Annotated in this window: 231 protein-coding genes (2 of these 231 cut by a window edge); 130 read left to right on the top strand and 101 right to left on the bottom strand. The window is 69.5% G+C overall.

The window, feature by feature from the left end; translation table 11 throughout:
* Window positions 1–1716, bottom strand: partial view of an MMPL family transporter gene (locus MRBLMX7_RS08975; RefSeq protein WP_363367725.1) — the 5' portion only. Its footprint begins 780 nt before the window's first position; the window shows 1716 of its 2496 coding nt (coding positions 1–1716); its start codon is at window positions 1714–1716; its stop codon lies beyond the left edge, outside the window.
* A 69-nt stretch (window positions 1717–1785) separates the two neighbouring features.
* Between MRBLMX7_RS08975 and MRBLMX7_RS08970 the strand changes: the two genes are divergently transcribed.
* A complete protein-coding gene (locus MRBLMX7_RS08970; protein WP_363367723.1) occupies window positions 1786–2358 on the top strand; it encodes a TetR/AcrR family transcriptional regulator in 573 nt (190 codons plus the stop codon).
* 27 nt (window positions 2359–2385) lie between these two features.
* On the opposite strand, the gene MRBLMX7_RS08965 is transcribed toward MRBLMX7_RS08970, so the two are convergent.
* The 4 genes from MRBLMX7_RS08965 to MRBLMX7_RS08950 form a co-directional block, all read right to left on the bottom strand.
* Window positions 2386–3129 carry a hypothetical protein gene (locus MRBLMX7_RS08965; protein WP_152926178.1) on the bottom strand — a complete coding sequence of 248 codons (744 nt, stop codon included), beginning with the start codon at window positions 3127–3129 and terminating at the stop codon, window positions 2386–2388.
* A gap of 491 nt (window positions 3130–3620) precedes the next feature.
* Window positions 3621–3767: a hypothetical protein gene (locus MRBLMX7_RS08960; RefSeq protein WP_363367721.1), complete on the bottom strand. Its 147-nt coding sequence runs from the start codon at window positions 3765–3767 to the stop codon at window positions 3621–3623.
* Window positions 3764–6094, bottom strand: a complete 2331-nt coding sequence (gene purL, locus MRBLMX7_RS08955; protein WP_363367719.1) for a phosphoribosylformylglycinamidine synthase subunit PurL — start codon at window positions 6092–6094, stop codon at window positions 3764–3766. The genes MRBLMX7_RS08960 and purL overlap by 4 nt, the downstream gene beginning before the upstream one ends.
* A gap of 40 nt (window positions 6095–6134) precedes the next feature.
* The gene (locus tag MRBLMX7_RS08950) at window positions 6135–7082 is read right to left on the bottom strand and encodes a helix-turn-helix transcriptional regulator (RefSeq protein WP_363367717.1); all 948 of its coding nucleotides are present in this window, start codon (window positions 7080–7082) and stop codon (window positions 6135–6137) included.
* Between the two features lie 99 nt (window positions 7083–7181).
* Here MRBLMX7_RS08950 and MRBLMX7_RS08945 point away from each other — a divergent pair, with 99 nt between their 5' ends.
* Window positions 7182–7637, top strand: coding sequence for a VOC family protein (locus tag MRBLMX7_RS08945; RefSeq protein WP_363367715.1), 456 nt, complete (start codon window positions 7182–7184; stop codon window positions 7635–7637).
* Window positions 7638–7728: 91 nt separating this feature from the next.
* Window positions 7729–8904: an MFS transporter gene (locus tag MRBLMX7_RS08940; protein ID WP_363367713.1), complete on the top strand. Its 1176-nt coding sequence runs from the start codon at window positions 7729–7731 to the stop codon at window positions 8902–8904.
* A 9-nt stretch (window positions 8905–8913) separates the two neighbouring features.
* On the opposite strand, the gene MRBLMX7_RS08935 is transcribed toward MRBLMX7_RS08940, so the two are convergent.
* Complete coding sequence (locus MRBLMX7_RS08935) at window positions 8914–10221, bottom strand: serine/threonine-protein kinase (RefSeq protein WP_363367711.1); 1308 nt, start codon at window positions 10219–10221, stop codon at window positions 8914–8916.
* Between the two features lie 185 nt (window positions 10222–10406).
* Between MRBLMX7_RS08935 and MRBLMX7_RS08930 the strand changes: the two genes are divergently transcribed.
* The 7 genes from MRBLMX7_RS08930 to MRBLMX7_RS08900 all read left to right on the top strand — a co-directional run bounded on the left by MRBLMX7_RS08930 (window position 10407) and on the right by MRBLMX7_RS08900 (window position 15438).
* Complete coding sequence (locus MRBLMX7_RS08930; RefSeq protein ID WP_363367709.1) at window positions 10407–10634, top strand: DUF2188 domain-containing protein; 228 nt, start codon at window positions 10407–10409, stop codon at window positions 10632–10634.
* On the top strand, window positions 10634–11386 hold the full coding sequence (locus MRBLMX7_RS08925) for a 3-keto-5-aminohexanoate cleavage protein (RefSeq protein WP_363367706.1): 753 nt from the start codon (window positions 10634–10636) through the stop codon (window positions 11384–11386). The genes MRBLMX7_RS08930 and MRBLMX7_RS08925 overlap by 1 nt, the downstream gene beginning before the upstream one ends.
* 145 nt (window positions 11387–11531) lie before the next feature.
* Complete coding sequence (locus MRBLMX7_RS08920; protein ID WP_363367704.1) at window positions 11532–12719, top strand: MalY/PatB family protein; 1188 nt, start codon at window positions 11532–11534, stop codon at window positions 12717–12719.
* Between the two features lie 209 nt (window positions 12720–12928).
* Entirely contained in the window at window positions 12929–13984 is a 1056-nt protein-coding gene (gene gnd, locus MRBLMX7_RS08915) for a phosphogluconate dehydrogenase (NAD(+)-dependent, decarboxylating) (RefSeq protein ID WP_363367702.1), read from the top strand.
* Window positions 13985–14111: 127 nt separating this feature from the next.
* Entirely contained in the window at window positions 14112–14582 is a 471-nt protein-coding gene (locus tag MRBLMX7_RS08910) for a GNAT family N-acetyltransferase (protein ID WP_363367700.1), read from the top strand.
* Window positions 14583–14821: 239 nt separating this feature from the next.
* Window positions 14822–15055, top strand: coding sequence for a hypothetical protein (locus MRBLMX7_RS08905; protein WP_363367697.1), 234 nt, complete (start codon window positions 14822–14824; stop codon window positions 15053–15055).
* A 14-nt stretch (window positions 15056–15069) separates the two neighbouring features.
* Window positions 15070–15438 (top strand): hypothetical protein, encoded by a 369-nt coding sequence (locus tag MRBLMX7_RS08900; protein WP_152926180.1) that lies wholly within the window; start codon window positions 15070–15072, stop codon window positions 15436–15438.
* A gap of 178 nt (window positions 15439–15616) precedes the next feature.
* Here MRBLMX7_RS08900 and MRBLMX7_RS08895 read toward each other — a convergent pair whose 3' ends face one another.
* The 4 genes from MRBLMX7_RS08895 to MRBLMX7_RS08880 form a co-directional block, all read right to left on the bottom strand.
* A complete protein-coding gene (locus MRBLMX7_RS08895; RefSeq protein WP_363367694.1) occupies window positions 15617–15988 on the bottom strand; it encodes a VOC family protein in 372 nt (123 codons plus the stop codon).
* 54 nt (window positions 15989–16042) lie between these two features.
* Window positions 16043–16807: a MerR family transcriptional regulator gene (locus MRBLMX7_RS08890; protein WP_363367692.1), complete on the bottom strand. Its 765-nt coding sequence runs from the start codon at window positions 16805–16807 to the stop codon at window positions 16043–16045.
* Window positions 16808–16818: 11 nt separating this feature from the next.
* The gene (locus MRBLMX7_RS08885; RefSeq protein ID WP_363367690.1) at window positions 16819–17727 is read right to left on the bottom strand and encodes a DUF2268 domain-containing protein; all 909 of its coding nucleotides are present in this window, start codon (window positions 17725–17727) and stop codon (window positions 16819–16821) included.
* Window positions 17728–17801: 74 nt separating this feature from the next.
* Window positions 17802–18509: a helix-turn-helix transcriptional regulator gene (locus MRBLMX7_RS08880; protein WP_363367688.1), complete on the bottom strand. Its 708-nt coding sequence runs from the start codon at window positions 18507–18509 to the stop codon at window positions 17802–17804.
* A gap of 82 nt (window positions 18510–18591) precedes the next feature.
* Between MRBLMX7_RS08880 and MRBLMX7_RS08875 the strand changes: the two genes are divergently transcribed.
* On the top strand, window positions 18592–19470 hold the full coding sequence (locus MRBLMX7_RS08875) for an NAD(P)H-binding protein (RefSeq protein WP_363367686.1): 879 nt from the start codon (window positions 18592–18594) through the stop codon (window positions 19468–19470).
* A gap of 171 nt (window positions 19471–19641) precedes the next feature.
* Here MRBLMX7_RS08875 and MRBLMX7_RS08870 read toward each other — a convergent pair whose 3' ends face one another.
* Window positions 19642–19824 carry a hypothetical protein gene (locus MRBLMX7_RS08870; RefSeq protein ID WP_363367684.1) on the bottom strand — a complete coding sequence of 61 codons (183 nt, stop codon included), beginning with the start codon at window positions 19822–19824 and terminating at the stop codon, window positions 19642–19644.
* A gap of 130 nt (window positions 19825–19954) precedes the next feature.
* On the opposite strand from MRBLMX7_RS08870, the gene MRBLMX7_RS08865 reads away from it, so the two are divergent.
* Window positions 19955–20515, top strand: coding sequence for a dihydrofolate reductase family protein (locus MRBLMX7_RS08865; RefSeq protein ID WP_363367682.1), 561 nt, complete (start codon window positions 19955–19957; stop codon window positions 20513–20515).
* A gap of 10 nt (window positions 20516–20525) precedes the next feature.
* Here MRBLMX7_RS08865 and MRBLMX7_RS08860 read toward each other — a convergent pair whose 3' ends face one another.
* Window positions 20526–21707 carry a MalY/PatB family protein gene (locus tag MRBLMX7_RS08860; protein ID WP_363367680.1) on the bottom strand — a complete coding sequence of 394 codons (1182 nt, stop codon included), beginning with the start codon at window positions 21705–21707 and terminating at the stop codon, window positions 20526–20528.
* A gap of 146 nt (window positions 21708–21853) precedes the next feature.
* Between MRBLMX7_RS08860 and MRBLMX7_RS08855 the strand changes: the two genes are divergently transcribed.
* Window positions 21854–22084 (top strand): hypothetical protein, encoded by a 231-nt coding sequence (locus MRBLMX7_RS08855; protein WP_363367678.1) that lies wholly within the window; start codon window positions 21854–21856, stop codon window positions 22082–22084.
* 6 nt (window positions 22085–22090) lie between these two features.
* Here MRBLMX7_RS08855 and MRBLMX7_RS08850 read toward each other — a convergent pair whose 3' ends face one another.
* Together MRBLMX7_RS08850 and MRBLMX7_RS08845 are read right to left on the bottom strand one after the other, a co-directional pair.
* Entirely contained in the window at window positions 22091–22378 is a 288-nt protein-coding gene (locus tag MRBLMX7_RS08850) for a hypothetical protein (RefSeq protein ID WP_363367676.1), read from the bottom strand.
* 89 nt (window positions 22379–22467) lie between these two features.
* Window positions 22468–22629 carry a hypothetical protein gene (locus MRBLMX7_RS08845; protein ID WP_363367674.1) on the bottom strand — a complete coding sequence of 54 codons (162 nt, stop codon included), beginning with the start codon at window positions 22627–22629 and terminating at the stop codon, window positions 22468–22470.
* A gap of 55 nt (window positions 22630–22684) precedes the next feature.
* Between MRBLMX7_RS08845 and MRBLMX7_RS08840 the strand changes: the two genes are divergently transcribed.
* Entirely contained in the window at window positions 22685–23254 is a 570-nt protein-coding gene (locus tag MRBLMX7_RS08840; protein WP_363367672.1) for a TetR/AcrR family transcriptional regulator, read from the top strand.
* Window positions 23255–23341: 87 nt separating this feature from the next.
* On the opposite strand, the gene MRBLMX7_RS08835 is transcribed toward MRBLMX7_RS08840, so the two are convergent.
* Window positions 23342–23722: a hypothetical protein gene (locus MRBLMX7_RS08835; protein WP_363367670.1), complete on the bottom strand. Its 381-nt coding sequence runs from the start codon at window positions 23720–23722 to the stop codon at window positions 23342–23344.
* A 502-nt stretch (window positions 23723–24224) separates the two neighbouring features.
* The gene (locus MRBLMX7_RS08830) at window positions 24225–25220 is read right to left on the bottom strand and encodes an SDR family NAD(P)-dependent oxidoreductase (protein ID WP_363367668.1); all 996 of its coding nucleotides are present in this window, start codon (window positions 25218–25220) and stop codon (window positions 24225–24227) included.
* A 286-nt stretch (window positions 25221–25506) separates the two neighbouring features.
* On the opposite strand from MRBLMX7_RS08830, the gene MRBLMX7_RS08825 reads away from it, so the two are divergent.
* Together MRBLMX7_RS08825 and MRBLMX7_RS08820 are read left to right on the top strand one after the other, a co-directional pair.
* The gene (locus MRBLMX7_RS08825) at window positions 25507–25962 is read left to right on the top strand and encodes a hypothetical protein (RefSeq protein WP_363367666.1); all 456 of its coding nucleotides are present in this window, start codon (window positions 25507–25509) and stop codon (window positions 25960–25962) included.
* A gap of 372 nt (window positions 25963–26334) precedes the next feature.
* A complete protein-coding gene (locus MRBLMX7_RS08820; RefSeq protein ID WP_363367664.1) occupies window positions 26335–26796 on the top strand; it encodes a hypothetical protein in 462 nt (153 codons plus the stop codon).
* Here MRBLMX7_RS08820 and MRBLMX7_RS08815 read toward each other — a convergent pair.
* From MRBLMX7_RS08815 to MRBLMX7_RS08795, 5 genes are all read right to left on the bottom strand, one after another.
* Window positions 26793–29906 (bottom strand): type I restriction endonuclease subunit R, encoded by a 3114-nt coding sequence (locus MRBLMX7_RS08815; RefSeq protein WP_363367662.1) that lies wholly within the window; start codon window positions 29904–29906, stop codon window positions 26793–26795. The genes MRBLMX7_RS08820 and MRBLMX7_RS08815 overlap by 4 nt on opposite strands.
* Window positions 29903–31132 carry a restriction endonuclease subunit S gene (locus MRBLMX7_RS08810; RefSeq protein WP_363367660.1) on the bottom strand — a complete coding sequence of 410 codons (1230 nt, stop codon included), beginning with the start codon at window positions 31130–31132 and terminating at the stop codon, window positions 29903–29905. Before MRBLMX7_RS08810 ends, MRBLMX7_RS08815 begins: the two co-directional genes overlap by 4 nt.
* Window positions 31129–33126, bottom strand: a complete 1998-nt coding sequence (locus MRBLMX7_RS08805) for a type I restriction-modification system subunit M (RefSeq protein ID WP_363367659.1) — start codon at window positions 33124–33126, stop codon at window positions 31129–31131. Before MRBLMX7_RS08805 ends, MRBLMX7_RS08810 begins: the two co-directional genes overlap by 4 nt.
* A 22-nt stretch (window positions 33127–33148) precedes the next feature.
* Entirely contained in the window at window positions 33149–34177 is a 1029-nt protein-coding gene (locus MRBLMX7_RS08800) for a restriction endonuclease (protein WP_363367657.1), read from the bottom strand.
* A gap of 102 nt (window positions 34178–34279) precedes the next feature.
* On the bottom strand, window positions 34280–34777 hold the full coding sequence (locus tag MRBLMX7_RS08795; RefSeq protein ID WP_363367654.1) for a MarR family winged helix-turn-helix transcriptional regulator: 498 nt from the start codon (window positions 34775–34777) through the stop codon (window positions 34280–34282).
* An 88-nt stretch (window positions 34778–34865) separates the two neighbouring features.
* Between MRBLMX7_RS08795 and MRBLMX7_RS08790 the strand changes: the two genes are divergently transcribed.
* Together MRBLMX7_RS08790 and MRBLMX7_RS08785 are read left to right on the top strand one after the other, a co-directional pair.
* On the top strand, window positions 34866–35795 hold the full coding sequence (locus tag MRBLMX7_RS08790) for an NADP-dependent oxidoreductase (RefSeq protein WP_363367652.1): 930 nt from the start codon (window positions 34866–34868) through the stop codon (window positions 35793–35795).
* A 399-nt stretch (window positions 35796–36194) separates the two neighbouring features.
* Window positions 36195–36446, top strand: coding sequence for a hypothetical protein (locus MRBLMX7_RS08785; protein WP_363367650.1), 252 nt, complete (start codon window positions 36195–36197; stop codon window positions 36444–36446).
* A 91-nt stretch (window positions 36447–36537) separates the two neighbouring features.
* Here the strand turns inward: MRBLMX7_RS08785 and MRBLMX7_RS08780 are convergent, their stop codons facing one another.
* A complete protein-coding gene (locus tag MRBLMX7_RS08780; protein ID WP_363367648.1) occupies window positions 36538–37008 on the bottom strand; it encodes a hemerythrin domain-containing protein in 471 nt (156 codons plus the stop codon).
* A gap of 167 nt (window positions 37009–37175) precedes the next feature.
* Between MRBLMX7_RS08780 and MRBLMX7_RS08775 the strand changes: the two genes are divergently transcribed.
* The 3 genes from MRBLMX7_RS08775 (at window position 37176) to MRBLMX7_RS08765 (ending at window position 39781) form a co-directional block, all read left to right on the top strand.
* On the top strand, window positions 37176–37631 hold the full coding sequence (locus MRBLMX7_RS08775; RefSeq protein WP_363367646.1) for a hypothetical protein: 456 nt from the start codon (window positions 37176–37178) through the stop codon (window positions 37629–37631).
* Between the two features lie 83 nt (window positions 37632–37714).
* Entirely contained in the window at window positions 37715–38038 is a 324-nt protein-coding gene (locus MRBLMX7_RS08770) for a hypothetical protein (RefSeq protein WP_341935895.1), read from the top strand.
* 93 nt (window positions 38039–38131) lie between these two features.
* Window positions 38132–39781 (top strand): AAA family ATPase, encoded by a 1650-nt coding sequence (locus MRBLMX7_RS08765; RefSeq protein WP_363367643.1) that lies wholly within the window; start codon window positions 38132–38134, stop codon window positions 39779–39781.
* Between the two features lie 4 nt (window positions 39782–39785).
* On the opposite strand, the gene MRBLMX7_RS08760 is transcribed toward MRBLMX7_RS08765, so the two are convergent.
* From MRBLMX7_RS08760 to MRBLMX7_RS08750, 3 genes are all read right to left on the bottom strand, one after another.
* On the bottom strand, window positions 39786–41282 hold the full coding sequence (locus MRBLMX7_RS08760) for a SulP family inorganic anion transporter (protein WP_363367641.1): 1497 nt from the start codon (window positions 41280–41282) through the stop codon (window positions 39786–39788).
* 243 nt (window positions 41283–41525) lie between these two features.
* Window positions 41526–42947, bottom strand: a complete 1422-nt coding sequence (locus MRBLMX7_RS08755; RefSeq protein ID WP_363367639.1) for an MFS transporter — start codon at window positions 42945–42947, stop codon at window positions 41526–41528.
* Between the two features lie 79 nt (window positions 42948–43026).
* Window positions 43027–43590, bottom strand: a complete 564-nt coding sequence (locus MRBLMX7_RS08750; protein WP_363367637.1) for a TetR/AcrR family transcriptional regulator — start codon at window positions 43588–43590, stop codon at window positions 43027–43029.
* Between the two features lie 218 nt (window positions 43591–43808).
* Here MRBLMX7_RS08750 and MRBLMX7_RS08745 point away from each other — a divergent pair, with 218 nt between their 5' ends.
* From MRBLMX7_RS08745 to panB, 5 genes are all read left to right on the top strand, one after another.
* The gene (locus MRBLMX7_RS08745) at window positions 43809–45044 is read left to right on the top strand and encodes a hypothetical protein (protein WP_363367635.1); all 1236 of its coding nucleotides are present in this window, start codon (window positions 43809–43811) and stop codon (window positions 45042–45044) included.
* Window positions 45045–45203: 159 nt separating this feature from the next.
* Entirely contained in the window at window positions 45204–45926 is a 723-nt protein-coding gene (locus tag MRBLMX7_RS08740; RefSeq protein ID WP_363367633.1) for a DUF2520 domain-containing protein, read from the top strand.
* Window positions 45923–46810: a pantoate--beta-alanine ligase gene (panC, locus tag MRBLMX7_RS08735; protein ID WP_363367631.1), complete on the top strand. Its 888-nt coding sequence runs from the start codon at window positions 45923–45925 to the stop codon at window positions 46808–46810. The genes MRBLMX7_RS08740 and panC overlap by 4 nt, the downstream gene beginning before the upstream one ends.
* Window positions 46810–47196, top strand: coding sequence for an aspartate 1-decarboxylase (panD, locus tag MRBLMX7_RS08730; protein ID WP_363367629.1), 387 nt, complete (start codon window positions 46810–46812; stop codon window positions 47194–47196). Before panC ends, panD begins: the two co-directional genes overlap by 1 nt.
* A complete protein-coding gene (gene panB, locus MRBLMX7_RS08725; RefSeq protein ID WP_363367627.1) occupies window positions 47193–48062 on the top strand; it encodes a 3-methyl-2-oxobutanoate hydroxymethyltransferase in 870 nt (289 codons plus the stop codon). Before panD ends, panB begins: the two co-directional genes overlap by 4 nt.
* A gap of 160 nt (window positions 48063–48222) precedes the next feature.
* Here the strand turns inward: panB and MRBLMX7_RS08720 are convergent, their stop codons facing one another.
* The 3 genes from MRBLMX7_RS08720 to MRBLMX7_RS08710 all read right to left on the bottom strand — a co-directional run bounded on the left by MRBLMX7_RS08720 (window position 48223) and on the right by MRBLMX7_RS08710 (window position 50346).
* Window positions 48223–48426, bottom strand: coding sequence for a helix-turn-helix domain-containing protein (locus MRBLMX7_RS08720; RefSeq protein ID WP_050723066.1), 204 nt, complete (start codon window positions 48424–48426; stop codon window positions 48223–48225).
* The gene (locus tag MRBLMX7_RS08715) at window positions 48426–48914 is read right to left on the bottom strand and encodes a DUF2975 domain-containing protein (RefSeq protein ID WP_363367624.1); all 489 of its coding nucleotides are present in this window, start codon (window positions 48912–48914) and stop codon (window positions 48426–48428) included. The genes MRBLMX7_RS08720 and MRBLMX7_RS08715 overlap by 1 nt, the downstream gene beginning before the upstream one ends.
* Before the next feature lie 214 nt (window positions 48915–49128).
* Window positions 49129–50346 carry an MFS transporter gene (locus MRBLMX7_RS08710; protein WP_363367622.1) on the bottom strand — a complete coding sequence of 406 codons (1218 nt, stop codon included), beginning with the start codon at window positions 50344–50346 and terminating at the stop codon, window positions 49129–49131.
* 12 nt (window positions 50347–50358) lie between these two features.
* Between MRBLMX7_RS08710 and MRBLMX7_RS08705 the strand changes: the two genes are divergently transcribed.
* Window positions 50359–50754: an ArsR/SmtB family transcription factor gene (locus tag MRBLMX7_RS08705; protein WP_363367620.1), complete on the top strand. Its 396-nt coding sequence runs from the start codon at window positions 50359–50361 to the stop codon at window positions 50752–50754.
* Between the two features lie 117 nt (window positions 50755–50871).
* On the top strand, window positions 50872–52230 hold the full coding sequence (locus MRBLMX7_RS08700; RefSeq protein ID WP_363367618.1) for an HNH endonuclease: 1359 nt from the start codon (window positions 50872–50874) through the stop codon (window positions 52228–52230).
* A 23-nt stretch (window positions 52231–52253) separates the two neighbouring features.
* Here the strand turns inward: MRBLMX7_RS08700 and MRBLMX7_RS08695 are convergent, their stop codons facing one another.
* Window positions 52254–53012: an SDR family NAD(P)-dependent oxidoreductase gene (locus MRBLMX7_RS08695; RefSeq protein ID WP_363367616.1), complete on the bottom strand. Its 759-nt coding sequence runs from the start codon at window positions 53010–53012 to the stop codon at window positions 52254–52256.
* On the bottom strand, window positions 53012–53284 hold the full coding sequence (locus MRBLMX7_RS08690) for a helix-turn-helix domain-containing protein (RefSeq protein WP_363370868.1): 273 nt from the start codon (window positions 53282–53284) through the stop codon (window positions 53012–53014). The genes MRBLMX7_RS08695 and MRBLMX7_RS08690 overlap by 1 nt, the downstream gene beginning before the upstream one ends.
* A 48-nt stretch (window positions 53285–53332) precedes the next feature.
* Between MRBLMX7_RS08690 and map the strand changes: the two genes are divergently transcribed.
* On the top strand, window positions 53333–54103 hold the full coding sequence (gene map, locus MRBLMX7_RS08685) for a type I methionyl aminopeptidase (protein WP_363367614.1): 771 nt from the start codon (window positions 53333–53335) through the stop codon (window positions 54101–54103).
* 157 nt (window positions 54104–54260) lie between these two features.
* Here map and MRBLMX7_RS08680 read toward each other — a convergent pair whose 3' ends face one another.
* The 3 genes from MRBLMX7_RS08680 to MRBLMX7_RS08670 form a co-directional block, all read right to left on the bottom strand.
* Window positions 54261–55832: a glycosyltransferase family 2 protein gene (locus tag MRBLMX7_RS08680; RefSeq protein ID WP_363367612.1), complete on the bottom strand. Its 1572-nt coding sequence runs from the start codon at window positions 55830–55832 to the stop codon at window positions 54261–54263.
* Window positions 55833–55931: 99 nt separating this feature from the next.
* A complete protein-coding gene (locus tag MRBLMX7_RS08675) occupies window positions 55932–57131 on the bottom strand; it encodes an RNA polymerase sigma factor (RefSeq protein ID WP_363367610.1) in 1200 nt (399 codons plus the stop codon).
* A complete protein-coding gene (locus MRBLMX7_RS08670; protein WP_363367608.1) occupies window positions 57128–57505 on the bottom strand; it encodes a YciI family protein in 378 nt (125 codons plus the stop codon). The genes MRBLMX7_RS08675 and MRBLMX7_RS08670 overlap by 4 nt, the downstream gene beginning before the upstream one ends.
* Before the next feature lie 177 nt (window positions 57506–57682).
* On the opposite strand from MRBLMX7_RS08670, the gene MRBLMX7_RS08665 reads away from it, so the two are divergent.
* The 3 genes from MRBLMX7_RS08665 (at window position 57683) to MRBLMX7_RS08655 (ending at window position 62171) form a co-directional block, all read left to right on the top strand.
* On the top strand, window positions 57683–58306 hold the full coding sequence (locus MRBLMX7_RS08665; RefSeq protein ID WP_363367606.1) for a PadR family transcriptional regulator: 624 nt from the start codon (window positions 57683–57685) through the stop codon (window positions 58304–58306).
* Window positions 58307–58329: 23 nt separating this feature from the next.
* Window positions 58330–60015 carry an ABC1 kinase family protein gene (locus MRBLMX7_RS08660; protein ID WP_363367604.1) on the top strand — a complete coding sequence of 562 codons (1686 nt, stop codon included), beginning with the start codon at window positions 58330–58332 and terminating at the stop codon, window positions 60013–60015.
* A 158-nt stretch (window positions 60016–60173) separates the two neighbouring features.
* Entirely contained in the window at window positions 60174–62171 is a 1998-nt protein-coding gene (locus MRBLMX7_RS08655) for a BCCT family transporter (RefSeq protein ID WP_363367602.1), read from the top strand.
* A 90-nt stretch (window positions 62172–62261) separates the two neighbouring features.
* Here the strand turns inward: MRBLMX7_RS08655 and MRBLMX7_RS08650 are convergent, their stop codons facing one another.
* Complete coding sequence (locus MRBLMX7_RS08650) at window positions 62262–63827, bottom strand: SDR family oxidoreductase (protein WP_363367600.1); 1566 nt, start codon at window positions 63825–63827, stop codon at window positions 62262–62264.
* A gap of 91 nt (window positions 63828–63918) precedes the next feature.
* On the opposite strand from MRBLMX7_RS08650, the gene MRBLMX7_RS08645 reads away from it, so the two are divergent.
* Together MRBLMX7_RS08645 and MRBLMX7_RS08640 are read left to right on the top strand one after the other, a co-directional pair.
* Window positions 63919–64170, top strand: coding sequence for a hypothetical protein (locus tag MRBLMX7_RS08645; protein WP_363367598.1), 252 nt, complete (start codon window positions 63919–63921; stop codon window positions 64168–64170).
* Between the two features lie 85 nt (window positions 64171–64255).
* Complete coding sequence (locus MRBLMX7_RS08640) at window positions 64256–65836, top strand: MFS transporter (RefSeq protein WP_363367596.1); 1581 nt, start codon at window positions 64256–64258, stop codon at window positions 65834–65836.
* Window positions 65837–65893: 57 nt separating this feature from the next.
* On the opposite strand, the gene MRBLMX7_RS08635 is transcribed toward MRBLMX7_RS08640, so the two are convergent.
* Window positions 65894–66451, bottom strand: a complete 558-nt coding sequence (locus MRBLMX7_RS08635; RefSeq protein ID WP_414685090.1) for a MarR family winged helix-turn-helix transcriptional regulator — start codon at window positions 66449–66451, stop codon at window positions 65894–65896.
* Complete coding sequence (locus tag MRBLMX7_RS08630) at window positions 66448–66690, bottom strand: hypothetical protein (protein ID WP_363367594.1); 243 nt, start codon at window positions 66688–66690, stop codon at window positions 66448–66450. Before MRBLMX7_RS08630 ends, MRBLMX7_RS08635 begins: the two co-directional genes overlap by 4 nt.
* Window positions 66691–66900: 210 nt before the next feature.
* On the opposite strand from MRBLMX7_RS08630, the gene MRBLMX7_RS08625 reads away from it, so the two are divergent.
* From MRBLMX7_RS08625 to MRBLMX7_RS08580, 10 genes are all read left to right on the top strand, one after another.
* On the top strand, window positions 66901–67311 hold the full coding sequence (locus tag MRBLMX7_RS08625) for a MarR family winged helix-turn-helix transcriptional regulator (protein ID WP_050723363.1): 411 nt from the start codon (window positions 66901–66903) through the stop codon (window positions 67309–67311).
* A 102-nt stretch (window positions 67312–67413) separates the two neighbouring features.
* Window positions 67414–67743, top strand: coding sequence for a hypothetical protein (locus MRBLMX7_RS08620; RefSeq protein WP_363367592.1), 330 nt, complete (start codon window positions 67414–67416; stop codon window positions 67741–67743).
* A 71-nt stretch (window positions 67744–67814) separates the two neighbouring features.
* Window positions 67815–68030, top strand: a complete 216-nt coding sequence (locus MRBLMX7_RS08615; RefSeq protein WP_363367590.1) for a hypothetical protein — start codon at window positions 67815–67817, stop codon at window positions 68028–68030.
* A 66-nt stretch (window positions 68031–68096) separates the two neighbouring features.
* The gene (locus tag MRBLMX7_RS08610; RefSeq protein WP_363367588.1) at window positions 68097–69320 is read left to right on the top strand and encodes an MFS transporter; all 1224 of its coding nucleotides are present in this window, start codon (window positions 68097–68099) and stop codon (window positions 69318–69320) included.
* Window positions 69321–69422: 102 nt separating this feature from the next.
* The gene (locus tag MRBLMX7_RS08605) at window positions 69423–69902 is read left to right on the top strand and encodes an SRPBCC domain-containing protein (RefSeq protein WP_363367586.1); all 480 of its coding nucleotides are present in this window, start codon (window positions 69423–69425) and stop codon (window positions 69900–69902) included.
* Window positions 69899–70216 (top strand): ArsR/SmtB family transcription factor, encoded by a 318-nt coding sequence (locus MRBLMX7_RS08600; protein ID WP_363367584.1) that lies wholly within the window; start codon window positions 69899–69901, stop codon window positions 70214–70216. Before MRBLMX7_RS08605 ends, MRBLMX7_RS08600 begins: the two co-directional genes overlap by 4 nt.
* 94 nt (window positions 70217–70310) lie before the next feature.
* On the top strand, window positions 70311–71618 hold the full coding sequence (locus MRBLMX7_RS08595) for an ABC transporter substrate-binding protein (protein ID WP_363367581.1): 1308 nt from the start codon (window positions 70311–70313) through the stop codon (window positions 71616–71618).
* A gap of 71 nt (window positions 71619–71689) precedes the next feature.
* Window positions 71690–72562, top strand: coding sequence for a carbohydrate ABC transporter permease (locus MRBLMX7_RS08590; protein ID WP_050723088.1), 873 nt, complete (start codon window positions 71690–71692; stop codon window positions 72560–72562).
* Window positions 72559–73452 carry a carbohydrate ABC transporter permease gene (locus MRBLMX7_RS08585; RefSeq protein WP_363367579.1) on the top strand — a complete coding sequence of 298 codons (894 nt, stop codon included), beginning with the start codon at window positions 72559–72561 and terminating at the stop codon, window positions 73450–73452. Before MRBLMX7_RS08590 ends, MRBLMX7_RS08585 begins: the two co-directional genes overlap by 4 nt.
* A gap of 1 nt (window position 73453) precedes the next feature.
* Entirely contained in the window at window positions 73454–74170 is a 717-nt protein-coding gene (locus tag MRBLMX7_RS08580; RefSeq protein WP_363367577.1) for an alpha/beta fold hydrolase, read from the top strand.
* A gap of 254 nt (window positions 74171–74424) precedes the next feature.
* Here MRBLMX7_RS08580 and MRBLMX7_RS08575 read toward each other — a convergent pair whose 3' ends face one another.
* Window positions 74425–74982: a hypothetical protein gene (locus MRBLMX7_RS08575; RefSeq protein ID WP_363367574.1), complete on the bottom strand. Its 558-nt coding sequence runs from the start codon at window positions 74980–74982 to the stop codon at window positions 74425–74427.
* Between the two features lie 114 nt (window positions 74983–75096).
* Here MRBLMX7_RS08575 and MRBLMX7_RS08570 point away from each other — a divergent pair, with 114 nt between their 5' ends.
* Window positions 75097–75696, top strand: coding sequence for a TetR/AcrR family transcriptional regulator (locus MRBLMX7_RS08570; RefSeq protein ID WP_363367572.1), 600 nt, complete (start codon window positions 75097–75099; stop codon window positions 75694–75696).
* Between the two features lie 27 nt (window positions 75697–75723).
* On the opposite strand, the gene MRBLMX7_RS08565 is transcribed toward MRBLMX7_RS08570, so the two are convergent.
* The 3 genes from MRBLMX7_RS08565 to hisD (MRBLMX7_RS08555) are packed head-to-tail and all read right to left on the bottom strand — an operon-like array spanning window position 75724 to window position 78562.
* Window positions 75724–76464 (bottom strand): HpcH/HpaI aldolase family protein, encoded by a 741-nt coding sequence (locus tag MRBLMX7_RS08565; RefSeq protein ID WP_363367570.1) that lies wholly within the window; start codon window positions 76462–76464, stop codon window positions 75724–75726.
* A complete protein-coding gene (locus MRBLMX7_RS08560; protein WP_363367568.1) occupies window positions 76461–77219 on the bottom strand; it encodes an SDR family NAD(P)-dependent oxidoreductase in 759 nt (252 codons plus the stop codon). The genes MRBLMX7_RS08565 and MRBLMX7_RS08560 overlap by 4 nt, the downstream gene beginning before the upstream one ends.
* On the bottom strand, window positions 77216–78562 hold the full coding sequence (hisD, locus tag MRBLMX7_RS08555; RefSeq protein ID WP_363367566.1) for a histidinol dehydrogenase: 1347 nt from the start codon (window positions 78560–78562) through the stop codon (window positions 77216–77218). Before hisD (MRBLMX7_RS08555) ends, MRBLMX7_RS08560 begins: the two co-directional genes overlap by 4 nt.
* 100 nt (window positions 78563–78662) lie before the next feature.
* On the opposite strand from hisD (MRBLMX7_RS08555), the gene MRBLMX7_RS08550 reads away from it, so the two are divergent.
* The 3 genes from MRBLMX7_RS08550 to MRBLMX7_RS08540 all read left to right on the top strand — a co-directional run bounded on the left by MRBLMX7_RS08550 (window position 78663) and on the right by MRBLMX7_RS08540 (window position 82020).
* Window positions 78663–79664: a LacI family DNA-binding transcriptional regulator gene (locus tag MRBLMX7_RS08550; protein WP_363367563.1), complete on the top strand. Its 1002-nt coding sequence runs from the start codon at window positions 78663–78665 to the stop codon at window positions 79662–79664.
* Between the two features lie 175 nt (window positions 79665–79839).
* Complete coding sequence (locus tag MRBLMX7_RS08545; RefSeq protein WP_363367561.1) at window positions 79840–80820, top strand: ester cyclase; 981 nt, start codon at window positions 79840–79842, stop codon at window positions 80818–80820.
* 30 nt (window positions 80821–80850) lie between these two features.
* Complete coding sequence (locus tag MRBLMX7_RS08540; protein WP_363367559.1) at window positions 80851–82020, top strand: cupin domain-containing protein; 1170 nt, start codon at window positions 80851–80853, stop codon at window positions 82018–82020.
* Window positions 82021–82120: 100 nt separating this feature from the next.
* Here MRBLMX7_RS08540 and MRBLMX7_RS08535 read toward each other — a convergent pair whose 3' ends face one another.
* Entirely contained in the window at window positions 82121–83047 is a 927-nt protein-coding gene (locus MRBLMX7_RS08535; RefSeq protein ID WP_363367557.1) for a LysR family transcriptional regulator, read from the bottom strand.
* Between the two features lie 93 nt (window positions 83048–83140).
* On the opposite strand from MRBLMX7_RS08535, the gene hisD (MRBLMX7_RS08530) reads away from it, so the two are divergent.
* A complete protein-coding gene (gene hisD, locus MRBLMX7_RS08530; protein ID WP_363367555.1) occupies window positions 83141–84457 on the top strand; it encodes a histidinol dehydrogenase in 1317 nt (438 codons plus the stop codon).
* A 130-nt stretch (window positions 84458–84587) separates the two neighbouring features.
* Here hisD (MRBLMX7_RS08530) and MRBLMX7_RS08525 read toward each other — a convergent pair whose 3' ends face one another.
* The 4 genes from MRBLMX7_RS08525 to MRBLMX7_RS08510 all read right to left on the bottom strand — a co-directional run bounded on the left by MRBLMX7_RS08525 (window position 84588) and on the right by MRBLMX7_RS08510 (window position 88533).
* Complete coding sequence (locus tag MRBLMX7_RS08525; protein WP_363367553.1) at window positions 84588–85340, bottom strand: SDR family NAD(P)-dependent oxidoreductase; 753 nt, start codon at window positions 85338–85340, stop codon at window positions 84588–84590.
* 133 nt (window positions 85341–85473) lie between these two features.
* Entirely contained in the window at window positions 85474–86514 is a 1041-nt protein-coding gene (locus MRBLMX7_RS08520; protein WP_363367551.1) for an adenosine deaminase family protein, read from the bottom strand.
* A 211-nt stretch (window positions 86515–86725) separates the two neighbouring features.
* On the bottom strand, window positions 86726–87352 hold the full coding sequence (locus tag MRBLMX7_RS08515) for a response regulator transcription factor (protein WP_363367549.1): 627 nt from the start codon (window positions 87350–87352) through the stop codon (window positions 86726–86728).
* Window positions 87349–88533 (bottom strand): sensor histidine kinase, encoded by a 1185-nt coding sequence (locus MRBLMX7_RS08510; protein WP_363367547.1) that lies wholly within the window; start codon window positions 88531–88533, stop codon window positions 87349–87351. Before MRBLMX7_RS08510 ends, MRBLMX7_RS08515 begins: the two co-directional genes overlap by 4 nt.
* A gap of 164 nt (window positions 88534–88697) precedes the next feature.
* Between MRBLMX7_RS08510 and MRBLMX7_RS08505 the strand changes: the two genes are divergently transcribed.
* On the top strand, window positions 88698–89768 hold the full coding sequence (locus MRBLMX7_RS08505) for an ABC transporter permease (protein WP_363367545.1): 1071 nt from the start codon (window positions 88698–88700) through the stop codon (window positions 89766–89768).
* Window positions 89765–90457: an ABC transporter ATP-binding protein gene (locus MRBLMX7_RS08500; protein WP_363367543.1), complete on the top strand. Its 693-nt coding sequence runs from the start codon at window positions 89765–89767 to the stop codon at window positions 90455–90457. Before MRBLMX7_RS08505 ends, MRBLMX7_RS08500 begins: the two co-directional genes overlap by 4 nt.
* A 20-nt stretch (window positions 90458–90477) precedes the next feature.
* Here the strand turns inward: MRBLMX7_RS08500 and MRBLMX7_RS08495 are convergent, their stop codons facing one another.
* The gene (locus MRBLMX7_RS08495) at window positions 90478–91374 is read right to left on the bottom strand and encodes a hypothetical protein (protein ID WP_363367541.1); all 897 of its coding nucleotides are present in this window, start codon (window positions 91372–91374) and stop codon (window positions 90478–90480) included.
* A gap of 214 nt (window positions 91375–91588) precedes the next feature.
* The gene (locus MRBLMX7_RS08490; protein ID WP_363367539.1) at window positions 91589–92536 is read right to left on the bottom strand and encodes an alpha/beta hydrolase family protein; all 948 of its coding nucleotides are present in this window, start codon (window positions 92534–92536) and stop codon (window positions 91589–91591) included.
* A gap of 112 nt (window positions 92537–92648) precedes the next feature.
* Between MRBLMX7_RS08490 and MRBLMX7_RS08485 the strand changes: the two genes are divergently transcribed.
* Complete coding sequence (locus MRBLMX7_RS08485) at window positions 92649–93233, top strand: TetR/AcrR family transcriptional regulator (RefSeq protein WP_363367537.1); 585 nt, start codon at window positions 92649–92651, stop codon at window positions 93231–93233.
* Between the two features lie 103 nt (window positions 93234–93336).
* On the opposite strand, the gene MRBLMX7_RS08480 is transcribed toward MRBLMX7_RS08485, so the two are convergent.
* The gene (locus MRBLMX7_RS08480) at window positions 93337–94002 is read right to left on the bottom strand and encodes a hypothetical protein (protein WP_363367535.1); all 666 of its coding nucleotides are present in this window, start codon (window positions 94000–94002) and stop codon (window positions 93337–93339) included.
* Window positions 94003–94259: 257 nt separating this feature from the next.
* Between MRBLMX7_RS08480 and MRBLMX7_RS08475 the strand changes: the two genes are divergently transcribed.
* Both MRBLMX7_RS08475 and MRBLMX7_RS08470 read left to right on the top strand, forming a co-directional pair.
* Window positions 94260–95807, top strand: coding sequence for an alpha/beta hydrolase (locus MRBLMX7_RS08475; RefSeq protein WP_363367533.1), 1548 nt, complete (start codon window positions 94260–94262; stop codon window positions 95805–95807).
* Between the two features lie 70 nt (window positions 95808–95877).
* Complete coding sequence (locus MRBLMX7_RS08470) at window positions 95878–96285, top strand: RidA family protein (protein ID WP_363367531.1); 408 nt, start codon at window positions 95878–95880, stop codon at window positions 96283–96285.
* A gap of 42 nt (window positions 96286–96327) precedes the next feature.
* Here MRBLMX7_RS08470 and MRBLMX7_RS08465 read toward each other — a convergent pair whose 3' ends face one another.
* The 3 genes from MRBLMX7_RS08465 to MRBLMX7_RS08455 are packed head-to-tail and all read right to left on the bottom strand — an operon-like array spanning window position 96328 to window position 98341.
* Complete coding sequence (locus tag MRBLMX7_RS08465) at window positions 96328–96945, bottom strand: response regulator transcription factor (protein ID WP_363367529.1); 618 nt, start codon at window positions 96943–96945, stop codon at window positions 96328–96330.
* Window positions 96942–98054 (bottom strand): sensor histidine kinase, encoded by a 1113-nt coding sequence (locus MRBLMX7_RS08460; RefSeq protein WP_363367527.1) that lies wholly within the window; start codon window positions 98052–98054, stop codon window positions 96942–96944. Before MRBLMX7_RS08460 ends, MRBLMX7_RS08465 begins: the two co-directional genes overlap by 4 nt.
* 44 nt (window positions 98055–98098) lie before the next feature.
* On the bottom strand, window positions 98099–98341 hold the full coding sequence (locus tag MRBLMX7_RS08455) for a hypothetical protein (protein WP_363367525.1): 243 nt from the start codon (window positions 98339–98341) through the stop codon (window positions 98099–98101).
* A gap of 237 nt (window positions 98342–98578) precedes the next feature.
* Between MRBLMX7_RS08455 and MRBLMX7_RS08450 the strand changes: the two genes are divergently transcribed.
* The 3 genes from MRBLMX7_RS08450 to MRBLMX7_RS08440 all read left to right on the top strand — a co-directional run bounded on the left by MRBLMX7_RS08450 (window position 98579) and on the right by MRBLMX7_RS08440 (window position 100666).
* On the top strand, window positions 98579–99505 hold the full coding sequence (locus MRBLMX7_RS08450) for an ABC transporter ATP-binding protein (RefSeq protein WP_363367522.1): 927 nt from the start codon (window positions 98579–98581) through the stop codon (window positions 99503–99505).
* Window positions 99502–100386: an ABC transporter permease subunit gene (locus MRBLMX7_RS08445; RefSeq protein ID WP_363367520.1), complete on the top strand. Its 885-nt coding sequence runs from the start codon at window positions 99502–99504 to the stop codon at window positions 100384–100386. The genes MRBLMX7_RS08450 and MRBLMX7_RS08445 overlap by 4 nt, the downstream gene beginning before the upstream one ends.
* A 148-nt stretch (window positions 100387–100534) precedes the next feature.
* Window positions 100535–100666 carry a hypothetical protein gene (locus MRBLMX7_RS08440; RefSeq protein ID WP_363367517.1) on the top strand — a complete coding sequence of 44 codons (132 nt, stop codon included), beginning with the start codon at window positions 100535–100537 and terminating at the stop codon, window positions 100664–100666.
* An 8-nt stretch (window positions 100667–100674) separates the two neighbouring features.
* Here MRBLMX7_RS08440 and MRBLMX7_RS08435 read toward each other — a convergent pair whose 3' ends face one another.
* Entirely contained in the window at window positions 100675–102453 is a 1779-nt protein-coding gene (locus MRBLMX7_RS08435) for an alpha/beta fold hydrolase (RefSeq protein WP_363367515.1), read from the bottom strand.
* A gap of 279 nt (window positions 102454–102732) precedes the next feature.
* Entirely contained in the window at window positions 102733–103488 is a 756-nt protein-coding gene (locus MRBLMX7_RS08430) for a MerR family transcriptional regulator (protein WP_363367513.1), read from the bottom strand.
* A 152-nt stretch (window positions 103489–103640) separates the two neighbouring features.
* Here MRBLMX7_RS08430 and MRBLMX7_RS08425 point away from each other — a divergent pair, with 152 nt between their 5' ends.
* The 3 genes from MRBLMX7_RS08425 (at window position 103641) to MRBLMX7_RS08415 (ending at window position 105824) form a co-directional block, all read left to right on the top strand.
* Window positions 103641–104243: a small multidrug efflux protein gene (locus tag MRBLMX7_RS08425; protein ID WP_363367511.1), complete on the top strand. Its 603-nt coding sequence runs from the start codon at window positions 103641–103643 to the stop codon at window positions 104241–104243.
* 197 nt (window positions 104244–104440) lie between these two features.
* A complete protein-coding gene (locus MRBLMX7_RS08420) occupies window positions 104441–104845 on the top strand; it encodes an ArsR/SmtB family transcription factor (RefSeq protein WP_363367509.1) in 405 nt (134 codons plus the stop codon).
* A 1-nt stretch (window position 104846) separates the two neighbouring features.
* Entirely contained in the window at window positions 104847–105824 is a 978-nt protein-coding gene (locus MRBLMX7_RS08415) for an SRPBCC family protein (RefSeq protein WP_363367507.1), read from the top strand.
* Window positions 105825–105903: 79 nt separating this feature from the next.
* Here the strand turns inward: MRBLMX7_RS08415 and MRBLMX7_RS08410 are convergent, their stop codons facing one another.
* The 3 genes from MRBLMX7_RS08410 to MRBLMX7_RS08400 all read right to left on the bottom strand — a co-directional run bounded on the left by MRBLMX7_RS08410 (window position 105904) and on the right by MRBLMX7_RS08400 (window position 107577).
* Window positions 105904–106317 carry a DoxX family protein gene (locus MRBLMX7_RS08410; protein ID WP_363367505.1) on the bottom strand — a complete coding sequence of 138 codons (414 nt, stop codon included), beginning with the start codon at window positions 106315–106317 and terminating at the stop codon, window positions 105904–105906.
* A 19-nt stretch (window positions 106318–106336) separates the two neighbouring features.
* Complete coding sequence (locus MRBLMX7_RS08405; RefSeq protein WP_363367503.1) at window positions 106337–107194, bottom strand: ribonuclease H family protein; 858 nt, start codon at window positions 107192–107194, stop codon at window positions 106337–106339.
* 143 nt (window positions 107195–107337) lie between these two features.
* Entirely contained in the window at window positions 107338–107577 is a 240-nt protein-coding gene (locus tag MRBLMX7_RS08400) for a hypothetical protein (protein ID WP_050723141.1), read from the bottom strand.
* 115 nt (window positions 107578–107692) lie between these two features.
* On the opposite strand from MRBLMX7_RS08400, the gene MRBLMX7_RS08395 reads away from it, so the two are divergent.
* Complete coding sequence (locus MRBLMX7_RS08395) at window positions 107693–108745, top strand: mechanosensitive ion channel family protein (RefSeq protein WP_363367500.1); 1053 nt, start codon at window positions 107693–107695, stop codon at window positions 108743–108745.
* 5 nt (window positions 108746–108750) lie between these two features.
* Here the strand turns inward: MRBLMX7_RS08395 and MRBLMX7_RS08390 are convergent, their stop codons facing one another.
* From MRBLMX7_RS08390 to MRBLMX7_RS08380, 3 genes are all read right to left on the bottom strand, one after another.
* Window positions 108751–109104, bottom strand: coding sequence for a protealysin inhibitor emfourin (locus MRBLMX7_RS08390; protein ID WP_363367498.1), 354 nt, complete (start codon window positions 109102–109104; stop codon window positions 108751–108753).
* Window positions 109079–110143, bottom strand: coding sequence for a M4 family metallopeptidase (locus MRBLMX7_RS08385; protein ID WP_363367496.1), 1065 nt, complete (start codon window positions 110141–110143; stop codon window positions 109079–109081). Before MRBLMX7_RS08385 ends, MRBLMX7_RS08390 begins: the two co-directional genes overlap by 26 nt.
* Before the next feature lie 61 nt (window positions 110144–110204).
* Window positions 110205–110651: a hypothetical protein gene (locus MRBLMX7_RS08380; protein WP_363367494.1), complete on the bottom strand. Its 447-nt coding sequence runs from the start codon at window positions 110649–110651 to the stop codon at window positions 110205–110207.
* A 76-nt stretch (window positions 110652–110727) separates the two neighbouring features.
* Between MRBLMX7_RS08380 and MRBLMX7_RS08375 the strand changes: the two genes are divergently transcribed.
* On the top strand, window positions 110728–112236 hold the full coding sequence (locus tag MRBLMX7_RS08375; protein WP_414685089.1) for an SDR family NAD(P)-dependent oxidoreductase: 1509 nt from the start codon (window positions 110728–110730) through the stop codon (window positions 112234–112236).
* A gap of 9 nt (window positions 112237–112245) precedes the next feature.
* Here MRBLMX7_RS08375 and MRBLMX7_RS08370 read toward each other — a convergent pair whose 3' ends face one another.
* A complete protein-coding gene (locus tag MRBLMX7_RS08370; RefSeq protein WP_363367492.1) occupies window positions 112246–112584 on the bottom strand; it encodes a winged helix-turn-helix transcriptional regulator in 339 nt (112 codons plus the stop codon).
* Window positions 112585–112661: 77 nt separating this feature from the next.
* On the opposite strand from MRBLMX7_RS08370, the gene MRBLMX7_RS08365 reads away from it, so the two are divergent.
* Complete coding sequence (locus tag MRBLMX7_RS08365; RefSeq protein WP_363367489.1) at window positions 112662–113315, top strand: FMN-dependent NADH-azoreductase; 654 nt, start codon at window positions 112662–112664, stop codon at window positions 113313–113315.
* Between the two features lie 25 nt (window positions 113316–113340).
* Here the strand turns inward: MRBLMX7_RS08365 and MRBLMX7_RS08360 are convergent, their stop codons facing one another.
* The 3 genes from MRBLMX7_RS08360 to MRBLMX7_RS08350 form a co-directional block, all read right to left on the bottom strand.
* Window positions 113341–113721, bottom strand: coding sequence for a hypothetical protein (locus MRBLMX7_RS08360; protein WP_363367487.1), 381 nt, complete (start codon window positions 113719–113721; stop codon window positions 113341–113343).
* 83 nt (window positions 113722–113804) lie between these two features.
* Window positions 113805–114911, bottom strand: coding sequence for a sensor histidine kinase (locus MRBLMX7_RS08355; RefSeq protein WP_363367485.1), 1107 nt, complete (start codon window positions 114909–114911; stop codon window positions 113805–113807).
* A gap of 10 nt (window positions 114912–114921) precedes the next feature.
* The gene (locus MRBLMX7_RS08350) at window positions 114922–115629 is read right to left on the bottom strand and encodes a response regulator transcription factor (RefSeq protein WP_363367483.1); all 708 of its coding nucleotides are present in this window, start codon (window positions 115627–115629) and stop codon (window positions 114922–114924) included.
* Between the two features lie 103 nt (window positions 115630–115732).
* On the opposite strand from MRBLMX7_RS08350, the gene MRBLMX7_RS08345 reads away from it, so the two are divergent.
* The 6 genes from MRBLMX7_RS08345 (at window position 115733) to MRBLMX7_RS08320 (ending at window position 120134) form a co-directional block, all read left to right on the top strand.
* A complete protein-coding gene (locus MRBLMX7_RS08345) occupies window positions 115733–116335 on the top strand; it encodes a M15 family metallopeptidase (RefSeq protein WP_363367481.1) in 603 nt (200 codons plus the stop codon).
* On the top strand, window positions 116332–117579 hold the full coding sequence (gene alr / locus MRBLMX7_RS08340; protein WP_363367479.1) for an alanine racemase: 1248 nt from the start codon (window positions 116332–116334) through the stop codon (window positions 117577–117579). Before MRBLMX7_RS08345 ends, alr begins: the two co-directional genes overlap by 4 nt.
* Window positions 117576–118532: a D-alanine--D-alanine ligase family protein gene (locus MRBLMX7_RS08335; RefSeq protein WP_363367477.1), complete on the top strand. Its 957-nt coding sequence runs from the start codon at window positions 117576–117578 to the stop codon at window positions 118530–118532. The genes alr and MRBLMX7_RS08335 overlap by 4 nt, the downstream gene beginning before the upstream one ends.
* Window positions 118529–119584 carry an acyltransferase family protein gene (locus MRBLMX7_RS08330; protein WP_363367475.1) on the top strand — a complete coding sequence of 352 codons (1056 nt, stop codon included), beginning with the start codon at window positions 118529–118531 and terminating at the stop codon, window positions 119582–119584. Before MRBLMX7_RS08335 ends, MRBLMX7_RS08330 begins: the two co-directional genes overlap by 4 nt.
* Window positions 119584–119865 carry an ArsR/SmtB family transcription factor gene (locus MRBLMX7_RS08325; RefSeq protein WP_050723367.1) on the top strand — a complete coding sequence of 94 codons (282 nt, stop codon included), beginning with the start codon at window positions 119584–119586 and terminating at the stop codon, window positions 119863–119865. Before MRBLMX7_RS08330 ends, MRBLMX7_RS08325 begins: the two co-directional genes overlap by 1 nt.
* A 113-nt stretch (window positions 119866–119978) precedes the next feature.
* The gene (locus MRBLMX7_RS08320; protein ID WP_050723154.1) at window positions 119979–120134 is read left to right on the top strand and encodes a hypothetical protein; all 156 of its coding nucleotides are present in this window, start codon (window positions 119979–119981) and stop codon (window positions 120132–120134) included.
* Window positions 120135–120184: 50 nt separating this feature from the next.
* Here the strand turns inward: MRBLMX7_RS08320 and MRBLMX7_RS08315 are convergent, their stop codons facing one another.
* The 5 genes from MRBLMX7_RS08315 to MRBLMX7_RS08295 are packed head-to-tail and all read right to left on the bottom strand — an operon-like array spanning window position 120185 to window position 126030.
* Window positions 120185–121204, bottom strand: coding sequence for an ABC transporter substrate-binding protein (locus MRBLMX7_RS08315; protein ID WP_363367472.1), 1020 nt, complete (start codon window positions 121202–121204; stop codon window positions 120185–120187).
* Window positions 121201–122019, bottom strand: a complete 819-nt coding sequence (locus MRBLMX7_RS08310; RefSeq protein WP_363367470.1) for an ABC transporter ATP-binding protein — start codon at window positions 122017–122019, stop codon at window positions 121201–121203. The genes MRBLMX7_RS08315 and MRBLMX7_RS08310 overlap by 4 nt, the downstream gene beginning before the upstream one ends.
* The gene (locus tag MRBLMX7_RS08305; RefSeq protein ID WP_363367468.1) at window positions 122016–123119 is read right to left on the bottom strand and encodes a FecCD family ABC transporter permease; all 1104 of its coding nucleotides are present in this window, start codon (window positions 123117–123119) and stop codon (window positions 122016–122018) included. Before MRBLMX7_RS08305 ends, MRBLMX7_RS08310 begins: the two co-directional genes overlap by 4 nt.
* A 2-nt stretch (window positions 123120–123121) precedes the next feature.
* Window positions 123122–124825, bottom strand: a complete 1704-nt coding sequence (locus tag MRBLMX7_RS08300; RefSeq protein ID WP_363367466.1) for a prolyl oligopeptidase family serine peptidase — start codon at window positions 124823–124825, stop codon at window positions 123122–123124.
* Complete coding sequence (locus MRBLMX7_RS08295; RefSeq protein ID WP_363367464.1) at window positions 124822–126030, bottom strand: hypothetical protein; 1209 nt, start codon at window positions 126028–126030, stop codon at window positions 124822–124824. The genes MRBLMX7_RS08300 and MRBLMX7_RS08295 overlap by 4 nt, the downstream gene beginning before the upstream one ends.
* A gap of 114 nt (window positions 126031–126144) precedes the next feature.
* Between MRBLMX7_RS08295 and amiA the strand changes: the two genes are divergently transcribed.
* The 7 genes from amiA (at window position 126145) to MRBLMX7_RS08260 (ending at window position 133846) form a co-directional block, all read left to right on the top strand.
* Window positions 126145–126243, top strand: a complete 99-nt coding sequence (gene amiA, locus MRBLMX7_RS08290) for a streptamidine family RiPP (RefSeq protein ID WP_268768111.1) — start codon at window positions 126145–126147, stop codon at window positions 126241–126243.
* 79 nt (window positions 126244–126322) lie between these two features.
* On the top strand, window positions 126323–127138 hold the full coding sequence (locus MRBLMX7_RS08285; RefSeq protein ID WP_363367461.1) for a hypothetical protein: 816 nt from the start codon (window positions 126323–126325) through the stop codon (window positions 127136–127138).
* A complete protein-coding gene (locus MRBLMX7_RS08280) occupies window positions 127135–128109 on the top strand; it encodes a CocE/NonD family hydrolase (protein WP_363367459.1) in 975 nt (324 codons plus the stop codon). Before MRBLMX7_RS08285 ends, MRBLMX7_RS08280 begins: the two co-directional genes overlap by 4 nt.
* On the top strand, window positions 128106–129497 hold the full coding sequence (locus MRBLMX7_RS08275; RefSeq protein ID WP_363367457.1) for a YcaO-like family protein: 1392 nt from the start codon (window positions 128106–128108) through the stop codon (window positions 129495–129497). Before MRBLMX7_RS08280 ends, MRBLMX7_RS08275 begins: the two co-directional genes overlap by 4 nt.
* Before the next feature lie 10 nt (window positions 129498–129507).
* Window positions 129508–130521, top strand: a complete 1014-nt coding sequence (locus MRBLMX7_RS08270) for a hypothetical protein (protein WP_363367455.1) — start codon at window positions 129508–129510, stop codon at window positions 130519–130521.
* Window positions 130518–132155, top strand: a complete 1638-nt coding sequence (locus MRBLMX7_RS08265; protein WP_363367453.1) for an ATP-binding cassette domain-containing protein — start codon at window positions 130518–130520, stop codon at window positions 132153–132155. The genes MRBLMX7_RS08270 and MRBLMX7_RS08265 overlap by 4 nt, the downstream gene beginning before the upstream one ends.
* A complete protein-coding gene (locus MRBLMX7_RS08260; protein WP_363367451.1) occupies window positions 132152–133846 on the top strand; it encodes an ABC transporter ATP-binding protein in 1695 nt (564 codons plus the stop codon). Before MRBLMX7_RS08265 ends, MRBLMX7_RS08260 begins: the two co-directional genes overlap by 4 nt.
* On the opposite strand, the gene MRBLMX7_RS08255 is transcribed toward MRBLMX7_RS08260, so the two are convergent.
* From MRBLMX7_RS08255 to MRBLMX7_RS08245, 3 genes are all read right to left on the bottom strand, one after another.
* Window positions 133818–136325 carry a DEAD/DEAH box helicase gene (locus MRBLMX7_RS08255; protein WP_363367449.1) on the bottom strand — a complete coding sequence of 836 codons (2508 nt, stop codon included), beginning with the start codon at window positions 136323–136325 and terminating at the stop codon, window positions 133818–133820. The genes MRBLMX7_RS08260 and MRBLMX7_RS08255 overlap by 29 nt on opposite strands.
* 119 nt (window positions 136326–136444) lie before the next feature.
* Entirely contained in the window at window positions 136445–137158 is a 714-nt protein-coding gene (deoD, locus tag MRBLMX7_RS08250) for a purine-nucleoside phosphorylase (protein WP_363367447.1), read from the bottom strand.
* Window positions 137159–137192: 34 nt separating this feature from the next.
* Window positions 137193–137861, bottom strand: coding sequence for a DNA alkylation repair protein (locus tag MRBLMX7_RS08245; protein ID WP_363367445.1), 669 nt, complete (start codon window positions 137859–137861; stop codon window positions 137193–137195).
* A gap of 105 nt (window positions 137862–137966) precedes the next feature.
* On the opposite strand from MRBLMX7_RS08245, the gene MRBLMX7_RS08240 reads away from it, so the two are divergent.
* Window positions 137967–138146 carry a hypothetical protein gene (locus MRBLMX7_RS08240; protein WP_050723169.1) on the top strand — a complete coding sequence of 60 codons (180 nt, stop codon included), beginning with the start codon at window positions 137967–137969 and terminating at the stop codon, window positions 138144–138146.
* A gap of 7 nt (window positions 138147–138153) precedes the next feature.
* Here MRBLMX7_RS08240 and MRBLMX7_RS08235 read toward each other — a convergent pair whose 3' ends face one another.
* Window positions 138154–139188, bottom strand: a complete 1035-nt coding sequence (locus MRBLMX7_RS08235; protein WP_363367443.1) for an FUSC family protein — start codon at window positions 139186–139188, stop codon at window positions 138154–138156.
* A gap of 149 nt (window positions 139189–139337) precedes the next feature.
* Between MRBLMX7_RS08235 and MRBLMX7_RS08230 the strand changes: the two genes are divergently transcribed.
* From MRBLMX7_RS08230 to MRBLMX7_RS08190, 9 genes are all read left to right on the top strand, one after another.
* Window positions 139338–139793, top strand: a complete 456-nt coding sequence (locus MRBLMX7_RS08230; protein ID WP_050723171.1) for an SRPBCC family protein — start codon at window positions 139338–139340, stop codon at window positions 139791–139793.
* Between the two features lie 197 nt (window positions 139794–139990).
* The gene (locus MRBLMX7_RS08225) at window positions 139991–140224 is read left to right on the top strand and encodes a hypothetical protein (protein ID WP_363367441.1); all 234 of its coding nucleotides are present in this window, start codon (window positions 139991–139993) and stop codon (window positions 140222–140224) included.
* 68 nt (window positions 140225–140292) lie between these two features.
* The gene (locus MRBLMX7_RS08220) at window positions 140293–143166 is read left to right on the top strand and encodes a helix-turn-helix transcriptional regulator (protein ID WP_363367439.1); all 2874 of its coding nucleotides are present in this window, start codon (window positions 140293–140295) and stop codon (window positions 143164–143166) included.
* Window positions 143167–143241: 75 nt separating this feature from the next.
* The gene (locus tag MRBLMX7_RS08215) at window positions 143242–143445 is read left to right on the top strand and encodes a cold-shock protein (protein WP_050723174.1); all 204 of its coding nucleotides are present in this window, start codon (window positions 143242–143244) and stop codon (window positions 143443–143445) included.
* A gap of 179 nt (window positions 143446–143624) precedes the next feature.
* Entirely contained in the window at window positions 143625–144647 is a 1023-nt protein-coding gene (locus tag MRBLMX7_RS08210; RefSeq protein ID WP_363367436.1) for an iron-siderophore ABC transporter substrate-binding protein, read from the top strand.
* A 26-nt stretch (window positions 144648–144673) separates the two neighbouring features.
* Window positions 144674–145717, top strand: coding sequence for a FecCD family ABC transporter permease (locus tag MRBLMX7_RS08205; protein ID WP_363367434.1), 1044 nt, complete (start codon window positions 144674–144676; stop codon window positions 145715–145717).
* Window positions 145714–146784 carry a FecCD family ABC transporter permease gene (locus MRBLMX7_RS08200; RefSeq protein ID WP_363367432.1) on the top strand — a complete coding sequence of 357 codons (1071 nt, stop codon included), beginning with the start codon at window positions 145714–145716 and terminating at the stop codon, window positions 146782–146784. The genes MRBLMX7_RS08205 and MRBLMX7_RS08200 overlap by 4 nt, the downstream gene beginning before the upstream one ends.
* Window positions 146781–147581: an ABC transporter ATP-binding protein gene (locus tag MRBLMX7_RS08195; RefSeq protein WP_363367429.1), complete on the top strand. Its 801-nt coding sequence runs from the start codon at window positions 146781–146783 to the stop codon at window positions 147579–147581. Before MRBLMX7_RS08200 ends, MRBLMX7_RS08195 begins: the two co-directional genes overlap by 4 nt.
* Window positions 147571–148530 (top strand): siderophore-interacting protein, encoded by a 960-nt coding sequence (locus MRBLMX7_RS08190; protein WP_363367427.1) that lies wholly within the window; start codon window positions 147571–147573, stop codon window positions 148528–148530. The genes MRBLMX7_RS08195 and MRBLMX7_RS08190 overlap by 11 nt, the downstream gene beginning before the upstream one ends.
* A gap of 228 nt (window positions 148531–148758) precedes the next feature.
* Here the strand turns inward: MRBLMX7_RS08190 and MRBLMX7_RS08185 are convergent, their stop codons facing one another.
* Complete coding sequence (locus tag MRBLMX7_RS08185; protein ID WP_363367425.1) at window positions 148759–149601, bottom strand: alpha/beta fold hydrolase; 843 nt, start codon at window positions 149599–149601, stop codon at window positions 148759–148761.
* Window positions 149602–149696: 95 nt separating this feature from the next.
* Here MRBLMX7_RS08185 and MRBLMX7_RS08180 point away from each other — a divergent pair, with 95 nt between their 5' ends.
* Complete coding sequence (locus MRBLMX7_RS08180) at window positions 149697–150269, top strand: TetR/AcrR family transcriptional regulator (RefSeq protein ID WP_363367423.1); 573 nt, start codon at window positions 149697–149699, stop codon at window positions 150267–150269.
* A 178-nt stretch (window positions 150270–150447) separates the two neighbouring features.
* Entirely contained in the window at window positions 150448–151245 is a 798-nt protein-coding gene (locus MRBLMX7_RS08175; protein WP_363367421.1) for a TspO/MBR family protein, read from the top strand.
* Here MRBLMX7_RS08175 and MRBLMX7_RS08170 read toward each other — a convergent pair.
* The 6 genes from MRBLMX7_RS08170 to MRBLMX7_RS08145 all read right to left on the bottom strand — a co-directional run bounded on the left by MRBLMX7_RS08170 (window position 151227) and on the right by MRBLMX7_RS08145 (window position 159058).
* Window positions 151227–151898, bottom strand: a complete 672-nt coding sequence (locus MRBLMX7_RS08170) for a response regulator (RefSeq protein ID WP_363367419.1) — start codon at window positions 151896–151898, stop codon at window positions 151227–151229. The genes MRBLMX7_RS08175 and MRBLMX7_RS08170 overlap by 19 nt on opposite strands.
* Window positions 151895–154411 carry an ATP-binding protein gene (locus MRBLMX7_RS08165; protein WP_363367417.1) on the bottom strand — a complete coding sequence of 839 codons (2517 nt, stop codon included), beginning with the start codon at window positions 154409–154411 and terminating at the stop codon, window positions 151895–151897. The genes MRBLMX7_RS08170 and MRBLMX7_RS08165 overlap by 4 nt, the downstream gene beginning before the upstream one ends.
* A complete protein-coding gene (gene kdpC, locus MRBLMX7_RS08160) occupies window positions 154408–155007 on the bottom strand; it encodes a potassium-transporting ATPase subunit KdpC (protein ID WP_363367415.1) in 600 nt (199 codons plus the stop codon). Before kdpC ends, MRBLMX7_RS08165 begins: the two co-directional genes overlap by 4 nt.
* Window positions 155008–155115: 108 nt before the next feature.
* Window positions 155116–157233 (bottom strand): potassium-transporting ATPase subunit KdpB, encoded by a 2118-nt coding sequence (gene kdpB / locus MRBLMX7_RS08155; RefSeq protein WP_363367413.1) that lies wholly within the window; start codon window positions 157231–157233, stop codon window positions 155116–155118.
* 47 nt (window positions 157234–157280) lie between these two features.
* Window positions 157281–158969 (bottom strand): potassium-transporting ATPase subunit KdpA, encoded by a 1689-nt coding sequence (gene kdpA, locus MRBLMX7_RS08150; RefSeq protein ID WP_363367411.1) that lies wholly within the window; start codon window positions 158967–158969, stop codon window positions 157281–157283.
* A complete protein-coding gene (locus MRBLMX7_RS08145) occupies window positions 158969–159058 on the bottom strand; it encodes a potassium-transporting ATPase subunit F (protein ID WP_363367409.1) in 90 nt (29 codons plus the stop codon). Before MRBLMX7_RS08145 ends, kdpA begins: the two co-directional genes overlap by 1 nt.
* 383 nt (window positions 159059–159441) lie before the next feature.
* On the opposite strand from MRBLMX7_RS08145, the gene MRBLMX7_RS08140 reads away from it, so the two are divergent.
* The 3 genes from MRBLMX7_RS08140 (at window position 159442) to MRBLMX7_RS08130 (ending at window position 162337) form a co-directional block, all read left to right on the top strand.
* Window positions 159442–160620, top strand: coding sequence for an SLC13 family permease (locus MRBLMX7_RS08140; RefSeq protein ID WP_363367407.1), 1179 nt, complete (start codon window positions 159442–159444; stop codon window positions 160618–160620).
* Window positions 160621–160929: 309 nt separating this feature from the next.
* Window positions 160930–161631 (top strand): GntR family transcriptional regulator, encoded by a 702-nt coding sequence (locus MRBLMX7_RS08135; protein WP_363367405.1) that lies wholly within the window; start codon window positions 160930–160932, stop codon window positions 161629–161631.
* 1 nt (window position 161632) lies between these two features.
* Entirely contained in the window at window positions 161633–162337 is a 705-nt protein-coding gene (locus MRBLMX7_RS08130) for a GntR family transcriptional regulator (protein ID WP_363367403.1), read from the top strand.
* Here MRBLMX7_RS08130 and MRBLMX7_RS08125 read toward each other — a convergent pair.
* Together MRBLMX7_RS08125 and MRBLMX7_RS08120 are read right to left on the bottom strand one after the other, a co-directional pair.
* Window positions 162324–162914 (bottom strand): GNAT family N-acetyltransferase, encoded by a 591-nt coding sequence (locus MRBLMX7_RS08125; RefSeq protein ID WP_363367401.1) that lies wholly within the window; start codon window positions 162912–162914, stop codon window positions 162324–162326. The genes MRBLMX7_RS08130 and MRBLMX7_RS08125 overlap by 14 nt on opposite strands.
* A gap of 15 nt (window positions 162915–162929) precedes the next feature.
* Window positions 162930–165059, bottom strand: a complete 2130-nt coding sequence (locus MRBLMX7_RS08120) for an APC family permease (RefSeq protein WP_363367399.1) — start codon at window positions 165057–165059, stop codon at window positions 162930–162932.
* A 220-nt stretch (window positions 165060–165279) separates the two neighbouring features.
* Here MRBLMX7_RS08120 and MRBLMX7_RS08115 point away from each other — a divergent pair, with 220 nt between their 5' ends.
* The 5 genes from MRBLMX7_RS08115 to MRBLMX7_RS08095 all read left to right on the top strand — a co-directional run bounded on the left by MRBLMX7_RS08115 (window position 165280) and on the right by MRBLMX7_RS08095 (window position 169000).
* A complete protein-coding gene (locus MRBLMX7_RS08115; RefSeq protein WP_363367397.1) occupies window positions 165280–165978 on the top strand; it encodes a GTP pyrophosphokinase in 699 nt (232 codons plus the stop codon).
* Between the two features lie 68 nt (window positions 165979–166046).
* Window positions 166047–166328, top strand: coding sequence for a hypothetical protein (locus MRBLMX7_RS08110; protein WP_363367395.1), 282 nt, complete (start codon window positions 166047–166049; stop codon window positions 166326–166328).
* 78 nt (window positions 166329–166406) lie between these two features.
* Window positions 166407–168014, top strand: a complete 1608-nt coding sequence (locus MRBLMX7_RS08105) for a molybdopterin-dependent oxidoreductase (RefSeq protein ID WP_363367393.1) — start codon at window positions 166407–166409, stop codon at window positions 168012–168014.
* Window positions 168015–168074: 60 nt separating this feature from the next.
* Window positions 168075–168563 (top strand): MogA/MoaB family molybdenum cofactor biosynthesis protein, encoded by a 489-nt coding sequence (locus tag MRBLMX7_RS08100; protein ID WP_363367391.1) that lies wholly within the window; start codon window positions 168075–168077, stop codon window positions 168561–168563.
* A complete protein-coding gene (locus MRBLMX7_RS08095; RefSeq protein ID WP_050723197.1) occupies window positions 168560–169000 on the top strand; it encodes a molybdenum cofactor biosynthesis protein MoaE in 441 nt (146 codons plus the stop codon). Before MRBLMX7_RS08100 ends, MRBLMX7_RS08095 begins: the two co-directional genes overlap by 4 nt.
* Window positions 169001–169080: 80 nt before the next feature.
* Here MRBLMX7_RS08095 and MRBLMX7_RS08090 read toward each other — a convergent pair whose 3' ends face one another.
* The 4 genes from MRBLMX7_RS08090 to MRBLMX7_RS08075 are packed head-to-tail and all read right to left on the bottom strand — an operon-like array spanning window position 169081 to window position 171795.
* Complete coding sequence (locus MRBLMX7_RS08090) at window positions 169081–169314, bottom strand: MoaD/ThiS family protein (protein WP_363367388.1); 234 nt, start codon at window positions 169312–169314, stop codon at window positions 169081–169083.
* Window positions 169311–169790 carry a cyclic pyranopterin monophosphate synthase MoaC gene (moaC, locus tag MRBLMX7_RS08085; RefSeq protein WP_363367386.1) on the bottom strand — a complete coding sequence of 160 codons (480 nt, stop codon included), beginning with the start codon at window positions 169788–169790 and terminating at the stop codon, window positions 169311–169313. The genes MRBLMX7_RS08090 and moaC overlap by 4 nt, the downstream gene beginning before the upstream one ends.
* Window positions 169790–171028, bottom strand: a complete 1239-nt coding sequence (gene glp / locus MRBLMX7_RS08080; RefSeq protein ID WP_363367384.1) for a gephyrin-like molybdotransferase Glp — start codon at window positions 171026–171028, stop codon at window positions 169790–169792. The genes moaC and glp overlap by 1 nt, the downstream gene beginning before the upstream one ends.
* Window positions 171025–171795: a HesA/MoeB/ThiF family protein gene (locus tag MRBLMX7_RS08075; RefSeq protein ID WP_363367382.1), complete on the bottom strand. Its 771-nt coding sequence runs from the start codon at window positions 171793–171795 to the stop codon at window positions 171025–171027. Before MRBLMX7_RS08075 ends, glp begins: the two co-directional genes overlap by 4 nt.
* 166 nt (window positions 171796–171961) lie before the next feature.
* Here MRBLMX7_RS08075 and MRBLMX7_RS08070 point away from each other — a divergent pair, with 166 nt between their 5' ends.
* The 6 genes from MRBLMX7_RS08070 (at window position 171962) to moaA (ending at window position 177154) form a co-directional block, all read left to right on the top strand.
* On the top strand, window positions 171962–172816 hold the full coding sequence (locus MRBLMX7_RS08070; RefSeq protein WP_363367378.1) for a CPBP family intramembrane glutamic endopeptidase: 855 nt from the start codon (window positions 171962–171964) through the stop codon (window positions 172814–172816).
* 80 nt (window positions 172817–172896) lie between these two features.
* On the top strand, window positions 172897–173289 hold the full coding sequence (locus MRBLMX7_RS08065; protein ID WP_363367376.1) for a TOBE domain-containing protein: 393 nt from the start codon (window positions 172897–172899) through the stop codon (window positions 173287–173289).
* Window position 173290: 1 nt separating this feature from the next.
* The gene (gene modA / locus MRBLMX7_RS08060) at window positions 173291–174070 is read left to right on the top strand and encodes a molybdate ABC transporter substrate-binding protein (protein WP_363367374.1); all 780 of its coding nucleotides are present in this window, start codon (window positions 173291–173293) and stop codon (window positions 174068–174070) included.
* Window positions 174067–174855, top strand: a complete 789-nt coding sequence (locus MRBLMX7_RS08055) for an ABC transporter permease (RefSeq protein WP_363367372.1) — start codon at window positions 174067–174069, stop codon at window positions 174853–174855. The genes modA and MRBLMX7_RS08055 overlap by 4 nt, the downstream gene beginning before the upstream one ends.
* Window positions 174852–175916 carry a sulfate/molybdate ABC transporter ATP-binding protein gene (locus MRBLMX7_RS08050; RefSeq protein ID WP_363367370.1) on the top strand — a complete coding sequence of 355 codons (1065 nt, stop codon included), beginning with the start codon at window positions 174852–174854 and terminating at the stop codon, window positions 175914–175916. The genes MRBLMX7_RS08055 and MRBLMX7_RS08050 overlap by 4 nt, the downstream gene beginning before the upstream one ends.
* Window positions 175917–176074: 158 nt before the next feature.
* A complete protein-coding gene (moaA, locus tag MRBLMX7_RS08045; protein WP_363367368.1) occupies window positions 176075–177154 on the top strand; it encodes a GTP 3',8-cyclase MoaA in 1080 nt (359 codons plus the stop codon).
* Window positions 177155–177330: 176 nt separating this feature from the next.
* Here moaA and MRBLMX7_RS08040 read toward each other — a convergent pair whose 3' ends face one another.
* Together MRBLMX7_RS08040 and MRBLMX7_RS08035 are read right to left on the bottom strand one after the other, a co-directional pair.
* Window positions 177331–178545 carry an amidohydrolase gene (locus MRBLMX7_RS08040; RefSeq protein ID WP_363367366.1) on the bottom strand — a complete coding sequence of 405 codons (1215 nt, stop codon included), beginning with the start codon at window positions 178543–178545 and terminating at the stop codon, window positions 177331–177333.
* A gap of 105 nt (window positions 178546–178650) precedes the next feature.
* A complete protein-coding gene (locus MRBLMX7_RS08035) occupies window positions 178651–179301 on the bottom strand; it encodes a TetR/AcrR family transcriptional regulator (protein ID WP_363367365.1) in 651 nt (216 codons plus the stop codon).
* A 154-nt stretch (window positions 179302–179455) separates the two neighbouring features.
* Between MRBLMX7_RS08035 and MRBLMX7_RS08030 the strand changes: the two genes are divergently transcribed.
* From MRBLMX7_RS08030 to MRBLMX7_RS08005, 6 genes are all read left to right on the top strand, one after another.
* The gene (locus MRBLMX7_RS08030; protein WP_363367364.1) at window positions 179456–181120 is read left to right on the top strand and encodes an ABC transporter substrate-binding protein; all 1665 of its coding nucleotides are present in this window, start codon (window positions 179456–179458) and stop codon (window positions 181118–181120) included.
* A 151-nt stretch (window positions 181121–181271) separates the two neighbouring features.
* On the top strand, window positions 181272–182096 hold the full coding sequence (locus MRBLMX7_RS08025) for an ABC transporter ATP-binding protein (RefSeq protein WP_363367363.1): 825 nt from the start codon (window positions 181272–181274) through the stop codon (window positions 182094–182096).
* Window positions 182093–182914 carry an ABC transporter ATP-binding protein gene (locus MRBLMX7_RS08020; protein ID WP_050723212.1) on the top strand — a complete coding sequence of 274 codons (822 nt, stop codon included), beginning with the start codon at window positions 182093–182095 and terminating at the stop codon, window positions 182912–182914. Before MRBLMX7_RS08025 ends, MRBLMX7_RS08020 begins: the two co-directional genes overlap by 4 nt.
* Entirely contained in the window at window positions 182911–184011 is a 1101-nt protein-coding gene (locus MRBLMX7_RS08015) for an ABC transporter permease (protein WP_363367361.1), read from the top strand. Before MRBLMX7_RS08020 ends, MRBLMX7_RS08015 begins: the two co-directional genes overlap by 4 nt.
* 1 nt (window position 184012) lies before the next feature.
* A complete protein-coding gene (locus MRBLMX7_RS08010; protein WP_363367359.1) occupies window positions 184013–185110 on the top strand; it encodes an ABC transporter permease in 1098 nt (365 codons plus the stop codon).
* On the top strand, window positions 185107–187353 hold the full coding sequence (locus MRBLMX7_RS08005; RefSeq protein WP_363367358.1) for a glycoside hydrolase family 3 N-terminal domain-containing protein: 2247 nt from the start codon (window positions 185107–185109) through the stop codon (window positions 187351–187353). Before MRBLMX7_RS08010 ends, MRBLMX7_RS08005 begins: the two co-directional genes overlap by 4 nt.
* 105 nt (window positions 187354–187458) lie before the next feature.
* Here MRBLMX7_RS08005 and soxR read toward each other — a convergent pair whose 3' ends face one another.
* Window positions 187459–187932 (bottom strand): redox-sensitive transcriptional activator SoxR, encoded by a 474-nt coding sequence (gene soxR, locus MRBLMX7_RS08000; RefSeq protein WP_268768113.1) that lies wholly within the window; start codon window positions 187930–187932, stop codon window positions 187459–187461.
* A 74-nt stretch (window positions 187933–188006) separates the two neighbouring features.
* Here soxR and fdxA point away from each other — a divergent pair, with 74 nt between their 5' ends.
* From fdxA to MRBLMX7_RS07985, 3 genes are all read left to right on the top strand, one after another.
* Entirely contained in the window at window positions 188007–188333 is a 327-nt protein-coding gene (gene fdxA / locus MRBLMX7_RS07995) for a ferredoxin (RefSeq protein ID WP_363367355.1), read from the top strand.
* A complete protein-coding gene (locus tag MRBLMX7_RS07990) occupies window positions 188330–188848 on the top strand; it encodes a flavin reductase family protein (protein ID WP_363367353.1) in 519 nt (172 codons plus the stop codon). The genes fdxA and MRBLMX7_RS07990 overlap by 4 nt, the downstream gene beginning before the upstream one ends.
* An 86-nt stretch (window positions 188849–188934) precedes the next feature.
* Entirely contained in the window at window positions 188935–189564 is a 630-nt protein-coding gene (locus MRBLMX7_RS07985; RefSeq protein WP_363367351.1) for a superoxide dismutase, read from the top strand.
* A gap of 100 nt (window positions 189565–189664) precedes the next feature.
* On the opposite strand, the gene MRBLMX7_RS07980 is transcribed toward MRBLMX7_RS07985, so the two are convergent.
* The 3 genes from MRBLMX7_RS07980 to MRBLMX7_RS07970 form a co-directional block, all read right to left on the bottom strand.
* Window positions 189665–190069: an arsenate reductase ArsC gene (locus tag MRBLMX7_RS07980; RefSeq protein ID WP_363367349.1), complete on the bottom strand. Its 405-nt coding sequence runs from the start codon at window positions 190067–190069 to the stop codon at window positions 189665–189667.
* Window positions 190070–190103: 34 nt separating this feature from the next.
* Complete coding sequence (locus MRBLMX7_RS07975) at window positions 190104–191120, bottom strand: LacI family DNA-binding transcriptional regulator (RefSeq protein WP_363367347.1); 1017 nt, start codon at window positions 191118–191120, stop codon at window positions 190104–190106.
* A 97-nt stretch (window positions 191121–191217) separates the two neighbouring features.
* Window positions 191218–192879, bottom strand: coding sequence for a glycoside hydrolase family 13 protein (locus MRBLMX7_RS07970; RefSeq protein ID WP_363367345.1), 1662 nt, complete (start codon window positions 192877–192879; stop codon window positions 191218–191220).
* Window positions 192880–193018: 139 nt separating this feature from the next.
* Here MRBLMX7_RS07970 and MRBLMX7_RS07965 point away from each other — a divergent pair, with 139 nt between their 5' ends.
* The gene (locus tag MRBLMX7_RS07965) at window positions 193019–193447 is read left to right on the top strand and encodes a DUF1761 domain-containing protein (RefSeq protein WP_363367343.1); all 429 of its coding nucleotides are present in this window, start codon (window positions 193019–193021) and stop codon (window positions 193445–193447) included.
* Here the strand turns inward: MRBLMX7_RS07965 and MRBLMX7_RS07960 are convergent.
* Entirely contained in the window at window positions 193444–193899 is a 456-nt protein-coding gene (locus MRBLMX7_RS07960; RefSeq protein WP_363367341.1) for a VOC family protein, read from the bottom strand. The genes MRBLMX7_RS07965 and MRBLMX7_RS07960 overlap by 4 nt on opposite strands.
* A 228-nt stretch (window positions 193900–194127) precedes the next feature.
* Here MRBLMX7_RS07960 and MRBLMX7_RS07955 point away from each other — a divergent pair, with 228 nt between their 5' ends.
* Window positions 194128–195393, top strand: coding sequence for a hypothetical protein (locus tag MRBLMX7_RS07955; protein ID WP_363367339.1), 1266 nt, complete (start codon window positions 194128–194130; stop codon window positions 195391–195393).
* A gap of 186 nt (window positions 195394–195579) precedes the next feature.
* Here the strand turns inward: MRBLMX7_RS07955 and purQ are convergent, their stop codons facing one another.
* The 3 genes from purQ to MRBLMX7_RS07940 form a co-directional block, all read right to left on the bottom strand.
* Window positions 195580–196287 (bottom strand): phosphoribosylformylglycinamidine synthase subunit PurQ, encoded by a 708-nt coding sequence (gene purQ / locus MRBLMX7_RS07950; protein ID WP_363367337.1) that lies wholly within the window; start codon window positions 196285–196287, stop codon window positions 195580–195582.
* A complete protein-coding gene (gene purS, locus MRBLMX7_RS07945) occupies window positions 196284–196532 on the bottom strand; it encodes a phosphoribosylformylglycinamidine synthase subunit PurS (RefSeq protein WP_363367336.1) in 249 nt (82 codons plus the stop codon). The genes purQ and purS overlap by 4 nt, the downstream gene beginning before the upstream one ends.
* Before the next feature lie 100 nt (window positions 196533–196632).
* Complete coding sequence (locus tag MRBLMX7_RS07940; RefSeq protein ID WP_363367334.1) at window positions 196633–197163, bottom strand: adenine phosphoribosyltransferase; 531 nt, start codon at window positions 197161–197163, stop codon at window positions 196633–196635.
* A 299-nt stretch (window positions 197164–197462) separates the two neighbouring features.
* On the opposite strand from MRBLMX7_RS07940, the gene MRBLMX7_RS07935 reads away from it, so the two are divergent.
* Together MRBLMX7_RS07935 and MRBLMX7_RS07930 are read left to right on the top strand one after the other, a co-directional pair.
* Complete coding sequence (locus tag MRBLMX7_RS07935; RefSeq protein ID WP_363367332.1) at window positions 197463–198458, top strand: LacI family DNA-binding transcriptional regulator; 996 nt, start codon at window positions 197463–197465, stop codon at window positions 198456–198458.
* 211 nt (window positions 198459–198669) lie between these two features.
* On the top strand, window positions 198670–199329 hold the full coding sequence (locus tag MRBLMX7_RS07930; RefSeq protein ID WP_363367330.1) for a TetR/AcrR family transcriptional regulator: 660 nt from the start codon (window positions 198670–198672) through the stop codon (window positions 199327–199329).
* Window positions 199330–199344: 15 nt separating this feature from the next.
* Here MRBLMX7_RS07930 and MRBLMX7_RS07925 read toward each other — a convergent pair whose 3' ends face one another.
* Window positions 199345–199983: a GntR family transcriptional regulator gene (locus MRBLMX7_RS07925; RefSeq protein WP_363367328.1), complete on the bottom strand. Its 639-nt coding sequence runs from the start codon at window positions 199981–199983 to the stop codon at window positions 199345–199347.
* Between the two features lie 171 nt (window positions 199984–200154).
* Here MRBLMX7_RS07925 and MRBLMX7_RS07920 point away from each other — a divergent pair, with 171 nt between their 5' ends.
* Genes MRBLMX7_RS07920 through MRBLMX7_RS07900 form a run of 5 tightly spaced genes read left to right on the top strand, consistent with a single transcriptional unit; the run spans window position 200155 to window position 206352 of the window.
* On the top strand, window positions 200155–201432 hold the full coding sequence (locus MRBLMX7_RS07920; protein WP_363367326.1) for an NRAMP family divalent metal transporter: 1278 nt from the start codon (window positions 200155–200157) through the stop codon (window positions 201430–201432).
* A 4-nt stretch (window positions 201433–201436) separates the two neighbouring features.
* The gene (locus MRBLMX7_RS07915; RefSeq protein WP_363367324.1) at window positions 201437–202201 is read left to right on the top strand and encodes a LamB/YcsF family protein; all 765 of its coding nucleotides are present in this window, start codon (window positions 201437–201439) and stop codon (window positions 202199–202201) included.
* Window position 202202: 1 nt separating this feature from the next.
* Window positions 202203–203003, top strand: coding sequence for a putative hydro-lyase (locus tag MRBLMX7_RS07910; RefSeq protein ID WP_363367322.1), 801 nt, complete (start codon window positions 202203–202205; stop codon window positions 203001–203003).
* The gene (locus MRBLMX7_RS07905; protein ID WP_363367320.1) at window positions 203003–204610 is read left to right on the top strand and encodes an urea amidolyase family protein; all 1608 of its coding nucleotides are present in this window, start codon (window positions 203003–203005) and stop codon (window positions 204608–204610) included. Before MRBLMX7_RS07910 ends, MRBLMX7_RS07905 begins: the two co-directional genes overlap by 1 nt.
* Window positions 204607–206352: an acetyl/propionyl/methylcrotonyl-CoA carboxylase subunit alpha gene (locus MRBLMX7_RS07900; protein WP_363367318.1), complete on the top strand. Its 1746-nt coding sequence runs from the start codon at window positions 204607–204609 to the stop codon at window positions 206350–206352. Before MRBLMX7_RS07905 ends, MRBLMX7_RS07900 begins: the two co-directional genes overlap by 4 nt.
* Window positions 206353–206427: 75 nt before the next feature.
* Here MRBLMX7_RS07900 and MRBLMX7_RS07895 read toward each other — a convergent pair whose 3' ends face one another.
* The 4 genes from MRBLMX7_RS07895 to MRBLMX7_RS07880 form a co-directional block, all read right to left on the bottom strand.
* Window positions 206428–207783, bottom strand: coding sequence for a uracil-xanthine permease family protein (locus MRBLMX7_RS07895; protein WP_363367316.1), 1356 nt, complete (start codon window positions 207781–207783; stop codon window positions 206428–206430).
* A gap of 124 nt (window positions 207784–207907) precedes the next feature.
* On the bottom strand, window positions 207908–208783 hold the full coding sequence (locus MRBLMX7_RS07890) for a phosphoribosylaminoimidazolesuccinocarboxamide synthase (RefSeq protein ID WP_363367314.1): 876 nt from the start codon (window positions 208781–208783) through the stop codon (window positions 207908–207910).
* A gap of 22 nt (window positions 208784–208805) precedes the next feature.
* Window positions 208806–209177 (bottom strand): PH domain-containing protein, encoded by a 372-nt coding sequence (locus MRBLMX7_RS07885; RefSeq protein WP_363367312.1) that lies wholly within the window; start codon window positions 209175–209177, stop codon window positions 208806–208808.
* Window positions 209178–209234: 57 nt separating this feature from the next.
* Window positions 209235–210122 carry an Ltp family lipoprotein gene (locus MRBLMX7_RS07880; protein ID WP_363367310.1) on the bottom strand — a complete coding sequence of 296 codons (888 nt, stop codon included), beginning with the start codon at window positions 210120–210122 and terminating at the stop codon, window positions 209235–209237.
* Between the two features lie 227 nt (window positions 210123–210349).
* Between MRBLMX7_RS07880 and MRBLMX7_RS07875 the strand changes: the two genes are divergently transcribed.
* The 10 genes from MRBLMX7_RS07875 (at window position 210350) to MRBLMX7_RS07830 (ending at window position 218298) form a co-directional block, all read left to right on the top strand.
* Window positions 210350–211597 (top strand): sensor histidine kinase, encoded by a 1248-nt coding sequence (locus MRBLMX7_RS07875; RefSeq protein ID WP_363367308.1) that lies wholly within the window; start codon window positions 210350–210352, stop codon window positions 211595–211597.
* Window positions 211598–211619: 22 nt separating this feature from the next.
* A complete protein-coding gene (locus tag MRBLMX7_RS07870; RefSeq protein ID WP_363367306.1) occupies window positions 211620–212303 on the top strand; it encodes a response regulator transcription factor in 684 nt (227 codons plus the stop codon).
* 79 nt (window positions 212304–212382) lie between these two features.
* Window positions 212383–212598 (top strand): DUF2945 domain-containing protein, encoded by a 216-nt coding sequence (locus tag MRBLMX7_RS07865; protein WP_363367304.1) that lies wholly within the window; start codon window positions 212383–212385, stop codon window positions 212596–212598.
* A 66-nt stretch (window positions 212599–212664) separates the two neighbouring features.
* Window positions 212665–213288 carry a PadR family transcriptional regulator gene (locus MRBLMX7_RS07860; protein WP_363367302.1) on the top strand — a complete coding sequence of 208 codons (624 nt, stop codon included), beginning with the start codon at window positions 212665–212667 and terminating at the stop codon, window positions 213286–213288.
* Window positions 213285–214856, top strand: a complete 1572-nt coding sequence (locus MRBLMX7_RS07855) for an MFS transporter (RefSeq protein WP_363367300.1) — start codon at window positions 213285–213287, stop codon at window positions 214854–214856. Before MRBLMX7_RS07860 ends, MRBLMX7_RS07855 begins: the two co-directional genes overlap by 4 nt.
* A 138-nt stretch (window positions 214857–214994) precedes the next feature.
* A complete protein-coding gene (locus MRBLMX7_RS07850; protein ID WP_363370861.1) occupies window positions 214995–215219 on the top strand; it encodes a DUF4160 domain-containing protein in 225 nt (74 codons plus the stop codon).
* The gene (locus MRBLMX7_RS07845) at window positions 215200–215436 is read left to right on the top strand and encodes a DUF2442 domain-containing protein (RefSeq protein ID WP_363367298.1); all 237 of its coding nucleotides are present in this window, start codon (window positions 215200–215202) and stop codon (window positions 215434–215436) included. The genes MRBLMX7_RS07850 and MRBLMX7_RS07845 overlap by 20 nt, the downstream gene beginning before the upstream one ends.
* 40 nt (window positions 215437–215476) lie before the next feature.
* A complete protein-coding gene (locus MRBLMX7_RS07840) occupies window positions 215477–216031 on the top strand; it encodes a GNAT family N-acetyltransferase (protein WP_363367296.1) in 555 nt (184 codons plus the stop codon).
* Window positions 216032–216148: 117 nt separating this feature from the next.
* Window positions 216149–217573, top strand: a complete 1425-nt coding sequence (locus MRBLMX7_RS07835) for an amino acid ABC transporter substrate-binding protein/permease (protein ID WP_414685140.1) — start codon at window positions 216149–216151, stop codon at window positions 217571–217573.
* A complete protein-coding gene (locus MRBLMX7_RS07830) occupies window positions 217570–218298 on the top strand; it encodes an amino acid ABC transporter ATP-binding protein (protein ID WP_363367293.1) in 729 nt (242 codons plus the stop codon). Before MRBLMX7_RS07835 ends, MRBLMX7_RS07830 begins: the two co-directional genes overlap by 4 nt.
* A 94-nt stretch (window positions 218299–218392) precedes the next feature.
* On the opposite strand, the gene MRBLMX7_RS07825 is transcribed toward MRBLMX7_RS07830, so the two are convergent.
* On the bottom strand, window positions 218393–218642 hold the 3' end of the coding sequence (locus MRBLMX7_RS07825) for an MFS transporter (RefSeq protein ID WP_363367290.1). Its footprint extends 1061 nt past the window's final position; 250 of the gene's 1311 nt are visible here — the last part of the coding sequence; its start codon lies off the right edge, out of view — the gene reads right to left on this strand; the stop codon is at window positions 218393–218395.

Here is a 218642-nt window from a genome sequence, read left to right as displayed (position 1 = left end):
GCCGTCGTCGGAGGCCGCGATCGGCGCGACCGCATCGACGTCGTCCTGGTCGGCGAGCCGCTGCGCGATCTCCACCTGGGTAGCCAGGAGGTCGTGGTCGCTCACGGCGTCGTCGAGCGTGGCGGTGACCAGGAGAGGGCCGTTCGCCCCTTCGCCGAACTGCTCGTCGACGGTCTGGAACGCGCGATAGCTCGTCGAGTCGGAGGGTTCGCTCGAGCCGTCGGGCAGGCCGAGCCGCATCGACATCGAGGGGATCGCGACCACGAGCAGCGCGATCACGCTCACGAGCACGGTGACGACGGCGCGCAGCGTGGACATGGGCTTCACCGGCTTGCCCGCGGCGTGCGGCTGCCCCACCGTCGCGCGCGCTCGGCGGCTCAGCAGGCGCATGCCGGCGAGTCCCAGCAGGGCGGGGGTGAGCGTGATCGCGACGAGCACGGCGACCGCGACGCAGACCGCGCCGACGGTTCCCATGAGGCCGAGGAAGGGCACGCCCGTGACGTTGAGCGCGAGCAGCGCCACGATCACCGTCGACCCGGCGAACACCACGGCGGTTCCGGACGTGCCGGTGGCGAGCCCGATGGATTCCTGAACGGGCGATCCCGCGAGCAGCTGCTTGCGGTGCCGGTTCACGATGAAGAGCGAGTAGTCGATGCCGACGGCGAGGCCGAGCATCACGCCGAGCACCGGGGTGACCGACGCCATGTCGACGACGCCGGAGAACGCGAGGGATGCCGTGACGCCCACGCTCACGCCCACGATCGCCGTGATGATCGGGAAGGATGCCGCGAGAAGCGAGCCGAGCATCACGATCAGCACGACCGCCGCGAACGCCAGGCCGACCGCTTCGCCGATACCGAAGATCTCCGGCACCCCCTGGGCGATGTCGGTGCCGAAGTCCACGTCGACGCCGTCGATCGGGGAGTCGGCGAAGTGCGCGATCGTCGCCTGCTTGACCTCCTCCGACAGCTCGAGGCGGGGGTCATCGAAGGAGACGTTCACGATCGCGGTGGAGCCGTCGTCGGAGACCACGCCGATGCCGTTCGCGAGGTCGAGCAGCGTCGAGCCCAGCTCGACCTGCTCCTCGTTGGTCTCGAGTTCCGTGCGGGACTCGTCGAGGGTCTTCTGCTGGGCCTCGACCTGGGCGAGCTGCGCGTTCAGACCGGCGAGCTGGGCGTCGAGGGCGGCCATCTGCGCCGACGGGGCGCCCGCCGCTTCAGCCTGCGCCCGCGCGGCGGTGAGCTGGTCGAGGCCGGCCTGCAGCTGCGTCCGTCCATCGTCGAGCTGCGCCTGCCCCGCATCCAGCTGCGCCCGTCCATCGGTGATCTGCTTCTGACCGTCTGCGAGCTGCGCGGCCTGCTCGGCCTGCTGCGCCTGCGTCGCGAACGGGTCGATCACCCGGGCGACGCCGTCGAGATCCTCTGCGCTTGCGGCGAGGTCGGAGATCTCCTGCTTCTGCTCCTCGGTGAACTCCGCCCCGTCGGTGGTGCGGTAGACGACGGTTCCGGTGCCGCCCGCGGTGTCGGGGAGCTTGTCGGCGAGCTGGTCGGTGACGGCTCCGGAGGCGGTGCCCGGGATGTCGAAGCTGTTGCTGAGGGTGCCGCCGAGGCCGAGGAAAGCGCCGACCCCGATGCCGAGGATCACGACCCAGGAGACGACCACCGCCCAGGCGCGACGTGCGGCGAACGAACCCAGACGGAACAGCAGTGATGCCAACGCGATCTCCTTCAGTCGTAAAGAGCATACGGTGCGTCTCGTCTAGAGTTCTGTGGTTATCCTGAACACGTGGTGAACGAGCATCGGAGCGGACCCGTGCGCAGCACGGCGGCGCGCGAGGCGATCCTCGACGCGACCGCGCAGCTCTTCCACAACAAGGGATACGACCGGCTCACGATCGAGGGGATCGCGAAGCAGGCCGGCGTCGGCAAGCAGACGATCTACCGGTGGTGGCCCTCGCGCGGCGCGCTCATCGGAGAGTGCCTGGCCGAAGGGCGGTTGATTCCCGTCGACTTCGTCGTGCCCGACACGGGAGACCTCGTCGCCGACGTCGAGACGTGGCTCCGCAGCGTGCTGTCGATCCTCGACGCCCCCGAAGGCGGGGCACTGCTGCGCTCGCTGGTCGCCGCCGCGACCGAGGATGCCGGAGTGGGGGCGCACCTCGGCGAGAGCCTCGGCGTCGAGAAGTACCTGTCGGAGCGGCTGCGCGGCGGCATCCGTGACGGACAGCTATCGGCCGACGCGCCTGTCGAGCAGGTGGGGCGCGCGATCCTCGGTGCGATCATCGTCGAGTCGCTCGGTCGCGAGGAGCACGACGCCGGCTCGGTCGTGGCCCTCATCCGTTTCCTCCTACGGCCCTGACCGCCGACAGGCTCTCCGGATCCGCGCTCAGAACTCCCAGTCGAGGGTGATCGTGCCGGGGCCGAAGTCGAACTCCGTGTGCGTGATGGCGGTGCCGTTCAGCGGCACTCGATGCGAACGCTCTCCCTCGGCGGACTCGACGGTCACCCGGCACATGCGAGGTACGAGGTCGGGGTCGAAGACCGCGAACACGGTCAGCTCCGCCTGGCGGCGAAGCGCCACGAGGGTGAGGTCGTACTCGTGCGGGTAGTCCGCGGGGCGGACGGATTCGCGTTCAGTCAGCGCGACGCTCCCCTGGGCGAGCGGGGCGTCCAGGCTCAGAGTGGCGCGGAGGAGGGCGAGATCGCGATCGATCCGGACGTCGGACAGCGAGCACCCGAGCGTCCCGCGCACCTCGGGCGCCTCGGCCTCGTGATCGGCGACGAAGAACACCGTGGCTTCACGGGCCCCGTCCTCGCAGGCCTGCCAGAGCGTCCGGTGCAGTGTGCGGGTGACCCGTGCGTCCGCGTCGACGAAGGCGCCGACGGAGGAGGAGCGCGGCGTCAGCCCGGTCTCCATCTCGGTCGTGAACGGCGAGGGCGGCAGGCGCACGAGACTGGCGTAGCTGAGCTGGACGCCGCGCCGGACTCGGCGCGGAGGCCCCAGTGTCGTCTGCAGCTCACCTTCCTGCAGGCCGATGAGGGATTCGAGCTCGCGGATGACCTCGAAGGACACCGATCGCCCCGGGTGGCGGACGCCGGTCTGCCACATCGAGAGAGTGGCGACGCTCACGTCGTAGCCTCGATCGCGCAGCCGCCCTCGCAGTGTGTGCAAGGACAGTCCTCGGCGTTGCACCGCGGTACGGAACGTCCGTGCGAACTCCATCGGTTGATTCCCCTTCATCGGCCGTGATCGGCGCGTGCAGCGCCGTGATCGGCACGTGCAACGCCGTGATCGGCACGAATAGCGCCGTGATCGGCACGCTAGTGAAGGGGTGTTCACGTGAAAAAAGCTAGCTGTGAACAGTGCGGGATGGGCGCGGTCCGGCCGGGGTCGGCGAGGCGAACGGGGAGAGCGAACCACCCGAGAGCCGCTCTCCCCGGCTCTCGCGCGCGCATCCCTCGGGGCGGAGAGCACTGACGGCGGTCCCCCGACCGCAGATCGTCAGCGCACAGAAAGTAACATCCGACCGTTTACAGGTCGCATAAAGGAGAGTGAATGCCCGGTCAGATCAGCATTTTGCCTCATTCGACCGGTGCGGCGAATCGGGTGAGACGAGAGGGTCAGCCGAGGATCAGCGTCACCAGGGTCGCGCCGCCGCCGCCCAGGATGAGCGCGACGATCACCACCCAGGCGATGATGCGGATGCGGCGGTTCCGACGCTCGCCGAGGTCGCCGTAGTCGTCATCCGGCCGGCTGAGCTCGCTCATGCGCCGACCGGCTCCGCGACCGTGGGACCGAACGCCGCGGGCAGCGTGGCCTGCGAGCGCTCACGGATCTCAGCGACCGGGATCGTGAAGACGTCCTGCACCTCGAGCTGCGGCTCGCTGTCGGTCACGCCGATGCGCGCGACGGGATAGTTCCGGCCCTCGCACAGACCACGGAACTTCACGTCGTCCTCGCGGGGCACGGTCACGATCACGCGACCCGTCGACTCGGAGAAGAGCGCGGATGCGGCATCCACACCGTCGCGCTCGATGATCTCGTTCAGCCAGACGCGCGCGCCGACGCCGAAGCGCGAGACGCCCTCGGCGAGCGCCTGCGCGAGGCCGCCCTCCGACACGTCGTGCGCCGACGAGACGAGCCATTCGTCACGAGCGGCCGACAGCAGGCCCGCGAGGCGCTTCTCGCCGGCGAGGTCGACCTTCGGGGGGAGTCCGCCGAGGTGCTGGTGCACGGTCTCGGCCCAGGCCGAGCCCGAGAGCTCGGTCTGCGTCGTGCCGAGTAGGTAGATGTTCTGACCCTCGTCCTGCCATCCCGAGGGGATGCGCCGCGAGACGTCGTCGATGATGCCGAGCACGCCGACGAGCGGCGTCGGGTGGATCGGCACGTCGCCGGTCTGGTTGTAGAACGAGACGTTGCCGCCGGTCACCGGGGTGCCGAGCTCGTAGCATCCGTCCGCGAGGCCGTCGACGGTCTGGCCGAACTGCCACATGACCTCGGGGTTCTCAGGGGAGCCGAAGTTCAGGCAGTCGGTGATCGCGGTCGGCACGGCGCCGGTGACGGCGACGTTGCGGTACGCCTCGGCGAGTGCGAGCTGCGCGCCGGCGTACGGATCGAGCTGGCAGTAGCGGCCGTTGGCGTCGGTCGAGATCGCGAAGCCGAGGCCCGACTCCTCGTCCACGCGGATCATGCCGGCGTCGTCGGGGAACGCGAGCGCCGTGTTGCCGAGCACGTAGTAGTCGTACTGGTTGGTGATCCAGCGGGTGTCGGCGAGATTCGGCGAGGCGACGAGGTTCAGGAACTGCTCGCGCAGCACCTCCGCGTCGTTCGCCCGGGGGAGGTTCTCGGCGGCATCCGCCTGCAGTGCGTCGATCCACGTCGGGTAGGCGACGGGGCGGTCGTAGACCGGGCCGTCGACCGCCACGGTCGAGGGGTCGACGTCGACGATGCGCTCGCCCTGCCAGTCGATGATGAGGCGTCCGTCGCCGGTGACCTCGCCGAGCACGGAGGTCTCGACCTCCCACTTGCCGACGACCTCGAGGAACGCGTCGAGCTTCTCGGGCGCGACGATCGCCATCATGCGCTCCTGCGACTCCGACATGAGGATCTCCTCGGCCGTGAGCGAGGGGTCGCGCAGCAGCACGTTGTCGAGCGAGACCTTCATGCCGCTGTTGCCGTTGGCCGCGAGCTCGGAGGTCGCGCAGGAGATGCCGGCGGCGCCGAGGTCTTGGATGGCCTCGACGAGCTCACCGCGATACAGCTCGAGGCAGCACTCGATGAGCACCTTCTCGGCGAACGGGTCGCCCACCTGCACCGCGGGGCGCTTGGTGGGGCCGCCGTCGGCGAAGGTGTCGGATGCCAGGATGCTGGCGCCGCCGATGCCGTCGCCTCCCGTGCGGGCCCCGAACAGCACGACCTTGTTGCCGACGCCGGTGGCGTTCGCGAGCTTGAGGTCCTCGTGGCGGAGCACGCCCACCGCGAGCGCGTTGACCAGCGGATTGGCCTGGTAGACGGAGTCGAAGACCGTCTCGCCGCCGATGTTCGGCAGGCCCAGGCAGTTGCCGTAGAAGCTGATGCCGCTCGTCACGCCGTGAACGACGCGGGCAGTGTCGGGGTGGTCGATCGCGCCGAAGCGGAGGGCGTCCATGACCGCGACGGGACGGGCACCCATCGAGATGATGTCGCGGACGATGCCGCCGACGCCGGTCGCCGCACCCTGGAAGGGCTCGATGAACGACGGGTGATTGTGCGACTCGGCCTTGAAGGTGACGGCCCAGCCCTCGCCGACGTCGATGACGCCCGCGTTCTGGCCCATGCCCACCATGAGGCGTTCCTTCATCTCGTCGGAGACCTTCTGGCCGAAGCGGCGCAGGTAGTTCTTGGAGGACTTGTAGGAGCAGTGCTCCGACCACATCACCGAGTACATCGCCAGCTCGCCCGAGGTGGGGCGGCGGCCGAGGATCTCCTTGATGCGGGCGTACTCGTCGGCCTTGAGGCCCAGCGCCGCGTAGGGCTGCTCCTTCTCCGGAGTCGCGATCGCGTTCTCGACGGAGTCGGGGACGTGCTTGTGGGCAGGTGCAGGGGCGGTGGTCACGCGCACTCCTAGGGAAGGGGCCGGCGGGGCGTCGTCCAGTCTACCGGGGGGATGCCGCGGCGAAGCGCCCGGCGAGAGCGCGGGCGGCCTCGCGGAGCGGCTCGGGGCCGACGACCGTGAAGTCCACGTCGAACCGCGTGACCGCCGCGAGCACGCCGACCCACGACCAGGAGCCGATCGTCACGCGGCACGAGCCGTCGTCGAGAGGCTCGACCGTGCCGTCGGCGCCCACCCACGGGGCGACCTCGCGGGCGGGGAGGCCGAGCAGGACCTCGCCGACACAGGGCCACCGGTCGTCGGCATCCGATCCCTTCGCGCGCGCCGCGAGGTAGGTCTGCGCGTCGGCGGCGGGCAGCGGGCGCGGCGCGAACGCGGGGCCGTGCGGGATGCGCGGGGTCAGCCGGTCGAGGCGGAAGGTGCGCCAGTCGTCGGCGTCGAGGTCCCACGCGAGCAGGTACCAGCGCCCCTCCCGTGCGACCACCGCGTGCGGTTCGGCGCGGCGGGCCGGCCGGTCGGCGTCGCCGTAGTCGAAGCGCAGCACGACGCGGTCGCGCACGGCCGCGCTCACCGTCTCGAGCACACCGGGGTCCACACGGGTCGGGTTCGCGACGCCGGCGAAGCGGATGCCGTCGACGCGATGTCGCAGACGCGAGGGCATGACCTGCCGCACGGTGGCGAGAGCACGTGCGGCGCCCTCGTCGATGTCGATGCCGCTCGCGGGGACGCTCTGCAGTGCGACGGCGATCGCCACGGCCTGCGCGTCGTCGAACAGCAGCGGAGGGAGCTCGGATCCGGCATCCAATCGATAGCCGCCGTCCGGACCCTTGATCGCCGTGATGCGGTACCCGAGCTCGCGCAGCCGGTCGACGTCGCGGCGCACGGTGCGTGCAGTGACCTCCAGGCGCTCGGCGAGCACGGCTCCCGGCCAGTCGCGTCGCATCTGCAGCAGAGACAGCAGAGCGAGCATGCGCGAGGAGCTTCCGGTCATGACCCCATTGTCGCGCGAGTAGAGGACCGAAACTGACCGCTACTCCTGTGATCGTGGAGTCATCGGCATCCCGCCGAAACCACCGATCGAGGAGATCCCATGTCCATCGTCACCACCACCCACCTCAACTTCCGCGGCACCGCCCGCCAGGCGCTGGAGTTCTACGCGTCGGTGTTCGATGCCACGGCGACGTTCGCGACCTACGGAGACGTCGGCATGCCGGCGGACGTGCCCGGTGCCGACCGGATCGTGTTCGGTCAGGTCGAGAACGCCGAGGGCTTCCGGCTCATGGCCTACGACATCCCCGGAGCGGATGCGGATGCCGCGGCGACCGCCGGCACGACCAGGCGCGAGAACGACACGACCGTGACCGACCGGACGTTCTTCCAGTCGCTGCGCGCCGGGTCGCTCGACGAGCTTACGCGCTACTGGGACGCCCTCGCCGAGGGTGCCGAGGTCGTCGAGCCGCTGGCGGCGTCGGCCTGGTCGGCGGGCTTCGGGATGCTCACGGACCGCTTCGGAGTGACCTGGGTCATGGACGTGCGCTCCGTCTGACCTCCGGCTCGGATTGCAATCCTGGGGTTGCATTTCTGCTGACATACTGCAACCCTATAGTTGCAGTACGTCAGCATCCCGAGGAGATCGAATGAGCGTCACACAGACCCGCGCTCGCCCCATCGTGATCCTCGGGATGCTGTTCGCCGGGGCCTTCGTCATGGGCTGCGCCGAGATGCTCGTGGTCGGCATGATCGATCTGATCGCCGTCGATCTCGAGGTCTCGCTCGCTGCCGCCGGCGCCCTCGTCACAGCGAATGCGCTCGGGCTCGCCCTGGGAGGGCCGCTCCTGACGTTCCTCACGACGAGGTTCGATCGTCGCACGGTCGTGCTCGCCACGGCATCCGTCTTCCTCGTCGCGAACGCGCTGCCCGCTGTGTTCGCCGACTACGGACTGTTCCTCGTCGTGCGGGTCGTCGCCGGGGCGATGCAGGGCCTGTTCATCGCGGCGGCGATGGTGGTGGCGACCGCGATCGTGACGCCCGATCGGTCGGGCCGGGCGATGGCCGTGGTGATCTCGGGGTTCGCCACCGCGAGCGCGATCGGCCTGCCTCTCGGGACCCTGCTGGGGCAGTCGACGGGATGGAGAGGAGCGTTCGTCGCCGTCGTCCTCGCGACGGGCGTCGTGCTCGTGTCGCTGCTGTTCGCGGCGCCGAGCGTTCCGACCCCCATCGGCGCGCGGGCGCTCGGACAGGCGCGGGACGCGTTCGCTCCGCGGGTCCTCGCGGTGCTGAGCGTGAGCTTCCTGACCTTCGCGGCGATGCTTGCCGCGATCACCTATCTCGTGCCGTTCCTGGCGGAGGTGACCGGACTCCGCGGTCCCGTCGTGACCCTCTACCTCGTGGTCTACGGGATCGCGACGACGGTGGGCTCGTCGATCGGCGGGCGGTTCGCCGACGCCGACGCCGGACGGATGCTCGTGGTGGGCGCCGTCGGCGTTCTGGTGTCGCTGGTGGCGATGCTGCTGCTCGGTGGGGAGCCCTGGGGCGCGGCTCTCGCGGTGCTCGGGATCGGGATGCTGGGCATGGCGACCGCGCCGTCGATCCAGCACCGGGTGGTGGAGCTGTCCGGGCCGGGCGCTCCGCTCGCGGCGTCGCTCCCTGCCTCCGCGGTGAACGCCGGCATTGCCGCGGGTTCTCTCGCGGGCGGGGTCGCGATCCAGCTCGGCGAGGTGCGGAGCGCGGTCATCGCGGGGATCGGGATCGCAGCGATCGCGATCGTCGCCGCGATGGTCACCCGGTCTCTGCGGCGGCCGGACGAGGCGTGACGACGGGTCTCAGGGAGTGCTCCCGCGGGTGTCGCTCCCCGAGTCGCCGTTGTTGCCGTTGTTGCCGTTCCCGCTGTTGCCGGAGTTCCCGCTGTTGCCGTTGGCCCCGGAGTTTCCGTTCCCGTTGTTCCCGGGCTCGGTCTGGTCGACCGGCGCCTGCGGTGTCTGCTCGGTGACGACGGCTTCCACCACGGTCTCGGCGGGTGCGACGGTCGCGCGATCGAAGTCGGCGGCGGCCTCACGTGGTCCGACGGATGACGGCGGCGTGGCGTTCGACAGGCCGAGCACAAGCGCGCCGGTGGCGACCAGTGCGGATGCGGCGACGATCCCGGTGACGGCGCGCCGCCGCTTCCGGCCCGACGCATGATCGGTCCGGCGCGTCGAGGTGTTCTCGGCGGGTGCAGCGTTCGACTCCTCCGACGGAACGCTCACGGTCGCCGTGGGGTGCGCCGTACCCGCGATCGGCTGCGTCGCGGCATCCGCTTTCATGAGGCGACCGGCGGCGCGGGAGACCTCGTGGGCAGCGGGCCGCTCGGCGGGGTCGAGCCGGGTCATGGCTCCCAGCAGGTCGCGCCAGGCGTCGTCGAGGTCGTCGGGGATCGTCGGCGGGTTCAGGATGCGGGCGGCCGCGGCACCGCGACCGGTGGCCGAGGCCGGGTAGGTCGGCTCTCCCGTGAGCGCTTCGAGCAGCACCAGGCCGAGCGAGAAGACGTCGACCGGGGTGTCGGGCTCGGCGTCCCTCAGCGTCTCGGGGGCCATGTAGGCGAAGGTGCCGAGCACGATGCCCGGCGAGGTCATGCGGGGGCTGCCGACCTGACAGGCGACGCCGAAATCGGCGAGCTTCGCCATGCGCGGACCGCCGCCCGGGTCGCGTCCCATCAGCACGTTCGACGGCTTGACGTCGCGGTGCACGATGCCCAGCCCGTGCACGACCGTGAGCCCCTCGGCGAGGTCGCGGGCGAGGCGGGCGACCTGGCGGGGGCGCATCGGTCCGGTGCGCAGACGCCGAGCGAGCGTCGGTCCGTCGACGTACTCCATGACGAGGTAGCGCGGACGATCGGGCAGCAGCTGCGCGTCGTACAGCGTCACGATCGAGGGGTGGTTGACGGCGGCGAGCAGCGCCTTCTCATTGTGGGCACGGTTGGCGAAGGCCGTGGAGCCCTCGCCGTCGTGCAGCATCTTGATCGCGACAGTGCGCTCGAGGTGCGTGTCCTCGGCGCGGTAGACCGTCGCCATGCCGCCGCGCCCGAGCCGATCACTCATCACGTAGCGGCCGTCGAGCAGCGCCTCGGTCTCGGAGAGCACCTCGAGGCTCATCGGGTGCTCCCTGCGGAGGCGTTCTGGTCGAACATGGTCCCGACCGTACGCGGCCGGGATCCGGGAGTCACCGGCCTTGACCTGGGCCGTGAAACATGAATGCCTTCCTGCCGCGGATGCTGTCAAGGGGGTCTGCGCTGTCGGTGGCCTCGCGTAGGAAGGAGGGGACGGAGAGGACGCGACACATGGCCGCAGGAGACATCGAGACCTTCCAGCGCGACGGGATTTGGTTCAACCGCATCGAGGGCGAGTCGCGCACGCTCGGGATGAGCTTCTCGTCGCAGGACGAGGCCGTGAAGGTCGGTCGTGGCGCCGCGGTCGCGCGTCAGGTCGAGCACTCGGTGCGCACCGAGGAGGGGCCGTCCGACACGGGCGGTCTGTACGACTGGCACCCGAGGGAGCTCATGAACTGATGGCCGGCCCAGCCAAGGGGGTGCCGCGAGCGCTGATCCAGGTCTGCGTCAACGGCGCTCAGGACATCGCCGATCATCCCGCGCTGCACGCGGACCCCGGTCTCGCCGCCGCCGACGCCGCCAGGGCTGTCGCGGCGGGCGCGGGTGCGATCCACGTGCATCCCAAGGATGCCGAGGGGCGGGACAGCCTGTCGCCCGACGACGTCGCCCGCTGGGTGCGGGCGTTCCGGGAGGCGTGCCCGGAGGCCCCGCTCGGTGTGACCACGGGGGCGTGGATCCAGCCCGACGTCGAGCGCCGTATCCACGCGATCGCCCGATGGGCCGAGCTGCCCGACTTCGCCTCCCTGAACTGGCACGAGGCCGGAGCCGCGCGCGTCGCCGACATGCTGCACAGGCGGGGCGTCCGCATCGAAGCGGGCATCTGGGACGCCACGGGACTCGCTGCGTGGCGGGAGTCTCCCCTGCGAGGCGAGTGCCTGCGGGTGCTGATCGAACTCCCCGACGAGGCTGCGGAGGTGGTGCGCGACCACGCCGAGGGACTCATCGCTCATGTGCGGGCGGAAGAGCCGGACATCGCGATCCTGCTGCACGGAGAAGCGCGCTCCGCCTGGCCCGCGTTCGTTCTGGCGGCCGAGCTCGGACTGGAATCGCGGATCGGACTCGAGGACACGCTCGTGCTGCCCGACGGGCGGCTCGCGGCCGACAACGCGTCGCTCGTGCGTGCGGCGGCGGCGCTGGCGGGCGGGGCCTGAGGGCGACACGGATCGACACGCGGGATGCGCCGACGACGCGCGCTTCGTAGGGTGGAAGCTCCCGCCGAAGGAGCCCGACATGTCCGACACCCGCACCGCGCGCACGACGTCGCGATGTCGCCGGACGGCCTGAGAGCCGCACACCATGACCGACGTCGCGCGCCCTGCCCCGCATCCCTTCGACACCCGGACCCGGTTCGAGCTCGATCGTCCGGAGAGCCGCAAGTGGAGTCTGCACCCGGGGCGCATCGGCGCCTGGGTCGCCGAGATGGACTTCGGCATCGCCCCTGAGATCGCGGCGGCGATGCATCGGGCCATCGATGAAGAGAACCTCGGCTACCTGTCGCCGCCCCTCGCCGCCGAGCTCGGCCGGGCGACCGCGGACTGGATGCGCGACGAGTACGCCTGGACGATCGACCCCGAGAACGTGCATCCGGTGTCCGACGTCATGGCGGCGCTGCGCGTCGCCGTCGAGGAGTACGCGCCGGCGGGATCCCCGGTGATCGTGCCGACGCCCGCGTACATGCCGTTCCTCACGTTCCTCCCGACGATCGGGCACCCGGTCGTCGAGGTGCCGGGGGTCGACATCGACGGTCGCTGGCATCACGACCTCGACCGCATCGACGAGGCGTTCGCGGCGGGAGCGCGGACCCTCGTGCTCTGCAACCCGCACAATCCGACAGGCACCGTGGTCGACGGGGATGAGCTCGAGGCCCTCGCGCAGATCGTCGAGAGGCACGGTGGTCGCGTCTTCGCCGACGAGATCCACGCCCCGCTGCGCTTCGACGGGCGGCCCTTCGTGCCCTACGCCTCGGTCTCGCCCGCGACCGCCGCGCACACCGTGACGGGCACGAGCGCCTCGAAGGCGTGGAACATCCCGGGCCTCAAGACCGCTCAGCTCGTGCTGTCGAACCGCATCGACCAGGAGCAGTACCGTCGGTTCGGCTTCTCGGTGCAGCATGGGGCGTCGACGCTCGGGGTGGTCGCGTCGACCGCGGCGTACCGCGAGGGGCGGCCCTGGCTCGACGGGGTGCTGTCGTACCTGTCGGACTCGCGGCGTGCGCTCGGAGAGCTCGTCGCGGAGCACCTGCCCGGTGCCGTCTACCGGGAACCCGAGGCCACCTACATCGGATGGATCGACACCGGCGCCCTGGGCATCGACGGCCCGCCCGCGGCGTTCTTCCGCGAGCAGGCCGGCGTCGTGCTGACCGAGGGCGCCCTGCTCGGCCGCGGGTACGAGGACTTCGTGCGGATCGTGTTCGCGACTCCGCGGCCGATTCTCGCGGAGGCGCTCGCCGCGATGGGGGATGCCGTGCGGGCCTCGGGTCGGTGAGCGAGCGCAAGCCCCTCCGGTCGGTGAGCGAGCGCCAGCCCCTCCGATCGGTGAGCGAGCGCCAGCGCCCCTCTGGTCGTTGAGCGAGCGCGAGCGAGACGAAACGCGGTGACGCGCCCCGAGCGAGCGACACGCGCCACCCCCTTGGACGCACCCCCGCGCGCGTGTGAGGATGACGGCATCCCCTGCCCCGCGACGGAAGGAACCTCATGCAGCTCGCGATGATCGGACTCGGACGGATGGGCGCCAACATCGTGCGCCGACTCATGCGGGCGGGGCACGAGTGCGTGGTCTACGACGTCAATGCGGATGCCGTGCAGGCGCTCGTCGCCGAGGGTGCGGTGGGCGCCGACAGTATGGCCGATCTCGCGTCGAAGCTCGAGGCTCCGCGGGCGGTGTGGATGATGGTGCCCGCGTCGCTCACCGGCAAGGTCGCCGACGATGTGGCGGCCGTGCTCGAGAAGGGCGACATCCTGATCGACGGCGGCAACTCCAACTACCGCGACGACGTGCGCCGGGCGGCCGCGTTCCGCGAGCAGGGCATCCACTACGTCGATGTGGGCACGAGCGGCGGCGTCTTCGGACTCGAGCGCGGCTACTGCCTCATGGTCGGCGGACCGGACGAGGCCGTGCAGAACCTCGAGCCCGTGCTGCGCACGATCGCGCCGGGCGAGGGTGAGATCGAGCGCACGCCGGGTCGCACCGGGGAGCTCAGCCCCGAGGAGCAGGGCTTCCTGCACTGCGGACCGTCGGGTGCCGGGCACTTCGTGAAGATGGTGCACAACGGCATCGAGTACGGCATCATGGCGTCGATCGCCGAGGGCCTCAACATCCTGCACAACGCGGATGCCGGGGTGCGCGAGGCCGAGCACTCCGCCGAGATCGCTCCGCTGGAGGAGCCCGAGTTCTACCAGTTCCCCATCGACACCGCTAAGGTCACCGAGCTGTGGCGACGCGGATCGGTCGTCTCGTCGTGGCTGCTCGACCTCACCGCGGCGGCGCTGAACGAGAACCCGACGCTCGACGGTCTCGCCGGCCGCGTCTCCGACTCCGGCGAAGGGCGCTGGACGGTCAAGGCCGCGGTCGACGTCGGTGTGCCGGTGCCGGTGCTCGCGGCATCCCTGTTCGAGCGCTTCGCCTCACGCGACGAGGACCGCTTCGCCAATCAGGTGCTCTCGGCGATGCGCCTGCAGTTCGGCGGCCACAAGGAGCTCCCCGCGGGCGACGTGCTGGAGGCCGGTGCCCGCAAGGCCGAGTCCGCGTAGTCGCGCTCGGTCGTCGAGCGAGCGGCAGCCCCCGGTCGTTGAGCGAGCGAAGCGAGACGAAACGCGCTACGTTCCTCGAATCGCCACCCCCCGGCATCCGCACCACCCGCTACCCGAAAGCGATCAGATGAACCGACCCGGCGCCGTCCGCATCCGCACCGCCGCACCCGATGATGCCCCCCGCATCGCGGAGCTACTCCACGCGTTCAACACGGAGTTCGACACCGAGACCCCGAGCGTCGAGGTGCTGACGCGCAGGCTGCGCGCCCTGCTCGCGGGGCCATCGACGTTCGCGGTGCTCGGTGGTGAGCCGGCGGTCGGTGTCGCGCTGGTGACGGTGCGTCCGAACGTGTGGTCGGACGGGCCCGTGGCGCTGCTCGACGAGATGTACGTGGATCCCTCGGAGCGTGCTGGCGGAATCGGCGGCGAGATCCTGCGGGTGGTGGTCGAGGCGTGCCAGCGACTGGGCGTCGCCGAGATCGAGATCAACGTGGACGAGTCGGATGCCGACGCGATGCGCTTCTACGAGAGGCACGGCTTCACGAACGGCGACCCCGACACCGGCGAGCGGGCGTACTACTTCTCCCGCACGCTCTGACCGCGAGGGTCACCCGCTGCGGCGGACCTGCTGTAGCGGACGTGCCGAGGTCGGTAATGCATCCCGCGCGCCGTGAGTGGTCGGAAACGCTCCTGAAGCGCCCGTGTGAGATGCCTTTTCGACCCGTTGTGAACCTCCGGGATCTCTGACGTGGCACTCCGATCGGTCATGACCGTTGAGCATCTCCACACCCCGACAGTATTCTGCACCGTCTTCATATGTATGCTTTTGTTTCTCGTATGAAGAACACAAGCGAGTTCTCTCGGGGCCTGATCGCGACGGCCGTCACCTTGTCCCTCGTGACCACGGCGAACTCCGCCGCAGCGCAGACCGACGGCGGCACCGACCACGCTGAGGTCTTTGCGTCGTACATCGTGGCTCAGGCCAACCTCGCTCAAGGCGATAGCCCGAAGAGCTGCTTGTTCTTCACTGCGGCTCCTATCCCGGGTGTGATCTGGAGGATCAAGTGCTGAACGGAGGACCGCTGATGGTGAACGAACCGTTCGTCTATCTCCTCACCGTCCTTCTCGCCGTGAGTGCGGGGCTCGGTTTCGGAGTGAAGGCAGCCGGCGTGCACCGATGGCTGGGCCAGGTGGCCGGCATTCTCGTTACGGCTTTCGTTGTTGTCGTCGGGTTCATGATCGGCGCTCACGCCGTGTGGATCGGGCCGATCTTCCTCCTCGTGTCGATGGTCACGACCGTGGTGGTTGGGGTGTCCGGTCGTCGCAATGAACCCATGTTCCTCGCATCGTCGTACTGGCGGCGGGTTCTTCTCGTCAGTAGGGGCTACAAGAGCGAGCCAGGCGAAGCGTCAGGAGACGCCGGACGTCCGTGTACTCGAATCGATCGCGATTGACACGAGGTGCCCACGGCGCGGACTCGCACAGCCCCGCTGTGGTGCAGATTCTTTCTCTCCGTTCTACGGCGTCCCCAGGCGTCCTCCGTCCGGGTGATGCCGCGCACCTCCGACCAGAGATGGAAAACGCCTCGGAGCCGCCCTCTTCCGCAGCGTTTTCCATCTTTCGTGCCGGTGATCAGCCCCAGCCGACCCAGTCCGGGCGGTCGACGATGCAGAAACGGTTGCCCTCGGGGTCTTCCATGATGATGTAGTCCGCGTCATCGGGGCGGCCGTCCCAGTGCACCGTGCGTGCGCCCAGGTCCGTGAGACGGCGCACCTCGGCATCCTGGTCCTCGGCGTAGATGTCGAGATGGATGCGCGGCGGCAGCACCCGCTCGGAATGGTGGGCGTCGAGCGCGATGCACGGCGCGTCCGCGTCGCGGGGTTTCAGCACGACCCAGTCGTCGTCGGCGGGGTCGCGCTCCACGTAGTCGAGGGCGGCCTTCCAGAACTCGGCCTGCGCGGCGAGGTCGTTCACGCGGATCACGATCGACACGATCTTCAACATGCAGGTCAGGGTAGAGCGGCGGACGGATGACGCGAAAGGCCTTGCGATCGAAGGTCAGGTTTCCCGCACGAAGAGGCGCAGCGCCGCGGCGGCGAAGGCCGCGGCATCCGGTGTTCCGAAGGTGACGTGGAAGTCGGGGTTCGTCTCGTACTGCTCGGCCATGCCGAGCACCATGGCGTTCGCGCCGGCGATGTCGCCGGCGTGCGTGGGCGCGCCGGGGATCTCCGCGAACCAGTCGAGGTGCGCGGCGGCGTGCTCTTGGGCCTCGGATGACTCCGGCGTGAGTCCCTGCTCGTGCAACTCCCGCCACCGATGGACGAGCGCGTCGGTGCGAGCCTTCCAGTCGCGCTGCTCACGCACGGACTTCCCGTGCCACCAGCGGTTCGAGGCGTCGAACGCCTCCCGCCCCCAGCGCCGCACGACCTCGTCTTCGTAGTCGTCGTTGAAGCCCTGCAGCATGACGTCCATGCGGGGCTCGCGCCCCTGGATGCGCATCTCGATGGTGTGCTCGACCGAGGCGATGCGCCGGGCGACGGCATCCCTCTCCGTCTGCAGCTGGGCGAGGTGCGAGCGCAGCGCGGCCACTTCGGCTTCGGTGGTCTCAGCGGCATCGAGCGTCGACTCGATCTCGGCGAGCGGCATCCCCGCGTCGCGCAGCAGCAGGATGCGCTGCAGCCGGGCGACCGCGACCGGTCCGTAGTACCGATAGCCGTTCGCTCCGACGCGGTCGGGCGCGAGGAGTCCGATGCGGTCGTAGTGGCGCAGGGTGCGACCGCTGATGCCGGCGCGGTCGGCGAGCGCGGAGACGGTCCACTCCATGCGGGCTCCGTTCAGTCGTCGGCGGTCGTTGCCAGTCCGAGGCGGGCGAGAGCGACGGACAGGATGCGTGAGGCCGGCGTGTGGACGGACTCCGCCGCCGTGCGTCCGCTCTCTTCACGGTACGCCTCGACGAGACGTGCGCCGGCCGCGTAACCGGCGCCGGTCGGGAGTCCGACGGGCTCACCGCCGAACAGTCGCGCGGTGGAGTCGCCGAGGACCCAGGCGGCGAAGTCCTGCATCCCGGTGACGTCGAGGCCGGTGGCGACCTTCGCGAGCACGCGGTCGTCGGTACGGGTCTCGGGGGAGACGAAATGCGTGTACCCGGTCGGTCCGTACAGCTCGGTGGCGAAGACGTCGGCGAGTCCCTCGGAGATCACGTGCTCGCCGACGGTGACCGTGGCCGGATCCCAGACGACCCCGCCGGGCGAGTACCGCACGTTGTGGTGCAGCTCGTGCACGGCGATGGCCTCGAGTCGATCGAGCACGGGCGGGGTCGGCCAGAGCGTCAGGGTGATGTAGCCGCTGATGCCGCCGAAGCCGGACAGCCCCTGCACCTCCTCGACGAAATGCCGGTTGCTCGGATCGCCCAGGATCACCAGCACGGTCAGGTCGGGGATTCGGATGCCGGGATTCGCGCGCTCGAGTGCTTCGATGCCGACGTGGAGCGCGGTCTCGATGCGCTGCCACGCATCGGCCTTCACGAGGGCGTCGAGCGCGGCGCGGAGTTCATCCGAGGAATGGTCGGCATCGAACCCGAAGCTCTGCCGGTGCACGTCGGCGAGGTCGAGCCCGCCGGGGATGAAGTGGTACATACCTTCCATCGGCGCCCACATCTCGCGGACGAGGCCGGCGCGCGCGGGCTGGTCCGCGTCGAGGATGCGGGCGGTTGCGGAAGCGGTGTCGATCACGGTGACGGTCATGTCATCCGACGGTAGACATTGCCGTCGCGTCAAGGTCAAGCGCGTGATGTGCGTCGCCTCCACGCGTCGCGCGCTCAGCTGCGCGAAACCCGCCCGAAGTCCGTCGAGAGCCACTCCTCGATAGAGGGGAACGGGAACTCCCGCCCCGCATGCACTCCGGGGAGGAGGCTCGCCGACCGCATTCGGTCGAGCCGGAAGAGCCGCCAGTCTTCGCGGTCGACGTCGTACGCGACGACGTACCACTGCCGATCGCGCAGCACGTGTCGGTACGGCTCGATGACGCGCTGGGTCTCTCGCCCGTGCTGGTCGGTATAGGCGAAGGCGACGCGGGCGCTCTCGGCGACGGCATCCGACAGCGTGCCGACGAGCGCGAAGTCGACGGGTGTCGGGCCGGACTGCAGGATCTGCGTCGACAGTGCGGTCGCGGCCGCGCGGCGCCGCAGGGCGGGCGGCAGGGTCTGCTCGAGCTTGGCGCGAGCGATCCCCGGCGCGGGATCGTCGGGAGACCAGGCCTCGAGCACGAGCAGGCTCGTGATGATGGTCGAGACCTCGTCGGCGTCGAGCAGCAGCGGCGGGATCCTCGTGCCGGGATGCAGTCGATACGCGGCACCAGGACCTGGCCGCGATCGCACGTCGTAGCCGAGGTCGCGGAGACGCTGCGCGTCGCGGCGCACCGTGCGCGGGCTGACGCCCAGGCGCTCGGCCAGCGCGACGGCATCCCACTCGCCGCCCGTCTGGAGCAGCGACAGCAGGTGCAGGGTGCGGGTCGAGGGGGAGTCCACGAATCCATGATCGCGCAGGATGCGGCCAGAATCAGGCCGCATCTGTCCGTACCGTGTACCGGACATCGACGAGAGGACCATCATGCGCATCGCCGTGAACACCCCGACCGGCAACGTCGGAAGCCATCTGACACGGATGCTGGTGCGCGCCGGCATCCGTCCGCTGCTGCTGACCCGGCATCCGGAGCGGATCCCCGACGACCTGCGTGAGTTTGTCGACGTCGCCGAGGCGGATTCGCAGGATGCCGCGCAGGTCGTGGCCGCGACACGTGGCGTCGATGCGATCCACTGGGTCGATCCGTCCGTGATGTCGGAGGATCCGCTCGCCGACTACGCGCGCGCGACCGACGCCCTCATCGCGGCCGTGACCGAGAACGGCATCGGGCGGGTCGTGTTCCAGAGCAGCATCGGCGCCGAGAAGCGGTACGGCGCGGGGGAGATCGACGGGCTCGGCGCGACCGAGGTCGCGCTGGATGCTCTCGACATCGACGTCACCCACCTGCGGTGCGGGTACTTCTTCTCGAACCTGCTGCTCGATCCGGAGTCGCTGAAGGCCGGGCGGTTGACGACCGTGCTGCCGGTGGATGCGTCGATGGCGTGGGTCGCTCCGCGCGACATCGCCGAGGTCGCGGCGCTCGCCCTGCTCAACCGGGAGTGGGCGGGGCGGCGTGTGCAGGCGGTGCATGGCCCGGAGGATCTGACCTGGGCGGAGGTCACGGAGATCCTGTCGGAGGTGTTGGGGTGGGAGGTCGAGGTGTCGCGCATCACCGATGACGCGATGCTCGGGGCGCTGCGAGACGCGGGGATGCCGGACGCGATGGCCGAGGCCGTGCTCGGGATGTCGACCGGTCTGCGCGACGGGTTCGTGCCCGAGCAGGAACGCACCGCGGTCACGACCACGCCGACCGGGCTGCGCGGCTGGGTGCGGGAGGAGCTGGTGCCGGTGCTGAACGGTCGATGAGCAGCGCTCGTCGTCGAGCGAGGCACAGCGCCCCTCCCGGTCGTTGAGCGAAGAGCGGAGCGACGAGACAAAACGCGGTGAGCGACCCCTCCGTTCGTTGAGCGAGGAGCGGAGCGACGAGACGAAATGCACTGACGTCGCGTGATCGTCCCGTCAGCGTCGAGACAGCGCTCAAGGCCGATCTCGTTTATCGCGCGCCGCCCTCCGTTGCCAGGCGGAGTCGACGAAGTAGAGCAGGATGCCGCCACCGATCGGCCCGATGATGGTCCAGTCCAGGGGCCGGGGGACGGCGATCTGGAACAGATAGATGGTGAGCGCGAACCAGATCGCGTACCCGATACGTCGTATGGTCACGACATGGTTCCCACTACTTTGGGTCTTTCGGCGCAGATCATGGCATGACCATAGGCCTCATATGAGGACAGTGCAGAATACTGTTCAAGGTTCGAGTCGCGGACGATCAGCGCATCGAAGGAGCAGCGCCATGAGACCACTGCGGTATGCCATCAACGTGACGCTCGACGGGTGCGTGCATCACGAGGCCGGGGTCGCGCCCGACGAGGAGCTGATGCGCTTCTGGACGGAGCAGATGGAGAATTCGGATGCCGAACTCTACGGCCGGGTCACATTCGAGATGATGCGGGAGGCGTGGAAGCGTCCGGATGACGGCGTCTGGCCCAACTGGATGGATGCGGGGGAGCAGGAGTTCGCCGACACGCTCGACCGGGCGAAGAAGTACGTCGTCTCGAGCACGCTCGACGAGGTCGACTGGAACGCCGAGCTCGTCGGCGGTGACCTCGGCGAAGCGGTGCGGGCGTTGAAGGAGCAGCCCGGCAAGGGACTGTCGGTCGGAGGTCTCGCGCTGTCGTCGGCGCTCACGGATCTCGGGCTGATCGACGAGTACCTCTTCGTCGTGCATCCGATCGTCGCCGGCCACGGTCCGTATCTGCTCGAGGGTCTGCGCGAGCGGGTGAGTCTGGAGCTCGTGGAACGACGGGAGTTCGGATCGGGCGCGACCCTGATGCGGTATACGCCGCGATCCTAAGAGGCCCGGGTCAGGCCGCGTCTTCCTCCGCCCGCTCCTGCAGTGCGCGGGCGATCCGCTCGACGGCCTCGACCAACACGGGCCGGGGCATCGCGAATACGAACCGCGTGAACCCGATCGCGGCCCGCCCGCACGCGGCACCGTCGGTCATCGCGACGCCCGCGTGCTCGCGGAACCACTCGCCGAGATCGCCAGTCAGCCCTGTCGCTCTGAAGTCGAGCAGCGCGATGTAACTGCCCTCGGGGGCGATCATCCGCACGCCGGGGAGCTTCTCGGACACGAGCTGCGACAGCATCCGCCGATTGCCGTCGAGGTAGTCGACGACTCCGTCGAGCCACTCGCCGCCCTCGGTGTACGCGGCGGTGTTCGCGAGGACCCCGAGCGTGGAGGTGCCGTGGCCCGCCCAGAATCCGAGGCGCTCCCAGAGCGCGACGTCCTGGTCGTTGGAGAGGATGACCTGCGCGCACTTGAGGCCGGCGAGGTTCCAGGCCTTGGATGCCGAGGTCGCGGTCAGCGTGTGCGCGGCGGCCTCCGCCGAGACCGAGGCGTAGGGGATGTGCTGCGCGGGGGCGTAGACGATCGGCGCGTGGATCTCGTCGGAGAAGACGCGCCCGCCCGCGGCTGTGACGGTGTCGGCGATCGCGAGCAGCTCCTCGCGCGTCGCGACCGTGCCGAGCGGGTTGTGCGGGTTGCAGAGCACGAGCAGTTCCCCGCCGTCGCGGAACGCCTGGGCGACGGCATCCAGGTCCATGACCCAGCGTCCGTCGACCTCGATGCTCGGCACCTCGATCACGCGGCGCCCACGCATCGGCGGCACCAGGAGGAACGGCATGTACGCGGGCGTCGGCACGATCACCGCGGCCCCGGGGGTCGTGAAGTGCTCGATCGCGAGCTCGAACGCATGGATCACATCGGGCACGTGGTGCACCCGCTCGGGAGTGACCTCCCACCCGTAATGCGAGGAGTACCAGTGGGCCGTCGCCTCGGAGAGAGCGGTCGCCGCGGCGGTCGGCAGGTATCCGGTGAGGCCGACGTCGAGAGCATCCTTCACCGCGGCGCTCACGGCGGGAGCGAGTCCGAAGTCCATCTCGGCGACGAACGCGCCGATCGTGTCGGGGAACGTCGTCCATTTGACGCTGCCCGCACCCCGCAGGTCGTCTTGCGTGATCAGGTCGAACGCACCGGGATTCATCCCGCCTCCTCCGCGTGGTGATGATGCTCGGGATGCCGTCGCAGGGGCGAGGCGGGAGCCCTTCCATCCTTCCATCGGTGCGGAGGGGTGGGGCGTAGTCTGTGCGGACGACTGAGCCGGAGCCGTCCCTGATCCAGCAGCGGTTGGTGTTGGAACGGAAGCGAGGGTGGGGCGTCTACGGCATCGTGGTGCCGCTGATCGGAGTGGGGTTCGCCATCGCGCTGATGGTCACTGGCACCCTGCCCTGGTTGTACGCGATCTCCGCGCTCGCCTTCCTCGCCATGGCGGCAGTGAACGTGTTCCGGTTGCGTGACGCACGACGGGAGATGCGGGCGTTCGAGGCGGAGTACGGGGCGGATGCCGGGAGGCGGGACTAGCGGGTCTCAGCGCTCAGGTTTCGAGCGCCCGGGTTTCTGGCGGCGGCTCTGCAGGAAGAGCCCGAGCTGCCAGGTCAGTACGCACAGCGATCCGACCGCGGCCATGGTGCCGATCACCACGGCCGCGAGCGGCACGGGCGATAGGCCGCCGGCGGTGCCGTGGATGTCTGCCTCCACATTTGTGGCGATGAGCGCCGATGCTCCCCACCATGTCGCGCCGAGTGAGCCGACGAGCGCGAACATGAGCAGCACGGTGTAGCGGCGCTCGGGTGAGGGAGACGTGGGCTGCGGCATCCTCCAAGTGAAGCCGACCTGCGACGGAATGGCGGCATCCTCGCCTCAGGCGATTCCGTCTCCGTCGCGGTCGACCCGACCCGCTTCGTCTAGTCTTTGCCGTCGTCGATCCACCGCGTGTGCGCGCGCAGGCCGTGGAATACGCCTTGTCGGATGACCAGATACGTCAGGAGCAACCCGACGACGACGCCCAAGACGATGAGCGTGATGTTCAGGATCAGGAACAGACTGAATTGGGGTTCGAAGTTCACGCCCCGACCCTAGCAACCGCATCGGCCGCCGATCCGCACCGGTTAGCCTGGTCGAATGCCCCGTCCCCGTAGCGAAGCCGCGCGCCAGTCCGTGCTTGCCGCGATGCGCGCCGCCGTCATGGCCGGCACCTACGAGGCTGTGACGATCGAGGGTCTCGCGGAGTCCGCCGGAGTCGCCAAGCAGACGATCTACCGGTGGTGGCCGTCGAAGGCGGCGATCCTCGGCGAGGCGCTGCTTGAGGGTGACGTGCCTGGGGCGGACGTCTCCGTGCCGATGACCGAGGACGTGCGTAATGACTTCCATGCGTGGTTCTCGGCGATGTCCGAGGGGCTCGGGAGTCCTGAGGGCGTGGCGCTCGCGCGGGCGCTGATCGCGGTGACGGCGACCGATCATGAGCTGGGGCTCGCGCTGAACGAGCGGCTCGCGGCGCCGATCCGGTCGTGGGTTGCGGAGCGGATCGGGCGCGGTCAGGTCGACGGTGAGATCCGCGCGGACGTGGATGCTGCCGCCATCGCCGATCAGCTCATCGCGATGGCGTCGTACGCGGCGTTGATCGGGCAGCCGTTGAGTGAGGACCGGGTCGACGAGACGGTCTCGCGGCTGCTGCGGGGGATCGCGCGCTGACTGGTCGTCGAGCGAAGACGATGACGTCGCCGTCCGCCGGTCGTTGAGCGAAGACGACGAAGTCGCCTGAGACGAAACGCCCCGACGCTACGGGGCGCAGTACGCGACGATCGCGTCGGTCGCCGTGCGCAGCTGCGCGGATGCAGCATCCATTCCGCTGACGTCGCCCGCGATCGCCTTCTCGCCCTCGGTGACGAACGCGTCGATGCTCGTCGTCCACGAGTCGCGGAGCGTGACGAACTCGGCGGGGCCGTCGATGCCGCTGATCTTCTCCGACACCGCGCGAACCTCGGCGAGCGCGGCCTGCGCCGCCTCGGGGGTGGGCGAGCTGAGCTCATTGATCGCCCCAGTCACCTGCACGGCCTCGGACGCGACCTGCCCGCACGCCGCGAGTGTCGCCGCCTGAGAGCATCCGGACAGGAACAGGATGCCGACGGCCACGGACGCGAGGGCGGGGAGGCGCTTCATGGTGATCAGGGTAGGCGACGGAGATGTGAGGCATGTAAGTCCACCGAGTTCCGCACTCGCGAACCGGGCCGACTTGAGATCGAGGCTTGCTGGACGAATGAAGACACCGATCGTCGCGTTCAGGAGCGTTGAGCCTGACCGGACGTGCGATGGATGGATGTAGGGTCAGCGCAAGACGAGTCGAATGAGGGGATTCAGATGCACGACCTCCTCCGAGCGATTGCTGATCGCGTTGAGATCGAATTCTTGTATGACGGGCTGCCCCGTGTGGCACGTCCAGCAGCAGTCGGGCAGCACGCCACGACTGGCAACTTGTTGCTGCGTGGGTACCAAATCTCGGGGGCGAGTAGATCGAACACGCTACCAGCGTGGGAGCTTTACTCGCTCTCAAAGATCACCAACCTTAAGGTCACTGATCGGGGCTTCAAGGTCCCGCCCGGATACGTGCGCGACGACAGTCATCTGAGTCCGATCTATGGACAGCTCTAGGGGCTTGTAGCCCCTACTGCACCGACCATCCCCCATCCGAAGCCAGCACCGCGCCGTTGATGTTCACGGCGTCGTCCGACAGCAGGAACGTGATCGACGCGGCGAGGTGCTCGGCGGTCGCGACGGTGGGGATGGCCTGCTGGAACGGGGCGAGGCGTCCCGATCCGTACTCCGACATGTTAGGGGGCATCGGGATGCCGGTGGCGACGCCGCCCGGAGCGACGGAGTTCACGCGGATGCCCTTCGGCCCGTACATGAACGCCGCGGACTTCGTGACGCCGATGATGCCGTGCTTGCTCGCCGTGTAGGCGTTGCCCGAGGCGTTTCCGCGCAGGCCCGCCTCGCTCGAGACGTTGAGGATCGCGCCGCGGCCGGCCTTCTCCATGATCGGCAGCACCGCGCGCATGAGCTTGAACGGGGCGGTGAGGTTGATGGCGATGACGCGGTCCCACACGGCATCCGTCGTCTCGCCCGCGGGGGAGAAGTCGTCGTTGATGCCGGCGACGTTCGCGAGTCCGTCGATGGGGTCGCCCGCGGCGGCGATGACGGCGTCGATCGCCTCCTGCTGGGTGAGGTCGCCGGCGACCGTGACGATGTCGGGCAGCTCGGCCTTCAGCGCGTTGAGCTTCTCGGCGGAGATATCGGCGGCGATGACGCGTCCGCCTTCACGGGCGATGCGGGATGCCGTGGCCCTGCCGATCCCGGACGCGGCGCCCGTGACGATCACGGTCTTGCCGGCGAAGCGTCCGGTGGTGGGGGTCTCGGTCCAGGTGTTGGTGTCGGTGTCGTCCGGGATCTCGCCGCCGTTGGCCGCGCGGACGAGGTCGTCGACGACCGACTGCGGGAGCTGGCCCTGGCTCATCGCGACGAGCTGCTGCAGGGGGAGGCCGAGGACGGGCGTGAGGAGCTCGGGATCGGCGCCCGTCTGCTCGAAAAGTCCGCGGATGAGCGGGCCGCCGGTCGGGTCGCTGAGCCAGTCGCCGATCGTGGAGTGGGCGGTGAGGGCCATGTGGGTGCTCCTTCGGGTTTCGCAACGCATCGTATTCTTATGAGAATCATAGGCCTGGTCGAGTCCCGCGCAGTCGGTGGTTCTGGCAGGCCTCGGCGCTCGGCTCCATCAGAACGCGTAGGTGCGACGCCCGAGTTCTCATCAGTTTGGATCGCTCCGAGCTGATGATGTGCCGGCCTAACCGGAACCGAGCCGCGCCAACGACGGTCGTGCCAGGCCCTAGTCGTCTTGAGGTCGTCGGATCACGTGTGTAAGTATTCTCCTGAGGCGAAGCAAGGGGGTCAGGGTGCCTAACTGGGGAGCGCTCGTACCCTTTGTCAGAGATTGGGTTGTGGTTGCCACGGTTCCGGTCTGGGTGCCCCTGGGGATCGTGAAACTCGCGGGTCAAGCGGTGACCGACCTACGGCTTCCGCTCGCTGCCGCGCTTTTCGCTTATGCGCTAGCTCTCGCCGCAGCGTTCCTCGACGATTTCTCTCCTGATACCAGCGTCGTGCGGGGGCAGGGGGCGTTGCGGGGTGCAGCCCAAGCAATCAAGTGGATCACCGTCATCATCGCATCGGCGGCGATCGCGCTGCTGAGCTTACAGGACCTCGCGGGGGCGACTCCGGCGCTTGCCATGTCCTCTGGTGATACGCTAGTAGTTGCCTTTACTCTGGCGGCCACATGCTTCTTGCTGTCTGTTTTTGTTGTTCTTTTCGGGGAGTCTCGGAGCACTCGAGGTCTGAAGCGATCGGAGAGTTAGTAGTGGCAATGGTATTGATTTGGCTGTCATTTGCCCTCCTTCTGGGTGCAGCATCTGTGCTAAGCGTGGCTTTCTTCCGGAGCCGACGGGTAAAAAGCTCCGAAAAGATCCGGGAGGCGATTGTCGAATCGGGTGATTCGCCAGGGGTCGTCTCGCGCGAATTCGCTGTAGGAGCATCGGTAGCGGCTGCGTACGGAGGCGTTTCAGCGGCGACTCGGAGATATTCCGCATCAGAGGTTGACTTCGCCGACATGCAGGCAGAAATCGTGCGGGCCTTTACTCGACTGGAGCTTGAGCTTGAATCGACCAATCCGCGCTCTCTTATGAACAACTTCAACCGGTCATCAATCCGCTCCGCGAAGGAGGCTTCGATTGTCTAAGACTCAAGGCGAGGAAACTATCGAAGGTGGGATCTCTCCGCAGGCCGACGCGCTGATTCGTTTTGCGATCGAGAATCCGGATCAGTTTAAGGTGATCGCCGAGGTGGCAGCCTCTCGGTCCTCGGAAGCGCTCGAACGCAGAAGAACAGCTGCATACGCAGACCTGCTGACCGCGCGGTACAACGAACTAACTGAACGACACGCCTTCGTGCCGGGGCAGTTTGTCCAATGGAAGCCGAATCTACGAAATAAGATTCGGCCTGCGTACGGCGAGCCCGCAGTCGTGATCGAACTGCTCGAAGAGCCAGCGCTAAACGAGGAGAAGGACACGAGCTCGCCATACTTTCGCGAGCCGATCGACCTCGCATTGGGTGTGGTGGACGACGAAGGTGAAATTTTGATCTACCACTTCGATTCTCGCAGGTTCGCGCCCTGGCCGACGGTCGCTGACTAGTCCACACCGTGCGAATTTTGTTGTTCGCTTAGGAACTCGTAAAGCATGGCGGGAAGCGCCTTGCTCAGCTCTACGAACATTCTGCTGTCGTTGAGCAAATCGTCGATGAGCAACGGCGTCTCATCACGCACCTCGACGACGGCCCTCGCGAATGCCTTCGGCAGCGCCGGCGACTCCGCGAACTGCTGCGGGGTGTTCACCTCGGCCTGGCGCGCGAGATCGTAGTCGACGGCAAGCTTGCCCATGATGTGGTTGACGGTGAGATCGACTGCGCCGAGCCCGTACTTGTCGCCGAAGCGCTCGTTGAGCTTGCCGATGATCTCCTCGAGGGCGCTACGGTGCTTCTCGTGAATCGCGCCCGAGCCGATTGCGGTGATCGGGTCGAGCCCCGGGCCCTGCTCCAGGTTGAGCTTCACGGCTTCACCGGGCGCGATGCTGTACTCGGTGAGCTGCACCTTCGAGATGTCGACTGGCTCCTCATAGGTCGCCGTCGACAACTGCGGCAGGATGCGCCGCAGGAAGTAGTGCCGCCGAGGCAGGTCGGTGTCCTCGAGGTTTCGCGCCTGCGAGATGAAGTCGTAGAACTTCACGAACTGGCCCGCGTCGCTCTTGAACAGCTTGAGCTCATCCTGCTCCGCGGGATCCCCGTCAGTGACCGCGTTGAACCACCGCTTCGAGAACCGATCGACCGCAGAGGCGGTCGCTGCGCTCACCGCGCTGTTCGCGTTCACCCCACCCGCGAGAGCTGCATCGAACGCCTGTGACACTTCTGGCATCGTGTAGATACCGGCGCCGTCGAGCTTCGTCACCAGGTCGTAGATCAGGTTCGGATCCGTCGTCGCCGTCAGCGTCGCCTTGCGGTAATAGTCCTTGAACGCATCGAGGATCTCGAGCGGCTCGTTCACGAAGTCGAGCACGAACGTCTTGTCCTTGCCTGGGTACGTGCGGTTGAGCCTCGACAGCGTCTGCACGGCCTGCACCCCGCCGAGCTTGCGATCGACATACATCGCCACCAGTCGCGGCTGGTCGAATCCGGTCTGGAACTTCTCCGCAACGATCATCACGTTGTACGTCGACGGCTTGAACGCCGCCGCCAGATCCGACGTCCACAAGCCCGGGTTCTGGGTCTTCTCCGTCAGACCCTCGCCGACATCCTCAGGATCTTCGACTGTGCCGGAGAACGTGACGAGCGCTTTGACACTCTGGATGCGCGAGTCGTACAGGTACGTGTCGAGATACTTCTTCCAGCGCACCGCCTCCTTGCGGGAGCCGGTGACCACCATTGCCTTCGCCTTGCCGTCCAACAGCGGCTGCGCGAACGCGCGGAAGTGATCGACGACGATCTTCGCCTTCTGGCTGATGTTCGTCGGATGCAGTCGCACGTACTGCACAAGCGCCTTCACCGCAGTCGACTCGTCAACCTCCCCCGGACCGTCATAGTCTGCTCCCGGATGCTGCAGCTGCCACGCGACCTCATAGGGCGTGTAGTTCTGCAGCACGTCGAGGATGAAGCCCTCTTCGATCGCCTGCTGCATCGAGTACAGGTCGAACGGCTCGGGCGTCTCCGCACCTTCGGGGGTCCGACCGAACAGCTCCAGCGTCTTCGCCTTCGGCGTTGCCGTGAACGCGAAGTACGAGATGTTCGACGCGTTCGCCGTGACCTCCATTGCCCACTGCAGGTATGCCTCCGAGTCGATCGCAGCGCCCTCCGCCACCGCCGCCCGTTCCTGGGGCGAGAGCACTTTCGTGAGCGCGCCCGCCGTCGAGCCAGTCTGCGACGAGTGCGCCTCGTCAGCGATCACCGCGAACCGCCGCCCCTGCAGCTCGGGCTTCGACTGGATCGTCGTGATCAGCGCCTCGAACGTCTGGATCGTCACAACTACGATCTGCTTGCCACCCGACAACGCGCCCGCGAGTTCGTTCGACTTCGACTCTCCCCTCTCGCGAGCGATCGACTGCACCACGCCAGCATGCTTCTCGAACTGTCCGATCGCGTCCTGCAGTTGCTTGTCGAGCACCGTGCGATCGGTCACGACCACGACCGTGTCGAAGACCTTCTCGTTCTGCTCGTCATGCAACTGCGATAGCCGGTGCGCGAGCCAGGCGATTGAGTTCGTCTTCCCAGAGCCGGCAGAGTGCTGCACGAGATAGCGACTACCCGCACCCTCGGAACGCGAAGCTTCCACGAGCCTGTTGACCGCTCGCCACTGGTGGTAGCGCGGGAACAGGATCTTCTCGGTGCGTGTCTTCTTGCCCGTGTCGGGGTCGACATCGACGTCGACTTGCAGGTGGACGAACGACCCGAGCACCTGCAGCCAGGCGTCCCGCTGCAGCAGTTCTTTCCAGAAGTAGGAGGATGCCGAGCCTGCCGGGCTCGGGGGGTTGCCCGCGCCCTGGTCGTAACCCTGGTTGAACGGAAGGAAGCGAGTGCCTGCGCCGGCAAGCTTTGTTGTCATTCGCACCTCGTTGTTCGACGCGACGAAATGCACGAGCGACCGCTTCGCGAACGCGAACAGCGGCTCGCCCGCCGGGTTGCGGTCAAAGCGATACTGGAGGACCGCGTTGCTGATCGGTTGTGTGAAGTCAGTCTTCAGCTCGATCGTCGCGACGGGGATGCCGTTGACGAACAGCACCAGGTCGAGCGCCTTGTTCGGATGCTTCGCCGAGTAATGCACCTGGCGCATCACCCGCACGCGCATCTTCGCGTAGTCGGCAAGGGTTTCGGGGTTGTTCGATGTCGCCGGTCGGAACTGCGCCATACGGAACTTCACCGCTCCACCGTGCAGCGGCACCATCGAGAACCCCTCGTGAAGAATGCGGATCGTGCCGCCGTGCTTCATCGGGTCGTTGTCGAGAGATTTCGCGAGACGAGTGAGGATGTGGCGGGATGCCGCTTCGCGTTGCGCCTCGGTGTCGTCGGGCCGAATGACCTTCGCGAACTCGATGGGTTGCGACTCCACGAGCCAACCAAGAACATCGTCCGGGAACAGCGCGAGCTCGCGGTCATATCCGGCACCAGTCGGCGAGTACAGCCAACCGTTCGCGGCCAGGTGCTCCGCGATCTCGTTCTCAAGCACGGACTCGAGGTGGGCTCCAGCGGGCGCAGTCATGCCGCCTCCCTCACGTTGATCTTGCCCGTGACTGCAGCCGAGATAAGAGCGGCACGACGCTCTCTGGCGAGTTCGACGGCTTGCTTCGCAACACCTATCGCGGTGTCGATCTTGGCAACGGCATCATCAATCATCCCGGCAATTCTTTGCTGCTCATCGATTGAAGGGAGTGGAATCGGCGTTTCGCCAAGTGTTCCGAGATTGAGCCGGCGGAACGTTGCTCCGAGGATCTTGCAGTCCCAGAAGTCGTCTGCAATTCGCGAGCTAAGCACCCAAACCAGGTAGTGCGCGTCAACCTTCCCAGGCATCGTGGCTACTCGGACCGTATCCTGCGTTAGGTTAGCGCCAGCCAGATCATCAGAGAGCAAACCCACCCGACCAAAAGCTGGTCCAATTGACACGACGATATCGCCGCCCGCGAGAACTGATCGCCTATATGCGGCCGCGATCTCCGGAGTAGTGCGCCGAAGGGATGGGAGAACGGGCGAGACGCCCTCGCCGGGGAGATCAGAAGGGCCAATGTACGGAATGCCGTTCTCGACGGGTTCCCCGCATTGCAGGATCCCGTAGGTTAGCGGTCGCTTCGACGAAACCAATCGCTTGAGGGGAATCGTTTCGTGCCTCCCGATCAGTTCAACGATCGATGATGCGCGGCGCTCGGTGAGGAGGGCGATGAGTTCCTCGTTCTTCGCGATGAACGCGTCGATCTGCGACGTCTCCCGATCCAGATAGTCCGCGATCGCCCGCTGCTCCGACTCAGACGGGACTGGAATCTTGATCGACTTCATATCGGACCATTTGGTGCTCCAGAGATCATCGACGATGCCATGCCCCCACCGGTAGAACTCCTCCTGGAACGGTCTGCTCCGCAGTAGGTGATGAGTGAACCTGGGATCGAGACCTCGCGGTTTCAGTACCGTCGTGATCACGGAGACGCTCCCGTCAAGCTCCGACACCCCAGCCGATCCCTTGCGATCAGACCGACTGTTTATCGCGAAGTCACCCTTCCGAACGAGCTTCCGGTTCGCGTTGTTTTCCGTCTTGGCTACGTTCGCAAGCTGCGGAACGATGCCCTGCATCGTCACCGACAGGGGAACGTAATCGGCGTCACTGACCGTGGACTTCCGTTCGTGGAACCATCGGCCGAGCGGTTCGATTGCCCACCAGGTAGGGACAACGCCGATCCATTCCGCACTCGTAGCGATCAGCTCGGTATCCGTACTCACCGCTCCACCTCCACGAGCATCGCGCGCAACTGATCCATGACCGCATCAAGATCACGGTCGATCTCTTCGAGCGGGCGCGGCGGCACATACTGGTAGAAGTGGCGGGTGAAGGGGATCTCCGCCCCCTCTTTGGTCTTGGCGTGATCGATCCACGCGTCTGGCGCGTAGGGAAGCACTTCGCGGGCGACGTGCTCGTCGATGCCCTCGTCCCACGGCACGTTTTCGGTGTCGCGAAGTGAGGGATCCGGCAAAGGCTTGCCCTTCGAGTCCAATGCTGGCTCACCGTCTTCGTCCGAGCTTGCAAACGCCTTCACGAACGCCGCGAGCGCCGGCTTGGGTATCTCGATCCCGTGGCGCTCCGCGTTTTCTATCACTCGCTCACGGAACAGCTTCTCGGTTGTGTCCACCCAGTCGCCGGCCAGGCTGTCGAGGATGACACTCAGCTCAGCGAGTTTGCCGCCGAACGGTTGGAGCGCGCGCTTACGTGCGGTCTCCATCGCGTCTTCACTCGCCTGCCACACCTGCTTGAGCGGTCGCTCAACCGTGATAGTGCGGTACAGGAAGTCCTCATTGCGGAAAATCTTCGAGTGCTCACTGTGCTCAAATCCGGAATAAAGGCCGACGATGGTCTCAATGTCTTTCGCGGAGAGTTCGTTGCGCTTCGATCCGACCCCCTTGCGGAGCTTGGTGAACATCTCGCGCCCGTCGATGAGCTGTACTCGCCCCTTGCGCTCATCCGACTTGCGGTTGGTGAGTACCCAGACGTATGTGGAGATGCCGGTGTTGTAGAACATGTCCTTCGGCAGCCCGATGATCGCCTCGACGAGGTCATTGTCGAGCAGCCATTTGCGGATGTTCGATTCGCCTCCGCCGGCGCCGCCTGAGAACAGCGGCGATCCGTTGAGCACGATCGCAACTCGCGAACCTCCGTCCTCCCTCTTGCGCATTTTGGAGACGAGGTGCAGGAGGAACAGCATCGCTCCGTCGCTGACCGCGGGAGTGCCCGGGCCGAAGCGTCCGTTGAAGCCCAGACGCGCGTGCTCTTCGTCAACGTACGCGCGCTGGTCCTTCCAGTCGACGCCGAACGGTGGGTTGGAGAGCCCGTAGTCGAACTTCTTGTCATCGAAAGCGTCTTCGGTGAGAGTGTCGCCGAGCGCGATGTTGTCGACATCTTGGCCCTTGATAACCATGTCGGCCTTGCAGATCGCGTAGGAGGCGTCGTTGTAGTCCTGCCCGTAGAGGCTGAGCTGGATGCCCGGGTTCATCCGGCGCAAGTGCTCGTCAGCGACGGAGAGCATGCCGCCGGTGCCGGCAGTCGGGTCATAGATGGAACGGACGACGCCCGGCTTCGCGAGCGCGTCATCGTCGAGTGCGAAGATCAATTGCACCATCAGCGCGATGACCTCACGCGGTGTGTAGTGATCGCCCGCGGTTTCGTTGGAACGCTCGTTCGCCCACCGGATGAGTTCCTCGAAGATCAGCCCCATGTCGATATTGCTGACAGCCTTCGGGTGGAAGTCTGCCTGCGCAAACTTCTCTGTTACGGAGTAAAGTTTGTTCTTCTCAACCAGCTTATTGAGCGTTTTGTCGAACTCGAGGCGCTCGAAGATGTCACGTACGTTCTCGGAAAACCCGGCGAGGTATGCTGACATGTTCGCGCGCAGGTCCTGCGGGTCGGCGACGAGCTTCGCGAAGTCGAACGGGCTGGTGTTGTAGAACTGGTGGCCCGCAGCCTCGGTGAGTCGGAGGTGCCGCAGCATGTCGGGCATCGACTCGGTCGCATTCGTGACGTTCAGCACCTTCGACTTGGTCTCCGCGAGCACAGCATCCAGGCGCCGCAACACAGTGAACGGAAGGACGACCGAACCATACTCCGCGGGCTTAAACGGGCCACGCAGAGACTCTGCGATGTTCCAGATGAAGTTGACGTGATTCACCACTGCAAATGCTCCTGCTTGATCGAACGAGGTGCAGCGTCGCGGGGACTCCTGCACGTCTTATCCTTGTCCACCTCGCTTAGTCTTCGGCGCCATCCGAGACAACGAGCACGCTCGTCAGGGGGATCTCCGCACGCCAGCGCTGAGGCAACTTGTCGTAGTTCTCGAGCACCATCGTCACGAGATCCTCGCCCGTGAGAAGGCGAAGCCCCGGACGCTGACGTTCAATCGCTAACGCGTCCCGCGTGTACGAGCCGAGCGTCACGAACAGTGACAGCTCGCCGAGCCCCTGCGTTCCGATCAGCTGCTGTACCTCGGGTGATCCGATTGTTCCCGTGTGGTGCTTGCACTGCACCTTGATGAGCGGCGGTTCCACGCCGAGAGGATCGCGGTGGGCGATGACATCCACCCCACCGTCCTGCGAGTACTGGGTGACACGAGCCTGGTAGCCGAGCGCGCGGAGAAGAGCTGCGGTGAAGTCTTCGAATTCTTGGTGACTCAGGCGCTTGTGGAGCGCTTCGAGTACGAAGTCACGAGTATGGCGCTCAATCCGAGAGGCGCGAGGTTCGTCGTCAGAGTCCTCGGAGCTCTGCGTTTCGATCACCTTCTTCTCGACAGCCTCGGAGACTTGCTCGACGGAGCCCCCAGCGCTCTGCAGTGCTGCGAGGAACTCATCAGTGTGGTTTCGAACACGGAAGACTGCAAGCACCGAGCCGATCTCGTACAGCGCAGACTGAGTAAAGACGGTACGCGGGAGTCCAATCTGCTTCCACTCGACGTGTCGTCGATGGCGGTGGAACGGAGCCGACGACTCGAAGTAGTAGTCGCTCGTCACGACGCCGATGTTGATGGTGGACGTCGGCTTGAAGGGAGCGACGATCACGTCCCCCACCTTCATCTCGTCACGGAAACGGATCAACACTCCTGCCTGGCCCGCGATGGAACGAGGCTTGGCGTCGGGATTGAGCTCGGTCAACCGCGCCTTGAGGCCTTCTCGACCACCGGGGATATCGGTGAGGGCGCCGAGCTCATCCCAACCGATGCTGATGAACCCTTCGTCCGTGAGCTCGGTCGTGAGTGCGTTGTTGTGGACGCCCCATACGTTCATCTCTGTACTCCTCGATCGGCATCGACCACGCTACGGCGCGGCGCGGTACTCATACTGCCGTACACGGGAGAGCACGCGAACACCGGGGCCCAGTCTGCGCGCTTATTCACCCTTCCGCTTCCGCCCCCCAGCACTCCGCGGCGGATTCGCCCGAAGATGCCCGCTCACCCGAGTCATAACCCGCTCCAGCACCTCCACATCCCCCTCGTCCAACGACGCGAACAGCAACCCCCGCACGACCGCGATATGCCCGGGGAACACCTTCGCCAGCACCGCACGCCCCGCGTCGGTCAGCGTCACCAGGGTGCTCCGCTCATCCTCCGGTGACGGCGCCCGCGTGACCAGACCCCGCTCCTCCAGTGTCTGCGCCTGATACGTCAGCCCACTCCGGCTGTACACGACCCCGTCCGCGAGGTCCGTCATCCGTAGTGACCCCCCAGAAGCATCCCCGAGCCGCGCGAGCAGCTGGAACTGCACGTAGCTGAGCTTGCCGACGTCGCGCAGCTGCTTCTCGACCTCGTGTCGCAGCAGGCTGCTGACCTCGGTGAACGCGAAGTACGCAGAGAGCTCGAGTGGGGACAGCTGCGCGGGACGACTCATGATCCCAGTATAGGTTGCTTCGAATTCGAAGCAGTGCTACCGTCGGCATATACTTCGAATTCGAAGTACTTACGAAAGGAAAGAAGTCATGAAGGCAGTACGGTTCTACGAGGTCGGCGGTCCCGAGGTGCTCCGCATCGAGCAGATCGATCAGCCCACTCCGGCGGCGGGGCAGGTGCGGCTGCGCGTCGCGGCATCCGCTTTCAACGCCGCCGACAACGGCATGCGCGCCGGATTCCTGCCGATTCCGGTGAAGCTCCCGCACGTCCCCGGATACGACGTGTCGGGAACGATCGACGCCATCGGCGACGGCGTCGAGGGCTTCGCGATCGGCGACCCGGTGATCGGTTTCCTGCCGATGACCGACGACGGAGGCGCCGCCGAGTACGTTGTCGCTCCCGCCGACTCGATCGTCGCAGCGCCCACGAGCGTTCCGCTGGCGGATGCCGCCGCACTCCCGTCGGTCGCCCTCACCGCGCGCCAAGCCCTGTTCGACGACGGCGGACTCGAGGCCGGCCAGCGTGTGCTCATCGTCGGCGCCGGCGGGGTCGTCGGCAAGTACGCGATCGCCCTCGCCAAGCGCGCGGGCGCTTACGTCATCGCGACCGCGAGCCCGCGGAGCGCGGATGCCGTGCGCTCAGCAGGGGCCGACGAGATCATCGACCACACGCAGTCGACGGTGCAGGAAGCCGTGACCGACCAAGTCGGCCTGCTGCTCAACCTCGCCCCCATCGAACCCGACGAGTTCACCGCCCTGGTTGGCCTCGTGCGCGACGGGGGAGTCGTCGTCAGCACGACCGCGTGGATGCCCGCCCCCGACGACGCCGACCGCGGCGTGCGCTCGGTCGTCGTGTTCGTGCAGTGTGACGCGGACAAGCTGCGCGAGCTCGTCGGACTCGTGGATGCTGGCGTGCTGACCGTCGAGGTCACACGGAGGGTTCGGCTCGAGGAGCTGCCGGCCGTGCATGCCGAGGCAGCGGAAGGGCGGATTGCGGGCAAGGTGATCGTGATTCCGTGACGGGAATGGGGGCGTTTCGTCTCGCTTCGCTCGCTCAACCCCCCGGGAGGCTCTGCGCTCCCTCAAAGGCCCAGGCGGGTGAGTGACGTGGAGACGTGCGACGAACGCTGGCAGTATCGCCTTATGGGTGCATCCTCGAGAGTCTCCCTCGGCCTGCTGGCACTCGCTGCGACAGTCGCGCTCGCGAGCGGATGCACCGAGGTGACCACTCCCGCGCCGACCCACGTACCGACACCGTCCGCGTCTCCGACACCCTCGCCATCGCGGGGGCCGTCGGCAACACAGGCCGAATCGCAGCCCCGCTACGACGAGGCCGTGGCGAACTTCCCGTACGCGCTTCCCTCGGGCTACGCCTTTCCGGAACAGGTGCCGTCGGTGGGGCGAATGCAGGAGTGGGTCATGGGCGCGAAACCCGCGTTCCAGTACTGGGCCTGCGCGAACGTGGATGCGGCGTGGGACCGCGCGGACGAAGGCCGTCGAGACGAAGCCGATGCACTGCTTCGGGCGGTGGGTGAAGCGAAGGTCGCGTACCCCGAGTACCTCTCGGAGTTCGACTCGACCATCCCTCGCTGGGACGACCCGAACGACCGCACCTCTGGCGAGAGCGGCCTGTGCAGTCAGTGGCTCGAGGTACTGGCAGAAGCGTCGTGAAGCGGGGACGCCGTTTCGTCTCGCTTCGCTCGCTCAACGACCAGTAGGAGTCCCTCCAGTGGGATTTCCGAAGCGACGTTCAACCCGCGCCTCACAATGGCCCGAGCACCCGCCCCACTTCCGCATCGAGCACCAGCCCATCCAGCACCGAGAGCAACTCCCGCTCCTCATACCGGAAGTGGCTTTCCATGATGGCGCCGATCCCCTCGAGATGCGCCTCCAGCTCACCCACACTCGAGCCAGACGAGATCACCGACTCCAGCCCGCCGATCAGGTGGGAGATCATCGAATGGTCCTGCATGAGTTTGCGGATCGTGTCGCCCAGCTCCGGATGAGCGTCGACGAGCGCGGGGAACAGCATCCGATCCTCGCCCTCGTGATGCCCGGTGAGTGCTGTGCAGAAGCCGTGGCAGAACAGCAGCAGGTCGCGCGACGCGGCCTCCGCAGATGAACCGGATGCGACAGCATCCTGCGTCACTGCCAACGCCTCACGCAGCCGCGCGTGAACGGTTCGCAGTTCCTCAGCCCAGGCGATCAGCCTGGCCTTCTCGCCCTCAGACACCGGAGGGCGAAGAGTTCGACGGGGTCATGTCGCCTCCTCGGGTCCCACGCCTCCATACCTGGCACAGACTGCCATCGACACGCGACGCTGCGGCCACGGTAGCAGGTCGCCCGAGTCCTGTCCGCAACCCCCTTCGCCCGCCGCCCCTCGCCTCCTAACCTCGACGCATGGACATCACCGCCGAACGAATCGATGACTTCTTCGCGCGTTACGCCGGCTCCCTCACCGCGTTCGATGCAGATGCGGCTGCCGCTCTCTGGTCCACGCCCGGACTCGTCGTCGACGACAACGCTTCGATCGTCGCGGCATCCCGAGAGGAGATGGCGGCCGGCGTGCGGGCCTCGTATCCGCTGTACAAGCAACTGGGGCTGGCGTCCGTCGACCGCGAGTTGCTCGACGTCACCCGCGTGACCGAGCGGCTCGCGTTCGCGCATGTGCGCTTCGTCTTCCGGGATGCTGACGGCGCACGGCTCACCGACACGACGAGCCACTACCTCCTGCGCGATGAAGACGGAGAACTTCGCGCGACGGTCTGCATCGAGACGGATGCCGCCGAAACCTCCGCGCGCTCGCCGCCGAGAAGGGCGTGGAGCTGCCGGACGCGTGATCCCGGTATGGGGTGATCTACCTGGGTAGATCGACCCATCGGCATCTGACCGCACCTTCGATAGCGTGAAAGCACACCGAGACCTGAGGGGGAATCACGATGTCCGCAGAAGCGACCACCACCTTCCATTCGAACGCCGACGCCGCGACGACCGCAGCCGCCGTGCAGCGCGTGCTCGCCGATAACAAGAGCAAGGTTCTTGGGCAGAGCCCCGACGGCACGCAGATCGACTTCCAGACCAAGAAGACGCTGCTCAACTGGGAGCTCCTCGGCCGCGCGAACGTCGTGCCCGCGGCATCCGGATCGGACGTGCACCTGTCGCTGAACGTGCACCACAACCGTCCGCCGGCACTCATGGACGGCGTGAAGAACAAGAAGGCCATCGAGAAGCTCGCGGGGCAGATCCAGGCGGCTCTCGGCTGAAGTTTGAAGTGAGAGAGCAGTACACGGACGTGCGACCTTGTTAAGAACGGTCTCGTTGCATAGCGCACGGTCCGGTCCCGCTACGATCAGTCCATGCCAGATCCGAACGCAGGCGAGGACGTCCTCGCAACGTGGTTGATTCCCCTGCGCGAGGCCGCGACCTTTGAGCTGGTCGTCAGGCCCGGCGAGGTCGTGACTATCGTTGGCGCTAACGGCACGGGTAAGTCCGCGCTCGCGACGTGGCTCCTCCATGAGCTACCGACCGATGTGCCGATCAAACGGGTGCTTGCACAACGAAAGATCTGGTTCCAGTACTCCGGAGCGGCGATCAGTGCTGCAGAGCGGTCGAATGCAACTGAGAGTATCGACCGGTGGAACCGTAGTACGAACTCGCGTTACTTGGACCACGCCGACGGGCAGCGATCGAGCATTGCGCTGTTCGATTTGCTTGGTCACATTAACCACGAGAGTCGGAGCGTCGTGGCAATGTACGACGCTGGGGCGAGTCGCGCCGAAGTCGATGCCGCTTTCGGTGGGCGTCTGCTTAAGACGCTCAACGAGATATTGGAGCGTGCAGGCCTCCACGTCTCGCTGCTGTTGACGCCCGAGGAGACTCTAGAGACGAGGCATCTCACGCTTGGTGTTCAGTATCCTGTGCACCTCATGTCGGACGGCGAGAAGAGCGCACTCCTACTCGCGGCGGAGATCCTTACCGCTCCCGAGGGCGCGGTAATCGTTATCGATGAACCGGAACGTCATCTTCACCGCGCGGTCTCGGCTTCGCTCATCCGGGCGATCCTGGCATGCCGCGATGATTGTGCTTTCGTCGTTCTCACTCACGACCTAGACCTTGCGGGAGGCTTGTCCAGTGAGACGGGTCGGACTCTTACTGTCTCGAGTGTCGAATGGGGAGTGCCGAACCAAGGCCTGATGGGACTCACCGAGGCCCAGCCCATCGCATGGGATCTGCACGAGGTTGGAGACAGTCTTGACGTGCCCGAGGCTGCTCGTCACGCGATTCTCGGAGGCCGACGTCAAGTTTTGTTCATCGAGGGTGACCGCGACAGCGTGGATCTCCCCCTTTACGCCGAGTTCTTTCCCGATCGGCTGCTAGTTCCGAGCGGCGGATGCGATCTGGTGATCCGGTCAGTGGCGGGGCTGAGAGCCAGCGAAGCACTTCATTGGATCGACGCTGCAGGCATGGTCGATGGTGATGCACGGTCTGAGGACGAACGCGCGAGTCTCGTCAGCCGGGGCGTCCACGTTCTTCCGTTCATGGAAATCGAGAACGTGTACTATGACTCCGCCGTCCTCGACGCAGTGGCAAACCGGCAGAGCGAAACTCTCGGTTCGGGGGCCGGGGAGCTTCTTGCGGCGGCCCGAGATAGTGCGATCGCTGCGTTGCGGGAACCAGGAGTCATTGAGCGGCTGGCGAAAAAAATCGCGAGGGACGAGGTGTCCCGCCGACTCGTCAGCAGTATGCCCGGGGAGATTTCAGATGAAGAGATCGTCATACAGATTCAGTCGCCATTGCCCGAGACTCAGCAACGTCTTTCTGAGTTACTCGCTTCCGAAGACTACGATGCCCTGATTCGCAACATTCCAATCCGCGACACCTCGGTGCGGGCGCGTGTTGCGCGCGCGCTGGGCTTCCAATCGATCAGTGCCTACGAACAGAGCGCACTGACACGAATACGTCGATCCGCGGGCCTGCGCGACTCGCTCGAAGTTACGCTTCGTTAGCCGGCTACTCGAACCCGCCCGTCAGCCTTCCCCGCATCCGCTGACTGCTGTCGTTCATCCCGACGATCTCGACGGTCTTCCCCATCCCCGCGTACTTCGTCTCGATCGCATCCAACGCGGCGACGGTCGACGCATCCCACACGTGCGACCGCGACAGATCCACCACTACCCGCGACGGATCCTCCGAGTACGAGAACAATGTCGTCAGGTCGTTGCTCGACGCGAAGAACAGCTCGCCGTCCACGACGTACGTCACAGAATCGCCGGACACGCTCCGCGACACCGACACGAAGTGCGCCACCCGCCTCACGAACAGCACCGACGCCACCAGCACTCCGCCGACCACCCCGATCGCGAGGTTGTGCGTGAGAAGCACCAGCACCACCGTCGCGATCATGACGAAGGTCTCGCTCTTCGGCATCCGCTTCAGGGTCGACGGCTTCACGGAGTGCCAGTCGAATGCGCCGATCGCGACCATGATCATCACCGCGACAAGGGCCGCCATGGGGATCGTCCCGACGAAATCCCCGAATACGACCACCAAGAGAAACAGGAACACGCCGGCGCAGAAGGTCGAGATGCGGGTCCGCGCGCCCGACGCCTTGACGCCGATCATGGTCTGGCCGATGACCGCGCATCCGCCCATGCCGCCGAAGAAGCCCGACAGCATGTTCGCGACGCCCTGCGCCCACGACTCGCGCGTCTTGTTCGAGTGGGTGTCGGTGATCTCGTCGACGAGCTTCGCGGTGAGCAGCGACTCCATGAGTCCGACGAGCGCGACCCCGAGCGCGAACGGCGCGATGATGCCGAACGTCTCCCACGTCCACGGGATGTCGGGCAGGAACAGCGACGGCAGACTCCGCGGCAGCTCGCCCTGATCGCCGACCGTCGGCACCGTGATGCCCATCGTCAGCACCACCGCGGTCACGATGATCACCGACACGAGCGGCGCGGGCACGATCTTCATGATCCGCGGCATGACGATCATCACGAGGATGCCGAGCGCGACCAGCGGATACACGAGCCACGGCACGTCGATCAGCTGCGGGAACTGCGAGCTGAACACGAAGATCGCCAGCGCATTCACGAACCCGACCATGACGCTGCGCGGGATGAACCGCATGAGCTTCGCGACGCCGAGCACCCCGAGGACCACCTGGAACACCCCCGCGAGGATGACGGTCGCGATGAAGTAGTCCATCCCGTACGTCGGCGCGACGGGCGCGATCACGAGCGCCACCGCTCCGGTCGCCGCGGTCACCATCGCCGGCCTGCCGCCGAGGAACGCGATCGACACCGCCATGATGAACGACGAGAACAGCCCCACCTTCGGATCGACGCCCGCGATCACCGAGAACGCGATCGCCTCCGGGATCAGAGCCAGCCCCACGACCAGTCCCGCCAGGACCTCGCGCGTCAGCATCCGCGGACTCTTCAGCGCATCGAGAACAGAGGGCTTCGCCCGGTAACGGGCGCGGTCATCGACCGTGAGTGCAGACATAGGGGATGCTCCAGAAAGGGCCGCGCGAAAGGGGCCGACAGTCCAGAGTAGAGCGGATGCCGGGGGCCGACGTGCGTCGGTCGTTGAGCGAGGAGCGCAGCGACGAGACGAAACGTGGTGGGGGTTCTGAGACGCTCACCGCGTTTCGTCTCGCTCGGCTTCGCCGGGCTCGCTCAACGACCTGTGGGTTCGGGTTCGCCGGGCTCGCTCAACGACCTGTGGGTTCGGGTTCGCCGGGCTCGCTCAACGACCTTCGGTTCTGGCGAACCCCGCCACCACCGCCCCCGCGACCGTGACCGCCGCGGCCCCGAGGAACAGCCACGAGAACCCGCCGGTCATCGCCTCGGGCACTGCGGCTCCCGCCGCGGTCAACGCCTCGGTCCGCAGCGAGGCGACGGTGCCGAGCACGGCGAGTCCGAGGGCTCCGCCGATCTGCTGGCTGGTGTTCACGAGCCCGCCGGCGAGTCCGGCCTCTCCGCCATCGACCCCGTCTACCGACAGCTGCGTGGCCGTGACGAAGGCTCCGCCCAGGCCGATGCCGATGAGGAGGGTCGGTCCGAGCAGGTGCGCGACGAATCCGGCATCCGCGGGCGCGAACGACAGCCACACGAGCCCCGCCGCGAGCACGAGCAGCGACCCGATGAGCGTCGGGGTGAGCCCGAGGCGCTGCACGAGCGCGGGGACGATCCCGGCGACCACGACGAGCGCGCCGGCGAGGGGGAGCTGCGAGAGCCCGGTGGTGAGGGCGTCGTAGCCGAGCACGGCCTGCATGTACACCGACAGGGCGAAGAACAGCGCGACCATCCCGGCGCCGACCAGCAGCACGACGAGGTTGCCGATCGCGAGGGTGCGGGTGCGGAAGATCCCCAGCGGCACGAGCGGGGATGCCGTGCGACGCTCGATCGCGATGAACGCCGCACCGAGGGCGACCGCGAGCACGATCAGGCCCAGCGGCAGCGGATGCACGATCCCGACCTGCTCGACGGCGCTGAGCGCACCGACGATCGCGACAAGCGCGCCGGTGATCGTCACGGCGCCCCACACGTCGAGCTTCTCGCTCGCGGACGCGGTGTCGCGCGAGATCAGCAGCGGCACGGCGACGAGCACGATCACGCCCACCGGAACGTTCACGAAGAACACCGACTGCCACCCGAACGCGCCGGTGAGCACGCCGCCGAGCAGCACCCCGGCGGCGGATCCGATGCCGGCGACCCCACCCCACACGCCGAGCGCCTTCGAGCGATCGCCTGGCGCGGGGAAGAGTTGTGTCAACAGGGCCAGCGCCGAGGGAGCGAGCAGCGCCGCCGACATGCCCTGCAGGGCGCGGGCCGCGAGCAGCATCTCGCTCGAGAACGAGAACCCCGCCAGTGCGGATGCCGCGACGAACCCGGCCGTGCCGATCAGGAAGATCCGTCGATGGCCGTAGCGGTCGGCGAGCCGTCCGCCCAGCAGCAGCAGGCCACCGAACGCGAGGACGTAGGCGGTGATCACCCACGCCAGTGCAGCGGTGCTCATGGAGAGCTGCTCGCCGAGCACGGGCAGGGCGATGTTGACGATCGAGGCGTCGAGCACGACGAGGAACTGCGCGAGGGCGAGGAAGCTCAGCGCGAGCCAGCGCCGAGAACTGCGCACGGTCGTCGCGGGTGAGGGGGTGGTGAGGGTCATGATGTGCTCCTTGATTGCGTTGTTAGTGAGTGGTCACTCACTCTGAATGGCATGAAAAAACAGGGCGAACGCGGGGGATTCATTCCGGGTGTCGGATGCCGTGCGCGACGATCTTCGCCCACGGCGCGCTGCTCTCGTCGACCCGGGCGGTGACGATCAGGTGGCACAGCTGCCCGTAGGCGATGAAGCGCTGCACGGCGTCGTCGCTGCCGGCCGACCGCTGGCGCACGAACTCCGTCACCTTCGCGAGCCCGGCGCGCAGCGCGTCGCCGATCTCGGGGATCTCTGCCGCGGACTGTGCGTGCACCTGCAGCATGAGCAGCGATCGGTCGCGGATGAGATCGGCGTACGCCTCGCCCATCGCATCCAGTACCTCGTCGGGGGTCGGGGATGCCGCGGCGTCAGCCCCGGCATCCAGGGCCTCGATGATCCGCTCGAAGCAGGCCTCGAGCGCAGCGACGAACAGCTGCTCCTTGCGCGGATACAGCTTGAAGACGTACGCCGGCGAGATCTTCGCCTCGCGGGCGACGTCGGCCACGGTCGTGCGGAAGTAGCCGCCGCGCGCGAACTCGACGAGCGCCGCCGCCGCGACCAGGGGTCGGCGGACATCGGCGGTCGAGAGAATCGGGCTGCGCGGGGTCATGTGAGTGACTGTACTCGGGTGAGAGTGATTGGTCAATCACTCTTTGGTGGGTGAGCGTGAAGAGGGGACTCGCGGCGGAACGCCGGTCGTCTGGCGAGACGTGGCTCGCTGGTCGGTGCGAATGACGCGCTCTCCACAGAATGCCCTCACATTGACGTTGTTCACAGCCCGTGGCACCGGGACCTCTGGTGTCCGGGATGCTCCCTAACCTCGCCCGCATGAGCATTCACATCCCTGCCCGAGTCTCCGCCTTCATGCACCTCGAACTGACGACATCATGTCACCCGGAGCGTGATCGACTGATCACACTTCCGCGGAGCGCCCCCGTGGGGTGGGCGATCGATGCATACCTCCTGAGCATCGGACGCGAGCCGCGCGAGCAATTTGATTACGAGGACGAACCCGAGTCATTCGATGAGTGGCCCTACCGCTATCGCCGGGGCGGTGAGTACCGCAGTGACGAGTTCGCGTTGGAAGACCATCGCCCTGATGTCCGCGTCTCGGACGCGGTGCCTCCGGAGATCGGTACGCCCTTGGTGTCCGTGACCCTGCCCGGTGAAGGAAGGACCGCCGATCGACCGTCCGCGGAGGACTGGTTGACGGCTGAGGCGCCGTTCCGCGAAGACGACGTCAACCGAGAGCTTCTGCAGCGACATGGGGTGGTGAGGCCGTTCTTCGACGATCTGGACATGAGGCCTGACTGCCCGGGCATCCGTGATTCTTCGCCGGCGGCGACGTTGCTCAGCGCCCTCACCCCAGCTCGCCGGCTCGCCCTGCTCGGACATCTCGAGGAGGTGCTGTCCCAGGTCGCGGCACCTGGCCTCCCGGACGTCGAGGCGGCGGTCATGCCGTTCGCGGAACTGATGCGCCACCTCGGAGTCGGCGGCGTGGCTCAGGAACCGTCGTCGGGCTGGCTGCCTGACACAGATGTCGTGAAGCTCGCAGAGGCTCTGGGGTGGGGTGGGGACCGGCAGCTGGCCCTCGCGAGAGGACGGGTTCTCGTCGAGTTCGCGCGGGAGTCGAGGGTGATCCGGAGATACAGAGGGCGAGTGGTGGCCACTGCGTCCATGAGGCGACTCGTCGTGGCCGGCCGTGGAACCCTCGACGCGCTCGCCGGTCTGATCGGGGCATCGACTCGTGATCGATACGGATACCCACTCCCACGCCGTGAGGCGGAGATCGCGCTCGCACTTCTTGCGGTGGCCGACGGATCGGCCGCGCACCTCGACGCGGTCGCCGATCGGGTGGAAGCGGGCATACAGGCGTTCGACACGCGGGGTCTGTTCCGTGACTACCGCTTCGACGACATCATGGCGACGCGCACGCCGGACCTGAGTGACGCCGACGGGGAGGTCCGTCGTGTCCTCGATGCGCTCTCGTGCATGTCGGCTCCGGGGCGATTCGGAGTCGTCACCCCCGCGATGCGTGAGGTCGCACGTCGTGCGCTTGCGTGAACGCGCGGACCTTCCGGATCAATATGAGCATCATGCTTCCCTGATACTCACCAATATGCGCTATCAAGCGATGCTTCTGATGCTCGAAACGCTCCCCGATTTTGCTCTCGCCCCGCGATGAGCGGATACTCGACCCATCCGCGCCGACTCGGAAGCGACATGACACACACTGCTCTCGACCCCCACGCGACCATCGCCGTGATCGGCGCCGGCCGCCTCGGCGTCGTCCTCGCCCGAGCACTCGACGCCGCGGGGTTCGACGTCCGCGGTCCGCTCGGACGGAGTGACGAGATGCCCGCGGTCGACCTCGCGATCCTCTGCGTCCCGGATGCCGCGATCACCGAGGCCGCAGCATCCGTCCGCCCGCATGCACACCGCCTCGCTCACGTCTCCGGGGCGACCGGGTTGGATGACGTCGATCTCAGCATCCACCCGCTCCAGACGTTCACGGGATCGGAGTCGCCCGCGGTGTTCCGCGGCGTCGGCGCCGCGATCGACGGGCGCACGTATGCCGACCTCGTACTCGCCGGGGAGGTCGCTATGACCCTCGGGATGCAGACGTTCCGGGTCGACGACGCGCACCGGGCGAGCTATCACGCCGCGGCATCGTTCGCTTCGAACTTCGTGCTCACGGTGCTCGACGCCGCCGAACGGCTCGCGACGCCGTCCGGCGTCGAGCGCGCGCACCTCGCCCCGCTCGTACGGCAGACGGTGGAGAACTGGGTCGCGTCCGGGGCGTCGACCGCGCTCACCGGGCCGATCGCGCGGGGCGACGAGGAGACGGTCGCGCGGCAGCGCGCGGCATCCGGCGATCTCGCTCCGCTGTTCGACGCGCTCGCCGCCGCGACGCGCGAGATCGTTGCGCGGAAGGGTGAGAGATGAGGATTCTCCGTACGATCGGCGAGGTGCGCGCCGCCGTGAGCGACGCGCGCACCGAGGGGCGGAGCGTCGGGCTCGTGCCCACGATGGGAGCGTTCCACGAGGGGCACCTGTCGCTCATGCGCGAGGCCCGCGCGCATCACGACCTCGTCGTCGTGTCGCTGTTCGTCAACCCGACGCAGTTCGCGCCGAACGAGGACCTCAGCACCTATCCGCGCGACGAGGCCCGCGATGCCGAACTCGCCGAGGCGGAGGGCGTCGACATCCTGTTCGCGCCGGAGCCCTCCGAGATCTACCCAGAGGGGTTCGCGACGAGCATCCACGTCGCCGGCATCAGCGAGGTGCTCGACGGTGCGATCCGCGGCGCCCACCACTTCGACGGCGTCGCGACCGTCGTCACCAAGCTGTTCGGCATCGTGTGCCCCGACGCCGCGTACTTCGGGCAGAAGGATGCGCAGCAGGTGCTCGTGGTCCGCCGCGCCGTACGCGATCTCGACCTCGATGTGCGGATCGTCGCCTGCCCGATCGTGCGCGAGGCCGACGGGCTCGCGATGAGCTCGCGCAACGTCCACCTCGATGCGGACGCTCGGCAGCGGGCGACCGCGCTGAACCGGGCGCTCGACGCGGGAGCCGCAGCGCTCCGTTCCGGCGATCCCATCGTGCCTGCAGCCCGCGCGGTCCTCGCCCAGTCCGGCATCGAGCCCGAGTACCTGGAACTCCGGGATGCTGAGACGCTGGAGCCGGTCGCGCGGGTCGACCGCGACGCATTGCTGCTCGTCGCGGCTCGCGTCGGCGCCACCCGACTGATCGACAACCACCTGCTGCAGGGGCCGCGCGCCACCGCATCCGCCACCGCATCCCTCCCCGACGGAAAGGACGACGCCTGATGCGACGCACCATGCTGAAGTCGAAGATCCATCGCGCGACCGTGACCGGCAGCGACCTGCACTACGTGGGCTCGATCACCGTCGACCCCGACCTGCTCGAGGCCGCCGACATCCTGCCGCACGAACAGGTGCACGTCGTCGACGTCGACAACGGCGCCCGCTTCGAGACCTACACGCTGGTCGGCGAACGCGGATCCGGAGTCATCCAGGTCAACGGCGCCGCCGCCCGACTCGTGCACACGGGCGACACGATCATCGTCATCTCCTACGCCGACTACTCGCCAGACGACCTCGTCGACTACGAACCCGTCGTCGTGCACGTCGACCGGTCGAACGCGATCGTCCGCGTCGACGACGCTGTCGGCGAACTGGTGGCCTCCGCATGAGCGCGCACGCGGCACCGACCCGCGCCCTCACGATCGCCGACCTCGCGCGCAAGAAGAATGCCGGCGAGCCGATCGTCATGGTCACGGCCTACGACCATCCCAGCGCGCAGATCGTCGAGTCCGCGGGAGTCGACATGGTGCTGGTCGGCGACTCGGCCGCGATGACCGTGCTCGGCTACGACAGCACGGTCCCCGTCACGGTCGACGAGATGCTCATGCTCACGAAGGCCGTGCGGCGCGGTCTCTCCCGGCCGCTGCTCGTGGCCGACCTGCCGTTCGGCTCCTACGAGGCCTCCGATGCCCTAGCGCTCGAGACCGCGCAGCGCTTCGTCAAGGAGGCCGGTGTCGACCTCGTGAAGATCGAACGCGGTGGCACGACCGTCGACCGCGCCCGTGCACTGGTGAATGCCGGCATCCCGGTGGTGGGGCACGTCGGACTGACCCCGCAGACCGCGACCGCTCTCGGCGGATTCCGCGCGCAGGGCCGCACGGCCGAGGCCGCGCTCGCCGTGATCGACGACGCCCTCGCCCTGCAGGATGCCGGAGTCTCGCTGATCGTCGTCGAAGCCGTGCCCTCCGCCGTGACCGCGGCGCTCATGCCGCTGCTGCGGGTGCCGGTGATCGGCATCGGCGCCGGGGCGGATGCCGACGGCCAGGTGCTCGTGTTCCACGACCTGCTCGGCATCTACGACGGGCCGGCTGCCGCGTTCGTCAAGCGTTACGCCGAGGTGCGCGCGGCCTCGGTCGACGGGGTCGCAGCCTATGCGCGAGAGGTGCGATCGGGCGAGTACCCCGGGCCCGAGCACGGCTACGGGATGCCGGAGGCCGAGGTCGCGCGGCTGCAGGAGCTGCTCGCGGGGCGGTAGGCCGAAGCGCAGCGCCGGGGCGCGGCATCCTCTCCCGGCCGTCGTAGCGCAGGAGTTCCCTCGACTCGAAGGATGCTTCCGGGCGGGTGCTCCTGCGGAGTGCGAGAGCTCCTGCGGAGTGCGAGATCTCCTGCCGAACGTGCGGCCGACGAAGCGGGGATCACGGCTCCCAGCGCAGGATGTCGCCCGGCTGGCACTCGAGCGCCTCGCACAGAGCATCCAGTGTGGTGAATCGCACGGCCTTCGCGCGGCCGTTCTTCAGCACAGCGAGATTCGTCGGAGTGATGCCGATGCGCTCTGCGAGCTCGCCCACGCTCATCTTGCGCCGGGCCATCATCACGTCGATGTCGACGACGACGGGCATCAGATCACCTCGTTGTCGAGTTCGGACCGCAGAGATCGCGCCTCCGTGTCGCGATCGATCGCCTGTCGCAGTAGAGCTTTCATCACGACGACGAGCAACGCCATGCCGCACAGAACGAGCCCAGCCCCGCCGACGAGGGCGACGGCTCCCGGTGCCATGTCGCCCGGTGCGAGCAGCGCGGCGAATGCGAAGGTGACCGCGGCGGCGACGAGGACCGCTCCGATGATGACGTCCACGAATCGGAACGACGACACCGAGAAGATCGACCCTCGTCGCACGCGCGTCAACAGCATCCACACGCAGATCCCGAACACCTGCATGGTGCCGACGCCCAGCACGATCAGCCCCACGATCGTGGTGCGCCCCCAGAGTTCCTCCGCACCGAGGTCGAGCCACAGCATCGGCACGATCAGCGCCTGCACTGCGACCGACCCCACGAGCGCTACCGCGATGAGAACGCGCAGCACCGCGATCGTGATCCGACCCATGACCCACCTCCATCGAAGAACAACAGGAATCTATCGTTTATCGTTCGATGAGGCAAGGTGGTGGTGTGGGGTAGCCTCCGTTGCCGACGGTGTTCTCACGCTGCGCAGGAGCATCCCGGGCAGAGGGTCCTGCGAATCGGGGGATCTCCTGCAGAACGTGTGAGCAGCGCGGCGGGATGCGCGATGCCGGATGCGGGATGCGGGATGTGCAGGTCTACTCCGCCCGGCGGACCCGCAGGGTGAACGCGATGAGCGCGAGCGCGATCACGATCACTCCGTACCCGAGGCATACGGCGCCGAGGCCGAACGCTCCGACCAGGGTTCCTGCGACCACGGCAGGCACGGCGAACGCGAGGTAGGCGAGCACGTAGATGACCGCGAACGTATCGGCGCGGGCATGTGCGGGGATGCGGGGAGCGAGCGATCCGACCACGCCGGAGAAGGCCGTACCGAAGCCCATACCCGTGATCGCCGTCGCCGCGAGATAGAAGGGGAGGGACCCGAGGCCCAGTGCGACCAGCGACAGCGCCGTGCCGACGGCGAGGGCCGCCGTGCCGAAGATCACCGAGGTGCGCGGAGCGCGACGGCGAAGGGTGAACGCCGCGATCGCGCCGACGCCGGCGAGCATCGCGACCGACAATCCTTGCCAAGTGTGCGCCTCGCCGCCGAGTTCGGTGCGCACGATGTTCGCGCCGAGGGAGAGGAACAGGCCGCCCGTCGCCCAGCCGGCGATGACCGCGGGGGCGCCTCGCCAGAAGTCAGCGCGGATGCTGCCAGGGATCGACAGGCGGAAGCTCAGCGACGCCCACGCTCCGGGCGTCAGCGGCGCCGTCTCGGGGGCGAGCAGGAACAGTCCGGCGAGCACGAGGTAGGCGACCGTGAGCGGAGCGAACACGTCGAGCAGCGGTTCGCCGGTCGCGTCGAGGGCGATGCCCGAGACCAGCGCGCCGAGCGCAAGGCCGATGCCGGGGCTCAGGGCGTTCCCCAGGGCGGCGGTCCTCGAGCGGCCGCCGGGTGCGAGATCGAGGGCGGCGGCCGAGAGCGCGGCGATCAGCACGCCGCTCGCGGCACCCTGGAGGATGCGCGCGAGCACCAGCGTCGCGACCGAGTCCGCATGCCAGAACAGCACCATGCTGCCGGCGAGGAGGAGGAGTCCGCCGACCACGACCGGACGGCGGCCGATGTGATCCGACAACGATCCTGCGGTCAGGAGGGCGAGGAGCAGCGCGATCGCGTACACGGCGAACACCGCACTGATCACGATCGCGTCGAAGCCGATCTCGGCGGCGAGCACCGGATAGAACGGCGACGGCGCGCTCGCGCCCATCATCATCACGATCTGCGTTCCCACGGCGAGGACGAACCCGAGACGCGCGCGGCGAGGGGTTGTGGCATCGGCGGTCTGCGCGGTGATGGGCTGAGTGGTGGTCATGGGGCTCCTCGGGTGGCTGCGCTCCGGCATCCGCGGTTCGACAATCATCGAACCGTGGCGACGTTACTCGCCTTCCTCGGATTGTTCAACTATTCTCGAACCATGCCTGGCGACCTTCCGCATCCGGATCGCTCCGAGATCCAGTTGACCGACGTGCTCTTCGCGCTCAGCGATCCGGAGCGCCTCGCGATCGCGCGACAGCTCGCCGACGGCCCGCTCGACATGGCCGCCTGCCACGCCACCGATCCGAACCTTCCCAAGTCCACGAAATCGCACTTCATGAAGGTGCTGCGCGAGGCCGGCGTCATTCGCAACGAGCCCAATGGGCGACGGAGGATGCTGACGCTGCGGCGCGACGACCTGGACCAGCTGTTCCCCGGGCTGCTCGACTCGGTGCTGCGGGGGTGAGGGGGTCTCGGGTCCCGTTTCTCGTCCCTCGGGCCCGTCTCCCGCAGTATCTCGAAGTGCCGGAACTATTCGTACATATATTCGAAAGTCGAGCGTCCCGTCGCCTAAAATGGAGGCATGGCAACTCTGACCGCACTGCACGAGGCGATGGCCCGCCTCGACGAGGCGTGGGCAGAGTGCGACGACGTGCTTTCGTTCTCTCGATCTCAGCTGCTCGCGGTCAACGGGGCTGTCGACGCGCTCAAGAGGCGCCTCGATGCCGTGCACGTCGAGGTCGTGGCGCGGATAGCCGATGAGTCGCGCCGCGAGCTCGGGGCAGACAGTCTCGCGAAGCAGCAGGGATACCGATCGTCGGCGAAGCTCATCGCCGCGAGCACGGGGATGTCGACGGGTGACGCGAGTCGCCTGATCAAGATCGGCGAGGCGACGGCGCCGCGGGCTGATCTGCTCGGTGCTCCGTTGCCGGCGAAGTATCCGGCCGTGCGCGAGGCACTCGGCACAGGAGCGCTGAGCGTGCAGGGGGCGGCGCTGATCGTGGCGCTGCTCGACCGTTGCCGTGTCGCCGCGGGGCGAGAGCGCACGGCGGAAGCGGAGCGTCGGCTCACCGAATCCGCCCCCGGGCTCGGACTCGACGACGTGCGACGACTTGTGACGAAAGCCGAAGCGTGGCTCGATCCCGAGGGCGTCGAACCACGTTCCGTCGAACAGCGGGCCCAGCGGTCGCTGACGATCTTCGAACGCGACGGGATGGTGCACCTCGACGCTCGGCTCGACGCGGAGTCTGCGGCGCCGGTGGTCACCGCGATCCGCGGATACGTCACGGCGGCGTTCGCCGCCCGCAAGGACTCCGTTGCGCCGGACGGGCTCGATGTGGACCGTCGTTCGGTGCCGATGCTGCAGGCCGACGCGCTCGCGCTGTTCTGCGCGCACGCTCTCGGCTGCGAGGAACGCCTGCCGCTCGGAGGAGCGACCGTCGTGGTGCGTGTGGCTCTCGCAGACCTCGAGTCGGATGCCGGAACGGCCGCGATCGACGGACTGGACCAGCCCGTCGGAGCTGGCGCGGCACGGCGGATGGCGGCGGACGGAGGAATCATCCCCTGCGTTCTGGGAGGCGACAGCGAGATCCTCGATTGGGGGCGCGAGAAGCGTCTGTTCACCAGGTCGCAACGGCTCGCGCTCGTCGAACGCGACGGAGGATGCGCGATGTGCGCACTGCCTCCGCAGATGACCAAGGCCCATCACATCCGATGGTGGAGTCGAGATCGAGGGTCGACCGACCTGGACAACGGAGTGCTGCTCTGCGAGACCTGTCATCACCGTATCCACGACAACGGCTGGGAGGTCCGCATCGACGGTCGAGGCATCGACGGGCGGGTGTGGTTCGTGCCGCCACGGTGGGTGGACCCTGAGCAGACGCCACGGCTCGGAGGACGAGCGCGGTTCGATCCCGGACGCGGGATGGACCGGGTGGCATAACGGTGATCGGGCGTGTCAGGGGGTCAGCGGAAGTAGGACGCGCCGTTCAGGTCGAGCACCGCGCCCGAGGTCCACACTGCGCCGGGGGAGGTGAGATACGCGACGGCGTCGGCGACCTCCTCGGGCGTGCCGACCCTGTCGAACGGGCTCTGCCCGCGGATGTCGTCGCCACCGACGCCCTCGAGCTTCAATGCCTGCCGCTCGGTCGCGATCATCCCCGGAGCCACCGAGGTGACCGAGATCCCGTACGGCGCGAGCACGAGAGCCACCGACTGGCCGAACGCCTGAAGGCCGGCCTTCGTCGCGGCATACGCAGGATGATCGCGCTCGCCGCGGAACGCACCGCGCGACCCGACGTTCACGATCGCCCCACCCTCACCCTGAGCGATCATGCGCTGCGCCACCAGCATCGTCACATTCGACGATCCCAGCAGATTCACCGCGACCATATCCGCCCACGCGCGCTGCCAATCCTCGAACGACACCCCATCCACGCGATGCGCGTTCGCAGCACTCGGAGCGACCGCCGCGTTGTTCACCAGGATGCCGATCGATCCCAGGGCCTCGGCTGCGGCATCCACCACGGCCTGCGCCCCGGCAGGATCGCCGAGGTCCCCGCCGACGAGCACATGCCCATCACCGTCCAACGACGCGAGTGTCCGCTCCGCAGCATCACGATCGCGGCCGAAGTGCACCGCCACACGATCGCCTCGGCGGGCGAACGCCTGCGCGACCGCACGCCCGATACCGCGGGACGCACCGGTGACGAGCGCAGTCGCCATCAGGACGCGACCCGGCCGCGCACCACGGGCGTCGGCTCGATCTCTGACCACACCGCATCGAGCGACAGATGCAGCACGCCCGCGATCGCGGCGATCGTCGAGAACGCCGGCGTCGCCACACGACCGGACTCGATCTTGCGCAGAGTCTCCGGCGAGACGCCCGCATCGAGAGCCACGCTCAGCATCGACCGTTCACCGCGCGCGCGCCGCAGCAGAGCGCCGAGACGCTCACCGCGCTCGACCTCAGCGGGACTCAAAGGGAGGCGAACCATCATGCACCGATTCTAATACCGGGATAGTTTGACCGGTATAGTTATACCATGATCGAGATCCTCACCTCTGCTCAGCTCGACCGGGCCCGCGACACCGGTGCGCTCGTCGGCGGCATCCTGCAGACACTCAAGAACCGAGCCGAGGTCGGTGTGAATCTCCTCGATCTCGATCGCTGGACGAAACAGCTGATCGAGGATGCCGGGGCCGAATCCTGCTACGTCGACTACGCCCCGTCGTTCGGCAGGGGCCCCTTCGGACACTACGTCTGCACAGCGGTGAACGACGCCGTGCTGCACGGGATGCCCCACGACTACCGCCTCGCCGACGGAGATCTCCTCACACTCGACCTGGCGGTGACCCTGCGCGGCGTCGCCGCCGACGCGGCGATCAGCTTCACGGTCGGCACGCGCGCGGCATCCGACGACCTCGCCATGATCGATGCGACCGCACGCGCGCTCGCGGCAGGCATCGCGGCGGCACGCCCCGGCGCGCGGATCGGCGATCTCTCCCACGCGATCGGCACGGTTCTGCACGACTCCGGCTACGCGATCAACGGCGAATTCGGCGGCCACGGCATCGGCTCGACCATGCACCAGGACCCGCACGTCGCGAACGACGGACGCCCCGGCCGCGGCTACACGCTGCGCCCCGGCCTGCTCCTCGCGCTCGAGCCCTGGGTCATGCGCGACACCGATCAGCTCGTGACCGATGCCGACGGATGGACGCTCCGCAGCGCCACCGGATGCCGCACCGCGCACACCGAGCACACGATCGCCATCACCGAGAGCGGCGCGGAGGTGCTCACGCTCCCACGCTGACGCAGGAATGCGGGGTCGCGGGGTGGGTGCGCGCCGTCGAGGTAGGCGATGACGCCGGCGTAGGAGGATGGCGGGGGGATCCTCCTGCCTCCGCGGTATGTCCTACCATCGGGGACGGATCAGCCCTTCGGGAACAGCTCAGCCCTTCGGGGACGAGTCAGCCGCGTCGGGCGCGGCTGCGAACCCGACGCACCGCGCGACCGGCGAGATCCTTGAGGCGACCGCCCGGGAACACCCGGCGCAGCTCCACGACCCCGCCGCGCATCGCGACGGGCGTGCACGTCCGTCCCGCGAGGAAAGGCGAGTGCCCGGCGCCGGCCAGGGTCGCGGCATCCGAGGTGAGGGGCACGTCGAACGTCCACCCGGCGCGGCGGACCTTCGCCACCAGGCGCGCACTGCGCGAGTCGTCGCCGTGACCGAACACCTTGAGCGGGTCGAGCGCGAGCGATGCGGTACGGCCGTCCTTCAGGCGGGCGCTTGCGATGACGCGCTGGTCGCCCGCCCCTCCGATGACGAGTTCCACGCGGTCGTTGCCCAGCTCCCTGCCCGCTTCGAGCAGTCCGGTCGGCAGCCCGTCCATCGGCACCGGCAGCGACGTGAGGCGGCCGGACTCCGGATCGATCACGAGCCCATCCTCGCCGTCGCGCAGGACGTCCACGCGCAGGCCCAGGTGCAGCCCGCCACCGCGCGACCAGGATGCCGAGGTCACGGCGACCCGGCACTCGAGATCGCTCTCGAACCGGGCGAAGGCGAGGAGGTCCGCCCGCCGGTCGGCGCGCAGCAGGGCGGCGCGGATCCGCTGCGGGAACGCGAGACCCCCGTCGACCCCCGGACCGAAGCGGCGGCGCACGAGCGGCACCACCACGTCCAGGAGACGGTCGCGGTACTCGGCCGGGTAATTCACCAGACGCTTGCCGGCCAGGCGCTTCAGGATCTTGCCGCGGAACCAGTGCCGCAGCAGACGGTCCCGCAGCGGACCCGGCTGCGTGTACTGTTCCACGAGGTCGAGCACGGCCTCCAGATGCGGGAAGTAGGACTCCGGATCGATCCGCGCCGAGCTCGCGCTGCCCGCCTGCTTGACCCACGCATAGCAGGGTGTGCTCGCGAGGATCGAGATCCGCTCGGCCTCGAAGTACGCGCGCATCACGAACAGGTGATCCTCGAGTCGCACCTTGCCATCGGGGAAGCGCACCCGCTTCTCGCGCAGGAACTCCGTGCGGAACATCTTGTGCGGCGTGAGCATCTCGAGCAGCGGGTCGCGGCCCAGGCGGGCATCCGGCACGTCGCGGCGGTAGATCCGCGAGGGGAGCGGCCGACCGATGCCGACCTCCTTGCCGACCAGGACGTCGGCGCCGTGCAGATCCGCATAGTCGCACATGCGCTCGAGCGCCTCGTCGAAGAGCCAGTCGTCCTGGTCGACGAACTGCACGTAGTCTCCGCGCGCCGCAGCGACTCCTTCGTTGCGGGGCGTGCCGGGCCAGCCCGAGTGGGGCAGGTACAGCACGCGGGCGTAGGGCCGGGTGCGCTCGACCTCCGCCAACCGGGCCTGCGTCGGCTCGTCGGAGCCGTCGTCGCACAGCAGCAGCTCGAACCGAGAATGGTCGAGGGTCTGCCGGTCGAGCGATGCGATGAGATCGTCGAACGACGGCCCGGGATTGAACACGGGGACGACCACGCTCACACGGATGTGGGCGGAAGGGGAGTTCGCGGGCGCAGCAGAAGTCGACATCGCAGGCAGTCAACCATCACGGGCTATGCACCCGCACGGGGGTTGCCATGAGTGGGCTGACGTGCTGAGCAGCGCGCGGACGGATGCCGCGACTCGGCGCTACGGACGGGCGGCGCGGGCCCGGAGGAACGCCGCGACCTCGGCATCCTCTGCGAGCTCGGCCGCGCGGGCATAGGCGTCCGTCGCGTCGCGACCGCTCGCGGCGAGCAGCTCGGCGCGCGCCGCCCAGTACGGCTGGAAGGTCTCCGCCTCGGCGGGTAGAGCGGCGAGCGCGGGCAGAGCGGCGAGTCCGGCATCCGGGCCGTCGAGGCGCGCCGTCACGACGGCCGCCGCGACCCGAGCCCCGAGGGTGGGTGCGATTTCCAGAAGCGCCGCGTACAGCATCCGCAGTGCCGCCCAGTCCGTCTCACCCGTGCGCCGTCTGTCGATGTGCACGGCCTGGATCGCGGCCTCCACCTGGAACCTGCCTGGTGCGCCGTCCGGCCGTGCTCGCCGCAGATATGCCTCGCCCTCGGCGATCAGCGCGGCATCCCAGTCCTGGGGGTCCTGCTCGTCGAGGGGCACGAAGCCACCGGTCCGACGTCGGGCGAGGGTCAGCGTCGTCAGCGCCGCGAGTCCCCAGGCCTCCGGCTCTCCGTCGATCAGGGCGGCGAGCGTGACGGCGAGGTACTGCGCCTCGCCGGCGAGCGACGAGCCGTCGCCGCGCCACGACAGCGCCGTGCACCCGTACACGGCCTCCAGCACCGCGGGCAGACGCTCCGGCATCGCCGTGCGGTCCGGCACGGCGAACGGGATGCGGGCGTCCTTGATGCGGCGCTTCGCCCGCACGAGACGCTGCGCCATGGCGGCGGGCGGCACCGCGAACGCCCGCGCGATCTCGGCAGCGTCGAAGCCCAGCACGGTCTGCAGCATGAGCGGCGTGCGCACGGCCGGGTCGATCGCCGGATGCGCGCACACGAACAGCAGCTCGAGTCGCTTGTCGCCGATCGCGAGCGGATCGTGTTCGGCGAGCGGGTCGGTCGCGGCGTGCACCGCGTCGTCGAGCGGGGCGGATGCGCGCATCGCGGACGACTTCCACACGTCACGCAGTCGGTTCCTGGCCACGGTCAGCAGCCATCCTTCCGGGTTGTCGGGGACGCCTCCGGAGGGCCAGCGCCGCAGCGCCTCCTCGAAAGCGCCCGACAGCGAGTCCTCGGCCAGGCCGATGTCGCCGCTCCGCGCGGCGAGCAGGGCGACGAGCCGCCCGTAGGAGGACCGCGCCGCGCGCTCGGCGACGACGCGGGCCTCCTCGGCGCTCATCGGTTCGGCGTCCAGACGCCGTCGACCGTGTGCACGGCTCCCGGCCGCACCTCGACCGCGCCCCACTGCACCGACGGCGCCTGCCGGGCGTAGCCGATCGCGGCGTCAAGATCGGGCACATCGATCACGAACGTGCCGCCGAGCTGCTCCTTCGTGTCGGCGAAAGGGCCGTCCTGCACCTGCAGGGCGCCGTCGCGCATCCGCACGGTCGTCGTCACGGCCGACGGCTGCAGCACCTCGCCGCCGATCAGCACTCCAGCGGCCTGCAGCGTCGCGGCGTAACTGGCGAAAGCGGCCTGGCCCTCGGCCAGCGCCTCCTCGCCCAGCTCGGCCTCACTCATCTCGGGGTAGTGCAACAGCAGTGTGTAGCGCATCGCTCTCATCTCCTCTGTCAGCGGTCAGCGTACAGAGGGATGACGAGCGAGCAGAAGGCCGATCGACAGCATCCGCCGACTTTCTCGCAGGGGCCGGATTCCCACCCCACGCACAGCCTTAACGATATATCGTTGAGTATCGCTCACCGGCTCCATCGACAGCACTGGGAGGTCATCATGAACAACTCATTCCCCTTCGGCAACACCGGCCAGGGCGGCGACAACCCGCTCGGCGGACTTTTCGGATCCGGCGGTCTCGGCGGCCCGAACGGACCCGCCGGCGCCATCTTCGACGCGCTCGATCAGCTCCGCAAGTCCTTCGACGCACCGCGCCCCAGCGGTGGCTCGCGCATGGCCCGCGGCGACGTCCGCACCGCCGTGCTCTCGCTCCTCGCAGAACGACCCATGCACGGCTACCAGATCATCAGCGAGATCGCCGAGCGCAGCGGCGGATCGTGGAAGCCCAGCGCAGGCTCCGTCTACCCGACGCTGCAGCTGCTCGCCGACGAGGGGCTGATCGAGGCCGAGGAGCAGAACGGTCGCAAGACCTACTCGCTCACCGAGGCAGGTCGCGCCGTCGCCTCCGAATCGACCGAGGCCCCCGCGCCCTGGGAGTCGACCTCGACCAAGGACGGACACCGCAACGACCCGCGCTTCACCGCGCTCCCCAAGGCCGGAGTCGACCTCGCCGCGGCCGCCGCGCAGGTCGGTCGCAGCGGCAGCCCCGAACAGGTTCAGCAGGCCATCGACGTGCTCGACGAGGCCCGCCGTAGGCTGTACACGATCCTCGCTCAGGACTGACCCCGGACGAACAGAGGCCATCGATGACGGATGCTGCGGCGCAGGGCGCCCATCGCGCCCGGTACCGCCGCATCCTGTCGTTCGCGGCGCGGGAGTTCACCATCGTTTGGTGGTACGAGCTCGTCCTCCCGCGCCTCGGCCTCTCGCGCATCTCCGAGCGCACGCGACCGCCGCGCCTGCAGCGGTTCGCGCAGCGCTTCCACGCCCTGGCGATCGAACTCGGCGGGCTGATGATCAAGGTCGGGCAGTTCATGTCCTCGCGCCTCGACGTGCTGCCGCCCGAGATCACCAAGGAGCTCGAGGGCCTGCAGGACGAGGTGCCCGCGGTGCCGTTCGCCGACATCCGCCGGGTCGCCGAAGCCGAGCTCGGCATCCCCCTGGACCGCGCCTACGCGTGGTTCGACGAGACGCCCGTGGCGGCGGCATCCCTCGGACAGGCGCACCGCGCCCGTCTCTCCGAGCTCGACGCAGCGGACACAGGACTCGACCAGGTCGTCGTCAAGGTGCAGCGACCCGGCATCGACGGGATCGTCGAGACCGACCTCGCAGCACTCCGCCGCGTGGCGCGCTGGGCGATGCGGGTGCGCCTCGTGTCCGACCGCGTCGACGCCCCCGCTCTGGTCGAGGAGTTCGCTCACACGAGCCTCGAGGAGATCGACTACCTGCATGAGGCGGCGAGCGCGGAGCGGTTCCGCGAGAACTTCGGCGACGACCCGCGCATCGACGCGCCCGAGATCGTCTGGGAGCGGTCGACGCGTCGCGTGCTCACGCTGTCGGACGTCACGGCCATCAAGATCAACGACATCGAGGCCCTGCGCGCTGCGGGCATCGACCCCTCCGCCGTGGCCGACGCCTTCGCCGAGGTCATGTTCGACCAGGTCTTCACGCACAGCTTCGTGCACGCCGACCCGCACCCCGGCAACATCTTCGTCACGCCCGCCCCCTCGCTGGACGGCGGGTTCCGCCTCACGTTCATCGACTTCGGGATGATGGCCGAGGTGCCCGACAACCTGCGCGACGGCCTGCGCACTCTGCTCATCGCGGTCGCCGGACGCGACAGCCGCGGGCTCGTCGCCGCCGCGCAGGAGATCGGCGTGCTGCTGCCGTCCGCCGACACCGCCGAGCTCGAGCGCGCGCTCACGGCCCTGTTCGCACGCTTCGGAGGTATGGGGTTCGCGGAGCTCGCGCAGGTCGACCCGCGCGAGTTCATGGCCTTCGCCGACGAGTTCGGCGACATGGTGCGCTCGCTCCCGCTGCAGCTGCCCGAGAACATGCTGCTGCTGATCCGCGCGGTGTCGCTCACCTCGGGCATGTGCTCGAGCCTGGATCCGTCTTTCAACGTCTGGGATGCGGCCGAGCCCTACGCCGGGCGGCTGCTGCGCGACCAGACCGGCGGGTTCATGCGCGACATGGGGACGCAGGCCATGGAGAACGCCGCCGTCACGTGGCGTCTGCCGAAGAAGATCGACGCGATCATCTCGCGGGTGGATGCCGGCACCGTGACGTTCGACACATCGCGCCTGGAGCGCCGGATCGACCGGCTCGAAGGGCTCGCGCGGCGGATCGGCTCCGGCGTGCTGTTCGCCGCGATGCTCGTGGGCGGCGCGCTGCTCGTGCCGACGCTGCAGCCGCTCGGCATCACTCTGATCTGCGTATCGGCGCTGCCGCTGCTGCACGCCGTGTTCGCGGGCGTGGGCCGGCGCCGCTGAACGGGGCCGCCGCCGCTGAACGGGGTCCTCGAGGTCGGGTCACGGCGTTTCGTCTCGCTGACGCTCGCTCAACGACCGGATGGGGGCGGTGCTGGTCGTCCTCGCTCGACGACCCGCAGGAACGGCGCCGAAATGCCGGCATGGGAGAATCGGTGGTCATGGACACTCCTGACGAGAAGCCCAGACAACGCACAGACCCCACCAAGACGACCACCGAGACCTTGAAGCAGGCCGGCAAGCAGGCGGGCAAGATCGTCCGGGACATCGCGACGGTCCCGCCGCGCAGCGTGCACCCGGCCCTCGTGCCCGGCGTCTCGGTCGAGGAGACCGGTCGCACCTACCGCACCGACCCGCTCGTGTTCGGCGTCGCCGCGTCCTTCACGATCGCGTTCATCGCGTGGGGGGTCTTCGCGGGCGACAACCTCGCCGGCACGACTCAGACCGTGCTCGACTGGGTCGTCGAGTACTTCGGCTTCTTCTTCACGACGATCGCCACCGTCATCCTCGTGTTCATGCTGTTCATCGGGTTCACGCGCTACGGTCGCATACCGCTGGGCCGCGACGACGAGGAGCCCGAGTACTCGATGTTCTCCTGGATCTCGATGCTCTTCGCCGCCGGCATGGGCATCGGCCTCGTGTTCTGGGGAGCCGCCGAGCCGCTCACGTTCTTCGAGAACCCGCCGCCCGGCACGGTCGAGGCGAACACCCTCGAGGCCATGCACACCGCGCAGGCCCAGGTGCTGTACCACTGGGGTCCGCAGGCGTGGGCGTTCTACGCGCTCGTGGGAGGCGCGATCGCGTATGGCGCGTTCCGTCGCGGCCGCACGCCGCTCATCTCGTCGATCTTCGCGCCGCTGCTCGGCGAGGGCCGCACCACGGGACCCCTCGGCCGCACGATCGACGTCTTCTCGATCATCGTCACCCTGTTCGGCACCGCCGCCTCGCTCGGACTCGGCGCCCTGCAGATCGGACATGGCGTCGAGATCGTCAGTGGCATCGGCGAACTCGGCAACGGCGTGCTCATCGCGGCGATCGCCGTGCTCACCGCCTGCTTCATCGCCTCGGCCGTCTCGGGTGTCTCGAAGGGCATCCGTGCGCTGTCGAACATCAACGCGGTCGCGGCGCTCGTGCTCGCGTTCTTCGTGTTCTTCGTCGGTCCGACGCTGCTGATCCTCAACGTCATCCCCTCGGTGGCCGTGCAGTTCCTCGGCGACCTGCCCGAGATGATCGCCCGCTCCGCCTCGCAGGGCGACGAGGCGCAGATGTTCCTGTCCAGCTGGACGATCTTCTACTGGGCGTGGTGGATCTCCTGGTCGCCGTTCGTGGGCATGTTCATCGCCAAGATCTCGCGTGGCCGCACCATCCGTCAGTTCGTGTCGGTCGTCATCCTCGTGCCCGCGGCGATCTCGCTCGTGTGGTTCGCGATCTTCGGCACCACGGCGATCCAGCAGCAGATGGACGGCGCCGGCCTCACGGTCGACCCGCCCGAGGAGGTGCTGTTCGGCGTGCTCGACAACCTCCCGTTCCCGCTGATCACCAGCATCCTGCTGATCCTGCTCATCTCGATCTTCTTCATCACCGGAGCCGATTCCGCCTCGCTGGTGATGGGCACGCTGTCGCAGCAGGGCAGGCCCGATCCGTCGCGCTGGGTCGCTGTCGTGTGGGGTGTGCTGGTCGGTGTGATCGCCGCGGTCCTCCTCGTCACGGGTGAGGAGGGGAGCGGTCTGCGCTCGCTGCAGAACGTCACGATCATCGCGGCGCTGCCTTTCGCCGTGATCATGGCGTTCATGATGGTCGCGTTCATGAAGGACCTGCGGCGCGACCCCATGATCCTCCGTGAGCGCTATGCGCGGGCGGCCGTCCGCCACAGCGTCATGGCCGGCCTCGAGGAGTACGGCGACGACTTCGCGCTCGTGCCGGTCGAGTACGACCACTCCGAGGACGACCTGGCCTGGATCGACGAGTCCGAGGTCGACGACAGCCTCGCCGAGGTCTACGCGACCGCGACCGAGGCGATCGACATCATCCCGGATGCGGGGCAGGATGCCGGTGCCAAGCAGGATGCCGGAGCGGATGCGGACCCCGCCGCCGCGCTCGCCGAGGACACGGCCGAGTCCGTCGACGAGGCCGGCGGCACCGCCCCGACCGAGCGCTAGCCGCGCGCCGTCCCGTTGAGAGATGGAAAACGCCGCTGACGGATGCCGTTCAGCGGCGTTTTCCATCTACCGAGCGTGGAACACCGCGCTTCAGGGCGCGGGCCGCTCGGCGGCGGCGGTGATGCGCGCCGCCATGCCCGCGAAGATGAACCCGTGGAACGGCAGCACGGCGAACCAATACAGCCGTCCGGCGAGACCGCGGGGGAAGAACACCGCCCGCTGCTCGTAGCGCGCGCCCCCGGCATCCGGCAGCGCCCGCAGCTCGAGCCACGCCTCGCCCGGCACCTTCATCTCGGCGCGCAGACGCAGCAGACCGCCGCTCGCGGCCGAGGCCCCGGTCTCGGTGCCCGGCTCCTCCACGGCCTCGACGCGCCAGAAGTCGATCGCGTCGCCCACCCGTGCGGCGGCCTTGTTCCGTCGTCCTCGTCGCAGACCGACTCCGCCGACCACGCGATCCATCCACCCGCGCACGGCCCAGAGGAACGGCGAGGAGTACCACCCGTTCGTGCCGCCGATGCCGATGATGACGCGCCACAGTCCGTCGACCGACGCCGTGGTCTTGAGGGACCGCGCATCGGTGAAGACCATCCGTCCCGCCCACTCGGGGTCGCTCGGAAGCGGGTCGCTCGGCGCCCCGGAGACCTCGGAGTCTTGCCAGCTCGTCTCGATCGCATCCGCGTTCACGCGTCCGAGCGCGAGGTGCACGGCCTGACGATACGGCGTGAGCCCGCCCTCCGGCCGGGGGATCAGGTCGTCGACCGCGTGGTCCTTCACCACGCACTCGTTCTGCAGCGAGGCGACCAGGGGACGTGCGATCGACCGTGGCACGGGCGTCACGAGGTTGACCCAGTGCGAGGCGAGTCCGGGCGTGAACACGGGGAGCGCCGCGATGGCCCGTTGCGGCAGTCCGGCCTCGACCGCGTAGCCGTTCATCATCTGGCCGTAGCGCAGCACGTCGGGTCCGCCGATGTCGACTGCGCGGTTCACGTCGGGGGCCACGCGCGCCGCGCCCAGCAGATAGTGCAGCACGTCGCGCACGGCGATCGGCTGGATGCGGTTGCGCACCCATCTCGGCGCGGGCATGTACGGGAGGACCTCGGTCAGGTGCCGGATCATCTCGAACGACGCCGACCCCGAGCCGATCACGACTCCCGCCTGCAGCACGAGCGTCGGCACCCCCGACCGCAGGAAGATCTCGCCGACGTGCACGCGCGAGCGCAGGTGCGGCGAGAGCTCGACACCCTCGGGATGCAGTCCGCCGAGGTACACGAGACGGTGCACGTGCGCGTTCGCCGCGGCATCCGCCACCGTCTGCGCCGCACGCTCGTCGCTCTCCTCGAAGCCCTTGCCGGCCGACATCGAGTGGATCAGGTAGTAGACGACGTCGATGTCGCGCATGGCCTCGGCCACGGCATCCGCATCGTCCGCCGAGCCCTCGACGATCTCGCAGTCGGCTCCCCAAGGGAAGGATGCCGCGCGCGCGGCATCGCGGGCGAGTACGCGCACCCGGTATCCGGCGTTCAGCAGGCGCGGCGTGAGGCGTCCGCCGATGTAGCCGGTCGCGCCGAGCACGAGGACCCGCGGGGTCGTGCCGTCGTCGCGGGGGACCGCGCGCAGGTCGTCTTCGAGTCCGGTGGGCTGGGTGAGCTCCGTCATGCCATCGAGCGTAGGCGGCTCTCCCGGAGTTTTCACTAGGTTGGCAGATCACTAGTTCATCTAGTAACCTGCCCCCGAAGGAAGGCAAGGAATGTCCGGAGCACCGAAGTCCCCCGCGCGCGTCGATCACGCTCTGCGTGACGCTCCGTCGGTGCTCTCGGATGCGGCCAGCCTCGCGCCGCTCCCCGCCAGCGAGGCCGTGGGACGCACGGTCGGAGTCGACCGTGCGTCCCTGGTCTCCGCGGACCCGCGCTGGCGCACCGCCGGACTCGCCGCACTCGTCGCCCTGGTCGCCGCGGCATCCCTCCCCCTCGCGACCGTCCTGCTGACCCGCCTGCTGTGAGGCGCGACCCGCTCGCCCACGCTCGCCGCTCCGCCGTCCGCCCTCGTTCCACCGCGGGCATCCTCCGGGAAGAAGAGAGAACACCATGTCCGAACCCGTGAAGAACAGCGAATCCCTCTGGCGCCGTCTCGGCCGACGGCTGGGGCTCTTGAAGCCCGAGGAGCCGCGCCGCCTCACGGTCGACGACGTCACGGTCGTCGACCGCCCCATGCTCCGTCGTGCGGTCGCCGGCACCGTGGTCGGCAACCTCATGGAGTGGTACGACATCGGCGTGTACGGCTACCTCGCCGTCATCATCGGCCGCGCCTTCCTGCCCGATGCCTCCGCGGGGGCGCAGTCGCTGTTCTCGCTCGGCGTCTTCGCCGTCACCTTCGTCGCCCGTCCGCTCGGCGGCATCGTGCTCGGTCAGCTCGGCGACCGGATGGGGCGACAGCGCATCCTCGCGTTCACGCTCATCATGATGGCCGCAGCGACCTTCCTCATCGGCGTGCTGCCCGACTTCTCGGTATGGGGCGTGTGGGCACCCATCCTGCTCATCGTGCTCAAGCTCGCACAGGGCTTCTCGACCGGCGGCGAGTACGCGGGAGCGACGACGTTCATCACCGAGTACGCCCCCGACAAGCGCCGCGGGTTCTACGCCTCGCTGCTCGATCTCGGCTCGTACATGGGCTTCGCGATCGGCGCCGCGTTCGTGTCGATCCTGCAGCTGACTCTGTCAGCCGAGGTCATGCAGGGCTTCGCCTGGCGCATCCCGTTCCTCGTCGCCCTGCCGCTGGGTCTCATCGCGATCTACTTCCGACTCAAGATCGAGGACACGCCCGCGTTCCAGGAGGCGCAGGATGCCGCGGCGAGGGCGACCGACGAGGCGCAGGCCGCAGCGGATGCTCCCAAGGGCGTGCTCGCGCTGATCCGCGCGTACTGGCGCGAACTGCTCACCGCATTCGTGCTCGTCGCCGCCGCGAACACCGTGGGCTATGCGCTGACCTCGTACATGCCCACGTACCTCACCGGAACTCTCGGCTACGACGAGGTCCACGGCACGCTGCTCACGCTGCCGGTGCTCGTCGCCATGGCGCTGTCGATCCCGCTGACGGGCAAGCTCTCCGACCGCATCGGCCGCCGCAAGGTGCTGTTCATCGGCTCGATCTCGGCGATCGTGCTCGCCGTCCCGGCGTTCCTGTTCATGATGCACGGCGAGATCTGGTCGACGCTCCTGGGCCTCGTGCTGCTCGCGTTCCCGGTGACGTTCTACGTCGCGAACCTCGCGTCCTCTCTGCCGGCGCTGTTCCCGACGTCGTCGCGCTACGGCGGCATGGGCATCTCGTACAACCTGGCGGTCGCGCTGTTCGCCGGCACCGCGCCGGTCGTGATGGAGGCGCTCGTGCAGATGACCGGGTCGTCGCTCGCCCCGGCGTTCTACGTGATCGGCACGTCGATCGCGGGCTTCATCGCGGTCGTGGTGCTCAAGGAGTCCGCCCGCCGGCCGCTGCCCGGGGCGATGCCGAGCGTGCAGACGCCCGAGGAGGCGATCGAGCTCGTCGAGACGCAGGACGACAACCCCGACCTCGACCTCGACGAGCTGTTCCCCGAGCGGCTCGAGGGCGCGGAGACGGGGGCCGAGTCCGAGCCCGAGTCCGCGGCGGGGGAGCAGCCCGAGAAGGTCTGAGCGGAGGCCGCGTCGGCGGGAGGGCGGGCGCTACGAGCCTGCGGACCCCGGCGGGCGCTACGCGCCTGCCGATCCCTCCTCGTGAGAGCGGATGACGTCGCGGAGCTCCTGGTCGAGGTCGGCGGCCTCTTCGATCGCCGAGGTCATGCCGGCGAGGAAGCGGGTGACGGTCGCGCGCTCCTTGTCGGACATCTCGTCGACGAGGGCCAGCATCCGGCGGTGCATCGCCCCGAGCGTCTCGCGCACCTCGTCGTCGCTGCTCACGGTGGGCACGATGACGCCCGCGCGACGGTCGGTCGGGTGCGGTTCGCGTCGGGCGTGGCCGCCCTTCTCGAGGCGGTCGATCAGCGTCGTGGTGGACGCGGTGGAGATGTCCAGCATCCGGGCGATGTCGATCGGGCGCACGAGGCGTCCGGCGCGCTGCTCTCGGAGGAGGAACCGGAGGGCGACGAGGTCGGTCTCGTTCATCCTCATCGACGCACGCGTACGCGCGCGCATCGCTGTCTCGGCGGCGCGGTATCGGCGGAGCAGGTTCAGCACGTCGACGGTGCTGGCGGAGTCCGTGTCTGGATACCAGTACCCGGAGCGGGTGAAGTCCTCGGAGCGCTCCATCATGCCACCTCGTCGTCGTCGCTCATGCCGCCGTCCTGCTCACGAGCGAGCATCTCGACCGCGCCGGACTCGACGGCCGCCGGGACGATCTGCAGGATCCCGCCGGTGATCGCCTCGTTCTCGGCCGCGATGATCTGCTCGAGGCGCCAGTCGGCGACGGCGGGGAATCGCTGGCGAAGGCGTTCGAGTACATCGGAATACAGGATGTATCCCGCCTCCTCGAGGGTGAATTCCTCTGCCATGGCGTCCTTTCCGCAGGATTCCATCTTCGCATCCGTGACGAGTGGTGGATCACATTGATATTCGCTAGTCTGCCTGCTTACCTGGTTGTCGAGTAGCATGGAAGACGTCAGGGGGTGACACGAATGACGAACGACACGCAGGCTCCTGGGCGCGCAGGGGCGACCGTGCATCCACGGATCGCGGACGGAACCTCTACAGAGACGCGGGAGATGATCGAGCGGATCGAGCAGTTGCGCCGATCGGAGTCGCAGCTCGCACGGCGGCTGTCGTCGCGGCGTGAACCCAACGACACCGATCGCGAGGCGATGCGCTTCATCGCCGATGCGCCGGATCATGCGCCGGCGACGCCCGGTGGCCTCGCGGGGCACCTCGGCGTGAGCACCGCGGCGATCACGAGCGTGCTGCGTCGACTGCAGGAACGCGGCCAGGTCGTCGTCACCGCGCACCCCGCCGACGCGAGATCGAAGGTGGTGCGTCCGACGCTGCGCGATCTGCATGCGCCGGCCGACGACATGACGCAGCGCCTCGAGGGACTCGCGAGCGAGTTCACTCCCGAGCAGACCGAGGTCATCGTCAGGTTCCTCCGTCGACTCGCCGAGGAGATCGACGATCTCCCCTGAGATTTCTTGACCTTCGTCCAGATTCGCAAGTCCGAGTGGCATTTAACTAGGTAACCTAGTAATCTATCTCTCAAGCGATTCTTTCTGGATGGGAGAGAGATCATGGGACACCTGACCTACGGCAACGGCGGAGCACCGATCGACGTCGAGGATGAGATCCTCGCGCATGTCCGAGTCGTCACGCTGACCAAGCTGCGACGCAACGAGTCCTTCGCCCTGACGATCCCCACGACGGGCGGTGCGGTCGAGACGCTCTGGATCCAGGCGGCTATCCCGCTGCGCTTCGTGCTCGACGCGGAGGCCCCCGTCGACCGGGCGCTGCTCGTGAAGATGATGAACGCCGCCAGCTCGTCCGGAGGCCTCGACCTCACGCGCGACGAGTTCTCGTCCGAGTTCGGCGCGGCTCCCGTGCTGCACGCGATGAGCGCCTGAGCCCGACGATGTCGAGAAGGATCGGACTCGGCGCGCGCACCCGCGTCGCGTCGGCCCCGAGAGGTCTTTGGGTGGAGGTCGACCCCGGGTTCTTGGTGGGCAACGACCGGCGACGCTTCCTCGGGTCGATCAGCGGAGCGCCGACGCAGGGCTACACGGCGTTCGGTCCGCACTCCGAGTTCGTCGGCTCGTTCCGTGACCTCGATGAGGCGAAGGCCGCGGTGATCGCGGTGGTCGACGGCCCGCGTGCGGACGCGGACGCGGAGGCGGATACTCCTTCGCGCTGATCCGCGATCGTCGCGGCGGCGGATGCCCGGCATCGGGGTGTCTCCGATGCGTGTACGATCGTACGCATGACGTCCGCCGAAACGATTCGACGCGCTGCTCCCGATCGGGCTGCGCGTCGTGCGCGCATCGCCGTGAGTGCGCTGTTCCTCACGAACGGTGCGCTGTTCGCCAACCTCCTGCCGCGCTACCCCGAGATCAAGTCCCAGCTCGGCCTCGACAACGTCGGCTACGGAATCGCGATCGCTGCCTTCCCCGCGGGGGCCATCGCCGCCGGACTCCTCGCCGCCGTGCTGATCCGCCGGTTCGGCTCGGCGCGCGTCGCAGTGATCGGCACCGTCGGCGTGGGGATCGCACTGCTCGCTGCGGCGCTCGCGCCGACCGGCATCCTGTTCGCCGCGGCACTGCTGCTCGGCGGCGCCTTCGATGCGATCACCGATGTCGGGCAGAACGCACACGGCCTGCGCGTCCAGCGCCGATACGGGCGCTCCATCATCAACTCCTTCCACGCGATCTGGTCGATCGGCGCCGTGCTCGGCGGCGGCATGGCGGCCGCGGCGATCGCGCTGCAGCTCCCGCTCGCCGTCCATCTCGGGATCTCCACCGCCGTCTTCGCCGCTGTGGCGCTCACCTCGCTGTTCTTCTGCCTGCCCGGACGCGACGAGGAGGCGGATGCCGAGGCCACGGCCGACCCCGCGGAGATCGAGAAGGCCGTGCGCCGAGGCGTGGGCCCGCGCGTGGTGTTCGCGGTGATCGCGCTGACGCTCATCGCGATGGCCGGTGCGATCGCCGAGGATGCGGGCAACTCCTGGGCGACGCTGTACCTGGGCGAGTCGCTGGGCGCAGCTGCCGCGGTGGCCCCGCTCGGCTTCATCGCGCTCGTCGGAGCGCAGTTCGTCGGGCGCATGCTCGGCGACGGCATGACCGACCGGTTCGGCCAACGGACGGTCGCACGCGTCGGCGGTCTGATCGCCGCGGTCGGCATGGGACTCGCACTGCTCTTCCCCAGCGTCCCCGGCACGATCGCCGGGTTCGCCGCGGTGGGGTTCGGCATCGCGACGCTGATCCCGGCAGCGATGCACGCGGCCGACGAGCTCCCGGGTCTACGGTCGGGCGTCGGCCTCACGATGGTCTCGTGGCTCCTGCGTCTCGGCTTCCTCCTCTCACCGCCGTTCGTGGGATTCATCGCCGAGCACGAGAGCCTGCGCGCGGGCCTGATCGTCGCTCCCGCTGCGGCCCTCGTCGCGGTGCTCCTGTCCGGCGTGCTCGAGGGACGCAAGCCCCGCGCTTAGTCCCGCCTCCGTGTCGCTCGGAGCATAGTGCAACTTACTGGTTGCAGCCGGGAGACAGATGTGCAATTCTGGAGTTGCAGGTTCACGAAAGGGAGCACGACCATGGCTGACATTCGAGAAGACGCGACCGTCATCGACGCGGAGGCGTTCGTCGTCCGCCGCAGCATCCGCATCGCCGCATCCATCGAGAAGGTCTGGCGCGCGGTCACCGAGCCCGAGCACGTGTCGCAGTGGTTCGGCGCGCTCGAGCTCGACCGCACGGGCGCCGGCGCGAGCGGCACCATGACCTTCGGCCCCGACGACGCGATCCCGCTGCGCGTCGAGAGCGTCGACGAGCCGCGGAGCATCGTCTACCGGTGGAGCAATGACGACGCTCTCGGCCACCGGCCCGCCGTGCTCGACGAGGAGACCTCGACGCTCGTCGAATTCACGCTCGAGGCGATCGACGACGGCACACTCCTGACCGTCGTCGAGAGCGGATTCGAGCGCACGAGCGACCCGGCCGCCAACATGGAGTACCACCGCACCGGATGGGACGAGGAGCTCGACAAGCTCATCGCCCTCCTGGAGGCCGAGGCGTGAGCGCCGACACGCTCCTGCCCACGCTGTCCGCGCTCGCCGACGAGACCCGCTGGGGGATCCTCGCCGAGCTCGGGAGAGCGGATGCCTCGGCATCCGCTCTCGCGACACGGATGCCGGTGAGTCGCCAGGCCATCGCGAAGCACCTTTCCGTCCTGCAGGAGGTGGGCCTGGTCGAGCCGGTGCGTGTCGGCCGTGAGGTGCGATTCCGCGTGATCGGGGCGGAGCTCTCGGCCACCGCGCAGCGCCTCGACGAGATCGGCCGCGCCTGGGATCGCCGTCTCGCCGCCATCAAGGAGATCGCGGAGAACCTCTGACCGCGAAGGCTCACGACGTATACGTATTCAATCCGTATCAATTCCTCGAATATAGGCTTCCCTAAGTCGACTGCATACGTATACCATCAGCGACATGGGACATTCACAGCACCGAGCACTGCCGGTACTCGCACTCGCAGCCGTGGGCATCGTCGCCCTCACCAGCTGCGGCGCCGGTACCCGCACAGACAACGCGAACTCGACGACGGTGACGTGCGACTACACGGCACCTGAAGGCAAGACGACGGTCAACGTCCTCGCCTACAACTCCTCCGCGATCGACCCGTTCACCGACACCATGGTGTCCAGCTGTTCGAACGACGACGTGACTCTCAAGCACGACCCGATCGACTTCGGCGGCCAGGTGACCAAGACCACCGCCACGCTCGCGGGCGACACCGGCACCTACGACATCATCGAGACCTACGGCTTCGTGATCCCCGGCTTCGGCGAGGAGGGCAAGCTCGTCCCCCTCAACGACCTCTGGGACAAGTACGCCGACGACTACGGTCTCGGCGACATCAGCCAGTCGATGATCGAAGGCATGTCGTACGACGGCGACATCTACGCGGTGCCGATGCAGGCGCAGATGTTCGTGCTCGCCTACCGCACCGACATCTTCGAGGACCTGGGTCTCGAGGCCCCCACCACGTTCGACGAGATGATCGACGCCGCCGAGGCGATCAAGGGCGCCGGCCTCATGGACTACCCCATCGCTCTGCCGTGGCTCGCGACCGCCGACGTCACCACCGGCTTCCAGGGAGCCATGAACTCCCTCGGCGCCGACTTCGTCACGGCCGACGGCGAGGTCACGCTCGACGGACCCGAGGCCAAGCAGGCCGTCGAGGGGATGCTGTCGCTCAAGCCCTACATGGACCCGCAGGTCACGACGTTCGACCAGCCCAAGGTGCAGCAGCAGATGTTCAACGGCACCGCGGCCATGTCGATCATGTTCTCGGGTCGCATGTTCGACCTGACGCTCGACTCCAACTCGAAGTTCGCCGACTCGTTCGGCTTCGCCGGGGCTCCCAAGGTCACCGCCGACGCCGAGTACTCCTACAACCGTCTGTCGATCGACGGCTGGTCGATCCCGTTCAACACGAAGCTCGACCATGACATGCTCTTCCAGATGATGGCCTCCGCCGTCAGCGAGGACGCGTCGAAGGCATCGGTCCCCGCGGCCTACCCGGCGCGCGAGGGAATGGTCACGGAGAAGAACTCCCCGTACGGCGCCGCGGCGAACGACTCGATCGCCAGCGCCATGCCGCCGATCGTGTCGCCCGTGATCGCCGACATCACCAACGAGATCCGGCCCATCCTGGTCTCGGTCCTGAACGGCCAGATCTCGGTCGACGAGGGGCTCGCCCAGATGCAGGCCGCCGGCGAGAAGATCGCCGGCTGACCGACGCACCGACGTCATGACTGTGGCCTGAGCGCGAGTTCAGGCCACAGTCCGTCCAAGGGAGGACGCTTATGAAGGCACGCGAGTTCTGGTTGCTCTTCTTCCCGAGCCTGCTGGTGATGGGGGCGCTGCTCGTGCTCCCGCTGGTGCGCACGGTGCAGTGGAGCTTCGAGCAGGTCCGCTACGGCACACCGGGAACCTTCATCGGGTTGACCAACTTCACCGACGCCCTGACCGACCCGCGCTTCCACAAGGCGGTTCTCTTCACGGTCGTCGTCACGGTGGTCACCACGGCGATCCTGCTCGTGGCCGGCTACATCATCGCGACGGGCATCAACCGCATCACGACCTCCCGGCCGCTGGTGCTCGGCATCATGCTGGTGTCGTACGTGCTGCCCAACCTCGTCGGCGCCGTCGCGTTCTCGTGGCTGTTCGACGACAACTTCGGCGGTGTCGTGAACCGCCTCATCGGATTCTTCGGCGGCACGCAGGTGCTCTGGTTCACCGACCAGGTGCCCAACGGCATCCTCGTGATCGCCAACACCGTGTGGCACATGCTCCCGTTCGCGATGCTCATCATCCTGGCGGGGCTCCAGGGCGTGCCGAACGAGCTGAAGGAAGCCGCCGTGATCGACGGCGCCAACGGCTTCCAGACGCACATCAACGTGATCATCCCGACGATCCGCGGCGTGCTCGGCTTCGTGACGCTCATCACGATCATGGACGTGCTGCGCATGTTCGACAACCTCATCCCGCTGTCGCCGCAGGCGCAGAACATCGGTAACGAGTCGATCATGCTCTACGTCTACTCGGTGGCGTTCGCCGACGGTGCCGAGAACCTCGGTCTCGGCAGCGCGATCAACGTGCTCACCATCATCCTGATCCTCATCATGCTGACCCCGTTCATCCGGGGCATCTTCAAGGAAGCGAAGGCCGAACGATGAGTCTCACCGCCACCGAGCTCTCGACGAGGGCCATCGTGACGCGCGGCGCACCGAAGCGCCGCCGCGGGGGACCGAAGCGTCCCCCGATCATCACCGGCATCCTGCTCGCGGTGCTCTGCATCGTCATGCTGAGCCCGTTCATCTGGATGACCCTGTCGGTCACCAAGCCCACCGACGTGGCGTTCGCCAACCCGCCGGTGCTGTGGGATTACCAGCCGACGCTGCAGGCTTTCGTCGACCTGTGGGAGACGACGTACTTCGCCGACTACCTCGTCAACACGATCGTCGTCGCCGTGGTCTCGACCGTGATCGCGCTCGTGATCGGCATCCCGGCCGCGTACGCGCTCTCCCGGTTCCCCAGCTACGTGTCCGCGCTGCTGCTCGTGCTCGCGCTCATCTTCCGGGCGCTGCCCCGCTTCTCGGTCGTGCTGCCGATGTACGACATCAGCCGCGCTCTGGGTATCTACGACACGACGTTCGCCCTCGCGATCGCGCTCGTCGCGATCAACCAGCCCTTCACGATCTGGTTGCTGCGCAACTTCTTCGCCGAGATCCCCCGGGAGCTCGACGAGGCGGCGATGATCGACGGATGCACGCGCATCGGCATGCTGCGTCGCGTGATGATCCCGCTCATGGGCCCCGGCATCCTCACCGCCGGCATCTTCGTGTTCCTGTTCGCGTTCCAGGAGTACCTGACGGCGCTCGTGCTCACCGACACCTCGTCGAAGACCGTGCCGGTGTTCATCGCCACGCAGCTCGGACAGACGCTGCCGATGCTGCAACAGGCGGGCGCGGCATCCATGCTGTTGACGATCCCGGTGTTCGTGATCGCCTTCATCGCGCAGAAGTACCTCGTCGCGGGCCTCAGCGACGGCGCCGTGAAGGGCTGACGTGACGGCTCCGCTCGTCCTGCTCCCGGGCATGAACTGCACGGGCGACCTGTGGACGAACACGGGACTCGACACGGAGGGCGGGACGATCCGGCCGGTGCTGGACCGCCCTGCTCTCCGGGAGCAGATCGCCGAGCTGATGCGGGTGCTGCCGCCGCGGGTCGTGCTGGTGGGGCATTCGCTGGGCGGAATCGTGGCGATGGCGTTCGCTCTCGCCGCACCCGAACGCGTGGAGGGACTGTGTCTGGTGTCGACCAACGCGAAGGCTCCGACCGTGGCGCAGCGCGACGGCTGGCGGGCGTGGATCGATCGGCTGGATGCCGGAGCGTCGCCTCGCGCGCTGCAGCAGGAGATCATCGAGCCGCTCCTCGGCGCGGAGGTGACAGCCGACCGGCCCGATCTCGCCGAGCGCACCCTGGTCATGGGGGAGGAGACCGGGGCGGTCACGCTGCGCGCGCAGCTCGAGATGCAGCTCACGCGCGTGGATCTGCTGTCGCGGCTCTCGGCTCTGCGGATGCCGACGCTCGTGGTGTCGGGCCTCGACGACGTGATCTGCCCGCCGCACTTCCACACCGAGATCGTGGGCGAGGTCGACGGCGCACGGCTCGTGTCGCTCGACGCGGGGCACCTGCTGCCGCTCGAGCGTCCGCACGAGTTCGGCGACCTCGTGCGCTCGTGGCGCTCGCAGCAGCTGCGTCCCGCGGCCGTCGGGGCGTAGGCGCGCTCGCTGCTCACCGGTCGCGACGCCTGCTGCTCCCGTTCGCACGATGCGAAGGAGATCGCACGATCTGCAGGAGAGGATGCCGGAGAGCATCCTTCCGTGCGTGAGATCTCCTTCAGAACGTGCGGGGCGCGCCTGCGAGAGCTGATCGCACGAATTGAAGGAGATCTCGTGTTCTGCAGGAGCGGATGCGGAGAAGCATCCTTCGTTGCGCGAGATCTCCCGCGCACGGCGCAGAGGACGGATGCCGGTCAGGCGCGCTTCTTCGCCAGGATGCCGAGGCGGATCGCCGAGATGAGGAAGAAGACGGCGCCCACGATCGCGTAGCCGCCGACACCGGCGATCGCGGTCGCGCCCATCAGACCCTGGATGAGGAACGCCGTGCCGGCGAATACCGAGATGCCGCCGCTGAGCATCTGCGGGACCTGGCCGCCGGTGCGTCGATTGCGGATCGCCGTGATGAGCTGGGGGATGCCGGCGCCGATCGCCCAGACGCCCCAGATCGCGAGTGCGGCCGGGACCGACAGCGAGGATGCGATGCCGAGCGCGAGCGCGACCAGCACACTGACGACGACGCCCGCCCACTGGCTGGCCAGCGCCCGACGTGCCTCGCCCGCAGCGTGCATCTGCCACAGCACTGCCCCGGCATCGAACAGCGGGTAGACCACGAGGAGTGCGGTGAGCAGCGGTCCGCCGAGCGGGGCGGTCGCGATGAGGGCGACGGCCCAGACGACGGCGAACGCTGCGCGCACGAAGTACAGGCGTCGAAGTGCCGTCGCGAAGGACGGGGTGATGGCGGTGGCGGTCATGTCGTGGCTCCTTGAGACGGTTGTGTCCGTGTAGAGTTACTAGTAGGTCTACATGGAGGACCATAGACTGATCCCACGGCCGGCGCAACCGGCCCGCCCCGACCGGAGAACCGCATGACCGCTGAGATCGCCGCATCCGACGCGCGGACCCCGCGCGGATCGGCCACTCGCGACCGTATCCTCGACGCAGCGAACGCGCAGTTCTACACGCACGGCATCCGCGCCACCAGTGCCGACCGGATCATCGAGCAGGTAGGCATCACGAAGGTGACGTTCTACCGGCACTTCCGCACCAAGGGCGAGCTCGTGGTCGCCTACCTGGCGCAGCAGTCACAGGCCGAGCAGGCGTGGCTGCGCAGCGTCGCGCGCCCCGGGGACCCGCGCGCAGCCCTCCGCGAGATCGCCGCGGGGATCGGTGCCGCGAGCTGTCGGCCCGAGTTCCGCGGCTGCGCCTTCATCAACGCCGCCGCCGAGTTCCCCGACGCCGACGACCCAGTGCGGACCGCGGTCGACGCGCACCGGCGGTGGCTGCGTGAGAACTTCGCCGGCATCGCCGCCGAGGCCGGCGCGACGAATGCCGACGCCACGGCGGCTCAGCTCATGATGCTGCGCGACGGTGCCATGGTGAACGGCTACCTGGGCAACGGAGAGGTAGTGGGCGGGGAGCTTGCGGCGGCGTTCCTCTCCGTGCTGGACGGCGCCGTTCGCGGCTGAGACAGCTCTCGGCGACCCGGGCGCACCTCAGCGCGGGGCGGCCAGCCCGTGCAGGTGCGCCATGAGCGAGGACGCGAGGTTGTAGACCACGAAGTCGGCGCCCGCGTCGAACGCCGCGGTTGCGGCATCCTTCGTGCCGACGATGTCCATGCGCAGCGACCCCGCCTGCGCGAGTGCGTCGTGCACCGCGGCGATCGCCTCGGGCACCGGGAGATCGTCGGAGCCGGATGCCGTGGCGAGATCCGCCGGGCCGACCATGATGCCGTCCAGTCGCGGCGTCGCGACGATCGCGCGGGCCTCGGCGACCCCGCGCGGGGACTCGACCATGCCGAGCACGAGCGTGTCCTCGAGCCACGAGTCCCGGTGGTCGGCGGGGGGCACGAGCCCGAACCGCCCAGCGCGGCTGTAGGTCGCGAAACCCCGCGATCCCACCGGCGGGTAGAGAGCCGCGTCGACCAGTGCGGCCGCGTCCTCCGCGGTGTCGAGGTGCGGGGCGAGGATGCCCTCAGCGCCCTGGTCGAGCACCCGCAGGATCTGCCCGCGATCACCCTCGCCCACGCGCACGACGACGGGAACCCCGTGCACCTGCGCGAGCGCGATGTGATGGCGCAGGGCGACGACGTCGGCCGGGCCGTGCTCGCAGTCGATCAGCACGAAGTCGAATCCCGCGACCGCGAGCATCTCGACGAGCTCCTCCGAGGGCATGCGCAACAGCGCGCCGATGAGCTTCTCACCCGCGCGAGCGCGCTGCCGCAGGGAGGCGGTCATGCGACCATCCCCGCCGACAGGTCGACGTCGGCGCCGCACATCCCCGGCATCCCGAGCATCGCGATCACCGCCGCGCCGACCTCCTCCTCCGTGACCATGCGGCCCAGTGCCGCGCGGGACACGAACGCCTGCTCGGCCTCGTCGACGCTCCCGCCGGAGCGCTCGGCTTCGAGGCGGAAGTTGCGCGCCATGCGGGGTCCTTCGACGGGGCCGGGGGACAGCGAGTTGACGCGCACGCCCGCCGGGCCGACCTCGAACGCCAGGGTCGAGGTGAGCCCGATCACGGCCATCTTCGAGGCGCAGTACGGGGTGCGGTGCGCGAGCGGGCGCTTGCCCGACACCGAGGCCACGTTGATGACGTCGCCGCTCCCCCGCTCGACCATGCCCGGAAGCAGCGCCTTGCACAGCAGGAACGTGCCGCGCACGTTGACCGCGAAGACCTCGTCCCAGTCGTCGGCGTCGATGTCGGTGAGCGCCGCGACCGGGCCGGGGATGCCGGCGTTGTTGACGAGGATCGACACCTCGGTATCGGCGAGGGCGTCGCGCAGGGCGTCGACGGATGCCGGGTCGGCCACGTCGCACGCGAGCCCCCGTGCCCGGTCGCCGAGCTCGGCGACCACGGCGTCGAGCTTGCCGGTGTCGCGACCCACCACGACGACCTCGGCCCCGGCGGCGTGCAGGGACCGGGCGATGGCCGCCCCGAGTCCGCTGCCGCCGCCGGTCACCACGGCCACGCGGCCGGTGAGGTCGGTCATCGCGACTCCGCGCCGACCGGATCCGTGCCGGCGGTCGCGTGGCTCTCGTCGATCCAGTCGAACTGCGTGCCGGCATGCCGCCAGGCGCGTGCGTCTCCCGAGCGGGCGTGCCCTTCGAACAGCTCGACGCGGGCGGCGCGGCCGCACACGGCGCCGAGCTCGGCCGAGGAGTCGGTGTTCTGGATCTCCTGGTAGGTCACGGTGCGCAGGTACTTGCCGACCCACAGTCCGCCCGTGTAGCGCGCGGCGCCGAGGGTGGGGAGCACGTGGTTGGTGCCGATGACCTTGTCGCCGTAGGAGACGCAGGTGTTCTCGCCGAGGAACAGGGCGCCGTAGTCGTGCATGCGGGTGAGCGCCTCACGAGGCTCCTGCGTGAAGATCTGCACGTGCTCGAATGCGAAGTCGTCGGCGATCCGGTAGGCCTCGTCGAGGTCGTCGGCCACGATCACCTGGCCCCAGTCCCGCCAGGCGGGTCCGGCGTAGTCGCGCGTCGGCATCCCGGGCAGGATCCGCTCGATCCAGTCGAGCACCTGCTCGCCGAGCTCCTGCGAGGTCGTGACGAGCACGGCGGGGGAGTCCGGCCCGTGCTCGGCCTGCGAGAGCAGGTCGACCGCGGTGAAGAACGGGTCGGCGTGCTCGTCGGCGACGATGAGGATCTCGGTGGGGCCTGCGAAGAGGTCGATGCCGACCTCGCCGAACAGCTGCCGCTTGGCCTCGGCGACGTAGGCGTTGCCCGGACCCGCGATCATGTTGACGGGCTGGATGGTGTCGGTGCCGACGGCCATGGCGGCCACGGCCTGCACCCCGCCGAGGATGTAGATCTCATCGGCGCCCGCGAGCTTCATGGCGGCGACGGTGGCCGCGGGGATCTCGCCGCGGATCGGCGGCGTGCACGCGACGACGCGGGGGACGCCCGCGACCTTGGCCGTGATGATCGTCATGTGCGCCGAGGCGGTGAGCGGGTACTTCCCCCCGGGGATGTACGCTCCGGCTGCCTGGACGGGGACGTGCTTCTGCCCGAGGAACACGCCGGGGAGGGTCTCGACCTCGATGTCGACGAGCGAGTCGCGCTGCGCCTGGGCGAAGCGGCGCACCTGCGCCTGCACGAACTCGATGTCCGTGATCACCTGCGGGTCGAGGGTCGCCATGATCTGCGTGATCTCGTCGTCCGACAGCCGGTACGACTCGGGGCTCCAGTTGTCGAACTGCTCGGCGTAGCGGCGGACGGCGGCGTCGCCGTTCTCGCGGATGTCTCCGATGATCGCCCTGACGCGCTCGGCGACATCCTGCTGAGCGGTGTCCGCGAACGTCTTCGTCGGCGCGGTCTTCAGATGCAGGGGCATGGCCCTTCCTTTCTTTGCATACGTATGCTCCGATTATGACCGCGTATGCATTGCGGCGTCAAGGGCAGTAGAATCCGGTGGATGGAGGGGGAGGCCTGACATGGTCGTCACGAGTCGCGATGTCGCCCGCCTGGCGGGCGTGTCCCAGCCGACGGTGTCGAGGGCGCTGCGCGACGACGCCCGCGTCTCCGAGGCCACCAAGCTCCGCGTCCGCGAAGCGGCGCAGCTGCTCGGCTACGTGCCCAGCGAGGCGGGTCGTGCGCTGTCGTCCGGCCGCACCCGCCGCATCGGGCTGCTGCTGACCGATCTCGACAACCAGTTCTACTCGCACATCATCGCGCCGGTGCACCGCGAGCTCGAGGCACTCGGCTACCAGCTCATGCTGCACACCGAGACCGCCGACAACGACACGATCGTCGAGCGCCTGCTCGCGAACGGCCTCGACGGCGTGATCCTCGCGACGACCACGGTCGACTCCGTGGCGCCCGTGCGCCTGCGCGACCGAGGGCTCCCGTTCGTCTACTTCAACCGCATCGGATCGTTCGTCGATGCGGACTCCGCGGTCGTGAACTCCGTGCCGGGGTACCGCGAGGCGGTCCGCGCGTCCGTCGCGCTCGGGCATCGGCGCATGGGCGCCGTGCTGGGGCCGAGCAACACGAGTACGGCGCAGGGGCGAGAGGCGTCGCTCCGCACGGCCCTCGCCGCAGAGGGGCTCCAGCTCGACGAGCGCGACGTGCGCCGCACCCCGTACGGGGCGGCGGAGGGTGAGGCAGCCGCAGCCGAGCTCCTCGCCGGCCCCGACCGCCCCACGCTGCTCTTCTGCGGTAACGACGTCGTCGCGTACGGCGCGCTCAACGCCGCGCATCGCGCGGGCCTGCGCGTGCCGGAGGACGTCTCGATCATCGGCTTCGACGATCTTCCCGAGGCGGCCTGGCCCATCATCGACCTCGCCACGGTCGGCTACGACATCGTCGGCATGGCCCGCGCGGCCGCCGACCTCATCGTGCGGCGCATCGAGGATCCGGACGCCGAGATCCGAATGTCCGGGTTCGCGTCGACCTTCGTGGCGCGCCGCACACTGGCATCTGCGCCGTCGCGCTGAGCCGACGCTCCCGCCCCGCCCGCGTTCGGCATCCGTTCCCCGTCGCTCGCGCGGAATGTCCACCGTGTGCGCTGGATCGTCTCTTGCAATGAGCTGTGCATACGCATACACTGGCCGCAACGCGCCGCACGGTCACCGATGAACCGCAGCCGCGTATCTCGAAGGAGTGAAAAGCGTGTCTCTCGACCCGGTCGCCTATCTGCCGTACAAAGACCCCGATGACTTCATCCGCGAAGTGACCGACCTCATCTGGGTCGATCGGTCGATCAGCTTCATCGTGGACAACTACGAGCCCGATTCGATCGTGCACGGTGGACTGGGCACCTCCACGACCCGACAGGAGGTCATCGAGGGATCGCTCATGCGCATCTCCGCGACGCCCGACCGCGTCGGACAGGCGGAGGACGTGATCTGGGAGGCGCGCGGCGACGACGCGTTCCTCAGCTCGCACCTCGTGCTCTCGGGCGACCTGCACTCCACCGGGGTCAGCCGCACGATCGCGAACTGCCTCTACCGCCGCGGACGCATGGTCGAGGAGTGGGTCGTCCGCGACACGCTCGCCGGCGCGCAGCACCGTGGCCTCGACGTCGACGAGCTGGCGCGCACACAGGCCTTCCGCGGCTTCACCGGATCGTGGAACGACGCCGCCCCCGCCGACCCGATCGCGGAGGGCGACTCCGGCGTGCGCCCCGACGAGTACCGCTCCGAGGTCGAGACGGTGATCGACATGATCCAGACCGTCTGGAACGGCCGCGACCTGCAGAAGGTCGAGAAGTACTTCGACCGCGACCTCACCCTGCTCACGGTCGGCGACCGCACGATCATCCGTCCCGAGGGCTACCGCCGGGCGCTGCTGCACCTGCTCGAGTCCTTCCCGGGCGGCCAGTTCGAGATCCGCGACATCCAGACCAACTACGACGTGCGGTACGCCGGCCTCCGGGTCGCGGTGCTGTGGAAGTTCGTGGGCGAGTACAACGGCGTCCCGAACTACGGTCCCCTCACCGGCAAGCCCGTCGACCTGATCGGCGTCTCGCAGTTCACGTTCCACAAGGGCGCCATCGTCAAGGAGGTGCGCCTCTGGGACGACATCGCCCTGCGCGCCCAGATCGCCGGACAGCGCGGCGACGAGCCCGTGCAGTTCGCCAACATCTACTGATCACGACTGATCGACAAGGAGAAGAAGACAATGAGCACTGTCATCGAGGGCCCGAACGACGTCATCGTCGACGCGTCCGAGATCGAGCGCCGCACCATCCGACGCACCGACTGGGTGCCGTGCAACTCGGCGTTCATCGACTGCCGCACCCCGGGTTCCGACCGCAAGGAGAACTTCTCCTTCATCGGCGCCGGTGTCTCGCAGAACGCGAGCCAGTATGTGAACCTCGAGGTCGAGCACGGATTCAACACCGGCGCGGCGGGCATGCCGAACGGCATCTCGAACAACCTGCACCTGCACTTCACGGCCGAGGTCTTCATCAACCTCGGCGGCGAGTTCCGGCTGCGGTGGGGCGTCGACGGCAAGCAGGGCGAGTACGTCAGCCATGACGGCGACATCGTCACGATCCCTACCTGGATCTTCCGCGGTTTCACGAACGAAGGGCCGGACGACGGCATCCTCTACACCGTCCTCGGCCGCGACGACAACGGGGGCATCATCTGGGGCCCGTCCGTGCTCCGCGAGGCGGAGTCCTACGGGCTGCACCTCACCGCCGACAATAAGCTGATCGACACGGTCGCGGGCGACGTGCTGCCCGACGACGTCGCGCTCATCAAGCCGATGAAGCAGCACTACATCGACGAGCTCACGACCTACACGCTCGAGGACATGCGCTCGCGCGTCATCCAGCCCGGTGACCGCAAGTACTCGGCGGCTGCGCTGCTGTGCGCGGCGGTCGACGGCGGTCGCGTCGAGCTCGCCACCGCGATCGGCTACGGCATGAGCGAGAACCGCCGCCAGGTGCCGAACGTGCACGAGCCGCACTCGTTCAACCTCGCCTGGGTCAAGGCCGAGGCGGGACAGGGCGTGCTGCGCCACCGCCACGACAAGACGCAGGCGCTGCTCTTCAAGACCGGCCGCTGGGAGGTCACCCTCAACGGCGACCCGTCGACGACCGTGAACCTCGGCGCCGGCGACACGTTCTCGGTGCCCGAGGGCGCGTGGCGCGAGTACCGCTGCGTCGAGGGCGACGAGACCGGTGAGGGCACCGTGCTCGTGATCAACGGCGGCGACGACCGGGTCTACCTCGAGTGGGCTCCGGAGGTTGTCGAGGCCGCAGCCGCCGCCGATTGGACCATCGACCCGAACGGCTACCTCGCGCCGCTCGGTGTGATGGTCACCGCGACGGAAGACGACTGACACACACTCCGGTCGTCGACAGTCGCGAAGCGCGAGGGGCCCCCGGGCTCCTCGCGCTTCTGCGTGTAACGGGCGGTGGTCTCCGGCCGTCGGGCGCGGATCAGTCCAGAGCGACGCGGCCCTCGTGCTCGGGCAGGCGCTCGCGCAGCATCCGCTCGGCGAGCTCGGCGATCCGCTGCGTCGCGGGTGAGAGCAGCACGCCCTCGCGCCGCACGAGCGCGATCGTGTCGTGCATGGGCTCCGCGAAGGGGAACGTGCGGATGCCGTCGGGGAAGCCCTCCGACTCGGCGACCGAGCGCGAGACGATCGTGTCGGCCGTGCCGGCGGCCACGAGGCTGAGCGCGGTCTCGACGTGCTCGACCTCGACCGCGGGCTCGATCGTGCGGCCCCGCAGGCGGGCACGTTCGAGCAGTTGGCGGCGGGTGGGGTCGTCCCAGCCGGCGAAGGCGTCGTAGAGCACGAGCTTGGCGTCGGCCACCTCGTCGATCGCGACAGGTCCGCTCCCGGCGGGGCGGGTCGTCGAGGCGTACAGCACTTCGTCGCGGAAGAGGGGGCGCACGTCGAGGCCGTCCTCGTCGATCGGCAGCACGAGCAGCCCGGCCTCGAGCTCGCCTGCGGCGATCGACCGGGCCACGAGCGCCGAGTTGATGCCGACGAGGCGCAGCCGCACGTTGGGATGCCGGTGGTGGAACGTCTCGGCGAGGTCGGCGAGCGCGTAGTAGGCGGCGTTGCGCAGCACGCCGAAGGTGCACGTGCCGCGGTCGAGGGAGGCGAGGGCCTGGATCGTGTCGATGCCGTTCTGCACGGCGCTGACGGCCTGTGCGGCGTGCGGACGCAGCTCGAGGGCGGCAGCGGAGGGCACGAGTCGACGGCTGCCGCGCGCGAACAGCGTGACGTCGAGTTCGCGTTCGAGGCGGGCGACGAGCTCCGACACCGACGCCTGGGTCATGTCGAGAGCGCGCGCGGCGGCCGTGAAGGAGCCGTGCTCGAGCGCGGCGAGGAAGGCGGTGAGCTGAGTGATCGTCACGCGACCATCGTAGAACAGTCCACTGGTAAACCCGATGCTTGCTTACGTATCGTCAGGCTTGTCGTATGGTTGGCGCGGGCTTAGCCTTCCTGCATGCGTTACTCCTCTGCAGTCCTCGCCCGCCTCGACGGCGCCTTCCACCACCTCAAGACCCCGCTCGTCGACGCTCCGGCCGCGCAGCGCGATCCCGCCGTGATCGAGACGGTCACGAACATGCTCGCCGACATCCGCGAGCGCGGCATGGACGCCGTGCTCGACTACGCGAAGAAGCTCGACAACTACCAGGGCGCGGCCATCGAGCTCACCCCCGAGCAGATCGCGTCGAGCGGCGACCGTCTCGACCCCGACCTGCGTGCCGCGATCGAGCTCGGCGCAGAGCGCACCCAGGCGTTCGCCCGCGCATCGCGCGAGCACCTCACGGATTTCGAGACCGAGTTCGTGCCTGGCATCGTGACCGGCGCGAAGTACGTGCCGGTCTCCCGCGTCGGCGCGTACCTGCCGGCCGGGCGTTTCCCGCTGACCGCGAGCGCGTTCATGACCGTCGGCGTCGCGAAGGCCGCGGGCGTCCCGACCGTGATCGCGTGCACTCCGCCGCAGCCCGACGGCGGCGCGAACGACGCCGTCGTGTACGCCGCGCACCTCTCGGGTGTCGACCGGGTGTTCGTGATCGGCGGGGTGCAGGCCCTCGCGGCCATGGCCTACGGCCTGCTGGGCGAACTGCCCGTCGACATGCTCGTCGGCGCAGGCAACGCGTTCGTCGCCGAGGCCAAGCGTCAGCTGTTCGGCACGGTCGCGATCGACCTGCTCGCCGGTCCGAGTGAGGTCGCCGTGATCTCCGACGAGACGGCCGACCCGGTGCTCGTCGCCGCCGACCTGCTCGGCCAGGCCGAGCACGGCCCCAACTCGCCCGCCGCGCTCGTCACGACCTCCGAGGAGCACGGACGCGCGGTGATCGCCGAGATCGAGCGGCAGCTGTCGACGCTCGCCACGGCGGAGATCGCCGGTGCGGCCTGGCGGGACTACGGCGTGGTCACGGTCGCGAAGGACCGCGAGACCGCGGTCGCGCTCATGGACGACCTGGCCCCCGAGCATCTCGAGCTCCTCACGGCGGACGACGACTGGTACCACGAGACGCTCCGCAATTACGGCTCGATCTTCCTCGGCACCTGGAGCACGGTCGCGTACTCCGACAAGGGCATGGCCGGTACGAACCACGTGCTGCCGACGGCCGGCGGTGCGAAGCACAGCGCGGGTCTGTCGGTGTCGAGGTTCCTCAAGCCGCTCACCTACCAGCGCATCGCGCGCGAGGCGACGCCCGAGCTCGCGAACGCCGTGCAGGTGATCTCCGACTCCGAGGGGATGGCCGCGCACAGCGCCACGGCGACGCTGCGCCTCGACCGTCTCGGCTGAGCCGCGGCATCCGCCCTCCGTCTGACGGCGCGCCCGCATCGGGGGCCGACACGCCACACGACGGACGAGACACGGATCGGGGGCCGACACCTGGCGTGTCGGCCCCCGATCCGTGTCCGGAGGATACTGCTCAGAGAGCCGTGTAGCCGCCGTCGACGAGGTGGTAGCTGCCCGTGATGAAGCTCGCCGCGTCGCTGGCGAGGAAGGCGATGAGGTTCGCGACCTCGTCGGGCTGGCCGAGGCGGCCGATCGGGTGCTTGCTCACGAGGAACGCCTTCGCCTCATCGCCCATCGTGGCGAGCAGCGGGGTGTCGATGAAGCCGGGGCCGACCGAGTTCACGCGCACGCCCTGCGCCGAGTACTCGAGCGCGGCCGACTTCGTCATGCCGACCACCGCGTGCTTGGCGGCCACGTAGGCGGGGGAGTTCGCGAAGCCGACGCTGCCGAGGATCGAGGCGACGTTCACGACGGAGCCGCCGCCGTTCGCGAGGATCGACGGGATCTGCGCCTTCATGTTGCGGAACACCGCGTTCAGGTTGATCGAGATGACCTTGTCCCACGCCGCGTCGTCGTACTCGGCGGTGGGGGCGGATGCTCCGCCGATGCCAGCGTTGTTCACACCGATGCGCAGCGGGGCGAGGGTGTTCGCGAGTTCGATCGAGGAGCCGATCCAGTCGGTGTCGGTGGCGTCGCCGACGGAGGCCTCGGCCGTGCCGCCGGCCGCGCGGATCTCCTCGACGACCGCGTTCGCGTGCTCGGCGTTCAGGTCGTTCACGACCACGGCGGCGCCGTTGGCGGCGAGGAGCAGGGCGGTGGAGCGGCCGATGCCGCTGCCGGCCCCCGTCACGATCGCGGAGCGGTTCGAGACGTCGTACTGAGCCATGAGTGGGCTTCTTTCCCGGGCGGTCGCGGTGCCGGGAGATCTTCTCGGACGGTCCGTCCTTCACTCCAGCCTACGCCCGAAAAGCGGATGTGGATTCACGTGAATGGATCAGGCAGGGGGTCGCCAGCTGCCGCTATCGCGGGTCACGGGGGTCCTGGACGAGAGCCTCCGCCTCGAGCGTCCACTCGGCGAGGAGTCGGGAACGGTTCGGCTCCGTGATCCAGGCCGCAGCGAGCGAGTCGAGCGCGACCTGGGCGGTCGTCTTCGGAGTCCAGGCGAAGGCGCGCGCCGCCATCCGGTACTCCTGGGCGAGATCGGTGAAGAAGAGCGCCGAGTCGTCGGTGTGCAGGCTGGCGTTGATGCCGGCGGCGCGGAACTCGTCGATGGGGAAGGCCGCGAACGTGGGGAAGCGCCCGGGGAGCATGATCAGGTTGCTCGAGAGGCAGAGCGTCACGGGGATGCCGGCGTCGGCGCAGCGCGCGAGGTCCGCGGGGCGGCCGCTCATCGCGAACCCGTGGTCGATGCGGTCGAGAGGGAGTGCGAACGCGTCGTCGATGTCCTCGACGCCGTCGACGTGCACCGTGGTGCGCAGGCCCTCTTCGCGTGCGAGGGAGTACGCCTCCCGGAACTCGCTCAGGGGGCGGTCGAGCGGACCGTCGTTCCCGATTCCGAGAATCGGAAGCCCGACGTCTCGAGCGTCGAGAGCGGATCGCACCGTGCGCACCGCGGCGGCGCTGTCCTCGCCGCGGTACGTGGCGAGAATCAGGCCGCCGCTCAGACCCACGCGATCGTGCATGATGTCGAATGCCTCGACGACCGCGGCTATCGACTCCCTCTCGTCGAGCGGCGAGCCCCGGAACTCGGCGAGCTGCAGCGAGAGCTCGACGTGACGGCATCCCGCGTCGACGGACCCCTCCAGGATGCGCACGGTGGCGGAGGTGAGATCCTCACGCGCGGTGAACGACGCGCTAAGGCTGTGCAGCGCGGTGAAGAAGTCGTCGGCACCGCGATAGCTGCGGCTCCGGCCGTCCGAGTCGGGGGCGAACGACGGGCGCAGGGACCCGCCGAGGTGGGCGTGGAGATCCGCCTTCGGCAGACGGCGCGACAGGATCTCGATGCCCAGGCCCGGGGCGAGGTCGCCGAGTTCGCCGGCGATCGTGTTCGCATCGGTCATGGAGGCGCCCTTCTCGAGTGTCCGCCCGGCGAGAGCGAACAGATCCTGTCGGGGAGCGTACGACCGGCGGGCCGATCCCTCCTCAGATATTCCGGTATGAAGCAGGGTTCCCGTGCGCGGCGACCGGTGTCCCCGTCGCATGCGACAGGATCGATCGGGCACGGATCGAGCCGGCGCCGGACCGGCGCAGTCATCTCCCGCGAGCCGGACCTCAGCGGAGGATGCCCCTGCGCCGGGCGGCGGAGACCGCGGCCGTGCGCGACGAGACGTCGAGCTTGGAGAAGATGTGTGCGAGGTGCGACTTCACGGTCGTCTCGCTGATGAAGAGCATCTCCGCCACCTCGGTGTTCGACCGCCCCGAGGCCACGAGCTCGAGCACCTCGATCTCCCGACCGCTCAGGCTCACCTGCGGCGCGCGCATCCGATCGAGCAGGCGTGACGCGATCACCGGGGCGAGGGCGCTCTCTCCGGCCGCGGCGGCGCGCACCGCCGCGGTCAGCTCATGCGGAGGGGCATCCTTGAGCAAGTATCCGCTCGCTCCGGCCTCGACGGCGCCGAGGATGTCGGCATCCGAGTCGTAGTTCGTGAGGACCAGGACGTACGGTGCCGCCTCGAGCGCGCGGATGAGGCGGGTGGCGTCCGCGCCACCGCCGATCTGCGCCGAGCCGAACTGCAGGTCCATGAGCACGACGTCGGGGTTCTCGCGTTCCGCAGCCCGCACCGCCTCATCGGGACTGTCGACCTCGGCGACGACCTCGAGATCCGGCTCGATGCTGAACAGCGCGCTGAGGCCCGCGCGGACGATGGGGTGATCGTCGGCGATCACGAGTCGGATCATGAGAGCGCCTCCAGCGAGAGATCGACGGTGAGGATGGTCCCGCGGCCGGCGGCGGTGTCGAGCGTGAGAGTGCCGCCGAGCTGCTCGACGCGCTCGGCGGTCGCCCGCAATCCGAACGAATCCGACGTCGCGGCATCCTGCGGTCGCGAGGGCGCGGGGTCGAACCCGACCCCGTCGTCGGCGACGCTGAACCGGAGGTCGTCGCCGTCGACGGTGATGGTCACGGTCGCGGTGCTCGCCTGCGCGTGCTGGATGACGTTCGCGATCGCCCCCTGGGTGATGCGCAGGAGCGCGGTCTGCAGGTGCATGGGCAGAGCGACGGCATCCGAGACCCGCACCCGGACCTCGAGACCCTGGTCCGCCCACTGCGTGGCGGCGAGTCGGCGCAATGCGCCTGCCAGGGTCTGATCGTCGAGCTGCGGCGGAGTGAGCTCGCGGATGAATCGGCGGGCTTCGACGAGGTTGGCCGCTGCGGTCTCGCGCGCGAGACGGATGTGGCCGATTCCGGGGCGATCTCCATCGGCGCGTTCGGCGGCGTGCAGCAGCATCTGGATGCTGGAGAGACCTTGCGCGAGGGTGTCGTGGATCTCCCGGGCGAGGCGCGCGCGCTCCGCGAGCACTCCCGACTCGTGTTCGGTGGCCGCGAGCCGCCCGCGGGTCGTCAGCAGCTCCTGGACCAGCGCCTCCCGCTGCTGCGCCTCCCGTGCGAGCGCCTGGTAGCCGAGTCCGATGAGCAGCGCGACGCCGGCGCCGACGAGGGGGCCGACGACCCCGCCCACGCTCCATCCGCCGTGCAGCCCCAGCGCGACGATCGCGAAGGCGGTGGATGCCAGGATCGCGGCGGAGCCCCACCACTTGCCCAGCAGATGCAGGTAGAGGAAGAACAGCGGGAAGACCAGGTAGGCGGCGTCGGCGATGAGCCATGTCAGCACGAGCCACTCGGCGGTGAGGGCCGCCAGCCAGCACGACGTCGCGAGCCGTCGGGACTGTGCGGTCCTGGCGAGGAGCGCCCCGAGCGCGTAGGTGACGCCGAGCGTCAGGGCCAGCGCGATCACCGCCGCGCTCGCGTCGCGGGGATCGAGGACCGCTCGCGCGACGACCACGACGAGCAGAGCGGCGAAGAGCACGTGGAGTCCCGTCCGCAGCCCCACGAACACGGGGGTCAGAGCGGTGTGCGCCATAGGAGGGAGTCTATGCAGGACGGAACGCGGTCACATCGTCCGAAAGGACGAGAGGTGGATCGGCATTCCGGTCGCCGGATGCTGTGCCCGCGGCGGATGACCGCGCGCGACCCGGAGGCGAGAGTGGAGGAGTCGTCGCATCGGCGGCAGGAAAGGCAGACACCATGTTCGTCGCGTTGCGCGACCTCCGCTTCGCCCGCGGCCGATTCCTCCTGATCGGCTCGGTCGTCGCCCTCATCACCGTGCTCGTGGGGTTTCTCAGCGGCCTCACCGGCGGCCTGGCCACGCAGAACGTGTCGGCTGTGCTCGGACTCCCCGGCGACCGCATCGTGTTCTCCGCTCCCGCAGCGGGTGACGGCGGGCCCAGCTTCTCCGAGTCGACGATCACCGAGCAGCAGGCCACCGCGTGGGCGGGCGTCGACGGAGTGTCCTCCGCACGCCCCGTGGGCATCAGCCAGACCCGCGGCGAGACCGACGCCGCGCGCGCCGCGATCGCCGTGTTCGGCGTCGAGCCGGGATTCGATGCGACAGCACCCGCGAAGGACGGGCAGATCAGTCTGTCGCGTCCTGCGGCCGACGCGCTCGACGCGGGAGTCGGTGACGACGTCACGATCGCCGGGTCCGCGTTTCGCGTCGTCGAGGTCGGCGGGGACGGCTGGTACAGCCACACCCCTGTCGTGCAGATGACGCTGGACGACTGGCAGCGATACTCCGCGGCGACCGGCAACCCCGACGCGTACGCCACCGTCCTCGCGGTCAGCGGAGCGCCGGACTGGGATGCTGCGGACACGGCGCAGTCCACCGTGTCCGAGACACCGCTCGGATCGCTGACGGCCCTCAGCGCCTTCCGCTCCGAGATCGGCTCGCTGCTGCTCATGGTCGCGATGCTGTTCGGGATCTCGGGTCTCGTCATCGGCGCGTTCTTCACGGTCTGGACCATGCAGCGCAAGGGCGACGTCGCCGTCCTGAAGGCTCTCGGCGCCAGCACCCGCTCGCTGATCCGCGACTCCCTCGGTCAGGCGCTGATCGTCCTGGTCGCGGGGATCGGCGCAGGGCTCGGAGTCGTCGCTCTCCTCGGGACGCTCGCCGGCGGGGCGCTCCCGTTCATGCTGAACCCGCTCACCACGCTCCTGCCCGGGGCGATCATGATCGTCCTCGGCCTCGCCGGGGCCGCGTTCGCCCTTCGTTCCGTCACCTCCGCCGACCCTCTGACCGCACTCGGGAGCAACCGATGATCCAGATGAAGAACATCACCCTCACCTTCCCGGACGGCGACACCAGGGTGACCGCCGTCGACGACGTGTCCCTCACCGCGCACCCGGGCACCGTGACCGGCATCACCGGTCCCAGCGGCTCGGGAAAGTCGAGCCTGCTCGCGGTCGCCGCCACGCTCATCCGCCCCGATTCCGGAAGCGTCGCCATCGACGGCGTCGAGGTCACGACCCTGACCCCGACCGAGGCCGCGGTGCTGCGACGCGACCGGATCGGCATCGTCTTCCAGCAGTCCAACCTCCTCCCGTCGCTCACGGCGCGTGAGCAGCTGACCGTCATGAACGAGCTCGGCGCCCCGCACAGCCGTCGCCGTCGCGCGAGCAGCGCCGGGCACGCCGAGGAGCTCCTGGAGTCCGTGGGTCTCGCCGACCATGCCGACAAGCGCCCGCACCAGCTGTCCGGTGGCCAACGGCAGCGCGTCAACATCGCCCGCGCCCTGATGAACGACCCCAGCGTGCTACTCGTCGACGAGCCGACCAGCGCGCTGGACCAGGAGCGCGGCGCGTCGATCATCGACCTCATCCTGCGGCTCACCGCGCAGCGGAACACCTCGACCCTGCTCGTCACGCACGACCTCGTGCACCTCCCCCGCATGCACGGAGTCGTCCACCTCGTCGACGGCAGGATCGTCGAGGATCCTGCTCGCGTGTGACGCCGGCACCGCAGCGCGGGTCACTGCCGTTCGTCGAACCCCCACCGGAGGCCCACGACTCCTGGTCCGAAACGCTGGCGCGCGATGTGCATGACCGGCGGGGCGGGCGAGCGGCGGTGTGCGACCTCATCAGCCCCCGAGGTCTGGACGAAGGACTCGCACCAGTTCGGAGTCGCGCGCGGATCGAACTGCGCCCACACGACGATCTCGTGACTCGGGCGCGTGGTGGCGTGCCACAGTTCGTGCTGCGGCGGGTGGTCGTCGGGGTAGGTCTCGGTGAACTCGTACAGCGCCGTCTCGCCGGGCTGAGCGGGGTCGAGCAGTTCGAAGAGCCGCCCCTCGACGAGCATCCCGGGATGCGGGTACGACGCCTTCAACCGGATGCCGCGCAGCGACGAGACGGTCGACCACGTGGTGCGAGGAGCCGGGGAGACGTTCACGACGGCGAACTCCGTCAGCACTCCCCGCGTGGACTGCAGGAGCCCCTTCGTGGTGCAGTGACGGATGCTCCCGCTCTCGTCGGCCTCCGCCGTCAGGTGGGTGGTGACGTCCCTGAGATTGTCGGAGGTGGGGCATCCGAGAGCGTCGAGGGTCTCCGCGATGTCCGCCTGCAGGTCGGCGTCGCCGAGGGCGTTCTGCATCGGCGGGAGAGGTCCGGTTCTGTGGGTGGGGCCGATCAGCCGCTCCAGATGCCCCGACGGCAGATCGAGGATCCGCTCGATCTCTCGAACCGCGTCACGGGAGCGACCGCCTTCCGGGCGGCGTGCCCCTGACCGCCAGTAGCTGAGGGTCGTCATCGACACCGTCGTGCCATTGTCGGCCAGACGCCGCTGCACCCAGGTGAGGGTCTGATTCTTCCGGTACAGAGCAGCGGCGAACTCGCGGCCGAACGCACGCGGGTGATCCCTGTGCGGCATCCTCGCCTCCGTCTCCTCCGGGAACGCAGAGCGTCAGCGTAGCGGGGATGCGGCGTCGCCGTCGACGGGACCGAGAATCCGCCGGGCGTGCGCCCGGAGACTGCGAGTCGTCCGGTCTCCCGGGCGCTCGGGACTCCTCACGCGAGCCCTTGTCGGGCTTGCGCCGACCCGTGAAGCAACCCGCTCCTGGCCATGACGGCGACCTGAGGCGCGTTCACCCTCGGCTGTCTACACGACCGATCGGCTCGGCGCCGCCGATGAATGCCGCGCGAGCCGCGGGCCAGCTGCTCTCGTCGACGTGCAGGGCGGTGCGCAGGTAGGCCGCCGAGAGCCGCTGGAGGACGGCGACGCGCTGCGGATCCTCGTCGGTGGTCTCGGCGGCCTCGTATCCGACGATCCCGCCGAGTCCGTGCTCGGCACCGAAGAACGTGAGAAGGTCGGTCGCGCCGGGGCTGTGCGTGTAGGCGTCGGTGAACCAGTCGGGCCCGCGGCTCGACATCTTCGACTGATCATGATCGCCGGCCACGACGAGGGTCGGCGTGGTGAGCTCGGCGAATGACGGACGCATGAACGGGAAGTTCGCCTGCGCGAACGGGTGCAGATCATCGCCCGCCACGCCGGTCGCCGCGAACAGGATGCCCGCGCTCACGCGAGCGTCGGACATGTCGGGGCCGACCTCGCCCGACTCGTCGAGGATGCGGGCACCGAGCAGCGCCTGAGCGGTCTGCCCGCCCCACGAGTGACCCGTGACCGCGATCCGATCGCGGTCCGTGCGTCCGGCGAGCCCCGGGACGGCGGCTTCGATGACTTCGAGCTGGTCGAGGATGCGGGTGAGATCCGCGATCCGCTCCGTCCAGATCGACGGGAACACCGGATGGTCGAATCCGAACCCGTTGCGTCGGGAGTCGAGATGGGTCGGCTGGATGACCACGAAGCCGCGGGAGGCCCAGAAAGCCGTGAGCGGGGCGTAGCCGTCGAGGTTCCACCCGTTGCCGTGCGAGAAGAGCGCGATCGGGAGATCGGTTCCGGATGCCGGTGCCGACACCCGTACCTCGAGGGGAACGGGGCGGCCGGGTGCCGACAGCTCGACGGGGGCGGCCGACAGGACCGGTGCGGCGTCGCCCAGGACGGCGTCGAGGGCGGGCACGATGGAAGAACGCAATAGCGGGCCTTTCAGGATGGACGGTGTGACGATGCTAAAATCGGAACGTTGCTCCATAAATTACGGAATACTGATCCGTAATGCAACCCCCTCATGCATCCAAGGAGGAATCATGTCGGACGCGCAGGTAGCTGACGCCGGACGACAGGTGGGTCGTCCGCGACGCGACGCCCAGCTGCTGCTCGACGCCGCAGCATCCGTCTTCGTGGAATCGGGTGTAGACGCCCCCGTTCGCGAGATCGCGAGCCGCGCCGGCGTCGGGGTCGGCACGATCTACCGCCACTTCCCGACCCGGCCCGACCTCGTGGTCGCGGTGTATCGACACCAGGTGGAGGCGTGCGCCGACGCTGGCCCCCGCCTGCTGGCTGAGAGCGCGACGCCCGAGGTCGCGCTGCGAGCGTGGGTCTCTCTCTTCGTCGACTTCCTCGTCACCAAGCACGGGCTCGCCGGCGCGCTGCAGGGTTCCGGCGCGGACGCCGGCGCCCTACACACGTACTTCGTCGACCGACTGGTACCGGTCTGCGGGTCTCTTCTGGAGGCTTCCCTGGGCAAGGAGCGGGCCGCGGGTCCGATCGATGGGTACTCCGTGCTCAAGGGTGTCGGGAATCTCTGCATCGGCGCTGCCGCCGACCCCCGTTACGATGCGGACGCTGTCGTGCAGCTCCTCATCTCCGGGGTCCTCGCCGACGCATCCTGAGGGGTGAGGGCTGTGAGCGGAGTGCGCGCTCCGTGAAGTGCACTTCATGTCGCGAGGACCGGGTCGAACCCGTGATCGGGCCGACCCGGACCGAGCGTCCGCGTCAGAGCAGAAGCTGCGAGAGCGGCTGGACCAGGTAGCGCAGCGAGTACGCCTCCCAGACGGCTCCGACGATCAGCAGCACGAGCGCCGGGAGCGCGAGCAGGCCGAGCGTGCGGAGGCCGCGCAGATACCCCTGGCGCCGGTTCTTCGCCTGCACGGTGCGTGGGAATAGCCAGTACTTGCCGATCAGGAACGCGCCGAGCAGGAACAGGATGTATGCCTGCAGCTCGATCACGACGGTGAGCGAGTGAGGAATCATGGCGACCCAACCCGTGGGCGTGGTCTGCACCAGGGTGATACCCGTCGTCAGAGCCCAGTGTCCGAAGAATGCGAGTCCGGCGAACGGGACGATGAGCGACGGCAGCACGATGATCAGGCCACTCAGGCGGAAGAGGTTCACGCCGAGGATCGTCAGGGCGAACAGCGGGGGAATATTGACGAGCCAGCGCACCAGCTCGCCGGTGCCGTCGGCCTCCAGCCCGGCGGCCTCGGCCGCGACGAGATCGGGGAAGAGCAGGCCGATCACGAATCCGACGAGAAAGAGCCCGTAGGTCGCGGCGTTGAGGATCAGATAGACGCGTAAGTTCTCGCGCACGACCTGGAAAGGTCGCCGCCAGAACCGCACGCGCACCGGAGGACGGTCGGAGGAGATCTGCGAAGTGGTCATGCATCCATCGCACTCCACCCCCGCCTGCGACGGCAGTGGCCCGGTGTCACGAGAAGATGTGACACCGTGTCACATCAGGTGCTCCGCCTCAGTCGTCCGCCGCGGCTAGGTCGTGGCGCTTGGCGAAGCGCCAGCGATGGCGGGGCCGATTTGACCCGGTTCCGGGCACAGGGTGTTCTCTGCTGGCCATGAGCCGACTGATCGAAAGACCTCCTTCTGACGCCCACCCCAAACGACCGGCAGCTCGGGGCCTGCGGGTGACAGCGATCGCCGGGGCGTTGCTCGCCGTGCTCGCCGCCTGCGCGCCGTCGGGCGGCATCCCCGCCGACGACCCGCGCAGCGAGGTGGTCGTAGACCTCAGTCAGTACGAGGACCAGAAGCTCGATTGGGGGACGTGTGACGAGTTCGTGCGGTCGACACAGGATGAAGAGGTCTTCCCTCTGGTACCTGAGAAGGAGTGCGCACGTCTCGAGGTTCCCCTCGATTACGCCGACCCGAACGGCGACACCGCGTCGATCGCCGTGATCCGCATCCCCGCGCGGGGAGAACCGCTCGGATCACTGTTCTTCAACCCGGGTGGCCCGGGCGGGGCCGGCATTCTCGGCACGATCGGCGCCGCTCTCTTCACACCCGAGAGCGCCGTCACCGAGAGCTTCGACCTGATCGGGTTCGACCCGCGGGGCGTCGGCGCGACCGAGCCGGCGGTGGACTGCGGACTGACCGACGGGTCGGAAGAGGGTGCCGACCTCCTGGCGAAGGTGGGCACCCCATTCCTCCCCCTGACCAAGGATGACACCCGGGAGATCGTCGATCGCTGCGCCGACGGCTCCGGCGGCGTGGAAGCGCTGAAGCACGTGGGCACCCGCACCACGGCGAAGGACATGGATCTGCTGCGCGAGGTTCTCGGCGAGGATCAGCTGAACTTCCTCGGGCAGAGCTACGGCTCGCGGCTCGGCACCGTCTACGCGGAGGAGTTCCCCGAGAACGTGCGCGCGATGATTCTCGACGGCGCGTTCGACCCGAACCTCGGTTCGCAGGACCGCCTGCTCGAGTCGTACGTCGGATTCCAGTCGCAGCTCGAGAAGATGGCTGTGTTCTGCGCCACCCAAGCCGGCTGCCCCCTCGGCGCTGATCCGAACGGCTGGACGCCGGCGCTGCAGGCTCTGCTGCAGCCTCTGGCTGAGAACCCGATTCCCGCGGGCGACGCCGAGCTCGACTTCGCATCCGGCGTCGGCGGCGTGATGGGCGGTCTGTTCTCTCCGGATGCCTGGCCCCTCGTGATCGAGGGGCTCCGCGAGGTGCAGCAGGGTCGCGGTGACACGCTGCTGTCGCTGTCGACAGCCATCGGCGGCATCACAGACGAGGGTGAGAGCTCGAACCAGGTCGACGCTTCGCTCGTCATCAACTGTGTCGACGAGACGCTGCTCGGCGCGGACGAACTCGCCGTTCTCCGCGAGGACACTTACGACCGGGCGCCGATGCTGGATCCCGGCGCGGTCGACGATGCCGAACTGCGCGACAAGTGCGCGGACTTCCCTCTGACCGGCGAACTGGAGATTCCCTACGGTCAGCAGGTCGACGGCCTGCCTCCGTTGCTGGTCGTATCGCTCACCGATGACCCCACGACGCCGCTCAGCGGGGCGGTCGGACTCGCCGACACCCTCGGCGGTACGCTGCTGACGGTCGACGGGGCGGGACACACGGTGATCGCGAAGGGCGTGAGCTCCTGCGCCGATGCGATCGCCGCCGCCTACCTCATCGACCTCGAGCTGCCAGAGGAGGGTACGACGTGCGCGGCGGACTGACGGCTCTTGAGTATGTGGTGACCACAGGGTCGATACTGTCGGCACATCCGATCGACGAAAGGGAGTTCAGATGACCGTGGAACTCAGTCACCCCGAGGGCCTGCTGCAGCAGGAGGAGTACGCCCCCGTCGCGCTCGCAACCGGCACTCGTCTCGTGCTGCTCGCCGGACAGGCGTCGGTGCTCGCATCCGGCGAGGTGACCGCCACCGACCTCGCCGGCCAGGTGCACACCGCGCTGCAGAACGTCGCCACTGGTGTGCGCGGCGCCGGCGGAGCGGTCGGCGACATCGCCCGGCTCACGATCTACGTGGTCGGCTGGGCGGAGGACATGGCGGGCGACCTCTTCGACGGGCTCGCACGCGCCCAGGCATCCGACGGCTATGCCGCACCGCTGCCGCCGATCACCGTGATCGGCGTGCAGTCGCTGTGGATGCCGTCGCTGCTCGTCGAGATCGAGGCCACTGCGGTTCTTCCCTGAGTCGGCCCGCACGCCTCACGCAGGCTCTGAGTCCCCTGGGGCTCATAGCCAGCCGCGAGCCAGCGCGTTGCGCGCCGCATCCTGACGCGACGATGTGAGGGTCTTCTGCATCGCGCTCGAGAGGTAGTTGCGCACCGTGCCGGGCGCCAGATGCAGGCGCTCGGCGATCTGCTTGACCGAATACCCCTCGTGCGTCTCGCGCAGCGTGTCGAGCTCGCGTTCGGTGAGGGGGGAGTCATCGATCACCGACGCCTCGAGGATGTCGTGATCGATCCAGCGGCCGCCCTCGTGGAGTCGGCGGATGACGTCGGCGATGAGCTCGGGGTCGGCCGACTTGCTCATGAACCCGCGCACACCGGCTTTCAGCGCACGCCGCAGGACCCCCGGTCGCGCATGCCGCGTCAGCATGAGGATCGTCTGATCCGGGGCGTCGCGGAGAATCGCCTCGACCGCGTGCAGACCGTCGGTGTCGGGCATCTCCAGGTCGATCACCAGGACGTCCGGTCGCGCCCGAAGCACCTCTGCCGCGGCCTCCGCCCCGTCGGCCGCCTCTCCGACGATGGTGATCGCGTTGTCGAGCGCCAGCAGGGTCCCGAGGGCTGTGCGCAGCAGCTGCTCGTCGTCGGCGAGGACGACGCGGATGCTGTCGTCGAGGCTCATCGTCTGTCTCCTTCTCGGGCACCCGTGGCTGTCCGCGCCCCGGCATCGCGGGGCGCCATCCGCGCGCTCACCGTGAAGACGTCGCGCTCCTGTGCGAAGTCGAGCTCGCCGCCGGCATCCGTGATCCGACGGGCGAGCCGTGCAAGGCCGCGCGGTTCGGCTCCACGGCCGGGGGGAGCCCCGTCGTTCGCGACCTCCACGCCCACCGCGCTCGCGGTGATCGTCACCCACGTCGGATCGGCGTGGCGGAGGAGGTTGGTCGTCGCCTCGCGCAGCGTGTGGGCGAGGAGCGGATGGGGGTCGACGGCCCCATCGAGGTCGGTGCGGATGCTGACGCGCATGCCCGACGCTTCGGCCAGGGCCCGGGTGTTCTCGAGTTCGGCGGCGAGGTCGATCTCGTACCGGGCGTAGGTGAGCTCCCTCGTCTTCGCCACCGTGTCGTCGACCAGCTGGCGGATCTCCGAGAGCTCGGCGGTCGCCCGCTCGGGATCGTCGCGCACCAGACGGTGGGCGAGCGCCGCCTTGAGCTTGACGACGTGCAGCGACTGCCCCTGGATGTCATGCAGATCGCCGGCGAAGCGCGCCCGCTCCTCGGCCACGGCGAGTGCCGATTCGATCTCTTTCGCGCGTTTGGCCTCGCGCACGAGCTTCCACGCGAGCTCACCGACGAAGACGACCGCGGTGATGTACAGGGTGCCCGCGGCCGGGATCACGACGAACTGGATCACCAGGGTCGGAGTGAGCGGATTCGTCAGCAGCGACGATGCGCCCAGGGCCGCGACTCCCCCCGCCAGGAGGAGAACCGCCGGCATCCGATGCGTCCTGACCTTCATGACCAGGAGGGCTCCGACGAGCGCGAACGGCATGAAGCTGATGGGGCTGTTCGCCATGAGGGCGCCGTAGGCATATGCCGCGCCGGCGAACAGGAAGAGGAACACGGCTCGGGGCCGGTACCCATCGAGATTCCACTCCTTGATGAGCGTCGTCGTGAAGAGCAGTGTCAGCGCCAGGAACAGCGCCTCCCACCACGTCGTGCTCGTGAGGAAGACGCCGATCACCGACAACGGACCGATCGCGAGGATCGCCGAACCCATCACGATGCGACGCATGCGCGGAATCGCGCGTGCGTCGGATGACCTGTCCCTGTCGATGGCTACCCCTCCTTCACGGGATGCTGTTGCCTGATCGCCTTCCTGACGGGCACCTTCGCGATCAGGGCGCCGATGGTGATGGCGAGTGCCACGTATTGCAACACTGGACGGTCGAGGAAGAATCCCGTGATCCCCTCGGGGAGCGTGGTGAACAGACCGAAGTCGTAGAGCAACCCGAGATACGCGAGGAAAACGGTCGCCGAGAGGACGATCGCGGCGTTGAGGAGGAGATCGAATGCCTTCATGGACTCGATCCTTCGCCGGAAGCGGGCTTCCCGGTAGTGACACCGTGTCACCTTTCTCCGTGACAAGCGAGCACTGCCGGGCATCTCGCCTCGCCGAATGGGATGGATGTCATGCGCCGGCGCGCGTCGGCTTGACTCGGTTCCCGCAACATCGTGTCCACTGGCTCGGGCCGTTCATCGAGCCCCCGATACGACGTGGCGTTGCCGCGGAGACACCCGAAGGAAAGGAACCCACCTGTGATCCATGCTCAGGCCTTGACCAAGCGCTTCGGAGCGAAGGTCGCCGTCGACGGCATCGACTTCTCGGTCGCTGCGGGACGGGTGACCGGGTTCCTCGGGCCCAACGGCGCGGGCAAGTCGACCACCATGCGCATGATCGTCGGTCTGGATCGCCCGACCTCCGGCAGCGTCACGGTCGATGGACGCCGCTACCAAGACCTCCGCGCACCCCTGCGCGACGTGGGTGTCCTGCTCGATGCGAGAGCCGTGCATCCCGGGCGGACTGCTCGCGACCACCTGCTCGCCATGGCGGCGACGCATCGGATCGGAGCGAGGCGCGTCGACGAGGTCATCGGTCTGACCGGTCTCGACCCGGTTGCGCGAAAGCGCGTGCGCGGCTTCTCGCTCGGCATGGGGCAACGCCTCGGGCTCGCCGCAGCCCTGCTCGGCGACCCGGCGACCCTGATCCTCGACGAGCCGGTCAACGGACTCGACCCCGAGGGCGTCGTCTGGGTGCGCGAGCTCGCCCGCGGCCTCGCCGCGGAGGGACGCACGGTCCTGCTCTCGTCGCACCTGATGAGCGAGATGGCGCAGACCGCCGAGCACCTCATCATCCTCGGACGCGGCCGAATCGTCGCCGATGCGCCGATCAGCGAGATCATCGCCGGCGCCGCGGGAGACACCGTGCGCGTGCGTTCGAACGACGCTGACCGGCTCGGTGGGGTCTTGGCCGCGCAGGGCGCAGGTGTGACGAGGGCGGAGGGTGACCGACTCACGATCTCGGGGATGACGGCATCGCGCATCGCTGAGATCGCCGCCGAGTCGCGCCTCGTCATCCACGAGCTCACCCCGGTCTCGACGACGCTCGAGGAGGCCTACATGGAACTCACCCGCGAAGAGGTCGAGTACACCACCACAGAGAATCGTCCGGAGAGTGCCCGATGAGCATGACCACGACCTCACCAGCTGCGGCCACGCCTGCCGACCTCGGTTTCGCGGGAACCCTGCATTCGGAGTGGATCAAGCTCCGCAGCGTCCGTTCGACCCCGTGGCTCCTCGCCCTGATCTCGGTGATCACGGTCGGGGTGGGCACGCAGATGTCCTCCTCGATGAACTTCGACTGGGTCGAGGGAGGCATGCCGCCGCAGGGCGTCCAGGCCGCGGGCGTGATGGCCCTGACCTCGAGCACCGATCTCAACGTCCTGGTCGTGAGCGTGCTGGGCGTCCTCGTGATCGCGGGTGAATACAGCTCCGGATCCATCCGGTCCTCGTTCGCGGCGGTCCCCCGACGTGTTCCCGTCCTGCTCGCGAAGGCCCTCGTGCTGGCCACCGTCACGTTCGTGGTCGTCGCTCTCGCGACGGCAGTCACCATCCCCATCTCCCTTACCGTCCTCGCCGGGAACGGGGTCGATGTGCGCCTGGACGACCCGTATTACTGGCGCGGCGCGGCCTTCGGCGTCGTCTACCTCGCGCTGCTCGCGCTCATCGCCGTCGGGATCGGCGCGATCTTCCGCACCATCGTCAGCGGTATCGCCATCGTCATCGGGTTCGTGCTGGTCCTCCCCATAGCTCTCGGATTCGTGCCGGGCGGGCTCGGGCCGATGATCTGGCTGCAGAACGTCACACGGCTGCTGCCCTTCAACCTGGGACGCGCTGCCTACACGCATCCGGGGTACGACGACTTCATCTCGCTGGGCGCCCGAGTGGAGCGCCCAGCGGACGGTCTCTGGGCGCTCGACGCCTGGCAGGGCGTGCTCGGCCTCGTGTCCTGGGTCGTCGTGCTCTTCCTCGTCGCGATCGTGGCGCTCCGGCGCCGCGACGCCTGACCCCCATCAAGGAAGGAGCAGAAGATGACTGCGCTCACCGGCGATCATCACGAACCGTCCCTGCTCACCGATCCGCGCGCTCGTTCATCGCGGGTCTCGTGGTCTCGAGTTTGATGTTCGCGCTCCTTCACGGGGCGGAGCCGTCGCGGTGGCGCGGTCGGAGGGCCAGCCCGGCGGTCTTGCTCTCCTGCTGCCCGCCGCCGCGGACGTCGGCGCCCTCCTCATGGTCTGGCTGCGCGAGCGGTCGCGCCGAGCGGCGGAGCGCGCACGACACATCTGAACCCGAGTTCACCCTTCCTCGGTCGCGAGAACGGCGGTGCGGGCCGGGATGAACGGATCCGTGAATCCGGGGTCGTCGCGGGTCGCGTCATGGAGCGGTGCCCACGACGAGAACGTCTCCTGCTCGAGCGGGAGCGGCTTCGCGGCGGCGAACAGCGTGCCCTCCGGTCGGTCGGACCTGCCGAGGAGGAAGTCGATGATCGGACGGTCGACCTCTTCGGTCCCGTAGGGGAAGACGCCGTGCAGGCCCTCGTCGTCGACCGCGATGAGGCTCGTGTTCGGCAGTGTCGTGCCCATCGTCTCACCCTGCTCCCAAGGCGTGAGCGGGTCGAGCTCGCTCTGCACGACGATCGTCTCGGGGAAGCGCTCGTCCGCCCTCGGCATCCGCACGTCGGTGGGCCAGAACGTGCACACCGGCGGCGCGTCGAAGCGCTGCAGCTGTGCGCTGAAGAGTGCTTCCTCGCTCATACGCTCGCTGTAGTCGTCCCACGCCTCCTCGCCCTGTGTCCATTCGCCGTCGGCGCACCGCAAGACCTCGTCGGCACTCGAGAACGTCGCTTCGACGAGACCATCCGCGTTCTCCGCCGCCGGCGGGGGCATGTAGACGGCGAACTGCGCGATCATCGGAGCCTTCAGCTCGGCGGGCAGGTCGAGGCTCTCGATGACCCTCGTCGCCCGGACGACAGCGTCGCCGGTGCGGCCGGACTCGCCTTCGGCGATGAGCGTCATGATCAGGTCGCCGAGGAAGGGCGATGCGATCGGCTTCGACTGCGCGGCCGCTGCTCCGGTCGCCACCCAGGCGAGGTACGCGGCGTCATCCATCTCGGCGGACGAACCCGTGGCGGTGAAGTAGCGGTCCCAGATCGCCTCCGGGTCGGTGCCGAGACCGTAGGTCGCGTCATTCCTGGCGACCCAGTTCATCATCTGCAGCCGCAGATGACGGTCGATCGCCACATCCTGTCCGCGCCAGCTCTTCTCATAGGTCGAACTCGTGCCGTCGATGGTCGAGTCCAGCACCATCGTGTCGATGTGCTCGGAGAAGAGGGTGCCGAACCAGGACCCGAGCCAGGTGCCGTAGGAGTAGCCGAGGTATGACACGGTCTCGACGCCCAGCAGGTGCCGGATGAAGTCCATGTCGTAGGCCACCTGCTCGGTGGTCATCGTGGCCATGTCAGGGTCGCTCGCACACGTGGATCCGATCGCCCGGAGTTCCGCGGCGGCACCGTCGTCGGGGTCGTACTCGTACGCGCAATCGACGATGCTCGACGTGCCGAGGCCGCGCTGATCGAAGCTGATGTAGTTCGTGGTTGCACGCAGCTCCGGGGTGCGCTGCTGCATCGTCGCGCTGAACGACAACGAGGGTAACGGTCCCCCGCCATGCAGGAGGAGCGTCGTGGCCTCGGGGTCCGCCGTGTCGATGTTCCGGGCGCGCGAGATGCGCACGTCCCAGGTGTCGCCGTCGACCGGGTCCAGCCAGTTCTTAGGCACCTTGACGGTTGCGCACTCGACATTCGAGACGTCGACATCCGCCGCCGTGTCGCCGGCGGGGAACCCGCAGTCGCCCCACTCGAGCTCCTGGTCTGCGAGCTCGCCCGCGAGTTCTTCGACATCGGGCGGGGGCTGGCCGGCATCCGGCGATGCAGGTGCGCCTGCTCCGCTGAGGGTGAGGAGCGCCGTCGTGGCCCCGAGCACGACGACGACCGCGGCGGCGGCCACGCCCACCACGAGTCTTCTGCGCCGGGTGCGCTGCGGCGCGACAGCGATACGGTCGTCTTCCTCGGTTCCCATGGTGGGGTCCTCTCGTCTGGTGATGCGACGGTGCCTTCGGCCCGGCGGTGCAGACGACAGTCAACGCCGTGTTCTTAGAACAGGGGCAAGTGCGGCTCGTCGCTCATCGGCGACACCGTGGCTGACCCGATCCAGCCGATGCTCATGTGCGAGGGAGCGCGATCGCAGCGGCAGCGCCCGTCCGCGGGTCGGGGGTCTCTCCGTCGACCCGCGCACCGCACCGCCGAGCACGGCACCGCCGAGCACCGAGGAGAGGACGTTCTCGACGTTCTCCTCTCCTCAATTCCTGTCGTCGGCATCCGCCGCTATCAGGTCGTTGGCCAGCATGCCGGCGCGAGCGAGCACGTTCAGCTGCGCCTCGTTGTACAGCTCGGTGTACGTCTCGAGGAAGGTCTCCTGGGTCACGCGTTCGCTCTTCGACAGGTGTTCGGCCGGCTGCAGCAGCCAGGGGAAATTGGAGAGATGCTGAGCGATCTGCGGTCCCATCACCTCAGCGAGCCGCTGGCGGGTGGCCTCGTCGGCATCGGCGGGCAGCGCGTCGAACTCGACACCCGCGTCATCGGGCTCAGCATCCGCCATCTGCCGGAGGTCCTTCATCGCAGATTCGTCGTAGAGCTGCTCGTAGACGAGCATCAATGATCGATCGGCCTCTGACATGGTCGGCGCGATGCCTTCGAAGCCGGCCGGGACGTCGGTCGCGGTGCCGCCTTCCAGAATCGCACGAATCTCTGCTCGAGCCCTCTGCAGCCGCTCTATGCTCGCGGCGAGATCGGCGTCGATGGCCAGCAGCGCCTGCGCGGCCTGACCGGCATCCGCACCGCCCGCGACGCCGACCGCCTCGATCTGGGCGAGCGGCACTCCGAGGTCTCGGAGCCGTCGGATCTGGAGCAGCCGCACGAGGTGCCGTGCGCGGTACTGCTTGTACCCGTTCGACATCCGGTCCGGTTCTTCGAGCAGACCGGAGCGATGATAATGGCGAACCGTGTTCACGGTCGTCCCGGCGAGGTCCGCCAGTTCACTCGTGCTCCAAGGCATGCCGCACACCCCTCTCATCGCGTCGTAACCCATTCTCGACCCTGTTCCCACAACAGCGTCAAGGGCGGTGGCGTCGGATCACGCGCGTTTGACCCTGTTCTGAGAACATGGTCTTGACTCTCTCTCCTACAACCTTCGTAACGAGATGAGACATGGACAATCCGTATCCCTGGCTGCAGGATTTCATCAACCAGGTTCCCGAGTTCTTCCAGCCCCTGATGGTCGCGCTCGTCGCCGCCATCCCCTACATCGAGGGCGAGGGTGCCGCCGCCTTCGGCATCATCGCCGGCATCAATCCCATCATCGCTGCCATCGCCGCGATGGGGGGTAACGTCCTGTGCGTGGTCGCGGTCGTGCTGCTCGGATCGCGCATCCGGGGTGGCGTCGTCGCGCGCCGCGCCGCTCGGGCCAAAGCTCGAAGGGCCGAGTCGCAGATATCGAGCCGTGTATCGGGTCTCGCAGAGTCGCCTGCGGGTACGGGTGCGGGGTCGATGGCTGAGGCTGAGGCTGACGAGCAGAAGAATCACCGCTCGAGGGGTCAGGCGAAGCTTCGGCGTTGGCTGGTGCGATTCGGTGTTCCGGGTGCGAGCCTCATCGCGCCGCTCGCGCTTCCCACCATGCTGACGGCGGCGTTCTTCGTCGCCTCTGGTGTACGCAAGGAATGGGTCATCCTTTGGCAGGTCGTCGCGATCGTGTTGTGGACCGGCGCCGTCGCCGCCGCGGCTGCCGGCTTGCTCGCCATGCTGGGCTGGTGAGGTCTGGCGCCGGTAGCTGGTTCCTCGGCCATAGGCTCGATGACCGACCGCGCCAAACGCCCTCCGAGCCCTTCGAGCGGCCTCGTCGGGCGATCTCACCGCGGGAGATCCGATGTAAAGCGTGAAATCCGATCTAAAGACGAAGATCACACCACACCTCTTGACACCCGCCGCACCCGGGTCTAACGTACAACCAAATGGTTGCACAACGAGAACTGAGCGAAGCGGAGGTCGACCGTGTGTTCCATGCATTGGCGACGTCGACCCGACGCGACATCCTGCGTCGGACGATCGAGCGGGAGCAGTCCGTCTCGACCCTCGCCTCCGAATACGAGATGTCGTTCGCCGCAGTCCAGAAGCACGTCTCCGTGCTCGAGGCCGCGAACCTCATCGTCAAGCGCGCCGAGGGACGCGAGCGGCTCGTCCGCGCGAACCCCGAGATGATCGCCCGCGCCAGGGCGCTCCTCGCCCGATACGAAGAGCTGTGGCGGTCGCGCATCGCCCGCCTCGACGACCTGCTGGCCGAGCCGCCGCGCTCGACAGCATCCGACACCACCGACAACGACAGCAGCACCACCACACCGACCGGAGAAGGAGACTGACATGCCTGTCACCGACATCACCACGGATGCCGACGCCCTCACCATGACCGTCGTCGCGGACTTCGCGGCGCCGATCGAGCGCGTCTGGAGCGCCTACAGCGACCCGCGCCAGCTCGAGCGCTTCTGGGGGCCTCCCGGATGGCCCGCCACGTTCACCGCATGGGACCAGTCCGTCGGCGGACGCGCGAACTACACGATGAACGGGCCGCGGGGCGAGAGCTCGTCGGGGTCGTGGGAGTTCCTGTCGATCGAGGAGCCGCACGGCTTCACGGTGCTCGACTCCTTCACCGACGCCGACGGCAATGCGCTCGACGGCTTCCCCGCGCAGCGCATGGAGTTCGCGTTCGAGTCCACCGCCGACGGCACGCGCATGGTCGCGACGAGTCACTTCGACTCGGTCGAGGCGCTCGAGCAGGTCGTCGAGATGGGGCAGAGCGAGGGCATCCGCATGGCGATGGGCCAGCTCGACGCCGTGCTGCAGGATCTCCGCGACTACGCGCAGGGCAAGGGGACGACCGTCGACCTGCTGGACGACACCCACGTGCGCATCACCCGACTCGTCGAGGGGCCGCGCGAGCTGGTGTGGCGCGCCCACAACGAGCCCGAGCTCATGAAGCAGTGGCTGCTCGGGCCCGATGGCTGGGAGATGACGGAGTGCGTCGTCGCGACGGAGGTCGGCCAGGCCTACCGGACCTCCTGGGCCCCGGTCGGCGACACCGAGGGGGAGCCCTTCGGCTTCGAGGGGGAGGCGCTCGTGATCGACGCTCCGCGCCGGTCGGTGCAGACCGAGCGGATGACAGGGATGCCGGTCGAGACGCTGAACGACCTCAACCTCTACGAGGAGGACGGCGCGACGCTCATCACTCTGTACATCGAGTACCCCGACAAGGAGACGCGCGACATGATCCTCGCCACCGGCATGGCTGACGGCATGGAGGCCTCGTACGACCGTCTCGAGCGGGAGCTGCTCGCGGTCTGAGCCGTACAACTCCGGAGAACCGGCCGGTTCCGTCGCGGATCCGGCCGGTTCTTCGCGTTTCGGGCCCGGTTCTCCGGAGTTAGGACGATGCGTTCCGGCGGGCTCGCGGGCTCCACGTCGACCAGAGCGCCAGGGCGATGAGCACAGGCTGGAAGAACAGGCGCACGAAGCGTGCCGTGTCGGTGTTCAAGCCGAACGCGTCGCGGTGCTCCAGCCACTGGGCGATGTTGCCCGGGAAGACCGCGACGAAGAACAGTGCCGTGACGATGCCGACGGCGCGCCGGTGCTTGCGCATGACGAGCAGTGCCCCACCGAGGCCGACCTCGACCGCACCCGAGGCGAGCACGGTCACGTCGGGGTCGATCGGCAGCCACGGCGGCACCTGCGCCTGGAACTCCTCACGCGCGAACGTCAGATGCGAGACGCCGGCGAATAGGAGGAACGAGCCGAGCAGCACTCGGCCCACGGTGCGGGCCACACTCGTCTTCGACATGGGGCGAGTGTACGCGCGATCAGATCAGGCGACGGAGCGCCTCGTCGAGACTGATCCCCTGCGCGCTCGCGAGGTCGGCCAGGCGCGCGTGCTCCTCGCCGGTCAGCGTCAGGCGCACCTCGACGGGATCGGATGCCGGGTCGTCGTCGAATCCCTCGAACAGATCGGCCGCCTCGGCCCACAGCGGCTCGGCCGCCGCCGCGGCAGCGAACGGCGACGGTGCGGATGCCGCGGCCGCGCTGACCGCCGGATCGGTCGCATCGACGGCGCCAGTGCTGGGCGCGCTCGCCGCGCCGACCGACGGATCGGTCGCATCGGCATCCGCCCACGCCGACTCATCGGCATCCAGCCAACCGGAGTCCGCGGCAGCCGCGAGCGGGGCCGATCCGGCGGCCGCAGCCCCGGCATCGGCCGCGAGGGTGAAGCCCGGGCCGCGCCGGGGCTCCTGCTTCTGCTGGTACGCCTTCGCCGCGGCGTTCGCACGCTCGTCGGCCGCCTCGTTGAGAGGATGGCCTGCGTGGCCCTTGACCCACGAGAACTCCACGTCACGTCCGCGGATCGCCTCGTCGATGCCCTCGAGCAGATCGCGGTTCAGCACAGGACCGCCGTCGGACTTGCGCCAGCCCTTGCGCTTCCACCCCGGCATCCACTTCGTCACGGAGTCGATCACGTAGCGACTGTCGCATTCGATCAGCAGCTTCTCGTCGATGCCGGCCGTCGCCCGCAGCAGTTCGAGCACGGCGCGGAGCTCGCCCTGGTTGTTGGTGCCGTGCGGCGAGCCGCCGGCCGCCCAGTTCGACTCGTCGATGTACCAGGCCCAGCCGTTGGGGCCGGGGTTGCCCAGTGCGGAGCCGTCTGCGGCGGCGGTGATCGTCATCCCTCCACCGTAGCCGCGGCGGCCGACAGCCACGCGTCGCCCGTCCCCGCCGGCGCCCGTCCCCAGCCCGTCTGTTTCTGCCGAATGGCGCAAACCGACGGTCTATTTGCGCCATTCGGCAGAAACAGCGGGGCCGGGGAGGGTCAGTCCTCGGGCTCGGGCTCGGGCTCGCGGTTCTCGACCGACACGGCCGACGGGGCGGGCGGCGCCACGGGGAACACGATCGAGCTCACATCGCCGCTCGTCTCGGCGCCCAGTCCGATGGACAGCGGGTCGAGCGCCGGCGCGGAGCCGAGCACCTCGGACTCTCCGCGTTCGAGCGGCTCCGAGGGCAGTGCCCACTGCTTCTCTTCTTCTTCGGGTCGTTGCTGGAACAGTCCCATGCCTCCCATTGTCGCCCCGCGGGATGGTTCCGGCCTCCGATTCACACGCTATTGATCGGATGCCGGGGCGCCCGCCGTCCAGGTCGCGGTCATGCGCCCCGCGTAGGGTGGGCGGATGGCCGGAATCGTATGGGACTCCTGGATCGGAACCGTCGCAGCCATCGGCATCGCGCTGGTCGCCGCCGCTGCCGCCATCGGGATGGTGACTCTCCTCACGTCTCTCGTGAGCCGCAAGGTCGAGTGGGTGCGGGACATCGCGCGCCGCTCGCGTCGGGCGCTGCTGACCACCGTCACCGTGGTCGCGGTGTGGATCGCGTGTGCGACCTCGCAGCCTGCGCAGGCCGACTGGTGGCCCTCGCTCTCACGGATCTTCCTGATCGCGACGATCCTCGCGGGGTCCTGGCTGCTCGGAGCACTGGTGTCGTTCGGCTTCGAGCGGTTGATGGTGCGCGAGGAGGAGGAGCGGGTCGGTCCGGACGCCCGGCGCCGACGCACGCAGCTGCTCGTCATCCACCGTCTCGTGCTCGTGACCATCGCGGTGCTGGCGCTGGGCACCGTGCTCTTCACATTCCCCGAGATGCGCGCCGTCGGCACGAGCCTGCTCGCCTCGGCGGGCATCGTGAGCATCATCGCAGGCCTCGCGGCGCAGTCCATCCTCGGCAACCTGATCGCGGGCGTGCAGGTGGCCTTCACCGATGCGATCCGGGTGGGCGATGTGGTCGTCGTCGAGGGCGAGTGGGGGCGCGTCGGCGAGATCAACCTCTCCTACGTCGTCGTCTACATCTGGGACGAACGGCGACTCGTCGTGCCGTGCAGCTACTTCACGACCACGCCGATCGAGACGTGGACGCGGCGGTCGGACAAGATCCTCGGCACGGTGTACATGGACCTCGACTGGCGGGTGCCGATGGCGGAGGTGCGCGCCGAGTTTCAGCGGATCGTCGAGGCCTCGCCGTTCTGGGACGGTCGCTCGTCGAGCGCTCTCGTGACCGACTCGCAGGGCGGGTTCGTGACCGTGCGATTCGTCATGTCGTCGAAGGACTCGTCGGATCAGTGGGATCTGCGGTGCGAAGTGCGCGAGCGGATGATGACCTGGCTGCAGCAGACGCATCCGGAGGCACTGCCGCGCACGCGCGTCACTGTCGAGGCGGGCGGAAACTCCGACTAGAAGCTTCAGGCGGATGCCGCGCGCACGGCGTCGACGAGGGCGCGCCAGGGGCCGTCCAGCGCCGAGTCGGGGAGTTCGCGCTCGCGCCTCTGCTCAGGGGTGCGCACGCGGATGACCCAGACGAACCGGTCGGCGCCGCGCTCGGCATCCGCGTCGGCATCCCACGGGCAGTCGTCGACCATGCTGATCCACTCCGGAGCGTCGGCGGGCTCGGGCTCGACCTGCCACTCGCGTCGGATGCCGGCGATCCCGCCCGTCCGCACCACGACGATCACGACTTGCGCGTCGGTCGATCCGTCGGCCGGCTCGATGCGCGGTCCGCCCGTCGGCCGGTCACTCGGTGGAGGGGGCTGGCTCATCTCCATAGACTCCCACGGTCGTCCACGCGCGTCGAGCGGATGCCGCGGTGGCCTCGTCGACCTCGGCGGCGGCCGCGACGGTCGCATCGGCGAACTCGGTGAAGTTCGCGGTGCTCGAGAGGTCGCCGGTGAGCGCTCGGTACCAGACCGTGCCCGCGGTCTCCCACGCCTTGCCGCCGAGGTCGATCGCGAACAGGGCGAAGGCCCGATTCGGGATGCCGGAGTTGATGTGCACCCCGCCGTTGTCCTCGGTCGTGCGCACGAAGCCGCTCATGTGGTCGGGCTGCGGATCCTTGCCGAGCTCGTCGTCGTCGTAGGCGGTGCCGGGAGCGATCATCGAGCGAAGGGCGACGCCTTCGACGGCATCCGTGAAGATCTCGGCCCCGATCAGCCACGTGGCGTCGGCGGCGTCCTGGCCGGTGAGGTACTGCTCGGTCAGCGCGCCGAACACATCGGCGATCGACTCGTTGAGGGCGCCCGGCTGCCCCTGGTACTCCAGGTTCGCCGTGTGCTGCACGACGCCGTGCGCGAGCTCGTGGCCGATCACGGTGGTCGATCGCGTGAACCCCGTGAACACCTCGCCGTCGCCGTCGCCGAACACCATGCGCTCGCCGTCCCAGAAGGCGTTGTCGTAGTCGACGCCGTAGTGCACGGTCGCGTCGAGAGGGGCTCCGGCGTCGTCGAGCGAGTTGCGGGCGAACGCCGACAGAAGCAGCTCGAAGGTCGCGCCGAGACCGTCGAACGCCTCGTTAACGGAGGCGTCGGCGACCGGGGCGTCGTCTTCGGTGCGCACGACCGCCCCGGGCAGGGTCTGCGTGTTCGCGGCATCGCTGATCGTGCGGTTCGGCGCATCGGAGAGCTGGGCGACGAGATCGCCGTTCTCGTCGATCGACAGGTCGATGCGCGCGCGGAACGGCGGTCGACCCGCGGTGAGCGTCTGCCGGGCGGCCGCGGCCGCGCGCGGGTAGCGGCCCGACTCGGCCAGGCGCGCGAGCAGGTAGGACGGGACGACTCCGGGGGATGCGACGTGGCTGCTCATGGTCCGACCCTACGCCGGGGGTCGGACGTCGGGGCGGATACCGGGGTCGGCTTTCCCGAAGTCAGGATCCGGGGAGGATCTCGATCACGGTCGTGCGCACCCCTCCGGCTTCGTAGCGCACCGGCATCCCGGGATGGGCGAGTGAGAACCAGAAGACCCCGTCCGCCGAGTCGTAGCGGAGGCACGTCAGCGCACCGAGTTCGATCGCGAGTCTCTCGGAGGAGACCCGTGTCGTGGCGGCGTCGAAGGCCGCGTGCCCCTGCAGATCGGCCCACGTCACCCGATTTGCCGTGACGTCGGCCGGGGTCGCCTCGTCCCATCGCTCGAGCGTCGCGCCCTCAGCATCCGTATCGCGGAAACGGTTGACGCGCACGGCATGCGATCCGTCGGGCCGGTCGACCCGGATCCGGATCGTCCTCCCGGGCCCGGTGGCCGCGCGGATCTCCTCGGCCGTGAACGGGGTCGGCAGGAGCCCGGGGCCGAGGACGCGCGGATCGGATGCGGTCATGCACACATTCTGCGCCTCGACCGGGCGCCGCGGTACGTCGAGATGACGCGCGGAAACCTCGCGTAAAATCGGGACGGTGACCGACGCGAACCCCGAACTCGGCGCCGGCCTCGACCCGGACGATCTCGCCACGACCCTGCGCGTGCTCCGCGAGCTGCACACGATCGACAACGAGCATCCTGATTTCATCGCCGTGCGCCAGGCGACCGCCGCGATGTTCAAAGACGTCAAGCGCGTCCGTCGCAAGCAGATCCGCGACGCGATCGCCGAGGCCGACAAGGCCGTCGTCGCCCGCACGGCGACCGGTGCCCCCGACCGCATCGACGACGAGACCCGCGGCAACGACCTCGCCACGAGCGTCGTCGACGCCCCGATCGCGGGAGAGCTGCTCAAGCCCCGCAACTGCTACATCTGCAAGAAGCCGTACACGATCGTCGACGCCTTCTACCATCAGCTCTGCCCGGACTGCGCGCGGTTCAGCCACGGCAAGCGCAACGCCCGCACCGACCTCACAGGCAAGCGCGCACTGCTCACCGGAGGTCGCGCGAAGATCGGCATGCACATCGCGCTGCGCCTGCTCCGCGACGGCGCGCACACCACCATCACGACGCGCTTCCCGCGCGACGCCGTGCGCCGCTTCTCGGCGCTGGAGGACTCCGCCGACTGGCTGCACCGGCTGCGCGTGGTCGGGATCGACCTGCGCGACCCCGCCCAGGTGATCGGCCTCGCCGACTCCGTCGCGGCGCAGGGGCCTCTCGACATCCTCATCAACAACGCCGCGCAGACCGTGCGGCGCTCGCCCGGCGCGTACTCGCTGCTGGCGGATGCCGAGCTGCAGCCCCTTCCCGACGGCCCGTTGCCCGAGATGGAGACGTTCGGGCACACCGCCGACCCGCACCCGCAGGCGCTGCAGGCCTCGGTCGACGCGCACCCGCTGCTGTCGGTGGCGGCTCTCGGCGGCACGGTCGCCGAGCAGGGCGGGCAGGCGCTCACCGCAGAAGACCTCGCGCGTCTCGCGATGGCCCCGGGGTCGTCGTCGCTCGAGAAGCACGCCGACGGCACGGCGATCGACGCCGGCGGCCTCGTGCCCGACGTGAACCGGGTGAACAGCTGGGTGCAGTCGGTCGACCAGGTCGATCCGCTCGAGATGCTCGAGGTGCAGCTCGCGAACACCACCGCGCCGTTCCTGTTGATCAGCCGTCTGCGCGCCTCGATGGCGGCATCGTCGTCGCACCGCAAGTACGTGGTCAACGTGTCGGCGATGGAGGGGCAGTTCTCCCGCCGGTACAAGGGGCCGGGGCATCCGCACACGAACATGGCGAAAGCCGCGCTCAACATGCTCACGCGCACGAGTGCGGGGGAGATGCTCGAGACCGACGGCATCCTCATGACCGCCGTCGACACCGGGTGGATCACCGACGAGCGCCCGCACTTCACCAAGGTGCGTCTCGCCGAGGAGGGGTTCCACGCCCCGCTCGACCTCGTCGACGGCGCCGCCCGCGTGTACGACCCGATCGTGCGCGGCGAGGCCGGCGAGGACATCTTCGGCGTGTTCCTCAAGGACTACGAGCCCAGCCCCTGGTGACCTGACGGTCTAGCGCGCCGGTGCCTCGAGCGTCGCGGAGGCCCAGGCGCCGAGCTGGTCGAGGATCGGCAGCAGGCCGCGTCCGCCGTCCGTGAGGGCATAGGACACCGTCACCGGCGGACCCGCGTCGACCGCGCGCGCCACGAGGCCGGCGTCGGTCAGTTCGCCGAGCCGATCCGACAGCACGGTGTCGCTGATGCCGGCGACCGCGCGGCGCAGGGCGACGAACGTCGAGGGGCCGTTGCCGAGCGACGACAGGATCATGCCGTTCCACCGTTTCCCGAGCACGCTGAACGCCAGTGTGACGGCGGCGTCGCACCTGTTCAGATCGTGACCGGCCTCGGGCATGACGCCATTCTACCTGTGCTACGTTAACGCAAGTCGCTAAGAAAAACAGAGCGACTACGAAAAACGAAAGGTCAGCCATGTCCCTGTTCCGCCTGGATGCCAGCATCCTTCCCGCGTCGTCCGCCAGCCGATCGCTCGCCGACCTCGTCGAGGCCGAGTGGACGGCATCCCACCCCGACTCCACCGTGACCCGCCGCGACCTCGCCGCCGACCCCGTGCCCGCGACCGCCTGGGCGGATGCCGTGACCGGAGGCTTCGTCGACGAGGAGCAGCGCACCCCGGCGCAGGTCGAGGCCCGCGCCCTCGCCACGACGTTCGCCGACGAGCTCATCGGCGCCGACGCGCTGCTGTTCGCGGTGCCGCTCTACAACTACGGGGTCTCGCAGCACTTCAAGACCTGGTTCGACCTCGCGTACACCGACCCGCGCATCGACCCGCAGGGCACGGCGCTGCGCGGCAAGCCCGCGACGCTGGTCACGGTGCTCGGCGGCAACTACGCCCCCGGAACGCCCAAGGAGGGCTGGGACCACTCCACCGGATGGCTGCGCCGCGTGCTCGAAGACGTCTGGGGTCTCGACCTGCGCGTCGTGCAGCGTCCGTTCACGCTGGTCGGCGTGAACCCGGCACTCGACGCCTTCGCCGACACGGCCCGCGAGCTCAAGGAGAACGCCGAGTCCGAGGCCCGCACCTACGGCCGCGAGCTCGCGGCGCTGCGCGACCAGGTGGCCTGACCGGCGCGTCCGTCTTCCGGGGTGCTCAGCAACAGCCCGGAAGACGGTTGCCGAAGAGCGGCAGGGTGAGTGCAGCCCGACCCGCGACGTAGGTGGCCACCTGCAGGATGAGCAGGAGGACGGTGCCGGTGATCGGGGCCCACACCATCGGGCGCGGGCGGCCACGCAGCAGGATCATCGCGATGATCGTCGCCACCAGCAGCCCGAGAGCTCCGGCATACGACGTGTCGACCGCGGCGGAGAACGCGGCGTAGTCGCAGGAGGTCTCGGTGCAGCTCGCGACGCTGAACACGGAGAAGAACGTGTGCACGCACGTGATCACCGTGAAGAAGATCTGCACGGCGAGCCAGAGCCCGGGGAGCTCCCATCCCCGCAGCGGAGACGTCCGCTCGACTTCGGTGTCCATCGCGACATCGTCTCACGCCGCATCCCGCCCGCCTCCCGCCCCTCTGTTTCTGCCGAACGGCAGAAACAGAGGGGCGGTTCGTGTCATACGGCAGAAACAGACGGTCCTGAAGGCGAAGGCCCGGGGTACGGATGCGGCAGCCACACCGTCACGTTCACCCCGCCGCCCTGCCGCGGGGTGAGCACGAGCGATCCGTCGTGGGCCTGCGCGATGCGCTGGACGATCGCGAGGCCGAGGCCGACACCCGCGTGGTCGTCGTCGCGGGTGCGCTCGGCGCCGCGCTGGAAGGGCTCGGCAAGCGTCGCGACGCGGTGAGGGGCCATGAGCTCGCCCGTGTTCTCGACGACGAGCGCCACCGCCTCGGGACGCACGTGCGTCCGCACTACCACGGTGCCGTCCGCCGGGAGGTTGTGCACGATCGCGTTGTGCACGAGGTTCGTGATCAGCTGCTGCACGAGTGCCGGGTTGCCGAACACGTGCGCGGTGTCGCCGCCGACGTCGATCGTCACGCCGCGGCGGTCGGCGAGCGGTAGCAGCGTCTCGACCGATTCCTCGGCCAGCAGCGACAGCTCCACGGGCTCGCGCGTGAACACCCGGCGCTCGGCGCGGCTCAGCAGCAGCAGGGCCTCGGTGAGGTCGATCGCCCGGGTGTTGACGTGCTGCAGCCGGTCGATCAGCGCGTCCGCATCGCGGTCGGGGTCGTTGCGGGCGACCTCGAGCATGGTCTGCGAGATCGCGAGCGGCGTGCGCAGCTCGTGCGAGGCGTTCGCGGCGAACCGCTGCTGCTCGGCCACGTGAGCCTCGAGCCGCTCGAGCATCGTGTCGAACACGTCGGCGAGATCGCGGAACTCGTCGCGCGGGCCCTCGAGGTCGACGCGGTGCGACAGCGACCCCTGCGCCGCGAGCTGCGCTGCGCGTCCGATGCGGCCGAGCGGCGCCAGCATCCGTCCGGCCAGCAGCCAGCCCCCGCCGATGCCGATCGCGAGCAGCACCATCATCACGATCACGGCGGCCGGGATGAATGCACGGATGAGGTCGGAGCGGTTCGGTACGAACTGGTCGATCGTCGTCACGATGTTCACATCCGGCACGTACCGCAGCAGCCACAACGCCACGGCGGCGAGCAGCAGCACGCCGGACACAACCACGACGCCCGCGTAGCTGATCGTGAGCTTCCAGCGGGCGCTCATGCCGCGCCTTCTACGCCTCGGCGACGGCATCCGCCTGCCCCTCCGCATCCGTCCGCCCCTCCGCCTCGATCCGGTACCCGACTCCCGGCACGGTGACGATGAGCCCCGGTTCGCCCAGGCGCTTGCGCAGCGACGACACTGTGATGCGCACGGCGTTCGTGAACGGGTCGGCGTTCTCGTCCCAGGCGCGTTCGAGCAGCTCCTCCGCGCTCACGACCCCGCCCGCCGCGTCGACGAGCACCTCCAGCACCGCGAACTGCTTGCGGGTGAGGGCGACGTAGCGCCCGTCGCGGAAGACCTCGCGGCGGAACGGGTCGAGCCGAAGCCCGGCGATCTCCAGCACGGGCGGGCGGGCCCGCTGGCGGCGCCGGTCGAGGGCGCGCAGCCGCAGCACGAGCTCGCGCAGCTCGAACGGCTTGGTGAGGTAGTCGTCGGCGCCGATCTCGAACCCCGACGCCTTGTCGTCGAGGCGGTCGGCCGCCGTGAGCATGAGGATCGGGATGCCGCTGCCGGAGGCCACGATCGAGCGGGCGACGTCGTCGCCGGAGGGGCCGGGGATGTCGCGGTCGAGCACCGCGAGGTCGTAGGAGTTGACGCTCAGCAGTTCGAGCGCGGTGTCGCCGTCGCCCGCGATGTCGGCGGCGATCGCCTCGAGGCGCAGTCCGTCGCGCACGGCCTCGGCGAGGTACGGCTCGTCCTCGACGATCAGCACGCGCACGACAGGGCTCCCATGTGCTCAGAGCTTACGCACCCCGGCATATCGCGAGCGTATGCAAAAGCGCATACGACCTCGCAACACGCCCCCGCGTTGGCTGGGACCCATGAACGCATCCCTCGCCGCCCGGCGGCGCCGACTCATCGCCACGATCGGCGTCGTGCTGCTCGCCGCGGCCGTCGCCGGGTCGATCGCCGTGATCGGCCAGCAGTCCCTCGCCTCCGCCTCCACCGCCGTGTCGTCCGGGCCGGTCACCGAGGCCGACGGGCTGATCCGCCACGAGGGCGACGTCTCGGTGTTCGACGACGTCCCCGCCGTCTCGAACCTCGACTCCGACCTCCTCGCGGCCGTGCGGGCCGCCGCGACGGCCGCCGAGGAGGACGGCGTGCGCATGCATGTCAACAGCGGATGGCGGTCGGCCGCGTACCAGGAGCAGCTGCGCCGGGATGCCGTCGCGCAGTACGGCTCCGAGGAGGAGGCGGCGCGCTGGGTGGCGACTCCGGAGAACTCCGAGCACGTGTCGGGCGACGCGATCGACCTCGGCGGCCTCCCGGCGCAGGACTGGCTCGCGCGTCACGGAGCCGAGTTCGGCCTGTGTCAGATCTACGCGAATGAGCGCTGGCACTTCGAGCTGCGGCCGGCGGCGGTCGCGAACGGCTGCCCGCTCATGTACGACGATCCCACGACCGACCCGAGGACGCAGCGATGACCACCCTGCCCGCAACGACCATCGGGTCAGAGGCAGCCCAGCGCCTCACACTCTCCCGCATGCACGCGCCGACCCTGCACACCCTGCCCGCAGCGATCGCGGCGAACACGGCGAGGGTGCGAGCGGCGACCACCGCACGAGTCATGGCCGTCGTGAAGGCCGACGGCTACGGGCACGGCGCCGTCACGGTCGCCCGCGCGGCCGTGGGCGCCGGGGCGGAATGGCTCGGGGTGACGGATGCCGCGGACGGCGCCGCTCTCCGTGGCGCCGGGCTCGAGGTCCCGATCCTCGCATGGCTGAACCCCGCAGGCGTCGATGCGGCGCGGGCCGCGGCCGACCGCATCGACATCGCGGTCGGGTCGATCGACGAGCTGCGCCAGCTCGCGGCGGATGCCGCGGGTGCGACCTCCCCGCTGCGCGTCCACCTGCACGTGGACACCGGCATGGCCCGCGGCGGCGTCCCGCTCGAGGACTGGGCCGAGCTGCTCCGCACAGCCCGCGCCGGGCGCGATCGCATCGAGGTCGTCGGCGTCATGGGACACCTGCCCCGAGCCGACGACGCCGACCCCGCAGCGAACGCCCCGGCGGTGCTGCGCATGCGCCACGCGCGCGACGCGGTGCTGAGGGCGGGCTTCGGCCCGGTGCTCGTGCACCTGGCCGCGACGTCCGGCGCGCTCACCGACCCGGCCACGCACTTCGATCTCGTGCGGATCGGCGCGGGGCTCGTCGGCATCGACCCCTCCGAGACCGTGGAGCTGCACGGAGCGTCGCGGCTCACGGCATCCGTGGTGCACGCGAGCGTCGTGCCGGCGGGGACGGCCGTCGGCTACGGTGGCATGTTCGTGACGCCGCGGAAGACGCACCTCGCAGTGATCGGCGTGGGCTATGCCGACGGCATCCCCCGGGAACTCGCTCAGGGAGCGGGCGTCGCGATCGACGGCGTGCGCTGCCCGGTCGTGGGGCGCGTCTCGATGGACCAGATCGTCGTCGACACGGGTGACCGGTGCGTGCCGCGTGGCACGGAGGCCGTCGTGTTCGGTCCGGACGGCGGCGCGGTGCCGAGCATCCAGGACTGGGCGCGGTGGGCGGGGAGCATCCCGCACACGATCGTCACAGGGATCGGCGCGCGCGTGCAGCGCCGGATCGCAGGAGATCGCGCGTTCCGCAGGGCGGATGCAGCGGACTCGTCCTGCGCAGCAGGACATCTCCGGCACAGCGAGCGCGTGCAGAGGGGGAACGCGTGAGGGTGCTCGTGATCGGAGGGGGACAGAACGCCGAGCACGAGGTGTCGCTCGCGTCCGCGGCCGCGGCGGCGGACGCGCTGCGCGCCGGCGGGCATGACGTGAGCGAGGCGACCATCTCCTCGGAGGGTGTGTGGCGGGTCCCCGGGTATCCGGATGCCGCCACGGTGGTCGCCTCGCTCACGGCCGTGCTGCCGCTGTTCGATGCGGTCGATGTCGTGTTCCCCGCGGTGCACGGCCCGCTGGGCGAGGACGGCGCCCTCGCCGCGCTGTGCGCGCTCGCGGGCGTGCGGATCGTCGGCTCGGGGCCGCGCGCGGGCGCGATCGGCATGGACAAGTGGGCCACCAAGCTCGTCGCGCGGGCCGCGGGGGTCCGCATCGCGCGTGGGCGTGTGGTGGACGCGGCAGCCATCGGGGATGTCGAATTCGACGGACCGGTCGTCGTGAAGCCCGTGTCGTCGGGGTCGAGCTACGGGGTCGGTCTCGTGCGCTCGGAGGACGAGCTCGCCGCCGCGCTGCGGGAGGCGGCGCGGTTCGACCGCCGGATCCTCGTGGAGGAGGTCGTGCGGGGGCGCGAGATCGACGTCGCGGTGATCCGCGAGGCGGGCGGTGTGCGGTGGGCGGCCCCACCACTCGAGATCGAGACCGTCGGGCTGTTCGACACCGCGACCAAGTACGACGGGAGCGCGCGGTTCACGGTTCCCGCCTCGCTCACGCCCGTCGAGCACTCGACCCTCACCCGCGCCGCGCTGACCATGTTCGACGCTCTCGGTTGCGCGGGCGTCGCCCGAATGGACTTCTTCCTCACCGACGGCGGCCCGATCCTGAACGAGGTCAACACGATGCCTGGCCTGACCGCGGCCTCGCAGGTGCCGCGCATGTTCGCCGCCGCCGGGGTCTCGTACGTCGACCTTGTCGACCGCCTCGTGCGCGCGGCCGAGGTCCCGGGGCGATGAGTGCGCGCGTCGGATGGCCCGATGTCGCCAAGGGACTGTGCATCATCCTGGTCGTGCTGTGGCATGTGGTCACGAAGCACGCGATCGATGTGCCGGGGGCCGGTCCCGTCACAGACGCCTGGGCGACGCTGAACGCCCAGCTGCTCCCGCTGCGGATGCCGCTGTTCTTCCTGATCTCGGGGATGTTCGCCGGCCGCGCGGTCCTCGCCCCGGACGGGGCGTCGTGGCGGCGGCGCGCCGGCCGGCTGCTGTCGGTGTACGTGCTCTGGGTGCTCATCCAGACCGCCGTGCTCGCTCTCGCCCCGGACTTCGACACCGCCAGGGCGACCGACGGCTGGGAGCTGCTCGCCCAGCTCACGATCAGTCCCACGAACCTCTGGTACCTGCTCGCGCTCGCCGCGTACCTCGGCATCGCGCGGCTCACGCGCGAGCTGCCCACGGCGTTCGTGCTGCCCGTCGCGTTCGCCGTGGCATCCTTCGCGGCCGCCGGTCTGCTGCCCGACCTCGGCAACCTCTGGCAGGTGGTGCAGAACCTGTTCTTCTTCCTCGCCGGGCTCCGGCTGCGGGATCCGGTCGTGCGGTTCGCGGCATCCACCGGCATCCTGCGCGCTCTCGCGCTCACCGCGGCGTTCGCGGGCGCGACGGCAGTGGTCGGCGTGCTCGGCATGCGGGCGTGGCCCGGAGTGTGGCCGGTGCTCGCGGGGGTGGCGGTCGCGTGCGGCGTGGCGGTGTGCGCGCTGATCGACCGACACGCGGCGGTGCTCGCGCGGCCGTTGCGATGGATAGGGCAGCGCACCCTCCCGATCTACGTGCTGCACATGATCCCGCTCGCGCTGATCGACCAGGCGCTGAGGGCGTCGGGATGGCGGGCGATCCCGGTGGTCGAGGCGATCGCGCCGGTCGTGCTCACGGCGGTCGTGATCGCGCTGTGCCTGGCTCTGCATGCGGCGCTGATACGGGTGCGGCTCGGGGTGCTGTTCGATCCGCTGGTGCTGTGGGACCGTCTGTGGCGAGGGCGCCGCGACGTATTGCCGTCTGCTTATATGGGGTGATGCACGACGATCTGCGAGCCGCCGCCGAGCTCTTCAAGGCACTCTCCTCGGAGTCGCGTCTCTCGCTCCTGCGCATCCTCGCCGCCGGGCCGCTCACGGTCACCCGCATCGCGGAGGAAAGCGGTCTCTCGCAGCCTCTCGTCTCCCAGCATCTGCGGACGCTCCGCGCGGCGGGGCTCGTGTCGGTCGAGAGATCGGGGCGCGAGGCGCACTATTCGGTGACGGACCAGCACGTGACGCACATCGTCGAGGATGCCGTGAAGCACGCCTCTGAGACGTGATGAGAACCGCTCGCAATTGCGAAGATATATTGCAATGTGTTTATACGTGTGATGCACTCGAAGGGTCGTGACGACGGGGATCTCCCGTCGTCGATCCAGAGAAGGAGATCATCATGAGCACTGCCGAGGTCCACGCCGAGCACACCGTCGCCGAGCACGAGCACGGCACCTCCTGCGGACATGAGGCCGTGGCGCACGACGACCACGTCGACTACGTGCACGACGGCCACAAGCACGCCCTGCACGACGGTCACTACGACGAGCACTGAACCCGTCACGCTGCCGGGCTCCCCAGACCGGGGAGCCCGGCAGCGTCGTCTCAGTCGAAGGTCGCGTCGGGGTAGAGCGCCTCGGCGATCTGCCGCACGACCGAGACGTTCCCGAGCGTGCCCGGGAACATGTCGGAGCTCGACACCGCGATCAGCCGACCGTCGCGCACAGCGGGCATGTCGGGGAACGTCGCGGTCAGGTACGCGCGCACGGCCTCCTCGTGCGCCGGGTCCGTGACCGCGAACACGAGGGCGTCCGGCGCCTCGGCGGCCAGCGACTCGGGGGTGATCTCGGCGGCGAAGAAGTCCGCGAACTGCGGGTCCTCGGGCGTGAAGACCGTGTCCGCCCCCGCATGCCGGAGGATGTCGTACTCGACTCCCGCTCCGATCGCGCTGAGCGTGGTGCCGTCCACGTAGATCTGCGCGACCCGGGGTTTCTCGCGGCCCTCGATCGCCGTCTCCACCGCCGAGAGCTGGGCCTTCGAGTCGTCGATCAGCGCTGCGGCTTCGTCCTGCACGTCGAAGATCTCGCCGAGGTTCTCCAGGTCGACGAACAGGTCGTCCACCGTGCCGTCCATGCGCCGGGTGAAGCATCCGCCCGTCGCGGTGTACGCCGCGACGCCCGCCTCGGCGAGCTGCTCGATGCTCGCGAAGCCCTGCTCCGCCGTGAACTCGTAGGTCGTGGGCGAGTAGACGAAGTCGGGCTGCACCGCGAGCAGATCCTCCCGGCTCGGAGGGGTCTCCCCGCCGATCACCGGCACGTCGGCCGCGAGGTCGGCGACGTCCGCGGGGAGTTCCTGGACTGTCGCCTGGGCCTGCCCCACGAGGCTGTCGGCGAGCCCCAGGCGCAGCAGAAGCTCGGTCTGAGAGGGATGCAGGCCGACGGCAGCGGTCGGGACGTCGGGGATCGTCACCGTGGCGCCGCAATTCTCGATCGAGAGCGCGTCGCCCGCGGGAGCTGTCGTCCCGGCGGGCGCGACGGCGGAGCCGCAGGCGGTGAGCGCGAGCGCGCCGAGACCGCCGGCGACCGCCATCATCAGGCGGGCGGGTCGGAAGGGATGCTGTGTCATTCGTCTCTCCTTGTGAGGGTGTGGGTGTCGGGTGGGGATGATCCGCGGTGCGGACGGGGATGGAACGCCATCACGCGGGCGCCGGTCTCGACCTCGGTCGCGATGCGCGCCGTCACGTGGAACACGTCGTCGACGAGCTCGGGGGTGAGCACGTCGCGGGGTGGCCCGACGGCCGCCAGGCGCCCTTCGTCGAGCACCGCGACCTCGTCGCAGAACGCCGCCGCGATGTTGAGGTCGTGCAGCGCGGCGATCACGGTCGTGCCGAGGCCGCTGACCACGCGCATGAGTTCGAGCTGGTGCGCGATGTCGAGGTGGTTCGTCGGTTCGTCGAGCACGAGGATCGTCCCCTGCTGCGCGAGGGCGCGCGCGAGCATGACTCGCTGCCGCTGCCCTCCCGAGAGGCGGCGCACCAGTCGGTCCTCCAGGTCGAGCACGTCGGCGGTGCGCAGGGCGTCGGTGACGATCCGGTGGTCCTCGGCCGTATCGCGGCTGAACGGAGGGCGGTGCGGGGAGCGTCCCACCATCACCGTCTCGCGCACCGTGAGGTCGAACTCCGACGGCGCGTCCTGCAGCATGACCGCGACCATGCGGGCGAGGGCACGGGGCGCAAAGGACGCGACGTCGACGCCGTCGATGGACACCCGGCCGGAATGCGGACGGCGCCCGGTGAACAGGGTGCGCAGCAGCGTCGACTTGCCGCTGCCGTTGGGGCCGAGCAGGCCGAGGATGCGACCGGCACCGACGTCGAGGTCGACGTCGTGCAGGACCCGCCGCCCGCCGAGCTCGACGCTCACGGACTCGAACGACACGGTCATCGGTCGAATCCCGCCCGCTCGCCGCCGCGCCGCATGAGCCACAGGAAGAAGGGAGCCCCCACGAAGGCCGTGAGGATGCCGAGCGGGATCTCGGTCGGCGCGGCCACGGTGCGGGCCAGCAGGTCGGCCACCATGAGGAACAGCGCGCCTCCGAGAACGGCGACCGGCAGCATCCGGCGATGGTCCGAGCCCACGAGCAGCCGTGCGACGTGCGGGACGACGAGTCCGACGAACCCGATCCCCCCGCTCACTGCGACGATCACACCGGTGAGAAGCGAGGCCACCACGAGCAGGATCGCGCGCACCCGCGTCGTGCGCACGCCGACCGCGACCGCCGACTCGTCGCCTGCGAGCAGGGCGTTCATCGAGCGCGACATCCCGGCCGCCGCGACGAGCGCGATCACGAGTGCGATCGCGGGGAGCGCGAGCGACGACATGGTGGCCGCGGACACGCTGCCGAGGAGGAAGAACATCACGCTCACGACGTTCTGCGCATCGGTCGTCAGCGTGAGGTAGCTCGTCACGGCACTCAGCAGCGACCCCAGGGCGACTCCGGCGAGGATCATGCGGGTGGGCGACAGCTCGCCGCGGTTGCGGGCCAGCAGGGCCACGAGCACGCACGAGCCGACCGCGCCGGCGAAGGCTGCTCCGCTCATCGTCAGCCCGAGGAACGCGGCCCCTCCCGAGATGATCACGAGCACCGCGCCGACGCTCGCGCCAGACGACACCCCCAGGATGTACGGCTCGGCGAGCGGATTGCGCACCACGGCCTGCATCATCGCCCCGGCCAGGGCGAGACCCGCGCCCGCGAGACCCCCGAGCAGCGCCCGCGGCATCCGGAACTGCCAGACGGCCTGATCCTGCAGCGGGGTGAGCGAGCCGTCCGACATCCACGGCATGCCCGGCACCAGGTGGCCGATCACGATCTTCGCGGCGTCGAGCGGCGGAACGGGCACGGGGCCGATGGCTCCCGAGAGCACGATCGTCACGAGGATCAGCACGGCGCTGACGGTCACGGTCGCGCCGAGCGGCAGCATCCGTCGACCGCGTCGTGGCCGGCGCGCGGTCGTCTGTGCGCGGTGAGCGGGTCGGGCCGTCACGGTCATCGTGCGCCACCGCCCGTCACGTCGGCGGCGAAGTCCAGCACCGTGAGGCCCAGCTCGTGCAGGTCGGTGAGGGCGTTCGCACCGTGGCCGGCCGAGGGGGCGGTCCACAGACGTGCGGAGGCGCCCACCCGCTGCAGGGCCTCGACGGTGCGGCGCGTGTCCACGGCGCGCACGCGGGAGTCCCGACCCAGCGTGATCCCCAGGAAGGCGGGGAGCCCGACGGCATCCGTACGGTCCTCGGCGAGGGCGAGCGGGGAGAGGCGGCGGAGGCGCTCGCGGGACTCGAGGGTACCGTCGTCGCCGAACTCCGACAGCCAGCGAGCCCCGAGCGGATGGTCGGCGAGCGACAGGAGGTCGAGAGGTGCAGCCGTCGTGACTACGCCCGCGCACAGACCCGGATGCTGCAGCGCGCAGCTCGCGGCGATCACGCCGCCCAGCGACGCGCCCACGAGCACGAGCAGGTCGGGACGGGTGATCCCCCGGTCGACGAGGTCGCGGGCGATGTCGGCGAGATCGTCGACCGCCTGCTGCTTGCGGGTGCCGCTCCCGGCCGTGCGCCAGCCGTCGCCGCGCTCGCCTCCGCCGCGGATCTGAGCCGTCGCGTAGGAGCCGCCATGGGCGACCCAGGCGGGGACGGTGGGCTCGAACACGGGGAGGTGCGGCACACCGAAGCCCCCGTAACAGGCGAGCAGCAGCGGCCTCGGACCCGTGGCGTCCACCGGTGAGGTGACGTGCACCGCGAGGGTCTCGCCGTCCCGCGCCGTCGGATCGATGCGCGTCGTCACGCCCAGCGTTGCTCCGACCGCGGCGTCGCTCGCGACCGCGGCCTGCGTCTCGGTCACGATCCGCGGTGGCGTGAGCGGTCCCTCGACCGCGAGGTGCAGGATGCCGTCGTCGACGGCCACACCGGTGACGGTCGCGTCGCCGACGGCGGCGAATCGGAGCGGATGCGCGGCGCCGGCGTCCACACGGGTGACGACTGATCGTCCGTCCTGGACGCCGAGCACGACGATCCGGTCGGCGGCGACTGTGACATCCGTGATCCGCAGCGTCGCGTCGCGGTGCGTCCACCGCACCGCGCCGGAGGGCTCGAGCGCGTCGAGCCCGTCGGCATGCCACACCAGCACGCCGTCGTGCAGGCGGAGGGCGCGGTGCAGAGCCGGCCACTGCCCGAGGAGAGTGCCGGTGGAGCGGTCGCGCAGGGTCGTGCCGTCACCGCGTGTGGTCTGCGCGAGCAGGCCGCGGGGTCCGCCGGGGAACAGGCGCGTGCGCAGAGCGGGCTCGAGGGGAGTGGCCGTCCACGCGCCGGAGTCGACGTCGAGGGCGACCAGCATCCCGTCCCGACTCGCGACGACCTCCAGCGAGCGGGAGTCATCGGCCCACAGCACGTCGTCGTAGCGCAGGCGGATGCCGGGATGCAGGCGCAGGGCGCCGGAGGCGACGTCGACGATGCCGAGCACGGCCTCCTCGCCCGCGTCCTCGGCCCACTCGACCGCGATGCGTCGTCCGTCCGGGGCGGGGCTCATCCGATGGATGTGCGCGTCGGGCGCGATCACGACGCGGCCGTCGACGTGTCGGATCGCGGGCAGCGGAGTGTCGGCGGCGCGGTCGAGTACGAATCCGCGGTCGGGCAGTCCCGGTCCGCCGTGCCGCTCATGGAGCGCGAGCGCCTCGTCGAGCGAGGTGCGGAGCGCGCTCATCGACCGACCGGATCGGTGAAGCGGCCGGGGCGTCCGGCCCACAGCAGGTGGCCGCCCTCGTCCAGTGCACCGGGCAGGTCGATCGTCGCGATGCGGTCGTCGCCGTCGATCAGGTGGATGACTCCGTCGCCGCCGGCCGTCACGGCGATGACGCCCGTGTGAGGGTCGATCGCGACTGACCGACGCTGCGCGGGGCGGCCGTCGACCGCATCCCACGGCATGCTGCCCGGCTGCGGCGGGGTGCTGAGCGGGGGCAGTGGCACCGTGCGGAGGATCCGCGAGCGGGCCCGGTCGATCTCGATGAGCGCGTCGCCGTCCGGGTGGATCACGGTGGCGGCGGCCCTCCCCTCGGCGAGTGCGAATCGGAAGACGAGTCCTGGTGGGAGGGGGACGGTGCGGGACGCACCCGAGTGCAGGTCGATCTCGGCGAACGCGTTGGTCCACTCGGTCCAGCGCGAGGGGTCGGCGGGTCCCCCGCGGAGCACGCCCGTCGCATGCCCGGTGTCGCCGGCGCGGCGCAGGTAGTAGGCGCGTCCGTCCGCCGGCCAGGGGATCACCCCGAGCGCGCGGGGCACGCCGTCGTCGACCGCGAACCTCTCCAGCCCGCGTCCGGTGGCGACGCCGAGGACGCCGGTCACCTGGTCGACGATGTCGCCGTGGCCGTCGTCCGCGACGTCGTCGCACCGGGCGCCGCGCAGCACCGGCACGTGGGCGCCGAGGGCGAGCGCCTCCGCCAGGGGGATCGCTTCGATCGCGCCGGGATCGCGGTGCCGCAGCACGATCATCGGTCGTCCGGTCACGCGGTCGGGCACGATCACGACGCCGGGTTCCCCGGCGCGGGTGCGGAACCGCACCGAGGTGTCGTGGGCGAGGTCCGCGACGGTCACGACGTCGTTCCACGCGTCCTCGTTCGCGCCCAGTCCGGGGGTCACGACGACGTGGCGGCCGTCCGCGGAAGCCGCGACGTGCTCGGCGGGGATCGCGATCGGGATGCGGCGGACGCCCTCGGGGCCGATGACGACGAGAGCTCCGCCGCGGTCGTCCGCGAACGCCCACGAATCCTCGGCTCCGGGCGGCAGGGTCAGGAAACCGGCGTGCTCGGTGAGCCAGGCGTCGGGGACGGCGACACGCCGCGAGGACGCGTCGAGCGAGAAGACGGTTCCGGCCCGGTGATCGGCGGCGAGGAGGGGGAGTGCGGAAGGCATGTCGCCGATCCTAGTAGATATTGAGAATCATTCTCATCTAGAGTCGGGGTGTTCACGACCGTGAACCCCACCCCGCACCCCAGCGGGGCGGACCACAGAGAGAAGGAGAAGGAAATGGACAAGCAGATCCTGTCCGAGATCGAAGAGACCGAGCAGCTGGCGCATCTGTCGGCGACCCACTCGAACGCGCTCGTCGAGAACCCCTTCGAGTGACACCCCGGGTCGCGACGCACTGACGCGACCTCCCCGGCCGGGCGCCCCGCGCCCGGCCGGGACCATCGGAAAGACCCGCATGAACCCCGAGCCCCGCATCACGCCGCTCCCCGCCACCGGCGCCCACATCGTCACGATCGACGGAGAGCCGCCCCTGCTCCGCCTCCGCACCGGACGCCACACCGCGCTAGACTCCCCGCCGTCGGCGCTGCACGACGAGCTCGCCGCCGAGCGCGACGCCGACCCGGACGACGCCGACTCCTCCGGGTACCTCGCTCGTCTGACCCTCGAGGTGCAGGAGCGGGAACGCGCAGACGAAGAACACCGCTGGCCCGCGGCCCGGCGGGACGTCGGCCTGGTCGGCGAGGGCGTGCTCGCGGAGGAGATCGCCCGCGTGTTGGAGGGCTGGGGCGCGCGCGTCGCGCGTACTGCATCAGCGGCGACGGCGCAGGCCGCGGCCGCTCTGATCGTCTCCGTGGCCGACGGTGCCGACGAGCGCCGGGACCGTGCCGTGCTCGACGACCTCCTCGACCAAGGCGTCGCGCGACTGCGCGTCTACCGCGAGGGGGAATGCGTGTTCGTCGATCCGCTCGCGACCGAGACGGCCGACGCCACGGCGGCACACGTCTCTCGCCGCCGGATCGCCGCCGGCACCGCGCCGGGGGCTCTCGAAGCGTGGCACGGGTTCGGCCCGGCATCCGATCACCCCCTGGACTCCCCGACCGTGGCTCTCGTGACCGCGCGCGTGCTCACCATGGCACTGGCCTGGGCGCAGGGCGACGCCACCCTCCCGCGGCTGCGCACCACGCTCTGGAAACTCGTGCCGGCGCTCGGCCTCGTGACCGAGCATCCGGTGATCGCCTACCCGACCCCGCACCCGCGAGCGAGCCGATGACCCCGCCGCGCGACGCCCGTCCGCACGTGCACCTCGCCGACGACGGCGTGGCCCTGCGCGGATGGATCTGGGAACCCGAGACGCCCCGCGGCATCGTCGTGCTGCGCACCCCCTACGGCGCGTGGCGTCAGGGTGACACCGCCCGCGCGTGGGCGCGCCGCGGATACCGCTGCCTTGCGCAGGACGTGCGCGGCCGACACTCCTCCGAGGGCGAATGGAACCCCTACCTCGCGGAGCGCCGCGACGGCGCCTCCGTCGTCTCCGCGCTGCGCTCCCGGCATCCGGAGCTGCCCGTCGTGCTCACGGGAGGGTCGTACGACGCGCATGCGGCGCTCGAGATCGCCCGCGACGTCGACGTCGACGCGCTCGTGCTCCTGGTGCCGGCGCTCGGACTGGCCGAGACGGCCTGGGACGCGCAGGGGCGTCCGCAGCTGTTCCACCGGATCGGCTGGTGGCATCAGCACGGACGCGGGCAGCGCTCGTTCCCTCCGCTGACCGACGAGGAGCTCACCTCGCGGGTCGCGGCCGCCGAACGGCTCGGCGTGCATCGCGCGGCCCAGGACTGGGGATGGACGCCGACCGTGCTGTCGGGGTGGCGGCGGCTGTGGACCGCGCCGCCCGTCGACCTCGACCGCTCCTACGGGGCGATCGACGTCCCGCTGCTGCTCGTCCGCGGCGACGACGACTTCTTCCACGACGACGCGGGCCGGCTCGCGGCCTCCTGGCGCGGCGACGTGCACCTGGTCGACGGCCCGTGGGGTCATCGCCTCGGCGCCGACATCCTCGACGAGGACGTGCGCGCCCGACTGCGCGACTCCGGTGGCATCGGCGGCGTGCTGGACGCCTGGCTCGCGCGTCACGGACTGCCGTCCGGTGCATCCACCGCACGCCACGTCGTCCCTCCGGGCCGACGCTCACGCTCCGCCTTCGAACCGCGCTCGGGGCGCTGGCACCACGAGAGGACCGCATGACCCCGCAGGACACGACGACCCTCCCTCCGCTCGCGGTCGAGGACCTGGTCGACCCCGAGACCGGCATCATCCGCTCGGTGCGCGAGGTCCCGCATCCGGCCGGGGCCCCGCACCGCTACCTCGCGCTCACGGCATCCGTGTCGGACGCGCGGGCGCTGGGCGAGTGGCCGGCCGACAGGGTCTCGCTCGGCACATCGTTCGGAGACCCGGGGCAGGCGCGGATCGCGGCGATCGGCGAGGGCGTCGAGCGGTACTGCGGCAACTGGCTTCCCGAGACCCTCTCCCGCGACGACCTGAGGATCGCGACCGTGGACGAGCTGCAGGCCGACGGAGAGACCGTGATCGCGCTCGACGCGCTGCCCCGGTTCGCGGACTGGCAGCTCGCGCGGGAGGGTTTCGCCTACCGCGAGCTCGATGCGGCGACCCCCGCGCTCTGGGCACGGGCAGCGGATGCCGAGGGGCGGCCGCTCTGGCTGCCCGACGCGCTCGTGCACCTCAACTGGCGTCAGTCGCGGTTCCGCCACCTCCCGCGCACGCACCACCTCAACTACGCCGGCATCGCGACCGGGACGAGTGTCGACGACGCGCGCGACCGCGGGGTGCTCGAGGTGATCGAACGAGACGCTCTGGAGGTGTGGTGGCACCTCGACGGGCCCACATTCGGCATCGATCCGGCGAGCGTGCCCGGTCTGGTCGACGACCTTCGCGGCAGCAGCCTGCGGGTCTCGCTCGTCGCGATGCCGTCGGAGTTCGCCCCCGCGATCGCGGCCCTCGTGCACGACGAGGAGCGCGGGCTGTACGCCGCCGGGTTCTCGGTCGCGCTCGACCCGGCGAAGGCGGCGCGCAAGGCTGTGCTCGAGGCCGTGCACACCTGGATCTACACGCAGGGCTGCACGGATGCCGACGGCTGGGTCTTCCGTGCGATCGAGGCCGGGGTCATGGCGAAGGGCCTGATGCTCGACTTCCGCCCCGACGCGGACTACCTCACGGCCGCCGGCGCTCAGTGCGAGCGGGTCATCGATCTCGGCGCGCACGTGCAGGTATGGCTCGACCCCGCCGTGCACGTCGAGGCGCGGCGGTTCACCGATCCCGCGTTCGGGGTGCGCCCGCTCAGCGCCGTGCCAGCCGTCACGATGGCCGAGGTCCACGCCCGGCTGCGTCGTCGGGGGCATCGCGTGCTCGTGCGCGACCTCACCACGTCCGACGTGCGACGCACCCCGCTCCGGGTCGTGCGCTCGCTCGTCACGGGTCTCGTGCCCAACGCCCCGGCGGCGTTCTCGTATCTTGGGATGCCGCGCTTCCGTGACGCCGCGCAGGAGCGCGGTTGGCGGTCGGTGTGGAGCGGCGGACCCGAGGACTTCACGCTCCTGCCCGCGCCGCACATGTGAGGCGACGACCATGACCGACACGTTCGCCGGGCACCTCGGCCGGCCTCTCGCCCGCGCGTTCACGGCGGAGGCGCCGGGGGATCCGCTGCCGCCGGGGCCGCGCACCAACGCCTGGCAGGGCGCGGGGGCCGTGACCGACGAGCCCGGGGCGGAGCTCACGCGTCTGGTCGAGGCGCTGTGGCGTCCCGGCCCGCCGCATCGCGCCCTTGACGGCACCGCGACCGGCATCCGTCGTCGTCCCGTACCGTCCGCGGGGGCGTGCTACCCCGTGCAGACTCATGTCGTCGCGGGCGGTGCGCGCTGGGCGTTCGATCACGAGCACGGTGTCTCCCGCCGTCGGGATCCCTCGGCCGAACGTGCCGCCGGGTGGCCCGAGGGCGCCGCGTCGCCCGACACCGCCACGATCGTGTTCACGGTGCAGCCGGGACGATCGTTCGGCCGCTACCGTCACCGTGCCTGGCCGCTGTGGATCGCCGATGCGGCCTATGCGCTCGCAGCCGCGGAGCTCGTGCTCGGCCGGCCGCCGACCTCCGTGCGGCTCGGCCCGTCCGCGCGGATGCGCGCGCTGCTCGCGGTGCCGCCGGCCGCCCGGGCGCACGCCTGGACCGATCTCGGACTCGCCCCGGAGATCCCGCTCGTCGCCTTCGACGTCACTGCCCGGCCCGACCTCGCGCCCGCGGCGGTCCACGCCCTCGGGCGACGTCGATCGCCGAGCGTCGACGTCTTCCTCGCCCGTGCCGAGCGCCGCCGCCCGCTGAACGGCGTCGAACGGATCGCCCGCGCTGCGGGGCAGGCATGGGTCCGCGGCGCTGCGTCCGTGCGTTCCTGGTCGGTCCCCGTCGCATCGTCCCCCGCAGCACTCGCCCACGCGCTCTGGGCGGGCCACCTCGCCGCCGCCCGCCTCGCCTACGCCGCGGCGCTGCGCGGAGCGGGCACTCGCGCCGTCTCCGGTCTCCCCGCGCAGGGCGACCGCTGGACGTTCCACGCCCTCGCCTTCCTCGACCCGACGGGAGACCACCCATGATGATCGTTCACGAGCTCTGGCGGGAGGCGCGGCGTCACCCGCGGCTCCTCCTCGCGAGCATCCTGCTCCAACTCCTCGTGTTCGCCACCCACGTCGCACAGGCCCTCGCCCTCGCGCTCGCGCTCGCGGCCCTCGTGCACGGCGACGCCGGGGGCGTGTTCGCGGCGATCGGCGCGATCCTCGGGATCGGCGCCGCCCGCATGCTCCTCGGCCTGGCCCAGGGCGACGCCGCCGTCCGGCTGGGTGGACGCGTGCGGGAGGCGCTGCGTGCACGGGCGGTATCAGCCGTGCTGACACCGGATCGTCTGCACGACGTCGCCCTGCGTGACGGCTCGACACGCCTCACGCTCGGCGACGGGGTCGACGGCACCGAGGCGTACGTCTCGAAGTACCTCCCGGCCGTGGTGCAGCTCGTGGTCGGCGGCATCGCGGTGGTCGTCGCGCTCGCGGTGCTGTCGCCGGGACTCGGCGCGGGGGTCGCGCTCGCCCTCGTTCTCGCGGTTCTCGGGCCGAAGGCGTGGAAGCGGATGCTCGCGCGACGAGGGTTCACGCACTGGGACAGCTACGAGGCGGTGAGCGGAGACATGCTCGAGGCGCTGCGGGGCATGTCGACGCTCCGCGCACTGGGGGACGTCCCTGCGACCCGTGCGCGGTTGGAGTCGCGGTCCGAGGCGCTGCGGCGGGCGACCGAGCGGGTCATGCGCTCCTCCCTCGCGGAGACCGCGATCACGGACTTCGCGATCCAGGCGGGGACCGTGCTCGCCGCGGCGGTCGCGATCGTCTCGGTGCTGACCGGGCGGGCGCCCGCGGTGGAGGTGTACGTGCTGCTGCTGCTCGCGTCGGAGGCGTTCCGACCGGTGCGCGAGCTGTCGCGTCACTGGCACGCCGGCTTCCTCGGCCTCACCGCCGTGCCGGGACTGCGTGCGCTCGGGGCGTTCGCCGACGTCGGTCCGACGGCGAGCCGACGGCCGGCATCCGCTGCCGACGACTCAGGCGCTGAGCTCGTGATCGCGGACGTGTCGTACCGCTACCCCGCGGCCGAACGCCCGGTGCTCGACGGCGTGTACCTGCGCGCGGAGCGCGGCGCCGTGCACGCGATCGTCGGCCCCTCGGGCGCCGGCAAGTCGACGCTGTTCGACGTCGTGCTCGGCTTCCTCCACCCCGACCGGGGGACTGTCGTGCTCGACGGACGGCCACTGCACACCGAGGACGTCGCCGTGGTCTCGCAGCGTCCCGTGCTGTTCGCGGCCACGGTGCGCGAGAACATCGACCTGTTCGGCGCGGGCGACGACGCGCTCGAGCGCGCGTGCGCGGATGCCGGGGTGCTCGAGGAGATCCGCGCCCTCCCCGGCGGCTTCGATGCCCCCGTGGCCGAGGCGGGTGGCAGCCTCTCCGGAGGTCAGCGCCAGAGGCTGGCCCTGGCCCGCGCCCTACTCGCACGCCGACCCGTGCTGCTTGTCGACGAGCCGACCAGCGCTCTCGACGACGCCGGTGCGGAGATCGTCGCGCAGACGCTCGAGAGGGTCGCGGCCGACCGGATCGTGCTCATGATCAGTCATCGCCCCGAGGCGCTCCGCCGCGTCCCGCACGTGCACGTCCTCGAGGGCGGCGCGCTCGTGGAGGAGGCGTCGTGAGCGGCGGCATCGTGAACAGCGGGACCGCGTCGGTGCTGGCGCGGCTGATCCCGCCGCTGCGCCCCGAATGGCGGCGCATCGTCGGGAGCTACGTGCTCGCGACCACGAGCCTGCTCGCGCTCGCGGCCATCGCCGTGCTCGCAGCCTGGGGCGTCGGCGGAGCCGTCGTCCACGGTGCGTGGCCTCCGCCCGCGTGGTGGGTCGTGATGGGTGCACTCGTTCTGCTGCGCACGCTGCTCACCTGGCGGGAGATGGATGTCTCGCACGCGCTCGCGTACCGCGTGCTCGCACGTCTGCGCGTCGCGCTCTTCGACGCCTACGCCCGCAGCGTGCCGGCCCGCCGTCGCGAGCACTCCGGGCGGGCGGCGTCCGTCGCGATGACGGACATCGAGAAGCTCGAATTCTTCTACGCGCACACGCTCGCGCAGCTCGGCGCGTCGCTGACCCTGTTCGCCGCCGCGCTCGGCGTGGCCGTGGCGCTCATGCCGAGCGCCGCGCTCGTGATGGTGATCGGTGCGGCCGTCGTCGCACTCACCGCCTGGGCCGGAGCCGGCCCCGCGCGACGGATCGGCGCGGAGCAGCAGTCGGAGCGGGAGGAGCTGTCCGAACGGCTCGTCGACGCGCTCGGCGCGCTGCGAGAGGTTCTCGCCTACGGGCTGCAGGACCGGGTCGTCGGCGAGGCCGTCGCCGCGACGCGGGGCTCGGTGCGCACCGCCCGCCGCCGCGAACTCCTCGCGCGCCTCGTCGACGGGGCACGCGAGCTGATCCTCACGGGAGTCGTGATCGGCGTGATCGCGTCCGCGCTGCTCGCTGGCGGGATCGGCGACCCGCGGTCGGCGGCGCTCGCCCCGGCGGTCGTCGCGCTCGCGGTCGCAGGCGTCGCGGCCGTCGCAGACGCCGCTCACACGCTCTCAGAGCTGCATCCGCTCGTCGCGAGCGCCGCACGCGTGGACGCAGGACTCCGCCGGCCGCCCGTCGTGGCACCGGTCGTCGACGCCGGTCCGCTGCCAGCGGGTCCCCTCGGCATCCGCTTCCGCGAGGTCGGATTCTCCTACGACGACCGCACCCGGGTGCTGCAGGGCTGGTCCGCCGAGGTGCGACCGGGTGAGCACGTCGGACTCGCGGGTCCGTCGGGGGCGGGCAAGAGCACCGTGATCGCGCTCGCCGCGCGACTGTGGGATCCGGACTCCGGCGACATCGAGATCGTCGACGCCGACGGGCGGGGGACGTCTCTGCGTCAGGTGTCGGATGCGGAGCTGCGCGACGCCGTGGCGGTCGTCGAGCAGGATGCGCGGCTGTTCCACGGCACCGTGCGCGAGAACCTGCTGCGCGGCACGAGTGGGCGGACCGACGAGGAGCTCCTCCTGGCACTCGACCGCGTCGGGGCCCGCGACTGGATCACGCTCGACGACGAGCTCGGCGAGCACGGCGCGCGCCTCTCGGGAGGACAGCGAGCGCGACTCGCCCTCGCCAGGGCGCTGTGCAGGGAGCCGCGCATCCTGATCGTCGATGAGGTCACCGCGAGCCTCGACCCCGAGACCGAGCGGGCGATATCACAGGTGCTCAGCGAGGTGGACGCGACCGTGATCGCGGCATCCCACCGACGGGAGACGCTCGCACGCCTCGACCGCGTCGTTCGCGTGGACCGGCCGATCGTGGCCGCTACAGCCGGTCGACCCCCGTCACCGTGACGACAGCCGCGCCCTCCTCGTCGGAGGCGGCGAGGTCGACCGTCGCGGAGATGCCCCAGTCGTGGTCGCCGGCGGGGTCGTCGATGATCTGACGCACGGTCCACTCCGTCGCGCCCTCGGTGAGGAGCAGCAGCTGCGAGCTGCGGGCGTTCGGCCCGGTGAGGATCTCGTCGTGGTCGGCGAAGTAGCCGTCGAGCGCATCCGACCAGGCGTCGGCGCCGAACGACGGATCGAGCTCCGCGAGCGCGGCGACGTCCTCGCGAGCCGCGAGCTGCACACGGCGGAACAGCTCGTTGCGCACGAGGATGCGGAAGGCGCGGACGTTCGCGGTGAGGCGCTTCGGTGCCGGCGGCACGATCGGCTCGTCCTCGTGGTCCTGCGGCACGCCCGCGACGAGCTCCTCCCACTCGTCGAGCAGGCTCGAGTCGACCTGGCGGACGAGCTCGCCGAGCCACTCGATCAGGTCGCGGAGGTCTTCGTCCTTGAGCTCCTCGGGGATGGTCTGCGAGGCCGCGCGATACGCGTCGGACAGGTAGCGGAGCACCACGCCCTCGGAGCGCGCGATCTTGTAGTACGCGACGTATTCCCCGAACGACATGGCTCGCTCGTACATGTCGCGGACGACGGACTTGGGATGCAGTTCGAAGTCGCGGATCCACGGCTGCGCCGCACTGTACGTCTCGAACGCGGCGCTCAGCAGCTCGTCCAGCGGCTTCGGATACGTGACGTCCTCGAGCAGCTCCATGCGCTCGTCGTACTCGATGCCCTCGCGCTTCATCGCGGCGACGGCCTCCCCGCGGGCGAGGAACTCCTGCTGGCTCAGCACGGCGCGCGGATCGTCGAGGGTGGCCTCGACGATCGAGATCATGTCGAGCGCGTACGAGCCCGTGCCCGTGCCCGCGGCGGGGTCGGGGTCGAGCAGGTCGAATGCCGCGAGGGCGAACGGCGACAGCGGCTGGTTGAGCGCGAAGTTGGGCTGCAGGTCGACCGTGAGGCGGACGTCGCCGGCATCCGTCTGTTCCACCACGCCCGATTCGAGGAGCGTGCGGTAGATCCCGAGAGCGCGGAGCGCGAGCTGACGCTGCCGCGTTCGCGGTTCGTGGTTGTCGTATACCAATGCGCGCATATTCGCGAAGACGTCGCCGCCGCGAGCGATCACGTTGAGCATCATGGCGCTCGTGATCTGCATGTGCGAGGTCAGCGTCTCGGGCTCGGCGTCGATCAGCTTGCGGAACGAGGGCTCGCCCCACGACACGAAGCCGTCCGGCGCCTTCTTGCGGATGATCTTGCGCTTCTTCTTGGGGTCGTCTCCGGCCTTCTTGATGGCCGCGATGTTCTCGCTCTCGTGTTCCGGCGCCTGCGCGACCACTGTCCCCGCGGTGTCGTATCCGGCGCGGCCGGCGCGACCCGCGATCTGATGGAACTCCCGCGCGTTGAGCTGCCGCATCCGGGTGCCGTCGAACTTCGTCAGCGCCGTCAGCAGCACGGTGCGGATCGGCACGTTGATCCCGACGCCGAGCGTGTCGGTGCCGCAGATCACGCGGAGCAGCCCGCGCTGCGCGAGCTGCTCCACCAGGCGGCGGTACTTCGGCAGCATCCCGGCATGGTGCACGCCGATGCCCGCGCGCAGGAAGCGCGAGAGCGTCTTGCCGAACGCCGTGGTGAAGCGGAACCCGCCGATCAGCGCCGCGATCTCGTCGCGCTGCTCACGCGTCGCGACCTTCGTGCTCGAGAGGGCCTGCGCGCGCTCCATCGCCGCCGCCTGCGAGAAGTGCACGACGTAGATCGGGGCCTGCCCCGTGTTCAGCAGATCGTCGATCGTCTCGTGGATCGGCGTCGTCTCGTAGAAGTAGTGCAGGGGGACGGGGCGCTCGACGCCGGTGACGGATGCCGTGTCGCGACCCGTCCGCCGTGTGAGGTCGGAGGCGAGCTGCGTGACGTCGCCGAGCGTCGCCGACATCAGCACGAACTGCGCCTGGGGGAGGTCGAGCAGCGGCACCTGCCACGCCCATCCGCGGTCCGGGTCGGCGTAGAAGTGGAACTCGTCCATCACGACCTGGCCGACGCACGTCTCCGTCCCCTGGCGCAGAGCGAGGTTCGCGAGGATCTCCGCGGTGCAGCAGATGATCGGTGCGTCCGCATTGACGGAAGAGTCGCCCGTGATCATGCCGACGTTCGCGGCGCCGAACACGTCGACCAGTGCGAAGAACTTCTCGCTCACCAGGGCCTTGATGGGGGCCGTGTAGTACGAGCGGCGTCCCTCGACGAGCGCGGCGTAGTGCGCTCCGACCGCCACGAGCGACTTCCCCGTGCCGGTGGGCGTTGAGAGGATGAGGTTGTTGCCCGAGACGATCTCGATCAGGGCCTCGTCCTGCGCGGGGTACAACGAGATGCCGGTGGACTCGACCCATTCCACGAACGCCGTGTAGACGGCATCCGCGTCGGAGCCGTCGGGCAGGGTCGTCGGGTCGAGGAGCATCCTCCGATCCTTTCATCCCGCCACAACTCCGGAGAAACGGTTCGCTTCGAGCGCGTAGGCGGGCTATCGGAGCGAGGCCGGCGGGTTCTCCGGAGTTATGACAGGGGACGGCCGAGCCCTCAGACCGAGGTCGCGGCGCGCAGCGCGATGCGGATCATGTCGCCGAACGTCTGCTCGCGCTCCTGCGCCGTGGTCTCCTCGCCCGTGACGATGTGGTCGGAGACCGTGCAGATCGCGAGGGCGCGGCGCTCGTGGTACGCGGCGAGGGTGTACAGCCCCGCGGCCTCCATCTCGACGCCGAGCACCCCGTGCTTCACGAAGGGCTCGGTGAGCTCGGGGCGCGTGCTGTAGAACTGGTCGCTCGAGAACAGCAGCCCCACGTGCACGGCCGAGTCGATCGCCTCGGACTCGCTGGCCTCGACCGCCGCGCGCAGCAGGCCGAAGTCGGCGACCGGGGCGTAGTCGAGGCCGTGGAAGCGCACGCGGTTGATGCCGGAGTCCGTGCACGCGCCGTTCGCGATGACGATGTCGCGCACCGCGAGCTTCTCGGTCAGAGCGCCGCACGAGCCGACGCGCACGATCGTCTCGACCCCGTAGGAGTCGAACAGCTCGTTCGCGTAGATCGCCATCGACGGCTGCCCCATGCCCGAGCCCTGGACGGAGACGCGGTGCCCCTCCCAGGTGCCGGTGTAGCCCAGCATCCCGCGGGTCTCGGAGTACAGCTCCGCGTCGTCGAGGAAGGTCTCGGCGATCCACTTCGCCCGCAGCGGGTCCCCGGGGAACAGGACGATGGGGGCGATCTGGCCGGGCTCGGCGGCGATGTGCGTGCTCATGGCCTCAGCGTACGGCTGTCGCCGATGAGGATGCTCAGCCCTCGCGTCTCCGGACGATCTCGTCGATCCAGATCGGCGCGAACGGCGACGTGCAGCCTGGGGCGGTCGGGTAGTCGGCGAGCACCTGCAGACGCTCGCCGATGTCCCGCGCCCGATCCCGCAGTTCGGCGTGGAAGATCCCGATGGTCGCGAGCGTCTCGTTCATCGACCACTGCAGGCGCGCGGGCGCCGTCTGCAGGTCGCGCTCGATCAGGTCGAGCAGGTGCGGCAGATCGAGGCCCTCGGCATCCTTCGCGACCCGCACACTGGTCAGCGCCCACGCGGCCGCCGCGGTCGTCGGATCGGGGTCGTCGAACCAGCGCAACCGCATCTCCTCGGCGCGCGGCGTCTTCTTCGCGACGTAGTTCACGAACCAGTCGTTCACCTTGGGTGGGCGGGTCTCGCGGATCATCGCGTCGAGCTCGTCGGCCGTGAACGCCTTCGGCGTGCAGATCAGCAGCGCGAGCAGCCGGGCGGCGGTGTCGCCCGTGGCCCAGAGCTCCAGGGCGAGCGGATGATCCGTCTTGATGCGTTTCGCGAGAGCGCGCATCCGGCTGAGATTGATGCCGTGGTCGTCGCCGCGCTTCTCGTTCGCGGCGCGCATCTTCGGATCCTCGAGAGCGGCGAGCTCGGCGCGGGCTTCGGCGACGGTCATCCCTGGCATGACTCCAGGGTAGGCGGCGAGATCGTGGTGTGGGAGGTTGTCAAGACCCCTGCGCGTGCCCCGGAGGGCCCGTAGCGTCGCAGGGACGAAGAGAGAGGACCGATCGTGGGACACGACGACATCGACACCGACCGCACCGACATCAGCACCGAGCCCTCGCCCGGCCCGGAGGAGAACGACAACCTCGGTTCCGAGGACAACAAGGGAGGGATGCCCACGGCGCTGCCCTCCGACGGGGACGACGACGGCCGGCACAGCAGCGACGTCGAGGCCGAGAGGGACTGACTCGCCCTCAGTCCTCGTCGACCAGTTCCGCGCGGATGCGACGCAGGTCCTCCATGAGCGAGCCGATGAGGATCCAGTGATCCGAGGACGGCGGGCGTATCACGAGAGGGGCGGTGAGCGCCGGGATCGCCGAGGTCAGCGCCTCGGGCTCGCGGGCGACGTCGGCGATCTGCACCGCGAGGCGGACGTCGTGCCCTGCCCTGCGCAGCTGGTCGGCGATCGCCGCGACGGCGGGTTCCTGGCCGATCGTGTCGTCGTAGTGGTCGAAGTAGGCCCGGGTCATGCCGATCGTCTGCGTGACGATCGGTGTGAGCCGGTCGAGCAGCGCGCGCATCTCGGCGAGGTCCCGGCGGTGGGTCGAGCGGCGCGGGTTGAGCGTGAGCGACTCCTCGCCGGCCGCGATGGATGCCGCCGCGGCATCCTTCATGGGACGCAGCAGCCGCACCTCGAGCATGAGCTCCTGCAGCTGCGCAGGCGACTGCGGCTCGGGCAGGGCGTCGGCGAGGCGGTCGAGGCTCGCGGCGAGCTCTCCGCCCAGCAGCCCGAGGTCGCGGCGGGCGGGGGCGACGAGCACCGGCGGCACGATCACGGCGTTCACGACGATGCCGATCACGACGCCGATGATCGTCTCGAAGATGCGGGCGAGCGCGTAGTCGGGGGTGGAGCCGAGGGCCAGCACGAGCATCGCGGAGATCGCGACCTGGTTGCCGGTGCCCGGCGTCGCGCGGAACACCCAGGCGACGAGCATCGCGACGACGATCGCGAGCAGCACGATCCAGCTGGGGGACCCGAGCAGCAGGCCGAGCGCGACCGCGATCACGACGCCGACGATCACGCCGATGCTGCGCTCGAGCGCCTTCGACAGCGACTGGTTGATGCTCGGCTGCACCACGAGGAGGGCGGCGATGGCCGCGAACACCGGCAGTTGTCCCGGTACGACCCATCCGGCGAGCAGCCAGGCCGCGATGGTCGCCGCCGCGGACTTCACGACCTGCAGCAGCGGGGAGCGCTGGGAGGCGCGGATCGCGGCGGGGATGCGCATCCCTCCACGCTACTCGCGTCGGGGGAGGACACGAGTCGTCGCGTGATCATGTGCGAGGTGCTCCGACCTGTCAACCCCATCGCGAAGGCCGTCGCCGTCGCGCTGAATGGGACCACACCCAGAATCCGACGAGAAGACAGGAGCATCCCATGGTGCAGATCATCGAGACCGTCGACGTGCACGTCCCCGTCGACATCGTCTACAACCAGTGGACCCAGTTCGAGAGTTTCCCGCAGTTCCTCGACGAGGTCGAGTCGATCGTGCAGCTCGACGACACGCACACGCGGTGGACGGTGAAGGTCGGCGGCGCGACGCGCGAGTTCGACGCCGAGATCACCGAGCAGCACCCCGACGAGCGCGTCGCCTGGAAGAGCGTCGGCGGCGACACCGAGCACGCGGGCGTCGTGACGTTCCACAAGCTCGGCGACCTCGAGACGCGCGTGACGGCGCAGATCGACTGGGAGCCCGAGGGCCTGCTCGAGAAGGTCGGCTCCCTCGTCGGCGCGGGATCGCACGCGGTCAAGAAGGACCTGCACAACTTCAAGACGTTCATCGAGAAGCGCGGCGAGGAGACCGGCGCGTGGCGTGGTGACGTGAAGGCCTGAGCGCAGGCTCCTTGAGCACGGACCCCAGGTGGCGAGGCCCGGACGGCGGATGACGCGTCCGGGCCTCGTCGTGTCCGGGCCTCGTCGCATGCGCGCGGCTCGCGTCTGAGGTGTCGGCTTCGAGAAGATAGGGCATCTGCCCGATGTCGAGGGGGTGCCTCAGAGCGGAGTGTGGGGACATCGACAGAGGAGATGTCATGTACGAGCACCCGTATCTCGCCTACAAGGTCACCGAGTACGACCAGGAGCAGCTGCAGCGCGCGGCCGAACGCCGTCGGTTCCTCGCGGAGCACGCCGACCAGATCGTCCCCCGCGGCGCCGGCCCGCTGCGGAGGGTGTGGGAGCGGATGCTGCGCGGCTCCGCCGCCCGGCGCTCCGAGGCCACGCAGGGCGGTCGCTCTGCGGTGTGCGAACCCGCCTCCGCGCGGTGATCGCGCCCGGGGTTCCGCCGAGGGCAGAGACCCGCGCGGATGTCGGAGGCGGGTGGCACGATGATTCCATGGCCCCCGTCTCCAGCACCGCGATGATCGGCCGCGAGGTCGAGTCCGCAGCGGTGCGCGCGGCGTTCGACCGTGCGGTGGGCGGTGTGCCGACCGCGCTGCTCGTCGAGGGAGAGGCGGGCATCGGCAAGTCGCGACTACTGCGCGAGTTCGGCGCCGAGGTGGCGAACCGGGCCGACGTGCACGTGGGCTGGTGCCTCGACCTCGGGGCTTCGCGGACCCCGTTCGGGCCGATCACCGGCATCCTGCGGTCTATCGTCGCCGCGTTGGGTGTCGACCGCGTGCGCGATGAGCTGGGCGTCGGCGTCGAGGCGCTGGGCGTGCTGCTCCCCGAACTCCACCCCACCGAGCGCTCGCAGACGAGTCCCGACCGGGTGCGCGATGCGATCGCGGCCCTCGTCGAGGTCGCCGCCGAGAACGCGCCACAGGTGCTGGTGGTCGAAGACCTGCACTGGGCCGACGACTCCACTCTTGCGATCCTCTCGTTCCTGCTGCGCACGATTCCGCAGGGGCGCATCCTGATCCTGCTGTCGTGCCGCTCCGACGACGTCCGCCGCGGCGATGCGGTGAGCTCCTTCATCGGCGAGTCCACGCGGGCGCGGCTGATCGAGCGTGTGCAGGTCGACCGTCTCAGCCCGGGCGCGGCGCGTGCGCTGGCCGAGGCGATCACAGGGCATGCGCTCAGCGACACGGTGGCCGAGCGCATCCAGACGAGAGCCGAGGGAGTGCCCTTCTTCGTCGAGGAGATCGCCGGATGCTCGACCGGTCCGCTCCCCGGCACCCTGCGCGATCTGCTGCTCGCCCGCTTCGACCGCCTCGGCGACGATGCACGTCGTGTCGTCCAGGTCGTGTCGGGTGCCGAGCGGCCCCTTCCGCACCCCCTGGTCGCCGCGCTCGTCGGCATGCCGGAGCCGCAGCTCGACGAGGCGATCCGCGAGGCGACGTCCAGCGGCATCCTGGTCGTGGTCGACGACACGTATCGCTTCCGCCACGCGCTGCTGCGCGAGGCCGTGCACGACGACCTGCTCCCCGGGGAGCGCGCGAGACTGCACCGCACGTACGCGGAGCGGATGGAGGCCGACGCCGCCCGTCAGAAGGTCGATGCGGCGGCACTCGCCTATCACTGGCAGCTCGCACAGGATGCCCCGCGAGCGCTGGCCGCAGCGGTGACGGCGATGTCGGACGCGAAGTCGCGGTTCGCATTCGCGAGCGCCGGACGGTTCGGCGAACGTGCTCTGGATCTCTGGATGCAGGTGCCGGATGCCGAGAGCGCCGTCGCCGTGCCGCGGCTCGAGTTCCTGCGGTCGCTCGGCTCGGTGCTGCGCAACGGCGGCGACGGAGAGCGCGCGCTCGCCGTGGTGAACCTCGCGCTCGCCGAGGTCGACCCCGAGACCGTCGACCCGCGTTTGCACGCGAGACTGCTCCGCGACAAGGCCTACTACACGATGAACGTCGGGCGCACCGGAGCGATCCCGCTGCTGCAGCAGGCGCTCGCGGTGCTCGACGGCCGCGTCGACGACGATCGTCTGCGCGCCTCTATCCTCAACCAGCTCGCGAGTCGCTACATGGTGGCCGCACGCCTCGAAGACGCCGTCGAGCTGGCGACGGAGGCGGGAGACCGCGCCGAGGCCGCGGGATCCGCGGAGGAGGCGTCGATCGCGGCCAACGTCCGCGGCGGCTCGCTGGCGCATCTCGGCCGGATCGCCGAGGCGCACGAGGAGTACGCCCGGGCGATGTCGCGGGCGGACACCACGAACGCCGAGCTGCGGTACCGCGTCAACTACTCCGACCTGCTCGGCCTCCTCGGCCGGTATCGAGACGCGGTACGTGTGGCCGGAGAGGGCTTGGAGCGGGCTCGCGACTTCGGCGTCGAGCGCACGACGGGCGCGATCATGACGCAGAACATGGCGGTGCCTCTGCTCGAGCTCGGCGAGGTCGAGCGGGTCGAGGGGATGCTCGCGCGCGAGCTCTCGCAGGAGACGCTGCGCATCTTCCAGACCTACGCGACCATGACCCGAGTGCGGGTGCTGTCGTGGCGGGGCCGTCATGAGGAGGCCGCCGAGATCGTACGGGAGTGGCACCCGATGTTCGAGGAGGCCGGACGGGACGAGCGGCAGATCTGGTACGACGAGGTCATGATGCGCGTGGCCGTCGCCGAGAGCCGCGGTGACGATCTCGGGGCGCTCGACGAGATACGGCAGATGCTGCGTGACGACGGCCCCGCGCTGCTGCACGAGAGGCGGCTGCTGCTGGAGGCCGGGTGGCTGATCGCCGAGCTGCGGGCGAGCGGCGCCGAGGTCGGCGACGCCATCGACGAGGTGCGTGCCGCCTGGCTCGCCCAGCCCGAACAGCTGCGCGGCGACGCGTGGGAGACGATCCTCGACGCGTTCCTGTCCCCGTCGCTCGAGGCGCTGCGGGTGGCGGTCGCTCTGGTCGACGGCGACGACGTTCCCGTGACGTTCCGCGCCATGGCCCGCCTCGAGCTCGCGCGGCTGCTCGTCGGCGCCGGGGAGCGCGCCGAGGCGGGAGCCTTGCTCGACGAAGCCGCACGCATCGCCGAAGCGCTCGGCCACGATCGGCTCATCCGTGGGATCGGGGTTTACGCCAGTGCTGCCGGGCTGCGCACACCCGTCGTCGTGGAGGACTCCGAGACCGACGCACTCACGGCGCGCGAACGTCAGGTGCTGGAGCTCCTCGCCGAGGGGCTGAGCAATCGCCAGATCGGCGAGCGCCTGTTCATCAGCGTCAAGACCGTGAGCGTGCACGTGTCCGCGGTCCTCCGGAAGCTCGGGGTGAGCAGCCGCACCGAAGCGGCCGTGAAGCATCGCGGCGATGAATTGTCGGCGACACGGCAACCTGCCGTGATACGTTGACCGGGCGTGCGCGTCGGATCTTCCGTCGCGGCGCAGGCCGCGAGAGCGGCCGTATCAACAGAAAGTAGAAAACACATGGCCACTGGCACTGTGAAATGGTTCAACGCGGAGAAGGGCTTCGGCTTCATCGCTCCTGATGACGGTTCTGAGGACCTCTTCGCTCACTACTCGGCGATCGCCGGCTCCGGTTTCAAGGAGCTCCGCGAGAACCAGAAGGTCGAATTCGACGCTGAGCGTGGCCCCAAGGGCATGCAGGCGGCGAACATCCGCGCTCTCTGAGCGCGCGCTGACTTCCTGAGCCGGCCGGATCCTCACGGATCCGGCCGGCTTCTGCATTCCCGCATTTCGTATCACGAGATGAGGCATGCCTTACTTTCTGTTAGATTAGGCCAGGCTTACCAAAGCCTGGCGCCCCGATCTGCGCCGCACCCCTCACCTCTACCTGGAAGGGCATTCCCGTGCGCACCTCCCGTCTCATCGCCGCCGGCGTCGCCGCGGCCCTCGCCGTGGGCCTCACCGCCTGCGCCACCTCGAGCGACACCGGATCGGATGCGGGTGCCAACCCGGCCGACGACGGCGCGTTCCCCGTCACGATCGAGCACGTGTACGGCGAGACCACGATCGAGTCGAAGCCCGACCGCGTCGCCACGGTGGCCTGGGCCAATCACGAGGTGCCGCTGGCCCTCGGCGTCGTGCCGGTCGGCATGAGCAAGGCGACCTGGGGCGACGACGACGACAACGGCATCCTGCCCTGGGTCGAGGACAAGCTCGACGAGCTCGGCGGAGAAGCGCCCGTGCTGTTCGACGAGACCGACGGCATCGACTTCGAGGCCGTCGCCGACACGCAGCCCGACGTCATCCTCGCCTCGTACTCCGCGATCACTCAGGAGGAGTACGACACGCTCTCCAAGATCGCGCCGGTCGTCGCGTACCCCGACATCCCCTGGGGCACGACCGTCGACGAGATGATCGAGATGAACTCGAAGGCTCTCGGGCTCGAGGACGAGGGCGACGCGCTCATCGAGGAGCTGCACGCCGACGCCGAGGCCGCGCTCGACGCGCAGGGCGACCTCAAGGACAAGAAGGCGATGTTCTTCTTCGTCGACCCGACCGACCTGAGCCAGATCGGGTACTACACCCCGATCGACCCGCGCGTCGGCTACCTCAACGAGCTCGGGATGCCGCTCTCCTCGCTGCTCGAGGCGGATGCCGACACCGACCAGTTCTACCTGCAGGTCAGCGCGGAGGACGCGGCGAAGTTCGACGACGTCGACCTCATTATCACGTACGGCGACGACTCGACCCTCGCCCTGCTGCAGGCCGACCCGCTGCTGTCGAAGATCCCCGCGATCGCCGAGGGCCGCGTCGCCGTGCTGCCCGACTCCACCCCGCTCGCGGCATCCGCCAACCCGACGCCGCTGTCCATCCCGTGGGGCATCGACAAGTACTTCGAGGCCCTGGCTGCGCCGCTCGCGCAGTGATCGCGCGCACCACTCCGCTCTGACCCGTGACCGTTGTCACCGCAGCCACGCCGGGCATCGCAGACCTGCGACGCCCGGCGTGGGCGCGTACCCTCTGGCTGCTGGCCGGAGCGGGCGTGCTCCTCGTGCTGTGCGCGCTCTCGGTGAGTTTCGGCGTGCGCGCCGTCACGCTCGACGACATCGGGGCCGCGCTGTCGGGGCACGCCGACACGATCGCCGAAGCCGCGGTCGTCAAGCGCATCCCGCGCACGGTCCTCGCGCTTCTCGTCGGAGCAGCTCTCGCACTGTCGGGTGCGACCATGCAGGCGGTGACCCGCAACCCGGTCGCCGACCCCGGCATCCTCGGGGTGTCGAACGGTGCGTCCTTCGCGGTGGTGCTGGGACTCGCGTTCCTCGGACTCACCAACCCCTATGGGCAGATGGCTCTCGCGATCACCGGTGCCGCCGTCGCGGCCGCGTTCGTGTACACGGTCGGCTCGCTCGGCCGGGGCGGAGCGACCCCGCTCAAGCTCGCGCTCGCGGGGGCAGCCACCTCCGCCGCCTTCGCCTCGCTCATCAGCGCCGTCATGCTTCCTCGCGTCGACCTGCTGCAGGCCTTCCAGTCGTGGCAGATCGGCGGGGTCGGTGGAGCCGAGTGGCCGCGTATCGCGCTGACAGCGCCGGTCCTCGCGCTCGGCGCGCTCATCTGCCTCGCGAGCGCGCGGGGCATGAACTCGCTCGCGCTGGGCGACGACATGGCCAAGGGCCTCGGCGAGAACGTGTTCCGCACCCGGCTGGTGTCTGCGCTCGGCGCGGTCATCCTCGCCGGCGCGGCGACCGCGATCGCCGGTCCGATCGGATTCATCGGCCTCGTGATCCCGCACGTATGCCGGATGCTGATCGGCACGGACCACCGCTGGCTGCTGCCGTTCTCGGCGATGGCCGGTGCTGCACTCCTGCTCGCGAGCGACGTCGTCGGCCGGGTCATCTCGCCGTCCTCCGAGGAGATCCAGGTCGGCATCATCACCGCGATCATCGGTGCGCCGTTCTTCATCTGGATCGTGCGTCGGCAGAAGGTGCGTGAACTGTGACCACCACGGACCGCACCGCCCCCGGGGAGACCTCGATCGCCGACCGCGCCGCCGCGATCGTCCGGGGACGCCGCGCGCGACACCGACGCCACGCCGTCGCGACGGTCGTGCTCGGTGTGCTGCTGCTCGTGCTCTTCACGGTTGCGCTCATGATCGGCAACACGTTCTACCCGCTCGACGCCGTGGTGCGCGTGATCCTCGGCGAGACCGTGCCCGGGGCGTCGTTCACGGTCGGCGAGCTGCGCCTGCCTCGGGCTGCGCTGGCAATCCTCGCCGGCATCGCGTTCGGCATGGCCGGCGTCTCGTTCCAGACGTTGCTGCGCAACCCGCTCGCGTCGCCCGACATCATCGGCATCTCGAACGGCGCCGGTGCTGCAGCGGTGATCGGGATCATCGTGCTGGGTTTCAGCGGCCCGCTCGTGTCGCTCATGGCTCTCGCCGGGGCGCTCGTCACCGCCGGGGCCATCTATCTGCTGTCGATCAGGGGCGGCTTCGCGGGCACCCGGCTGATCCTCATCGGCATCGGCGTCTCCCTGATGCTGCAGAGCGTCATCTCGTATGTGCTGTCGCGGGCCGCGTCGTGGGACATCCAGACCGCGATGCAGTGGCTCACCGGGAGCCTGAACAGCGCTTCGTGGGAGCGCGTGGCCCCGCTCGCGGTCGCCGCGGTCGTGATCGTGCCGCTGATGCTCGCTCAGGGCCGCGCGCTCGGCACCATGCAGCTCGGCGACGACTCGGCATCCGGTCTCGGCGTGCGGGTGAACGCGACGCGCGTGCTCTGCATCCTCGGCGCCGTCGCCCTGCTCGCGTTCGCGACGGCGGCGACCGGACCGATCGCATTCGTGGCGTTCATGGCCGGCCCGATCGCGGCCCGCATCACGGGACCCGGAGCGAACCTGCTCCTGCCGAGCGCCTTCGTCGGGGCCGTGCTCGTGCTCGGCAGCGACCTCATCGGACAGTTCGCGTTCGGCGAGCGCTACCCGGTCGGCGTGATCACCGGCGTGCTCGGCGCCCCCTATCTGATCTATCTCCTCATCCGCACCAACCGCTCGGGAGGCTCTCTGTGACCGAAGCGCACACCCTGAGGGCGGACGCCGTCACCCTCGCCTACGGCGATCGCACGATCATCGACGGCCTCGACCTCGACATCGCCCCCGGCAGGATCACCACGATCGTGGGGGCAAACGGATGCGGCAAGTCGACGCTGCTCCGCTCCCTCGCCCGCCTGCTCTCGCCCACCGCCGGGCAGGTCGTCCTCGACGGCACCTCGGTGCACTCGCGTCCGACCAAGGAGGTCGCGCGCATCCTGGGTCTGCTGCCGCAGTCGCCCGTCGCGCCCGAGGGCATCGCGGTCGCCGACCTCGTCGGCCGTGGCCGGCATCCGCATCAGAAGATGCTGTCGCGGTGGAGCGCGCACGACTACGAGGTCGTGGCGGATGCTCTCGCGGCGACCGGCACCACCGAGCTCGCCGACCGCAGCGTCGACGAGCTGTCGGGCGGGCAGCGGCAGCGCGTGTGGATCGCCATGGCCCTCGCCCAGGAGACTGACATCCTGCTGCTCGATGAGCCGACGACGTTCCTCGACGTCGCCCACCAGGTCGAGGTCCTCGACCTGCTCACCGACCTGAGCGTGTCGCGCGGCACCACGATCGTCATGGTGCTGCACGACCTCAACCTCGCGGCCCGCTACTCCGATGAGCTCGTCGCGATGAAGGACGGCCGCGTGCACGTCACCGGCACGCCGCAGGAGGTCGTGACCGCCGAGCACGTCGAAGAGGTCTTCGGCCTCGCCAACCAGATCACCGTCGACCCGGTCTCCGGGAAGCCGATGGTCACCCCGATCGGAAGGCATCATGTCCGCTGAGACGACCACCACCGACCGCCCCACCTACGTCCTCGCGCGCGCCGAGGTGCGTGGCGTCGAACGCGTGTCGCCCAACTTCGTGCGGGTCACCTTCGGCGGCGAGGAGCTGTTCGAGTTCGGCACCCCGGGCGACGTCTTCGACGCCCGCATCAAGCTGATCTTCCCTCCGGCATCCGGCGTCCTGCCGACGCTCGACCGGGAGACGGGGGACTGGTGGGGCTCCTTCCTCGCCGTGCCCGAGGAGGAGCGCGGATCGATGCGCACCTACTCGGTGCGCGACCTGCGCGTGACGGATGCCGGGACCGAGCTCGACGTCGACTTCGTGCTGCACCTCGCGCCCGGTCTCACGGGTCCCGCGTCGCGCTGGGCCGATGCGGCCACGGTCGGCCAGGAGCTGTTCCTCGTGGGGCCGCGGCGCGGTGTCGCGGCGTCCGACCACGGTGGAGCGGAGTACGAGCCCGGAGGCGCGGCATCCGTCGTGCTCGCGGGTGACGAGACCGCAGCTCCCGCCATCGCGCGCGTGCTCGAAGACGCTCCCCGCGACCTCCGCGGCGTGGCGTTCATCGAGGTGCCTTCCGCCGAGGACGAGCTCGCGATCGATGCGCCGGCCGGTGTGGAGGTGCGCTGGCTGCCTCGCTCCGAGGAGCAGGTGCACGGTGCGCTGCTGATCCCCGCGGTGCTCGCCCACCTCGGCGACGCGGACGCTGGCGACGACCTCGACGTGAAGGACGTCGACACCGAGGATCTGCTGTGGGAGACCCCCGACTACTCCGGGCTCGGCGAGGACATCGCCGTGACGGACGCTCCCGCGGACCGCTACTTCTGGATCGCGGGTGAGAGCGGGGTCGTGACGACCCTGCGCCGGCACCTCGTGAAGGACCTCGGCATCGACCGCGGACAGGTGGCCTTCATGGGCTACTGGCGTCGCGGGGTCGCGATGCGCGGCTGACGCCGTCGGTCGTCGAGCGAGCGCCCCCGGGTCGCTGAGCGAACGCATCCGCCCCCCGGGTCGTAGAGCGAGCGCATCCGCCCCGGGGTCGTTGAGCGAGCGCAGCGAGACGAAACGCGGTGACCCCTTCTCGGGACTCACCGCGTTTCGTCTCGTCGCTGCGCTCCTCGCTCAACGACCCGGGGGTCGCGCTGTGCTCCTCGCTCAACGACCGGGGATGGCTGGGCCTTACTTCGCGAGGAAGTCCTTCAGAGCGGCGTTGACCTCGTCGGCGTGGGTCCAGAGGAGCCCGTGCGGGGCGCCCTCGACCTCGACGTACTCCGCCTCGGGCACGGCCTGGTGGAACCGGCGCGCGGTGGCGTCGATCGGCAGGATGTTGTCCTTCGTGCCGTGCAGGATGAGGGTGGGCTTGCCGGCAGCGCGAACGGCCTCGACATCGCCGCGGAAGTCCTCGATCCAGGCGGGGACGACGGCGTAGGCGGCGACGGGTGCGCTGCCGATCGCGACGGTCCAGCTGCCGTCGACGGCTTCCTGGCTGATGCGCGAGCCGAGGTTCTCGTCGAGGTTGTAGAAGTCGTTGTAGAACTGGGTGAACCAGGCGAAGCGATCGCCCTTCGCTGCGGATTCGATGCCGTCGAACACGTCCTGCGGCACGCCTTCGGGGTTGTCGTCGCGCTGCACGAGGAAGGGCTCGAGCGAGGCGAGGAACGCGAGCTTCGCGACCCGCTCATGTCCGTACTTCGCGACGTAGCGGGCGAGCTCTCCGGTGCCCATCGAGAAGCCGACGAGCACGACGTCGCGGAGGTCGAGGGTCTCGAGCACCGTGTTCAGGTCTGCCGCGAACGTGTCGTAGTCGTAGCCCGTGCCGACCTTGGACGACTGGCCGAAGCCGCGGCGGTCGTAGGTGATGACGCGGTAGCCCTGCGCGAGCAGTTCGCGCGTCTGACGCTCCCAGCTGTGACCGTCCAGCGGGTAGCCGTGGATCAGCACGACCGGCTGCCCGGAGCCCTGGTCCTCGTAGTAGAGCTCGATGGGGGCGCTGTTCTCGTTGCCGACGGTGATGTAACCCATGATCCTGATCCTTTCGGTTCCGGTGAGAACGATCGTTCTCGCTCGATGTCCTCAATCTAGAGAACGATCGTTCTCATGTCAAGTACACTGGGAGCATGACCGAGGAAACAGCGCGTGAACAGATCCTTGCGGCGGCTGAGGGGCTGTACTACCGCAAGGGATACGCCGCTGTCGGCATGGACGAGTTGCGGGCCGCGTCTGGAGTGTCGCTACGGAGGCTCTACTCGCTGTTCCCCGCCAAGACCGACATCGTGAAGGCCGTGCTCGACCGCAAGCACGCCGAGTGGGAGAGCGGACTCAGCGACGCCGTGGCGCATGCCGGCGCGGATCCGCGCGACAGGCTGCTCGCCGTCTACGGATACCTCGAGGACTGGTTCTGCGCCGACGACTTCCGCGGCTGCGCCTTCATCAACGCCTTCGGCGAACTCGGAGGCACCAACCCCGAGGTCGCGGAGATCGTCCGCGCGCACAAGGCGTCGTTCCAGGCCTACATGGCCGGGCTCGTGGTCGACGCCGGCGCCCCGGCATCCCTTGCCGCCCAGCTCTCGATCCTCGCCGAGGGTGCGCAGAGCACCGCCGCGATCTCTGGCGACTCCCGGGTGGCGGCGCAGGCGCGCGACGCGGCTGATGTGCTGATCTCGGCAGCGGTCACGGCCCCCGCACTCTGACGGAGATCTCTCGATTCGCAGGATCATGCGAGAGAAGCGGCCCTGCGTGACGCGAGATCTCCTGCGGATCGTGTGAACCCATATCGTCCGGATCACATTTCGCTAGCCAGGCTAGACAGTTGCTTGGCGAGAGTCAAGGCCCTCCGGGACGCGCGCTCGCTCGCGTAGCGTGCGGGACATGGAATCTCGGATGCAGGACATCTCCCGCCAGACCGCGACCATCGCCGCCGCGGTCTTCATGCTCATCGCCGCGGCGGTCGGCTCCGGAGCATTCGGCGGCACCTCCGTGAGCGAACTGCAGGACGGAGCGCTCTCCGCCTCCGGCTCCTACCTCGCACCCGCGGGACCGGCGTTCTCGATCTGGTCCCTCATCTACATCGGGCTCATCGCGTACACGGTCTGGCAGGCGCTCCCGGCGCAGCGCGCGAACGACCGGCAGCGCGCGGCCGGCTGGTGGATCGCCGCGACCATGGTGCTCAACGGCCTCTGGCTCGTCACGGCGCAGTTCCTGACGCTGCCGCTCACGGTGCTCATGATCGCCGTTCTGCTCGCGACTCTGGCGCGCGTCATCCTGCTGCTGAACCGCCGCCCGGCCCGCGGATGGGCCGAGCGGATCGTCGTCGACGGGACCAACGGCCTGCACTTCGGCTGGGTCACGATCGCGACCGTCGCGAACATCACGGCCTGGCTCACGCAGATCGCCCCGGCCGACTGGGCGGACGCCGCCGAGGTCTGGGCAGTCGTCGTCCTCGTCGCGGTGCTCGTGATCGGTGCGGCCAGCGCGCTCCTGACGATGCGCATCGCCCCATCCCTCGCCACCGCATGGGGCCTGGCGTGGGTCGCGGTCGGACGCACGACCGGCGAGCCCGACAGCACGGTCACCGCAGTCGTCGCGGGTATCGTCGCCGCGCTGCTCGTCGTCGCGGGCGTGCTCGGGATGCTGCGGCGCCGCGCGCTTCAGAGCACGAGCCGGTAGCCCATCCCGGACTCGGTGAGCAGATGCGCGGGAGCGCCGGGCTCGCGCTCGAGCTTCTTGCGCAGCTGCGACATGTACAGGCGCAGATAGCCCGAGTCCGACACCTGCTCGCTACCCCAGATCTCCTTGAGGAGGTCCTGCCTGGTCACCAGGGCACCGGGATGCCGGGCGAGGTGCTCGAGCATCCGCCACTCGGTCGGTGTCAGATGCACCCGAGACCCCGCGCGCGTGACGGTCTTCGTCGCGAGGTCGACCACGACGTCGGCGAACCCCACGGTCGACTCCCCGCCGGCCGGCGCCGCGCGGCGGGACAGCGCGCGCAGTCGGGCGAGCAGCTCGTCGACCTGGAACGGCTTCGTGACGAAGTCGTCGGCGCCGGCGTCCAGCGCCTCGACCTTGTCGGCCGAGCCGGTGCGCCCGGAGACGACGATGATCGGCACACTCGTCCATCCGCGCAGGGCCTGGATGACCTCGATGCCGTCGAGCCGCGGCATCCCGAGGTCGAGCATGATGAGGTCGGGGTGGGTCTGCGCGGCGGCGGCGACCGCGGCGGCGCCATCGGCTGCGACGACGACCTCGTACCCGTGTGCGGCGAGCGTGATGCGCAGCGCCCGCACCATCTGCGGGTCGTCGTCGGCGATCAGGAGCTTCACTCCGCCCCCTCCCTGTCGGCGCCGGCCAGCGGCAGCGAGATGACCATGGTGAGGCCACCTCCCGGGGTGTCCTCGGGAGTCAGGCTACCGCCCATGCCCTCGGCGAACCCGCGCGACAGGGCGAGGCCGAGCCCGAGTCCGGTCGTGTTGTCGGTGTCGCCGAGCCGCTGGAACGGCTGGAAGATGGCGTCCCGCTTCTCGACCGGAACGCCCGCACCGCGATCGATCACTCGGATCTCGGCCCGCTCTCCGAGCGTGCTCGTCGACACGATCACGCGGCTGCCGGCGGGCGCGTGACGGTGCGCGTTCGCGATCACGTTCACGAGCACGCGCTGCAGCAGCACGGGATCGGCCGCCACCGCCGGAAGCGCGACGTCGAGCGCGAGCTCGACGTCGTCCGGACCCAGGTCGAGCTCGTCGACGGCCGCGAGCACGGGCCCGGCGATGTCGAGGCGCATGGTCGACACAGCCAGCACCCCGGCCTGCACGCGGCTCACATCCAGCAGATCGGTGACGAGGGTCGACAGCGTCGCGAGACTCTCGTCGGCGGTGGCGAGCAGCTCCTCACGATCGGATGCCGACAGCCCGTGCGCCCCGCGGAGCCCGCCGATCGCGGCGACGGCCGACGCGAGCGGGCGCCGGAGGTCGTGGCTCACGGCGGAGAGCAGCGCGCTGCGCACCTGGTCGGTCTCGGCGAGCGCCACGGCCTCGCGTGCCGTCGCGCGCAGATCGGTGTGCTCGATGGCCGCGGCGAGCTGGGCGACGATCGCGTCGAGCAGCCGCCGCGCGGGAGTGTCGAGCGGTTCGCCGTGCAGCTCGAGCACCGCGGGCGATGCGCCGTCGACGTCGATCCTGGTCGCACGGCCGTCCGGCACGGGCTCACCATCGCTCGCGAGCACCTCGCCGTCCGGCGTCAGCAGGCGCACACCGGCGAGGCCGAACGCCTCCCGCGTGCGACTGACGAGCGCGAGCACGGCGTTGTCGCCGCGCAGCACGTTGCCCGCGACGGCGGCGAGCAGCTCGGCCTCGGCGGCGGCGCGCTGCGCGGTGCGGGCGCGCCGGGCGGCCTGGTCGACGATGATGCTCACGAGCACGGCGATCAGGACGTACAGCGCGAGCGCGAGCACGTGGAGCGGATGCGCGATCGTGATCGTGAACAACGGCGCGACGAACAGGAAGTCGAGGGTGATGCCCGACAGCACGGCCGCGAACACCGCCGGACGGACGCCGCCGACGAGTGCCACCACGACCACGAGCAGCTGGTAGGCGAGCACCTCGGCCGTGATGGACTCGGGGCTGCGGAACGTGAACATGATCCACGACAGCACCGGACCGACCACGAGCGCGAGCGCGAAGCCGAGCACCTGTCGGCGCCAGCCCAGCGCACCGCCGGTGATGCGGGGGAGGCGCACGCGGTTTCCGGCGGCGGCGTGTGTGACGATGTGCACGTCGATGTCGCCGGAGCGGCGGATGACCTCGGCGCCGATGCCCGGGCCGGTCAGCGCGGCGGCGAGGCGGCCGCGACGGCTCACGCCGATCACGAGCTGTGTGGCGTCCGCGCCCTGGGCGAACTCGACGAGGGTCTCGGGGATGTCGTCGCCGATGATCTGGTGGAACGTGCCGCCGAGCGACTCGACGAGGGACCGCTGCGCCGCGAGCGCGCCCGGCGTCTCGTCGCGCAGTCCGTCCTGGGCGGCGACGTGCACCGCGAGCAGCTCCCCGCCGGCAGAGCGCGCGGCGATGCGGGCCCCGCGGCGCAGCAGCGTCTCGCCCTCCGGGCCTCCGGTGAGGGCGACGACCACGCGCTCGCGCGCCTGCCAGGTGCCCTCGATCCCGTGGTCGGCGCGGTAGCTGCGCAGGGCGGAGTCGACCTCGTCGGCGAGCCACAGCAGCGCGAGCTCGCGCAGGGCGGTGAGGTTGCCGAGGCGGAAGTAGTTCGACAGCGCCGCGTCGATGCGCTCGGCGGGGTACACGAGTCCGGCCGCGAGACGGTCGCGCAGCGACTGCGGCGCCAGGTCGACGACCTCGACCTCCTCTGCCGCCCGCACCACGGCATCCGGGATCGTCTCCTGCTGCGCGACCCCGGTGATCTTCTCGACCACCGCGTTGAGCGACTCGATGTGCTGCACGTTTACGGTCGTGACGACGTCGATGCCGGCATCCAGGAGTTCGCCGACGTCCTGCCAGCGCTTGGGATGCGCCGAGCCCGGGATGTTCGTGTGCGCGAGCTCGTCGACCAGCGCGATCTCCGGGCGCCGCGCGAGCACGGCGTCGAGGTCCATCTCGGTGAGCGGCACGCCGCGGTGCAGGTCGGTGCGTCGGGGGATCTCGGGGATGCCGACGGTCAGCGCCGCAGTCGCCGCGCGGTCGTGCGTCTCGACGATCGCGATCACGACGTCGCGACCCTCGTCGAGCAGGCGCCGCCCCTCGGCGAGCATCTCGAACGTCTTGCCGACTCCGGGCGCCGCACCGAGCAGCACGCGCAGTCGGCCGCGCCTCCCGGATGCCGTCATTCGCCCTCCCGCTCATCGAGCGCGAGATTGATCTCCGCGACGTTGATGCGCTCTTCGCCGAGGAATCCCAGATCCCGCCCTTGAATCCTAGACTCCACGAGGTCGCGCACCTCCTGCTCGGGCAGGCCTCGCTCCGCCGCGACCCGAGGGACCTGCAGCAGCGCGTAGTCGACGCTGATGTGCGGGTCGAGACCGGAGGCGGATGCCGTCACGGCGTCGGCCGGCACGGCATCCTCGCTCACGCCCTCGCGCTGCGCGATCGCCGCCCGACGCTCCTCGATCGCCGCGACGAGATCGGCGTTCTCGGGGCCGAGATTGCTGCCGCTCGAGCTCGTGCCGTCGTAGCCGTCGCCGGCCGCCGACGGGCGGGACTGGAAGTACTGGGGGAGCGCCTCGCCGTCGGCGTCCGTGAAGGACTGACCGATCAGGGAGCCGCCCTTGTCGTCGGCGAGGGGCGAGCCGTTCGCCTGGAACGGCAGGAGCAGCTGACCCATCCCGGTGACGACGAGCGTGTACGCGACGCCGAGCACGAGCGTGAGGACGATCATCGCGCGCACGGCGACGCCGGTGGTGCGGAGGGTGGAACGGGTGGACATGGGGGACCTTTCTCTAGGACCTGGTCGTTGAGCGACACTTCGACTCGCTAGCGCTCGCTCAGTGCGGGTCTTCGCGAGACGAAACGCAGAGACGAAACGCGCCGTGGGTCAGAATCCGGGGATGAGGCTCACGACGAGGTCGATGAGCTTGATGCCGAGGAACGGCGCGATCACTCCGCCGAGGCCGTAGACGAGGAGGTTGCGCTGCAGGATCTGCGAGGCGCTCGCCGGCCGGTACCTCACACCCCGCAGCGCGAGCGGGATGAGGAATACGATCACGATCGCGTTGAAGACGATCGCGCTCGTCACCGCGGATGCCGGGGAGTGGAGCTGCATGATGTTGAGCACCGCGAGTCCGGGGAAGACGCCCATGAACATCGCCGGGATGATGGCGAAGTACTTGGCGATGTCGTTCGCGAGCGAGAACGTCGTGAGGGCGCCGCGGGTGATGAGCAGCTGCTTGCCGATGCGCACGATGTCGATGAGCTTGGTCGGGTCGGAGTCGAGGTCGACCATGTTGCCGGCCTCCTTCGCGGCCGAGGTGCCGGTGTTCATCGCGACGCCGACGTCGGCCTGAGCCAGCGCGGGGGCGTCGTTCGTGCCGTCGCCCGTCATCGCGACGAGACGACCGCCCTCCTGCTCGCGCTTGATGAGCTCGAGCTTCTGCTCGGGGGTCGCTTCCGCGAGGAAGTCGTCGACGCCGGCCTCCTCGGCGATCGCGGCGGCCGTGAGCGGGTTGTCGCCTGTGATCATCACCGTGCGGATGCCCATGCTGCGCAGTTCGTCGAAGCGTTCGCGCAGGCCGTCCTTGACGATGTCCTTCAGGTGCACGACGCCCAGGATGCGGTCGGCGGAGGCCGCCCGCACGGCGACGACGAGGGGGGTCCCGCCGCTCGAGGCCACGCCGTCGGTGAGGGCGGCGAGCGCGGCATCCGCTCCCAGTCCGAGCCACGCGGCCACCGCGGAGCCTGCGCCCTTGCGGATCTGCGTGCCGTCGGCGAGGTCCAGCCCCGACATGCGGGTCTGCGCCGTGAACGGCACGACCACCGCATCCGCCGGCTGCTCGACGCGGATGCCGCGACTCGTCGCCAGTTCGACGATCGACGCCCCCTCGGGGGTGGGGTCGGCGAGGGAGGACAGGGCCGCGATGCGCAGCAGTTCCTCGGCGTCGACGCCCGACAGCGGCAGCACCTCGTGCGCACGGCGGTTGCCGTAGGTGATCGTGCCGGTCTTGTCGAGCAGCAGGGTCGTGACGTCACCGGCGGCCTCGACCGCGCGGCCCGACATCGCGAGCACGTTGCGCTGCACGAGGCGATCCATGCCGGCGATGCCGATGGCCGAGAGCAGCGCGCCGATCGTGGTCGGGATGAGGCACACCAGAAGAGCGATCAGCACGGGGATGCTGACGGGCGACGCCGCGTACGACGCGATCGGATTCAACGCCAGCACCACCACCACGAAGACGATCGACAGGCTCGCGAGCAGGATGTTCAGCGCGATCTCGTTCGGGGTGCGCTGCCGGCTCGCGCCCTCGACGAGCGCGATCATGCGGTCGACGAACGTCTCGCCGGGCTTCGAGGTGATGCGCACGACGATGCGGTCGGACAGCACGCGGGTGCCGCCGGTGACGGCACTGCGGTCGCCCCCGGACTCGCGGATCACCGGCGCGCTCTCGCCCGTGATGGCCGACTCGTCGACGGTCGCGATGCCCGCGACGATGTCGCCGTCGCCCGGGATCAGGTCGCCGGCCGTGACGATCACGATGTCGTCGCGCTGCAGCTCGGCCGACGAGACCTCGACGGTCTCGGCGCGCTCTGCCGCGGCATCCGTCGTCGCGTCGTAGCGGACCACGCGCCGGGCCATCGTGCTCGTGCGGGTCTTGCGCAGCGTGGCGGCCTGCGCCTTGCCGCGGCCCTCGGCGACCGACTCCGCGACGTTCGCGAAGAGAACGGTCAACCACAACCAGATCGCGATGCCCCACGTGAACAGGGCCGGCACGGCGGTGCCGCCGGAGGCCGCGGGTCCCCCGAGGAACGGCTCGGCGACTGCGAGCACGGTCGTGAACGCCGCGCCCAGCCAGACGAGCAGCATGACGGGGTTGCGGACGAGGGATGCCGGGTTCAGCTTGCGCAGCGCGCCTGGCAGCGCCTGCGTGAGCTGCGCCCACCCGAACGAGCGTGGTGCGGAAGTGGGGGTGGCTGCCGCGGCATCCTCCCCTTCGGTCATTGAGCGAGCGGAGCGAGACGAAACGTGCGAAACGCGCGTAGCCATGGTCAGAGTCCTTCGGCGAGGGGTCCCAGTGCGAGCACCGGGAAGTAGGTGAGGGCCGTGATGATGACGGTCACGGCGGTGAGGAGTCCCACGAACTGGGGTCGGTGGGTGGGGAGCGTGCCGGTGGTCTCGGGGACGCGCTGCTGGGCGGCGAACGATCCGGCCAGGGCGAGCACGAGCACGATCGGGATGAACCGTCCGAGCAGCATCGCGACGCCGAGGGCGGTGTTGAACCACGGGGTGTTCGCGGTGAGGCCGGCGAACGCGGAGCCGTTGTTGTTCGCCGCCGAGGTGAAGGCGTAGAGCACCTCGCTCATGCCGTGAACGCCCGGGTTGAGGATGCTCGTGGCCTCGACATCCGCGCGGATTCCGGGGATCGCGAAGCTCAGCGCGGTGCCGAGCAGCACGAGGGTGGGCGTCACGAGGATATACAGGCTCGCGAGGGTGATCTCCCGCGGACCGATGCGCTTGCCGAGGTACTCGGGGGTGCGGCCGACCAGCAGTCCGCCGACGAACACCGCGATCACGGCGAGCACGAGCATCCCGTACAGGCCCGAGCCGACGCCGCCGGGGGCGACCTCGCCGAGCATCATGTTGAGCATCGGCATCATGCCGCCGAGCGCCGTATAGGAGTCGTGCATCGAGTTCACGGCTCCGGTCGAAGTGAGGGTGCTCGCGCTGCCGAACAGCGCCGAACCGAGGATGCCGAAGCGCACCTCCTTGCCCTCCATGGCAGCTCCCGCCAGCTCGGGGGCGGTGCCGCGTCCGGCGAGCTCCAGTGCCGAGAGGGCGAACGTCGACACGAGGAAGATCGTGCCCATCACGGCGGCGATCGCGTAGCCCTGGCGGTTGTCGCCCAGCATGCGTCCGAAGGTGCGGGGGAGTGCGAACGGGATCATGAGGATGAGGAGGATCTGCAGCAGGTTCGTGAAGCCGGTGGGGTTCTCGAACGGATGCGCGGAGTTGGCGTTGAAGAAGCCGCCGCCGTTCGTGCCGAGCAGCTTGATGGCCTCCTGCGAGGCGACCGGGCCGCCGGGGATGCTCTGCGTGCCGCCCGAGACCGTGGTCACGTCGGTGAAGCCGGCGAAGTTCTGGATCACGCCGCCCGCGATGAGCGCGATCGCCGCGATCAGGGCGATCGGCAGCAGGATGCGGCCGAGCCCGCGGATCAGATCGACCCAGAAGTTGCCGATCGTCGTCGAGCCACGACGGGAGAGCCCGCGGATGAGGGCGACCGCGACCGCGAGGCCCACCGCCGCCGACACGAAGTTCTGCACCGTGAGGCCCGCGAGCTGCACCGTGTAGCCCATGGTCTGCTCGGGCGAGTACGACTGCCAGTTCGTGTTGGCGACGAAGGACGCCGCCGTGTTGAACGCGAGTCCCTCGGGGACAGCGGGGAGGCCGAGCGATTCGGGGAGGAACGCCTGCAGACGCTGCAGGCCGTAGACGAGCAGCAGGCCGACCACCGAGAACGCGAGGACGCTGCGTGCGTAGGCGCGCCAGGTCTGCTCGGATGCCGGATTCACACCGATGACCCGGTAGACGCCGCGCTCGACGCGTGCATCGCGCGGAGTGCTGAAGACGTGCGCCATGTAGTCGCCGAGGGGGCGGTAGAGCAGCACGAGTGCGGCGATCAGCACCGCCGCCTGCAGGACGCCGAACCAGATCTCGGCGCCGGATCCGCCGCCCATCAGAACTTCTCCGGCGCGACGAGGGCGATCACGAGGTAGACGATCGCGGCGACCGCGAGGGCCGCGCCGATGATCTCGAAGACGATCACAGGCGTTCCACCCCCTTCGCTATCAGGGAGACCAGGGCGAAGAGCGCGAGAGTCAGCGCGATGTAGATGATGTCGAGCACGAAAGTCGATACAACTCCCGTGCGGAGGCCGGTGCGGCCATCCTCACGCTTTGCCTACGGCGGTATGCCGGAATGCATGCGGGATGCTCACGGGGTGGGGCTGCGGGGTGGGGCTGCGGGGCTCATCCCCGTTACCCACTCCGGGGGCCGACACGTCAGATATCGGCCGTCCGCGACGCGATCGTCCGCGATGTGGCGTGTCGGCCCCCGAGATGATCGTGTCGGCCCCCGAAAGTGACGCCCGGTGAGCGCGTCGCCCCGGCGAACGGGCCGGATGACCCCGCGCGGTCGTACACTCACGAAGTGAGCGCGACGCGACGCCGGCTGGGGCCGGGCACCATCATCGTCCTGGTGCTCGTCGCCGTCGCCGCGGTGTGCCTGGTCACGGGCATCCTCCCCGCTCCGGATGCCGGGGCGCTGGGCGCCCGAATCACCCCGGTGCTGGGCTTCGTCGTGGCGATCACGATCGTCGCCGAACTGGCCCGTGACGCCGCGGTGTTCGACGTCCTCGCTCAGCGTCTCGCGCGGTGGGGGCGAGGCCGGGTGATCGCCATGTGGGCCTCGGTCGTACTGCTCGCGGTCGTGAGCACGGTGTTCCTGTCGCTCGACACGACCGCGGTCATCGTCACGCCCGTGGTGGTCGTGCTGGCGCAGAGCATCGGTGTCTCACCGCTGCCGTTCGCCCTCGCGACGGTGTGGCTCGCGAACACGGCCTCCCTCGCATTGCCGGTGTCGAACCTCACGAACCTGCTCGCCGCGCCCGCGATCGGCGAGAGCCCCGCATCGTTCCTCGCGCTGAGCTGGGCGCCGACGCTCGTCGGCATCCTGGTGCCCGTCGCGCTGCTCACGATCGTGCATCGCCGCACCCTGTTCGGCTCGTATCGGATGCCGTCGTCCGGCGACCCGTCGGACCGCGTGCTGTTCTGGGTCGCCACCGGCATCCTCCTCGCGCTGCTGCCTCTGCTCGCCCTCACTCACGACGTGTGGATCCCGGCGACCGCGGCCGCCGTGCTGCTGATCGTGCTGTTCGCGGTGCGCCGACGGCACGTGCTGCGCCTGTCACTCGTGCCGTGGCAGGCCATCGGGCTGGCCACCGCGCTGTTCGTGCTTGTCGAGACCGCGCACGCCAACGGCATCCTCGACTTCCTGTCTGCGCTTGCGACCGACGGCCAGGGCGTCGGTCAGCTGCTCGGCCTCGCTTCGGCCGGAGCGCTCGCCGCGAACGGCGTGAACAACCTTCCGGCGTACCTGATCCTCGAGCCCGCGGCCTCCGACCCGGTCGCCCTGATGGCCCTGCTGATCGGTGTGAACCTCGGCCCGCTGATCACCCCGTGGGCCTCGCTCGCGACCCTGCTCTGGCACCACCGGGTCGTGTCGCTGGGCGTCGAGATCCGCTGGGGCACGCTCATGCTGTGGGGTGCGGCCGTCGCAGTGCCGACGGTGGTCGTCGCGACCCTCGCGCTGGCGCTCGTCGCCGGCTGACGGCATCCGTCGATCCGCCGCTCCGGTCGCATTTCGTGCCGCTGGGATGCGTCGCAAGCGGCACCGACTGCGACGGGAACCCGCAGGTCCCGCCACCCGCATGTCCCGCAGCCTCGGCGCGCGGGCATGGATAAGGGCAGCGGCCCAGGATCGGGGGATCTGGGGAATCCATGGCACGGATTGGGGAGTTGTGCCGGAAATGTGAGCCGCTGCCCTACGCCTCGACGCTACTGAAGGCCTGGAACGGCCGGTGAAACTTCAGTGTCTGATGTGTGGTGCGGCAATATACCGGCGACTTAGAGTGTGCCCGTGGACGACAACAGCGAGCACCTCCCCATCCGGCCGCGGCAGCTCATCCGCGACCAGGTGTTCAGCACCCTAGCGGAGGAGATCGTGTCGGGGCGCATGCAGCCGCTCGAAGAGATCCGCGACCAGGATCTGCAGGCGGAGTACGGGGTCTCGCGCACTCCGATCCGCGAGGCCCTCAACCGGCTCGCCGACCTCGGCCTGATCGAAGTGCGCACCAACCGCTTCACCCGCGTCGCCCCCGTCGACCTGGACGCGCAGGCCGACCGTGCGGAGGCCGCGGTGGCGATGATCGGGTACTGCGCCGTGACCGCGGTGCCGGACTACACCGACGAGCAGGTCGCGTCGCTGCATCGGCGCATCGACGGGATGCTCGGCACCGACCTCGCCTGGGCGGCCACCAGGGAGGGCCTGCAGCACTGGTACGCGCTATGGGCCGAGGTGGTCACGAACGCGGGGAACCGGACCATGATCGAGATCCTCGACGGGCAGCTCGCCCTCCATCTCACCCGCACCGTGCCCGAACAACGAGTGCCCGACGCCTTCGTCGAGCACATGCGTACGGCCCTCGCGGAGCTGCGCGTAGCGCTCACCCACCGCGACGGACACCGATTCCGCGAGATCATCGAGCCGCTCTTCGCGCATGTCACCATCGAGCCCCTGCGCTCTGCGGCGATCGCCGTCGAGAAGAACGCGCGGCGCTGACGTGGACGACGACGCGCGCGGCGACGGCTTCCTGTACAGCCGCCTCATCGGCGGTGCCGAGCCGTCGACCCCGCACGCATCCTCGCGGGTGGATGCCGTCGTCGACAGCCTCGCCCGCTCCATCGTGTCCGGTGAGCTCGCCCCCGGCGACCCCCTCTCGGTCTCGGACCTCACTCGCCGCCTCTCGGTCGCGCCGGCCACCGTGCGCTCCGCGCTCAGCGCGCTGGAGGGCATGCACCTGATCGAGCCGCGGTTCAACCGCGCCTCGGTGGTCACGACACCCACTCCCGCGTGGTTCGTGGCGGTGGCCGCCGAGTGCGTGGGGCTCTCGGTCGCGGCGGTCGATCTGGGGCTCGCGAACGCCTCGGATGCTGAGATCGCGACGTTCCTCGACAGGGCGGACGAGGTCGCGGCGCTGTGGTCGGACGCCGGCCTGGACCAGGTCGCGGGGGCGGAGGGGCTGTGGGACCTCCTCGACCTGCTGGCGGGATTCTCGACGAACGCGTACCTGCGAGCGCTGCACGCCGCGAAGCGCCGGGCGATGGTGTTCGGCATCCGCATGCTGAGCCGTCAGCGTAACCCGGCCATGCTGCGATCGGTGGTCGAGGCGCTCGTCGTGGCCGCACGCGAGCGCGACCGTGTGGAGGCCGCCGACATCGTGCGCGACCTCTACACGTTCGTGGTCGACGGCGTCACTGCCCCCTGAGCGCCGCCCACTCCTCCGCGAGGATGCCGTAGTTCATGCCGTCGAGCCACTCCCCCGACCGGTGCAGTGCGGTCCTGCGGCTGAACTCCTCCCGTCGCATCCCGATTCTCTCCATGAGCCGCCAGGAGGGCTCGTTGTCGGCGAAGCATCCGGCATGCACGCGGCGCAGCCCGAGCGGTCCGAAGCACGCGTCGATCACGGCGCGGATCGCCTCGGTGGCGTAACCTCGCCCGGTGTACGCCGGGTCGAGCACCCAGCCGAGCTCGGCCTCGACGCCGCGCGCCTGCTCGGCGACCTCGAGCTGCGCCCATCCGTCGCCGACCTTGATCATGAGGTCGCCGATCGGAGTGGCGGCGCCGTCGCCATCGGGCAGGAGCTCGATCAGATGCATCGCCGCGAGCCGATCGGGGTCGAGGTAGCGCTCGCGAAAAGCGTCGAGAGTGTCGGGGGCGAGCCCCAGCCAGCGATTCACCTCGGGAATTCGCCGCCACTCCCACATGACGTCGATGTCGGCCGGGACGAGCGGCCGGATCCGCAGGCGCTCGGTGCGGAGGGGCCAGACGTCGTGAGTGCTCATGGTTCCAGCCTAGGATCAGCCCTCGGTGGGATGCTCAGCGCCGTCCTCCGGCGGGCCCTCGGGTCGGTGCGCGCGCCGCCCGGTCACGACCACCGGCCGCCCTGCGCGCTCCTGACCCGGCAGCGGCCGCGACCGGCGTCCGTAGATGAGCTCCGAGGAGTCCAGCAGCCACGGCACGAGCGTGATCGTCACGCCGTGCACGAGCATGAGCTGGTTCGCCATGCGGCGGGCGCGGCGGTTGTGCAGGAACGTCTCCCACCAGTGGCCGACGATGTACTGCGGCAGGTACACGGTCACGACCGAGGCGCCGTGCTTCTCGCGGTACTGCTTGATGAACTGGGCCACGGGCTGCGCGAACGAGCGGTACGGCGACTCGGCGATCACGAGTGGGATGGGCACCTGGTGGTCGCGCCACTCCTTCTGCAGCGGGGCCACGTCGTCCGACGCCACCGCCACGTGCAGGCCGATCGTCTTGTCGTGCTTGGCGGCGACCGCGTAGTCGACGGCCTTGGCCACCGGCTTCTGCAGCCGGTTCACGAGCACGATCGCCAGGTCCCCCGTGGCACCGAACTTCGTGGTGTCGTCGATCGCGATCTCGTGCTCGACGTCACGGTAGTACCGCTTCACCCCGAGCATGAGGAAGGCGAGGATCGGGATCGCGAAGAACACCAGATAGGCGCCGTGGGTGAACTTCGTGATCGTCACGATCACGAGCACCAGCACCGTGAGGGTCGCACCGGCGGAGTTGATGATGAGACCGACCTTGGCGGAGCGGCGATCGGATGCCGAGGCGCCGTCGATCGCGTCACTCGACGTCTTCTCCGCAGGCCCGCGCAGCACGCGCCGCCAGTGGCGCACCATGCCGATCTGACCGAGCGAGAACGACACGAACACGCCGATGATGTACAGCTGGATGAGCGTCGTCAGCCGCGCCTGGAACACCACGAGCACCGCGATCGCGGCGATGCCGAGCACGATCATGCCGTTCGAGAACACGAGGCGGTCGCCGCGGGTGTTCAGCGACTTCGGTGCGTAGCCGTCGCGCGCCAGCACCGACCCGAGTAGCGGGAAGCCATTGAACGCGGTGTTCGCCGCCAGCAGCAGCACGCACGCGGTCGCCGCCTGGATGACGAAGAACAGGATGCTGCCCCCGCCGAACGTCGCGGAGGCGATCTGCGCCATGAGGCTCGGCTGCGGGTTGGAGCAGTCGAAGCCCACGAGGTCGCAGGGGTTCTCGGCGTAGTGCACGCCGGCGATGAGCGCGAGCGCGGTGAGACCGGCGAACAGGCATGCCGCGATCGAGCCCATCAGCACGAGGGTCGTCTGTGCGTTGCGGATCTTCGGGGTGCGGAAGGCCGGCACGCCGTTCGACACGGCCTCGACGCCCGTGAGGGCGGAGCATCCGCTCGAGAAGGCGCGCAGGATGAGGAGGATCACGGCGGCCTGGCCGAGGTCCTCCGAGTGCACCGCGAATTCGGCGCTCGAGGCCACGGGGGCGTCGCCCAGGAACGTGCGGATCAGGCCCGTCACGATCATGAATCCGACCGAGCCGATGAACACGTACGTCGGGATCGCGAAGACGAGCGAGGCCTCGCGCACGCCGCGCAGGTTCACGATGATGATGAGGATCACGAAGCCGACCGCGAGCTCGACGCGGAACGGATCGAGACCGGGCACGGCCGAGATGATGTTGTCGACGCCCGAGGCGACGGACACCGCGACGGTGAGGATGTAGTCGACGAGCAGTGCGGCCGCGACGATCACGCCCGGGATCTCGCCGAGGTTCTTCGACGCGACCTCGTAGTCGCCGCCGCCCGAGGGGTACGCCTTGATGAGCTGGCGGTAGCTCAGCACCACGACGATCAGCAGCACGACCACGGCGGTCGCGACCAGCGGGGTGAACGACAGGAACGTGAGGCCGCCGATGAGCAGGATCATCACGAGCTCCTGCGGCGCATAGGCGACCGAGCTCAGCGCGTCCGAGGCGAAGATCGGCAGCGCCATCTTCTTGGGCAGCAGCTGGTCGTCGACCTGCTGGCTCGTCAGCGGTTCGCCGATGAGGATGCGTTTGGCGAGCGGAGGCGCATCCGTGGTCTCGCGTGATTCATCTGACACGTCCGGCGACTTTACGCCCGTGCACGGCATCCTCACGACATCCTGACGGAATCCCTACGGCGCGTCGTCGCACCCTAACGGAATCCTCACGGCCTCTCCCGCCCGTCTATTTCTGCCGTACGGCAGAGACGGACCGTCTATTCGCGCCATACGGCAGAAATAGACGGGCGGGGGACGGGCGGGGGCGTGCGTTTCGCAGAGATAGACGATCCACAGCCGTTTCCGATCACGAACGCGTAACGTCGGAGTCATGACGTCCCTCCAGGTCACCGACGACGCCATCCAGCAGACTCGGGAACTCCGCGACGAATTCCAGCGTTTCCTGCGCGAGTACGAGTTCGGGATGCGCGAGGTCGAGACCAAGATCGGCATCCTTCGCGACGAGTTCACGCACCACCACGCGTACAACCCGATCGAGCACGTCAAGAGCCGTCTCAAGACGCCCGACAGCATCGTCGAGAAGATCGCGCGCAAGGGCATCGAGGAACCGGACTTCGATCGCATCCGCACCGAGATCACCGACATCGCGGGTGTGCGGGTCACGTGCAGCTTCGTCGCCGACGTGTACCGCCTGTTCGACCTGTTCACGGCGCAGGACGACGTCACGGTCCGCACGGTCAAGGACTACATCGCGACGCCCAAGGAGAACGGCTACAAGAGCCTGCACGCGATCATCGAGGTGCCCGTCTTCCTCTCCACGGGCGCCCTGTCCGTGCCGGTCGAGGTGCAGTTCCGCACGATCGCGATGGACTTCTGGGCCAGCCTCGAGCACAAGATCTACTACAAGTTCTCGAACCAGGTGCCCTCGCACCTCGTCGAGAGCCTGACGGATGCCGCGGAGGCCGCCGCCGAGCTCGACGCCCGTATGGAACGCCTCCACCGCGAGGCGCACGGCGTGCCCCAGCGTCAGCTGCCCCCGCCCCCGCCGCCCCACGTCGTGCAGGTCTGACGCCGGGAGCCACCCGCCGGCGCGTCGCCGAGGTTGCGGGAGCTCGCGCGCCCTGGGAGCATCGGCAGGTGACCTCGACGCAACAGGATGCCGGAACGGCGACCGACCTCGGCGCGCTGCTCGGCCTCGACGAGCTGGTAGGCCTCGATCGCGGCCGTCAGCGCTGCGAGTGCGACCACGGTGACGACGAGGCCTACGCGCCGTGCGGACGCAAGGCGAAGTGGCGCGTCTCGATCGACTGCCAGTGCGGGGAGGACCACCCGCGCACGGTCGAGATCCTCTGCTCGCGCTGCCTCAGCACCCTGCGCCGCAGCCAGGACCGCGAAACCATCACGGTCCGCCCGCTCTGACGCCGACCGCGGCATCCGTTTCCGCGTCCGCTCCGAACAGAGGGTGACCCACGTCGCCGCCGAACGAGGAGAACGCACATGTCACGGAACGCACCGCGCAAGAGGTTCTTCCTGTGGGCGGCGCTCGCCGGCCTCATCGGCGGCGGGACGTTCCTCGCGACAGCCGAGCTGCTCGCGCTGATCGTCGCGCGGGAAGCCAGCCCCATCCTCGCGGTCGGCGGCTTCGTGATCGACATCGTCCCGCAGCCGTTCAAGGAGTTCGCGATCGCGACGTTCGGCGAGTACGACAAGATCGCGCTGCTGGCCGGGCTCGGACTGGCGGTGGTGATCGCCTCGGCGATCGCCGGCATCCTGCAGTTCGTGAAGGCCCCGCTCGGCGTCGTCGCGCTCGTGATCGCCGGGGCGCTGTCGACGGCCGCGATCGTGACGCGCGCAGGGGCGACCCCCCTCGCGTTCCTGCCGCCCGTGATCGCGACGGTCGTGGGCTCCATCATCCTCGTCCTGCTCGTCCGTCGTCTGCGCGCCTGGCGCGACGGCGTCGTCGAGACCACCCGCGACGGCGTCGGCGACGATGACGACGTCGCCGCGGGCGACCAACCGAGCAGCACTCCGAGGCAGCTCGGCCGACGTCAGTTCTTCGTGCTCGCCGGCATCACGGCCGCGGCCGCGGCCGTGATCGGCGTCGCGTCCCGCGTGGTGAGCACGACGGTGGCCTCGGTGGCGTCGATCCGCGACTCCCTCAAGCTCCCCTCGCCGAAGTCGACCGTCACCGTGCCGGACGGCGCCGAGCTCGACATCAAGGGCCTCAGCTCGCTGTACACCCCGAACAAGGACTTCTACCGCGTGGACACCGCGCTCACCGTGCCGACGATCGACCCCGCGACCTGGCGACTGGTCATCGACGGGATGGTCGACAACCGGGTGGAGATGAGCTTCCAGGACATCCTCGACATGGGCCTCGACGAGTACTCGATCACCCTGACGTGCGTGTCGAACGAGGTCGGCGGCGAGCTCGTCGGCAGCGCGAAGTGGCTCGGCGTCCCGCTGCGTGAGGTGCTGAAGAAGGCCGGAGTCAAGGACGGCGCCGACATGGTGCTGTCGAAGAGCGTCGACGGCTACACCGCGAGCACCCCGCTGTCGGCGCTGACCGACGAGAACCTCGACGCGATCCTCGCCGTGGGCATGAACGGCGAACCGTTGCCGCTCGAGCACGGCTTCCCGGTGCGCATGGTCGTGCCGGGCCTCTACGGCTACGTGTCGGCGACCAAGTGGCTCACGGAGCTCAAGGTCACGACCTTCGAGAATGACGAGGCGTACTGGACGCCGCGCGGATACAGCGCTGAGGCGCCGATCAAGTTCTCGTCGCGCATCGACACCCCCAAGCTCGGAGCGGCGGTCGATGCGGGCAAGGTCCCGATCGCGGGCGTCGCGTGGGCGCAGTCGGTCGGCATCGAACGCGTCGAGGTGAGCATCGACGACGGCGACTGGCAGGCGGCGACACTGTCGGCTCCCGTCAACGAGGACACCTGGGTGCAGTGGTTCGTCGAATGGGATGCGACGCCGGGCACGCACTACGTGGCGGTGCGAGCCGTCAACAAGAACGGAGATCTGCAGATCGAGGAACGAGCGCCCATCGCGCCCGACGGGTCGTCGGGGTGGCAGCGTTCGCTCATCCGGGTGGTCTGAGATCCGCGCGGGTGGCCCGAGGTCCGTGCGGGCGGCATCGTCGCGCCCTAGGGTGGACCCATGACGTCACTCCCCGCGTGCGTGATCACCGTCTCGGACCGATCGTTCGCGGGTGAGCGCGAGGACCGCGGTGGCCCCATCGCGGTGGGTCTGTTGCGGGAAGCCGGGTGGCACTGCCCCGACGCCGAGATCGTCGCCGACGGGGTGGAATCCGTCGCCGAGGCTCTGCGGCGCGCGGTCGGCCGCGGCATCCGGCTCATCGTGACGACGGGCGGCACCGGGGTGAGTCCGCGCGATCAGACCCCCGAGGGCACGCGACAGGTCATCACGCGGGAGGTGCCGGGCATCGCCGAGGAGCTGCGTCGCAGCGGACTCGCCGACACGCCGCTCTCGGTGATCTCGCGGGGTCTCGCGGGCATCGTGGATCCGGTGGGCGCGCTGATCGTGAACCTCCCGGGGTCCACGCGCGCCGTGGCCTCCGGCATCCCCGTGATCCTCACGGTCGCACGTCATGTCGTGGATCAGGTCGACGGAGGGGACCACTCATGAACACCGTACGCATCGCCGCCATCTCGGAGGAGCCGCTCGACCTCGACACGCATCTGCGCGCGGTCGAGGATCCGGCGCTCGGAGGCGTCACGACCTTCATCGGACGGGTGCGCGACAACGACCCCGACGCCGAGACCCCCGTCGTGGGTCTGGAGTACAGCGCGCATCCCGACGCCGAGGCCGTGCTCCGGTCCATCGCCGAGAAGGCGGGGGCGGATGCCGTGGGCGCGGCCCGCGTGGACGTCGCGGTGAGCCACCGCATCGGCACCCTCCAGGTGGGTGACGCGGCGGTCGTGATCGCGGTGGCGGCCGAGCACCGCGCCGAGGCGTTCGAGGTGTGCCGTGCCGTGATCGAGGACATCAAGAGAGACCTCCCGGTGTGGAAGCGCCAGCTGGAGTCCGACGGCTCGACCCTGTGGAAGGGCATCGGCGGCTGAACCCGGTCCGTCCTCCGGTCGTGGGGCGTCTCGTCTCGCTGTGCTCGCTCAACGACCGGGGGTGAGGGGGCAGGTGTTTCTCAGCCGCCGGCGAACGGCGGCAGCACGTCGATGAGTCCGACGCCATCGAGCGATCGATCCGTGTCGCTGCGCACTCCGTCGACCATGACCGCGCACCGCGGCAGGATGTCGGCGAGAGCCGGATGCTCGGCCACGACCGCCGCGCGCAGCTCGGCCAGAGTCCGCTCCGACCGCTCTTCGGCATCCGTGCCCGCGGCCTCGGCGGCTGCGGCGAAATAGCGCACGCGGGTCACGGTGTCTCGCCCTCGCGCACCCAGTCACCCGAGCGCCCGCCCGACTTCGCGACGATGCGCACGTCCTCGATCACGACGGAGCGGTCGATGCCCTTCACCATGTCGACGATCGCGAGCGCGCTGACCGAGACCGCGGTGAGGGCCTCCATCTCGACCCCCGTGCGGTCGGCGGTGCCCACGGTCGCCTCGATGCGCACCCCGTCGTCGGTGATGTCGAGCTCGACGCTCGCCCGGTGCACCCCGATCACGTGCGCGAGGGGGAGCAGCGAGGGTGTGGACTTGGCCGCCTGGATGCCGGCGATGCGGGCGACCGCGAGCACGTCGCCCTTCGGCGCGGTGCCGTCGCGCAGCGCCGCGATCACGACGGGGCTGCAGCGGACGAAGCCGCGGGCGGTCGCGGTGCGCACGGTCGGCTGCTTGGCGGTGACGTCGACCATGTGCGCCCGACCGGCGTCGTCGAGGTGCGGGAAGCTCATCAGACCAGCATGACATCGATCTCGTCGCCCGCGGCCACCCGCTCGACCTCCGCGGGGACGATCGCGAACGCGTGCGCGCGGGCGAGGCCGCCGGCGAGGTGGGAACCCGAACCACCGGCTGTCGCCGGCCGCACGGTGCGCTCCCGCAGGTCGACCACGGCGGGGAGGTACTGGCGGCGTCCCGGCGGGGTGTTCCAGTCGGCGGCGGCCGTGAACACGGCGCGTGCCCGATGGATCTCGGCGCGACCCTGCAGCGCCAGCAGGGCGGGTCGTACGAACACCTCGAACGACACCGCGACGCTCACGGGATTGCCGGGCAGGCCGAACACGAGGGTCCCCGCGCCGAGCACGCCGAACGCCTGGGGTTTGCCCGGCTGCATCGCGACGCTCGCGAACTCGACCTCGCCGGCGCCGTCGAACGCTCCGCGCACGGGTTCGTAGGCTCCCGCGCTCACCCCGCCCGTGAAGACGATCGCGTCTGCTCCGCGCGCGACCGCCTCCGCGGTGACGTCGTGCACGGCGTCGGCGTCGTCGGCGACGCGGGCGACCAGCACGACCTCGGCATCGGCATCCTTCACGAGCTGCGTCAGCAGCGGGCCGTTGGAGTCGGGGATGCGACCCCGTGTCGGCGTCTCGCCGGGCGCGAGGAGCTCGCTGCCCGTCGACACGATCGCGACCCGCGGAGCGCGCGTCACGTCCACCTGTTCGATGCCCGCCGCGACAGCCGCCGCGACCTGGAACGCGCCGAGGCGCTCGCCTGCCCGGACCACCGCGTCACCCGCGCGCAGGTCGGCGCCCCGCCGACGCACGAAGGCACCGGATGCCGGAGCAGCCAGCACGCGCACCTCGCCGAGCGAATCCGCGAGTCCCCCGGCGGAGTCCTCGAAGGGCACGATCGCGTCGGCGGCGCTGGGCGTGGGCGATCCCGTCATGATGCGCACAGCCTCTCCCTCGCCGAAGGCCGGGTCGTCGGACGCACCCGCCGGAAGGTCGGCGACCACCCGCAGCGTCACGGGGTGCTCGGGGGATGCCGTCGCGACGTCGGCCCCGCGCACCGCGAAGCCGTCCATGGCGGAGTTGTCGAACAGGGGGATGTCATGGGCGGCGGTCGCGTCGGCGGCGAGGGTGCGGCCCGCGGCATCCGTCACCGTCATCGTCTCGACGGGCAGCGTCCGCACCGCGCCGAGCACACGGGCCAGCTGCTCCTCGACGGTGCGCCGCGATCCTGCGGCGCTCATGCGGCCACCGCCGGGCGGATCGCGATCTCGTGCTGCCGGGCCGTGAGCGCGTCGATCATCGCGAGGCGTCCGAGCAGCGGCTCGCCCGCACCCGTGATCAGCTTCACGACCTCGCCGGCGAGGATCCCGCCGACCTGCACGCACAGGGCGCCGAGCACGCCGACCTGCGCGCAGCTGGGCGGCTCTCCCTCGGTGCCGGGCGGGAAGAGGTCGGCCAGCACGACCGGTGCCTGGCCTGCGGGCGGCGCCGACCAGAACACGGTCGCCTGCGCGTGCCACTCCTGCACCGCACCCCAGACCAGAGGGAGGCCGAGATGCTCGGCCGCCGCGGCCACGTCGCGTCGCGTGGCGAAGGAGTCGCTCGTGTCGACCACGATGTCGGCCGGCCCCAGCAGCCGCGCCGCGTTCGCGGCATCCAGTCGCACCCGCTCCGCGCGGACCGCGGCCTGCGGGGCGAGCGCGGTGATCGCGCGCGTGGCCGAGTCGGTCTTCGGCGTGCCGACGTCGTCGACGCGGTGCGCCACCTGTCGCTGCAGGTTGGTCAGCTCGACCACGTCGTCGTCGATCACCGTGAGGACGCCGACGCCCGCGGCCGCGAGCGCCATCAGCACGGGAGAGCCGAGCCCGCCGGCGCCGACGACCGCCACGTGGGCGGCGGACAGCCGGCGCTGCCCCTCCTCGCCGATGCCGGCCAGCACGGCGTGCCGGGCGGTGCGCACGAGCTCGGACGGGTCGAGGGCTGGAGCGGGGGCGACGAGGGGGTCCATGGGACCAGGTTAGGCGCGGGGGAGCCCGGGTGGTCCGTCTGCGGGAATCATCCGTCGGGGTCGAGTGCGCACCCGACCATCATTCTGCGCATCAGACTGCTGACACCGACCGTGATCGCCTGCCATGATGTCCCCACGTGGAGGGACTCGACGAGCGGGGGCGGCAATGACAGCGACGAACGACCTGACGACCGGGGGACGAGCGGGCAACCCGTGGCGGCGCTTCTGGGAACGCGGTGGCTGGTGGCGGGCGCTCCTGCTCGCGGCGGCCTATTACGGGCTGTACCAACTCCTCGGCCTGCTCGTCGGGACGGTGTTCCCCGAGGGTGGCGCGCTCCGCGGCGAGAAGGGCAGCGCGGGCGACGTCTTCATCGGGACAGGGCTTCCGATCCTCCTCGGCGGCGTGCTCCTGGTGCTCTTCGCCGTCTCCGTCGGCTGGCTCCGTGAACTGTTCGCCCCGCAGGCGATCCGCGGGCGTCGGTGGATGTGGATCGGGATCGTCGTGGTCCTCGTCATCAACGTCACCGCCCTGCTCAGCGTCGACTACGGCGAGGCGGGCCTCCCGTTCGTCTTCAGCTGGCTGCTCACCGGGCTCTTCATCGGCTTCGCCGAAGAGGTGCTCACGCGGGGCTTCGTCGTGAACCTCATGCGCAAGGCCGGTCAGGGGGAGATCGCCGTGGCGCTGGTGTCGTCGGCGATCTTCGCCGCCCTGCATCTCGGCAATCTCTTCACGACCGACCAGGGCCTGGTCGTCACGCTCGAGCAGGTCGCGTACACCTTCGCCTTCGGCGTGATCATGTACCTCGCGCTGCGTGTCACGGGCAGCCTCATCGGGCCGATCCTCATCCACGCCAGCACCGACCCCACGCTGTTCGTGCACGGCGCGTATCCGCTCGAGGGATCGCTGCTCTCGCTGGTGCCCGCGCTGAGCACGTACCTCGTCCTGCTGACCGGCGTCATCCTGCTGATCGTGCTGATCGTGAGCGAGAGGCGCCGCGCGAGGGCGGCTGTCGCCGACTGACTCCGGAGCTCCCCGTCGAGCAGTTCCGCATCCGCGGATAAAACGGCCGCGGTGATCCGCATTGGCGGTATGGTCGGATCATGCAGACCTTCCGCATCGCCCGCGCCGCACAGCTGCTCGGGGTCAGCGACGACACCGTGCGACGTTGGATCGACCAGGGGTTGCTCCCCACCACGGATGCCGTGCCCGCCGAGATCCCGGGTGACGCGCTCGCCGCGCGAGCCGTCGCGCTCGCCGAGGAGACGACCGATCCGAACGGCGTGCTCTCCAGCGCCCGCAACCGTTTCGTCGGCATCGTGACCCGCGTGCAGGTCGAGGGCCTCATGGCGCAGGTCGACCTGCAGTCCGGGCCGCACCGCGTCGTGTCGCTCATGTCGGCCGAGGCCGCGCGCGACCTCCACCTCGAGGTCGGCTCCCTGGCCACCGCATCCGTCAAGGCGACCCAGGTCGTCGTCGAAGTCCCGAAGGGCTGACATGAACCGCTCGCTGCTCCGATCCGCCGCCGTTCTCGCGCTCGCCGCGCTCGCCCTCACCGGGTGCTCGTCGCCCTCCGCCGAACCGACACCCGACGACACCGCCTCCAGCGCCAGCGCGCTGACCGGAGACCTCACGGTCTACGCCGCCGCGTCGCTGAAGGGCGCGTTCGACGAGATCGGCGCCGCTTTCACCGACGAGAACCCCGATGTTAACTTCAGCGCCGTGTACGACGGCTCGTCGACCCTCGTCACGCAGCTGCAGGAGGGGGCGCCCGGCGACGTGTTCGCGTCCGCCGACGAGAAGAACATGGACAAGCTCGCGGACCTCGCGATCGACCCGACCCTGTTCGCGTCGAACACGCTCGTGATCGCCGTGCCGGCCGGCAACCCCGGCGGCGTCGAGAGCCTTGCGGACCTCGGCGACGTCACGACGGTACTCTGCGCTCCGGAGGTGCCGTGCGGCGCAGCATCCGCCACCCTGCTCTCGAACGCCGGTCTCACCGTCGAGCCCGCGAGCCTCGAGCAGAACGTCACGGCCGTGCTGACGAAGGTCGCCGCGGGCGAGGCCGACGCCGGACTCGTGTACGCGACCGACGTGATCGGCCGCGACGACGTCGAGGTGATCGTGCCCGACGGAGCCGACGAGGTCGTGAACCGCTACCCGATCGCGGCGCTCGCCGATGCGCCGAACAGGGAGACCGCCGAGGCGTTCGTCACGTTCGTGCTCTCGGACGCGGGGCAGAGGATCCTCGCGGACTTCGGGTTCGGAGCACCGTGAGCGCAGCCGATCACCGGGGGCACGCGCCGCGGGCGCTCCTCGTCCCTGCGCTGATCGGACTCGTGTTCCTCGTGCTGCCGCTCGCGGCGCTCGTGGCCCGGGTGAACTGGTCGACGTTCGTCACGGACGTGACCTCGGATGCCGCCCGCGACGCGCTCGTGCTGTCGTTGGTCACCGGGCTCGTCGCCACCGCGGTGTGCACGATCGTCGGCGTGCCGCTCGCGCTCACGATCGCCCGTGCGGGGCCGCGGGTCGCCGCGGTGCTGCGGGCCGTCGTCACGATTCCCCTCGTGCTGCCGCCCATGGTGGGCGGCGTGGCCTTGCTCTACCTCTTCGGCCGCGCCGGCTGGTTCGGCGGGCTCGGGCTGTCGTTCAGCACGCCCGCCGTCGTGCTCGCGCAGACGTTCGTGGCGCTGCCCTTCCTCGTGCTCGCGGTCGAGGGGGCCGTGCGCACCTCGGGGGTCGAGTACGAGCGCACTGCCGCGGCACTCGGCGCGAACCGCTGGACGATCCTGCGCCGGGTGACCCTGCCTCTCGCCGCACCGGGCATCGTCGTCGGGGTGGTGCTGTGCTTCGCCCGCGCGATCGGCGAGTTCGGGGCCACCGCGCTGTTCGCGGGCAACCGCCCCGGCGTGACGCAGACCATGCCCCTCGCGATCTACACCGCGTTCAACGGGGCCGGCGTCTCGCAGGGCACCGCGGTGGCCCTCGCGCTGCTGCTGCTCGCCGCCGCGATCGCGGTGCTGCTGCTCGTGCGCGGATGGCGGCCGGGGGCGACCCGATGAGTGCGGCGCAGGGACTGAGGGCGCACATCGTCGTGCCGCGTGAGCACTTCGTCGTCGACGTCGCGCTGCAGGTCGCCGCGGGCGAGACGGTCGCGATCATGGGCCCGAGCGGGGCCGGCAAGTCGACCGTCATGCAGGCCCTCGCGGGCATCGTCGGCATGACCGCGGGCGAGATCGAGATCGACGGCCGGGTCGTCGACCGCATCGCCGCGCCTCGGGTGCGCACCGAGCCGGCCCGACGGGGCATCGTGCTTCTCGGACAGAATCCGCGGCTGTTCCCGCACCTGACCGTGCGCGAGAACGTCGCGTTCGGGCCGCGGGCCGGCGGCGTCACCGCCGCGATCGCGCGGAGGGACGCCGACGACTGGCTCGACCGCGTCGGGCTGCCCGGCGCGGGCGGACGGATGCCGCACGAGCTCTCCGGCGGGGAAGGGCAACGCGTCGCGGTCGCCCGGGCACTGGCCGCCGCGCCGCGGGCCGTACTGCTCGACGAGCCTCTCGTCGCCCTCGACCCCGACACCGCCGGCGAGATCCGACGGATGCTCCGCGAGCAGCTCCACGGCACGACGACCGTGGCCGTGACGCACGACGCGGGTGACGCCGTGGCCCTCGCGGAGCGACTGATCGTCGTGGAACGGGGCCGCGTCACGCAGCACGGGGAGGTGCGCGAGGTGCTCGCCGCCCCGGCATCCGCTTTCGTCGCCTCGATCGCCGGGGTCAACCGGGTCGAGGGTGTCAGCGGCGACGGTGGGTGGCGGTGGGGTGATCTCCGGTTGACGAGCACGGATGCCGCCTCCCGCGCACTCGCGGAGAAGGACGGCGTCGCACTCGCTGCGGTCTTCCGCCCGCAGGACGTGCAGATCGTCGGACGGGACGAGGCGGACGCCGGTGCGTGGCCTGCCCGGATCGCACGACTCGAGCCGACGCTCGCGGGGATGCGGGTGCACACCGAGTCCTGCCGAGTCGACGTCTCCGTCTCTGAGGCAGCAGGTCTCCTCGTGGGTGACCCGGTGCTTCTGCGGGTCGATCCCGCCGACGTGCGTTTCGTGCCCCTGGCCTAGGGTGCTGCGACGGATCCCTGCGCTGGTGCAGGATCCGGATGACATCGACCGTGTTCTCCGTCACGACAGAGAACACGAGGTGGCCGCGGCTGCCGAAACGGCCCCGGCCCGATCCCACCGGGTTACTCTCGAAGCATGGCGGGGAACGGGGCGAGGCGATGACGGCGGTGCCGGTCGCGATCGGGCGGCGGACGACCGCGACCGCGCCCGCTCCCGAGCGCGGGGACGGCCGCCTCGTAGACACGCACGGCCGCGTCCACCGCGACCTGCGCATCTCCCTCACGGATCGCTGCTCACTGCGGTGCACGTACTGCATGCCCGAACAGGGCAACGAGTGGCTCGCACGCACCAGCATCCTGTCGACCGACGAGATCGAGGAGGTCGCCCAGGTCGCGGCATCCCTCGGCATCCGCACGTTCCGACTGACCGGCGGTGAGCCGCTGCTGCGCGCCGACATCGTCGACGTCGTGCGTCGCGTCTCCCGCATCGAGGGGCCGGACGGGCCCGTCGAGGTCGCGATGACGACCAACGGCATCACGCTCGCGAAGAGGCTGCCCGAGCTGATCGACGCCGGGCTCACGCGGCTCAACATCAGCATCGACACGATAGACCGTCAGAAGTTCGCCGACCTCACCCGCCGTGACCGTCTCGACGATGTGCTCGAGGGCATCGCCGCCGCCGCTGCCTCCGAGCTGCGTCCGCTCAAGCTCAACGCCGTCGCGATGCGGGGCGTGAACGACGACGAGCTGGTCGACCTCGTGCAGTTCGCGATGGACGTGGGGGCGCAGCTGCGCTTCATCGAGCAGATGCCGCTCGACTCCGGTCACACCTGGGATCGCGCCTCGATGGTCACGCGTGGGGAGATCCTCGAGTCGCTCGGTGCCCGCTGGCGGCTCGACCCGGTGCCCGGCCGCGGGGGAGCACCGGCCGAGAAGTGGCGGATCGACGGCGGTCCGCACGAGGTCGGCGTGATCGCGTCTGTGACGGCGCCCTTCTGCGGAGCCTGCGACCGGCTGCGCCTCACCGCTGACGGGCAGTTCCGCAACTGCCTGTTCTCGAACTCCGAGTACGACCTCGGTGCGGTGCTGCGCGAGAGCGCGGCATCCTCCCCCTCCGAACGGGCCGACGCGATCGCCGCCCTGCTGCACTCGTGCGTGCACGGCAAGCTGCCCGGTCACGCGATCGACGATCCGTCGTTCCTGCAGCCGGCCCGCGGGATGAACGCGATCGGCGGCTGAGGGCGCGCTACAGCCGAGTCGGGCTCCACAACTCCGGAGAGAACGAGCGTTCCGGGGCGCTGAGTGTCCCGGTCGTGCCGAACACCGGCGCTTTTCCGGAGTTGTGGTGCGGCGACGGACTGCTCTTGCCGTCACGACGGAACGTCCAGACCGGGCTGTCCGGAACCGCCCCGGCTTCAGCCGAGGAACTCCCGCGCGGCGGCCGACAGCGCCGTGACGCCGACCTCGATCGTCGGGTGGATCTCGGGCGCGAAGAACGGCGAGTGGTTGGTGGGGATGTCCTTGTCGAGCGTTCCCGCGGCCATCGCGGCCTGGAACCGGGCCGGGTCGACACCGCCCCAGAACCAGAACACGAGCGGAGCGCCGGTGTCGCGCGCGAACCACGACACATCCTCGCTGCCGGTGAACATTCCGGGGTCGATCACGGCGGTCTCCCCGAGCGCCCTCTGCAGGGCCGAGGTGACGCGCGCCGTGGCATCCGCGTCGTTGATCGTGGGCGGCAGCGTGTGGTCGGTGCGGATCTCGGGCTCGCGCTCGGCGCCGGATGCCACAGCCTCGGCGCGCACGATCCGCTCGACGCTCGCGAGCACCTTGTCGCGCATCTCGTCGGTGGGGTAGCGCAGGCTCAGCTCGAGCTTCGCCTCGGCCGGGATGATGTTGTTCTTGAGTCCCGCGTGGATGGATCCGACCGTCACGACGGCGACATCGCGAGGATCCACCTCGCGTGAGGCGATGGTCTGCAGTCGCATGACCGTGGCCGCGGCCATGACGACGGGGTCGATCGTGGAGTGCGGACGCGAACCGTGACCGCCGCGTCCGTGCAGGATGACGGTGAGGCCGTCGGATGCTGCCATCTGCGTGCCGGGCCGGACGCCGATCGTGCCGGCGGGCAGCGGTGTGACGTGCTGCCCGAGCACGATGTCGGGCTTCGGGACGATGTCGAGCAGGTCGTCGTCGAGCATGGCCCTGGCGCCGGCGCCGTACTCCTCGGCCGGCTGGATCAGCACGACGAGCGTGCCCGACCAGTCGCCCCGATCGGCGACGAGCTTCTCGACCGCGCCGATCATCGCGGTCACGTGCATGTCGTGGCCGCACGCGTGCATGACGGGCACGGTGGTCCCCGCGGGGTCGATGCCGGTGGCGGTACTCGCGTAGGCGAGGCCGGTCTCCTCGGCGACGGGCAGCGCGTCCATGTCGGCGCGCACCCACACGACGGGCCCCTCGCCGTTCTCGAGCACGCCGACGACGCCGGTGACGCCGACGCCCTCGCGCACGTCGAGGCCCAGGTCGCGCAGGTGGCCGGCGGCGATGCCGGCGGTGCGCGTCTCCTGGAACGAGAGCTCCGGATGCTGGTGCAGGTCGATGTACAGCGCTTCGAGGTCGATCGTCATGGCCCCGAGCCTACTCGCGCGCGTCTGTGCGGCATCCCGCCCGTCTATTTCTGCCGTTCGGCACGAATAGGCGGTCGGTTTGCGCCGAACGGCAGAAATAGCGGGTCAGGGGGCGTGGCTGTACGACTCCAGTTCGGGTCCGGGATGCAGCACGCCGTTCACGATCGCGCGGATCGCGAACTCGCTCGCCTCTCCCAGGTCGAACACGTCGCGGTGCAGCAGCCACTGCAGCTGCAGGCCGTCCATGACCGCGAGGATGCTGGCGGCGGCCATCGCGATCGTGTCGGGTTCGGTCACGCCCTCTTGCGCGCACAGCTCCCGGAACGCCTCGGTGACCTCTCGGCGCAGCGTCGTGTACCGCTCCTCGAAATACTCGCGTCCGGGGTGGTTGTCGGTCACCGACTCCGAGGAGAGCACGGTGTAGGCCTGCACGATCCCGGGGCGGGAGACGTTCGCGATCGCGGTGCGCACGAGGTGGAGGAACAGCTCGGGTCCTCCGGGGATGTGCTTCTCGGCGAGGTCCTGCACGTCGGCCTGGTCACGGAACGCGAGCACCTCGAGCAGCAGCTTCTGCTTCGATCCGAAGTGGTGCAGCACGCCGGCGTGCGTGATGCCGACCTGCTCCGCGACATCCGCCAGGGTGCCGTTGGTCGAGCCCTTGTTGCCGAAGATCTCCACGGCCGCGGAGAGGATCTGCTCCCGCTTCGCGCGGGTCGCCGGACGCACGTGCTCCTGCGCGACGGCTGCTTTCGCCATGGTTGCTCCTCTCTCTCGCGGACCGTACTTGCCAACCTTACTTACTAACGAGTAACCTCGCATCAACTTACTTTCTCGCCAGTAAGTGAAAACCCCGACGGATGCCCGAGCATCCGTCGCCCACAGCACAACGACCCGTGCCCAAGGAGAAGCAATGAAGCTCAGAAAGTCCCTCATCGCCGCGCTCGCGGTCGGCGCCCTCGGCGCCACGGTCCTCGCCGGATGCTCGTCGGACGGCGGATCCGGAGACGGCGCCGACGGCGGAGCCGCGCTCACGATCGCGAAGCCCGACGGCGCCATCACCACCGAGTCGAACAACCCGTATGTCGGCGACTCCTCGGCATCCAAGTACGGCTACGGCAAGGTCATCTTCGAGACGCTGGCCCTCGTCAATCAGACCGGCGACCGCGAGACGACCCCGTGGCTCGCCGAGAGCATCGAGTGGAACGACGACTACACCGCCGTAACCGTCGTCCCCCGCAAGGACGTCACCTGGAGCGACGGCGAGCCCTTCACCGCCGACGACATCGTCTACACCTACGAGCTCGTCTCGACACCGGCGCTCGACACCGCAGGCCTCAAGTTCGAGGGTGCCACCGTCGAGGGCGACGCCGTGACGCTCAACTTCGGCGAGTCGAAGTACGTCAACCAGTCGCGCGTGCTGCACGTGCCGATCGTGCCGAAGCACATCTGGGAGAACCTCGACGACCCGGCCACCGACCCGGTCAAGGGCGACGACCTCGTCGGCACCGGCCCGTACGCGCTGTCGAACTGGTCGACCGAGTCGGTCACGCTCGAGGCCCGCGACGACTACTGGGGCGGCGACCTCGCCGTGCCCGAGCTGCACTACGTCTCGTACGGCGACAACACCGCGCTGACCACCGCTCTCTCCCAGGGCGAGGCCGACTGGGCGCAGGCGTTCATCCCGCAGATCCAGGAGCAGTACCTCGACGCCGACCCCGAGCACAACAAGTTCTTCGTGGCTCCGACGACCGGTTCCGCGACGCTGTTCATGAACCTCCAGGAGAAGCCCTTCGACGACGTCGCGTTCCGCCAGGCGCTCGCCTGGGTCATCGACCGCGACGCCTACGTCGACATCGCCCGCGAGGGTGCGAGCGAGCCCGTGTGGTCGGTCACCGGCCTCTCGTCGATCCTCGAGGACGAGATCCAGCCCGAGTTCCAGGGTCAGGACTACTCGGTGGATGCCGAGAAGGCCCGCGACCTGCTGGAGTCGGCCGGGTACACCTGGAAGGACGACGCGCTGATCGACCCCGACGGCACGCCCGTCTCGTTCACGCTGTCGGTCCCTTCGGGCTGGAGCGACTGGAACACCGCGCAGGAGCTCATCGCCGAGGACGTCACCGAGGCGATCGGCGCCGAGGTGAAGATCGACATGCCCGACTGGGGCGGCTGGGCCGGGCCCCGCGACGAGGGCACCTTCTCGGCGATCATCCACTGGCTCGAGGACAGCGGCACGGCCTACGGCCTCTACACCTCCACGATGGACCCGCGCTGGATCTCCCCCGAGGGGATCGCGGGCTTCAACTTCGGACGCTTCGAGGACCCGGTCGCCACGGAGGCGCTGAACGCCTACGCGAACGCCTCGTCCGACGAGGAGCGCACCGCGGCGATCACGACGCTGGAGCAGATCTTCGTCGCTCAGGTCCCCGCGATCCCGCTCGGCGCGCACCCGCTGCTCGGCGAGTACAACACGCGCAACTACGTGGGCTGGCCGTCGGAGGACGACCCGTACGCCTCGGGCGACCCGACGCAGCAGAACATCGTGATGATCCTCACGAAGCTGAAGCCCGCCGAGTAAGCAGCCTCACCCGGTCGTTGAGCGAGGACCGAAGGACCGAGACGAAACGCGTCCACCCCGGCGCGGAACGTCGAACGCAGGCGCAGCGCGTTTCGTCTCGCTCCGCTCGCTCAACGACCGGGTGTTCAGCACCCGACGAAGGACACCACCCATGTCAGACCCCCTCCTCAGCGTGCGCGACTTCTCGGTCGTGTACGACGTCGATCCGCCCGTCGAGGCGGTGAAGAACGTGACGCTCGAACTGCAGCGCGGCGAGATCCTCGGTCTCGCCGGCGAGAGCGGATGCGGCAAGACGACGCTCGCGTACGGCGTGCAGCGCCTGCTGCGAGCACCGGCCGTGATCGCGGGTGGCAGCGTCATCTTCCATGACGCCTCCGGCGTCGATGTCGACATCAATGCGCTCGACGTCGACGCGATGCAGCGCTTCCGCTGGGACAAGGTCTCGATGGTGTTCCAGGGCGCGATGAACGCGCTCAACCCCGTCGCGACGATCGGCTCGCAGCTCGAGGACGTCTTCGAGATCCACCGTCCCGACATGACGAAGAAGCAGCGACGCGCCGAGGCGGAGGATCTGCTCGAGATCGTCAAGGTCGGCCGCCAACGCATCCGCTCCTTCCCGCACGAGCTGTCCGGCGGCATGCGCCAGCGCGTCATGATCGCGATGGCCCTCGCTCTGCGCCCGCAGCTCATGGTCATGGACGAGCCCACGACGGCGCTCGACGTGCTCGTGCAGCGGGAGATCCTCAAGCAGATCTCGCAGCTGCGGCACGAGTTCGGCTTCTCGGTGATCTTCATCACCCACGACCTCCCGCTGCTGCTCGAGATCAGCGACCGGATCGCGATCATGCGCGAGGGGGAGATCGTCGAGCTGGCGTCCGCCGAGCAGATCTGGACCGACCCGCAGAACGACTACACGAAGACGCTGCTGTCGTCGTTCCCTCGACTGACCGGCGCGAGAGGAGTGCTGGCGCGATGACGACTCTCGAGTTCTCCCACGTCACCAAGGTCTACAACGTCCGCGGAGCCGGCCAGCTCAAGGCGCTCGACGACGTGAGCTTCACGCTCACCTCGGGCCAGACGATCGGCCTCGTCGGGCAGTCCGGCAGCGGCAAGTCGACGATCGCGAAGATCCTCACGCAGCTCGAGACCCCCACGAGCGGCGAGGTGCGCCTCGACGGCAAGCCGATCCCGCGCCGGGGCAAGGGGCTGCGCACCTACCGCCAGCAGCTGCGCATGGTGTTCCAGGACCCGTTCGCCTCCCTCAACCCGTACCACTCCATCCGGTACCACATCGAGCGTCCGCTCCGCCTCGACGACGTCGTGCCGAAGAAGGAGACCGAGGCCGAGGTGCGGCGCCTGCTCGAACGTGTCCGCCTCGACGCGGACGCCGTGATCGATCGTCGTCCGCACGAGCTGTCCGGCGGTCAGCGTCAGCGCGTCGCGATCGCCCGGGCGCTCGCGTCCCGTCCGAGCCTGCTCGTGGCGGACGAGCCCGTGTCGATGCTCGACGTGTCGATCCGACTCGGTGTGCTGACCCTGCTCGCCGACCTGCAGCGCGAAGAGGGGCTCGGCGTGCTGTACATCACGCACGACCTCGCCACCGCCCGGCACTTCAGCGACGAGATCATGGTGCTCAACCAGGGTCGCGTCGTCGAGTACGGCCCCGCGGACGACGTCATCCTCGACCCGCAGGACCCCTACACGCGCGAACTGCGGGCGGCATCGCCCGACCCCGAGAAGCACTTCGCCTCGGCCGGGGCGAACGGCATCGGCAGCACAGGAGGCGACCAGTGACCACCGCATCCCCCGAGCTCGGCCAGACCGGGCTGAACCCCGAGGACGGCCGTCCCGATGCACTCGAGGTCGGCACGACCGCCACCACGGCGCAGAAGGGCCGCAAGGTCGTGCCGTGGCGCTTCTTCGCCGGCCGCGCCGCGTTCTACCTGTTCACGCTGTGGGCCGCGATCACGATCAACTTCTTCCTGCCCCGGTTCATGAAGGGCGACGCGGTCGACTCGTATCTCGCGCGCAACCGCAACGTCAGCCCCGAGGCGGCGGAGTCTCTCCGCATCCTGCTCGGCATCGACTCCGACAAGTCCCTGTGGCAGCAGTACCTCGAGTACTGGGCCACACTGTTCCGCGGCGACCTCGGCATCTCGACCCTGCACGGCCTGCGCCCGGTCGCCGAGGTGCTCAGCGCCGCGCTGCCGTGGACCTTGGGCCTCGTCGGGCTCGCGACCATCATCTCGTTCGCGCTCGGAACGGTCGGCGGCGCGATCGTCGGGTGGAAGCGCGGCAGCCGACTCGACGCCCTCATCCCGATCACGACGTTCTTCAACACCATCCCGTACTTCTGGCTGGGTCTGATCGCGATCGCGATCTTCTCGTCGACGCTGAAGTGGTTCCCGTCGTCGCACGCCTACGACAAGGGGCAGTCGCCCGAATGGAGCCTCGACTTCATCGGGCAGGTGATCGCGCACGGCACCCTGCCGGCGGTGACGATCATCATCGCCTCGCTCGGCGGATGGATGCTGGGCATGCGCAACATGATGCTCACCGTGCTCGACGAGGACTACATCACGGTCGCACAGGCCAAGGGCATGCCGAACCGCCGCGTGCTGTGGGCCTACGCCGCCCGCAACGCGGTGCTGCCGCAGATCCAGAGCTTCGCGCTGTCGATCGGCTTCATCGTCGGCGGCACGATCGTGATGGAGATGGTGTTCAGCTATCCGGGCGTCGGCAAGCTGCTGCTCGACGCCACCAATGCGAAGGACTTCGCCCTCATGCAGGGGGTCTTCCTCGTGATCACCCTGTCGGTGCTCGTGGCCAACATCCTCGCCGACGTCGTCTACGCATACCTCGACCCGCGCACGCGCCAGACGGAGGCCTGACATGAGCGTTCCCACCCAGGCGGACACCACCGCCCCCGACGGCAGCACGGTCGCGACCGGGATGCCGGAGACAGTGACGTTCCGCACCGGCGGAGGAGCCACGCCGCCGCGCAAGACCTTCTGGTCGCAGATGGCGCAGGCGTTCGCGATGTTCCGCAACCGCAAGTCCATCGCCGGTCTGATCATCCTCGGGATCTTCGTGCTCGTGGCGATCCTCGCGCCGCTCATCGCCCCCTACGGACCGACGCAGAAGGACCGCTCGGCGCTCCGCCAGCCGCCCTCGTTCGAGCACTGGCTCGGCACGACCCACATGGGCGAGGACGTGCTCAGCCAGATCATCTTCGGCACCCGCGGCGTCGTGGTCGTCGGCTTCCTGTCGGCGATCATCGCGACCCTCATCGCCATCACGATCGGCGTGATCGCGGGTTACGTGCGCGGCTGGAAGAGCGAGTCCCTGTCGGCGCTCACGAATGTGTTCCTCGTGATCCCCGGCATCCCGCTCATCATCATCGTGGCCTCGCAGTTCGAGAACCCTCCGCTCATCGTGATCGCGGCCGTGCTCGGCCTCACCGGGTGGGCGTGGGGCGCACGCGTGCTGCGCGCCCAGACTATGTCGCTGCGGAACCGCGACTTCATCCAGGCCGCCCGCGCGAACGGCGAGCCGCTGCGCCGCATCATCACGGTCGAGATGCTGCCGAACCTCATGGCGCTCATCGCGTCGAGCTTCGTCGGCACCGTGACCGCCGCGATCCTCGGGCTCACGACGCTCGCGTTCATCGGCGTGATCCCGGTGAGCAACCTCAACTGGGGCACGATCCTCTTCTGGGCGCAGCAGAACGGCGCCTTCCCGCGGCTGTGGTGGTGGTACGTGCCCGCCGGACTCTGCATCGCCATCATCGGCGTCGCGCTCTCGCTCATCAACTTCGGCATCGACGAGTACGTCAACCCGCGGCTGCGGTCCGCGGGCGAGCGTGCCAGGGCGATGAAGAAGAAGGGCCTGAACGTGAACGACCCGGTGACGGCCGTGCGCGCCCCGGCATCCGCCCCGGCGGCGGCAGCCGGCGACACGAACAAGAACACGACGAACAGCAAGCGATGACCTCTCAGACACTGACCGACTCCCTTCCCTACCTCGACCCCGCACTCCCCATCGCGGCCCGCGTCGCCGACCTCCTCGACCGCATGACGGTGGAGGAGAAGGTCGGCCAGATGCTGCAGCTCGACGCGCGCGACGACCTCGACGACCACGTGCTCCGCCGCACGGTCGGCTCGATCCTGCACACCTCGCCCGAGCGGCTGATCCGCGCGAACGAGCTCACGGCGCAGACGCGCCTGCGCATCCCACTGCTCGTCGGCGAGGACTGCATCCACGGGCACTCGTTCTGGCCCGGGGCGACGATCTACCCGACGCAGCTCGGGATGGCGGCGTCGTGGGATGCGGAGCTCGTCGAGAAGGTCGCGCGGGCCACGGCGGTCGAGGTGGCTGCGACCGGCATCCACTGGACGTTCTCGCCCGTGCTGTGCATCGCCCGTGACCTGCGGTGGGGACGCGTCGACGAGACGTTCGGCGAGGACCCGTTCCTCATCGGCGAGCTGGCCTCGGCGATGGTGCGCGGTTACCAGGGCGAGGGTCTCGACGACCCCACCGCGATCCTCGCGACCGCCAAGCACTTCGCCGGATACTCCGAGACGCAGGGTGGCCGCGACGCCAGCGAGGCCGACATCTCGCGCCGCAAGCTGCGCTCGTGGTTCCTGCCGCCGTTCGAGCGCGTCGCCCGTGAGGGATGCCGCACGTTCATGCTCGGCTACCAGACCACCGACGGTGTGCCGATCACGGTCAACGACTGGCTGCTCAGCGACGTGCTGCGCAGCGAGTGGGGCTACACCGGCACGCTCATCACCGACTGGGACAACGTCGGACGCATGGTGTGGGAGCAGCAGGTGCAGCCGGACTACACGCACGCGGCCGCCGCAGCCGTGAAGGCCGGCAACGACATGGTCATGACGACGCCCGGGTTCTACGAAGGCGCGCTCGACGCGGTCGCCCGCGGAATGCTGTCGTCGTCGGACTTCGACGCGGCCGTGGCCCGCATCCTCACCCTCAAATTCGAGCTCGGCCTGTTCGAGGATCCCCGGCTCCCGCAGGACGGGCTGGATGCCGTGGTCGGCAGCGCCGCGCACGCGGACCTCAACCTCGAGGTCGCGCGGCGCTCGCTCGTGCTGCTCGAGAACGACGGCACGCTGCCGCTCTCGCCCGCCGCACCGCTGTCGGTCGCCGTGGTCGGGCCGCTCGCCGATGACGCGCAGACGCAGCTCGGCGACTGGGCCGGCGGCTCCGGCCAGGCCGGATGGCTCGACGGACAGCCCCGCGAGATGATCACGACCGTGCTCGACGGCCTCTCGGGCATCGACGGCTGGACCGTGACACACGCCCGCGGCGCCGACATCCTGACGCTCGAGGAGGACCCGCGCGGGGCGACGTTCCCCGACGGGCAGCCCCGCCCGCCGGTCGTCGTGCCGGCTGATCGCGATGACGCGCTGATCGCCGAGGCGGTCGCCGCGGCCTCGGCATCCGATGTCGTCGTCGCCGTCGTGGGCGACCGGAACGAACTCGTCGGCGAAGGGCGCTCGACCGCGACGCTCGAGCTGATCGGGGGCCAGAACGCCCTGCTCGACGCGCTCGTCGCGACCGGGAAGCCCGTGGTCGTGGTGCTGGTCGCGTCGAAGCCGCTCGTGCTGCCGGCATCCGTCTCTCAGGCCGCCGCCGTCATCTGGGCGGCGAATCCCGGAATGCAGGGCGGGCGCGCGCTCGCCGACGTGGTCACGGGCGCCGTGGAGCCCTCGGGGCGTCTGCCGATCTCGTTCGCGCGACACGTCGGGCAGCAGCCGACGTACTACAACCAGATCCGCGGACAGCACGGCGACCGCTACGCCGACCTCACGCAGTCGCCCGCCTGGGCATTCGGCCAGGGGCTGTCGTACTCGACGGTGTCGTACTCCGACCTGGCGGTGTCCTCCGGCCCGCTGTCGGTCGGGGATGCGGTGGTCGGCGAGGTGACCGTGACGAACACGGGTTCACGCCCGGTGCGCGAGACCGTGCAGGTGTACGTGCGCGACGAGGTCACGAGCGTGAGCTGGACCGACCGTGAGCTCAAGGCCTACCGGCAGGTCGACCTCGCCCCGGGGGAGAGCGCGCGCGTGCGCGTCGAGGTGCCGGTGGCCGAGTGCTCGATCGTCGATGCGGCCGGTGTGCGGCGGGTCGAGCCGGGCGAGTTCGCGCTCCTGGTCGGCCCCGACTCCCGCGAGCAGTCGCTCCTCTCGGCGGCGTTCACGGTGGCGTGACCCCCTGTCTCCCGCCCGTCTCACGCCCGTCTATTTCTGCCGAACGGCAGAGATGGACGGGCGGTTTGCGCCATTCGGCAGAAACAGACGGGCGGGGCGACGGGCTCAGTCCTGGAGTCGCTGGGGCCCGGCACCGTGCGTGCCGAGCTCGTCGTCGGGGTTCAGCAGCCCGCACGCCTTCATCGACAGGCAGCCGCAGCCGATGCATCCGGTCAGTTCGCGCTCCAGCCGTTCGATGCCCTCCCGGCGCTTCTCGAGCTCGCGCTTCCACCGGCGGGACGCGCGCTGCCAGTCGTCGTGACTCGGCGTCTGGGTGAGCGGGACGTCGGCGAACGCCTCCTGCACGTCCGACAGGGGGATGCCGAGGCGCTTCGCCACGGTGACGAGCGAGACCCGCCGCAGCATGTGCCGCGCGTAGCGGCGCTGATTGCCGGCCGTGCGGGTCGAGGCGATCAGGCCGAGGCTCTCGTAGAAGTGCAGCGCCGAGGGCGCGACGCCCGTGCGGCGGCTCATCTCGCCGATCGTCAGGGGTTCGTCCGGGGCGTGCGGCGTGCGGTCGGAATCGTTGGATGCTGTCAAGGGGCCTCTCCGATTTGACCTCAAGTGTACTTGAGGTCTTACGGTGGAACCGTGCTGCGAACGAAGACCACCCGATGACCTATGTGATCGCGCTGCCGTGCGTCGATGTCAAGGACCGCGCGTGCATCGACGAATGCCCCGTCGACTGCATCTACGAGGGTGAGCGTTCGCTGTACATCCACCCCGACGAGTGCGTGGACTGCGGCGCGTGCGAACCGGTCTGCCCCGTCGAGGCGATCTTCTACGAGGACGACCTGCCCGAGGAATGGCAGGACTACTACAAGGCCAACGTCGAGTTCTTCGATGAGATCGGATCCCCGGGCGGCGCGGCCAAGGTCGGGATGATCGCGCACGACCATCCCCTCATCGCCGCGCTCCCGCCCCAGGAGGCTCACGAATGACCAGCACACCCGCACCCGTACCCGTGCCGTCCCCGGTCGGCGAAGGGCTCAAGGCAGCGTTCCGCCAGCATCCGGCCGGTGTCGCGATCATCACCGCGACCACTCCGGCAGGACCCGTCGGGCTCACGGCATCCAGCGTCGCCTCCGTGGCGGTCGACCCCGCCGCGATCGTGTTCTCGGTCACCCGCGCGACCGGCAGCGCCGGGGCGATCCTCTCGGCCGACAGCTTCGTGGTGCACCTGATCGACGACGAGCACTCCGCACTCGCGCAGAGCTTCGCAGTGAGCGGTGCCGAGCGCTTCACCGACGCACAAGGGTGGAGCGCGCTCCCGACCGGCGAGCCCTACCTGCGCGAAGCGCGCGTGGCGATGCGCTGCCACCCCATGACGACCGTCGCCGTCGGCTCCTCGACCGTCGTGATCGCCGAGGTCGACGAGGTGCTGCTGGGCCGACCGGGACGCCCGCTCGTCTACATCGATCGCCGATTCCACGCGCTGCCGAACGACGACGCCTGAGGCGACGGCGCCGCAGCGACGACGCCGCAGCGACGACGCCGCAGCCGCGACACAGACCGCAGAATCCATCGAAGGAAGGAATCACCATGTCCACTGCGTACACGCTCCCCGAGCTGCCGTACGACTACTCGGCACTCGCCCCGCACATCTCCGGGAAGATCATGGAGCTCCACCACTCCAAGCACCACCAGGCGTATGTGACGGGCGCGAACACCGCGCTCGAGCAGCTCGCCGCAGCCCGCGGCGCCGGAGACCTCGCCGCCGTGAACAAGCTCGAGAAGGACCTCGCCTTCAACCTCGGCGGACACATCAACCACTCGGTGTTCTGGGAGAACCTGTCGCCCGACGGCGGCGGCAACCCGGAGGGCGAGCTCGAGGCCGCGCTGGCCGACGAGTTTGGCTCGGTCGACGCGTTCCGCGCGCACTTCACCGCCACCGCGCTCGGCGTGCAGGGTTCCGGCTGGGCCGTCCTCGCGTGGGATTCGGTCGGCGCGCGTCCCGTGATCTTCCAGCTGTTCGACCAGCAGGGCAACGCGCCTCTCGGCGTCACCCCGCTGCTGCAGCTCGACGTGTGGGAGCACGCCTACTACCTCGACTACCTCAACGTCCGCGCCGACTACGTCAAGGCGTTCTGGGAACTCGTGAACTGGCCCGACGTGCAGCGCCGCTTCCAGCTCGCGCAGGAGAAGACCGCGGGTCTGATCGCCGCGCGCTGATCTGCGGCGGCCCTGCCCTCCCGCCCGTCTGTTTTTGCCGTTCGGCACAAACAGACGGGCGGTTTGCGTCATTCGGCAGAAATAGACGGGCGGGGCGGGGTCAGGCGAGCAGCTCGGCGGCGAGAGACTCGATGTGGCGGCGGATGTCGTCGCGGATCGGGCGCACGGCCTCGATCCCCTGCCCGGCGGGGTCGTCGAGCGCCCAGTCCTCGTAGCGCTTCCCCGGGAAGAACGGGCACGCGTCGCCACATCCCATCGTGATCACCACATCGGACGACTGAACGGCCTCGGTCGTCAAGACCTTCGGCGACTCGGCCGTGATGTCGATGTCGAGCTCGCGCATCGCCTCGACCGCCACGGGATTGATGTGCTCGGCGGGCAGGGAACCGGCCGAGCGCACCTCGATGCGGTCGCCGGCGATGTGCCGCAGGAACCCTGCGGCCATCTGCGAGCGCCCCGCATTGTGCACGCACACGAACAGGACGGAGGGGATGCCGGGGGCCATGACTCCAGCATCCCACGCGTCCCGCGTCGCTGCCTCAGGCGAGCCGGGCCGTCGTCCCGCACACCCTCAACTCGTAGGGCAGCGCAGAGGGAGGGTCCGGGTCACCCTCTGTCTCGCCCTCGGCGAGCTTCGCGAGCACGACATCCGCGGCCCTCTCGCCCTGGCCGAGCGGGAACTGGTCGACGGTCGTGAGCTGGAAGAGCGCGCCGAGCTCGTGCCCGTCGATCCCCACGATCGACAGGTCGCGCGGCACCGAGATGCCGAGATCCCGGGCGGCGAGGATCGTCCCGATCGCCATCTCGTCCGACGCTGCGAACACCGCGGTCGGGCGAGGGCCGGGCCGCATCAGCAGATGCGTGGCCGCGCGGTATCCGCCGTCGATCGTGAAGTCCGCCGGCTCGAGGGACGCGGGGTCGAGCGGGATGCCGGCTGCCTCGAGCGCCCGCTCGAACCCCAGCCGCCGGAGCGGTGTCACGTGGAAGTCGACGTCGAACTCCGGCGTCGACCCGATATGCGCGATGCGCCGGTGCCCGAGACCGATCAGATGCTCGGTCGCGAGCCGGGCCACCGCGACCTCGTCGATCGTGAGGGTGTCGAGTCGGGGGTTCGGGCCGCCGATCGCGACCACGGGCAGTCCGACAGCGAGCAGCTGCTGCGTCTCGTGCTCGTCGAGTTCGATCGACACGGCGATGACCGCGTCGACGCGCTGACGTCTCAGGAAGGTGTCGAACACGTGCGCGCGCACATCCCTGTCGGCGGTGATGTTGTACAGCGTGATGTCGTAGCCCGCGCGCATGAGTGTCGTGGACACCCCCGACAGCACGGTGCTGAAGAACCAACGGTCGAGGAAAGGCACGATCACCCCGATGTTGCGCGTGCGCCCGGATGCCAGGCTCGACGCGCGCGACGACACCACGTAGCCGAGCGTCGACGCGGCCTCCTGCACGCGCAGGCGCGCCGACTCCGACACGTTCGCGCGGCCGCTCAGCGCCCGCGAGACGGTCGCCGTGGACACCCCGGCAAGTCGGGCGACCTCGTCGATGCTTGGCATGCTGTCCCTCCCTCGGCGTTCGGATCGCTCCGGTCGCAGTCGGTGCCTCCGGAGGGATGCCGGAGCGACGCCGACTGCGACCGGAGCGACTCCGGACTCAGACCGTGGTGTACCAGACCGCCGTGTCGACCGGCAGCGCTCCGCCCTCGAACGGCTCGCTCCGCTCCACGATGAACGCGTCGGCGGGCAGGGGGAGCGGCTCGGTGCCCAGGTTGGCGAGCACGTGGACATCGCCGCGGCGGAACGCCACCGCATCCGCTCCGGCGTCCTCCCAGACGAGCGATCCGCTCCCGAAGCCGTATTCGCGGCGGCCGGCGAGCAGTCGCTTGTACAGCGCGAGCGTCGACGCGGGGTCGACCTCTTCGACGTCGCGGGCGTACGTCGCCCAGTCCGCGGGCTGCGGCAGCCATGAGGCGCCGGTGTCGTTGAAGCCGAACGCAGGGGCCTCCGCCTCCCAGGGCAGCGGGACGCGGCATCCGTCGCGACCGTAGCGCTCCCCGTTCGTGCGGAACCAGGTCGGGTCCTGACGGAACGCGTCCGGGATCTCCATCGCCTCGGGCAGGCCCAGCTCCTCGCCCTGGTACAGGTACGACGAGCCGGGCAGCGCGAGCATGATGGTCGTCGCGGCGCGAGCGCGGGACAGGCCGGTGGCCGTATCGGGCTTGTCCGGGGTGTTCGGGCCGATCCCCTCGCCCTGCGGGTTCTCGGAGGTGAGGGCGAGACGCGAGGCGTGGCGCACGACGTCGTGGTTCGACAGCACCCACGTGCTCGGTGCGCCGACCGCGCCGAACGCGTCGAGGGACTCGCGGATCACGGTGCGCAGCTTCTCGGCATCCCACTCGGTCATGAGGTACGGGAAGTTGAACGTCTGGTGCATCTCGTCGGGGCGCACCCAGAGGGCGGTCTGCGCGAGTGTCGGCATCCAGGCCTCGCCGCACAGGGCGCGGTCGCCGTCGTACTCTGCGAGCACCCGGTGCCAGTCGCGGTAGATGTCGTGCACGCCGTCCTGGCCCCAGTACGGGACGTTCGCCTCGCCGCCGCCCATCGAGTCGGCATCCGCGGGCGGGGTGTAGTCGGGCAGGCCGTCGGCCTTGATCATGCCGTGGGCGACGTCGACGCGGAACCCGTCGACGCCACGGTCGAGCCAGAAGCGCAGGATCGAGCGGAACTCTTCACGGACCTCCTCGTTGGTCCAGTCGAAGTCCGGCTGCGTGGCGTCGAAGATGTGCAGGTACCACTGGCCGGGCGTGCCGTCGGCCTCGGTGATGCGCTCCCACATGCCGCCGCCGAACACGGACTCCCAGTTGTTCGGGGGGAGCTCGCCGTTCTCGCCCTTGCCGTCGCGGAAGATGTAGCGTGCCCGCTCAGGGCTGCCCGGCGCGGCCCTCAGAGCCTGCTGGAACCACGCGTGCTGCGCGGAGGAGTGGTTGGGCACGAGGTCGACGATCACGCGGATGCCGCGGGTGTGCGCCTCGTTCAGCATCGTGTCGAAGTCGGCGAGCGTGCCGAACAGCGGGTCGACGTCGCGGTAGTCGGCGACGTCGTAGCCGGCGTCGCGCTGCGGACTCGTCATGAACGGGCTGAGCCAGATCGCGTCGACCCCGAGCTCCTTGAGCGCGTCGAGGCGGCTCGTGATGCCGGGGAGGTCGCCGATGCCGTCGCCGGAGGCGTCGGCGAACGAGCGGGGGTAGATCTGGTAGATGACGGCGCTGCGCCACCACTCGGAACCGGGCGCTGCGATCTGCTCGAGCTGTGTCATGGGCCCAGGTTAGTGCAAACGCTTACATGAGCGCCACAGCAGCGATCGAATCGTTTCGGATCGTCTGTCCTGCAGATGCATCCCGATCCGACCCGGGACCGGGAGTATGCTTCCGGCATCCGACGATGTGGAGGCGGTCATGGTTCCAGAGATCAACTACTGGGCGGTCCTGCTGGCGACGCTGTCGAGCATGATCGTCGGCTCGGTCTGGTACGCGCCGCCGGTGTTCGGCACGCGCTGGGCGCGGCTCGCGAAAGTCGACATGGATCGGCCTCCCGCGACGGCCGTCCTCCCGATCGTCACGACCGTGCTCGTGAGCTTCGTGACGTCGTGGGTGCTGGCCGGCGCGGCCGCGATCGCCTGGCACTTCTACGGCGGTTCGTTCTTCTGGGGCACCATCGTCACGGCGGTGCTGCTGTGGGCGGGTTTCACGGCCGCGCGGTTCATCACGCACGACGCCTTCGAGGGGCGGCCGACCGCGCTCACGACCATGAACATCGCGCACGAGCTCGTGACGGTCGTGGTGATGGCGCTGTTGATCGGCGTCTGGCCGCCCGCGCTGGGCTAGTCCTCCCGGGCGGTGCTGGTCTTCGTGAGGTCCTGCGCGAGCATCACGAGGATGCCGCTGGGCCCGCGCAGGTAGGTGAGCCTGTAGACATCCTGGTAGTTCGCGACGCCGCGCAGCGGATGGCATCCGTGCTGCGCGGCGATCGCCAGCGACGCGTCGATGTCGTCGACGGAGAACGCCACGCGGTGCATCCCGATCTCGTTCGGCAGCGTCGGCTCGGTCTCGATCGCCTCGGGATGGATGTACTCGAAGAACTCGAGCTGCCCGTGCCCGTCGGGAGTCTGCAGCACGGCGATCCTCGCGTGATTCCCGTCGAGGCCGACCGCGGTCGAGGCCCACTCCCCGCTCACCTCGTCGCGGCCGACGACCGTGAGGCCGAGGTCGGTGAAGAAGGCGACGGCCTCCTCCAGGTCGCGGACGGCGATTCCGACGTTCTCCAGCGCGATGGGCATGGGCTGGATGCTACTCCGCGAACCGCATCCGCGGCAGGTCCGCTCCTCGAGCGCTCGCCCTGCGTGCGCTGCTCGCGTACCGATATACCGGGATGTTGGACGGATGGACGTCCGACCATGGACGTTCGGCGCTAGTCGCACGGCTGCGGCGTTGACAGGATCGTCACGTGACCTTCCGGTCGCCTGCGCACGCTCGGCCCGTGCGCGGACTCGACCGAGAGGGTCCCCATGTCCGGTTCTCCGCGCCGTTCGGTGCCGTGGATCATCGCCGCCGCGGTCATCACCGCCGCAGTCCTCACGGGCGGAGCCACCGCATCCGGCGCGACGAACCCCGCGGACGAACCGGTCCCCGTCGCCGACCCGACCGATCCCGCGACCTCCGTCGCGCTCGCCTACGACTTCCTCGACGCGCGCGTCGATGAGTTCTGCGACGATGCGGGCCACTGCCTGCCGCGCAGCTACCAGGGCGGTTTCTTCACCGACCTCCCGACCTGGGACTTCACCCCGTCGTTCGTGTACGACGATGCGCTCGTCGTGATCGCCTACACCGCCCGCGGACTCCCCGACGACCTCCGCCGCGCCCGCGCCGTCGCTGACACGCTCCTGTTCGTGCAGGAGAACGACCCGATCGGCGATGGCCGCGTCCGCACCTCGTACGAACCCCACGGCATCCGCCAGGGCCGCGTCGAGATCACCGGGCCCGGCACCTTCACCGGCAACCAGGCGTGGGTCGGCATGGCACTCGCCCGGCTCTTCCACGCCACCGGCGAGCAGAAGTATCTCGACGGCGCGCTCGATATCGCCCAGTGGATCCAGACGAACACGGCCGACATGGCGCGTGCGCCCTTCGGCTACACGGGTGGGCAGCTCGAAGACGGCACCTCGCTGGTGTGGAAGTCCACCGAGCACAACAGCGACATCGCCGGGTTCTTCGGGCAGCTCGCGCAGCTGACCGGCGACACCGTGTGGGCCGACCGTGCCGCGACCGCTGCCGCCTTCGTCGCGGCGATGCAGGCCCCCGACGGTCATGTCGACACGGGCACACTGCTCGACGGCAGCACGACCAACGTGTACCCGGTGCCCCTCGACGCGCAGACCTGGAGCGCACTCGCCACCGGAGACCCGCGCTACGGCGCAGCGCTCGATTGGACGCTCGCGAACCTCATCGCGACGGACGGGCCGCACCACGGCCCCTCGATCAGCCACGTCGACGTCTCGAAGGTCTGGTTCGAGGGCGCTGGGCACCTCGCGCTCGCGCTGCGTCTGCGCGACGGCGCGGGAGACGCGGCGGAGGCGGACGCGCTGCTCGACAGCATCCGACTCGCGCAGCGCGATGCCGTGAACGGCGACGGCAAGGGGATCGTCGCGACGTCGAACGACGGTCTCGACTCCGGGTTCGGCGACCTCTACTACGCGAGCCTGCACACCGGCACGACCGCGTGGTACCTGCTGGCTGCGATCGGCGACAACCCGTTCACGCTGCCCGCGTCCTGACCTGCCGCTGAGTCGTCCCGAGCGCCGTCATCGTGTGCGGGGGTCGAAAAGGCGCGGGAACCGACGGTATCGGATGCTTTCTCGACCCGCCATCGCACAGCGGATGCGCTTTCGACCCCGCGCCGTGCAGGTGAGCGCCGCGCGGGTGAGCGCCGTGCGCCGGGGAGACCGCGGCGACGCGGCGGATCAGGCGGCGACGCGGGCGACCGCGGCGATCGCGCTCGTGAAGAAGTCGAGTCCGTCGACGCCCGAGCGCATGGCCGCAGTCGTGTCGGGACCGAAGCCCGGCTCGGTGGCGTGCTCGGGGTGCGGCATGAGCCCGACGACGTTGCCCGCCTCGTTCGTGAGGCCTGCGATGTCGCGGAGCGACCCGTTGGGGTTCACTCCCGCATAGCGGAAGGCGACGAGGCCCTCGCCCTCGATGCGGTCGAGCGTCTCGTCGCCGGCGATGTAGCCGCCGTCGGCGTTCTTGAGCGGGATGACGATCTCCTGGCCGGTGCGGAACCGGTTGGTCCACGCGGTGTCGGAGTTCTCGACGACGAGCTTCTGGTCGCGGCGCACGAAGTGCTGGTGGTCGTTGCGGATCAGGCCGCCCGGCAGCAGGTGCGCCTCGACGAGCATCTGGAAGCCGTTGCAGATGCCGAGCACGGGCAGGCCCTTCGCGGCCGCGTCCTTGACCTCGGCCATGATCGGCGAGAGCGCGGCGATCGCTCCGGCGCGCAGGTAGTCGCCGTAGCTGAAGCCGCCGGGGAGCACGAGCGCGTCCACGCCCTGGAGGTCGTGCGAGCCGTGCCAGAGGGCCACGGGCTCGGCGCCGGCGAGGCGGACGGCGCGCTGCGCGTCGCGGTCGTCGAGGGAACCGGGGAACGTGACGACCCCGATGCGCGTGGTCATTCGGCGACCTCGATGCCCACGACGTCCTCGATCACGGAGTTCGACAGCACCTCGTCGGCGATGCGGCGGGCCTCGGCGAGGACCTCGTCCGTGACCTCGCCCTCGACCGTGAGCTCGAAGCGCTTGCCGATCCGGACGTCGGAGAAGCCGTCGACGCCGAGACGGGCGAAGGCGCCGGAGACGGCCTTGCCCTGCGGGTCGAGCAGTTCGGGCTTGGGCATGACGTCGACGACGATGGTGGGCATGACGGCTCCAGGAGTCGTGGGCGGACGGGCGGCCTCAGTCTACCGGCTCCCGACACGCGCGATTCGCGCGGCATCCGCCTTCTTCTCAGGCGTGCTCTTCTCAGGCGTGGAAGACCGTGTGGAGGTCGCCGATCGTCTCGCGGCCTCCGAGGCCGTCGATCTCGAACAGCACGGAGATGCCGATCACGTGGCTGCCGAGGCGCTCGACCAGCTCGCGTCCGGCGGCGAGGGTGCCTCCGGTGGCCAGCACGTCGTCGATCAGCAGCACGCGGGACCCCTCGGGCAGATCGTCATGCATCTCAATCGTCGCGGTGCCGTACTCCAGGGCGTAGTCCACGGATGCTGCGGGGCGGGGAAGCTTGCCGGCTTTGCGGATCGGGATTAGGCCGACGCCCGCGGCGATCGCGGCGGCGCCGGCCAGGATGAAGCCGCGCGCCTCGATGCCGGCGACCACGTCGAACTGTCCTGCGAAGGGCTCGACGATCGCGGAGGTCGTGGCCGCGAGGGCGTCGGCGTCGGCGAGGAGTGGCGTGATGTCGCGGAAGACGATGCCCGGCTCCGGGTAGTCCGGGATGCTGCGGATCAGGGATTCGGCGCGGAGGAGTGCGGGGGAGAGGTCGGTGTCGGGCACCGGACAAGGGTACGCCGTGGGGCCGGTCGCGGGAATCCGGCGGTCACCCCCCGGGGCCCGCGCAGACCCCTGCTCGTTTGTCGAGCACGGTCCAACAATTGTGCAGAATCCGAATTTCGGGAGCGCTCCCTCGTGGAATGCCGATATATTGCACAAAAATGGCACGCCGAACGTCCGCCGGACACGCTCTGGGATACCAACGGCGCAGTACGCTCGGAACACCACCGTCGGTGTACTCCGACACCCGCGGTGAACTGGGAAGAAGACCCGAGTCGCAGCCGGGTGGAGGGGAGGCTGTCGTGCCTTCGCACGCGACGATCGAAGAAGTGGCCGCGGCCGCTGGAGTATCGCGGTCGACGGTGTCGCGCGTGGTGAACGGGTCTTCGGCGGTGAGCCCCGAAGCGCTTGCCGCCGTGCAGGATGCGATCGCCGCGCTGCACTACGTGCCCAACCGGGCCGCTCGCTCGCTCGCCTCCAGGCAGACTCACACGATCGCGCTGGTCGTGCCCGAGGACACCACGACGTTCTTCGGCGACCCGTTCTTCGCGGCGCTCGTCGCAGGGATCACCGGAGCGCTCCGCGGATCGGACTATCTGCTCAACGTGCTCATCGCGAGCGAGGATCCCGGAGACAAGGTCGCGAGCTTCGTGCGCAACGGCGGCGTCGACGGCGCCCTGATCGTCTCGCACCACACGAGCGACGCCTTCATCGCACGCATCGCCGAAGTCGTGCCCGTCGTCTGGGGTGGTCGTCCGGTCGGACGCCGGGACGGCGAGTACGTGGTCGACGTCGACAACGTAGCCGCGTCCCGCACGGCGACGCAGCACCTCATCGACACCGGACGCACGCGCATCGCCACCATCTCGGGCTCGCCGTCGATGGTGTCGGCCGCCGACCGTCTCGAGGGGTACCGAGCCGCACTGACGGATGCCGGGCTCACGCCGTTCGCGGAGGAGTCCGGCGACTACACCGAGGCCGGAGGAGCGCAGGCCGCTCGCCGCATCCTCGAGCTCGGCCAGCCCGACGCGATCTTTGTCGCGAGCGATCTCATGGCGCGCGGCGCGCTCACGGCGCTGCGCGCCGCCGGCCTCCGCGTACCCGAGGACATCGCGATCGTCGGCTTCGACGACTCCTCCGTCGCCCTGAGCACCGACCCGCAGCTCACCACGATCCGGCAGCCGATGTACGCGCACGGCGAGGCCATGGCCGCGGTGCTGCTGGCGCACCTCGCCGGACGCGAGACCGAGCAGACGACCATCCTGCCCACGGAGCTGATCGTCCGCGACTCCGCCTGACGGCTCCAGGGCCTGGTCGCGCCGCTCGCGCGGCGTGACCGCGTGCAGGAGAACACGGACGCGGACCCGACGCCCCTCCAGGTGGGTCCGCGACCGTGGGTTCATGGGGCAGCCACCTCATATGTATTGAACGGGTATTCAGTGGCTAATCTATAGGGCGGGGGGTGAATTCCGGAAGACATCCGGAACGAACTCAGGAGGTGGAGCCCGGATGGCGCGCTCCGACGAGCAGAATCGTCTGGCGAGGGAACGGGCGCGGGAGGTGATCCTGCAGGCCGCGATCGAGACGTTCGCCGAGCGCGGGGTCGCCGGCGCCAGCATCGCCGAGATCACTCAGCGAGCGGGCGTCGCCCAGGGCCTCGTGAACTACCACTTCGGCGGCAAGGACCAACTGGTCGCCGCCGTCATCGAGCAGTGGTTCGCCGCGCTGTTCGGCATCCCCGAGGCGCCGGGGCCCGCGGATACGCGGCTGGCCGGCATCATCGACGGCGCGATCATGGCCACGGGATACGCCCTCCCCTTGCAGAAGGTCGTGCTCGCGCTGCAGCAGCAGCCTGCGACGCACCGCCTGTACGCCGAGGTCGAGGACCGGTATCACGACCGCGCGATCGAGGCCGAGGAGAAGGTGCGCGACATCTTCCGCGAGCGCGGAGCCGCCGACCCGGAGCTCGAGGAGATCATGCTCCGCAGCACGCTCGAGGGCATCCTGCTGAAGTTCGCGGTCTACGGCGACACCTTCCCGCTCGAGGACGCCCGTCGCTGGATGCACCGCGTGTACGACCTGCCCGTGCCCGAGGCTCCCCTCCCGCTCGCGGTCGCGAGCCGCGTGGCCCCGTTGCGGTTGCGCGCCTCCGGGGCGCTGCCGTCGTGAGGTGAGGACCGCGCGTCAGGTGTGCCCCATGCGGGCGAAGGCCCCCAGGACGCTGCGCTCGGATGCCGTGAGGTAGCGTTCCAGCTCGTCCGCCGCTGCCGCGGGGCCCTGTTCGAGAAGGGCGGTGAGCACCGCGCGGTTGCGTCGCACGAACGGCTCGTGGAGCGACCGCGGCTCGTCGATCTCGAGGAAGACGAGACGCAGCTCGGCGGCGACGTCGCGGTAGGTGCGGGCGAGTCGAGCGCTGTCGGCGAGGGCGACGATCGCGTCGTGGAAGGCCATGTTCGCGCTGCCGATCCGACGCCAGTCCTCGTGCGGCAGGTGCTCCTCGGCCTCGGCGAGCGCCTCGCGCATGAGCTGCACCGCGGGGTGCTCCGGTTCGGACTGGCGCAGTGCCGTGCACTCGATCACGCGGCGCGCGCGGTAGATGTCGATGACGTCGGCGATGGTCGGCGAGGCGACCGAGACGCCGCGGTGCGGCACGTGCTCGACCAGGCCCTGTTCGGCGAGCACACGGAAGGCCTCGCGGAGGGTGTTGCGGGACACGTCGAACTGCTCGGCGAGGGCGGACTCCGACAGTCGTGATCCGGGAGCGAAGTCGCCGTCGATGATGCGCTGTCGGAGCACGTCGGCGAGCGGACCCTCGTGGTTCATGCCTTCATCGTAGGTGCGAGGCGCGTGGGTCGTTCACGATCGATGCGCCCGTATTACAGACTGGATACCCCGCTGTAGCACGATGGAAACATAATTGTTGAACAATCAGATCCCATACGTTCTACACTGGGGGTCTCCGCACCCCCACCAACGACGATGGGAATCCCCCGCATGTCAGAGCAGACCACCTCCTCCCTCTCCCCGGAAGACGAAGCCCGCCTCGCCCGGGTGAAGAAGCGCACCGGGCGCAGCGCCGTCATCGGGGCGATCTTCCTGATGGCCACCAGCGCGATCGGCCCCGGCTTCATCACGCAGACCGCGACGTTCACCGCCACGATGGGCGCCGCGTTCGCGTTCGCCATCCTGATCTCGATCCTCGTCGACATCGCCGTGCAGCTGAACATCTGGCGCATGATCACGTCGTCCGGGCTGCGCGCCGGAGAGCTCGCCAACCGCGCGATCCCGTTCTCCGGACACGTCATCGCGATCCTCGTCGTCATGGGCGGCCTCGCGTTCAACATCGGCAACATCGCCGGAGGCGGCCTCGGCCTGAACGCGCTGCTCGGCATCGACCCCAAGATCGGCGGCGCGCTCACCGCCGCGCTCGCCATCATCATCTTCCTCGTCAAGAAGGCCGGACCCGTGATGGACGTCGTGCTCGTCGTCCTCGGCGTCGGCATGATCGTCATGACGATCGTCGTGGCCGTGATCGCCCAGCCCCCGATCGGCGAGGCGCTGCGGCAGACGTTCGTGCCCGACGAGCTGAACTTCGCCACCATCACGACCATCGTCGGAGGCACGGTCGGCGGCTACATCACGTACTCCGGCGCCCACCGCTACCTCGACTCGGGCCACACCGGTCCGGAGCACGCCGGTCCGGTCATGCGTGCGGCGACCAACGGCATCCTCGTGACGGGGGTCATGCGCTACGTGCTGTTCCTCGCGATTCTCGGCGTCGTGGCATCCGGGGTCGCCCTCGACCTGTCGAGCCAGGCGGCGAACCCCGCCGGCCAGGCGTTCGGCGCGGTCCTCGGCGACGCAGGACTGCGTATCTTCGGCGCCATCTTCTGGGCGGCGGCGATCAGCTCGGTCATCGGCGCCGCGTACACCTCGGCCACCTTCCTGTCGACCTTCGCAGCCAAGCTCAAGGGCGGCTGGCCGCTGCAGCTCGCGACGGTCGCCTTCATCGTCGTGTCGCTGCTCGTCTACCTGTCCATCGGCACGGCGCCCGCCGCCATCCTCGTGTTCGTCGGCGGGTTCAACGGACTGATCCTGCCGATCGGCCTGACGGTGTTCATGTACATCGGCTGGTTCCGGCGCGACCTGCTCGGCTCGCGGAAGTACCCGATCTGGCTGCTCGTCGCCGGTACGGTCGTCACGGCGCTCACCTGGTACATGGGCGTCGTCTCCATCGGGCCCATCTTCGCCTTCCTCGGCATCGGAGCGTGATCGCATGACCTCGATCGACCTGAACTCGGACCTCGGCGAGAACGTGCCCGACCGGATCGTGAGCGACGACGAGAGCATGCTGCGTCTCGTCACGAGCGCGAACGTGTCGTGCGGGTTCCACGCGGGCAGCCCCGAGGGCATCCGCGACACGCTCGCGGCAGCCGTGCGCGGCGGCGTCGTGATCGGCGCCCACCCCGGGTACCGCGACTACGAGAACTTCGGTCGCACGAAGGTCGAGATCGACTCGTCGACCCTGCAGGCGCACGTCGAGTACCAGCTCGGCGCGCTCATGGGCCTCGCCTCCGCGGTCGGCGGCCGGGTGTCGTACGTCAAGCCGCACGGCGCGCTGTACAACACGATCGCGCGCGACGAGCGGCAGTCGAAGGACGTCGTCGCGGCCATCCGCGCGATCGACCCGGACCTCGTGCTGCTCGGCCTCGCGGGCGGGGTCGTGCTCGACGTCGCCGAGAAGGCCGGTCTCTCCGTCGCCGCCGAGGCCTTCGCCGACCGCGCCTACCAGCCCGACGGTCAGCTCGTGTCGCGGACCGAGGAGGGAGCCGTGCTGCACGACCCCGTCGCGGTCGCGGAGCGCATGGTGCGTCTCGCCGCCGACGGAGTGATCCGCGCGATCGACGGCACCGACTTCGCCGTCGAGGCGCAGTCGATCTGCGTGCACGGCGACAGCCCCGGATCCGTCGCGATGGCGGCCGAGACGAAGCGCCTGCTGCAGGAGGCGGGCATCGCGATCGCTCCGTTCGCGGGCGTGTGACATGACCGTTCTCGCCACCGCCGATCAGCTCGCCGCCGGACGCGCCGCCCGCGCGGCCATCCGAGCGGGCAGTGCCGCGCCGACCAGTGGGGTCGCCCCGGGGCTCACGCAGGCCAACCTCATCGCGGTCCCCGCGGACTGGGCGTTCGAGACGCTGCTCTACGCCCAGCGGAACCCGAAGCCCTGCCCCGTGCTCGAGGTCATCGAAGAGGGTCAGGTGGAGTCCGCACTCGCCCCGGGGAGCGACATCCGCACCGACATCGGCCGATACCGCATCTGGCGCGACGGCGAACTGGCCGAGGAGGTCTCGGATGCCACCGCGGTCTGGGAGGAGCATCCCGACCTCGTCGCGTTCCTCATCGGCTGCAGCTTCACGTTCGAAACCGGACTCGTGGAGGCGGGGATCCCCATCCGCCATCAGGAGCTGGGCCGCAACGTCCCGATGTACCGCACCGCCGTGCCGTGCACGCCCGCAGGCCGGCTGAGCGGCGAGATGGTCGTGTCGATGCGGCCGATCCCCGCGGGGCGTGTCGCGGACGCCGTGCAGATCTCCGGCCGCACCCCCGCGGTGCACGGCGCGCCAGTGCACATCGGCGATCCGGCATCCCTCGGCATCGCCGACCTCTCGCGCCCGGACTTCGGCGACGCCCCTGAGGTGCGCGATGGCGAGGTGCCGGTGTTCTGGGCGTGCGGCGTCACCCCGCAGGCCGCGATCATGGCCTCGAAGCCGCCGTTCGCCGTCACGCACGCACCGGGGTTCATGTTCATCACCGACGTGCCGGATGCGGAGTACGTCGTCTGATGCGTATCCTCACGGCATCCGATCGCGCTCTGCTCGTCGAGGCGGCCGATCTCGACGAGGCGATGCGTCTGAACCTCGCGTGGGACGGCGTGCCCGGGATCGTCGAGCGCATCCCCGGTGCGCGCACCGTCCTCGTGCGCTTCGACCCGCTGCGGGTCTCGGCCTCCGATCTCGCCGCCGCGCTCGAGGCGACCGAGGTCGGCGACGTCCGGCTCTCGGGCGCAGGAGAGGTCGCCGTGCCCGTGATCTACGGCGGCGAGGATCTCGAGGAGGCCGCCGCCCTGCTGTCCGTCTCGGCCGAGGAACTCGTGAACCGCCACCTCGGCGCGAAGTGGAGGGTCGCCTTCTCGGGCTTCGCCCCGGGGTTCGGATACGTGGTCGGCGACGACCCGCTGTTCGCGGTGCCCCGGCGCTCCTCCCCTCGCACCCGCGTGCCGGCCGGCTCGGTCGCGCTCGCGGGAGAGTTCACGGGTGTGTATCCGCGGGAGAGCCCAGGCGGCTGGCAGCTCATCGGCCGTACGGATGCCGTGATGTGGGACATCGACCGCGACCCGCCGGCGCTGCTCTCACCCGGGGTCGCCGTGCGCTTCGAGCGCGTGCAGGCGCAGGCCGTGCTCTCGGGGAGCGGATCGTCGACCGGAAACGGAGACGTCGCGACATCGGGGCGGCGAGTCGAGGCGCGCGACGCCGAGCGAGACGCGGATGCTCCTGGTTGTCCGTCGGCCGGGGCCGTCGAGGTCGTGCGGCCCTCGCTGCAGCTGCTCGTGCAGGATGCAGGACGCCCGGGCTACGCGGCGCTCGGCGTCTCGGCATCCGGCGCGGCGGACCGCCGGGCGATGCGCGATGCGAACGAGGCGGTGGGCAACATCCGCGGTGCCGCCGTGCTCGAGAGCGTCGGCGGGGCCGTGCTCCGGTTCCACGGAGCTGGCGTCGCCGCCGTCACCGGTGCGATCGGCGATCTGGCGCTGATCGACGCCGACGGGCACCCGCGCCCCGTCGTGCACGGCGAGCCCTTCGCGACGGCCGACGGCGACGAGCTGACCCTGGGTCACCCTGTGCGCGGTCTGCGCTACGTCGTCGCGGTGCGCGGCGGTCTGGATGCGGACGCGCCGCTCGGCAGTCGCGCCGCCGACACGCTCGCGGGTCTCGGTCCGCGTGCGCTCGCCGCGGGGGACGTGCTCCCCATCGGCGACGCCGGCACCCGGCCGGTCACTCCGACGGCCGTGGCCCGCGAGCTCCCCGCCCCCGGAGAGCTCGTCGAACTCGACATCACCCTGGGCCCCCGCGACGACTGGTTCACGGCGGCGGCGCTCGAGGCGCTCACCCGTCAGGAGTGGACCGTCACGCCGCGCTCCGATCGGGTCGGCATCCGCCTTCACGGCGAGGTCGCGCTGGAGCGCGCGCGGAGCGGCGAGCTGCCGAGCGAGGGCGCGGTCACGGGGGCCATCCAGGTGCCGCCGGACGGGCAGCCCGTACTGTTCCTCCCCGACCATCCGCTCACGGGCGGCTATCCCATCATCGGCGCCCTCACGGACCGCAGTCTCGACCTCGCAGGCCAGCTCGCCCCGGGAGTGCGCCTCCGCCTCACCGTCAAGGAGTCCTCATGACCATGGAGCCGACCACGCAGCGGAGACGCCAGACGAAGAAGGTCCTGATCGCGAATCGCGGCGAGATCGCGGTGCGCGTGATCCGAGCGTGCGCCGAGGCCGGGCACGCGTCCGTCGCCGTCTACGCCGACCAGGACGCGGATGCCCTGCACGTGCGGCTCGCCGACGAGGCCCTGGGCCTGGGCGGCGCCACCGCCGCCGACACGTACCTCTCGATCGACGCCCTGCTCGACGCGGCGCGTCGAGCCGGTGCGGATGCCGTGCACCCCGGATACGGGTTCCTCTCCGAGAGCGCCGCCTTCGCGCGAGCCGTGGAGGAGGCGGGGCTGATCTGGATCGGACCGTCGCCCGACAGCATCGACGCCCTCGGCGACAAGATGACCGCGCGGCGGATCGCCCAGCGCGTCGGGGCGCCGCTCGCCGCGGGCACCGACGAGCCGCTCGCGGGTCCCGCGGAGGCCGTGTCGTTCGCGGAGGAGCACGGACTGCCCATCGCGATCAAGGCCGCGTTCGGTGGCGGAGGGCGCGGCCTGAAGGTCGTCCGCGAGCTGTCGGAGGTGGCCGAGGCGTTCGACGCGGCCACCCGGGAGGCCGTCGCCGCGTTCGGGCGCGGCGAGTGCTTCGTCGAGCGCTTCCTGGAGCGTCCGCGGCACATCGAGGTGCAGGTGCTCGGCGACGGGGATGGCGGTGTGGTCGTGGTCGGCGACCGCGACTGCTCGATGCAGCGTCGCAATCAGAAGCTCATCGAGGAGGCGCCGGCGCCCGGCCTGACGCCCGAGCAGCGCTCGCGGTTCCATGAGGCTGCGCGCGCGATCTGCGCCGAGGTGCAGTACCGCGGTGCCGGGACCGTCGAGTTCCTGCTCGCCGAAGACGGCACGATCTCGTTCCTCGAGGTGAACACACGACTCCAGGTGGAGCATCCGATCACCGAGGCGGTGACGGGCACCGACCTCGTGCGCGAGCAGTTCCGCATCGCCTTCGGCGAGGGGATGACGCTGTCCGCGACGCCCGAGCCGCTAGGGCATGCCTTCGAGTTCCGCATCAACGCCGAGGACCCGGGGCGTGGCTTCCTGCCCAGCCCCGGCCGCGTCGACGCCCTGCGCATCCCCGGCGGACCGGGAGTGCGGTGGGACAGCGGCATCGAGGCCGGGGATGCCGTGCAACCGGCGTTCGACTCGATGATCGCGAAGCTCATCGTGCACGCCGACTCGCGCGATGCCGCGCTCGTGCGGGCGCGCCGTGCGCTGCGCGAGCTCGGTGTCGAGGGGCCGGCGACCGTGGTGCCGTTCGACCTGCTCGCGATCGACGACGCGGCGTTCGCGACCGAGACCTTCGCGGTGCACACGCAGTGGATCGAGAGCGACCTGCTGCCGAGGCTGGAGATGCAGTCGCGCCCCGCGCCGGCGTCCGATCCGCCGCTGCAGCGCTTCCCCGTCGAGATCGACGGGCGTCGGGTGGTCCTCGGGCTCCCGGTCGCTCTGCTCGCCGGCATCCCGTCCCCCTCCGCGCCTGCCGTCGAGGGCCAGGCCGACCCGGGTGAGCTGCGCGCGCCGGTGCCCGGCACCGTGGTGCGCTGGCTGGTCGACGACGGAGAGTCGGTGGCGGAGGGCGATCCGATCGTGGTCCTCGACGCTATGAAGATGGAGACGACCGTCACCGCGCACCGTGCGGGCGCGCTGTCGCACCGGGCGGAGCTCGCCTCCGCGATCGCCGCCGACGGCCTCCTGGCGGTCATCGACTGATCCGCTGCTCGACGCACAGAGGGCCGGGATGCCGCCGCAGCGGCTTCCCGGCCCTCCCGTGTTCAGTGGGTCGACCTACTCCGGGTCGCCGCCGAGCGGCCCCACGGCCTCGAGCGGGCGCGGGTCGTCGGCTCCGGTCTTGCGTGCGCGTGCGATCAGGTTGCCCAGGTGGTAGATGAGCAGCGCCGCGACCGTGCCGAGCACGATGCCGCCGAACGCGAAGTCGCCGAGGTTCATCGAGAAGCCGGCGATGCCGATCACGAGAGACACGGCCGCCGTGTACTGGTTCACCGGGCGGGAGAAGTCGACCTTGCTGTCGACCCAGATCTTGATGCCGATGATGCCGATCAGGCCGTACAGCGCGGTGGTCGCGCCGCCGAGCACGCCGGCGGGGATCGAGTTGAACACCTCGCCGACCTTGGGGGAGAACGCCAGCAGGATCGCGAAGAGTCCGGCCACCCAGTAGACGGCTGTCGAGTAGACGCGGGTCGCGGCCATCACGCCGATGTTCTCGCCGTAGGTCGTGGTGCCCGAGCCGCCGAAGCCACCCGCGATGGTCGTCGCGACGCCGTCGGCGATGAGCGCACGGCCGGTGTGCTTGTTGATCGAGGCGTCCTCGGTCATGGTGGCGACGCCGCGCACGTGGCCCACGTTCTCGGCGATGAGCACGAGCACGACCGGCAGGAACATCGCGATGGTCGACCACGTGCCCGGCTCGACGAAGTCGGGGAGCTGGAAGTGGGGCAGGCCGATCCACGGCGCGTCGGCGATCAGCTCGGCGGGCGTCTTGCCGCCGCGGAGCGCGTTCGGCACGTCGAAGGAGCCGTTGAACGCGGCCCAGATGAAGCCGACCGCGACGCCGAGGAAGATCGAGATGCGACCGAGGAAGCCGCGGAACAGCACGGCGAAGAGGATGATCGCGACGAGCGTGATGGTCGCGGTCACCGGGTCGAGCTGGAAGTTGTTCCACGCGGTCGGGGCGAGGTTGAAGCCGATCAGGGCGACGATCGCGCCGGCCACGACCGGCGGCATCAGTGCATCCACCCAGCGGAGCCCGGCGAACTGCACCACGAGACCCACGACGGCGAGCAGGATGCCGACCGCGACCACGCCCGCGAGTGCCGAACCCGTTCCGCCGGCGGCGACGGCCGCGGTGATCGGAGCGATGAAGGCGAAGGAGGAGCCGAGGTAGCTCGGGAGCTGGTTCTTCGTGATCAGCAGGAAGATCAGCGTGCCGAGGCCGCTGAACAGCAGCGTCGTGGAGACCGGGAAGCCGGTCAGGGTCGGGACCAGGAACGTGGCGCCGAACATCGCGACGACGTGCTGCGCGCCGATCGCGATCGTCGCCGGCCAGTTCAGTCGCTCGGCGGGTGTGACGACGGCGCCGGGCTCGACAGTGCGGCCGTTTCCGTGGATCTTCCACAGGGGCATGCGGGCTCCTCAGATATCGGGGGGAGGGGAGGGAGTGCTGGAGCAACACTACCGATTCCTGAGTGTTCGCTGGATGCGGCGGACAGCCCCCGGTCGTCGAGCGAGCGGAGCGAGACGAAACGCCTCAGGCCCCGAGGCGCTCGATCAGCTCGCGATAGCGGGCGGCCGTGCGCTCGACCACGTCCTCCGGCAGCACGGGCGGCTCGCCCTGCTTGTCCCAGTTCGCGGCCAGCCAATCGCGCACGATCTGCTTGTCGAAGCTCGCCATGCGCTCGTTCGGCGTCGAGCCGGTGCGCCAGGCCTCGGCATCCCAGTACCGCGAGGAATCGCTCGTGAGCACCTCGTCGGCGAGACGCAGGACCCCGTCGGCGTCGGTTCCGAACTCGAACTTGGTGTCGGCGAGGATCAGGTCCTTCTCCTCCGCGATCGCCGCGGCCCGCGCGTAGATCGACAGCGAGGCGTCGCGGAGCTCTGCCGCGCGCTCGGCGCCGACGAGCTCCTCGACCCGTTCGAACGTGATGTTCTCGTCGTGCTCCCCCATGGGCGCCTTGTACGCGGGGGTGAACAAAGGCTCGGGCAGACGGTCGCCGTTCTGCAGGCCGGCGGGCAGAGGGATGCCGCACACCGTGCCGCTCTCGGTGTACTCGGCCCAGCCCGTGCCGGTGATGTAGCCGCGCACGACGCACTCGACAGGGAGCATCTCGAGCGACTGTGCGAGCATCGCGCGATCCGCCACGACCGCGGGGATCGATCCTTCGGCGAGGTGGTTCGGCACCTCGAGGCGGTCGAACCACCAGCGGCTCAAGCGGGTGAGCAGTGCGCCCTTGTCGGGAATGCCGGGTGACAGCACGAAATCGAACGCGCTGACCCGGTCGGAGGCGACGACGAGGATGCGGGTGTCCGCGGCATCCTCGGAGGCGTAGAGGTCGCGGACCTTGCCCGAGTAGATGTGGCGCCAGCCGGGGATCGTCTGCGCGGTGCTGTCGGTAGGAGTGCTCACCCGCCCATTATCGCGGGTCGCGTCAGTGGCTGTTGAGCACGGCCCAGGCGATCAGGCTGTCGATGCGTCGCACATCGGCACCCTTGCTCAGCTTGACCTTGATGTGACCGGCTTTGGTCCACAGCTCCAGCTCGGAGTTCCAGTCGAGCGTTCCTGCGTTCTCCGACGACCACATCGTGATCGCGCTGTACGGAAGGGAGTAGATCTCGACCTTGCGTCCGGTCAGCCCCTGCGCGTCGCGCACGATGAGTCGCTTCGTGGTGAACGTCGCGGAGTCCCGGAACGTCTTGAATGCCGCGACGGCCTGCTCCCCCTGCACGAGGAGCGCCTGGACATCGGGTGGGATGGGGATCTCCTGCTGCAGCGTCCAGCTGAGGATGGGGGCGGTTTCCATGGGGTTCTCCTGAGCGGGCTTCCGGGCCGAGTCGCGGCCCGGAAGCCCTGGTCGTGATCAGTCGTTCAGGTGTGCGATCGCGTAGTCGGCCTCTTCGGGGGTGAACTTCTCGCCGTACTCGCTGACGAGCTGGTCGCGGATCGCTGCCGGCGACATGGCCATGGCGTCCTGATAGGTCTTCGCCTTCTCGAGAGCGTTGGCGTTCCAGTCGGCGGAGACGTTGTCGATGGCGTACTGCGCGGCCTCGGGGGTGAACTTCTCGCCGTACTCCGAGGTGAGCTGGTCGTAGATGCCGAGCTTGCTCATCGCCATCATGTCGGAGTAGGTCTGCGCCTTGACGAGTGCGGAGGCGTACTCGGCGGGCACGGCGGGCTCCTCGACGGGTGCCTCTTCGGCCTCGGCCGGCTCGTCGGCGGCGACGGTGTCCTCCTCCTCATCGCCGGCCGGCGCGCTGATCGACGGAGCGTCCGAGGCGGGGAGGGACGGCCGCTGCGCGCCGTTGATGCCTCCGGTGATCATGCCGAGCACGAGAACGACTCCGGTGACGATCCAGGCGACCTTCTTGTGCTCCTGGTAGCCGGCGAGCGCGAGACCGCGCGAGTCGCGGGTCGATCCGGTGAGCACCAGGATGAGGTCGATGAGTGCCCAGATTCCGAGGCCACCGATTGTGATGAGCTTGAGGATGCCGGTGCCCACCTTGCCGAGGTAGAAGCGGTCGACACCGAGGATGCCGAGGAGCAGCGAGAGGAGCCAGGTCGCGAGGAACGACTTCGTTCCGGTCGCCACGGCGGGGGTCGGAACGCCGGGTGCCGGGGCGGCGAGGTTCGTCGTGGCGCCGGGCATCGGTGCAGCCGGGTAGGTCGGCGCGGCGGGTGCCTGCGGAGCGGGCGCTCCGAACGGAGAAGGCGGCGGCGGCGGGGTCTGGCTGTTGTTGTCGAGGCTCATGTGATGCTCCCTGTGGTCATGGGTCGGACGAATATATTGCTGTGAATAGATCAAGAGACCAGATGTATGTATATCGGACATCCGGCGGTCTTCGCTCCACTCAGTCTGCTCGACGCTCGCCTCACATCGGATCGGCTGCTCGGCCCTGATACCCTCCGCCGTTCGGCGGAGACACTCCCGCCGAACGGCGCACGTGTGACGGGGCCGAGAGCAATACGCTCGAGGGCATGACGATCGGACCCACCACGCCGCCGCTGACGACGCGCGCCCGGGACGCCGCGGGTCGGGTCGTCATGATCGTCGTCGGGGCGCTCCTCGACGTCTGCGCCGTGGCGAATGTCCCCGGCGCGGCGGTGTTCTCGGCGACCGGATCTGCGACAGACGGACGAGTGTCGGTCACCGGACTCGGAACAGGCCTTGCCTTCCTCGCGATCCTCTGCTGGCTCACCGTTCTCTGGATCGATCGCGTGCCGATGCTCGCCACGATCGCCGGGGTCGCACTGGCGGTCCTCGGGGTCTCGTATGTGCTGCTGCTCGTCGGGGCTGTCGGGCTCGCGCGGCGCCATCCCGCGCGGCTGAGAGCAGTCGCCATCGTCGCGTCCTCCCTCGTCGCGCTGTTCGCCCTTCGAGAGATCTTCACACCCTGGGGATCCGCGCTCCCCTACTTCCTGGCCGCCGATCCCTCGGCACACGACGGTCCGGGATGGGTCGTCGCGTCGCTGGCGAGCGCCGTCCTGTCCCTCTCGGTCGCGGCAGCCGTGGTGTTCGTCGGGCGGGCGCGCGAGCGGGTGGATCGCAGCGAGAGACAGGCGGCGGCGGCCTCGGAGCGGGTCGAGTCGCTGCGGGAGGAGACCGTGCGGCAGGCTGAACGGGAGCGCATCGCTCGGGACATGCACGATGCGCTGGCGCACCGTCTGTCCGTCGTGTCCTTGCACGCGGGGGCGCTCGAATCAGCGGCGGGCGACGGCGCGGCCACGGACATCGCTCGAACGGTGCGTGAGCAGACGCACGCGGCGCTCCAGGACATGCGAGGTCTGATCGGCGATCTCCGCAGTACGCCGCTCGAGACGTCCCGCACGCCGGCGACGATGCGCGCCATCGGAGCTCTGCTCGCGAGCATCCGATCGGCCGGGCAACCGGTCTCGTCGATGGTGCTCATCGAATCGGTCGAGCGTGCGGGGGCGCTGTTGGACGGCGCCGTGTACCGGATCGTGCAGGAGGCGCTCACGAACGCTGTCAAACACGCCGGCGGCGCTCCGGTCGACGTGTTCGTTCGTGTGGCGCCCACGGACGGAGCGCGCATCCGGGTCGTCAATCCGATCGTCGCGGGAGCCCTCACGGTCGTGCCAGGTGGCGGGAACGGAGTGCTCGGGATCCGCGAGCGAGCGGCGGCGCTCGGCGGAGAGGCGTGGATCGGACCGCACGCGGGAGAGTTCGTGGTCGACGTATCGATGCCATGGCAGGAGGCCGGCTGATCGGCATCGCTATGCTCGGTGCGTGAGCCCGACCGACGACGCCCCCTCTGTGCGGGTCCTCGTCGTCGATGACGAGTCGCTCATCCGCAGCGGTTTCCGCTTTGTGCTCGGTGTCGATGCGGGGATCGAGATCGTCGGAGAGGCTGCGGACGGCGCCGCGGCGATCGATCTCGTGCGGCGTCATCGACCGGACGTCGTCCTCATGGACGTGCGGATGCCGGTCATGGACGGCGCTGACGCCACTGCGGCCATCGTGGCCGAATCCTCGGCGCGTGTGGTTGCGATGACCAGCATGGACGCAGAGGGGCAGCTGATGCGGATGCTGCTCGCTGGCGCGACGGGGTATCTGCTCAAGGATGAAGCGCCGGGTCGGATTCTCGAGGCGGTGCATCGCGCGGCCGCGGGAGACGTGGTGTTCTCCGCTCAGTCCACGGCCCAGCTCGTGCGCCGGGCCGTGGAAGGCGAAGGGGGCGCCGGTCGTCGCGCTGCCATCGACCGGGTATCCGTTCTGACCGACCGTGAGCGTGAGGTGGCCGTTCTCGTCGCATCCGGAGCGACCAACCAGGAGATCGGCGTGCGTCTGCACATCGCTCCCGGCACCGTGAAGACGCATCTCGAACAGGTCTATGTCAAGCTCGCGGTGCGCAACCGCGTGCAGGTCGGCGTGATCGTGGAGCGCGCCGGTCTCGGACCGGTCGAGGTCTGAACGCCTCCACGCAGCGTGTCAAGGCACTCCCGTGACTCCGCCCGCCTCGGCAACGCTCGAGAGAACGAGCGGAGGAATCATGTCCAAGGATCTGTCCACGGGTGACCGTGTGAGCTGGAACACCTCACAGGGACGCACCCGCGGGACCGTGCGGCAGAAGAAGACCGCGGACTTCGAGTTCGCGGGGCAGCACTTCACGGCATCCGCAGACGAGCCCGCCTACATCGTGAAGTCGGAGAAGAGCGGAGACGAGGCTGCGCACAAGGGGTCGGCATTGCGTCGACTGAAGAACTGAGGCGACTTGTCCTGATCCCGGAACGAGCGTATAGTCCACGTGGACTAATCGGGATGGAGCAGGGCTGTGAAGAAGCCGATCGACACGCTGACGCCCATGGGGGTCATGGTGCTCGCGCTGCTGCGCGAAGCCGACATGCATCCCTATGAGATGGTGCGGCTGCTGCGCGCTCGGCACGACGACCGCCTGCTCACGATCACGAACGGCACGCTCTACCACACCGTCGCACGCCTGCAGCGGAGCGGGCTGATCGACGAGATCGGCATCGACCGCGACGGCAACCGTCCCGAGCGCACGACGTACACGCTGACGGATGCCGGACGCGACACCGTCATCGCGTGGGTGCGTCGCGAGCTTCCCCGCGTCGACAGCGAGAAGGACTTCCGCATCGCGCTCGCCGAATCCCACAACCTCGAACGCGACGATGTGCGCGCGTTGCTCCAGGAGCGTCGCACGGCCCTCGTCGAGACCCACGACATGCACCGGCACGGCCTCGCCAAGGCCCGTGCCAAGGGCGTACCCGCCCAGGTGCTCGTCGAGATCGAACGCGAGGAGGTGCTGCTCGACGCCGAACTGCGCTGGCTCGATACGCTCCTCGCCCGTCTCGACGGCGGCGAGCTCCCCTGGGGTCCGTCCGCCTTCACCGATTCAGACCGCTACCTCGCTCAGCGAAAGGCTGCTCAGCAATGACCGATTCCCGCCAGGCCGCAGGCCCTCAGACCGGCCCGTTCGCCGCCGGCCACGCGCCCAAGAGCCCCTGGCCCGCCCTCTGGGCGCTCGTCATCGGCTTCTTCATGATCCTCGTCGACACGACGATCGTCTCGGTCGCCAACCCCGCGATCAAGGCCGCGCTCGACCCGAACACCAACAACCTCGACAACGTCGTGTGGGTCACGAGCGCTTACCTGCTCACCTACGCCGTGCCCCTGCTGATCACCGGACGACTCGGCGACCGCTTCGGGCCGAAGAACATCTACCTCATCGGTCTCGCGATCTTCACGCTCGCGTCGCTCTGGTGCGGTCTGTCGACCTCACTCGAGGGTCTGATCGCGGCGCGCGCCGTGCAGGGCCTCGGTGCCGCGTTCATGACGCCGCAGACCATGGCCGTCATCACCCGGACCTTCCCGCCGAACCGCCGTGGAGCGGCCATGGGGCTGTGGGGCGCCACAGCCGGCGTCGCGACCCTGGTCGGTCCGCTGCTCGGCGGCGTGCTCGTGGACGGCTTCGGCTGGGAGTGGATCTTCTTCGTCAACCTTCCCGTCGGCGTGATCGCCTTCGTCGCCGCGTGGATCCTCGTCCCGAAGCTCAAGACGCACCCGCACCGCTTCGACATCCTCGGCGTCGTGCTCAGCGCCGCCGCGATCTTCCTCGTCGTCTTCGGCCTGCAGGAGGGCGAGAAGTACGACTGGGGCGTGATCTGGGGTCCGATCTCGGTCTGGGGCCTGATCATCGCCGGCATCGTCGTGATGGGACTGTTCATCCTGCAGCAGTGGAAGACGAAGAGCGAGGCGCTCGTGCCGCTCGATCTCTTCCGCGACCGGAACTTCTCGGGCGCGAACATCGCGATCGCGACCGTGGGCTTCGCGGTGACGAGCATGTCGCTGCCGCTCATGTTCTTCCTGCAGATCGCGCGCGGTCTGACCCCGACGCAGGCGGCGCTGCTGATGATCCCGATGGCCGTGTTCTCGGGTGTCCTGGCCCCGGTCGCCGGCAAGATCCTCGACCGCACCGACCCTCGGTTCATCCTCATCCCCGGCTTGGTCATCTTCGCCTCGGCGCTGGTCTGGTACTCGTCGCTCGTGCGGATGGACACCGAGATCTGGATGTTCCTCTTCCCGTCGGCCCTGCTCGGCATCGGCAGCGCCGGCATGTGGGGGCCGCTCGCGACCACCGCGACCCGCCGTCTGCCGATGCGTCAAGCCGGAGCGGGCGCGGGCATCTACAACACCACCAGGACGATCGGCTCGGTGATCGGCTCCGCCGCGATCGCGACGTTCATGCAGGCGCGTCTCGAGGCGAACCTCCCGGGCATGGGCGATTCCGCGGGATCGATCAGCTCCGGCGGGACGCTCCCGGCGCCGGTGGCGGACGGATTCGCCGCGGCGATGTCGCAGGCGATCCTGCTGCCGGCGAGCGTTATCGTGATCGGTCTGATCGCGGCGCTCTTCCTCCGCGGTGCGCCGAAGGAGGAGGATGCCGGTGCCGCCGCCGCATCCGCTCCCGCCGCCCCGGCCGCCGACCCGGCTCCGACCGCCTGAGTCTGACGGCAGCGTCGCGATCCGACTGACCCTGCACAGCGCGTTCCGTCTCTGGATTCTCCACAGAGCTCGAGGATTCTCGCCTCTGGATGGGCGGCATGGTCCGAGGCTTCCTAGCTTCGGACTGTGCCGACGGTGATGCGCATCCAGGGGTACCGGTTCTTCTTCTACAGCAATGAGGGATCGGAGCCTCCGCATGTCCACGTGGAGCATTCCGGAATGACTGCCAAGTTCTGGCTTTCGCCCGTAGAATCGGCCGCGAAGTCGTCGTTCGATGCTCGGCGGATGCGGCTGCTGGCGTCGATCGTCACACGACACGAGTCCCCGATCCTGGAGGCATGGCATGAGCACTTCGGTCGATGACGCGCACGTCGTGGATCTCACGACGGACGACCTCCAGCTGCATGTGCGGATCGATGACGGGCGGACGCTCAGTGTGCCTCTGACGTGGTTTCCTCGCCTCGCAGCGGCATCCGCCGCCGAGAGGTCGGAGTGGACTCTGATCGGCGCCGGTGAGGGTATCCACTGGCCGAGACTCGACGAGGACATCTCGATCGCGGCGCTGCTCCGCGGGCGCTGACGGTTTCGGGCCGAGGTGCCATGCGTGATTGGATCGGGCGATGGCCATCACGCTCTTCCGCCCGACGCCCGCCCTGTTCGACTCCTGGGCCTCGGCCGTCGCGGAGTTCGGTGAGGGTCACATCGACGGATCGGGTCTGCAGGCACCGGTCACTCCCGACCGCGCGACTCTCGATGCGTTGATCGCGAAGTCCGAGCTGCTCGCCGACACCTCGGCGCCCGCCCCCGAGGGCGCTGTGCACAACGATCTCTATTGGATCGTCGACGAGGGCGAGGTCGTCGGCTTCGTGTCCTTCCGACACGAGCTCAACGACTTTCTCCGCGAGGCAGGCGGCCACATCGGCTACTCGGTGCGCGCGTCGCGTCGGCGCCAGGGAGTCGCCTCTGCGGGCCTCGCGCTCGCCCTAGATCGTGCCCGTGAGGTCGGTCTCGACCGCGTGCTCGTCACCTGCGATGACGACAACGTCGGCTCCTATCGGACGATCGAACGGGCCGGCGGAGTGCTGCAGGACGTGAGCGATCAGTCCGCGCGCGGGTACGCGATGCTGCGCCGGTACTGGATCGACCTCGCGGGGCCCGGAGCGCGCGCAAAGTAGGGTGGATGCTCGGCGGCAGTCCGTCCGCCGTATCCGATCCGAGGAGCATCCGTCGTGATCCCGAAATCCACCTCTGCGACCGCACGCCTGCGACGGCTCGGTCGCACCGTCGGCGCGATGGCGCTCACGGCGTTCGTCGCCGCGGGCGCCCTGCTCGGCGGCGCCACCGCCGCGACCGCCGACAGCACCGGCGAGACCTACGTCATCGGCACCGACACGACGTTCGCGCCGTTCGAATTCACCGACCCGAACGGCGACCTCGTCGGCATCGACATGGACCTGCTCCGCGCGATCGCGAAGGATCAGGGCTTCGACGTCGAGATCCGCCAGCTCGGGTTCGACGCCGCCGTGCAGGCGCTGCAGGCCAACCAGGTCGACGCGGTCATGGCAGGCATGTCGATCACGGACGAGCGCAAGCAGGTCTTCGACTTCAGCGACCCGTACTTCACGAGCGGAATCCAGCTCGGTGTGCTCGACTCCAGCGACATCGAGTCGCTCGACGACCTCGACGGCAAGACCGTCGCCGTCAAGACCGGCACCCAGGGCCAGACCTTCGCCGAGGACAACCAGGACGAGTACGGGTTCCGCGTCACGCCCTACTCCGACACGACCGACATGGTCGACGCGGTCAAGGCCGGTCAGGCCGTCGGCTACTTCGAGGACTTCCCGGTGCTCGCCTACGGCATCCAGCAGGGATCGGGCTTCCGTCTCGTGGGCGAGCCGGAGCTCGGCGGCGAGTACGGCTTCGCGGTCAACAAGGGGATGAACCCCGAGCTGATCGAGATGTTCAACGCCGGGCTCAAGAACCTGCAGGACTCGGGGGAGTACGACGAGATCGTCGACACGTACCTGTCGGCCGGCGACGGCGAGGGCGGATCCACGCAGGCCACCGACATCTTCTCCGTGGCCGTGAAGTACTGGCCGGCGCTCATGGAGGGCCTGTGGCTCACGATCCTCGCGACGCTCGTCGCGATCGTCGCCGCGTTCATCCTCGGCCTCGTGTTCGGCTTCGGACGCATCTCGCGCATCGCCCCGTTCCGCTGGATCGCCACCGCCTACGTGTTCGTGTTCCGCGGCACACCGATTCTCGTGCAAGCCTTCTTCGTGTTCTTCGCCATCCCGCAGCTGTTCCCCGGGCTGACGTTCAACCCGTTCGTCGCCGGTGCGATCACGCTGTCGCTCAACACCGGTGCGTACATGACCGAGATCATCCGCGGCGGCATCCAGGCCGTCGATCCCGGTCAGAACGAGGCCTCGCGCTCGCTCGGCCTGGGACACTGGAAGACGATGCGCAAGGTCGTGCTGCCGCAGGCGTTCCGCATCATGATCCCGTCGTTCGTGAACCAGGGCATCATCACCCTCAAGGACACGTCGCTGATCAGCGTCATCGGCCTCGCCGAGCTCACCTTCGTGTCGCGTCAGATCATCGCCTCGACGTACCTGTCGGCGCAGGTGCTGACGATCGTCGCCATCATCTACTTCGTCGTGATCACGCTGCTCACGCTGCTGGCCAACCGCCTGGAGAGGAAGTTCAACGCATGAGCAAGATCGAGGTCAAGGACCTGCACAAGTCGTTCGGCGACAACCAGGTGCTCAAGGGCATCGACCTCACGGTCGAGGACGGCGAGGTCATCGCGGTCATCGGGCCGTCGGGCTCGGGCAAGTCGACCCTGCTGCGCTGCCTGAACAAGCTCGAGGAGCCCACGTCGGGCCACGTCGTGATCGACGGCGTCGACCTCACCGACAAGAGCGTCAAGCTCGACGACGTGCGTCAGCGCATCGGGATGGTGTTCCAGCACTTCAACCTCTTCCCGCACATGACCGTGCTCGAGAACATCACGCTCGCGCCCGTCGAGACCGGCAAAATGTCGAAGGCCGAGGCGCGCGAGCGCGCGCTGGCGCTGCTCGACCGGGTGGGTCTCGCCGAGAAGGCCGATGCGAAGCCGGCATCCCTCTCGGGCGGTCAGAAGCAGCGTGTGGCGATCGCCCGCGCGCTCGCGATGGACCCTGAGATCATGCTGTTCGACGAGGCCACGAGCGCACTCGACCCTGAGATGGTCGGCGAGGTGCTGCAGGTCATCCGCGACCTCGCGTCCGGCGGCATGACGATGGTGCTCGTGACGCACGAGATGGGCTTCGCGAGGGAGGTCTCGGGTCGCACGGTGTTCATGGACGGCGGCGTCGTCGTCGAGTCCGCGCCGCCGGCCGAGCTCTTCGGGTCGCCCAAGAACGAGCGTCTGAAGGACTTCCTCTCGAAGGTGCTCTGAGCGTCCCGCGCGCCCGTCTCAAGACCGTCTGTTTCTGCCGTATGGCAGAAACAGACGGTCTGTTCGCGTCATACGGCAGAAATAGACGGGCGGGTCAGGGAGTCTCGACCGGGGAAGGATGCCGGCGGATCGTGGCGCTCACGACGGCGGCGACCGCGCACAGCCCCGCGGCCGCGAACCACGCGATCGTGTACTGGCCGGTGTGGTCGCGCACGATCCCGGCGAGCACCGAGGCGATCCCGGCGCCGACCTGGTGCGCGGCGAACACCCACCCGAAGACGAGCGGTCCGCGGTCGCCGAACACCTCGCGGCACAGGGCGATCGTCGGCGGCACCGTGGCCACC

Source organism: Microbacterium sp. LMX7-1.2, from assembly GCF_040675935.1.
Lineage (GTDB): Bacteria > Actinomycetota > Actinomycetes > Actinomycetales > Microbacteriaceae > Microbacterium.
Note: the sequence above shows the minus strand (reverse complement) of the source record. Positions and strands in the feature narration are given on the sequence as shown.

What these genes read in the sequence shown, in the direction of transcription:
- MRBLMX7_RS08960 (WP_363367721.1), bottom strand. Translation starts at nt 3,767, where the DNA reads ATGAGCGAGCTCAGCCGGCCGGATGACGACTACGGCGACCTCGGCGAG.
- MRBLMX7_RS08950 (WP_363367717.1), bottom strand. Translation starts at nt 7,082, where the DNA reads ATGACCGGAAGCTCCTCGCGCATGCTCGCTCTGCTGTCTCTGCTGCAG.
- MRBLMX7_RS08945 (WP_363367715.1), top strand. Translation starts at nt 7,182, where the DNA reads ATGTCCATCGTCACCACCACCCACCTCAACTTCCGCGGCACCGCCCGC.
- MRBLMX7_RS08940 (WP_363367713.1), top strand. Translation starts at nt 7,729, where the DNA reads ATGAGCGTCACACAGACCCGCGCTCGCCCCATCGTGATCCTCGGGATG.
- MRBLMX7_RS08935 (WP_363367711.1), bottom strand. Translation starts at nt 10,221, where the DNA reads ATGAGCCTCGAGGTGCTCTCCGAGACCGAGGCGCTGCTCGACGGCCGC.
- MRBLMX7_RS08930 (WP_363367709.1), top strand. Translation starts at nt 10,407, where the DNA reads ATGGCCGCAGGAGACATCGAGACCTTCCAGCGCGACGGGATTTGGTTC.
- MRBLMX7_RS08925 (WP_363367706.1), top strand. Translation starts at nt 10,634, where the DNA reads ATGGCCGGCCCAGCCAAGGGGGTGCCGCGAGCGCTGATCCAGGTCTGC.
- MRBLMX7_RS08920 (WP_363367704.1), top strand. Translation starts at nt 11,532, where the DNA reads ATGACCGACGTCGCGCGCCCTGCCCCGCATCCCTTCGACACCCGGACC.
- gnd (WP_363367702.1), top strand. Translation starts at nt 12,929, where the DNA reads ATGCAGCTCGCGATGATCGGACTCGGACGGATGGGCGCCAACATCGTG.
- MRBLMX7_RS08910 (WP_363367700.1), top strand. Translation starts at nt 14,112, where the DNA reads ATGAACCGACCCGGCGCCGTCCGCATCCGCACCGCCGCACCCGATGAT.
- MRBLMX7_RS08905 (WP_363367697.1), top strand. Translation starts at nt 14,822, where the DNA reads ATGAAGAACACAAGCGAGTTCTCTCGGGGCCTGATCGCGACGGCCGTC.
- MRBLMX7_RS08900 (WP_152926180.1), top strand. Translation starts at nt 15,070, where the DNA reads ATGGTGAACGAACCGTTCGTCTATCTCCTCACCGTCCTTCTCGCCGTG.
- MRBLMX7_RS08895 (WP_363367694.1), bottom strand. Translation starts at nt 15,988, where the DNA reads ATGTTGAAGATCGTGTCGATCGTGATCCGCGTGAACGACCTCGCCGCG.
- MRBLMX7_RS08890 (WP_363367692.1), bottom strand. Translation starts at nt 16,807, where the DNA reads ATGGAGTGGACCGTCTCCGCGCTCGCCGACCGCGCCGGCATCAGCGGT.
- MRBLMX7_RS08885 (WP_363367690.1), bottom strand. Translation starts at nt 17,727, where the DNA reads ATGACCGTCACCGTGATCGACACCGCTTCCGCAACCGCCCGCATCCTC.
- MRBLMX7_RS08875 (WP_363367686.1), top strand. Translation starts at nt 18,592, where the DNA reads ATGCGCATCGCCGTGAACACCCCGACCGGCAACGTCGGAAGCCATCTG.
- MRBLMX7_RS08865 (WP_363367682.1), top strand. Translation starts at nt 19,955, where the DNA reads ATGAGACCACTGCGGTATGCCATCAACGTGACGCTCGACGGGTGCGTG.
- MRBLMX7_RS08860 (WP_363367680.1), bottom strand. Translation starts at nt 21,707, where the DNA reads ATGAATCCCGGTGCGTTCGACCTGATCACGCAAGACGACCTGCGGGGT.
- MRBLMX7_RS08850 (WP_363367676.1), bottom strand. Translation starts at nt 22,378, where the DNA reads ATGCCGCAGCCCACGTCTCCCTCACCCGAGCGCCGCTACACCGTGCTG.
- MRBLMX7_RS08840 (WP_363367672.1), top strand. Translation starts at nt 22,685, where the DNA reads ATGCCCCGTCCCCGTAGCGAAGCCGCGCGCCAGTCCGTGCTTGCCGCG.
- MRBLMX7_RS08835 (WP_363367670.1), bottom strand. Translation starts at nt 23,722, where the DNA reads ATGAAGCGCCTCCCCGCCCTCGCGTCCGTGGCCGTCGGCATCCTGTTC.
- MRBLMX7_RS08830 (WP_363367668.1), bottom strand. Translation starts at nt 25,220, where the DNA reads ATGGCCCTCACCGCCCACTCCACGATCGGCGACTGGCTCAGCGACCCG.
- MRBLMX7_RS08815 (WP_363367662.1), bottom strand. Translation starts at nt 29,906, where the DNA reads ATGACTGCGCCCGCTGGAGCCCACCTCGAGTCCGTGCTTGAGAACGAG.
- MRBLMX7_RS08800 (WP_363367657.1), bottom strand. Translation starts at nt 34,177, where the DNA reads ATGAACGTATGGGGCGTCCACAACAACGCACTCACGACCGAGCTCACG.
- MRBLMX7_RS08795 (WP_363367654.1), bottom strand. Translation starts at nt 34,777, where the DNA reads ATGAGTCGTCCCGCGCAGCTGTCCCCACTCGAGCTCTCTGCGTACTTC.
- MRBLMX7_RS08790 (WP_363367652.1), top strand. Translation starts at nt 34,866, where the DNA reads ATGAAGGCAGTACGGTTCTACGAGGTCGGCGGTCCCGAGGTGCTCCGC.
- MRBLMX7_RS08785 (WP_363367650.1), top strand. Translation starts at nt 36,195, where the DNA reads ATGGGCGCGAAACCCGCGTTCCAGTACTGGGCCTGCGCGAACGTGGAT.
- MRBLMX7_RS08775 (WP_363367646.1), top strand. Translation starts at nt 37,176, where the DNA reads ATGGACATCACCGCCGAACGAATCGATGACTTCTTCGCGCGTTACGCC.
- MRBLMX7_RS08770 (WP_341935895.1), top strand. Translation starts at nt 37,715, where the DNA reads ATGTCCGCAGAAGCGACCACCACCTTCCATTCGAACGCCGACGCCGCG.
- MRBLMX7_RS08765 (WP_363367643.1), top strand. Translation starts at nt 38,132, where the DNA reads ATGCCAGATCCGAACGCAGGCGAGGACGTCCTCGCAACGTGGTTGATT.
- MRBLMX7_RS08760 (WP_363367641.1), bottom strand. Translation starts at nt 41,282, where the DNA reads ATGTCTGCACTCACGGTCGATGACCGCGCCCGTTACCGGGCGAAGCCC.
- MRBLMX7_RS08755 (WP_363367639.1), bottom strand. Translation starts at nt 42,947, where the DNA reads ATGACCCTCACCACCCCCTCACCCGCGACGACCGTGCGCAGTTCTCGG.
- MRBLMX7_RS08750 (WP_363367637.1), bottom strand. Translation starts at nt 43,590, where the DNA reads ATGACCCCGCGCAGCCCGATTCTCTCGACCGCCGATGTCCGCCGACCC.
- MRBLMX7_RS08745 (WP_363367635.1), top strand. Translation starts at nt 43,809, where the DNA reads ATGAGCATTCACATCCCTGCCCGAGTCTCCGCCTTCATGCACCTCGAA.
- MRBLMX7_RS08740 (WP_363367633.1), top strand. Translation starts at nt 45,204, where the DNA reads ATGACACACACTGCTCTCGACCCCCACGCGACCATCGCCGTGATCGGC.
- panC (WP_363367631.1), top strand. Translation starts at nt 45,923, where the DNA reads ATGAGGATTCTCCGTACGATCGGCGAGGTGCGCGCCGCCGTGAGCGAC.
- panD (WP_363367629.1), top strand. Translation starts at nt 46,810, where the DNA reads ATGCGACGCACCATGCTGAAGTCGAAGATCCATCGCGCGACCGTGACC.
- panB (WP_363367627.1), top strand. Translation starts at nt 47,193, where the DNA reads ATGAGCGCGCACGCGGCACCGACCCGCGCCCTCACGATCGCCGACCTC.
- MRBLMX7_RS08720 (WP_050723066.1), bottom strand. Translation starts at nt 48,426, where the DNA reads ATGCCCGTCGTCGTCGACATCGACGTGATGATGGCCCGGCGCAAGATG.
- MRBLMX7_RS08715 (WP_363367624.1), bottom strand. Translation starts at nt 48,914, where the DNA reads ATGGGTCGGATCACGATCGCGGTGCTGCGCGTTCTCATCGCGGTAGCG.
- MRBLMX7_RS08710 (WP_363367622.1), bottom strand. Translation starts at nt 50,346, where the DNA reads ATGACCACCACTCAGCCCATCACCGCGCAGACCGCCGATGCCACAACC.
- MRBLMX7_RS08700 (WP_363367618.1), top strand. Translation starts at nt 50,872, where the DNA reads ATGGCAACTCTGACCGCACTGCACGAGGCGATGGCCCGCCTCGACGAG.
- MRBLMX7_RS08695 (WP_363367616.1), bottom strand. Translation starts at nt 53,012, where the DNA reads ATGGCGACTGCGCTCGTCACCGGTGCGTCCCGCGGTATCGGGCGTGCG.
- MRBLMX7_RS08690 (WP_363370868.1), bottom strand. Translation starts at nt 53,284, where the DNA reads ATGGTTCGCCTCCCTTTGAGTCCCGCTGAGGTCGAGCGCGGTGAGCGT.
- map (WP_363367614.1), top strand. Translation starts at nt 53,333, where the DNA reads ATGATCGAGATCCTCACCTCTGCTCAGCTCGACCGGGCCCGCGACACC.
- MRBLMX7_RS08680 (WP_363367612.1), bottom strand. Translation starts at nt 55,832, where the DNA reads ATGTCGACTTCTGCTGCGCCCGCGAACTCCCCTTCCGCCCACATCCGT.
- MRBLMX7_RS08675 (WP_363367610.1), bottom strand. Translation starts at nt 57,131, where the DNA reads ATGAGCGCCGAGGAGGCCCGCGTCGTCGCCGAGCGCGCGGCGCGGTCC.
- MRBLMX7_RS08670 (WP_363367608.1), bottom strand. Translation starts at nt 57,505, where the DNA reads ATGCGCTACACACTGCTGTTGCACTACCCCGAGATGAGTGAGGCCGAG.
- MRBLMX7_RS08665 (WP_363367606.1), top strand. Translation starts at nt 57,683, where the DNA reads ATGAACAACTCATTCCCCTTCGGCAACACCGGCCAGGGCGGCGACAAC.
- MRBLMX7_RS08660 (WP_363367604.1), top strand. Translation starts at nt 58,330, where the DNA reads ATGACGGATGCTGCGGCGCAGGGCGCCCATCGCGCCCGGTACCGCCGC.
- MRBLMX7_RS08655 (WP_363367602.1), top strand. Translation starts at nt 60,174, where the DNA reads ATGGACACTCCTGACGAGAAGCCCAGACAACGCACAGACCCCACCAAG.
- MRBLMX7_RS08650 (WP_363367600.1), bottom strand. Translation starts at nt 63,827, where the DNA reads ATGACGGAGCTCACCCAGCCCACCGGACTCGAAGACGACCTGCGCGCG.
- MRBLMX7_RS08645 (WP_363367598.1), top strand. Translation starts at nt 63,919, where the DNA reads ATGTCCGGAGCACCGAAGTCCCCCGCGCGCGTCGATCACGCTCTGCGT.
- MRBLMX7_RS08640 (WP_363367596.1), top strand. Translation starts at nt 64,256, where the DNA reads ATGTCCGAACCCGTGAAGAACAGCGAATCCCTCTGGCGCCGTCTCGGC.
- MRBLMX7_RS08635 (WP_414685090.1), bottom strand. Translation starts at nt 66,451, where the DNA reads ATGATGGAGCGCTCCGAGGACTTCACCCGCTCCGGGTACTGGTATCCA.
- MRBLMX7_RS08630 (WP_363367594.1), bottom strand. Translation starts at nt 66,690, where the DNA reads ATGGCAGAGGAATTCACCCTCGAGGAGGCGGGATACATCCTGTATTCC.
- MRBLMX7_RS08625 (WP_050723363.1), top strand. Translation starts at nt 66,901, where the DNA reads ATGATCGAGCGGATCGAGCAGTTGCGCCGATCGGAGTCGCAGCTCGCA.
- MRBLMX7_RS08620 (WP_363367592.1), top strand. Translation starts at nt 67,414, where the DNA reads ATGGGACACCTGACCTACGGCAACGGCGGAGCACCGATCGACGTCGAG.
- MRBLMX7_RS08610 (WP_363367588.1), top strand. Translation starts at nt 68,097, where the DNA reads ATGACGTCCGCCGAAACGATTCGACGCGCTGCTCCCGATCGGGCTGCG.
- MRBLMX7_RS08605 (WP_363367586.1), top strand. Translation starts at nt 69,423, where the DNA reads ATGGCTGACATTCGAGAAGACGCGACCGTCATCGACGCGGAGGCGTTC.
- MRBLMX7_RS08595 (WP_363367581.1), top strand. Translation starts at nt 70,311, where the DNA reads ATGGGACATTCACAGCACCGAGCACTGCCGGTACTCGCACTCGCAGCC.
- MRBLMX7_RS08590 (WP_050723088.1), top strand. Translation starts at nt 71,690, where the DNA reads ATGAAGGCACGCGAGTTCTGGTTGCTCTTCTTCCCGAGCCTGCTGGTG.
- MRBLMX7_RS08585 (WP_363367579.1), top strand. Translation starts at nt 72,559, where the DNA reads ATGAGTCTCACCGCCACCGAGCTCTCGACGAGGGCCATCGTGACGCGC.
- MRBLMX7_RS08575 (WP_363367574.1), bottom strand. Translation starts at nt 74,982, where the DNA reads ATGACCGCCACCGCCATCACCCCGTCCTTCGCGACGGCACTTCGACGC.
- MRBLMX7_RS08570 (WP_363367572.1), top strand. Translation starts at nt 75,097, where the DNA reads ATGACCGCTGAGATCGCCGCATCCGACGCGCGGACCCCGCGCGGATCG.
- MRBLMX7_RS08565 (WP_363367570.1), bottom strand. Translation starts at nt 76,464, where the DNA reads ATGACCGCCTCCCTGCGGCAGCGCGCTCGCGCGGGTGAGAAGCTCATC.
- MRBLMX7_RS08560 (WP_363367568.1), bottom strand. Translation starts at nt 77,219, where the DNA reads ATGACCGACCTCACCGGCCGCGTGGCCGTGGTGACCGGCGGCGGCAGC.
- hisD (WP_363367566.1), bottom strand. Translation starts at nt 78,562, where the DNA reads ATGCCCCTGCATCTGAAGACCGCGCCGACGAAGACGTTCGCGGACACC.
- MRBLMX7_RS08550 (WP_363367563.1), top strand. Translation starts at nt 78,663, where the DNA reads ATGGTCGTCACGAGTCGCGATGTCGCCCGCCTGGCGGGCGTGTCCCAG.
- MRBLMX7_RS08540 (WP_363367559.1), top strand. Translation starts at nt 80,851, where the DNA reads ATGAGCACTGTCATCGAGGGCCCGAACGACGTCATCGTCGACGCGTCC.
- hisD (WP_363367555.1), top strand. Translation starts at nt 83,141, where the DNA reads ATGCGTTACTCCTCTGCAGTCCTCGCCCGCCTCGACGGCGCCTTCCAC.
- MRBLMX7_RS08525 (WP_363367553.1), bottom strand. Translation starts at nt 85,340, where the DNA reads ATGGCTCAGTACGACGTCTCGAACCGCTCCGCGATCGTGACGGGGGCC.
- MRBLMX7_RS08520 (WP_363367551.1), bottom strand. Translation starts at nt 86,514, where the DNA reads ATGACCGATGCGAACACGATCGCCGGCGAACTCGGCGACCTCGCCCCG.
- MRBLMX7_RS08515 (WP_363367549.1), bottom strand. Translation starts at nt 87,352, where the DNA reads ATGATCCGACTCGTGATCGCCGACGATCACCCCATCGTCCGCGCGGGC.
- MRBLMX7_RS08510 (WP_363367547.1), bottom strand. Translation starts at nt 88,533, where the DNA reads ATGGCGCACACCGCTCTGACCCCCGTGTTCGTGGGGCTGCGGACGGGA.
- MRBLMX7_RS08505 (WP_363367545.1), top strand. Translation starts at nt 88,698, where the DNA reads ATGTTCGTCGCGTTGCGCGACCTCCGCTTCGCCCGCGGCCGATTCCTC.
- MRBLMX7_RS08500 (WP_363367543.1), top strand. Translation starts at nt 89,765, where the DNA reads ATGATCCAGATGAAGAACATCACCCTCACCTTCCCGGACGGCGACACC.
- MRBLMX7_RS08495 (WP_363367541.1), bottom strand. Translation starts at nt 91,374, where the DNA reads ATGCCGCACAGGGATCACCCGCGTGCGTTCGGCCGCGAGTTCGCCGCT.
- MRBLMX7_RS08485 (WP_363367537.1), top strand. Translation starts at nt 92,649, where the DNA reads ATGTCGGACGCGCAGGTAGCTGACGCCGGACGACAGGTGGGTCGTCCG.
- MRBLMX7_RS08480 (WP_363367535.1), bottom strand. Translation starts at nt 94,002, where the DNA reads ATGACCACTTCGCAGATCTCCTCCGACCGTCCTCCGGTGCGCGTGCGG.
- MRBLMX7_RS08470 (WP_363367531.1), top strand. Translation starts at nt 95,878, where the DNA reads ATGACCGTGGAACTCAGTCACCCCGAGGGCCTGCTGCAGCAGGAGGAG.
- MRBLMX7_RS08465 (WP_363367529.1), bottom strand. Translation starts at nt 96,945, where the DNA reads ATGAGCCTCGACGACAGCATCCGCGTCGTCCTCGCCGACGACGAGCAG.
- MRBLMX7_RS08460 (WP_363367527.1), bottom strand. Translation starts at nt 98,054, where the DNA reads ATGCGTCGCATCGTGATGGGTTCGGCGATCCTCGCGATCGGTCCGTTG.
- MRBLMX7_RS08455 (WP_363367525.1), bottom strand. Translation starts at nt 98,341, where the DNA reads ATGAAGGCATTCGATCTCCTCCTCAACGCCGCGATCGTCCTCTCGGCG.
- MRBLMX7_RS08445 (WP_363367520.1), top strand. Translation starts at nt 99,502, where the DNA reads ATGAGCATGACCACGACCTCACCAGCTGCGGCCACGCCTGCCGACCTC.
- MRBLMX7_RS08435 (WP_363367515.1), bottom strand. Translation starts at nt 102,453, where the DNA reads ATGGGAACCGAGGAAGACGACCGTATCGCTGTCGCGCCGCAGCGCACC.
- MRBLMX7_RS08430 (WP_363367513.1), bottom strand. Translation starts at nt 103,488, where the DNA reads ATGCCTTGGAGCACGAGTGAACTGGCGGACCTCGCCGGGACGACCGTG.
- MRBLMX7_RS08425 (WP_363367511.1), top strand. Translation starts at nt 103,641, where the DNA reads ATGGACAATCCGTATCCCTGGCTGCAGGATTTCATCAACCAGGTTCCC.
- MRBLMX7_RS08420 (WP_363367509.1), top strand. Translation starts at nt 104,441, where the DNA reads ATGGTTGCACAACGAGAACTGAGCGAAGCGGAGGTCGACCGTGTGTTC.
- MRBLMX7_RS08415 (WP_363367507.1), top strand. Translation starts at nt 104,847, where the DNA reads ATGCCTGTCACCGACATCACCACGGATGCCGACGCCCTCACCATGACC.
- MRBLMX7_RS08410 (WP_363367505.1), bottom strand. Translation starts at nt 106,317, where the DNA reads ATGTCGAAGACGAGTGTGGCCCGCACCGTGGGCCGAGTGCTGCTCGGC.
- MRBLMX7_RS08405 (WP_363367503.1), bottom strand. Translation starts at nt 107,194, where the DNA reads ATGACGATCACCGCCGCCGCAGACGGCTCCGCACTGGGCAACCCCGGC.
- MRBLMX7_RS08400 (WP_050723141.1), bottom strand. Translation starts at nt 107,577, where the DNA reads ATGGGACTGTTCCAGCAACGACCCGAAGAAGAAGAGAAGCAGTGGGCA.
- MRBLMX7_RS08395 (WP_363367500.1), top strand. Translation starts at nt 107,693, where the DNA reads ATGGCCGGAATCGTATGGGACTCCTGGATCGGAACCGTCGCAGCCATC.
- MRBLMX7_RS08390 (WP_363367498.1), bottom strand. Translation starts at nt 109,104, where the DNA reads ATGAGCCAGCCCCCTCCACCGAGTGACCGGCCGACGGGCGGACCGCGC.
- MRBLMX7_RS08385 (WP_363367496.1), bottom strand. Translation starts at nt 110,143, where the DNA reads ATGAGCAGCCACGTCGCATCCCCCGGAGTCGTCCCGTCCTACCTGCTC.
- MRBLMX7_RS08380 (WP_363367494.1), bottom strand. Translation starts at nt 110,651, where the DNA reads ATGACCGCATCCGATCCGCGCGTCCTCGGCCCCGGGCTCCTGCCGACC.
- MRBLMX7_RS08370 (WP_363367492.1), bottom strand. Translation starts at nt 112,584, where the DNA reads ATGCCCGAGGCCGGTCACGATCTGAACAGGTGCGACGCCGCCGTCACA.
- MRBLMX7_RS08365 (WP_363367489.1), top strand. Translation starts at nt 112,662, where the DNA reads ATGTCCCTGTTCCGCCTGGATGCCAGCATCCTTCCCGCGTCGTCCGCC.
- MRBLMX7_RS08360 (WP_363367487.1), bottom strand. Translation starts at nt 113,721, where the DNA reads ATGGACACCGAAGTCGAGCGGACGTCTCCGCTGCGGGGATGGGAGCTC.
- MRBLMX7_RS08355 (WP_363367485.1), bottom strand. Translation starts at nt 114,911, where the DNA reads ATGAGCGCCCGCTGGAAGCTCACGATCAGCTACGCGGGCGTCGTGGTT.
- MRBLMX7_RS08345 (WP_363367481.1), top strand. Translation starts at nt 115,733, where the DNA reads ATGAACGCATCCCTCGCCGCCCGGCGGCGCCGACTCATCGCCACGATC.
- alr (WP_363367479.1), top strand. Translation starts at nt 116,332, where the DNA reads ATGACCACCCTGCCCGCAACGACCATCGGGTCAGAGGCAGCCCAGCGC.
- MRBLMX7_RS08330 (WP_363367475.1), top strand. Translation starts at nt 118,529, where the DNA reads ATGAGTGCGCGCGTCGGATGGCCCGATGTCGCCAAGGGACTGTGCATC.
- MRBLMX7_RS08325 (WP_050723367.1), top strand. Translation starts at nt 119,584, where the DNA reads ATGCACGACGATCTGCGAGCCGCCGCCGAGCTCTTCAAGGCACTCTCC.
- MRBLMX7_RS08320 (WP_050723154.1), top strand. Translation starts at nt 119,979, where the DNA reads ATGAGCACTGCCGAGGTCCACGCCGAGCACACCGTCGCCGAGCACGAG.
- MRBLMX7_RS08315 (WP_363367472.1), bottom strand. Translation starts at nt 121,204, where the DNA reads ATGACACAGCATCCCTTCCGACCCGCCCGCCTGATGATGGCGGTCGCC.
- MRBLMX7_RS08310 (WP_363367470.1), bottom strand. Translation starts at nt 122,019, where the DNA reads ATGACCGTGTCGTTCGAGTCCGTGAGCGTCGAGCTCGGCGGGCGGCGG.
- MRBLMX7_RS08300 (WP_363367466.1), bottom strand. Translation starts at nt 124,825, where the DNA reads ATGAGCGCGCTCCGCACCTCGCTCGACGAGGCGCTCGCGCTCCATGAG.
- MRBLMX7_RS08295 (WP_363367464.1), bottom strand. Translation starts at nt 126,030, where the DNA reads ATGCCTTCCGCACTCCCCCTCCTCGCCGCCGATCACCGGGCCGGAACC.
- amiA (WP_268768111.1), top strand. Translation starts at nt 126,145, where the DNA reads ATGGACAAGCAGATCCTGTCCGAGATCGAAGAGACCGAGCAGCTGGCG.
- MRBLMX7_RS08285 (WP_363367461.1), top strand. Translation starts at nt 126,323, where the DNA reads ATGAACCCCGAGCCCCGCATCACGCCGCTCCCCGCCACCGGCGCCCAC.
- MRBLMX7_RS08280 (WP_363367459.1), top strand. Translation starts at nt 127,135, where the DNA reads ATGACCCCGCCGCGCGACGCCCGTCCGCACGTGCACCTCGCCGACGAC.
- MRBLMX7_RS08275 (WP_363367457.1), top strand. Translation starts at nt 128,106, where the DNA reads ATGACCCCGCAGGACACGACGACCCTCCCTCCGCTCGCGGTCGAGGAC.
- MRBLMX7_RS08270 (WP_363367455.1), top strand. Translation starts at nt 129,508, where the DNA reads ATGACCGACACGTTCGCCGGGCACCTCGGCCGGCCTCTCGCCCGCGCG.
- MRBLMX7_RS08265 (WP_363367453.1), top strand. Translation starts at nt 130,518, where the DNA reads ATGATGATCGTTCACGAGCTCTGGCGGGAGGCGCGGCGTCACCCGCGG.
- MRBLMX7_RS08255 (WP_363367449.1), bottom strand. Translation starts at nt 136,325, where the DNA reads ATGCTCCTCGACCCGACGACCCTGCCCGACGGCTCCGACGCGGATGCC.
- deoD (WP_363367447.1), bottom strand. Translation starts at nt 137,158, where the DNA reads ATGAGCACGCACATCGCCGCCGAGCCCGGCCAGATCGCCCCCATCGTC.
- MRBLMX7_RS08245 (WP_363367445.1), bottom strand. Translation starts at nt 137,861, where the DNA reads ATGCCAGGGATGACCGTCGCCGAAGCCCGCGCCGAGCTCGCCGCTCTC.
- MRBLMX7_RS08235 (WP_363367443.1), bottom strand. Translation starts at nt 139,188, where the DNA reads ATGCGCATCCCCGCCGCGATCCGCGCCTCCCAGCGCTCCCCGCTGCTG.
- MRBLMX7_RS08230 (WP_050723171.1), top strand. Translation starts at nt 139,338, where the DNA reads ATGGTGCAGATCATCGAGACCGTCGACGTGCACGTCCCCGTCGACATC.
- MRBLMX7_RS08225 (WP_363367441.1), top strand. Translation starts at nt 139,991, where the DNA reads ATGTACGAGCACCCGTATCTCGCCTACAAGGTCACCGAGTACGACCAG.
- MRBLMX7_RS08220 (WP_363367439.1), top strand. Translation starts at nt 140,293, where the DNA reads ATGGCCCCCGTCTCCAGCACCGCGATGATCGGCCGCGAGGTCGAGTCC.
- MRBLMX7_RS08215 (WP_050723174.1), top strand. Translation starts at nt 143,242, where the DNA reads ATGGCCACTGGCACTGTGAAATGGTTCAACGCGGAGAAGGGCTTCGGC.
- MRBLMX7_RS08190 (WP_363367427.1), top strand. Translation starts at nt 147,571, where the DNA reads ATGTCCGCTGAGACGACCACCACCGACCGCCCCACCTACGTCCTCGCG.
- MRBLMX7_RS08185 (WP_363367425.1), bottom strand. Translation starts at nt 149,601, where the DNA reads ATGGGTTACATCACCGTCGGCAACGAGAACAGCGCCCCCATCGAGCTC.
- MRBLMX7_RS08180 (WP_363367423.1), top strand. Translation starts at nt 149,697, where the DNA reads ATGACCGAGGAAACAGCGCGTGAACAGATCCTTGCGGCGGCTGAGGGG.
- MRBLMX7_RS08175 (WP_363367421.1), top strand. Translation starts at nt 150,448, where the DNA reads ATGGAATCTCGGATGCAGGACATCTCCCGCCAGACCGCGACCATCGCC.
- MRBLMX7_RS08165 (WP_363367417.1), bottom strand. Translation starts at nt 154,411, where the DNA reads ATGACGGCATCCGGGAGGCGCGGCCGACTGCGCGTGCTGCTCGGTGCG.
- kdpC (WP_363367415.1), bottom strand. Translation starts at nt 155,007, where the DNA reads ATGTCCACCCGTTCCACCCTCCGCACCACCGGCGTCGCCGTGCGCGCG.
- kdpB (WP_363367413.1), bottom strand. Translation starts at nt 157,233, where the DNA reads ATGACCGAAGGGGAGGATGCCGCGGCAGCCACCCCCACTTCCGCACCA.
- kdpA (WP_363367411.1), bottom strand. Translation starts at nt 158,969, where the DNA reads ATGGGCGGCGGATCCGGCGCCGAGATCTGGTTCGGCGTCCTGCAGGCG.
- MRBLMX7_RS08125 (WP_363367401.1), bottom strand. Translation starts at nt 162,914, where the DNA reads ATGAGCACTCACGACGTCTGGCCCCTCCGCACCGAGCGCCTGCGGATC.
- MRBLMX7_RS08120 (WP_363367399.1), bottom strand. Translation starts at nt 165,059, where the DNA reads ATGCCGTGCACGGGCGTAAAGTCGCCGGACGTGTCAGATGAATCACGC.
- MRBLMX7_RS08115 (WP_363367397.1), top strand. Translation starts at nt 165,280, where the DNA reads ATGACGTCCCTCCAGGTCACCGACGACGCCATCCAGCAGACTCGGGAA.
- MRBLMX7_RS08105 (WP_363367393.1), top strand. Translation starts at nt 166,407, where the DNA reads ATGTCACGGAACGCACCGCGCAAGAGGTTCTTCCTGTGGGCGGCGCTC.
- MRBLMX7_RS08100 (WP_363367391.1), top strand. Translation starts at nt 168,075, where the DNA reads ATGACGTCACTCCCCGCGTGCGTGATCACCGTCTCGGACCGATCGTTC.
- MRBLMX7_RS08095 (WP_050723197.1), top strand. Translation starts at nt 168,560, where the DNA reads ATGAACACCGTACGCATCGCCGCCATCTCGGAGGAGCCGCTCGACCTC.
- moaC (WP_363367386.1), bottom strand. Translation starts at nt 169,790, where the DNA reads ATGAGCTTCCCGCACCTCGACGACGCCGGTCGGGCGCACATGGTCGAC.
- glp (WP_363367384.1), bottom strand. Translation starts at nt 171,028, where the DNA reads ATGAGCGCCGCAGGATCGCGGCGCACCGTCGAGGAGCAGCTGGCCCGT.
- MRBLMX7_RS08075 (WP_363367382.1), bottom strand. Translation starts at nt 171,795, where the DNA reads ATGGACCCCCTCGTCGCCCCCGCTCCAGCCCTCGACCCGTCCGAGCTC.
- MRBLMX7_RS08070 (WP_363367378.1), top strand. Translation starts at nt 171,962, where the DNA reads ATGACAGCGACGAACGACCTGACGACCGGGGGACGAGCGGGCAACCCG.
- MRBLMX7_RS08065 (WP_363367376.1), top strand. Translation starts at nt 172,897, where the DNA reads ATGCAGACCTTCCGCATCGCCCGCGCCGCACAGCTGCTCGGGGTCAGC.
- modA (WP_363367374.1), top strand. Translation starts at nt 173,291, where the DNA reads ATGAACCGCTCGCTGCTCCGATCCGCCGCCGTTCTCGCGCTCGCCGCG.
- MRBLMX7_RS08050 (WP_363367370.1), top strand. Translation starts at nt 174,852, where the DNA reads ATGAGTGCGGCGCAGGGACTGAGGGCGCACATCGTCGTGCCGCGTGAG.
- moaA (WP_363367368.1), top strand. Translation starts at nt 176,075, where the DNA reads ATGACGGCGGTGCCGGTCGCGATCGGGCGGCGGACGACCGCGACCGCG.
- MRBLMX7_RS08040 (WP_363367366.1), bottom strand. Translation starts at nt 178,545, where the DNA reads ATGACGATCGACCTCGAAGCGCTGTACATCGACCTGCACCAGCATCCG.
- MRBLMX7_RS08035 (WP_363367365.1), bottom strand. Translation starts at nt 179,301, where the DNA reads ATGGCGAAAGCAGCCGTCGCGCAGGAGCACGTGCGTCCGGCGACCCGC.
- MRBLMX7_RS08030 (WP_363367364.1), top strand. Translation starts at nt 179,456, where the DNA reads ATGAAGCTCAGAAAGTCCCTCATCGCCGCGCTCGCGGTCGGCGCCCTC.
- MRBLMX7_RS08025 (WP_363367363.1), top strand. Translation starts at nt 181,272, where the DNA reads ATGTCAGACCCCCTCCTCAGCGTGCGCGACTTCTCGGTCGTGTACGAC.
- MRBLMX7_RS08020 (WP_050723212.1), top strand. Translation starts at nt 182,093, where the DNA reads ATGACGACTCTCGAGTTCTCCCACGTCACCAAGGTCTACAACGTCCGC.
- MRBLMX7_RS08010 (WP_363367359.1), top strand. Translation starts at nt 184,013, where the DNA reads ATGAGCGTTCCCACCCAGGCGGACACCACCGCCCCCGACGGCAGCACG.
- MRBLMX7_RS08005 (WP_363367358.1), top strand. Translation starts at nt 185,107, where the DNA reads ATGACCTCTCAGACACTGACCGACTCCCTTCCCTACCTCGACCCCGCA.
- fdxA (WP_363367355.1), top strand. Translation starts at nt 188,007, where the DNA reads ATGACCTATGTGATCGCGCTGCCGTGCGTCGATGTCAAGGACCGCGCG.
- MRBLMX7_RS07990 (WP_363367353.1), top strand. Translation starts at nt 188,330, where the DNA reads ATGACCAGCACACCCGCACCCGTACCCGTGCCGTCCCCGGTCGGCGAA.
- MRBLMX7_RS07985 (WP_363367351.1), top strand. Translation starts at nt 188,935, where the DNA reads ATGTCCACTGCGTACACGCTCCCCGAGCTGCCGTACGACTACTCGGCA.
- MRBLMX7_RS07980 (WP_363367349.1), bottom strand. Translation starts at nt 190,069, where the DNA reads ATGGCCCCCGGCATCCCCTCCGTCCTGTTCGTGTGCGTGCACAATGCG.
- MRBLMX7_RS07975 (WP_363367347.1), bottom strand. Translation starts at nt 191,120, where the DNA reads ATGCCAAGCATCGACGAGGTCGCCCGACTTGCCGGGGTGTCCACGGCG.
- MRBLMX7_RS07970 (WP_363367345.1), bottom strand. Translation starts at nt 192,879, where the DNA reads ATGACACAGCTCGAGCAGATCGCAGCGCCCGGTTCCGAGTGGTGGCGC.
- MRBLMX7_RS07965 (WP_363367343.1), top strand. Translation starts at nt 193,019, where the DNA reads ATGGTTCCAGAGATCAACTACTGGGCGGTCCTGCTGGCGACGCTGTCG.
- MRBLMX7_RS07960 (WP_363367341.1), bottom strand. Translation starts at nt 193,899, where the DNA reads ATGCCCATCGCGCTGGAGAACGTCGGAATCGCCGTCCGCGACCTGGAG.
- MRBLMX7_RS07955 (WP_363367339.1), top strand. Translation starts at nt 194,128, where the DNA reads ATGTCCGGTTCTCCGCGCCGTTCGGTGCCGTGGATCATCGCCGCCGCG.
- purQ (WP_363367337.1), bottom strand. Translation starts at nt 196,287, where the DNA reads ATGACCACGCGCATCGGGGTCGTCACGTTCCCCGGTTCCCTCGACGAC.
- purS (WP_363367336.1), bottom strand. Translation starts at nt 196,532, where the DNA reads ATGCCCACCATCGTCGTCGACGTCATGCCCAAGCCCGAACTGCTCGAC.
- MRBLMX7_RS07930 (WP_363367330.1), top strand. Translation starts at nt 198,670, where the DNA reads ATGGCGCGCTCCGACGAGCAGAATCGTCTGGCGAGGGAACGGGCGCGG.
- MRBLMX7_RS07925 (WP_363367328.1), bottom strand. Translation starts at nt 199,983, where the DNA reads ATGAACCACGAGGGTCCGCTCGCCGACGTGCTCCGACAGCGCATCATC.
- MRBLMX7_RS07920 (WP_363367326.1), top strand. Translation starts at nt 200,155, where the DNA reads ATGTCAGAGCAGACCACCTCCTCCCTCTCCCCGGAAGACGAAGCCCGC.
- MRBLMX7_RS07915 (WP_363367324.1), top strand. Translation starts at nt 201,437, where the DNA reads ATGACCTCGATCGACCTGAACTCGGACCTCGGCGAGAACGTGCCCGAC.
- MRBLMX7_RS07910 (WP_363367322.1), top strand. Translation starts at nt 202,203, where the DNA reads ATGACCGTTCTCGCCACCGCCGATCAGCTCGCCGCCGGACGCGCCGCC.
- MRBLMX7_RS07905 (WP_363367320.1), top strand. Translation starts at nt 203,003, where the DNA reads ATGCGTATCCTCACGGCATCCGATCGCGCTCTGCTCGTCGAGGCGGCC.
- MRBLMX7_RS07900 (WP_363367318.1), top strand. Translation starts at nt 204,607, where the DNA reads ATGACCATGGAGCCGACCACGCAGCGGAGACGCCAGACGAAGAAGGTC.
- MRBLMX7_RS07895 (WP_363367316.1), bottom strand. Translation starts at nt 207,783, where the DNA reads ATGCCCCTGTGGAAGATCCACGGAAACGGCCGCACTGTCGAGCCCGGC.
- MRBLMX7_RS07885 (WP_363367312.1), bottom strand. Translation starts at nt 209,177, where the DNA reads ATGGAAACCGCCCCCATCCTCAGCTGGACGCTGCAGCAGGAGATCCCC.
- MRBLMX7_RS07880 (WP_363367310.1), bottom strand. Translation starts at nt 210,122, where the DNA reads ATGAGCCTCGACAACAACAGCCAGACCCCGCCGCCGCCGCCTTCTCCG.
- MRBLMX7_RS07875 (WP_363367308.1), top strand. Translation starts at nt 210,350, where the DNA reads ATGACGATCGGACCCACCACGCCGCCGCTGACGACGCGCGCCCGGGAC.
- MRBLMX7_RS07865 (WP_363367304.1), top strand. Translation starts at nt 212,383, where the DNA reads ATGTCCAAGGATCTGTCCACGGGTGACCGTGTGAGCTGGAACACCTCA.
- MRBLMX7_RS07855 (WP_363367300.1), top strand. Translation starts at nt 213,285, where the DNA reads ATGACCGATTCCCGCCAGGCCGCAGGCCCTCAGACCGGCCCGTTCGCC.
- MRBLMX7_RS07850 (WP_363370861.1), top strand. Translation starts at nt 214,995, where the DNA reads ATGCGCATCCAGGGGTACCGGTTCTTCTTCTACAGCAATGAGGGATCG.
- MRBLMX7_RS07845 (WP_363367298.1), top strand. Translation starts at nt 215,200, where the DNA reads ATGAGCACTTCGGTCGATGACGCGCACGTCGTGGATCTCACGACGGAC.
- MRBLMX7_RS07840 (WP_363367296.1), top strand. Translation starts at nt 215,477, where the DNA reads ATGGCCATCACGCTCTTCCGCCCGACGCCCGCCCTGTTCGACTCCTGG.
- MRBLMX7_RS07835 (WP_414685140.1), top strand. Translation starts at nt 216,149, where the DNA reads ATGGCGCTCACGGCGTTCGTCGCCGCGGGCGCCCTGCTCGGCGGCGCC.
- MRBLMX7_RS07830 (WP_363367293.1), top strand. Translation starts at nt 217,570, where the DNA reads ATGAGCAAGATCGAGGTCAAGGACCTGCACAAGTCGTTCGGCGACAAC.